The organism is Rhizobium aouanii (assembly GCF_037002925.1).
Taxonomy (GTDB): Bacteria; Pseudomonadota; Alphaproteobacteria; order Rhizobiales; family Rhizobiaceae; genus Rhizobium; species Rhizobium aouanii.
On the sequence record NZ_JBAMYD010000010.1, the window covers coordinates 1 to 225262 of the forward strand.

At 61.5% G+C, this 225262-nt stretch carries 214 protein-coding genes, 2 tRNA genes, 6 pseudogenes and 1 riboswitch (1 of these 223 cut by a window edge); of the genes and pseudogenes, 94 read left to right on the plus strand and 128 right to left on the minus strand.

The window, feature by feature from the left end:
* Positions 1–210: hypothetical protein (locus tag V8P77_RS18105; protein WP_335913669.1), on the plus strand; the 210-nt coding region annotated here is incomplete at its 5' end.
* A gap of 142 nt (positions 211–352) precedes the next feature.
* On the plus strand, positions 353–2293 hold the full coding sequence (locus V8P77_RS18110) for a M23 family metallopeptidase (protein ID WP_335913670.1): 1941 nt from the start codon (positions 353–355) through the stop codon (positions 2291–2293).
* A gap of 98 nt (positions 2294–2391) precedes the next feature.
* On the opposite strand, the gene clpB is transcribed toward V8P77_RS18110, so the two are convergent.
* The 6 genes from clpB to V8P77_RS18140 form a co-directional block, all read right to left on the minus strand.
* A complete protein-coding gene (gene clpB / locus V8P77_RS18115; RefSeq protein ID WP_335913671.1) occupies positions 2392–4992 on the minus strand; it encodes an ATP-dependent chaperone ClpB in 2601 nt (866 codons plus the stop codon).
* Positions 4993–5243: 251 nt separating this feature from the next.
* Positions 5244–6011, minus strand: coding sequence for a DUF4167 domain-containing protein (locus tag V8P77_RS18120; protein WP_335913672.1), 768 nt, complete (start codon positions 6009–6011; stop codon positions 5244–5246).
* A gap of 342 nt (positions 6012–6353) precedes the next feature.
* Complete coding sequence (prmC, locus tag V8P77_RS18125; protein ID WP_335913673.1) at positions 6354–7214, minus strand: peptide chain release factor N(5)-glutamine methyltransferase; 861 nt, start codon at positions 7212–7214, stop codon at positions 6354–6356.
* On the minus strand, positions 7211–8290 hold the full coding sequence (gene prfA / locus V8P77_RS18130) for a peptide chain release factor 1 (protein ID WP_168321122.1): 1080 nt from the start codon (positions 8288–8290) through the stop codon (positions 7211–7213). Before prfA ends, prmC begins: the two co-directional genes overlap by 4 nt.
* 29 nt (positions 8291–8319) lie before the next feature.
* A complete protein-coding gene (gene ptsP, locus V8P77_RS18135; RefSeq protein ID WP_162116761.1) occupies positions 8320–10587 on the minus strand; it encodes a phosphoenolpyruvate--protein phosphotransferase in 2268 nt (755 codons plus the stop codon).
* Between the two features lie 89 nt (positions 10588–10676).
* Positions 10677–11951: an aspartate kinase gene (locus tag V8P77_RS18140; RefSeq protein ID WP_335913674.1), complete on the minus strand. Its 1275-nt coding sequence runs from the start codon at positions 11949–11951 to the stop codon at positions 10677–10679.
* Positions 11952–12249: 298 nt separating this feature from the next.
* Here V8P77_RS18140 and ubiG point away from each other — a divergent pair, with 298 nt between their 5' ends.
* Positions 12250–12996, plus strand: coding sequence for a bifunctional 2-polyprenyl-6-hydroxyphenol methylase/3-demethylubiquinol 3-O-methyltransferase UbiG (gene ubiG, locus V8P77_RS18145; RefSeq protein ID WP_335913675.1), 747 nt, complete (start codon positions 12250–12252; stop codon positions 12994–12996).
* 105 nt (positions 12997–13101) lie between these two features.
* Here ubiG and V8P77_RS18150 read toward each other — a convergent pair whose 3' ends face one another.
* Genes V8P77_RS18150 through V8P77_RS18165 form a run of 4 tightly spaced genes read right to left on the minus strand, consistent with a single transcriptional unit; the run spans position 13102 to position 15460 of the window.
* Positions 13102–13530, minus strand: a complete 429-nt coding sequence (locus V8P77_RS18150; protein WP_335913676.1) for a DUF1178 family protein — start codon at positions 13528–13530, stop codon at positions 13102–13104.
* Positions 13527–14384, minus strand: coding sequence for a carbon-nitrogen hydrolase family protein (locus V8P77_RS18155; protein WP_335913677.1), 858 nt, complete (start codon positions 14382–14384; stop codon positions 13527–13529). The genes V8P77_RS18150 and V8P77_RS18155 overlap by 4 nt, the downstream gene beginning before the upstream one ends.
* Before the next feature lie 10 nt (positions 14385–14394).
* Positions 14395–14652: a glutaredoxin 3 gene (gene grxC, locus V8P77_RS18160; protein ID WP_025396171.1), complete on the minus strand. Its 258-nt coding sequence runs from the start codon at positions 14650–14652 to the stop codon at positions 14395–14397.
* A gap of 31 nt (positions 14653–14683) precedes the next feature.
* A complete protein-coding gene (locus V8P77_RS18165; protein WP_335913843.1) occupies positions 14684–15460 on the minus strand; it encodes a ComF family protein in 777 nt (258 codons plus the stop codon).
* Positions 15461–15537: 77 nt separating this feature from the next.
* On the opposite strand from V8P77_RS18165, the gene V8P77_RS18170 reads away from it, so the two are divergent.
* A complete protein-coding gene (locus V8P77_RS18170; RefSeq protein ID WP_335913678.1) occupies positions 15538–16422 on the plus strand; it encodes a methyltransferase domain-containing protein in 885 nt (294 codons plus the stop codon).
* A gap of 15 nt (positions 16423–16437) precedes the next feature.
* On the opposite strand, the gene V8P77_RS18175 is transcribed toward V8P77_RS18170, so the two are convergent.
* The 6 genes from V8P77_RS18175 to V8P77_RS18200 form a co-directional block, all read right to left on the minus strand.
* Positions 16438–16605 (minus strand): Flp family type IVb pilin, encoded by a 168-nt coding sequence (locus V8P77_RS18175; protein WP_335913679.1) that lies wholly within the window; start codon positions 16603–16605, stop codon positions 16438–16440.
* A gap of 74 nt (positions 16606–16679) precedes the next feature.
* Entirely contained in the window at positions 16680–16997 is a 318-nt protein-coding gene (locus V8P77_RS18180) for a hypothetical protein (protein WP_077977742.1), read from the minus strand.
* 126 nt (positions 16998–17123) lie between these two features.
* The gene (gene mutT, locus V8P77_RS18185; protein WP_012759141.1) at positions 17124–17537 is read right to left on the minus strand and encodes an 8-oxo-dGTP diphosphatase MutT; all 414 of its coding nucleotides are present in this window, start codon (positions 17535–17537) and stop codon (positions 17124–17126) included.
* Positions 17534–18340, minus strand: coding sequence for a GNAT family N-acetyltransferase (locus V8P77_RS18190; RefSeq protein ID WP_335913680.1), 807 nt, complete (start codon positions 18338–18340; stop codon positions 17534–17536). The genes mutT and V8P77_RS18190 overlap by 4 nt, the downstream gene beginning before the upstream one ends.
* Positions 18321–19562, minus strand: coding sequence for a bifunctional glutamate N-acetyltransferase/amino-acid acetyltransferase ArgJ (gene argJ, locus V8P77_RS18195; protein ID WP_335913844.1), 1242 nt, complete (start codon positions 19560–19562; stop codon positions 18321–18323). Before argJ ends, V8P77_RS18190 begins: the two co-directional genes overlap by 20 nt.
* A gap of 114 nt (positions 19563–19676) precedes the next feature.
* The gene (locus V8P77_RS18200; protein WP_335913681.1) at positions 19677–20558 is read right to left on the minus strand and encodes a peptidylprolyl isomerase; all 882 of its coding nucleotides are present in this window, start codon (positions 20556–20558) and stop codon (positions 19677–19679) included.
* A gap of 246 nt (positions 20559–20804) precedes the next feature.
* Between V8P77_RS18200 and secA the strand changes: the two genes are divergently transcribed.
* From secA to V8P77_RS18215, 3 genes are all read left to right on the plus strand, one after another.
* Positions 20805–23522: a preprotein translocase subunit SecA gene (secA, locus tag V8P77_RS18205; protein ID WP_131624248.1), complete on the plus strand. Its 2718-nt coding sequence runs from the start codon at positions 20805–20807 to the stop codon at positions 23520–23522.
* A 181-nt stretch (positions 23523–23703) separates the two neighbouring features.
* The gene (locus V8P77_RS18210; RefSeq protein ID WP_335913682.1) at positions 23704–25119 is read left to right on the plus strand and encodes a lipopolysaccharide biosynthesis protein; all 1416 of its coding nucleotides are present in this window, start codon (positions 23704–23706) and stop codon (positions 25117–25119) included.
* Entirely contained in the window at positions 25120–26397 is a 1278-nt protein-coding gene (locus V8P77_RS18215; RefSeq protein WP_335913683.1) for a GNAT family N-acetyltransferase, read from the plus strand.
* Between the two features lie 60 nt (positions 26398–26457).
* Here the strand turns inward: V8P77_RS18215 and V8P77_RS18220 are convergent, their stop codons facing one another.
* Entirely contained in the window at positions 26458–28089 is a 1632-nt protein-coding gene (locus tag V8P77_RS18220) for an AMP-binding protein (protein WP_335913684.1), read from the minus strand.
* Positions 28090–28313: 224 nt separating this feature from the next.
* On the opposite strand from V8P77_RS18220, the gene V8P77_RS18225 reads away from it, so the two are divergent.
* Positions 28314–29294 (plus strand): aldo/keto reductase, encoded by a 981-nt coding sequence (locus tag V8P77_RS18225; RefSeq protein WP_335913685.1) that lies wholly within the window; start codon positions 28314–28316, stop codon positions 29292–29294.
* A 90-nt stretch (positions 29295–29384) separates the two neighbouring features.
* On the opposite strand, the gene V8P77_RS18230 is transcribed toward V8P77_RS18225, so the two are convergent.
* On the minus strand, positions 29385–29963 hold the full coding sequence (locus V8P77_RS18230) for a TetR/AcrR family transcriptional regulator (protein WP_011653696.1): 579 nt from the start codon (positions 29961–29963) through the stop codon (positions 29385–29387).
* Between the two features lie 129 nt (positions 29964–30092).
* On the opposite strand from V8P77_RS18230, the gene V8P77_RS18235 reads away from it, so the two are divergent.
* Together V8P77_RS18235 and V8P77_RS18240 are read left to right on the plus strand one after the other, a co-directional pair.
* Positions 30093–31388: an MFS transporter gene (locus V8P77_RS18235; protein WP_335913687.1), complete on the plus strand. Its 1296-nt coding sequence runs from the start codon at positions 30093–30095 to the stop codon at positions 31386–31388.
* A 124-nt stretch (positions 31389–31512) separates the two neighbouring features.
* Positions 31513–31597, plus strand: a tRNA-Leu gene (locus tag V8P77_RS18240).
* Between the two features lie 194 nt (positions 31598–31791).
* Here V8P77_RS18240 and V8P77_RS18245 read toward each other — a convergent pair.
* Both V8P77_RS18245 and V8P77_RS18250 read right to left on the minus strand, forming a co-directional pair.
* The gene (locus V8P77_RS18245; protein WP_003543268.1) at positions 31792–32079 is read right to left on the minus strand and encodes a hypothetical protein; all 288 of its coding nucleotides are present in this window, start codon (positions 32077–32079) and stop codon (positions 31792–31794) included.
* 169 nt (positions 32080–32248) lie between these two features.
* Positions 32249–32533, minus strand: a complete 285-nt coding sequence (locus V8P77_RS18250) for a hypothetical protein (protein WP_003543270.1) — start codon at positions 32531–32533, stop codon at positions 32249–32251.
* Between the two features lie 211 nt (positions 32534–32744).
* On the opposite strand from V8P77_RS18250, the gene V8P77_RS18255 reads away from it, so the two are divergent.
* Positions 32745–34493, plus strand: coding sequence for a cation:proton antiporter domain-containing protein (locus tag V8P77_RS18255; RefSeq protein ID WP_335913688.1), 1749 nt, complete (start codon positions 32745–32747; stop codon positions 34491–34493).
* Between the two features lie 51 nt (positions 34494–34544).
* On the opposite strand, the gene V8P77_RS18260 is transcribed toward V8P77_RS18255, so the two are convergent.
* Both V8P77_RS18260 and V8P77_RS18265 read right to left on the minus strand, forming a co-directional pair.
* Positions 34545–34874 (minus strand): hypothetical protein, encoded by a 330-nt coding sequence (locus V8P77_RS18260; protein WP_335913689.1) that lies wholly within the window; start codon positions 34872–34874, stop codon positions 34545–34547.
* A gap of 115 nt (positions 34875–34989) precedes the next feature.
* The gene (locus V8P77_RS18265) at positions 34990–35274 is read right to left on the minus strand and encodes a hypothetical protein (protein ID WP_335913690.1); all 285 of its coding nucleotides are present in this window, start codon (positions 35272–35274) and stop codon (positions 34990–34992) included.
* 203 nt (positions 35275–35477) lie between these two features.
* Between V8P77_RS18265 and V8P77_RS18270 the strand changes: the two genes are divergently transcribed.
* Together V8P77_RS18270 and V8P77_RS18275 are read left to right on the plus strand one after the other, a co-directional pair.
* The gene (locus tag V8P77_RS18270) at positions 35478–36068 is read left to right on the plus strand and encodes a YqaA family protein (protein WP_168293517.1); all 591 of its coding nucleotides are present in this window, start codon (positions 35478–35480) and stop codon (positions 36066–36068) included.
* Between the two features lie 124 nt (positions 36069–36192).
* A complete protein-coding gene (locus V8P77_RS18275; RefSeq protein ID WP_335913691.1) occupies positions 36193–36711 on the plus strand; it encodes a disulfide bond formation protein B in 519 nt (172 codons plus the stop codon).
* Positions 36712–36785: 74 nt separating this feature from the next.
* On the opposite strand, the gene V8P77_RS18280 is transcribed toward V8P77_RS18275, so the two are convergent.
* Together V8P77_RS18280 and V8P77_RS18285 are read right to left on the minus strand one after the other, a co-directional pair.
* Positions 36786–37343 carry an HNH endonuclease gene (locus V8P77_RS18280; protein WP_020051813.1) on the minus strand — a complete coding sequence of 186 codons (558 nt, stop codon included), beginning with the start codon at positions 37341–37343 and terminating at the stop codon, positions 36786–36788.
* A 111-nt stretch (positions 37344–37454) separates the two neighbouring features.
* Complete coding sequence (locus V8P77_RS18285; protein ID WP_335913845.1) at positions 37455–38147, minus strand: DNA-3-methyladenine glycosylase family protein; 693 nt, start codon at positions 38145–38147, stop codon at positions 37455–37457.
* On the opposite strand from V8P77_RS18285, the gene gluQRS reads away from it, so the two are divergent.
* Entirely contained in the window at positions 38146–39027 is an 882-nt protein-coding gene (gene gluQRS, locus V8P77_RS18290; RefSeq protein ID WP_335913692.1) for a tRNA glutamyl-Q(34) synthetase GluQRS, read from the plus strand. The genes V8P77_RS18285 and gluQRS overlap by 2 nt on opposite strands.
* Here gluQRS and V8P77_RS18295 read toward each other — a convergent pair.
* On the minus strand, positions 38992–39915 hold the full coding sequence (locus V8P77_RS18295; protein ID WP_335913693.1) for a YihY/virulence factor BrkB family protein: 924 nt from the start codon (positions 39913–39915) through the stop codon (positions 38992–38994). The genes gluQRS and V8P77_RS18295 overlap by 36 nt on opposite strands.
* A 76-nt stretch (positions 39916–39991) precedes the next feature.
* Here V8P77_RS18295 and V8P77_RS18300 point away from each other — a divergent pair, with 76 nt between their 5' ends.
* From V8P77_RS18300 to V8P77_RS18330, 7 genes are all read left to right on the plus strand, one after another.
* Positions 39992–40825, plus strand: coding sequence for an SDR family oxidoreductase (locus V8P77_RS18300; protein ID WP_335913694.1), 834 nt, complete (start codon positions 39992–39994; stop codon positions 40823–40825).
* 18 nt (positions 40826–40843) lie between these two features.
* Entirely contained in the window at positions 40844–41047 is a 204-nt protein-coding gene (locus V8P77_RS18305; RefSeq protein WP_012759165.1) for a twin transmembrane helix small protein, read from the plus strand.
* Between the two features lie 388 nt (positions 41048–41435).
* Positions 41436–42014, plus strand: coding sequence for a cob(I)yrinic acid a,c-diamide adenosyltransferase (locus tag V8P77_RS18310; RefSeq protein ID WP_335913695.1), 579 nt, complete (start codon positions 41436–41438; stop codon positions 42012–42014).
* Positions 42015–42047: 33 nt separating this feature from the next.
* Positions 42048–42833, plus strand: coding sequence for a rhomboid family intramembrane serine protease (locus V8P77_RS18315; RefSeq protein ID WP_335913696.1), 786 nt, complete (start codon positions 42048–42050; stop codon positions 42831–42833).
* Between the two features lie 187 nt (positions 42834–43020).
* Positions 43021–43770 carry an electron transfer flavoprotein subunit beta/FixA family protein gene (locus V8P77_RS18320; RefSeq protein WP_335913697.1) on the plus strand — a complete coding sequence of 250 codons (750 nt, stop codon included), beginning with the start codon at positions 43021–43023 and terminating at the stop codon, positions 43768–43770.
* A 25-nt stretch (positions 43771–43795) separates the two neighbouring features.
* Entirely contained in the window at positions 43796–44725 is a 930-nt protein-coding gene (locus V8P77_RS18325; RefSeq protein WP_335913698.1) for an electron transfer flavoprotein subunit alpha/FixB family protein, read from the plus strand.
* A 148-nt stretch (positions 44726–44873) separates the two neighbouring features.
* Positions 44874–45755: a 3-hydroxybutyryl-CoA dehydrogenase gene (locus V8P77_RS18330; RefSeq protein WP_017966357.1), complete on the plus strand. Its 882-nt coding sequence runs from the start codon at positions 44874–44876 to the stop codon at positions 45753–45755.
* Positions 45756–45794: 39 nt separating this feature from the next.
* Here the strand turns inward: V8P77_RS18330 and tlpA are convergent, their stop codons facing one another.
* Positions 45795–46457: a thiol:disulfide interchange protein TlpA gene (tlpA, locus tag V8P77_RS18335; protein WP_335913699.1), complete on the minus strand. Its 663-nt coding sequence runs from the start codon at positions 46455–46457 to the stop codon at positions 45795–45797.
* A gap of 39 nt (positions 46458–46496) precedes the next feature.
* On the opposite strand from tlpA, the gene argH reads away from it, so the two are divergent.
* The 4 genes from argH (at position 46497) to V8P77_RS18355 (ending at position 52343) form a co-directional block, all read left to right on the plus strand.
* Complete coding sequence (gene argH, locus V8P77_RS18340) at positions 46497–47900, plus strand: argininosuccinate lyase (protein WP_335913700.1); 1404 nt, start codon at positions 46497–46499, stop codon at positions 47898–47900.
* A 133-nt stretch (positions 47901–48033) separates the two neighbouring features.
* Positions 48034–48246 (plus strand): LPS translocon maturation chaperone LptM, encoded by a 213-nt coding sequence (lptM, locus tag V8P77_RS18345; protein WP_027666792.1) that lies wholly within the window; start codon positions 48034–48036, stop codon positions 48244–48246.
* Positions 48247–48257: 11 nt separating this feature from the next.
* Entirely contained in the window at positions 48258–49526 is a 1269-nt protein-coding gene (gene lysA / locus V8P77_RS18350; protein WP_335913701.1) for a diaminopimelate decarboxylase, read from the plus strand.
* Between the two features lie 165 nt (positions 49527–49691).
* Positions 49692–52343, plus strand: coding sequence for a TIGR02302 family protein (locus tag V8P77_RS18355; RefSeq protein WP_335913702.1), 2652 nt, complete (start codon positions 49692–49694; stop codon positions 52341–52343).
* 145 nt (positions 52344–52488) lie between these two features.
* Here V8P77_RS18355 and V8P77_RS18360 read toward each other — a convergent pair whose 3' ends face one another.
* The 3 genes and pseudogenes from V8P77_RS18360 to V8P77_RS18370 all read right to left on the minus strand — a co-directional run bounded on the left by V8P77_RS18360 (position 52489) and on the right by V8P77_RS18370 (position 54419).
* Positions 52489–52848 (minus strand): response regulator, encoded by a 360-nt coding sequence (locus tag V8P77_RS18360; RefSeq protein ID WP_003543311.1) that lies wholly within the window; start codon positions 52846–52848, stop codon positions 52489–52491.
* A gap of 218 nt (positions 52849–53066) precedes the next feature.
* Positions 53067–53609, minus strand: coding sequence for a hypoxanthine phosphoribosyltransferase (gene hpt / locus V8P77_RS18365; protein WP_335913703.1), 543 nt, complete (start codon positions 53607–53609; stop codon positions 53067–53069).
* A gap of 127 nt (positions 53610–53736) precedes the next feature.
* Positions 53737–54419 (minus strand): annotated as a pseudogene (locus V8P77_RS18370) (hypothetical protein).
* 182 nt (positions 54420–54601) lie between these two features.
* Between V8P77_RS18370 and ftsE the strand changes: the two are divergent.
* The 4 genes from ftsE (at position 54602) to V8P77_RS18390 (ending at position 57936) form a co-directional block, all read left to right on the plus strand.
* Positions 54602–55261, plus strand: coding sequence for a cell division ATP-binding protein FtsE (ftsE, locus tag V8P77_RS18375; RefSeq protein WP_003543317.1), 660 nt, complete (start codon positions 54602–54604; stop codon positions 55259–55261).
* Positions 55254–56267, plus strand: coding sequence for a cell division protein FtsX (locus tag V8P77_RS18380; RefSeq protein WP_072640415.1), 1014 nt, complete (start codon positions 55254–55256; stop codon positions 56265–56267). The genes ftsE and V8P77_RS18380 overlap by 8 nt, the downstream gene beginning before the upstream one ends.
* A gap of 73 nt (positions 56268–56340) precedes the next feature.
* A complete protein-coding gene (locus tag V8P77_RS18385; RefSeq protein WP_151343494.1) occupies positions 56341–57051 on the plus strand; it encodes a YdcF family protein in 711 nt (236 codons plus the stop codon).
* Positions 57052–57138: 87 nt separating this feature from the next.
* A complete protein-coding gene (locus V8P77_RS18390) occupies positions 57139–57936 on the plus strand; it encodes a lysophospholipid acyltransferase family protein (RefSeq protein WP_335913704.1) in 798 nt (265 codons plus the stop codon).
* Positions 57937–57938: 2 nt separating this feature from the next.
* On the opposite strand, the gene V8P77_RS18395 is transcribed toward V8P77_RS18390, so the two are convergent.
* On the minus strand, positions 57939–58469 hold the full coding sequence (locus V8P77_RS18395) for a gamma-glutamylcyclotransferase (protein ID WP_026158908.1): 531 nt from the start codon (positions 58467–58469) through the stop codon (positions 57939–57941).
* Positions 58470–58519: 50 nt separating this feature from the next.
* On the opposite strand from V8P77_RS18395, the gene V8P77_RS18400 reads away from it, so the two are divergent.
* Complete coding sequence (locus tag V8P77_RS18400) at positions 58520–59536, plus strand: DUF2125 domain-containing protein (protein ID WP_335913705.1); 1017 nt, start codon at positions 58520–58522, stop codon at positions 59534–59536.
* 104 nt (positions 59537–59640) lie between these two features.
* Here the strand turns inward: V8P77_RS18400 and V8P77_RS18405 are convergent, their stop codons facing one another.
* The 4 genes from V8P77_RS18405 to V8P77_RS18420 form a co-directional block, all read right to left on the minus strand.
* Positions 59641–60060, minus strand: a complete 420-nt coding sequence (locus V8P77_RS18405) for a GNAT family N-acetyltransferase (RefSeq protein WP_335913706.1) — start codon at positions 60058–60060, stop codon at positions 59641–59643.
* A gap of 8 nt (positions 60061–60068) precedes the next feature.
* Complete coding sequence (locus V8P77_RS18410; protein WP_335913707.1) at positions 60069–60992, minus strand: prephenate/arogenate dehydrogenase family protein; 924 nt, start codon at positions 60990–60992, stop codon at positions 60069–60071.
* On the minus strand, positions 60989–62086 hold the full coding sequence (gene hisC / locus V8P77_RS18415) for a histidinol-phosphate transaminase (protein ID WP_335913708.1): 1098 nt from the start codon (positions 62084–62086) through the stop codon (positions 60989–60991). The genes V8P77_RS18410 and hisC overlap by 4 nt, the downstream gene beginning before the upstream one ends.
* Before the next feature lie 179 nt (positions 62087–62265).
* A complete protein-coding gene (locus tag V8P77_RS18420; RefSeq protein WP_018448111.1) occupies positions 62266–63057 on the minus strand; it encodes a class I SAM-dependent methyltransferase in 792 nt (263 codons plus the stop codon).
* Positions 63058–63110: 53 nt separating this feature from the next.
* Here V8P77_RS18420 and gloB point away from each other — a divergent pair, with 53 nt between their 5' ends.
* Both gloB and V8P77_RS18430 read left to right on the plus strand, forming a co-directional pair.
* Positions 63111–63881, plus strand: a complete 771-nt coding sequence (gene gloB, locus V8P77_RS18425; RefSeq protein ID WP_335913710.1) for a hydroxyacylglutathione hydrolase — start codon at positions 63111–63113, stop codon at positions 63879–63881.
* Positions 63881–64303: a cupin domain-containing protein gene (locus V8P77_RS18430; RefSeq protein ID WP_335913711.1), complete on the plus strand. Its 423-nt coding sequence runs from the start codon at positions 63881–63883 to the stop codon at positions 64301–64303. The genes gloB and V8P77_RS18430 overlap by 1 nt, the downstream gene beginning before the upstream one ends.
* Before the next feature lie 3 nt (positions 64304–64306).
* Here V8P77_RS18430 and yddG read toward each other — a convergent pair whose 3' ends face one another.
* Both yddG and V8P77_RS18440 read right to left on the minus strand, forming a co-directional pair.
* On the minus strand, positions 64307–65197 hold the full coding sequence (yddG, locus tag V8P77_RS18435) for an aromatic amino acid exporter YddG (RefSeq protein WP_335913712.1): 891 nt from the start codon (positions 65195–65197) through the stop codon (positions 64307–64309).
* Positions 65198–65228: 31 nt separating this feature from the next.
* Positions 65229–66011 carry a DUF3108 domain-containing protein gene (locus tag V8P77_RS18440; protein WP_335913713.1) on the minus strand — a complete coding sequence of 261 codons (783 nt, stop codon included), beginning with the start codon at positions 66009–66011 and terminating at the stop codon, positions 65229–65231.
* A gap of 242 nt (positions 66012–66253) precedes the next feature.
* Here V8P77_RS18440 and rpmB point away from each other — a divergent pair, with 242 nt between their 5' ends.
* Both rpmB and V8P77_RS18450 read left to right on the plus strand, forming a co-directional pair.
* Positions 66254–66550, plus strand: a complete 297-nt coding sequence (gene rpmB, locus V8P77_RS18445) for a 50S ribosomal protein L28 (protein WP_018243798.1) — start codon at positions 66254–66256, stop codon at positions 66548–66550.
* 112 nt (positions 66551–66662) lie between these two features.
* Positions 66663–67298 (plus strand): VUT family protein, encoded by a 636-nt coding sequence (locus tag V8P77_RS18450; RefSeq protein WP_335913714.1) that lies wholly within the window; start codon positions 66663–66665, stop codon positions 67296–67298.
* 1 nt (position 67299) lies between these two features.
* Here the strand turns inward: V8P77_RS18450 and V8P77_RS18455 are convergent, their stop codons facing one another.
* The 5 genes from V8P77_RS18455 to V8P77_RS18475 all read right to left on the minus strand — a co-directional run bounded on the left by V8P77_RS18455 (position 67300) and on the right by V8P77_RS18475 (position 72826).
* A complete protein-coding gene (locus V8P77_RS18455; protein WP_335913846.1) occupies positions 67300–67848 on the minus strand; it encodes an ATP-binding protein in 549 nt (182 codons plus the stop codon).
* Positions 67849–67941: 93 nt separating this feature from the next.
* The gene (locus V8P77_RS18460; protein ID WP_335913715.1) at positions 67942–68979 is read right to left on the minus strand and encodes an esterase-like activity of phytase family protein; all 1038 of its coding nucleotides are present in this window, start codon (positions 68977–68979) and stop codon (positions 67942–67944) included.
* A 13-nt stretch (positions 68980–68992) separates the two neighbouring features.
* Positions 68993–70894, minus strand: coding sequence for a cobaltochelatase subunit CobT (cobT, locus tag V8P77_RS18465; protein WP_335913716.1), 1902 nt, complete (start codon positions 70892–70894; stop codon positions 68993–68995).
* Between the two features lie 12 nt (positions 70895–70906).
* Positions 70907–71899: a cobaltochelatase subunit CobS gene (gene cobS, locus V8P77_RS18470; RefSeq protein WP_003543345.1), complete on the minus strand. Its 993-nt coding sequence runs from the start codon at positions 71897–71899 to the stop codon at positions 70907–70909.
* A 309-nt stretch (positions 71900–72208) separates the two neighbouring features.
* Positions 72209–72826: a J domain-containing protein gene (locus V8P77_RS18475; RefSeq protein ID WP_335913717.1), complete on the minus strand. Its 618-nt coding sequence runs from the start codon at positions 72824–72826 to the stop codon at positions 72209–72211.
* Positions 72827–72928: 102 nt separating this feature from the next.
* On the opposite strand from V8P77_RS18475, the gene V8P77_RS18480 reads away from it, so the two are divergent.
* Positions 72929–73213, plus strand: a complete 285-nt coding sequence (locus tag V8P77_RS18480) for a BolA family protein (protein ID WP_017962315.1) — start codon at positions 72929–72931, stop codon at positions 73211–73213.
* A gap of 47 nt (positions 73214–73260) precedes the next feature.
* On the opposite strand, the gene V8P77_RS18485 is transcribed toward V8P77_RS18480, so the two are convergent.
* From V8P77_RS18485 to V8P77_RS18495, 3 genes are read right to left on the minus strand one after another with little or no spacing between them, the layout of a single operon-like run.
* Positions 73261–74571: an HlyC/CorC family transporter gene (locus V8P77_RS18485; RefSeq protein ID WP_335913718.1), complete on the minus strand. Its 1311-nt coding sequence runs from the start codon at positions 74569–74571 to the stop codon at positions 73261–73263.
* Positions 74571–75701, minus strand: coding sequence for a 3-dehydroquinate synthase (gene aroB / locus V8P77_RS18490; protein WP_335913719.1), 1131 nt, complete (start codon positions 75699–75701; stop codon positions 74571–74573). Before aroB ends, V8P77_RS18485 begins: the two co-directional genes overlap by 1 nt.
* Positions 75698–76288, minus strand: a complete 591-nt coding sequence (locus V8P77_RS18495; RefSeq protein WP_335913720.1) for a shikimate kinase — start codon at positions 76286–76288, stop codon at positions 75698–75700. Before V8P77_RS18495 ends, aroB begins: the two co-directional genes overlap by 4 nt.
* Positions 76289–76436: 148 nt before the next feature.
* Here V8P77_RS18495 and V8P77_RS18500 point away from each other — a divergent pair, with 148 nt between their 5' ends.
* The 9 genes from V8P77_RS18500 to V8P77_RS18540 all read left to right on the plus strand — a co-directional run bounded on the left by V8P77_RS18500 (position 76437) and on the right by V8P77_RS18540 (position 84574).
* Positions 76437–76613: a hypothetical protein gene (locus V8P77_RS18500; protein ID WP_012759201.1), complete on the plus strand. Its 177-nt coding sequence runs from the start codon at positions 76437–76439 to the stop codon at positions 76611–76613.
* The gene (xerD, locus tag V8P77_RS18505; protein ID WP_507237389.1) at positions 76610–77572 is read left to right on the plus strand and encodes a site-specific tyrosine recombinase XerD; all 963 of its coding nucleotides are present in this window, start codon (positions 76610–76612) and stop codon (positions 77570–77572) included. Before V8P77_RS18500 ends, xerD begins: the two co-directional genes overlap by 4 nt.
* A 62-nt stretch (positions 77573–77634) precedes the next feature.
* Positions 77635–78588 carry an acetyl-CoA carboxylase carboxyltransferase subunit alpha gene (locus tag V8P77_RS18510; RefSeq protein ID WP_077977783.1) on the plus strand — a complete coding sequence of 318 codons (954 nt, stop codon included), beginning with the start codon at positions 77635–77637 and terminating at the stop codon, positions 78586–78588.
* Positions 78589–78784: 196 nt separating this feature from the next.
* Positions 78785–80011 carry a L,D-transpeptidase family protein gene (locus tag V8P77_RS18515; RefSeq protein ID WP_335913722.1) on the plus strand — a complete coding sequence of 409 codons (1227 nt, stop codon included), beginning with the start codon at positions 78785–78787 and terminating at the stop codon, positions 80009–80011.
* A gap of 5 nt (positions 80012–80016) precedes the next feature.
* Positions 80017–80241 carry a sulfurtransferase TusA family protein gene (locus V8P77_RS18520; protein WP_151518076.1) on the plus strand — a complete coding sequence of 75 codons (225 nt, stop codon included), beginning with the start codon at positions 80017–80019 and terminating at the stop codon, positions 80239–80241.
* 561 nt (positions 80242–80802) lie between these two features.
* A complete protein-coding gene (locus V8P77_RS18525; RefSeq protein WP_168310326.1) occupies positions 80803–81780 on the plus strand; it encodes a TRAP transporter substrate-binding protein DctP in 978 nt (325 codons plus the stop codon).
* Positions 81781–81927: 147 nt separating this feature from the next.
* The gene (locus tag V8P77_RS18530; RefSeq protein ID WP_335913724.1) at positions 81928–82506 is read left to right on the plus strand and encodes a TRAP transporter small permease; all 579 of its coding nucleotides are present in this window, start codon (positions 81928–81930) and stop codon (positions 82504–82506) included.
* Positions 82507–82510: 4 nt separating this feature from the next.
* Positions 82511–83791 (plus strand): TRAP transporter large permease, encoded by a 1281-nt coding sequence (locus V8P77_RS18535; RefSeq protein ID WP_335913725.1) that lies wholly within the window; start codon positions 82511–82513, stop codon positions 83789–83791.
* A gap of 9 nt (positions 83792–83800) precedes the next feature.
* The gene (locus V8P77_RS18540) at positions 83801–84574 is read left to right on the plus strand and encodes a FadR/GntR family transcriptional regulator (protein ID WP_335913726.1); all 774 of its coding nucleotides are present in this window, start codon (positions 83801–83803) and stop codon (positions 84572–84574) included.
* Positions 84575–84605: 31 nt separating this feature from the next.
* Here V8P77_RS18540 and V8P77_RS18545 read toward each other — a convergent pair whose 3' ends face one another.
* Both V8P77_RS18545 and V8P77_RS18550 read right to left on the minus strand, forming a co-directional pair.
* Positions 84606–85766 (minus strand): CobW family GTP-binding protein, encoded by a 1161-nt coding sequence (locus tag V8P77_RS18545; RefSeq protein ID WP_335913727.1) that lies wholly within the window; start codon positions 85764–85766, stop codon positions 84606–84608.
* Positions 85767–85784: 18 nt separating this feature from the next.
* Positions 85785–86918 (minus strand): D-alanyl-D-alanine carboxypeptidase family protein, encoded by a 1134-nt coding sequence (locus V8P77_RS18550; protein WP_335913728.1) that lies wholly within the window; start codon positions 86916–86918, stop codon positions 85785–85787.
* Between the two features lie 158 nt (positions 86919–87076).
* Here V8P77_RS18550 and V8P77_RS18555 point away from each other — a divergent pair, with 158 nt between their 5' ends.
* The 4 genes and pseudogenes from V8P77_RS18555 (at position 87077) to V8P77_RS18570 (ending at position 89113) form a co-directional block, all read left to right on the plus strand.
* Positions 87077–88240, plus strand: coding sequence for a M20 aminoacylase family protein (locus tag V8P77_RS18555; RefSeq protein ID WP_025396231.1), 1164 nt, complete (start codon positions 87077–87079; stop codon positions 88238–88240).
* A 54-nt stretch (positions 88241–88294) separates the two neighbouring features.
* Positions 88295–88371, plus strand: a tRNA-Arg gene (locus V8P77_RS18560).
* A 180-nt stretch (positions 88372–88551) separates the two neighbouring features.
* Positions 88552–88796 (plus strand): annotated as a pseudogene (locus V8P77_RS18565) (BrnT family toxin).
* Positions 88796–89113, plus strand: a complete 318-nt coding sequence (locus tag V8P77_RS18570) for a BrnA antitoxin family protein (protein ID WP_025396232.1) — start codon at positions 88796–88798, stop codon at positions 89111–89113. The pseudogene V8P77_RS18565 and the gene V8P77_RS18570 overlap by 1 nt, the downstream one beginning before the upstream one ends.
* Positions 89114–89174: 61 nt before the next feature.
* On the opposite strand, the gene V8P77_RS18575 is transcribed toward V8P77_RS18570, so the two are convergent.
* Entirely contained in the window at positions 89175–89693 is a 519-nt protein-coding gene (locus V8P77_RS18575) for a DUF2937 family protein (RefSeq protein WP_335913729.1), read from the minus strand.
* Positions 89694–89839: 146 nt separating this feature from the next.
* Here V8P77_RS18575 and V8P77_RS18580 point away from each other — a divergent pair.
* Together V8P77_RS18580 and V8P77_RS18585 are read left to right on the plus strand one after the other, a co-directional pair.
* Positions 89840–90080 (plus strand): annotated as a pseudogene (locus tag V8P77_RS18580) (hypothetical protein).
* A gap of 97 nt (positions 90081–90177) precedes the next feature.
* On the plus strand, positions 90178–90330 hold the full coding sequence (locus V8P77_RS18585; RefSeq protein WP_335913730.1) for a hypothetical protein: 153 nt from the start codon (positions 90178–90180) through the stop codon (positions 90328–90330).
* Positions 90331–90407: 77 nt separating this feature from the next.
* Here V8P77_RS18585 and V8P77_RS18590 read toward each other — a convergent pair whose 3' ends face one another.
* Both V8P77_RS18590 and V8P77_RS18595 read right to left on the minus strand, forming a co-directional pair.
* Positions 90408–90698, minus strand: a complete 291-nt coding sequence (locus V8P77_RS18590) for a BON domain-containing protein (RefSeq protein WP_026265482.1) — start codon at positions 90696–90698, stop codon at positions 90408–90410.
* Between the two features lie 62 nt (positions 90699–90760).
* Positions 90761–91411, minus strand: coding sequence for a hypothetical protein (locus tag V8P77_RS18595; RefSeq protein ID WP_335913731.1), 651 nt, complete (start codon positions 91409–91411; stop codon positions 90761–90763).
* A gap of 399 nt (positions 91412–91810) precedes the next feature.
* Between V8P77_RS18595 and dxr the strand changes: the two genes are divergently transcribed.
* On the plus strand, positions 91811–93001 hold the full coding sequence (gene dxr / locus V8P77_RS18600) for a 1-deoxy-D-xylulose-5-phosphate reductoisomerase (protein ID WP_131708692.1): 1191 nt from the start codon (positions 91811–91813) through the stop codon (positions 92999–93001).
* Between the two features lie 52 nt (positions 93002–93053).
* Here dxr and V8P77_RS18605 read toward each other — a convergent pair whose 3' ends face one another.
* The 7 genes from V8P77_RS18605 to hemA all read right to left on the minus strand — a co-directional run bounded on the left by V8P77_RS18605 (position 93054) and on the right by hemA (position 101791).
* Entirely contained in the window at positions 93054–94127 is a 1074-nt protein-coding gene (locus V8P77_RS18605) for an ABC transporter ATP-binding protein (RefSeq protein ID WP_222359236.1), read from the minus strand.
* A gap of 24 nt (positions 94128–94151) precedes the next feature.
* On the minus strand, positions 94152–96074 hold the full coding sequence (locus V8P77_RS18610) for a glycoside hydrolase family 127 protein (RefSeq protein ID WP_335913732.1): 1923 nt from the start codon (positions 96072–96074) through the stop codon (positions 94152–94154).
* Between the two features lie 19 nt (positions 96075–96093).
* Positions 96094–96957, minus strand: coding sequence for a carbohydrate ABC transporter permease (locus V8P77_RS18615; RefSeq protein ID WP_335913733.1), 864 nt, complete (start codon positions 96955–96957; stop codon positions 96094–96096).
* Positions 96954–97871, minus strand: a complete 918-nt coding sequence (locus V8P77_RS18620) for a carbohydrate ABC transporter permease (protein WP_335913734.1) — start codon at positions 97869–97871, stop codon at positions 96954–96956. Before V8P77_RS18620 ends, V8P77_RS18615 begins: the two co-directional genes overlap by 4 nt.
* 75 nt (positions 97872–97946) lie before the next feature.
* On the minus strand, positions 97947–99185 hold the full coding sequence (locus V8P77_RS18625) for an ABC transporter substrate-binding protein (RefSeq protein ID WP_335913735.1): 1239 nt from the start codon (positions 99183–99185) through the stop codon (positions 97947–97949).
* A 68-nt stretch (positions 99186–99253) separates the two neighbouring features.
* Positions 99254–100216, minus strand: a complete 963-nt coding sequence (locus tag V8P77_RS18630) for a LacI family DNA-binding transcriptional regulator (protein WP_335913847.1) — start codon at positions 100214–100216, stop codon at positions 99254–99256.
* A gap of 360 nt (positions 100217–100576) precedes the next feature.
* Positions 100577–101791, minus strand: a complete 1215-nt coding sequence (hemA, locus tag V8P77_RS18635) for a 5-aminolevulinate synthase (RefSeq protein WP_025396242.1) — start codon at positions 101789–101791, stop codon at positions 100577–100579.
* A gap of 323 nt (positions 101792–102114) precedes the next feature.
* Here hemA and V8P77_RS18640 point away from each other — a divergent pair, with 323 nt between their 5' ends.
* The 3 genes from V8P77_RS18640 (at position 102115) to V8P77_RS18650 (ending at position 110960) form a co-directional block, all read left to right on the plus strand.
* Complete coding sequence (locus V8P77_RS18640) at positions 102115–102372, plus strand: YMGG-like glycine zipper-containing protein (RefSeq protein ID WP_025396243.1); 258 nt, start codon at positions 102115–102117, stop codon at positions 102370–102372.
* Between the two features lie 169 nt (positions 102373–102541).
* Complete coding sequence (locus V8P77_RS18645; protein WP_025396244.1) at positions 102542–104470, plus strand: autotransporter assembly complex protein TamA; 1929 nt, start codon at positions 102542–102544, stop codon at positions 104468–104470.
* A gap of 67 nt (positions 104471–104537) precedes the next feature.
* Entirely contained in the window at positions 104538–110960 is a 6423-nt protein-coding gene (locus V8P77_RS18650) for a translocation/assembly module TamB domain-containing protein (protein WP_335913737.1), read from the plus strand.
* A 6-nt stretch (positions 110961–110966) separates the two neighbouring features.
* On the opposite strand, the gene V8P77_RS18655 is transcribed toward V8P77_RS18650, so the two are convergent.
* Positions 110967–111404: an Lrp/AsnC family transcriptional regulator gene (locus tag V8P77_RS18655; RefSeq protein ID WP_025396246.1), complete on the minus strand. Its 438-nt coding sequence runs from the start codon at positions 111402–111404 to the stop codon at positions 110967–110969.
* 124 nt (positions 111405–111528) lie between these two features.
* On the opposite strand from V8P77_RS18655, the gene rocF reads away from it, so the two are divergent.
* The 4 genes from rocF to V8P77_RS18675 all read left to right on the plus strand — a co-directional run bounded on the left by rocF (position 111529) and on the right by V8P77_RS18675 (position 116523).
* Positions 111529–112464, plus strand: coding sequence for an arginase (rocF, locus tag V8P77_RS18660; RefSeq protein ID WP_025396247.1), 936 nt, complete (start codon positions 111529–111531; stop codon positions 112462–112464).
* A gap of 40 nt (positions 112465–112504) precedes the next feature.
* Positions 112505–113704 (plus strand): ornithine--oxo-acid transaminase, encoded by a 1200-nt coding sequence (rocD, locus tag V8P77_RS18665; RefSeq protein ID WP_335913738.1) that lies wholly within the window; start codon positions 112505–112507, stop codon positions 113702–113704.
* 279 nt (positions 113705–113983) lie between these two features.
* Positions 113984–114460, plus strand: coding sequence for a chemotaxis protein CheW (locus V8P77_RS18670; protein WP_003543427.1), 477 nt, complete (start codon positions 113984–113986; stop codon positions 114458–114460).
* Positions 114461–114762: 302 nt separating this feature from the next.
* On the plus strand, positions 114763–116523 hold the full coding sequence (locus V8P77_RS18675; RefSeq protein WP_335913739.1) for a methyl-accepting chemotaxis protein: 1761 nt from the start codon (positions 114763–114765) through the stop codon (positions 116521–116523).
* Between the two features lie 42 nt (positions 116524–116565).
* Here V8P77_RS18675 and V8P77_RS18680 read toward each other — a convergent pair whose 3' ends face one another.
* From V8P77_RS18680 to soxR, 9 genes are all read right to left on the minus strand, one after another.
* Entirely contained in the window at positions 116566–118224 is a 1659-nt protein-coding gene (locus V8P77_RS18680; protein WP_335913741.1) for an OFA family MFS transporter, read from the minus strand.
* Positions 118225–118327: 103 nt separating this feature from the next.
* Positions 118328–118573, minus strand: a complete 246-nt coding sequence (locus V8P77_RS18685; protein WP_012759231.1) for a formate dehydrogenase subunit delta — start codon at positions 118571–118573, stop codon at positions 118328–118330.
* The gene (gene fdhD, locus V8P77_RS18690) at positions 118563–119387 is read right to left on the minus strand and encodes a formate dehydrogenase accessory sulfurtransferase FdhD (RefSeq protein ID WP_335913742.1); all 825 of its coding nucleotides are present in this window, start codon (positions 119385–119387) and stop codon (positions 118563–118565) included. The genes V8P77_RS18685 and fdhD overlap by 11 nt, the downstream gene beginning before the upstream one ends.
* A 37-nt stretch (positions 119388–119424) precedes the next feature.
* Positions 119425–122304: a formate dehydrogenase subunit alpha gene (fdhF, locus tag V8P77_RS18695; RefSeq protein WP_335913743.1), complete on the minus strand. Its 2880-nt coding sequence runs from the start codon at positions 122302–122304 to the stop codon at positions 119425–119427.
* A 126-nt stretch (positions 122305–122430) separates the two neighbouring features.
* Positions 122431–123987 (minus strand): formate dehydrogenase beta subunit, encoded by a 1557-nt coding sequence (locus V8P77_RS18700; protein ID WP_335913744.1) that lies wholly within the window; start codon positions 123985–123987, stop codon positions 122431–122433.
* Positions 123984–124463 (minus strand): formate dehydrogenase subunit gamma, encoded by a 480-nt coding sequence (locus V8P77_RS18705; protein WP_335913745.1) that lies wholly within the window; start codon positions 124461–124463, stop codon positions 123984–123986. Before V8P77_RS18705 ends, V8P77_RS18700 begins: the two co-directional genes overlap by 4 nt.
* A gap of 135 nt (positions 124464–124598) precedes the next feature.
* Entirely contained in the window at positions 124599–125492 is an 894-nt protein-coding gene (locus V8P77_RS18710; protein WP_003543441.1) for a LysR family transcriptional regulator, read from the minus strand.
* Between the two features lie 169 nt (positions 125493–125661).
* Positions 125662–126432 carry an SDR family NAD(P)-dependent oxidoreductase gene (locus V8P77_RS18715; RefSeq protein WP_335913746.1) on the minus strand — a complete coding sequence of 257 codons (771 nt, stop codon included), beginning with the start codon at positions 126430–126432 and terminating at the stop codon, positions 125662–125664.
* Positions 126433–126561: 129 nt separating this feature from the next.
* Positions 126562–127026, minus strand: coding sequence for a redox-sensitive transcriptional activator SoxR (gene soxR, locus V8P77_RS18720; protein ID WP_335913747.1), 465 nt, complete (start codon positions 127024–127026; stop codon positions 126562–126564).
* Positions 127027–127109: 83 nt separating this feature from the next.
* Here soxR and V8P77_RS18725 point away from each other — a divergent pair.
* The 7 genes and pseudogenes from V8P77_RS18725 to V8P77_RS18755 form a co-directional block, all read left to right on the plus strand.
* A pseudogene (locus tag V8P77_RS18725) lies at positions 127110–127232 on the plus strand (FMN reductase); the annotation flags it as partial.
* Between the two features lie 254 nt (positions 127233–127486).
* Positions 127487–127600, plus strand: a riboswitch (TPP riboswitch).
* Complete coding sequence (locus V8P77_RS18730; RefSeq protein ID WP_335913748.1) at positions 127591–128223, plus strand: YkoF family thiamine/hydroxymethylpyrimidine-binding protein; 633 nt, start codon at positions 127591–127593, stop codon at positions 128221–128223. (Overlaps the previous riboswitch by 10 nt.)
* A gap of 87 nt (positions 128224–128310) precedes the next feature.
* Positions 128311–129117: an ABC transporter permease gene (locus tag V8P77_RS18735; RefSeq protein ID WP_164053082.1), complete on the plus strand. Its 807-nt coding sequence runs from the start codon at positions 128311–128313 to the stop codon at positions 129115–129117.
* Positions 129114–129926 carry an ABC transporter ATP-binding protein gene (locus V8P77_RS18740; protein WP_335913749.1) on the plus strand — a complete coding sequence of 271 codons (813 nt, stop codon included), beginning with the start codon at positions 129114–129116 and terminating at the stop codon, positions 129924–129926. Before V8P77_RS18735 ends, V8P77_RS18740 begins: the two co-directional genes overlap by 4 nt.
* Positions 129927–129994: 68 nt before the next feature.
* Positions 129995–131005 carry an ABC transporter substrate-binding protein gene (locus V8P77_RS18745; RefSeq protein WP_335913750.1) on the plus strand — a complete coding sequence of 337 codons (1011 nt, stop codon included), beginning with the start codon at positions 129995–129997 and terminating at the stop codon, positions 131003–131005.
* Positions 131006–131123: 118 nt separating this feature from the next.
* Positions 131124–132344, plus strand: coding sequence for an acyltransferase family protein (locus V8P77_RS18750; RefSeq protein ID WP_335913751.1), 1221 nt, complete (start codon positions 131124–131126; stop codon positions 132342–132344).
* A 167-nt stretch (positions 132345–132511) separates the two neighbouring features.
* Positions 132512–133249 (plus strand): sugar transferase, encoded by a 738-nt coding sequence (locus V8P77_RS18755; RefSeq protein WP_335913752.1) that lies wholly within the window; start codon positions 132512–132514, stop codon positions 133247–133249.
* Between the two features lie 210 nt (positions 133250–133459).
* On the opposite strand, the gene V8P77_RS18760 is transcribed toward V8P77_RS18755, so the two are convergent.
* From V8P77_RS18760 to V8P77_RS18820, 13 genes are all read right to left on the minus strand, one after another.
* The gene (locus tag V8P77_RS18760; protein ID WP_012759246.1) at positions 133460–133867 is read right to left on the minus strand and encodes a F0F1 ATP synthase subunit epsilon; all 408 of its coding nucleotides are present in this window, start codon (positions 133865–133867) and stop codon (positions 133460–133462) included.
* A complete protein-coding gene (locus V8P77_RS18765; RefSeq protein ID WP_003543462.1) occupies positions 133867–134106 on the minus strand; it encodes a hypothetical protein in 240 nt (79 codons plus the stop codon). The genes V8P77_RS18760 and V8P77_RS18765 overlap by 1 nt, the downstream gene beginning before the upstream one ends.
* Positions 134106–135542 carry a F0F1 ATP synthase subunit beta gene (atpD, locus tag V8P77_RS18770; RefSeq protein WP_017966276.1) on the minus strand — a complete coding sequence of 479 codons (1437 nt, stop codon included), beginning with the start codon at positions 135540–135542 and terminating at the stop codon, positions 134106–134108. Before atpD ends, V8P77_RS18765 begins: the two co-directional genes overlap by 1 nt.
* A gap of 23 nt (positions 135543–135565) precedes the next feature.
* On the minus strand, positions 135566–136450 hold the full coding sequence (locus tag V8P77_RS18775; protein WP_335913753.1) for a F0F1 ATP synthase subunit gamma: 885 nt from the start codon (positions 136448–136450) through the stop codon (positions 135566–135568).
* 28 nt (positions 136451–136478) lie between these two features.
* Positions 136479–138008, minus strand: coding sequence for a F0F1 ATP synthase subunit alpha (gene atpA, locus V8P77_RS18780; protein ID WP_003589851.1), 1530 nt, complete (start codon positions 138006–138008; stop codon positions 136479–136481).
* Positions 138008–138574 carry a F0F1 ATP synthase subunit delta gene (locus V8P77_RS18785; RefSeq protein ID WP_012759251.1) on the minus strand — a complete coding sequence of 189 codons (567 nt, stop codon included), beginning with the start codon at positions 138572–138574 and terminating at the stop codon, positions 138008–138010. Before V8P77_RS18785 ends, atpA begins: the two co-directional genes overlap by 1 nt.
* A gap of 255 nt (positions 138575–138829) precedes the next feature.
* A complete protein-coding gene (locus tag V8P77_RS18790; RefSeq protein ID WP_027666861.1) occupies positions 138830–139219 on the minus strand; it encodes an AGROH133_08824 family phage infection protein in 390 nt (129 codons plus the stop codon).
* 79 nt (positions 139220–139298) lie between these two features.
* Positions 139299–141515: a primosomal protein N' gene (locus V8P77_RS18795; RefSeq protein WP_335913754.1), complete on the minus strand. Its 2217-nt coding sequence runs from the start codon at positions 141513–141515 to the stop codon at positions 139299–139301.
* A gap of 106 nt (positions 141516–141621) precedes the next feature.
* Entirely contained in the window at positions 141622–142512 is an 891-nt protein-coding gene (locus V8P77_RS18800) for an ABC transporter ATP-binding protein (protein WP_335913755.1), read from the minus strand.
* Positions 142509–143543: an ABC transporter ATP-binding protein gene (locus tag V8P77_RS18805; RefSeq protein WP_335913756.1), complete on the minus strand. Its 1035-nt coding sequence runs from the start codon at positions 143541–143543 to the stop codon at positions 142509–142511. The genes V8P77_RS18800 and V8P77_RS18805 overlap by 4 nt, the downstream gene beginning before the upstream one ends.
* Positions 143544–143547: 4 nt before the next feature.
* Positions 143548–144405 carry an ABC transporter permease gene (locus V8P77_RS18810; RefSeq protein WP_222259274.1) on the minus strand — a complete coding sequence of 286 codons (858 nt, stop codon included), beginning with the start codon at positions 144403–144405 and terminating at the stop codon, positions 143548–143550.
* A gap of 6 nt (positions 144406–144411) precedes the next feature.
* Positions 144412–145416, minus strand: a complete 1005-nt coding sequence (locus tag V8P77_RS18815; protein ID WP_335913757.1) for an ABC transporter permease — start codon at positions 145414–145416, stop codon at positions 144412–144414.
* 67 nt (positions 145417–145483) lie between these two features.
* Positions 145484–147385: an ABC transporter substrate-binding protein gene (locus V8P77_RS18820; protein WP_335913758.1), complete on the minus strand. Its 1902-nt coding sequence runs from the start codon at positions 147383–147385 to the stop codon at positions 145484–145486.
* Positions 147386–147736: 351 nt separating this feature from the next.
* Between V8P77_RS18820 and V8P77_RS18825 the strand changes: the two genes are divergently transcribed.
* Positions 147737–149365 (plus strand): GH39 family glycosyl hydrolase, encoded by a 1629-nt coding sequence (locus tag V8P77_RS18825; RefSeq protein ID WP_335913759.1) that lies wholly within the window; start codon positions 147737–147739, stop codon positions 149363–149365.
* 55 nt (positions 149366–149420) lie between these two features.
* Here the strand turns inward: V8P77_RS18825 and V8P77_RS18830 are convergent, their stop codons facing one another.
* On the minus strand, positions 149421–150092 hold the full coding sequence (locus V8P77_RS18830) for a GntR family transcriptional regulator (protein ID WP_221956933.1): 672 nt from the start codon (positions 150090–150092) through the stop codon (positions 149421–149423).
* A gap of 132 nt (positions 150093–150224) precedes the next feature.
* Positions 150225–151250, minus strand: coding sequence for a Gfo/Idh/MocA family protein (locus tag V8P77_RS18835; RefSeq protein ID WP_335913760.1), 1026 nt, complete (start codon positions 151248–151250; stop codon positions 150225–150227).
* Between the two features lie 241 nt (positions 151251–151491).
* Here V8P77_RS18835 and V8P77_RS18840 point away from each other — a divergent pair, with 241 nt between their 5' ends.
* From V8P77_RS18840 to V8P77_RS18850, 3 genes are read left to right on the plus strand one after another with little or no spacing between them, the layout of a single operon-like run.
* Positions 151492–153204, plus strand: coding sequence for an IlvD/Edd family dehydratase (locus V8P77_RS18840; RefSeq protein ID WP_335913761.1), 1713 nt, complete (start codon positions 151492–151494; stop codon positions 153202–153204).
* Complete coding sequence (locus V8P77_RS18845) at positions 153201–154073, plus strand: amidohydrolase family protein (RefSeq protein WP_335913762.1); 873 nt, start codon at positions 153201–153203, stop codon at positions 154071–154073. The genes V8P77_RS18840 and V8P77_RS18845 overlap by 4 nt, the downstream gene beginning before the upstream one ends.
* Positions 154074–154087: 14 nt before the next feature.
* Complete coding sequence (locus V8P77_RS18850) at positions 154088–155020, plus strand: dihydrodipicolinate synthase family protein (RefSeq protein ID WP_335913763.1); 933 nt, start codon at positions 154088–154090, stop codon at positions 155018–155020.
* Here the strand turns inward: V8P77_RS18850 and V8P77_RS18855 are convergent.
* Positions 155001–155498, minus strand: coding sequence for a GNAT family N-acetyltransferase (locus V8P77_RS18855; protein WP_335913764.1), 498 nt, complete (start codon positions 155496–155498; stop codon positions 155001–155003). The genes V8P77_RS18850 and V8P77_RS18855 overlap by 20 nt on opposite strands.
* Before the next feature lie 14 nt (positions 155499–155512).
* Positions 155513–156463 (minus strand): GNAT family N-acetyltransferase, encoded by a 951-nt coding sequence (locus V8P77_RS18860; RefSeq protein ID WP_025396281.1) that lies wholly within the window; start codon positions 156461–156463, stop codon positions 155513–155515.
* Positions 156464–156602: 139 nt separating this feature from the next.
* Between V8P77_RS18860 and V8P77_RS18865 the strand changes: the two genes are divergently transcribed.
* On the plus strand, positions 156603–157538 hold the full coding sequence (locus V8P77_RS18865) for a tyrosine recombinase XerC (protein WP_335913765.1): 936 nt from the start codon (positions 156603–156605) through the stop codon (positions 157536–157538).
* Between the two features lie 139 nt (positions 157539–157677).
* Positions 157678–158754 (plus strand): TraB/GumN family protein, encoded by a 1077-nt coding sequence (locus tag V8P77_RS18870; protein WP_025396283.1) that lies wholly within the window; start codon positions 157678–157680, stop codon positions 158752–158754.
* A 126-nt stretch (positions 158755–158880) separates the two neighbouring features.
* Here the strand turns inward: V8P77_RS18870 and lpdA are convergent, their stop codons facing one another.
* The 18 genes from lpdA to sdhC form a co-directional block, all read right to left on the minus strand.
* Positions 158881–160287, minus strand: coding sequence for a dihydrolipoyl dehydrogenase (lpdA, locus tag V8P77_RS18875; protein WP_335913766.1), 1407 nt, complete (start codon positions 160285–160287; stop codon positions 158881–158883).
* Positions 160288–160388: 101 nt separating this feature from the next.
* Complete coding sequence (locus tag V8P77_RS18880; RefSeq protein WP_335913767.1) at positions 160389–161141, minus strand: SDR family oxidoreductase; 753 nt, start codon at positions 161139–161141, stop codon at positions 160389–160391.
* Positions 161138–161668, minus strand: a complete 531-nt coding sequence (locus V8P77_RS18885; RefSeq protein WP_335913768.1) for a hypothetical protein — start codon at positions 161666–161668, stop codon at positions 161138–161140. The genes V8P77_RS18880 and V8P77_RS18885 overlap by 4 nt, the downstream gene beginning before the upstream one ends.
* Entirely contained in the window at positions 161665–162414 is a 750-nt protein-coding gene (locus V8P77_RS18890; protein WP_335913769.1) for a DUF4241 domain-containing protein, read from the minus strand. The genes V8P77_RS18885 and V8P77_RS18890 overlap by 4 nt, the downstream gene beginning before the upstream one ends.
* Positions 162415–162428: 14 nt before the next feature.
* Positions 162429–163706 carry a 2-oxoglutarate dehydrogenase complex dihydrolipoyllysine-residue succinyltransferase gene (gene odhB, locus V8P77_RS18895; protein ID WP_335913770.1) on the minus strand — a complete coding sequence of 426 codons (1278 nt, stop codon included), beginning with the start codon at positions 163704–163706 and terminating at the stop codon, positions 162429–162431.
* A 39-nt stretch (positions 163707–163745) separates the two neighbouring features.
* Positions 163746–164054, minus strand: coding sequence for a YciI family protein (locus V8P77_RS18900; RefSeq protein ID WP_017962384.1), 309 nt, complete (start codon positions 164052–164054; stop codon positions 163746–163748).
* 15 nt (positions 164055–164069) lie between these two features.
* Positions 164070–167054: a 2-oxoglutarate dehydrogenase E1 component gene (locus tag V8P77_RS18905; RefSeq protein WP_335913771.1), complete on the minus strand. Its 2985-nt coding sequence runs from the start codon at positions 167052–167054 to the stop codon at positions 164070–164072.
* A gap of 172 nt (positions 167055–167226) precedes the next feature.
* Positions 167227–168129 carry a succinate--CoA ligase subunit alpha gene (gene sucD / locus V8P77_RS18910; protein WP_011653811.1) on the minus strand — a complete coding sequence of 301 codons (903 nt, stop codon included), beginning with the start codon at positions 168127–168129 and terminating at the stop codon, positions 167227–167229.
* A gap of 19 nt (positions 168130–168148) precedes the next feature.
* Complete coding sequence (sucC, locus tag V8P77_RS18915) at positions 168149–169342, minus strand: ADP-forming succinate--CoA ligase subunit beta (protein WP_335913772.1); 1194 nt, start codon at positions 169340–169342, stop codon at positions 168149–168151.
* 36 nt (positions 169343–169378) lie between these two features.
* Complete coding sequence (mdh, locus tag V8P77_RS18920; protein WP_018482680.1) at positions 169379–170341, minus strand: malate dehydrogenase; 963 nt, start codon at positions 170339–170341, stop codon at positions 169379–169381.
* A 176-nt stretch (positions 170342–170517) separates the two neighbouring features.
* The gene (zapE, locus tag V8P77_RS18925; RefSeq protein WP_335913773.1) at positions 170518–171681 is read right to left on the minus strand and encodes a cell division protein ZapE; all 1164 of its coding nucleotides are present in this window, start codon (positions 171679–171681) and stop codon (positions 170518–170520) included.
* Positions 171682–171728: 47 nt separating this feature from the next.
* Positions 171729–172244, minus strand: coding sequence for a protease inhibitor Inh/omp19 family protein (locus V8P77_RS18930; RefSeq protein WP_335913774.1), 516 nt, complete (start codon positions 172242–172244; stop codon positions 171729–171731).
* A 136-nt stretch (positions 172245–172380) separates the two neighbouring features.
* A complete protein-coding gene (locus V8P77_RS18935; RefSeq protein ID WP_335913775.1) occupies positions 172381–172632 on the minus strand; it encodes a hypothetical protein in 252 nt (83 codons plus the stop codon).
* Complete coding sequence (locus tag V8P77_RS18940; protein ID WP_335913776.1) at positions 172629–173408, minus strand: succinate dehydrogenase iron-sulfur subunit; 780 nt, start codon at positions 173406–173408, stop codon at positions 172629–172631. The genes V8P77_RS18935 and V8P77_RS18940 overlap by 4 nt, the downstream gene beginning before the upstream one ends.
* A gap of 9 nt (positions 173409–173417) precedes the next feature.
* On the minus strand, positions 173418–173759 hold the full coding sequence (locus tag V8P77_RS18945; RefSeq protein WP_335913777.1) for a succinate dehydrogenase: 342 nt from the start codon (positions 173757–173759) through the stop codon (positions 173418–173420).
* Between the two features lies 1 nt (position 173760).
* Complete coding sequence (gene sdhA / locus V8P77_RS18950; RefSeq protein WP_335913778.1) at positions 173761–175602, minus strand: succinate dehydrogenase flavoprotein subunit; 1842 nt, start codon at positions 175600–175602, stop codon at positions 173761–173763.
* Between the two features lie 6 nt (positions 175603–175608).
* Positions 175609–175989, minus strand: a complete 381-nt coding sequence (gene sdhD / locus V8P77_RS18955; RefSeq protein WP_017962390.1) for a succinate dehydrogenase, hydrophobic membrane anchor protein — start codon at positions 175987–175989, stop codon at positions 175609–175611.
* Between the two features lie 10 nt (positions 175990–175999).
* Positions 176000–176395, minus strand: a complete 396-nt coding sequence (gene sdhC, locus V8P77_RS18960) for a succinate dehydrogenase, cytochrome b556 subunit (RefSeq protein ID WP_007632530.1) — start codon at positions 176393–176395, stop codon at positions 176000–176002.
* Between the two features lie 314 nt (positions 176396–176709).
* On the opposite strand from sdhC, the gene V8P77_RS18965 reads away from it, so the two are divergent.
* Positions 176710–177201, plus strand: coding sequence for a hypothetical protein (locus V8P77_RS18965; RefSeq protein WP_335913779.1), 492 nt, complete (start codon positions 176710–176712; stop codon positions 177199–177201).
* Between the two features lie 121 nt (positions 177202–177322).
* Here the strand turns inward: V8P77_RS18965 and V8P77_RS18970 are convergent, their stop codons facing one another.
* The 3 genes and pseudogenes from V8P77_RS18970 to V8P77_RS18980 all read right to left on the minus strand — a co-directional run.
* Positions 177323–177676 carry a RidA family protein gene (locus V8P77_RS18970; protein ID WP_335913780.1) on the minus strand — a complete coding sequence of 118 codons (354 nt, stop codon included), beginning with the start codon at positions 177674–177676 and terminating at the stop codon, positions 177323–177325.
* Between the two features lie 177 nt (positions 177677–177853).
* On the minus strand, positions 177854–178723 hold the full coding sequence (locus V8P77_RS18975; protein WP_335913781.1) for a LysR substrate-binding domain-containing protein: 870 nt from the start codon (positions 178721–178723) through the stop codon (positions 177854–177856).
* A gap of 131 nt (positions 178724–178854) precedes the next feature.
* A pseudogene (locus tag V8P77_RS18980) lies at positions 178855–179112 on the minus strand (TOBE domain-containing protein); the annotation flags it as partial.
* A gap of 196 nt (positions 179113–179308) precedes the next feature.
* Here V8P77_RS18980 and speB point away from each other — a divergent pair.
* The 6 genes from speB (at position 179309) to V8P77_RS19010 (ending at position 185805) form a co-directional block, all read left to right on the plus strand.
* Positions 179309–180370 (plus strand): agmatinase, encoded by a 1062-nt coding sequence (gene speB, locus V8P77_RS18985; RefSeq protein WP_335913782.1) that lies wholly within the window; start codon positions 179309–179311, stop codon positions 180368–180370.
* Between the two features lie 84 nt (positions 180371–180454).
* Complete coding sequence (locus tag V8P77_RS18990; protein WP_168291331.1) at positions 180455–181252, plus strand: transporter substrate-binding domain-containing protein; 798 nt, start codon at positions 180455–180457, stop codon at positions 181250–181252.
* A 144-nt stretch (positions 181253–181396) separates the two neighbouring features.
* Entirely contained in the window at positions 181397–182065 is a 669-nt protein-coding gene (locus V8P77_RS18995) for an amino acid ABC transporter permease (RefSeq protein ID WP_077977845.1), read from the plus strand.
* Positions 182062–182709, plus strand: a complete 648-nt coding sequence (locus V8P77_RS19000) for an amino acid ABC transporter permease (protein WP_335913783.1) — start codon at positions 182062–182064, stop codon at positions 182707–182709. Before V8P77_RS18995 ends, V8P77_RS19000 begins: the two co-directional genes overlap by 4 nt.
* A gap of 157 nt (positions 182710–182866) precedes the next feature.
* The gene (lhpI, locus tag V8P77_RS19005; protein ID WP_335913784.1) at positions 182867–183838 is read left to right on the plus strand and encodes a bifunctional Delta(1)-pyrroline-2-carboxylate/Delta(1)-piperideine-2-carboxylate reductase; all 972 of its coding nucleotides are present in this window, start codon (positions 182867–182869) and stop codon (positions 183836–183838) included.
* A gap of 164 nt (positions 183839–184002) precedes the next feature.
* A complete protein-coding gene (locus tag V8P77_RS19010; protein WP_335913785.1) occupies positions 184003–185805 on the plus strand; it encodes an adenine deaminase in 1803 nt (600 codons plus the stop codon).
* A 66-nt stretch (positions 185806–185871) separates the two neighbouring features.
* Here the strand turns inward: V8P77_RS19010 and V8P77_RS19015 are convergent, their stop codons facing one another.
* The 6 genes from V8P77_RS19015 to tsaD form a co-directional block, all read right to left on the minus strand.
* Positions 185872–186129: a CrpP-related protein gene (locus V8P77_RS19015; RefSeq protein WP_025396307.1), complete on the minus strand. Its 258-nt coding sequence runs from the start codon at positions 186127–186129 to the stop codon at positions 185872–185874.
* A gap of 345 nt (positions 186130–186474) precedes the next feature.
* Positions 186475–187122, minus strand: coding sequence for a class I SAM-dependent methyltransferase (locus tag V8P77_RS19020; protein ID WP_335913786.1), 648 nt, complete (start codon positions 187120–187122; stop codon positions 186475–186477).
* The gene (locus V8P77_RS19025; RefSeq protein ID WP_027666901.1) at positions 187119–187550 is read right to left on the minus strand and encodes an EVE domain-containing protein; all 432 of its coding nucleotides are present in this window, start codon (positions 187548–187550) and stop codon (positions 187119–187121) included. The genes V8P77_RS19020 and V8P77_RS19025 overlap by 4 nt, the downstream gene beginning before the upstream one ends.
* Before the next feature lie 2 nt (positions 187551–187552).
* Positions 187553–187846 carry a YciI-like protein gene (locus V8P77_RS19030; RefSeq protein ID WP_003543605.1) on the minus strand — a complete coding sequence of 98 codons (294 nt, stop codon included), beginning with the start codon at positions 187844–187846 and terminating at the stop codon, positions 187553–187555.
* A 9-nt stretch (positions 187847–187855) separates the two neighbouring features.
* Positions 187856–188839: an NAD(P)H-dependent glycerol-3-phosphate dehydrogenase gene (locus V8P77_RS19035; protein WP_335913787.1), complete on the minus strand. Its 984-nt coding sequence runs from the start codon at positions 188837–188839 to the stop codon at positions 187856–187858.
* Entirely contained in the window at positions 188836–189945 is a 1110-nt protein-coding gene (tsaD, locus tag V8P77_RS19040; protein ID WP_335913788.1) for a tRNA (adenosine(37)-N6)-threonylcarbamoyltransferase complex transferase subunit TsaD, read from the minus strand. The genes V8P77_RS19035 and tsaD overlap by 4 nt, the downstream gene beginning before the upstream one ends.
* A gap of 72 nt (positions 189946–190017) precedes the next feature.
* Here tsaD and hemC point away from each other — a divergent pair, with 72 nt between their 5' ends.
* From hemC to V8P77_RS19070, 6 genes are all read left to right on the plus strand, one after another.
* A complete protein-coding gene (hemC, locus tag V8P77_RS19045) occupies positions 190018–190947 on the plus strand; it encodes a hydroxymethylbilane synthase (RefSeq protein WP_335913789.1) in 930 nt (309 codons plus the stop codon).
* 7 nt (positions 190948–190954) lie between these two features.
* Positions 190955–191662: a uroporphyrinogen-III synthase gene (locus V8P77_RS19050; protein WP_335913790.1), complete on the plus strand. Its 708-nt coding sequence runs from the start codon at positions 190955–190957 to the stop codon at positions 191660–191662.
* Between the two features lie 67 nt (positions 191663–191729).
* The gene (locus V8P77_RS19055; protein WP_335913791.1) at positions 191730–193001 is read left to right on the plus strand and encodes a COG4223 family protein; all 1272 of its coding nucleotides are present in this window, start codon (positions 191730–191732) and stop codon (positions 192999–193001) included.
* A 4-nt stretch (positions 193002–193005) separates the two neighbouring features.
* Positions 193006–194613 (plus strand): heme biosynthesis protein HemY, encoded by a 1608-nt coding sequence (locus V8P77_RS19060; protein WP_335913792.1) that lies wholly within the window; start codon positions 193006–193008, stop codon positions 194611–194613.
* A gap of 17 nt (positions 194614–194630) precedes the next feature.
* On the plus strand, positions 194631–195116 hold the full coding sequence (locus V8P77_RS19065; RefSeq protein WP_017962409.1) for a tellurite resistance TerB family protein: 486 nt from the start codon (positions 194631–194633) through the stop codon (positions 195114–195116).
* Positions 195085–195858, plus strand: a complete 774-nt coding sequence (locus V8P77_RS19070; RefSeq protein WP_335913793.1) for a glutamine amidotransferase — start codon at positions 195085–195087, stop codon at positions 195856–195858. The genes V8P77_RS19065 and V8P77_RS19070 overlap by 32 nt, the downstream gene beginning before the upstream one ends.
* A 25-nt stretch (positions 195859–195883) precedes the next feature.
* Here the strand turns inward: V8P77_RS19070 and V8P77_RS19075 are convergent, their stop codons facing one another.
* Positions 195884–197119 carry an MFS transporter gene (locus V8P77_RS19075; protein WP_335913794.1) on the minus strand — a complete coding sequence of 412 codons (1236 nt, stop codon included), beginning with the start codon at positions 197117–197119 and terminating at the stop codon, positions 195884–195886.
* A gap of 139 nt (positions 197120–197258) precedes the next feature.
* On the opposite strand from V8P77_RS19075, the gene V8P77_RS19080 reads away from it, so the two are divergent.
* Both V8P77_RS19080 and V8P77_RS19085 read left to right on the plus strand, forming a co-directional pair.
* Positions 197259–197549, plus strand: a complete 291-nt coding sequence (locus V8P77_RS19080; RefSeq protein WP_025396317.1) for a YggT family protein — start codon at positions 197259–197261, stop codon at positions 197547–197549.
* Complete coding sequence (locus V8P77_RS19085; RefSeq protein ID WP_335913795.1) at positions 197546–197857, plus strand: DUF167 domain-containing protein; 312 nt, start codon at positions 197546–197548, stop codon at positions 197855–197857. The genes V8P77_RS19080 and V8P77_RS19085 overlap by 4 nt, the downstream gene beginning before the upstream one ends.
* 4 nt (positions 197858–197861) lie before the next feature.
* On the opposite strand, the gene ppa is transcribed toward V8P77_RS19085, so the two are convergent.
* The 4 genes from ppa to V8P77_RS19105 form a co-directional block, all read right to left on the minus strand.
* Complete coding sequence (ppa, locus tag V8P77_RS19090; RefSeq protein WP_025396319.1) at positions 197862–198395, minus strand: inorganic diphosphatase; 534 nt, start codon at positions 198393–198395, stop codon at positions 197862–197864.
* Positions 198396–198596: 201 nt separating this feature from the next.
* Positions 198597–199103, minus strand: a complete 507-nt coding sequence (locus tag V8P77_RS19095; RefSeq protein WP_003543622.1) for a GNAT family N-acetyltransferase — start codon at positions 199101–199103, stop codon at positions 198597–198599.
* Positions 199104–199351: 248 nt separating this feature from the next.
* Positions 199352–201172 (minus strand): translational GTPase TypA, encoded by a 1821-nt coding sequence (gene typA / locus V8P77_RS19100; protein ID WP_027666911.1) that lies wholly within the window; start codon positions 201170–201172, stop codon positions 199352–199354.
* Positions 201173–201329: 157 nt separating this feature from the next.
* Positions 201330–203417: a M3 family metallopeptidase gene (locus V8P77_RS19105; RefSeq protein ID WP_335913796.1), complete on the minus strand. Its 2088-nt coding sequence runs from the start codon at positions 203415–203417 to the stop codon at positions 201330–201332.
* Positions 203418–203646: 229 nt separating this feature from the next.
* Here V8P77_RS19105 and V8P77_RS19110 point away from each other — a divergent pair, with 229 nt between their 5' ends.
* Positions 203647–204078, plus strand: a complete 432-nt coding sequence (locus V8P77_RS19110; RefSeq protein WP_335913797.1) for a hypothetical protein — start codon at positions 203647–203649, stop codon at positions 204076–204078.
* 61 nt (positions 204079–204139) lie between these two features.
* On the opposite strand, the gene V8P77_RS19115 is transcribed toward V8P77_RS19110, so the two are convergent.
* From V8P77_RS19115 to V8P77_RS19130, 4 genes are all read right to left on the minus strand, one after another.
* Positions 204140–204781, minus strand: coding sequence for a LysE family translocator (locus V8P77_RS19115; RefSeq protein WP_027666914.1), 642 nt, complete (start codon positions 204779–204781; stop codon positions 204140–204142).
* 426 nt (positions 204782–205207) lie between these two features.
* The gene (locus tag V8P77_RS19120) at positions 205208–207682 is read right to left on the minus strand and encodes a DEAD/DEAH box helicase (protein ID WP_335913798.1); all 2475 of its coding nucleotides are present in this window, start codon (positions 207680–207682) and stop codon (positions 205208–205210) included.
* A gap of 219 nt (positions 207683–207901) precedes the next feature.
* Positions 207902–209356 (minus strand): hypothetical protein, encoded by a 1455-nt coding sequence (locus tag V8P77_RS19125; RefSeq protein WP_335913799.1) that lies wholly within the window; start codon positions 209354–209356, stop codon positions 207902–207904.
* Between the two features lie 493 nt (positions 209357–209849).
* Complete coding sequence (locus tag V8P77_RS19130) at positions 209850–211073, minus strand: argininosuccinate synthase (protein WP_335913800.1); 1224 nt, start codon at positions 211071–211073, stop codon at positions 209850–209852.
* A gap of 176 nt (positions 211074–211249) precedes the next feature.
* Between V8P77_RS19130 and V8P77_RS19135 the strand changes: the two genes are divergently transcribed.
* The 3 genes from V8P77_RS19135 (at position 211250) to V8P77_RS19145 (ending at position 213514) form a co-directional block, all read left to right on the plus strand.
* On the plus strand, positions 211250–212101 hold the full coding sequence (locus V8P77_RS19135; protein ID WP_335913801.1) for an SDR family NAD(P)-dependent oxidoreductase: 852 nt from the start codon (positions 211250–211252) through the stop codon (positions 212099–212101).
* Between the two features lie 85 nt (positions 212102–212186).
* Positions 212187–212828, plus strand: coding sequence for a LysE family translocator (locus V8P77_RS19140; RefSeq protein ID WP_335913802.1), 642 nt, complete (start codon positions 212187–212189; stop codon positions 212826–212828).
* A gap of 338 nt (positions 212829–213166) precedes the next feature.
* Positions 213167–213514, plus strand: a complete 348-nt coding sequence (locus V8P77_RS19145; protein WP_335913803.1) for a hypothetical protein — start codon at positions 213167–213169, stop codon at positions 213512–213514.
* Between the two features lie 73 nt (positions 213515–213587).
* Here the strand turns inward: V8P77_RS19145 and V8P77_RS19150 are convergent, their stop codons facing one another.
* The 5 genes from V8P77_RS19150 to V8P77_RS19170 form a co-directional block, all read right to left on the minus strand.
* Positions 213588–214382, minus strand: coding sequence for an ABC transporter ATP-binding protein (locus tag V8P77_RS19150; protein ID WP_003543634.1), 795 nt, complete (start codon positions 214380–214382; stop codon positions 213588–213590).
* Complete coding sequence (locus V8P77_RS19155; RefSeq protein WP_017989717.1) at positions 214379–215257, minus strand: ABC transporter permease; 879 nt, start codon at positions 215255–215257, stop codon at positions 214379–214381. Before V8P77_RS19155 ends, V8P77_RS19150 begins: the two co-directional genes overlap by 4 nt.
* Positions 215258–215482: 225 nt before the next feature.
* Entirely contained in the window at positions 215483–216436 is a 954-nt protein-coding gene (locus tag V8P77_RS19160) for an ABC transporter substrate-binding protein (protein WP_335913804.1), read from the minus strand.
* Between the two features lie 92 nt (positions 216437–216528).
* Positions 216529–217755, minus strand: a complete 1227-nt coding sequence (gene rlmN / locus V8P77_RS19165) for a dual-specificity RNA methyltransferase RlmN (RefSeq protein ID WP_335913805.1) — start codon at positions 217753–217755, stop codon at positions 216529–216531.
* 250 nt (positions 217756–218005) lie between these two features.
* The gene (locus V8P77_RS19170) at positions 218006–218515 is read right to left on the minus strand and encodes an invasion associated locus B family protein (RefSeq protein ID WP_017962430.1); all 510 of its coding nucleotides are present in this window, start codon (positions 218513–218515) and stop codon (positions 218006–218008) included.
* 336 nt (positions 218516–218851) lie between these two features.
* Between V8P77_RS19170 and V8P77_RS19175 the strand changes: the two genes are divergently transcribed.
* A complete protein-coding gene (locus tag V8P77_RS19175; RefSeq protein ID WP_335913806.1) occupies positions 218852–219412 on the plus strand; it encodes a sigma-70 family RNA polymerase sigma factor in 561 nt (186 codons plus the stop codon).
* 87 nt (positions 219413–219499) lie between these two features.
* On the opposite strand, the gene V8P77_RS19180 is transcribed toward V8P77_RS19175, so the two are convergent.
* Together V8P77_RS19180 and V8P77_RS19185 are read right to left on the minus strand one after the other, a co-directional pair.
* Positions 219500–219892 (minus strand): YkvA family protein, encoded by a 393-nt coding sequence (locus V8P77_RS19180; protein ID WP_335913807.1) that lies wholly within the window; start codon positions 219890–219892, stop codon positions 219500–219502.
* A gap of 80 nt (positions 219893–219972) precedes the next feature.
* Positions 219973–220278, minus strand: a complete 306-nt coding sequence (locus tag V8P77_RS19185; protein ID WP_335913808.1) for a 4a-hydroxytetrahydrobiopterin dehydratase — start codon at positions 220276–220278, stop codon at positions 219973–219975.
* Positions 220279–220311: 33 nt separating this feature from the next.
* On the opposite strand from V8P77_RS19185, the pseudogene V8P77_RS19190 reads away from it, so the two are divergent.
* A pseudogene (locus V8P77_RS19190) lies at positions 220312–220911 on the plus strand (low molecular weight protein-tyrosine-phosphatase).
* Here V8P77_RS19190 and thpR read toward each other — a convergent pair.
* Both thpR and V8P77_RS19200 read right to left on the minus strand, forming a co-directional pair.
* Positions 220818–221411, minus strand: coding sequence for an RNA 2',3'-cyclic phosphodiesterase (gene thpR, locus V8P77_RS19195; RefSeq protein ID WP_003543644.1), 594 nt, complete (start codon positions 221409–221411; stop codon positions 220818–220820). The pseudogene V8P77_RS19190 and the gene thpR overlap by 94 nt on opposite strands.
* A gap of 68 nt (positions 221412–221479) precedes the next feature.
* Complete coding sequence (locus tag V8P77_RS19200; RefSeq protein WP_335913809.1) at positions 221480–222124, minus strand: arylesterase; 645 nt, start codon at positions 222122–222124, stop codon at positions 221480–221482.
* A gap of 72 nt (positions 222125–222196) precedes the next feature.
* Here V8P77_RS19200 and V8P77_RS19205 point away from each other — a divergent pair, with 72 nt between their 5' ends.
* Together V8P77_RS19205 and V8P77_RS19210 are read left to right on the plus strand one after the other, a co-directional pair.
* A complete protein-coding gene (locus tag V8P77_RS19205) occupies positions 222197–222904 on the plus strand; it encodes an ABC transporter ATP-binding protein (protein ID WP_335913810.1) in 708 nt (235 codons plus the stop codon).
* Positions 222901–225262, plus strand: partial view of an ABC transporter permease gene (locus V8P77_RS19210; protein ID WP_335913811.1) — the 5' portion only. The gene runs 182 nt beyond the window's last position; the window shows 2362 of its 2544 coding nt (coding positions 1–2362); the start codon lies at positions 222901–222903; the stop codon falls past the right edge of the window. The genes V8P77_RS19205 and V8P77_RS19210 overlap by 4 nt, the downstream gene beginning before the upstream one ends.

Below are 225262 nucleotides of genomic sequence, written 5' to 3' on the forward strand. Positions count from 1 at the left end.
GCGCTTTTTGAAAAATTTGATTTTTCTTTCAAGATATTGTTTTTACAGGAAAAGTTTCGGACGACGCGCAAATGCGATCATTTCCCGGATTCCGACCGGCCTTACATGGCCACGAAAGATGAACGTCTTTCGACTTTTCGTGGAAAGAACGCTCTTTTGTCCCCTGCGCCCCGACATCATCACAATCTGCTGGTCTTAAGAGACACATGATTCACACAGGCAAATGCAGGCAGTCTGCCTTTTTCTGAGTGATTTGACTTCCATGCCCAAAATATGCACATCTTTCGCCCCACCAGGATGGCCGATACATGCTCCCACAGACGCCTGATGTAAGGACGCGGACCCGACTGCCATGATGACGGAGAAAATGATGATCCGCTCGTTAGGCAACGAGCCTCCGCTTCTGGCCGACGGCAGACGCGCACCCGACCGGCGCGAGGTTTCCTTGCGCTGGCTCTCGGGCACGTTCCTCACCGGCATTACATCATCCGTCCTAATGGGGGTTGCTCTTTTTGCCGCCCTTGACGGCCGCCAGCAATTGGCGATCCCCGCCGAAGCCTATGCAAGCGTTGCGGCAGACGCGCATGAGGATACGACAGTGGTCCGCGGTGGCCGGCTGATCGCGCCCGCCATCGCCGCAAAACCGTCCGACCGTGCCATCATGGAAGTCTCAACCGTCGTCCACGACGGCGAAAAGGAAGTCGTGCGCCGCCAGCCCTTCGCGCATGTGAAGATGACGCTGGCTGCCAACCATGTGGCGACAGAGGACTATCCGGACTTCGATCCTCTGGCGATCTTTTCCGCAGACGAGCCGCAGCCCGCGCCGCAAAGCCGCACAGGCGCGCTTTACGGCTCCGACGTCGAATCCGAAGTCAGCCTGAAGACCATTCCCTTCCCGACCGGCAAGACCAGCATGCAGATGGCATCCGGCCTGTCGCTTGAGGAGGTCGAAGAGAACGTGCGCTCCAACGGCTCGGTGTTGACGGACGGCAACACGCAGCTCGCAGCCCTTTATTACGTCGATCCGCGTCGTTTCTCCAACGAGGACGCCGATGTCGATCTGACTGCCGGTCTGTCCGCACGCGTGCTCGAACAGAACATGACGGTCTCCGCATCGGAATCGATCACGCCGCAGACCGAAGAATTCGCCGACGATATCCTGCCGGTGCGCGTCGACACGCCGATCGCCAAGGCGTTGACGGATTCTGGCTATCCGCAGCAATATGCCGATGGCATTGCCGGCTATATCGCGCAGCAATTGGGTTCTGGTGATCTCGACAAGGGCGATGTGCTGCGCATCGGCATCATTCAGAAGGGCGAACAGGCAAAGATCATCCGAGCCAGCGTCTATCGCGACACGCGCCATCTCGTCACCGTAGCCGTCGACGACAAGGGCAGATATGTGCCCGGCAGCGAGCCGCCGATGTTGGATGCCATCGCCACCGCCTTCGATGACAATTCCTTCGCACCGCCCCCCGGCCAGAACCTGCCGCGCGTCTATGACGGCATCTATCGTGCTGCCCTTTCCTACGGCATGACCAGGGATATGACGGCGCTGATCATCAAGCTGCTCGCCAGCAATGTCGATTTCCAGGCGCAGCTGAGGCCGACCGACAGTCTCGAGGCCTTCTTCTCCGTCGCCGACAGCGCCGGTCAGGCGACCGAGGATTCCGAACTGCTCTATGTCAACGCCCGTTTCGGCGATACGCAGACGCGCTTCTACCGTTTCCAGGACCCCGACGACGGCACGGTCGATTATTTTGACGAGAACGGCAAGAGCATCCGCCAGTTCCTGCTGCGCAACCCGGTGCCGAACGGCATTTTCAAATCGGGCTTCGGAATGCGCCGCCACCCGATCCTCGGTTTCGCCCGCATGCACACCGGCGTCGATTGGGCGGCGCCGCGCGGCACGGCGATCATCGCCGCAGGCAACGGCACGGTCGAAAAAGCCGGCTGGGATTCCGGCGGTTATGGCAACCAGACGATCGTGCGCCATGCCAACGGCTATGAATCCTCCTACAATCACCAGAGCGCCATTGCCAAGGGCGTCGTTCCCGGTGCCAAGATCCGCCAGGGCCAGGTGATCGGCTGGGTCGGCACGACGGGCGAATCCACCGGCCCGCACCTGCATTACGAGCTGATCGTCAACGGCACCAAGGTCGATCCGCTGCGTATCCGCCTGCCGGGCGGCAAATCGCTACAGGGCGAGGCGCTGGCGAAATTCGAAGACGAGCGCAAGCGCATCGATACGCTGCTGAACAACCAGACGCCAGACCAGGTGGCGAGCAAGTAGCGTTCATCTAATCTGCTTCGCCTCCAACAGACGCCCCGGCCACCCAACGAAAAATGGCGGCCGAAGCCGCCATTTCTCATTCATCCGGCAAACTGGATTTACGCCGCTTCGCTCACCGTCTGCCTCGTCCTGAACTGCAGCCGGTCCGAACCGCTCGTCACCGTCACCGTCGATCCGTCCGGCACCTGGCCGGACAGGATCTGTTCGGCCAGCGGATCCTGCACGAACTTCTGGATCACCCGCTTCAGCGGCCTTGCACCGTAGACCGGATCGTAACCCTTGTTTGCCAGCCAGTGACGGGCTTCCTCGTCGAGATCGATGACGATCTTGCGCTCGGACAGCAGAGCCACCAGCCGCTTCAGCTGGATATCGACGATCGCGCCCATCTCCTCGCGCTTCAGGCGATGGAAGAGGATGATCTCGTCGATGCGATTCAGGAATTCCGGCCGGAAATGTCCGCGCACGACCTCCATCACCTGCTCGCGAACCGTGTCGCTGTCGTCGCCGTCCCTCAGCTGCGTCAGATATTCGGCGCCGAGGTTCGAGGTCATGATGATCATCGTGTTGCAAAAATCGACCGTCCGGCCCTGGCCGTCCGTCAGACGTCCGTCGTCCAGCACCTGCAGCAGGATGTTGAAGACGTCGGGATGCGCCTTTTCGATCTCGTCGAACAGCACGACCTGATAGGGCCTGCGGCGCACGGCTTCCGTCAACGCTCCGCCTTCGTCATAGCCGACATAGCCGGGAGGTGCTCCGATCAGCCGGGCAACGGAGTGCTTCTCCATATATTCCGACATGTCCATGCGCACCATCGCCGTTTCGTCGTCGAAGAGGAAGCGGGCGAGCGCCTTGGTGAGCTCCGTCTTGCCGACGCCGGTCGGGCCGAGGAAGATGAACGAGCCGATCGGCCGGTTCGGATCCTGCAGGCCGGCACGCGCGCGGCGAACGGCGCGCGACACGGCCTGAACCGCATCACCCTGCCCGATCACCGATTTCGCCAGCTCGTCTTCCATCCGAAGCAGCTTGTCGCGTTCGCCCTCCAGCATCCTGTCGACCGGAATGCCGGTCCAGCGGGACACGACATGGGCGATGTTGTCGGGGATGACCACCTCCTGCACCATCGCGCCGCGGTCGCCATCCTGCTTCTCGGCATCGACGAGCTGCTTTTCAAGGTCCGGAATGACACCGTAGGTCAGCTCGCCGGCACGCTGGAATTCGCCTTTGCGCTGGGCGATCGCCAGTTCATTGCGGGCATCATCGAGCTGCTTCTTGAGATCGGCGGCAAGGCCGAGCTTCTGCTTTTCCGCCTGCCAGCGGGCCGTCAGCGCATCGGCCTGCTCCTCGAGATCGGTCACTTCGGTTTCCAGCCGCTTCAGACGGTCGGCGGACGCGACGTCCGTTTCCTTTTTCAGCGCTTCGCGTTCGATCTTCAGCTGCATGATGCGACGGTCGAGTTCGTCGAGTTCTTCCGGCTTGGAATCCACCTGCATACGCAACCGCGCCGCCGCCTCGTCCATCAGGTCGATCGCCTTGTCGGGCAGGAAACGGTCGGTGATATAGCGGTTGGAAAGCGTTGCAGCCGCCACCAGCGCCGCATCGGCGATGCGCACCTTGTGATGCTGCTCGTATTTTTCCTTCAGGCCGCGCAGGATCGAGATCGTGTCTTCGACCGTCGGCTCGTCGACGACGACGGGTTGGAAGCGGCGGGCAAGTGCCGGATCCTTCTCGACATGTTTGCGATATTCATCGAGCGTGGTCGCGCCGACGCAATGCAGCTCGCCACGGGCAAGGGCGGGCTTCAGCAGGTTGGAGGCATCCATCGCCCCATCCGCCTTGCCAGCGCCGACCAGCGTATGCATCTCGTCGATGAACAGGATGATCTCGCCGTTTTCCGCCTGGACTTCATTGAGCACGGCCTTCAGCCGCTCTTCGAATTCGCCGCGGTATTTCGCGCCGGCAATCAGCGCGCCCATATCGAGCGCCATCAGCTTCTTGTCCTTGAGCGATTCCGGTACGTCCCCGTTGACGATGCGTAGCGCCAAGCCCTCGACGATCGCCGTCTTGCCGACGCCGGGTTCGCCGATCAGCACAGGATTGTTCTTGGTGCGGCGCGAAAGCACCTGGATGGTGCGGCGGATTTCGTCGTCGCGGCCGATCACCGGGTCGAGCTTGCCCTCGCGGGCTTCGGCGGTGAGATCGCGTGCGAACTTTTTCAGCGAGTCGAAACCCTGCTCGGCATTGGAGGAATCCGCCGTCCGACCCTTGCGGATGTCGTTGATGACCTGGTTGAGGCCCTGGGCCGTCACGCCTGCGTTTTTCAGCGTCGAAAACGTCGAGGCCGAGGATTCGATCGCCAGCGCCTGCAGCAGGCGCTCGACCGTGACAAAGCTGTCGCCGGCCTTCTTCGCCGCTTCTTCGGCGGTCGAAAGCACCTTGGCGAGCGGTTGTGCCAGATAGATGTTTCCGTTGCCGCCGGAGATCTTCGGCAATTTGGCGAGAGCCGCGTCATTGGCCAGGCGGGCGGCCTTGGCATCGCCGCCGGCGCGCTCGATCAGCGACGCCGCCATGCCCTGATCGTCGTCGAGCAGGACTTTCAGCACATGTTCCGGCGTAAATTGCTGGTGACCCTGCGCCAGCGCGTAGGTCTGGGCGGACTGGATGAAACCGCGCACCCGCTCCGAATATTTCTCGATATTCATATTCTACCTCCATGGATCGCCCTGCCCTGACGAGGCGCAGACCGATGATTGAGATCGACCCCCTGAAAAGGCAGGCCGCGCTTTGCCCGGCTGGGATTCGGGCGAAGCAGTTCGAAGAGAATATGGTAGCCTGTTCTGCGAGTTTAAAGAGCCCATAAAATGAAAATCCCCGGCACAAGGCCGGGGATTTTCAAGCTAATTCGAGTAGATGGCATGACCGTCACGCTCTCCCCTGAAGGGAAGCGAAATCCTCATTCCGAGGCGACGTCAGCCAGCACCGGCGCCTCGGCAGAGGCGCCCTCGCCTTCAGCGGCGGCTTCTTCGCCCTCAGCACCGCGACGCGGGCGACGGGGACGGCTGCCGGTGCTGCGGCGGCGGGGCTGGCGTTCGCGCGGCTGGCCGCCGGCACCTTCCTCGTCCATCGCGACTTCGGCAGGAATGCCTTCGATCTCCGGCTGCGGGCCGGTTCCATCGATGACCTCGGACTGGGGTGCCGGTGCAGGCGCCTGAGCGGCTACCGGCTTCGGCTGTGCCTGCGGCTGGTGCTGTCTGCTCTGCTGCGGCTGGTGCGGCCTGCTCTGCGGCGGCTGGACGATAACGACATCGTCGCCGTCATTGTCATTCTCATTCTCATTGTTGTCCATATCGTCGCCGTCGCGGTCCGCACCGTCGCGGTCATTGTACTCGCCGCGGTCGTCGCGCTGGAAGCGTTCCTGCATCTGCGCCTGCGCGCTGGCAATGATACGATTATAATGTTCGGCGTGCTGGAGATAGTTCTCGGCCATCACGCGGTCGCCGGAGCTTTGGGCGTCGCGGGCGAGCTGCGCGTACTTTTCGGCGACATGCTGCGCAGTACCGCGAATCTTCACATCGGGGCCGGAGCTGTCATAGGACCGGGTTAGCGGATTGCCGCCCTTGCGGTTGAAATTGTTGTTATTGCTATTTCCACCGCCGCCACCGCCGCCGTTATTATTGTTACCACGCCCTCGACCGCGCTTGTTCTGCTGTCCTGGCCTCATAGATCGTTCACCTGAATTCTCTGTTTGTGATGGATACATGGCACCAACCGCCATGACCGGAAAACCGGATCAAGACCTTTGTGCCGCGAGCATACTGCGCCTTTGCGCCGACCTGCCGCTTGGTTCTCAAGTCAGTTTGACTGATTCACGCATTGGGTCGTGTTCAACCGTTGAAACTCTCGTTTAAAAGAGCGGACCCCCGAGGCAAACCAAGTACCGAACGAATCTCGTTCATTCCTATCTGCCCAACACGTGACCGCAACCTATATTGCTTCACCGGGAAATCCAAGCCTTTTCTTCGCAATAACAATAATGTCTCGTCCAATGCCGCATTATCGTCTTTCACGCGAGCGCGAACATGAGCACCCTGTCGTTCTGACCATAATCTTTCACGGATTTGAGGCACCTGAAGCCTTTCGCTTCAAAGATCGCCGTCACGTCGTTTCGCTGATCGTAGCCGATCTCCAGTCCGACGACCCCATCGGGCCTGATGAACCTTGCCGCATCCTTGGCTATGGCTTTGTAGGCGTCAAGCCCATCCGGGCCGCCATCCAGAGCCGCAGCCGGATCAAATTTGGTCACTTCGGGAGCGAGATCGTGAATGACATTGGAAGCAATATAGGGCGGATTTGAGACAATCGCGTGAAAGGATCCCTGGATGTCCTCGAACCAATTCGACTGTACGGCCTCAAAACGATCCTGCAATCCGTTTCTTTCTGCATTCGATCTTGCCGTCAAAAGTGCATCCGCCGATATGTCGCTGCCGACACCCGATGCTTCAGGACATTCGCTCAAAAGCGCAAGGCATATCGCCCCGGTCCCGGTTCCCATGTCAAGGATATGGAGACGGCTTTGCGCCTTTGCAAGGTCTTTGAGATAGATCAGAACCGTATCGACCAGAATTTCCGTATCCGGCCGCGGCTCCAGCGTTTCCGCCGAGAGCCGAAGCGGCAAGCCATAAAACTCCCGCTCGCCAAGTATGCGATGCACCGGCTCATGGCAGAGGCGCCGTTCCAACGCATTGAAAATCATCTCTGCCTCTTCCGGTGAAAGCCTCTCGGCCGATCGCGTCAACAGCTCGGTCGGCGATAGTGTCAGAAGGCCCGCGACAAGCAGCCGCGCATCGGTCGCCGGGTCGACGATACCTGCTTCTGTGAAGCGACGGCGCGCTTCAGCAAGCATATCGGCGACCGTCGAACTCATTGTTGCTCGCCGAGCTGCGCCAACTGGCTGGCCTGGTAATCGGCCATCAGCGCGTCGACGACCTCCTCGATCTCGCCTTCCATCATCCGGTCGAGCTTATAGAGCGTCAGATTGATGCGATGGTCCGTCACCCGTCCCTGCGGGAAATTATAGGTGCGGATACGCTCCGAGCGGTCACCGGAGCCGACCTGGCTCTTGCGATCGGCAGAGCGCTCGCTGTCAGCTCTCTGCCGCTCGGCGTCATAGAGCCTGGAACGCAGCACCTGCATCGCCTTGGCGCGATTCTGGTGTTGCGATTTTTCCGAACTGGTGACGACGATACCGCTCGGCAGGTGGGTGATGCGCACCGCCGAGTCCGTCGTATTGACGTGCTGGCCGCCCGCACCCGAAGAGCGCATCGTGTCGATGCGGATATCTTCAGCCCGGATCTCGATGTCGATCTCCTCGGCCTCCGGCAGCACCGCAACCGTTGCGGCCGAAGTATGGATACGCCCGCCCGCCTCGGTTTCCGGCACGCGTTGCACGCGATGCACGCCGGATTCGAATTTCAGCTTGGCAAAGACACCCCTGCCGGTGATCGTCGCGATGATTTCCTTATAGCCGCCGGCTTCGCCCTCGCTCGCCGAGAGCACCTCCACCTTCCAGCCTTTCTCCGCCGCAAAACGCTCGTACATGCGAAACAGATCACCAGCGAAAAGGGCCGCTTCCGAGCCGCCCGTGCCGGCGCGGATTTCGAGGATCGCGCTCTTTTCGTCGGCTGCGTCCTTCGGCAGAAGCAGGATCTGCATCTCCTGCTCAAGCGCCTCAATCTGTTCCTTCACCTCGGGCAGCTCGAGCTCGGCAAGGTCGCGCATCTCGCGGTCGACCGACCTGTCCTCGATCAGCGTTTCAAGATCGGCAAGCTCGGCGACCGCCTTCTCATAGACGCGGATCTTCGTCACGACAGGCTGCAGCTCGGAATATTCGGATGCGAGCTTCACATAGACATCGGCCGCCGGGCCAGCCGACATGCGCGCCTCGATCTCGCCGAAACGGCGTTCCAGTTCGCGCATCTTTTCAACGGGAAGCTTCGCCACCCTTCACTCCGATTCTTCTTAATCTCTGTCTAAAGGGGAATATTGTGGCTCTCGGCGAAGCGGGCAAGCACCTCGCGCATCGGCATCAAGGCGTGGTGATCGTCCAACACCTCGTCCATCGCCTTCGTCAGTGCCCCGACATCGAGCCCGAGCAGCATCGCCTTCACCGGTCCGATCGAGGCCGGCGACATCGAGATCGAGCGGAAGCCGATGCCGAGCAGCGCCATCGCCGAGATCGGTTTGCTGGCGAGCTCGCCGCAGAGCGTCACCGGTGTCTTGTTCCGGTCCGCGCCGCGCACGATATCGCGCAGTATGCGCAAGAACGGCTTGCCGAGCGGATCGAAGCGGTCCGAAACCCGCGCATTGCCGCGATCGACCGCCATCGAGAACTGGAAGAGATCGTTCGAACCGACCGAGACGAAATCGACCGCCTCCATCAGTTCGTCGAGCTGCCAAAGCAGTGCCGGCACCTCCAGCATCGCCCCGAATTGCAGCTTGCGCGGCAGTCCGTGGCCGAAACGCGAGAGGTGCTGCACTTCCTTCTGCAAGAGCTCGCGCACCATCCTCAGCTCGGAAACCTCGGTCACCATCGGCACCATCAGCTTCAGCTCGGTGTCGGCCGATGCCTTCAGCAGGGCGCGCAACTGGGTGCGCAACAACCCCGGCCGGTCGAGCGACAACCGGATGGCGCGCCAGCCGAGGGCGGGATTTTCTTCCTCATGGCCACGGAAATACGGCACGACCTTGTCGCCGCCGATATCGAGCGTGCGGAAGGTGACGGTGCGGCCCGCCGCCTGCTTTATCACATTGCGGTAGAACTGCTCCTGCTCCTCCGCCTTCGGCATGGTGGAGGCGATCATGAACTGCAGCTCGGTGCGGAACAGGCCGATCCCCTCGGCGCCCGATTCCGAAAGCTGCGGCAGGTCGACCAGCAGGCCGGCATTCATCATCAGCGCGATCCGCTGCCCATCCTTGGTCACCGGCTCGACGGCGCGCAACGCCCGGAACTGCTCCTGCCGTCTGGCGCGGAAGCGAACCTTTTCCTCGTAGGAGCGCCGGTGATCGGCCATCGGCCGCAGATGCACATGTCCCTCGTCGGCGTCGATGATGACAGCATCGCCGTTCTCAGCGAGCGCCACCACGCCCGCCGCCTGGCCGATGACGGGAATGCCCATGGCGCGGGCGACGATTACCACGTGGCTCGTCACCGCCCCTTCTTCCAGCACCAGCCCACGGACATTAGAACGCGGATAATCGAGCAGTTCGGCCGCCCCCATCGCGCGCGCCAGGATAATTGCGTCGCTGGGGAAACCTTCGGCGGTCGTCCGGCCGGTATAACCGGTCAACTGTCTGAGCAGCCGGTTCGCCAGATCCTCGAAGTCATGCATGCGTTCGCGCAGATAAGGGTCGGTCAACCGCATCATCCGCGCTTTGGTGTCGCTCTGCACCTTCTCGACCGCCGCTTCCGCCGTCAGGCCGTTGCGGATCGCTTCCTCAAGCTTGCGCACCCAGCCCTGGTCATGCGCGAACATGCGATAGGTTTCGAGCACCTCGCGGTGTTCGCCCTCCATCGACACGTCGCGACGCGACAGCATGTCGTCGATCGAAATCCTGAGCGAGCCCATGGCTTCGGCCAGCCGCCGGATTTCCTTCTCGGCATCTTCGTTCAACAGGTTGGTGACGACGATGCGCGGCTCGTGCAGCACGACATAACCGAGGCCGATGCCGTCATTATAAGTGTCGCCATCAACAGTCACCGAACGCGTCAGGTCGAGTTCGAGGCCCGGCTTGGTGATTTTCTTGAGCTCGCCGGTGGCGATCATCTCTGCAAGCACCATCGCCGTCGTCTCGAGCGCTTCCACCTCTTCCTCGCGATAGTTGCGGCTCGCCTTGTTCTGCACGACGAGAACACCGAGCGAGCGCCCGGTTCTCAGGATCGGCACGCCGAGGAAGGAATGGTAGATTTCTTCGCCCGTTTCCGGCAGGTAGCGGAAGGCAGGGTGCGACTGCGCGTCGGAAAGGTTCAACGGCTGGGCCGAGGCCGCGATGGTGCCGACTAGGCCTTGCCCCATCTTCAATTGCGCCAGGTGCACCGCCTCGCGGTTGAGGCCTTCGGTCGCGTAGAGTTCGAGTACGCCGTCGGCGCGCAGCACATAGACGGAGCAAACCTCCGCCACCATGTTGCCGGCGATCTGGCGAACGATCCGGTCAAGGCGCTCCTGCGGCTCCAGCGGCTCCGCCATCAACTCGCGCAGCCGCCTGAGCAGCACGCGCGGACCGCCGGAAAGGTCTCTCATGGCGTCTCAAGCTCCCGAAACAACGCACTTAGTCCCCGGCGGGCCGGCCTCATCTCCTCAACCTGAAGGGGCAGGCCGCCCGCTGGGAATCAATTCTTATCCAGACCGTAGCAGGAATGCAAAGTCCTGACAGCGAGTTCTGCATAGGGACCGTCGATCAGGATGGAAATCTTGATCTCGGAGGTGGTGATCGCCTTGATGTTGATGCCTTTTTCGGCAAGTGCACGAAATGCGGTAGCGGCAACGCCCGCATGGCTGCGCATGCCGATACCGATGACCGATACTTTCACCAGCCCCGATTCGTTCTGCACGACATCGTAGCCGATCTTCTCCTTATGGTCGCCGAGCACCTTGATCGCCTTCTCGACGTCGCCTGACGGTACGGTGAAGGTCATGTCGGTCTTCGACCCGTCCTCGGAAATATTCTGGACGATCATGTCGACATTGATATGGGATTCGGCGAGCGGCCCGAAGATCGCCGCGGAGACGCCCGGCCGGTCGGCAAGACGGCGAAGCGAGATCTGAGCCTCATCCTTGGCATAGGCGATGCCGGTGACTACTTCCTGTTCCACGATTTCATCCTCGTCACAAATCAGCGTTCCGGGCGGGTTCAGCAGATCGCCCATGCCCGGAGCATCGGGATCTTCGAATGATGAGCGCACGAAGGTGCGCACCTTATGTACCATGGCAAGCTCGACCGAGCGCACCTGTAGTACCTTGGCGCCGAGCGAGGCCATTTCCAGCATTTCCTCAAAGGCGATCTTCTTCAGCCTGCGCGCCTTCGGCACGATGCGCGGGTCGGTCGTGTAGACGCCGTCGACATCGGTATAGATATCACAGCGATCCGCCTTGACAGCTGCCGCGATTGCAACGGCCGAAGTGTCCGATCCGCCGCGCCCCAGCGTCGCGATCCGGTTGTCGGGTCCCAATCCCTGGAAACCGGAGATCACGGCGACCTGCCCCTCGCCCATCCGTTTGACGATGTCGGAGCCGTCGATCTCCATGATCCGTGCCGCGCCATGCGCATTGTCGGTGCGGATCGGGATCTGCCATCCCTGCCAGGAACGCGCGTTGATATCCATCGCCTGCAATGCGATCGCCAGCAGCCCGGATGTCACTTGCTCGCCGGATGCGACCACCGCATCATATTCCCGCGCATCGTAAAATGGAGAATTGGCGCCGACCACCTTCGGCGTGCCCTGGACCCAGCCGACCAGTTCATTGGTCTTGCCGGACATGGCCGAGACGACCACCGCCACCTCGTGCCCGGCATCGACTTCGCGTTTTACGTGGCGGGCGACGTTCTTGATGCGGTCCAGGTCAGCGACGGACGTGCCGCCGAATTTCATTACGATGCGTGCCATATGCCTCTACCACGACTGGCGCCGGGAAAGCGGAAACCCGGACCCGGCATCACGAAAGCTCTGGGGCAGACCGCTTGGGCCAGAGAGCCGGATTCCCAACTTCCGGAACAGCTCTAAAAGCCCAGGCCCCAAAGGCCCCAAGTTGCGGCGTCTCTTAGCGAGTTTGGCGGGGGGAGGCAAGCGCATGCGATAAAAGCTGTTGGCGAGCAGTTCCGGGCTCGCCAGTCCACTGATCTGCGCCCCTTGACTTATGTCCCCGATCGTCCGACTTCACATGTCACGAATGAAGGAGAGGACGATGACGGAAACCGCCAAAAGCACGATCGACCAGGGCGAAGTGGACCGCTTCTCGGCGATGGCGGCGGAATGGTGGAGCCCGACCGGCAAGTTCAAACCACTGCACAAGTTCAATCCCGTCCGGCTCGCCTATATCCGCGACAAGGCCTGCGAGAATTTCAGCCGTGATCCGAAAAGCCCCCGCCCGCTCGAGGGTCTGCGCGTGCTCGATATCGGCTGCGGCGGCGGCCTGTTGTCTGAACCTGTCGCCCGCATGGGCGCTTCCGTCGTCGGCGCCGATCCATCCGAGAAGAATATCGGCATCGCCTCCACCCATGCGAAGGCCTCCGGCGTTTCGGTCGACTATCGCGCCGTCACGGCCGAGGAACTCACTGAGGCTGGCGAGACCTTCGATATCGTCTTGAACATGGAAGTTGTCGAGCACGTCGCGGATGTCGAATTCTTCATGACCACCTGCGCGAAAATGGTCCGCCCCGGCGGCCTGATCTTCGTTGCCACCATCAACCGCACGATGAAGGCGGCAGCGCTTGCCATCTTCGCCGCCGAGAACATTCTACGCTGGCTGCCGCGCGGCACGCATCATTATGAAAAGCTGGTACGCCCGGAAGAACTGGAAAAACCGCTGGTGGCGAACGGCCTTGAGATCACCGACCGCACCGGCGTCTTCTTCAATCCGCTGTCGAACCAGTGGAACCTGTCTAAGGATATGGACGTAAATTATATGCTGCTGGCAAAGCGGCCGGCATAGTTCCCGCCGCCAGTAAGCCGGCTACACTTTCAGCAGTGCGACATGCAGGCAGCAGTGCGACATGCCGGCCGAAATTGCAGACAGCCAGACGCTCGGACTGCATGATCAGTTTACGTCCTCCGGCAAAACGGGAATGGCCGCGATCTCGATGCCTTCTTCCAAGAGCGCCTGCGCCTCATCGACCGTCGCCTGGCCGATGATGCCGCGGGCATCCGCCTCACCGTAATGGATCTTGCGGGCTTCCTCGGGAAACTGCGTGCCGACGTCCTCGGAATTGGCCTTGACCGCCGCAACGGCCTCCTTGAGTTTTTGCAGTGCCTCGCGGCGCATGGCATCCATCGCCAGCGTCTGCATCTTGCCTTTCCCACGCGCGGTCGACACCGACGGCGCCATCAACAGCTTGGAAATGGCGGCGGAATGACAGACCGGGCAGGTCAGGAAACCGGTTTCGACCTGACGGTCGAAATCGGCGCTTTCCGAAAACCAGCCTTCGAATTCATGGGCATTGTCACAGGTGAGGGAATAGCGGATCAAGCGGCGACGCCTCCGGCGACTGCCCCCGCAATCTTCTCGACCGAGAATTCCCGGCCATTCCGCAGGTTCGGGATCTTGTCATGTGCGGCCTTGACTGCGGCGGGATCGATCTCGGCGACGATGACCGCCTCGCCGGCGGCGCCGGCCGACGCCAGCACCGTGCCCCAGGGATCGACGATCATCGAATGGCCGAAGGTCTCGCGCCCGTCCTCGTGCCGGCCGGCCTGCGCGGCGGCGATGACGAAGACCCCGTTTTCGATCGCGCGTGCCCTGAGCAGGATCTCCCAATGCGCCTCGCCAGTCTGCTTGGTGAAGGCGGCAGGAACTGTCATCACCTCGGCGCCGGCAACGGCCTGGGCGCGGAAGAGTGCGGGAAACCGCACGTCGTAGCAGATCGTAAAGCCCATTTCGGCAAAGGGCAGCGACAGGACGCGGGCCTCCGAGCCGGCTGTATAGGCGGCACTTTCACGCCAGCTCTCGCCATTGTCGAGGTCGACGTCGAACATATGGATCTTGTCGTAGCGATTGAGAATCCTGCCGTCGGGACCGAACAGGAAACCGCGATTGGCAATCTTGCCGTCGGCAAGGGCGATCGCCGTAGAACCGACATGCATGTGGAGGCCGAGTTCCCTAGCGAGCTCTGAGCCGGTCTTGACGATGATGTCATGCCCCTCGTCGGCAAGCACGGAGCGTGCCGCTGTACGGTCGCGCTGCAGCATGCCGGTCATCTCGGGCGTCTGCACATAGGTCGCGCCCTGGCCAGCGGCCTCGCGCACCAGCCGTGCCATGGCGGCGGCATTCTTCACCGGATCGACCCCGGAGCACATCTGAACGGCGGCGGCCTTGAAGCTCATCGGTTCTTCCTCAGGCTGCCAGCATCGGATCGAGCTTGCCGGCCCGATCGAGCGCAAAGAGATCGTCGCAACCGCCGACATGATCGGCGCCGATGAAGATCTGCGGAAAAGTGGTACGCCCGTTCGACTTGCCGATCATCTCCTGGCGAAGATCCGGCGAAAAGGTCGCGTCGTGCTCGACATATTCGACGCCCTTTTCTTCGAGAAGGGACTTGGCGCGGCTGCAATAGCCGCAAAACTGCCGTGTATAGATGGTGACGGGTACCATGATCTCTCCAGACCGATGCCGGGTATTTCTGTCATATAGGCTCGGGGAGAGCCCTTGCAAAGGTCAAAACCGTTATCTCAGCCGCACCCGCCTTGCGCAGTGCCCGGCTTGCCGCAGCGACGGTCGCCCCTGTTGTATAGACGTCGTCGATAAGGACGATACGCTTGCCGAAAATGTCGTTTTCGCAACCCTTGGCGATCGCGAAAGCGCCCCTGACATTGTCTTCGCGCGCCTTCGCGCCGAGGCCGACTTGCTGGCTGGTGCGCTTGACGCGAACGAGTGTGGCGGCCAGCAGCGGTTTGCCCGAAAGCCTTGCCATATGGCGGGCAAGTTCGGCGGCCTGATTGAACTTGCGTGACAGCATGCGGGTGCGGTGCAGCGGCACCGGGATCAGCGCATCGCAGCTTTCGACCGTCCCGTCGGAAGCGCGCAGCATCCAGGCTGCCATCATCGGCGCCAGATCGGTGCGGTCGCGATATTTCAGCCCATGGACGAGATCACGGACCGCATGGTCGTGCGTTGCCGCCGACCGCAGCCGGTCGAAGGGCGGCGGGTTGGCGATCGCCTCGGCGCTGAGGATGCCGGCGCCGAGATCGTGCGAGAAGGGAATGCCGAGCACCTCGCAATAGGGTCGTTCGATGAAGCGGATACCGGACCAGCATTTCGCGCAGAGCCCGCGATGGCCGCCGGTCGAAATGCCGCAGACGGAACAGGCGGGCGGATAAAAGAAATCGGCAAGCGCCGAAAACGGCCGCAACAGATGCGCCCGCAAGAACTCTACCGGTCTTTCGAAATCGATTGGCACCATGCGGCAGAGACTAGCGCGTTCCACTCGAAAGGAAAATCGCCTTGCCGCATAAGCGGTGCGGGACTAAGGACATCGCCATGGACACGATCTTCGACAGAGCCTTGATCGCCGCGCACCGCCACCGCGCGCTTGTGAATAACGATCCGAAAGCCGCCTTCCTGCTCGACATCGCTGCTGAGGAAATGGGCGAAAGGCTTTCCGTGGTCGAGCGGACTTTCGGGACCGCCGTCGAACTGCATGGCGCGACCGGTGCTGCCGCCCGGGCCGCGTTGGCAACGGGCAAGATCGGCACGATGATCCGCGTCGAAAGCGAGAAGGCCTATGCCAGGCCGGGCGAAACCTTGATCGAGGCGCCGCTCGAGGACGTGCCGCTCGAACCGCAATCGGCCAATCTCATCCTTGCGCCGCTCAGCCTGCATCTGACCAACGATACACCGGGTGTGTTCATCCAGATCCGCCGCGCCCTGAAGCCGGACGGCTTGTTCCTGGCCGCGATCCCCGGTGCCGGCACACTGCAGGAACTGCGCGACGTGCTGCTGGCCGCCGAGGTCGAGATGACAGGCGGCGCAAGCCCGCGTGTCATTCCCTTCGCCGATGTACGCGATGTCGGCAGCCTCATGCAGCGCGCCGGCTTCACGCTGCCGGTGATCGATGCGGAAAACTATACCGTGCGTTATGATTCACTCTTTCCCCTGATGCGGGATCTAAGGGCGATGGGCATGAGCAATCCGCTTGCAGCCCGCGGCCGCATGCCGCTGACACGCGCCTTCTTCCTGCGCGCAGCGGAGATCTACGCCGAACGTTATTCCGATACCGATGGACGTATCCGCGCCACTTTCTCGATCATCTATGTTTCGGGATGGGCTGCCCACGAGAGCCAGCAAAAGCCGCTCAGGCCGGGTTCGGCCAAGGCGCGCCTTGCCGATGCACTGAAGGTGGACGAACACAAGCTCAAGCAGTAACGCCCGGCTGCTTCTTCAATTCACCGTCATATTGTTGTTGATCACGTTGAACACGTCCTGCAAGGCGCCGGTGAAGAACCCCAGACCGGAGATGAGTGCGCCACAAATGAGGGCGGCGATCAAGCCATATTCAATTGCCGTCGCACCTCTGTTATCTGCGAGAAATGCTTTCAAAATACGCATTATTACGAGACCCTCTGAGCGAGACCGACGGCAAAAGACCAATTCCACGACCATCGGGCGACGGCCGGTATTTTTCAGCAACCGGCGCCGACGCCATAGCCCTGGACGACGCAGACCGAACCGGGCGTATCCTGGAGGACGCTGCGGCGGATCGTATACCGCTTGCCACTCTCAGTCTTTGGGATCGATCCCGTCGTGATCGTATCAAAATCCGCCGGAGCACTGGCAAAGACGCTTTTCTTCGAGGAATCCGCAAGCATTGGCGTCAGGATAAGCGTCAGCGCGACTACCGCCGTGCCGAACAGGAGGGCGATATTCAGCGCACCCGTCCTGCGCGAGGCAGACGAGGCCCGTTCCTTTTCCCGGACAGCTTTCCAGAAATCATCGTCCATGAGGTCAAGCCTTTTAATACACGCACGCCAGATGCTTGATTGAGGCCGATCTTTGGCAGAAGGTGTTAAACGATCCATTAATATCCACAGCCGAAAATGGTGTGGCACAATAATAATCAGATAATGCTAAAGTAAATCCTGCAACATCGGGATGAGCGGCTCGTCGGCCGGCGGCATCGGATAATCGCGCAGCGCCTGCGGACGCACCCATTTTAGCGCCTGCCCCTCCCGGCCCTGGGGAATGCCCTCATAGCGCCGGCAGATATAAAGCGGCATCAAAAGGTGGAAGGTCTCGTAGGAGTGGCTGGCAAAGGTAAGCGGCGCAAGGCAGGCAATCTTGGTGTTGATGCCGAGCTCTTCCTCAAGCTCGCGCACAAGCGTTTCCTCCGGCGTCTCACCGGGCTCGACCTTGCCGCCGGGAAACTCCCACAACCCGGCGAGCGACTTTCCCTCAGGGCGCTGTGCCAACAGGATACGCCCATCGGCATCGATCAGCGCACAGGCAGCGACCAGCAATATCTTCCGGCCCGCCTCGCTCATCGCGGCTCCTGCTGCCAATAGCAATAATGATAGGCGTCGCGAAAACCGAGGCGCTCATAAAGTGCGATGGCCGGGCGGTTGGACAGCTTCACCTGCAGCCAGGCCGAACGGGCGCTGCGCATGCGCGCCCAGCGCAGTGCCGAAGTGAGGATTTCGATGCCGAGCCCCTCGCGCCGCCGTGCCTCGGAGACCGAAAGCGACATGATGCCGGCGAGGTCGTTGTCCTGGACACAGAGCACGGTCGCAAGCGGGCCGTCCACCGCGTTCTCGATCATGAACAGGCCGGATGGCGGCTTGATCGCCGAAATGATTTCGGCAAGCGCCGGCTTCAGCCTCAGTGGCGCCTGGTCGACGGCGAGGTTGGCATCGACGAAACGGCCGACATCATGGGTCGGCAGGTGATCGAGCGTATCCGGCAGCTCCGCCTCGGCGAGGTCGCAGGTCATCACCACCGTATCGTCGAAGCGCGTCCAGTTCTGCGCGCGCAGAAGTTCGATCAGCACCGGCGAGGCAAGCGGCGTTTGACGGACCACGGCGGCGCGGCCATAGGCTTCGAACTTCCGGCTCGCCTTTTCCAGGCGGATTTCGACGTCGCGATGATCCGAGGGATCGAGCGGCACGATCGAGTTCAGCCGGTTGGACGGGTGACCGGCCGTCAGCCGCACCTGCCAGCTGCCGTCATATTGCACGGAAGCCGCCGGCCAGGCGCGGAAGCCGACGGCCTCCAGCCTGCGCACCAGCGGCAGATTGTGTGAGGAAATGGATGCCTGCTCCAATGAACGATCAGCTCCGATAGTCGCCATTGATCGCAACATATTCCTTGGTGAGGTCGCAGGTCCAGACGGTTGCCGAACCAGTGCCGAGCCCGATATCGACTTTGACGGGGATATCCTGCGCCTTCATCACGTCCGAGGCAGCCGCCTCGGAATAATCGGGATCACGCTCGCCATTGACGGCGACCCTGATATCGCCGAACCAGATGGCGAGCCGGTCGCGATCGGCCATCTCGCCGGATTTGCCGACTGCCATGACGATACGGCCCCAATTGGCGTCTTCGCCGGCGGCCGCGGTCTTGACCAGCGGCGAATTGGCGATCGACAGTGCGATGCGCTTGGCGGCGGCATCGCTCTCGGCACCCGTCACGGTGATTTCCAGCATCTTGGTGGCACCCTCGCCGTCCCGCACCACCTGCAGCGACAGATCCTTCAGCACTTCGTTAAGTGCGGCCCGGAAGGCGGCAAGGCGTGGATCGTCGGCGCGCTCGATGCGGGCCTGGCCGTCTTCGGCCGCGGCGCCCGTTGCAAACAGCATCAGTGTGTCGGAGGTGGAGGTGTCGCTGTCGACGGTCATGGAATTGAAGGTCGGGCCGACACCGTCGGACAGAAGCGCCTGCAGCGCGGCAGGCGCAATGTGGGCATCGGTGACGACGAACGAGAGCATCGTCGCCATATCGGGCGCGATCATGCCGGCGCCCTTGGCGATGCCGTTGATCGTCACGGCCACGCCGCCGATCTCGGCGCTGCGGGTCGAAACCTTCGGATAGGTGTCCGTCGTCATGATCGCCTTGGCGGCCTCGAACCAGAAATCGCCGGTCGCTTCGACCTGCATCCGATCCAGAACGCCTGCGAATTTGGTGGCATCGAGCGGCTCGCCGATAACGCCGGTCGAGGCCAGGTAGACCTCGTTTTCGGCGCAGCCGACGGCAGCGGCAGCCGATTTCGCCGTCAGCGCGGTCGCCTGGCGGCCCTTCAGGCCGGTGAAAGCATTGGCATTGCCGGAATTGACGACGACGGCACGCGCACTGCCATGGGGGAGATTGGCCCGGCAGAAATCGACCGGCGCCGACGGGCATTTCGAGCGGGTAAAGACGCCCGCGACGGCCGCCGGCTTATCGAAGACCATCATCAGCACGTCGGTGCGGTTCTTGTACTTGATGCCGGCGGATGCCGTCGCCAGGCGCACGCCGCGCAGCGGCGGCATCGAGACGAAGGATTTCGGAGCGAGCGGAGAGACGGAACCGGACATCATGAGACCTGCCAATGAGCACTTCCAGGCGAAATGGAAACCCGGTTCGCCGTCCGGAAATGCGACAACAACGACGATAGTGAAGGGCCCGGAAAAACCGGGCCCTTGCGAATATTACTGCTTCGGCGCCGGGGCAACCGGCTCGCTGCCGGGCTCCGGCTGCTTGTTGGCCTGGTCGTAACCCTTGCGCAGCGTCTCGTCCGTGATCTCGATCTTGGCGGAGGCCTTCGCCTTGTTCAGAAGCTCAAGATACTTGTCGCGCATGACGAGCTGACGAACCTGATCCTGCACCTGCTCGAAGGGCGGCGGCGGAGCATCGCGCTTATCTTCGACCTTGATGACGTGGAAGCCGAAATCGGTCTTAACCGGCGTCTTGGAATAGCTGCCCTTCTCAAGCGCGAAGGCTGCGTCTTCGAATTCCTTGACCATCCGGCCGCGCGAGAAATAACCGAGGTCGCCGCCTTCCGACTTGTTCGGATCGGTGGACTTTTCCTTGGCGAGTTCGGCGAAATCCTTGCCGGCGTCGAGCTGCTTAATTATGTCCTTGGCTTCGTCCTCGGTCTTGACGAGGATGTGGCGGGCGTGGACTTCCTCCTGCTTCGGCAGGGCGGCGACTTCCTTGTCGTAACGGGCCTTGACTTCGTCAGGCGTCACGATGTCGACGACATGCTTCTTGAAATAGGCATTGTGCAACTCGCGGTCGGAGAGATACTGCATGCGCTTCTTGAATTCGTCGGTCTGATCGAGCTTCTCGGTGGCGGCATCGGCGGCGAGAAGCTTCACGTCGATGGCTGCGGAAAGGGCTGCGACCTTCTTCTGGTCATCGGGAAGCTGCGCCAGCTGGGGGTCGAGATTGGCGACGGCGAGGTCGAGTTCCGACTGGTGGATCTCCAGGGTGCCGACCTTGGCGATGACGGCGTCATCGGCATAGGCCGGGGCCCGGAGCGCAACAAAGGTTGCAAACGCCAGAACGGCAAGCTTGTTGGTGCTCAACATGAAATACCCTTCACAGTTACATTGCCGGTTTCAGCATCCCCTGAATCCAGCCCAAAATAGCCATCAACACCGGATTGTGGCCTTTCTGTATCCGCCAAATCCGTTGACATCATTCGACCCCCCTCTTATCTGTCACGCAACCTCGCGTCCAGAACAGTTTCCGGGCGTTTTAAGGCGCGCGCCTGATTTTCGGCTGGGCCGCGAACAAGAAACGCCGGGGATGAATATTGAGAAAGGGCCAGTCATATGGTCAGCTTTGGCGGTATAGCCCGCAAGTTATTTGGGTCTTCCAACGACCGCCGCGTGCGGTCCTACCAGCCGAACGTCACTGCCATCAACTCTATCGAAGAGAAGACGAAGGCCCTGACGGATGAGCAGCTCGCGGCAAAGACCGCGGAGTTTCGCGCCCTGCTCGCCGAGGGCAAGACGCTCGACGACATTCTGATCCCGGCCTTTGCCGTCGTCCGCGAAGCCTCGCGCCGCGTTCTCGGCCTGCGACCTTTTGACGTACAGCTGGTCGGCGGCATGATCCTGCATTCGAATGCGATCGCCGAGATGAAGACCGGCGAAGGCAAGACCCTCGTCGCCACCCTGCCGGTCTATCTGAACGCGCTTTCCGGCAAGGGCGTGCACGTCGTCACCGTCAACGATTACCTCGCCCAGCGCGATGCCGCCACCATGGGCCGCGTCTACGGCTTCCTCGGCATGACCACCGGCGTCATCGTCCACGGCCTTTCCGACGAGGAACGCCACGCGGCCTATGCCTGCGACATCACCTACGCCACCAACAACGAACTCGGCTTCGATTATCTGCGCGATAACATGAAGTACGAGAAGAACCAGATGGTCCAGCGCGGCCACAACTTCGCGATCGTCGACGAAGTGGACTCGATCCTCGTCGACGAGGCGCGCACGCCGCTGATCATCTCCGGTCCGCTCGACGACCGCTCCGAACTCTATAATACGATCGACGCCTACATTCCGCTGTTGGAGCCCAGCGATTACGAGATTGACGAGAAGCAGCGCTCCGCCAACTTCTCCGAAGAGGGCACCGAGAAGCTGGAAAACCTGCTCCGCCAGGCCGGCCTCCTGAAGGGCAACGCGCTCTACGACATCGAGAACGTTGCGATCGTCCACCACGTCAACAATGCGCTGAAGGCCCACAAGCTCTTCCAGCGCGACAAGGACTATATCGTCCGCAACGACGAAGTCGTCATCATCGACGAGTTCACCGGCCGCATGATGCCGGGCCGCCGCTATTCGGAAGGCCAGCACCAGGCGCTCGAAGCCAAGGAAAAGGTGCAGATCCAGCCGGAAAACCAGACGCTGGCCTCGATCACCTTCCAGAACTACTTCCGCATGTACGACAAGCTCGCCGGCATGACCGGCACGGCGCAGACGGAAGCGGAAGAATTCGCCAACATCTACAATCTCGATGTCATCGAGGTCCCGACCAACCTGCCGATCAAGCGCCTCGACGAGGACGACGAGGTCTACCGGACCTTCGACGAGAAGTTCAAGGCGATCATCGAGGAGATCCTCGACGCCCACAAGCGCGGCCAGCCGGTGCTGGTCGGCACCACCTCGATCGAGAAATCTGAACTGCTCGCCGAGCGCCTGCGCAAACAGGGCTTCGACGACTTCAAGGTGCTCAACGCCCGCTACCACGAGCAGGAAGCCTATATCGTCGCCCAGGCCGGTGTGCCGGGCGCCATCACCATCGCCACCAACATGGCCGGCCGCGGCACAGACATCCAGCTCGGCGGCAACCTCGACATGCGCATCGAACGCGAACTCGGCGAAGTCGAAGCCGGACCGGAGCGTGATGCCCGGATCCAGGCGATCATCGAGGAGATCAAGCAGCTTAAGCAGAAGGCGCTCGAAGCCGGCGGTCTCTACGTCATCGCCACCGAACGCCATGAAAGCCGCCGCATCGACAACCAGCTGCGCGGCCGCTCCGGCCGTCAGGGCGACCCTGGGCGTTCGAAGTTCTACCTTTCGCTTCAGGACGACTTGATGCGCATCTTCGGCTCCGACCGCATGGACAGCATGCTGACCAAGCTCGGCCTCAAGGAGGGCGAGGCGATCGTCCATCCCTGGATCAATAAGGCCCTGGAGCGCGCCCAGAAGAAGGTCGAAGCCCGCAACTTCGACATCCGCAAGAACCTCCTGAAGTATGACGACGTTCTCAACGATCAGCGCAAGGTGGTCTTCGAGCAGCGCCTCGAACTGATGGAATCGACCAATATTTCCGAGACCGTTTCCGACATGCGCCGTGAGGTGATCGAGGACATGGTCGAAAAGCATATCCCAGAGCGCGCCTATGCTGAACAATGGGATGCCGCCGGCCTGAAGACCGCTGCTTTGAACATCCTCAATCTCGACCTGCCGGTCGAGGACTGGGTGAAGGAAGAAGGCATCGGCGAGGACGACATCCGCGAGCGCCTGACGGAAGCCGCCAATGCGGCCTTCACGGAAAAGGCCGAGCGTTTCGGCGACGACATCATGCATTATGTCGAACGCTCGATCGTCATGCAGACGCTCGATCATCTCTGGCGCGAGCACATCGTCAACCTCGACCATCTGCGCTCCGTCATCGGCTTCCGCGGCTATGCCCAGCGCGATCCGCTGCAGGAATACAAGTCGGAGGCCTTCGAGCTCTTCACGGCGCTGCTCAACAATCTGCGCGAGGCCGTCACCGCCCAGCTGATGCGCGTCGAACTGGTGCAGCAGGCCCCTGCCGAACCTGAACCGCCGCTGATGCAGGCCCATCACTTGGATCCGACGACCGGCGAGGACGATTTCGCCCCGGCGATCTACCAAGCATCGGAAGTCATCGTTTCTCCTGAAAACCGCAACCCGGCTGACCCGGCCACCTGGGGCAAGGTCGGCCGCAACGAAACCTGCCCCTGCGGCTCCGGCAAGAAATACAAGCACTGCCACGGCGCCTTCGAACAGGTCTGAGGCAAGCCCGCAAAGATCCGCGGAAATGCCGCCTCAGGGCGGCATTTTCTTTTCTGCGGCAATGCCGGAAAGCCGGAATTTCAGCGTTGGACGGCAGACCCGATCCGGAACCGTTTCTTAACCCTGTTCTGTCAAGACTTCAGGGGCGATTTGCCTGACCTCAGAGTTTTGCGTGTTCATCATGGCGGTCATAGAAACAGCGGAGAAGATGCTGCCCGCGGGCCTGCGCCCGATCGGCGGCCGCACGCTGCGTTTGCTTGCTGCCGTGCTCACCGAACGCGGTGAGAGGGCGGCCGCCCAGCGCATGGCGCTGACGGCCTTTTCGATTCGTGTCCTCAGCGCAGCCCTCGCCTTCGTCTCCCAAATCGTGCTCGCCCGGCTGATGGGCGAATATGAATACGGCATCTTCGTTTTTGTCTGGGTGCTGGTCGTCGTCTTCGGCGATCTCTCATGCCTCGGTTTCCACACCGCGATCGTCCGCTTCCTGCCGCAATACAGGGCTGCCGGCGCCTTCGAGGAAATCCGCGGCCTGACCGGCACGGCGCGCATCTTTGCGCTGCTGTCCGGCACGGCGATGCTCGCCGCCGGCATGCTCGGGCTGCGCTTCTTCGGCGATATGATACAGGTCTACTATCTCGTCCCGATCTTCATCGGCCTGCTCGCCATGCCGATGATCGCGCTCGGCGACATTCTGGAAGGCACGTCGCGGGCGAACCATTGGCCGGTAATGGCGCTAAGCCCTGTCTATGTCGTCCGGCCGATCCTCATCATCCTCTTCATGCTGATCGCGATTGCCATCGGCGCCGAGCACACAGCCGTCACCGCGATGCAGGCAGCGCTCGCCGCCACCTATGTCACCGCCCTCGGCCAGTACGCCGCAACGCTCTACCGCCTTCGCCGGCATTATGACGACGGGCCGCGCAAGGTGGACTTCCTCGCCTGGCTCAGTGTCGCCTTTCCGATTTTCCTGATCGAGGGCGTGAGCTTCCTGCTCACCAATTCCGACGTCGTCGTCGTCGGCATCTTCCTCGAGCCGCATGACGTCGCCATCTACTTCGCCGCCGCCAAAACGATGGCGCTGGTGCATTTCATCAATTTCTCGGTCAAGGCGGCCTCCGGCCCGCGCTTTTCCTCGATCATTGCCGAAGGCGACCACACCCAGCTGGCAGCCGCTGCCATCGACGCCGCCCGCTGGACCTTCTGGCCGGCGCTCGGGGTCGGCCTTGTCGTGCTTGCGGCGGGTCATCTGCTGCTGTCGCTCTTCGGCGGCGCCTTCACATCAGGTTATCTGGTCATGGCGATCCTGCTCGCCGGCATCCTCGCCAAATCGCTGGTCGGACCGGCCGAAACTCTGCTGATGATGGCTGGCAAGCAGAACCTCTGCGTCGCGCTCTATGCCGGCGCACTGACGGCCAATGTCGGCCTCAACCTCGCTTTGATCCCGCATTACGGCATCGAAGGCACGGCGATCGCCACGGCTTCGGCCATGGCCGTCGAGGCAATCCTGCTGCATGTCGCTGTGCGCCGCACGCTCGGCATCGTTCTTTTCGCCTTCGCCAGCCCCTCCGCCGCAACGCCAGAAATGAGAGTTCGATAGATGGTGCGTGTTCCCCCCGTTACCGAAAGCACCGACAGCGCCGCAAACCGCATGGTGCATGATCTCGCAGCCCTGCATTTCGAAGCGCCGCAGGCCGAGGCTCGCGCCGAGATCGGCCGGCCGGGACGCGAGCTCTGCCTCTATCCGGGCAAGCTCGGCTATGAGCTTCAGGATGAGCTCGATTTCCTCTCCAACCGGGCGATGGAACCGAACGTCTTTTTCTCCGGCCGTTTCCTCGCCCCCGCTATGCCGCGGCTCGAAGACCGGCAGGTGAACTTCGCCCTGATCCGCGACCACAATGCCGGCCGCAGCCGCATGCGCTTCCTCTTGCCGTTTTCGGTCGACAAGCCGGGCTTTGCCGTCGGCCCCTCGATCATCCGCGGCTGGTCGAACAGTTTCGGTCCGCTCGGCACGCCGCTCGTCGATGGCGAGGATGCCGCCGAAACCCTCGACAACCTCTTCGAGGGGCTGACCGCTCGTGATCTCAATCTGCCCGGCATAATGGTCCTGCCGGATCTCAGGCTGAACGGTATCTTCGTGCGCATGGTCAAGGCCGTGGCGCTCAGCCGCAATCTTCCCGTCACCGTCACCAATCCCTACCTGCGCCCGATGCTGCAGAGCGAGGAAGAGGCGCCGGCCTATCTCGGCAAAACCATCTCCTCCTCGCATATGCGTGAGATGCGCCGCCAGTGGCGCCTGCTGGAGGAACAGGGAACCGCGGTCTATGCCGTCGCCCGCCAGCCGCGCGAAATCCATATCCGCTTCGAGGAATTCCTGGCGATGGAAGCCGGTGGCTGGAAGGGCAAGCGGCGAAGCGCTCTCGTCACCGATCGTTATCACACGGCCTTCGCCCGCGAGGCGGTGTCGAACCTTGCCGCCGTCGATGCCGTGCGTATTCACACGATCGATCTCAACGGCAAGGCGATCGCCGCCATCGTCGTGCTGATGATGGGCGGCGAGGCCTATACCTGGAAGACCGCCTACGACGAAAACTATGCCCGCTATTCGCCGGGCAAGCTGCTGATGAGCGAACTCACAGAATGGCATCTCGACGACGCCAATATCGTCCGCTCCGATTCCTGCGCCGTCTCGGATCATCCGATCATGAGCCGCTTCTGGCAGGAGCGCGAGGAGATGGGAACGCTGGTGATCGGCCTGACGCAGAACAGCGACCGCGACATGCGCCAGGTCACCGCCCAGCTCCACATGTACCGCAGCACCCGCAATATGGCGAAGATGCTGCGCGAAAAGATCATGTCGCTTGCCGGCCGGGGCTAGGCAACTCCAGCAAGAGTGCGTAGTGAAATTGCGCAAAAGATGGAGCATGCCGGAAATGCTCTATCCCTCGTTGGCGGCCCTTTCGCGCAGCAGCCGGCGGATCACCTTGCCGGTGGTGGTCAGCGGCAATGCGTCGATGAATTCCACTTCGCGCGGATATTCGTGCATCGAAAGCCGCGTCTTCACCCATTCCCTGATGTCGGCGGCCAGCGCCTCGCTTGGATGATGGCCTGGTGAAAGCACGATATAGGCCTTGACGATTTCGGTGCGCACGGCATCGGGTTTGCCGACGGCGGCGGCAAGCTGAACGGCGGCATGGCCGATCAGGCAGTCCTCGATCTCGGCGGGGCCGATGCGATATCCCGACGAGGTGATCACGTCGTCATCGCGGCCTTCGAAGGTGACATAGCCCTCGGCGTCCTGCCGGCCGATATCGCCGGTGAGCAGCCAGCCTTTGACGAATTTTCGTTCCGTCGCTGCCATGTCGTCCCAGTAGCCGAGGAACATGACAGGATCGGGACTGGCGATGGCGATCTGGCCCGGTTCACCGACGGGCAACTCGTCGCCCGTCTCGCTGACGATCGCAACGCTGTGCCCGGGCACCGCCCGTCCTATGGCGCCCGCTTTGGTGACGCCATAGGCAGCGCTCGACGCAAGCACGAAATTGCACTCCGTCTGGCCGTAGAATTCGTTCACGGTGATGCCGAGCGTATGACGCGCCCATTCATAGGTCTCGCGGCCGAGCGCCTCCCCGGCCGAGCCGATGGTGCGTAGCACCAGATCATATTTCGAGCGCGGATCGGCAACGGATCTCATCAGCCTTAGCGCCGTCGGCGGAATGAAGGCATTGCGCACCTTCATTTCGGCCATGATGCCATAGGCCATGCCGGCATCGAATTTCTGCGCCGGCGACGAAACGACGGGAACACCGAGCAGAAGGCTCGGCAGCAGCGCGTTGAGCAGCCCGCCGGCCCAGGCCCAGTCGGACGGTGTCCAGACCTTGTCGCCCGGCCGCGGAAAACCCTCATGGGCAAACTGCATGCCGGGAATATGGCCGGGCAGGACGCGGTGGCCATGCAACGCGCCTTTGGGCGGCCCCGTCGTTCCCGAAGTGAAGATCATCAGCGCCGGGTCATCCGGACCGGTCTTGGCAATGTCGAAGACAAAGGGATGGCCATCCACCAGTTCGGCGAAAGCAGTCGCGTCGGCACTCGCCCCGTCGATGCTGACGATATGCTTCAACGCCGGCAGGCGTCCGCGGATCTGCCGGATGCGTTCGAGACCGAAGCCATTGGTGACGACAGCCGCGGCACCTGCCGCCTTCAGCCGGTATTCCAGCGCCTCGACGCCGAAGAGCAGCGCCAGTGGCAGCGCGATCGCACCGGTCTTGTAGATCGCCACATGTGCGATCACCGTTTCGAAGGATTGCGGCAAGAGCAGCGCAACGCGATCGCCGCGTTTGATATCAAGTGAAACGAGCGCATTTGCAAAAGCCGAGGAACGGTCGGCGAGCGCGCGATAGGTCATTGCGCGGTGATCGCCGTCGGGGCTGAAATGCTCAAGGCAGACGCGCTCGGGATCCCTCACGGCCCAGTCGTCGCTGACGGCGCGGCCGATATTGAAATCCTCCGGAATCCGCCAGGAGAAATCGCGATAGAGATCGTCATAGCGATCGTGGGACGGCAGCTGCATGGTCGGATTCCGATAAAATGCTGCATCAGCTAACATCTTGCGGCGCGGATGTGCAAGCTGCAGCCGGAATCGATAGCGATGAGCGCGGCTCTAGAAATCTCGATCACAGATCATTGTGCACATGCAGAATAGATTCTTCATTTGCCACCCTGCGACTTTGGCCATCTCACGCTAAATCATGGAAAGCCGCCTGGGGGTTATCCAATTCATCACGGAGTCGTTTCATGGAATACGCAAAATTTGGAAAGACCGGTCTCGAAGTGTCTAAAATCTGCTTGGGCTGCATGACCTTTGGCGATCCCGGCCGCGGCAATCATGCCTGGAGCCTCAGCGAAGAAGAGAGCCGGACGATGATCAAGCAGGCGATCGACCACGGCATTAATTTCCTCGACACCGCCAACACCTATTCCAATGGTTCATCAGAGGAGATCGTCGGCCGTGCCATAAAAGACTTCGCCAAGCGCGAGGACATCGTGCTGGCCACCAAGGTGTTCAACCGCATGCGGCCGGGCCCGAACGGCGCCGGCCTGTCGCGCAAGGCGATCTTCGACGAGATCGACAACAGCCTGCGTCGCCTCGGCACCGACTACGTGGATCTCTACCAGATCCACCGCTTCGACTACACGACGCCGATCGAGGAAACGCTGGAAGCTCTGCACGACGTCGTCAAATCGGGCAAGGCCCGTTATATCGGCGCCTCCTCCATGTATGCCTGGCAATTCGCCAAGGCGCTTTACGTCTCCAGGCTGAACGGCTGGACCGAATTCGTCAGCATGCAGGATCATCTGAACCTGCTCTACCGTGAGGAAGAGCGCGAAATGCTGCCGCTCTGCGAGGATCAGAAGATCGCCGTCATCCCCTGGAGCCCGCTTGCCCGCGGCCGCCTGACCCGCGACTGGGACGAGATGACGGCCCGCAGCGAAACCGACGAATTCGGCAAAACGCTCTACACGCAGTCCATCGAGGCCGACCGCAAGATCGTCGGGGCCGTGGCCGAAATCGCCGAGGCCCGCAACATCTCCCGCGCTCAGGTCGCAACCGCCTGGATCCTGCAGAAGAGTGCGGTGACCGCCCCGATTATCGGCGCGTCCAAACCGAACCACCTCACGGACGCCGTTGCCTCGCTCTCGGTCAAGCTCACCGCCGAGGAAATCGCGGCACTGGAGGCACCCTACATCCCGCACGCCATCGCCGGCTTCAAGTAGCCGCTGGCTTCTCGGTCCTCAGGCACATGCAAGATAGATCCCTCACCACGTGGAGAGGGAGATCGAAACCATCGCCATTCGCGACTGAGATTATGTCTGGCTTTCAGGATCGAGCTGCCGGCGCATCGTCACCAGAAACTGCTCGGCAAGCGCTCGGTCTTCGACAGCACGAGCAAGAATGACGGCACCCATCATCGACGAGAGTGTCGTCGTCGCATTGGCGCGGCGCTCCTCTTCCGTTTCGCCGGGAACGATATCGGCAAGCGTGTCGACCAGCACCGATAAGCCATCGCTGAAGACTGCGCGGACTGCGCCGCGGCTGCGGCTGACTTCCTGGATCAGCGTTGCGAAGACGCAGCTGCCGCCCGGATCGTCAACCGTGCGCCAGTGGATATAGTGATCGAGAAGCGCTGCCAGCGGCCGATCCGGCGATTCGGCGATATGTTCCTTCCAACGCGTCTCGACCTTGTCGATCAGCTTGCGGCTGACCTCAAGCGCCAGATCGTCCTTCGACCCGAAATGACCATAAAAGCCGCCATGCGTCAGCCCCGCCGCCTTCATGATGTCGGCGACGCCGACCCCGTCGAAACCGTTTTCGCGGAAAAGTACGCCGGCAACGCTCAGGATCTTTTCACGGTTTTCGGCAAATTTTTCGCGGCTGACCCGCATCGTCATCTCCAGAATTAGTCGCTTGACAAAATATATGACGTCCATCATCAATACGCAAGAAATATGATGGACATCATGTAAGTCGGCCCGGTTATCTTCCAGAACCTGAATTCAAACGGAATCTTACCCATGGTTTCCACCGTCCTCGCCTCCACCCTTGCCCGGCGCAACATCCATTACGGCTGGGTCGTCGTTGCCGCGACCTTCCTCACCATGCTGGTCACTGCCGGCGCCATGGGCGCACCTGGCGTGCTCATCAAGCCGCTGCAGGACGAATTCGGCTGGGAGACCTCGCAGATTTCCTCGGCCCTTGCGGTCCGCCTGATCCTTTTTGGTTTCATGGGTCCGTTCGCCGCCGCCTTCATGAATTACTTCGGGGTGCGCAAGGTCATCGTCTTCGCACTGGCGCTGATCGGCGCCGGCTTCGTCGGTTCGCTGTTCATGACGACGCTGTGGCAGCTGCTGCTGCTCTGGGGCATCGTCGTCGGCTTCGGCACGGGCCTGACGGCGATGGTGCTCGCCGCGACGATCTCCTCCCGCTGGTTCACCAAGCATCGCGGTCTTGTCGTCGGCATGCTCTCGGCAAGTTCGGCCACCGGCCAGCTCGTCTTTCTGCCGCTGATGGCGGAGCTGACGGAACGCTACGGCTGGCGCTCGACGGTGTTTTTCGTCTGCGCCATGATCATGGTCGCAGCCCTTGCCGTGCTGGCTTTCATGCGTGACCGCCCGGCCGACCTCAACCTGCCCTCCTTCGGCGAAACGCAGGTAACGCCGCCGCCGGCAAGCACCTCGCTTGGCGTCGCGCTGATGACGCCGATCACCGTCCTCAGGGAAATCTCGAAGACCTCGACCTTCTGGATCCTCTTTGCCACTTTCTTCATTTGCGGCCTCAGCACCAACGGCCTGATCCAGACTCATTTCGTCACCCTTTGCGGCGATTTCGGCATCGTGCCGGTGGCCGCCGCCAGCGTGCTGGCTGTCATGGGCATCTTCGATTTCTTCGGCACTATCGGCTCCGGCTGGCTCTCCGATCGCTTCGATAATCGCTGGCTGCTGTTCTGGTATTACGGCCTGCGCGGCCTGTCGCTGCTCTATCTGCCCTTCAGCGATTTCAGCTTTTACGGCCTCTCCATCTTTGCCATCTTCTACGGCCTCGACTGGATTGCCACCGTGCCGCCAACCGTCAAGATCGCCGCCGACCGCTTCGGCCCTGAAAAGGTCGGCCTCGTCTTCGGCTGGGTCTTTGCCGGCCATCAGCTAGGCGCCGCCACCGCCGCCTATGGCGCCGGCCTGTCGCGCACGGAACTGTCGAGTTATCTACCCGCCTTCTTCGTCGCCGGCGCCTTCTGCCTGCTGGCCTCGATCCTGGCGATCACGCTGAAGAAGTCCGGCCTGAGCAGTCCGGCCCCCGCCGCCGCCCATTGATATCGGACGAGATCCGGCCTCGAGCGAGGCCGGATCTCTCTACCGGATCAGTCCGATAACTTCGCTTGCCCGTCTTGCGCGTCCGGGCGCTCGCATGTTAGACAGCCGCCCGTTCGCATCCGTTGCCCCATTGGCGGAATTGGTAGACGCGCTCGACTCAAAATCGAGTTTCGAAAGAAGTGCTGGTTCGACTCCGGCATGGGGCACCAGCCTATGCTCTGTGAGCTTCGGCTGGGCAAGCTGAAGAGAGCAGCTAAGCGGAGGCTGTCGCGCCGCAGTTCCGTCAGGAACGAAGGCGGACCGGTTCTATAATGCTCCGGTTAGCTGCACCATCATCTCAAATGCCTAGCCTGGCCCAAAGAGCCGATGGCCCGACGGAACGAATTTCGCATCTAAGCGACGCCTACTTATTCTTCAGCAGCCACATCTTGCCGGCCATCGTGATGCCGTAGACGTCTTTTGATGCGTCGTCATCCAGGTGCCGCCTTTCGAGAAAACCCGGCTCCTTCAACTCGCCCAATGTCTTGGCAGTGACCGACTTTATTTTCTGAGGCCGCTCTTTCCACCGGTCAGTTTTTGCATAAGTCACTGTCGCGTTCTCGTGCGTCCATTTATTGGCCGGCTGAGGATAAAGGTCTCCATCCCTGGCGAGTTTAAGTGCGGCGATCTGGGACGGCGTAAGCTCAATCATACTAAAAGATCCTGTGCGGGCGGTGTTTGCGCTGGGAACGCGCTGTTACCAAAGGCGTGCTCATAACACCGACAGACGACTTTCACCACCGCATTGAGATATTCGTGCCACAAAAGACGAAAACCCGGCTCGTCGGAACCGGGCTTCGTTCTTATCGCATATTTTTTCGTTAATTGCAGCGTCGGACCGTCCTGGTGACCTCGCCTTCGTCGGTCTGTCGGGTGACGCTCCTGGTTTCGCAGCCATTATCGCGATAGCGGCGGTGCTCACGTTCGCGCACGGCACCGAAAGTGACGCCACGCTCGCTGATGGTGATGCCGGGCCGAACCCGCTCGTGGCGATAGCCATCGTCATAGGAACGCTCTCTGACATAGACGCTGTCGGCAAGAACAGGCGCTGCAAACGAGCAGGCGGCAAGCGCCGCCACAGTACAGTTCAAGATGATCTTCCGCATGTCGTTTCTCCTTTCTTGATGAAAGGGCAACGAGACAAGACGCAGGTGGTTCCAACATCGGTGACGGCCGGACGGTGCCGTGGACGACGTCTGCGCCTCACTAGCCAGGACTGAGAACAAGGCCTCAAACGGTAGCCCATCCCAAATCAACTGTTTAATTTTGTTTGCGCTTCGTCCAAAGTGGCCGCCGCGATCACAAGAGAGGGCGGACGTGCATCAGGAAGTAGGACTTATCGCGACGGTCGCCGTCAGTTTCGTTTTCGCGGCGATCCTCGGCTATGGCGCCGACCGGCTTCGGCTGCCGCCGCTCGTCGGCTACCTGATGGCGGGCATCCTGATGGGGCCGTTCACGCCGGGCTTCGTCGCCGATACCGCCCTTGCCGGCCAGCTCGCCGAGATGGGCGTCATTCTTTTGATGTTCGGCGTCGGCTTGCATTTTTCCGCCTCCGACCTGCTCGCCGTGCGCGGCATCGCCGTGCCTGGCGCGATCGGACGGATTATCCTCGCTACCCTCCTGGGCATCGGCCTTTGCAAACTCTGGGGCTGGAGCCTCGGCGCCGGCATCGTCCTCGGCCTCAGCCTGTCGGTGGCGAGCACCGTCGTGCTCCTGAAGGCGTTGGAGGAACGCAATCTCGTCAACGCGGCGAGCGGACGCGTCGCCGTCGGCTGGCTGATCGTCGAGGATCTGGTGATGGTGCTGGCGCTGGTGCTGCTGCCGGCGTTCGCAGAGCTTCTGGGTGGCAACGCCAGCAATACGATCAACCACGGCCTCGGCGACCTGCCGCTGGCGCTGACGATCGGCCTGACGCTGCTGAAGGTCGTGGCCTTCGCCGCCATGGCGATCTTCCTCGGCCCTCGCATCGTGCCCTGGCTGCTGACGATGATCGCCCGCACCGGCTCGCGCGAACTCTTTACGCTGACGGTGTTGGCGATCGCACTCGGCATCGCCTTCGGCTCGGCGGCTATCTTCGGCGTCTCCTTTGCACTCGGCGCATTTTTCGCCGGCGTCGTCATGAGCGAATCCCAGCTCAGCCACAGGGCCGCCGCCGACTCGCTGCCGCTGCAGAATGCCTTCTCCGTGCTGTTCTTCGTCTCCGTCGGCATGCTCTTCGATCCCTCGATCCTGGTGAGCCAGCCGTTGGCCGTGATCGGCGCGCTGGCGCTCGTCATACTCGGCAAGGGCATCATCACCTTCCTGATCGTCATCCTGCTCAGATATCCGATCAGCATGGGACTGACATTGGCCGGCGGCCTCGCCCAGATCGGCGAGTTTTCCTTTATCCTCGCCGGCCTCGGCGTCTCACTCGGGCTCCTGCCGCATGAGGGCCAGGATCTGATCCTCGCTGCCGCGATCCTGTCGATCACACTCAACCCGATCGTGATCTTGGCAACCGACGGCCTGAAGAAATATATCCATTCAACATGGCCCTCCCTCTGGGAAAGCTACGGCAGGAGCAGGCAGAAGGCGCTCGGCAAAGAACTGGAAAAGATCAGCGCACTCGGCGAAGAGCGCGAGCGCCAGCATCAACTGAAGATGCAGCAGCTGATCGAGACTTTCCCACTGTTCTCCGAGGTCGACGAGGACGCGCAGGAGGAGCTGCTGCTGCTCTTCAAAGCGAAATCCGCGCCGCCCGGCGAACGCGTCATCCGCCGCGGCGAGCGGGGCGACAGCATGTATTTCATCTCCTCAGGCGCGGTGGAAGTGCGGCTCGCCAGCGGCGCGATCCGCCTGGAGCCGGGCGCCTTCTTCGGCGAAATGGCGCTGCTGACCGGCGGACGGCGCACCGCCGACGTCATCGCCGTCGACTTCTGCCAGTTCGAGGTGCTCGAGCGGCGCGACTTCAACATGTTCATGTCGCACCATCCACATCTGCGTGCCGCCGTTAGCGAAATGGCCCAGAAGCGGACGGAAATGAACGTCCTGCGGCAGCAATGGGAAAAGTCGATGGACCTGTCCTGAAACGGAAGCCGCAGCTCCCGACGGAGCTGCGGCGTTTCGGCAAATAATGGACTACTTGTCAGGGCAGGCTTCGCTGGTCGTGGTACCGCTGTTGCCGCCTTGCGTCTGAAGCGACTCACCGCTCGGCTGGTCCGGGCAATGCGCCTTGTTCATCGGCATATTCATCGAACTGGCGGAGCCATTGTTCGTCGTGCTGTTCGTTGCATTCGGATCCAGTGGTACCGTCGTGCCGCTGCCGCTATTGCCGGTGCTGTTATATTCCGAGCTGCTCGGCGTATTGGCGCCGCTGTTGGTCGGAGCCTGCGGCGGGTTGCTCTGTGCGAAAGCCGACGTCGCCATGCCAAGGGCGAGCAGCGAGGCGGCAGCAAGTTTCATCCGCATGGGAATATCCTCCTCGGGATTTGTTGATCATGAGAAGGAAACCATACAGTCAAGCCATTGTTCCGACAGGCGTCGGGATTAAATACCCAGACGCGCGGCCGTAAACGTGATTGCCTCAGCCCGCCGGCCAATAGCGATCGGTGCGGAAATCGTCCGGGATCGGTTCGAGCCGCGACAACGCCTCGGCTGCGAAGTCGATCTGCAGCGACAGGTATTTAAGAGACGCCACCATCGGCACGCCGGTCGCGAATTCCCGGATGCGGGACAGATGATAGCCGCTCTCGTCGATCCGCCGCGCGGCTTCCCGGCGCACGTCGTCTCTGCTCGGTCCCCGCTCCTTTTCGGACCGGTCATCCATTTGCACGGCCTGCCCACGGCCGCCTTCGATCACTTTGAACATCTCATGCCACCCTGCACGTCGACCCTAAATCAGCTTGCCGCAGAATGGCCGATTCGCAATCTCGCGAAATCTTGGGAGAGGCGCAGCCACCCCGCATCACGAAAATTTTTTTGACGGCGGTGGCAGGAAGGACACGGACGAGCATTTACAGCGCCGCGCACGGCCCCTAAAGCTGTTTTGCACTGCAACAGGAAGGAAACGGAATGCTCCGCAGACTTTACGACTGGACCATGTCTCTGGCCGCGCGCAAATCGGCCGAAATCTGGCTCGCCGTCATCGCCTTCGTCGAAAGCTCCGTCTTTCTCGTCCCCGCCGATGTGCTGTTCCTGCCGATGGCGCTTGCCAGGCCGGAACGCTCCTATCGCTACGCGCTGGTCGCGACCGTCGCTTCCGTACTCGGCGGCATCGCCGGCTGGGCGCTCGGCTTTTACGCCTATGAGACGGTGGCGCGGCCGGTTCTCGAATTCTACGGCAAGCTCGATGCCTTCGAGCAGATGAAGGCCTATGTGACCTACGAGTGGATCCTGTTGCTGCTTGTCACATCGGGTCTTGCGCATCTGCCGCCGATCAAGATCGTGACGATCCTGTCCGGCGTCATTCACGTCAATCTGGGCCTTTTCATTGTTTCGGCGATTATTGCACGCGGCGCGCGTTTCCTCTTCCTCGCATGGCTGCTGCGCCGCTACGGCGAGCCGATCCGTGACTTCATCGAGAAGCGCCTCGGCCAGGTCGTTGGCATCGGTGCCGCTACGGTGATCGTGCTATATGTCGGCTACCGCTCTTTCGCCCACTAGAGCGTCTTCGTTTTTCTTCGAATAACGAAGACGCTCTCTCACTATATATTACGCAATTCCGGACGCAAAACCGCTTCACACTTTTGCTGGAATTGCTCTAAGCCAAACTTCGCGGAGTTCCGCCATGCCTGCCACTTCCTCGCCGCTCGCCCGCCCCGGCTTTATCTATTCCATGCTGCTTGCCATCGGCATGGCGGCGGCGGTCGGCACTGCACTCGGCTTCCAGTATATCGGCGGCTATATTCCCTGTGCGCTCTGCCTGTTGCAGCGGCAGCCCTATTATTACGCCATTCCGATCGCGATCCTGGCCGCACTCTCCGAGCTCGTCGGACTGCCGAACTGGATCACCCGGGCGCTCATTCTCGCGGCCGGCATCCTGATGCTGGTGACGGCTGGCATGGGTGTTTATCACGCCGGTGTCGAATGGCATTTCTGGCCCGGCCCGGCCACCTGCTCGACGACGGCAAGCAGCATGACGACCAATGCCGGCGATCTGCTCGGTGAGCTCAACACCGTCACGGGCCCGTCCTGCACCGATGCGGCGCTGCGCGTGCTCGGCCTGTCTTTTGCCGGTTGGAACGTGATTGCCGGAATCCTGCTCGCAGCCTTCGCCTTTGTCGGCGTTCGCAAGGCCGCCTCGTAAAATTATCCAGCATTCGAAGTGCTGCAGCGTCCTTTGCGCCTCTGAAAGGACGCGCGGCGCTGCAGGCCGTTCGATCAGGGCTGCAGTTCGGTATCCCAATAGAGATAGTCGAGCCAGCTTTCATGCAGATAGTTCGGCGGGAACAGCCGGCCGTTATTGTGCAGATCCTGCACCGTAGGCTGGTAGGGCTTCTGCGCCGGGAACATGGCTGCCTGCTTGGGAAGCTTGCTGCCCTTGCGCAGATTGCAGGGCGAGCAGGCTGCCACGACATTCTCCCAGGTCGTCTCGCCGCCATGGGCGCGCGGGATGACGTGGTCGAAGGTCAGGTCGTCATGGGCGCCGCAATACTGGCATTCGAACCGGTCGCGCAGGAAAACGTTGAACCGGGTGAAAGCGGGATTGCGGGACGGCTGAACGTAAGTCTTCAGGCACACGACACTCGGAAGCCGCATCGAAAAGCTCGGCGAAGAAACCGAATGTTCATATTCCGCAATGATGTTCACACGGTCGAGAAATACCGCCTTGATCGCGTCCTGCCAGGACCACAACGACAAGGGGTAATAACTCAGTGGCCGGTAGTCAGCGTTCAGGACGAGCGCCGGCAGGGCCTGTGGGGAGACTGCAATCGTCAAGGGACTCTCCTGATCGATTCGGCATCTGCACCTGTATATTAGGCCGGTTGTTACAGGATTGTGAAGTCCAATAAATTCAGAGGATAAAGGCATTTTGAAGAGTGTTGCCGATCAGCCGATCGGCACCATGTCACGGCGCATCTTCGTGGCGTAATAGGCCCAGAAAAGCCGTGCCGCCACCGAGCGCCACGGCGACCAGACCGCCGAAAGCTCGGCAAGCGTCTTCGCCTGCGGCCGTGCGGCAAGACCGAATGCCGCCCCGACGGCATTCTGCAGCGCGACATCGCCGGCCGGGAAAACATCGGCATGGCCGCCGCAAAACATCAGATAGACCTCTGCCGTCCACGGCCCGACACCCTTCAGCGCAGTCAGTTCGCCAAGTGCTTCGCCCGGCGGCCTCAGGCAGAGCCCGGAGAGATCGAGACGACCGGAGGTGACCGCTTCAGCAATCCGCGACAGCGTCTCGGCTTTGGCGCGCGACAGACCAAATTCGCGCCACGCCTCGGCGTGAAGCAGTGCGTAACCTTCGGCCGTCAGCGAACCGTCCGCCGGCAGCATGCGCCGCCAGATCGCGTCGGCGCTGGCGCGCGACACCATCTGCGAGACGATGATATGGGCAAGACCGGCAAAGCCGGGCTCGCGCAACCGCAGCGGAATGGGTCCGGCGTCGGCGACGATCGGCGCAAGACGCGGATCGAGGCGAAGCAGCGCTTCGAGCCCCTGTCTGACGTCATCGTCGTTGCGGATGATCTGCACATTGCCTCGCAGTGGTTCAAAAGCCGAATCCATGGCAGAAGAAAGCATGACCACGAGTGAGCGTCAAAAACCTGTCTTTCGTTTTGCGCCGAGCCCCAACGGACCGTTGCATCTCGGCCATGCCCTCTCGGCCCTCTTGAACCGTGACATGGCGGAGGCCGAACAAGGCCGCCTGCTGCTGCGGATCGAGGATATCGACCAAACGCGCTGCACGCCCGAGTTCGAGGCCGGCATCCTTAGGGATCTCGAATGGCTTAATATCGGCTGGGAAAGCCCGGTGCGGCGCCAATCGGAACATTTTTCCGAATATCAGGCGGCGTTGCATGCGCTGATCGAGCGCGGGCTGGTCTACCCGGCCTTTCTGACGCGCGGCGAGGTGAAGGTGCGCGTCGTCGCATACGAGGCAGCTGGTGAGCCCTGGCCGCGCGATCCCGACGGCACCCCGCATTATCCCGCAAATGATCGCGAGCGTCCGGCAGACAAATGGCGGGACATGCTGACCTCGGGGAAGAAACATGGCTGGCGGCTCGATATGCGCAAAGCGCTCGACCTGATCGGCGAATTGCTGTTCTGGACGGAAACCGGCGACGGCAGGACAGGCGAGATCGCCGCCGAGCCCGACGTCTGGGGCGACGTCATTCTGTCGCGCTCGGATGCGCCGTCGAGCTATCATCTTTCCGTGGTCGTCGACGATGCGCTGCAGGGCGTCACCCATGTCGTGCGTGGGCTCGACCTCTTCCACGCCACATCGGTGCACCGGCTGTTGCAGGTGCTGCTCGGCCTGCCGCAGCCAGTCTATCACCATCATCGTCTCATTCTCGGCGCGGATGGCCGCAAGCTTTCGAAAAGCCAAGGCGACACCGGGCTTGGCGAATTGCGCGCCCAGGGCATGTCAGGAGCGGATATTCGCCGCCTTGTCGGGCTCTGACTGCCTTTCGACACGCTCTCTGCCGACGATCGAAAGGGTGTGCGAAAACATCCGGAAGACGCGGAACTTGATCAGCGCTGCATTGATCTCCGCCCCGATGATGAAGATGACGCCGACCATGTAGAGGAAGATCAGCACGATCATGACAGAGGCGAGACCGGCATAGGTTGCCGTATAATTGGCGAAGGTCGCGAGATAATAGGCAAAGATCAGCGCGCCGGCGAGCCAGAGAAGCAGCGTCAACAGCACGCCGGGAATGACGTCGAAGACTCGCCGCTTGCCGGCCGGCAGCCAGAGATGCATGACCAGCAGTCCGACAGTCAGAACCACCAGCGTACCGTAGATGCGCCAGCTGAAGACGATGTCGAGCGTATCGGCAAACAGCGGAAACCAGCCGCGCGCATAATCGAGCGCCAGCGGCAAGGCGACCAGCAGGATGCTGATCGCCGCAAAGATGATGACCGCAATCAGCACGTAGCCGAGGCTGGCGAGACGCGTGAAATACCAGGGCCGCGTTTCCTGCACCCGGTAGGCGCGGTTGAGCGAGATGCGCAGCGCCTCGACGCCGTTCGAGGCGAAATAAGCGGCGGCCAGCACCGAGATCGTCAGCAGCCCGCCGCGCGGAATGGTCAGCACCTGCAGCACCTGGTCGGCGAGCGGCTTGGCGATCGCCTCAGGCCAGGTGTCGAAGATCAGGTGGATGGCCGTCGAGGAGAACTGATCGGCGCCGAGGAAGCTTGCAAGCGCGGTGCCGAAGATCAGGAAGGGGAAAACTGCAAGCAGGCTCGACAGCGCCACATGGCTTGCCATGGCAAAGCCGTCGTCCTCGACCATGTGACAGATCGCGTCATAGACCACGTCGTAGATCGTGCGCAGCACCTTGGGCATTCCGTCTCCGGCTTTCCAGATTGTATCCTCTGGCCGAATATGGGAAACGAGTCCCATTTTGTACAGGAATCATTCCATGGCGGGAGAGCGCACTATCGTCGTGACCGGATGTTCGTCCGGTATCGGCGCTCATTGCGCGCGGGCGCTGAAAGCCGATGGCTGGCGTGTCTTCGCGACGGTGCGGAAGCCGGACGATCTTTCGGGGCTTGAAGCGGAAGGCATCGAAGCCTTCCTGATGGACTATGCCAGGACCGAGACGATTTCCGACCTGGTCGGCACGGTTCTGGAACGCAGCGGCGGTCGCATCGACGCGCTCTTCAATAACGGCGCCTATGGCCAGCCGGGCGCCGTCGAGGATCTATCGACAGCAATGCTGCGCGCGCAGTTCGAGGCGAATTTCTTCGGCTGGCATGAATTGACACGGCAGGTCATTCCGCCGATGCGCAAACGTGGCCAAGGGCGGATCGTGCAATGCTCGTCGATCCTCGGCGTCGTCCCCTATCGCTATCGCGGCGCCTACACCGCGTCCAAATTCGCACTCGAAGGCCTCAGCATCACCCTGCGAATGGAGCTGCAGGGCAGCGGCATTCATGTGAGCCTGATCGAGCCGGGTCCGATCGCCACACGTTTTACTGCCAATGCGCTGGCAAAGATCAAGGAACATATCGACCTCGAAAATTCGCCGCACGCGGCCGATTATATCAGGCAACTGGCGAGACTCGACGGATCGGGGCCGGTCAACCGCCATAAACTCGGCCCGGAAGCGGTCTATTCCGTGTTGAAACACGCATTGAACTCGAAAAATCCGAGGCCACATTATCCCGTAACGACTCCGGCTAAGCAGGGCATGTTCCTGAAGCGGCTGCTTCCGGCAGACCTCTTCTACCGCCTGATGCGCTGGACGGACTGACTGAGAAAGCTGAACGCCATGTCTACGGTCACCTATATCCTCGCGATCATCGTCATGGGCGTCGTCGCCCTCGTCCTGATCCGCGGTCTCTTCAACATGATGAAGGGCGGCGATCCCAACCGTTCCAACAAGCTGATGCAGCTTCGTGTGCTGTTGCAGGCAATCGCCGTCATCCTGATCATGGTGACGTTGTGGCTGACCGGCGGCGGCCGCCCGACCTGAGGTGACCAATGGAGCGGGCATTTTTGATGACGGGCACGGACAGGAATGACGGGGGAGAGGTGGGTGCTGGCTTGAGGAAGCACCCCGGCGCCGTGTGTGCCAGTGTGCCGGGACGAGTTTGGCGAGAAGGCCAACCCCGCCCTCTGTCATCCTCGGGCTTGACCCGAGGATCCATGCCCGTAGCGGCTGATGGACGTAGTGTGGATGCTCGGGTCAAGCCCGAGCATGACGGAGGGCGGGGCAGGCGGAAGGTGCCATTCACGGCACAGACGCCGGTGTCAGACACATCATCCGCCAACGAAACCAACAATATCGGCCTCAGGCTGAACAGATTTAGTGCGGGAGGGTGGAGTGACGTGGTCGCCCTTCCATCGACTGGCGGTGCCGTATGGTAAAACTCAACAAGATCTACACGAAAACAGGCGATGACGGCACGACCGGGCTGGTGTCCGGCCCGCGCCGGCTCAAAGACGATCTGCGCGTCGAGGCCTACGGTACGATCGACGAGGCCAATTCCGCGATCGGCCTGGCGCGGCTGCACACGGCCGGCTTGCCTGAACTCGACGCCATGCTGATGTCTATCCAGAACGACCTCTTCGATCTCGGCGCCGATCTCGCCACCCCTGACACTGGTGAGCCGCCGGCCTACGAGCCGCTGCGGATCGCCGAGACGCAGGTCGGTCGCGTCGAGCGTGATATCGACCAGTTGAACGCCGGTCTGGAGCCGCTGAAGTCCTTCATCCTGCCAGGCGGCAGTCCGGCCGCCGCCCATCTGCATCTTGCCCGCACGATTGCGCGGCGCGCCGAGCGTTTGATGGTGGCGCTTGCTCGCATCGACGGCGAAATCGTCAGCGAGCCGGCGATGAAATATGTCAATCGGCTCTCCGATTTCCTGTTCGTCGCCGCACGTCATGCAAACGACCGGGGCCATGCGGATGTGCTTTGGGTTCCGGGAAAAAACAGATAGGCTTGTCGCGATCACGATCGCCGAGGGGCCTTTATGTTCATACCACTTCACGATGCCAATACGCTGAAACATATCAAGGTTCAGTGGGTGACGCTCGCACTGATGGCGCTGAATATCGCGGTCTGGCTTTTGATCAGCCTGGAGAGCGAACAGGCAGCCCAAGCGACGACCGTCGGGCTCGGCTACATCCCGGCAATCGCCTTCGGCCACGCGGTACTGGCGCAAGGGCTGGAAATCGTGCCGGAGCCGCTGACTTATCTCACCTATGCCTTCGTCCATACCGGCTTCTGGCATCTCGCCGGCAACATGATCTTCCTCTGGGTCTTCGGCGATAATGTCGAGGATGCGATGGGGCATCTGCGCTTCCTGATTTTCTATCTCGTTTGCGCGGCCGCCGGCGCGCTCTGCCACGGCCTGCTGACCATGACCTCGGAAGCGCCGCTGGTCGGCGCATCGGGGGCGGTCTCCGGCGTCGTTGCCGCCTATGTCATGCTGCATCCGCGCGTCCGGGTCTGGGTGCTGGTGTTTTTCCGTGTGCCGTTGCCCCTGCCGGCCTTCGTGCCGTTGCTTTTGTGGATCGGGCAGCAGTTCTTCATGCTGGCAATCGCGCCTGACGGCGACGTTTCCTGGGGCGCGCATGTCGGCGGCATCCTTGCTGGGGCTTTGCTGATCCTGGTGCTGCGCCGGCGTGGTGTGCCGCTCTTCGACCGCGAGATCGTCACGCCCCGCGCCGTGAGAAACGACCCGGGCGCCGGCCAGGCCATCGCAGCCGGCACGGACGGACGGACGACGCAGCGATTTCCCTGGGGTCGCCGCTGACGACAATATTGACGTGAACGTAAACGTCCATATATTGCCGGAAGCAAATCGCCTGCCGGCGTCATGGAAGCGTTGAATTTGGAGGAAAAACGCGTATCCATGTCGCCATTCGACAATCGGAGCAGCGTCCGAACGCGCATTTTCTAAAAAAGTCTCCGAAGCCAGTTTCTCCTGAAGGAAGGACCACATGAAGATACTCGTCCCAGTCAAACGGGTTGTCGACTACAACGTGAAGATCCGGGTGAAGCCGGACGGCACGGGTGTCGAGCTTGCCAATGTGAAGATGTCGATGAACCCGTTCGACGAGATCTCGGTGGAAGAGGCGCTGCGGCTGAAGGAAGCCGGCAAGTGCGAGGAAGTGGTCGTCGTTTCGATCGGTCCTGCCAAGGCCGAGGAGACGCTGAGGACCGCCCTTGCCATGGGCGCCGACCGGGCGATCCTGGTCGAGACCGACGATCAAATCGAGCCGCTCACCGTCGCCAAGATCCTCAAGGCTGTGGCCGATGCCGAACAGCCGGGGCTGATCATATCAGGCAAGCAGGCGATCGATGACGACAGCAACCAGACCGGCCAGATGCTGGCGGCGCTGATGGGCATGCCGCAAGCGACCTTCGCCTCGAAGATCGAGGTCGGCGATGGAAAAGCAACCGTCACCCGTGAAGTCGATGGCGGCCTGCAGACGATCGAGATCAAGCTGCCGGCGGTCGTGACCACCGATCTGCGCTTGAACGAACCGCGTTATGCCTCGCTGCCTAATATCATGAAGGCGAAGAAGAAGCCGCTCGACAAGAAGACGCCGAGCGACCTCGGTGTCGACACCACACCGCGCCTCAAAGTGTTGAAGACCGAGGAGCCGTCGGGCCGCAAGGCCGGCGTCAAGGTCAAGTCGGTCGCCGAACTGATCGACAAGCTCAAAAACGAAGCCGGCGTGCTGTAATCAGCTTGGAACAGGAGCCATCATCATGACCATTCTTCTTCTGGCTGACCACGACAATGCAAGCCTGTCCGATCAGACCGCCAAGGCGCTGACGGCGGCAGCCAAGATCGGCGGCGATATTCACATCCTCGTCGCCGGTAAAGGCGCAAAGCCGGCTGCCGAACAAGCGGCAAAACTTGCCGGCGTCTCCAAGGTGCTGCTGGCCGAAAGCGATGAGCTCGCCAACAATCTGGCAGAACCGCTGGCCGACCTGATCGTCTCGCTCTCCGGCAGCTACGACACGATCATCTCGGCTGCCACCTCGGTCGGCAAGAATGTGCTGCCGCGGGTGGCCGCCCTCCTCGATGTCGCCCAGGTCTCGGAGATCATCGAGGTGATCTCGTCCGACACCTTCAAGCGGCCGATCTATGCCGGCAATGCCATTCAGACGGTGCAGGCGAGCGATGCCAAGAAGGTGATCACCGTGCGCACCGCCTCCTTCGCCTCCGCACCGGAAGGCGGTTCGGCCACGATCGAGGCGATCCCGGCGGTTTCCGATCCGGGGCTTTCGACCTTCGTCGGCGATGCGCTGTCGGCCTCCGATCGGCCGGAGCTGACGTCGGCGAAGATCATCATCTCCGGCGGCCGGGCGCTCGGCTCTGCGGAAAAATTCAGAGAAGTCATCCTGCCGCTTGCCGACAAGCTCGGGGCTGCCGTCGGTGCATCCAGAGCCGCCGTCGATGCCGGCTATGCGCCGAACGACTGGCAGGTCGGCCAGACCGGCAAGGTGGTGGCGCCGCAGCTCTACATTGCCTGCGGCATTTCAGGCGCCATCCAGCATCTGGCCGGCATGAAGGATTCGAAGGTGATCGTTGCCATCAACAAGGACGAAGAGGCGCCGATCTTCCAGGTCGCCGACTATGGCCTCGTCGCCGATCTCTTCGACGCCCTGCCGGAATTTCAAAAGGCGCTCTGACCGCGTCAAATGCTTCTCTTTCGCACGTGCGAATGACTGGAAAATTATCTTTTATCGGGCTACTACTGCTGCCGGGCGATCCTTCGTCCGGCAGTATTGCTAGAAAAATGCGGCGGCGCGGGGGCGAATGCCGTGCGGGGGTTTGGAGATGAATGCGGTGTTGAAGAATATTGGTATTATCGGTGCCGGCCAGATGGGTTGCGGCATCGCGCATGTTTCGGCCGCCGCAGGTTATAGGGTTCACATCTACGATCTCTCGCAGGACCGCATCGAATCCGGCCTTGCCACCATCAACGGCAACCTGGCCCGCCTGGTGACGAACGGCAAGATGACCGAAGAGGAACGCAAGTCGACCTTGTCGCTCATATCAGGCTCGTCCGATGTCAATGACCTCGCCCCCTCCGATCTCGTCATCGAGGCCGCCACCGAGGATGAAACGGTCAAGCGCAAGATCTATACCCAGGTCTGTCCGGTCCTGAAGCCGGAAGCGCTGCTTGCCACCAACACCTCTTCCCTTTCCATCACCCGGCTTGCTGCCGCCACCGACCGCCCCGAACGCTTCATGGGCATACATTTCATGAACCCGGTGCCTGTCATGAAGCTGGTCGAACTGGTGCGCGGCATCGCGACCGACGAGAAGACCTTTTCCGCCGCCAAGGAATTCGTCGGCACGCTGGAAAAGACCATCACCGTCGCCGAGGATTTCCCGGCCTTCATCGTCAACCGCATCCTGCTGCCGATGATCAACGAAGCGATCTACACGCTCTATGAAGGCGTCGGCACGGTCGACGCCATCGATACGGCTATGAAGCTCGGCGCCAACCATCCGATGGGACCGCTGCAGCTTGCCGATTTCATCGGCCTCGACACCTGCCTCTCGATCATGCAGGTGCTGCATGACGGCCTGGCGGACTCGAAATATCGTCCTTGCCCGCTGCTGGTGAAATATGTCGAGGCCGGCTGGCTCGGACGCAAATCCGGCCGCGGCTTCTATGACTACCGCGGCGAAGTGCCGGTCCCGACGCGTTAAGCGCTACAGCTCGAGGCATCCTCTTCAGCGCCCGCGGCGCTACGACCCGATCGCGCCCTTGATCAGCGCCTTGGCATCCTCGCTGTCCCAGGCAGCCGGCCCGTTCATCGCCGAAATCAGGCACCCCTTGTCATCGATAAGCAGCGTCACCGGCAGCCCGAAAGCGAGGCCTTCCTTCTTCAGGCTGTTGAATACCGAAATCGTATTGTCGCGATAGAGCTGCAGCGCATCGACGCCGGTGTCGGCGAGGAAGGTCCTCGGCTTCTCATCGTCGCCGGTATCGATATTGACCGGCACGACCTGGAACCGGTCGCTGCCCATCTCCTTCTCGAGCGCATTCAGCGCCGGCATTTCCTCGCGGCAGGGAACGCACCATGTCGCCCAGAGATTGAGAAGCACGGTCTTGCCGGCGAAATGATCGAGCGTCAGCGGCTTGCCGTCCGGCCCGTTGAAAGAAACGGCGGTCAGCTTGCGCGGTTCATTGGCGGCGACCATGGCTGCCACCTGGCCCTTCATCAGCGGCGTAATGCCGGCGATGCGGTCTTTGGCGAGCTTGCATTCGACTGATACCGTTTCGTCGCCGCCATTGCCAATCCCCGTCTCCTTCACGTATACCGCTGCCGCACCGGCAACGACACCCGCAACGGCGGCCATCGCGATCCATTTCAGGGATGGCAGCCCGAGGGGTTTTCTTGTCGTCATTTCATTCTCCAGGACATGCATTTCAAGGCGGGCACCTTCATGGCCGACGACACCACGGACACCAAATCTTCCAACCAGATGTGGGGCGGCCGCTTCGCCTCCGGCCCGGACGCGATCATGGAGGAGATAAATGCCTCGATCGGTTTCGACAAGAAGCTATTCGCGCAGGATATCCGCGGTTCCATCGCCCATGCGACGATGCTCGCCCATCAGGGGATCATTTCCGCTGACGATAAGGACAAGATCGTTCACGGGCTAAACACGATCCTGTCAGAAATCGAAAGCGGCAATTTCGAATTCTCTCGTCAACTCGAAGACATCCATATGAATGTCGAAGCACGCCTGGCGACGCTGATCGGCCCAGCGGCCGGCCGCCTGCACACCGCCCGCTCGCGCAACGATCAGGTGGCGCTCGACTTCCGTCTCTGGGTGAAGGAAGAGCTGCAGAAGACCGAGCAGATGCTGACCGGCCTGATCGCGGCTTTCCTCGACCGCGCCGAAGAACATGCCGAAAGCGTCATGCCGGGCTTCACTCACCTGCAGACCGCCCAGCCCGTTACCTTCGGTCATCACTGCATGGCCTATGTCGAAATGTTCGGCCGCGATCGCTCCCGCGTCCGTCACGCCATCGAGCATCTGGATGAAAGCCCGATCGGTGCCGCCGCACTTGCCGGCACCGGCTATCCGATCGACCGCCACATGACGGCCAGGGCACTCGGTTTCCGCGAGCCGACCCGCAACTCCATCGATACGGTCTCCGACCGCGATTTCGCCATCGAGTTCCTGTCGATCGCGGCGATTGCGGGCATGCACCTGTCGCGTCTGGCAGAAGAGATCGTCATCTGGTCGACTCCGCAATTCGGTTTCGTGCGCCTCTCCGACGCTTTCTCGACCGGCTCGTCGATCATGCCGCAGAAGAAGAACCCGGATGCCGCCGAACTGGTGCGCGCCAAGACCGGCCGCATCAACGGCTCGCTGGTGGCGCTGCTGACGATCATGAAGGGCCTGCCGCTCGCCTATTCCAAGGACATGCAGGAAGACAAGGAACAGGTCTTCGACGCTGCCGAGAGCCTGGAACTGGCAATCGCCGCCATGACCGGCATGGTGCGCGACATGACGGTCAACACCGCGCGCATGAAGGCGGCGGCCGGCTCCGGCTATTCGACGGCGACCGATCTTGCCGACTGGCTGGTACGCGAAGCGGGCCTCCCTTTCCGCGACGCCCATCACGTCACCGGCCGCGCCGTAGCACTCGCCGAAAGCAAGGGCTGCGACCTTGCCGAGCTACCGCTCTCCGATCTGCAGGCGATCCATGCCGACATCACCGACAAGGTCTATGATGTGCTGACGGTTGAGGCCTCGGTCGCCAGCCGCAAGAGCTTCGGCGGCACGGCGCCGTCCGAAGTGCGCAGGCAGATCGCCTTCTGGCGCGCCCGCAATTAGAGATACCAGGCGTGGCGAAAAGCCGCCGCGCCCTTCCTGCAGGCGCGCAAAGACCGCCCAACAATCAGGGTGCACAAGGCGAATAAACTTCGCTATGAAGATATCAATCATTCGATATGAACGGTGCCATCACATGCCGCAGAAGAGGATATCCATGAAGAGCTTGCCGCACCTCGTCCGCCTGACGGCGGTTCTCGCCGTCATCGGCCTTGCCGTTGCCGGATGCGGGCGCAAGGGCGACCTCGATCCGCCGAGCGCTGCGGCAACCAAGGGAGGCGACGTTTCCAAGCCGACGAAACAGCCGGGAACCGTCGACAAGCCCTTCCTTCTCGATCCCCTTCTTTAAGGCACAAGCCCGTGAACCATTTCGAGCACCGTGACGGCGTCCTTCATGCCGAGAACGTTCCCGTTCCCGAGATCGCCAGGGCGGTCGGCACGCCGTTCTACGTCTATTCCACTGCAACGCTGGAGCGCCACTACCGCGTCTTTTCGGAAGCCTTCGCCGACATGGACTCAATGGTCTGCTATGCGATGAAGGCGAATTCGAACCAGGCGGTGCTGAAGACGCTGGGCCGCCTCGGCGCCGGCATCGACGTCGTCTCCGAAGGCGAGCTGCGCCGCGCGCTTGCCGCCGGCATTCCGCCAGACCGCATCATGTTCTCAGGTGTCGGCAAGACGCCATCCGAGATGGATTTCGCCCTTGAAGCCGGCATCTACTGCTTCAACGTCGAATCCGAGCCCGAGCTCGAGATCCTCAACCAGCGCGCCGTCAGCGCGGGCAAGAAAGCGCCGGTCTCCTTCCGTATCAACCCGGATGTCGATGCGAAGACGCATGCCAAGATCTCGACGGGCAAGAAGGAAAACAAGTTCGGCATCTCCTGGGAGCGCGCCCGCGCCATCTATGCCCATGCCGCCAAGCTGCCCGGCATCGAGGTCACCGGCATCGACATGCATATCGGCAGCCAGATCACCGAGCTGCAGCCCTTCGACGACGCGTTCAAACTGCTGCACGACCTTGTCGCGACGCTCCGCGCCGACGGCCACACCATCCATCACGTCGATATCGGCGGCGGCCTCGGCATCCCCTACAAGGACGACAACAATCCGCCGCCGCTGCCGGATGCCTATGCGGCAATCGTCAAGAACCAGCTGCGCGGCCTGGACTGCAAGATCATCACCGAGCCCGGCCGCCTGATCGTCGGCAATGCCGGCATCCTGGTGACCGAAGTCCTCTATGTGAAGGATGGCGGCGAAAAGACCTTCGTCATCGTCGACGCCGCCATGAACGATCTCATCCGCCCGACGCTCTATGAGGCCTATCACGAGATCCGTCCGGTGACGATTTCGGCGGCCAACGCCCCCCGCATCCGCGCCGATGTCGTCGGCCCGGTCTGCGAGACCGGCGACTATCTGGCGCTCGACCGCGAGATGGCGATGCCGAAGCCCGGCGACCTGATGGCCGTCAGCACTGCCGGCGCCTACGGCGCAGTCCAGGCCGGCACTTATAACGGCCGCCTGCTGGTGCCGGAAGTTCTGGTCAGGGGCAGCGATTTTCATACGATTCGCCCGCGCAGAACCTATGCCGAACTGATCAGCCTCGACTCCGTTCCGGTCTGGCTCGACTGAACAAGCCATCACTTTTTGGCGAACAAACGTGAAAAGCCGGTATTATCGGCCGCTCGCCCTCGCCTTCGCCACAAAGAGTGTTATCCTTTCGTTCATGAGCGTATTGCCCTGCAATCGCCGGAAGCGCCCTCTGTTCCAGAACGCCAGATCGCGGAGACCGGACCGATGACAAGCCCCTCTCGGCAGAAGAAAGGTGCATTTGCGTTCCGTCCCTCGCTTGCGCGGCTGGTGACGACGAAACGCCTGCTGGCGCGCATCGTGCTCTTTTTTGAGCAGTTGCTGCCGCCTTTGATGCCGGTACTATCCGTCATCGCCTTTTATCTCTGCGCTTCCTGGTTCGGCCTCTTCCGCAGTGTGCCGGACTGGCTGCGCATTGTGCTGCTCATCGCCTTTGCTGCCGCTTTTCTCGTCTCGCTCCTCCCCTTCCGCACCCTGCGCTGGCCGAGGATCGCTGAAGCCGACCGCATGCTGGAAGAGCGCAACGGCCTGCCGCACCAGCCGGTCACCGTCCAGGAAGACGAGCCGGCCTTCGATACGCCCTTCGGTCGGGCGCTCTGGCGCGAGCACCAGACGCGCATGGCCGAAAAGATCGCAGCGCTCGATGCCGGACTGCCGCGGCCTGATATAGCCGCGCATGACCGTTTCGCGCTGCGCGCCGTCCCGGCGCTGCTGCTTGTCACTGCCTTCGGTTATTCGCTGTCGATCAACGGCGGCTCGATCCGCGACGCATTGCAGGCTGCACCCGAGCAGGTGGTCAGCGATCCGGCGGTGCGCATCGACGCCTGGGTGACGCCGCCTTCCTATACCGGCCGCGCCCCGGTTTACCTGACGGCTGACGGCAGCGAGCAGGCGCCGATTGGCATTCCGCAGTTTTCAGGCCTCACTGTCCGCGTCAGCGGCGGAAAGACGGCCGAAAAGGTAGTGTTCCGCAAGGCGAACGGCGAGGCGCAGGATATCGCCGTGCAGGCCGATACCAAGCCGCAGCAGACGGCGGCATCCGGCAGCGGGCAGCCGACGGCGGCACCGGTCAGCCAGGCTCTCGTCGCGCAGACGCATATGATGAAGCTCCAGGAGAACGGTGCACTCGAGGTCAATGGCCGCCGCTGGAGCTTCGAAGTGCTCCCCGACAAGGCGCCGGAGATTGCTTTCGACGGCCTACCGAAGCCCAGTGTCAACGGAGCACTCGAAATCGGTTTCACCGTCAAGGACGATTACGGCGTCCAAGAGGCGCATGCGGAGATCGTTCCCGTCGAAACAGACCCGACGGCAACGCCGCTCTATCCGCTGCCGGAGTACCGGCTGGATATCCCCCGCCGCAACGCCCGTGACGCCAAGGGCGTGACCAGCCGGAACCTGACCGAACATCCGCTTGCCGGCAAGCGCGTGCGCATCACCCTCGTCGCCAAGGATGCCGCAGGCCAGACCGGCCGCAGCCCGCCGCATGAGATGGTGCTGCCGTCGCGGCCTTTCAACGAGCCGCTTGCCGCGGCCGTCGCCGAGGAACGGCAGGTCTTCGCGCTCGATACGCGCAAGATGCCGCAGGCAATCGCGCTGAACGAGGCACTGACCATCCGTCCCGAGGAGACGATCCCCAAGCTCACCAACTACCTGCTGCTCGAATCCGCCTTGGCACGCATGAAGCTCGCAAAGGGTGAGGATGCGCTGAAGGATACCGCCCAATATCTCTGGGAGATTGCCCTCGGCATGGAGGACGGCGATCTCTCGCTGGCCGAGCGCAAGCTGCGCGAAGCTCAGCAGAAGCTTGCCGACGCGTTGGACCGCAACGCTCCCGACGCGGAGATCAAGAAGCTGATGGATGAGCTGCGCAAGGCGATGCAGGACTATATGACCGAGCTTGCAGAGCGCATGCAGAACGCGCCGATGCAGCCGAACCAGAATGCGCAGAACATCCTGCGCCAGCAGGATCTGGAACGGATGATGGACCAGATCGAGAATCTCGCCCGCTCCGGCAATCGTGACGCGGCCCAGCAGATGCTCTCGGAATTGCAGCGGATGATGAACAACCTGCAGGCGGGCCGCCCGCAGCGCGGTCAGCAAGGCCAGGAAAACAGCGAAGCCCGCAAACAGATCGACAAGCTCGGCGAAATCCTGCGCGACCAGCAGAAGCTGATGGAACAGACCTTCCGGCTCGACCAGCAGCTCAGGGACCGCATGCAGCGCGGTGAAACTGACATGGGCGAAAACGATCCGCTGCTCGACGAGATGAACCCTGGAGAGAACGGCGAGCCGCAGGACCAACAGCAGGGCCAGCAAGGCAAGGAAGGCCAGCAGCCCTCCGACCAGATGACGGCTGAGCAGCTGCGCGAGGCGCTGAAACAGCTGCGCGCCCAGCAGGATGCGCTCGGCAAGCAGCTCGGCGAATTGCAGAAGAGCCTCGGCGAGATGGGCATGAAGCCCGGCCCGGGCTTCGGCCAGGCGCAGCGCGAGATGGAAGGCGCCGGCCGTGAACTCGGCCAGGGCCGCGGCCAGCCGGCCGTCGAGGGCCAGGGCCGCGCGCTCGAAGCACTTCGCCAGGGCGCCCGCGACATGATGAACCAGATGATGCAGGCGCAGCAGGGCCAGCAAGGTCAAGGTCCGAACGGCCAGGTTGGCCAGGGCGACCAGAACGGCCGCGACCCGCTCGGCCGGCCACGCCGGACCCAGGGACCTGAGTTCGGCGACAACGTGAAGGTGCCTGACGAAATCGACGTTCAGCGGGCGCGAGAAATCCTTGACGCGATCCGCGAAAAACTCGGCAACAATCCGCCGCAGGAAATGGAACGGCGCTATCTCGAGCGGCTGTTGGACATCCAGTAGGTCCTACGCCACCGCACAATGGATCGCAGTCGCTCTAACAGAATGATTTTAGGCCGGATCGGCCTAAAATCTAAATCCGGATATCAATCGAGGAAGGTGAGCACTATCTCGTCCGACGACCGCTCACACGTTTCGGCATCATGCTCTAAGCGACGAGCGCCCGGGCGACCGCCTTGCGGATATCGGGAAGCGCAAATGGCTTGGCGACGACATCGATGATCTTTTCGGCAAGATCGTCGGCCCGTTCGCGCTGTTCGGCATAACCGGTCATCAGCAGGATCTTCAGACCCGGAAAAGCGTCTTTTGCCTGATGGGCGAGCTCAATGCCGTCCATCACGGGCATGCGGATATCTGAAAGCAGCAGATCGTAGACCCCGTCCTTGAGCTTCTCTAGGCCCTCGGCCCCGTCGGCCGCCTCATCGGTCTCGTGGCCGTCAAGCCGCAGGGCCCGGGCCACGAAGGACCGCAGGGAGTCCTCGTCTTCCGTAATCAGAATTCTTGCCATATGTGCATCGCTCCGTCGTCAGCCCCGCGACGGAAATCACCAGACTTTCCTTTTCGATCGGTAAAGATGGTGAAGCGATGGACGAGATGGTTAACAACTCGTCTTGAAGGCATTACAGCGCCGCGCGTCTTTAAGACGCGCAAAGGACGCTGTAACACTTTTATTGCTGCATAATTTTCTCCTTAAATCGATTCCGATTTAAGGAATTATGCAGTAGCTCAGGCGTCCCCGGTCACCACGCCGACGAAGGGCAGTTCGCGAAAGGCATAGGCGACATCCATGCCGTAGCCGACGACAAAATAGTCGGGGCATTCGAAGCCGACATAGTCGGCCTCCAGCTTTTCCTTGCGCTTGATGCGCTTGTCGAGCAGCACGGCGATCGTGACGTTGCGCGCGCCACGTTCGAAGAGCAGCTCCTTGGCAAAGAGCAGCGTCCGGCCGGATTCGAGGATATCGTCGATCAGCAGGACGTCACGGCCATGCACGTCGCTGTCGATATCCTTGACGATGCGCACGCCCTGAGAAACCGTGCCGATGCCGTAACTCGACAGAGTGATGAACTCGACCTCCGGGGCAAGCCCGCTATCATGCAGGGCGCGGATCAGGTCGGCGGCAAAGATGAAGGAGCCCTTGAGCACGGCGATGACCAGCAGGTCCTTGGTCGGGCCATTGGCGATCTCCCGCGCCATCGAATGATTGCGCTCGGCGATCTGCTCGGCGGTGAAGAGCGGCTCGATGTTTTTTCCGCGCACGACAGGCATAAGGGCTTGCTCCATGAAAAGAAGGGTAAGCCGTTAGCACATATGCGAGCCCGAAACAGCCTCGCCGGCTATGAAATTAACGCGATTGGCGCGACCTGCGACGCGAAAATCGGCAATCCATGTCCTGTTACGTCTGCGGCAGGAAGGAAAGCCGGACCTCCGGCGTTTTTCCGCCGGCATGCTGGACGCGCGCCGAGAAGCCCCGGCTCTGGCCGCCATAGATCACATCGGCTGGCGGGTTGATGACGATGCTTGCGGTCAACCGTTCGTCGGTCACGAGATCGGCACGGATCGGGTGCACCGTCTGCGTCGTGCCGCTCTCGTTTTCGATGATGCCGTTGATGACGAGCACGCGCATGCCGTTCGCATCACGCGGCGTCACCGTGACATGGGTGAAGTGCAGCGATGCGCCGGAAGTGGCTCGCTCGCCGGAGAGGCCGGAAAAACCACCCGCAAGCCCGAAGACGAGCACGACGAGCGCCAGCACCAGCGCTGCGAAGCTCCGCATCGACGCACGCTGCAGCCAGGATTCCACGGTCTGCAGAACAGAAGCAGCCATTGCCAGGATGAGCGGCGGCTGTGCGGCGTTTGCGGCAGCCATGCGCTTGCGGTTGTCGTTATAGGTCCTTGCATTGAATTCCCTGGGCCGAACTTTGCCGAGGGTGACGAATTCGGCGTCGGAGATATCGGCAGGACGCGCCGAGCAGTACCGACGGTTGGCGGGTTCCGGCGGCAGGAAATCATAGCCCTGGCCCGGCGTCCGGCGACTGAAGGAGGATGCTTCCATGGTGGCGCCTCGCAGATGTCCACATGGTTTCGCTGCCAGGGGAAATCTTGGCATTGAAACGAATCCTGCTCAGTCGTAAATTTTAATGGTTAATGCTTCGCAAAGATCGCCATCAAACGGGCGTCTTTCCAGCAAAATTTACCGGCTGTTAACGGTGTTGGTTAACAAGTCGTGCGGTGAAACCCACAACAGACTGAGCTGCCCGTTGATCCACTTCGAGAATGTCGGTTTGCGCTATGGCATGGGCCCGGAAATCCTCCGGGACCTGACCTTCGACATTCCGAAGAAATCCTTTCAGTTCCTGACGGGTCCATCGGGGGCCGGCAAGACGTCGCTGCTGCGGATGCTTTTCATGTCGCTGCAGCCGACGCGCGGGTTGATCCGCATGTTCGGGCGCGACATTTCCGAAATCCCCCGCCCCGAACTGCCGCTGCTGCGCCGCCGCGTCGGCATCGTCTTCCAGGATTTCCGCCTCCTCGACCATCTCACGACCTATGAGAATGTCGCTTTGCCCTTACGGGTGCGTGGCAAGGATGAGAGCTCCTACAAGACCGACGTCCTGGAGCTTTTGAAATGGGTCGGCCTCGGCGAACGCATCAACGTGCTGCCGCCCGTACTCTCCGGCGGCGAGAAGCAACGCGCCGCAATCGCCCGGGCGCTGATGGATCGGCCGGAAGTGCTGCTGGCAGACGAGCCGACCGGCAATGTCGACCCGCCGATGGCCAAGCGCCTGCTCAACCTTTTTCTCGAGCTGAACCGCCTCGGCACGGCGGTCGTGATCGCCACGCATGACCTGGCGCTGATGGAGCAGGTGGAAGCCCGCCGCATGATCCTCTCAGAGGGGCATCTCGATATTTATGACTGAGCCCCCGTCCAGAAACCCCGAGAAGGCGTCTGCCAAGACCCAGCAGAAGCGGCCGGAATTGCGCGTGCGCCCGACCGCGCCCATCCTGCCGCCGTCCAACATCCAGGGCAGCGCCTTGATGGTGGTGATATCGATCATGGCCTTTCTCGCCTGCCTGACGCTCGGCGGCGTCAGCATGGTGCGCTCGACGGCGGCCAGCTGGGAGAGCCAGATCTCCCGCGAGATCACCATTCAGATCAAGCCGGACGATAATCTCGACATGGAAAAGGCGCTGACCCAGGCGCGCGACCTGGCGCTGACCTTCGTCGGCACCAAGAGCGGCCAGATCGTCGACGAGGCGGCGACCGCTCGCCTGCTCGAACCCTGGCTCGGCCCCGGTCTCGATCTCAAGGATCTGCCCGTTCCCCGTCTCGTCATCATCACCATCGACGAGAGCAATCCGCCGGATTTCGGTTCGATGCGGGCGCTGCTGAAGGACAGTATCCCGCAGGCCACCCTTGACGATCACCGCACCTGGGTCGACCGGCTGGTGTCCATGGCGCACACGACTGTCATGATCGGCACCGGCATCCTGCTCCTGGTTTTCACGGCGATGGTGCTCACCGTCGTCTTCGCCACGCGCGGCGCGCTGTCGGGCAATCGTCACGTCGTCGAAGTGCTGCATTTCGTCGGCGCCGAAAGCTCCTTCGTCGCCACCGAATTCCAGAAACATTTCCTGAAGATCAGCCTCAAAGGCTCGGCGATCGGCAGCGCGCTTGCCGCTCTCTTCTTCGCAACCGCCGGTTTCTGGCAAAGCCGTACCCTCGCCACCCCCGAAACGGACCAGGCGACCGCGCTCTTCGGCACCTTCTCCGTCGGCGTGCTCGGTTATGCCGGCATCTTCGCAACGATGATCGTCATCGCGCTTCTGACCACCTTCACCGCGCGGCTGACCGTCATGCGGACGATCTACGAAATCGATACTCTACGCTCGGACCCGACACGCACCGACGGCATCGGAAGTTGATCGTGACCGTGCCGTTTTGCCATGAAAGCGTCTGTTCCGCGCCGCAATCAGCGTATAATCACGATTCATGACGATGGGACACACGACACCCAACCCGATTCATCAGGACCCGGAGCTTGATCGCCCGACAGCTTTGCTGCCGCGGCGCGGCCCGATCCGCCGCCTACTACGCTGGGGCGGCTTTGCCTGCTTGCTGGCCATCGCCCTGGTGTTCGGGGGGTTTCTGCGTTTCGCCGATTCCGTGACGACGCTGAAGCCCCCGGCCGAACCGAAGGCGGATGCCATCGTGGTGCTGACGGGTGGTTACCAGCGCATCGACCAGGCCGTGGAGCTGCTGCAGAAGGGTGCCGGCAAGCGCTTGCTCATTTCCGGCGCGCACCCGACGACGACACCGGCACAGATCCGCAAGATGACGCAGGGTTCTGCCGATCTCTTCTCCTGCTGTGTCGATATCGGCTACGATGCGATCGATACGATCGGCAATGCCGAGGAAGCTTCGAACTGGATCCACGCCAAGGGATACCGCAGCGTACTGATCGTCACCAACAACTACCACATGCCGCGAAGCCTCGCCGAGCTCTCCTATGTCGATCCCGACATCGAGTTCATCGCTTATCCCGTGGTCAACTCGGATTTGAAGAGCCGCAACTGGTTCACCGACCCGAATGCGATGCGCGTCATGCTGGCCGAATATGTGAAAGTGCTTCTGACCGGCGCCCGCAACATCACCGGCTTCGGCCGCCACACCGGGCTGCGCTCGGCAGGCGTATCCGCCACAGACTGAGCTTTTACATCAGGGCAGCATCAAACGCTTTTTATGGCGGGCAATATCGTGTAGGCCGGTCGCGTGAGCATGCCTCGGGAAAGTTTCATGATCGCCCTGCGTTCCGTTCTCTTCAACACGATCTTCTACGCCAACCTCATCATCCGGATGATCGTGCTCTCGCCCTACTATTTTCTGGCGCCGCGCAAGATCGCCTATGCGATCCCGAAGAACTGGGCGCGCTCCAACCACTGGCTGATGCGGGTAATCGTCGGCACCACCTTCGAGATCGAGGGCCTGGAGAACCTGCCTGACGGCAGTTACATCCTGGCGCCGAAGCACCAGTCCTTCTGGGATACCTACGCACTGCTGCCCTGGCTGAAGGATCCGGTTTACATCCTGAAGCGCGAACTGATGTGGATTCCGCTCTTCGGCTGGTATGCGAAGAAACAGCGCATGATCCCGGTCGATCGCGGCGCCCGCGGCAAGGTGATGGTGGAAGTGCTGAAACGCACGAGGGAAGAGCTTTCGACCGGCCGCCAGCTCATCATCTATCCCGAGGGCACCCGCCGCCCGCCAGGCGCAGAGCCGCTCTATAAATACGGCATCGCCCGCATGTACCGCGATCTTAACCTCCCCGTCGTGCCGGTCGCCATGCATCCCGGCCTCTTCTGGCCGCGGCGCAGCATTCGTCGTTATCCCGGCCATTTCAAGGTGAGGATCCTGCCGCCGATCACGCCCGGAATGGATCCGGACGCCTTTTTCGCCCATCTGATCGAGGTATCGGAGCGGGCAAGCGACGAGCTTCTGCTCGAAACCGTCGCGCAAAATCCGCATCTGCCGCTCCCGCCGACGGCGGTCGAAAGGCTGGCCGAGCTGCGCAAGCTGAACGCGGCAACTGGCTGAGATCAGGCGGCTCGTAACCGCTCCACTTCGTTGACGACCTGCTCCAGCCAATGGTCGCGAATACCCATCTGCTTCAGATGCGTCAGCGTGTTGAAGACATAGGCATCATTCGGACCAGACTGGCCCTTTGCTTCGTTCACCACCCGTGCCGCCGCAAGCGCATCCAGGGCACCGGCATATTGCTCGTGCTCGCGGTCGATGATGTAGGCGACCGCTTCCACCCGGCGCCGGCCGGCAAGCTGCAGCCGTACCCGGCGCTCCAGGTAGACATTGGTGACCAACTCGCGGGCGCGGAGATAATCGATCACCTCATCCCATTTTTCCGGCGAAATGCGGAAAGCCATGCCGCGGCAGGCGCCACCCCTGTCAAGGCCGAGAACCAGGCCTGGATTGTCGCGGGTGCCGCGATGGACAAAGGAGCGGACGCAGAGCGAGCGCCTGTAGCCGTAGACCAGAGCCTCTGCCCGCTCCATGAACTCGAAGCCCGGATTCCACATCAGCGAACCGTAGCCAAATACCCAAAATTCGTCCATATCGCACGCCAGACCGGAATCACATTTGCGATTCACCATTGGAGAACATCATGGCAGCGTCAAGCCGATCCGGCAGCGGCCAATCCGGCAGCGGCAAGAAATTCTGGTTGCTGGGTGGAGGCGTCCTCCTGGTGATCGCACTTTATACCGGCGGCTGGTTCTATGCGGCGTCGGCGCTGAAAACCACGGTGCTGAAAGCGATCGCGCCGCGCGATCAGGCAGGCGTCAGCGGCGAATGCGCCGATATCGAATTCCGCGGCTATCCCTTCCGTATCGGCCTGTTCTGCTCCAAGATCGACGTCGACGACAACGTCAACGGCGTCTCCGCCACCTTCGGCGCGCTACGCTCGGCAGCACAGGTCTATGCGCCCGGCGATATCGTCTGGGAACTGGATTCGCCGGCCGAAATCCGCACCAGCAACGGCCTTTCGATCTCGGCCCAATGGACGAACCTGCAGGCAAGCCTTGCGACCAGGCTCCAGGGCGTCGACCATAGCTCGACCGTCATCGAAGGTCTGAAGGCAATGGCCGTCTCCTCCTACACCGGCCAGACCATGAGCTTCGATGCCGCTCGCACCGAAATCCATCTGCGCCAGAACGGCGCCGATCTCGACGGTGCGATCTCCGTCCAGGACGCCAACACGGCGATCAAGGACTGGCCGCAGATCTTCCCGAAATTGTCGGCCAGCATCAATCTGACCGTCGCCGGCAAGGCCGGTCTGATCGACGGCAGCGACCGGAACGGTCTGAATGGTGCCACCGGCGAACTGCGCCGCATCGTCGCCGACATCGGCGACGGCAAGGTGATGACGCTCACCGGCCCCTTCTCTTTCGACGAGCAGGGCTTCCTCTCTGGAAAATTCAAGCTGGAGATCGAACAGCTCGGCCCCTGGGGCGACAGCCTGAAACAGGCCTTTCCGGATATCGCCTCGACCGTCAATACAGCGACGAAGCTCTTGAAGGCGCTTGCCGGCGGCGGCGACAAGGTCTCTGTCGATCTCGTCGTCGATCGCGGCAATGCCACTGTCAGCGGCTTCATCCCGCTCGGCCGGATTCCGCCGATATGATGCATCTCCCCCAAAACTGTCCAGTGGTCTTGGGATAACGGGATGCATAGGAAATACGAACGGGCCTGAGCGCGTCGCATGATTACGGCTCGACGCGAGGCGCTTCAGGCAATTCGCTTGATGAAGAAGACTTCCGGGACCGATTGCAGGCCGGGCAATTCGATCGCACCGGTTTCCAAAAATCCGTTGCGGCGATGCCAGTCTTGAGGCCGGCTTTCGTCGCATTCGCTCGACGTCATCAGCAGGCGGGCGCCGTCGCCGCGCATGGCGTCTTCCCAAGCGAGAAACAGCGCCGTTCCGACGCCCGACCGGCGGTGGCCGGGCAGGACGCGGATCATTTCCATATAGGGAACCCTGCCCCAGAAGCGGGAGAAGCGCAGGAAGCCGACGATTTCGCCGGCCTCCCTGGCAACCAGATATTCTCTAAGTGCAACGCAGCGCGATACCCATGCCGCACCGACGCCGGCATCCTCGCGCACCAGCCAGTCGATATCGGCCTGGCCAGCGCTTGCCACCTCAACCATCGCGGCAGCTACTTCTTATCAAGCGCGTGGCGGCCGAAATCCGGCGCGTCGACATCCTGGCCGGCCTGGACGATCGAACGGCGGATGGCGCGGGTGCGGGTGAAGAGTTCAAAAATCTTGTCACCCTCGCCCCAGCGGATGGCGCGCTGCAAATAGGCGAGATCCTCCGAGAACCGCGCCAGCATTTCGAGGATCGCATCGCGATTGTGCAGGCAGACGTCGCGCCACATCGTCGGGTCGGACGCAGCAAGACGGGTGAAGTCGCGAAAGCCCGAGGCGGAATATTTGATGACTTCCGATTCCGTCACCGTCTCCAGATCGTCGGCGGTGCCGACGATATTGTAGGCGATGATATGCGGCAGGTGCGAGACGATGGCGAGCACCTTGTCGTGATGCTCGGCATCCATCTCGTCGACCTTCGAGCCCAGCGCTTCCCAGAAGCTGCGCAGCCGCTTCAGCGCCGCCTCGTCGGTACCGGCGACCGGCGTGAAGATGCACCAGCGGCCTTCGAAGAGGCCGGGGAAGCCGGCATCCGGACCGGATTTTTCGGTGCCGGCCAGCGGATGGCCGGGGATGAAATGCACGTCGGCCGGCATATGCGGCTGCATCTGTGCAATGACCGAGGCCTTTGTCGAACCGACGTCGGTAACGATCGCCCCGGGCTTCAGGCTTGCCGAGATCTCCTTCGCCACACTTTCCGAAGCGCCGACCGGCACCGAGACAATCACCAGATCGGCATCCTTGACGGCATCCTGCGACGACGCCGTATAGCGATCGCCGAGACCGAGCTCTTCGGCGCGCTTCAGCGTATCGGGGCTGCGTGTGGCGACGACGATCTCCCTTGCAAGACCAAGCCGCCTGATGTCATAGGCGAGCGAAGAGCCGATCAGGCCGATGCCGATCAGCGCGATCCGATCGAACTGCACGCTCATGCCTGATGTCCTATGAATTCGCCGAGCGCGGCAATGACGCCGCGGTTGGCCTCTTCGGGACCGATGCTCATGCGCAGCGCGTTGGCGAAGCCATAGCCGCGCACGGCGCGCAGGATGTAGCCGCGGCTCGTCAGGAATTCATCGGCATCCGCCGCGCGCTTGCCGTCGATTTCGGGGAAATGGATGAGGACGAAATTGGCAACCGACGGCGTCACTTTCAGGCCGATCGCTTCGAACGCCTGCGTGAGTCTCTCGACCCACATCTGGTTGAAGGAGACGGCCTGCTGGACAAAGGCCTGGTCGCGGATGGCAGCAGCGGCGGCGACAATTGCCGGTGCGTTCAAATTGAACGGCCCGCGCACGCGGTTCAGCGCGTCGACGATCTCGGCCGGCGCATACATCCAGCCGACTCGCAGCGCCGCAAGACCATAGGCCTTCGAGAAGGTGCGGGTCATCACCACGTTGGCATTGGAGGATACGACCTCGATGCCGGCTTCATAATCGTTGCGGCGCACATATTCGGCATAGGCGGCATCGAGCACGAGGACAACATGTCTCGGCAGCCCGGCCTGCAGGCGGCGGATCTCGCTGACGGAAACATAGGTGCCGGTGGGATTGCCGGGATTGGCGATAAAGACGATCTTCGTCTTCTCCGTCACCGCGGCAAGGATCGCGTCGACATCGACGGTATAGTCCCTCTCCTTGACGACGACGGGCGTAGCGCCCGCGCCCAGGATCTGGATCTTGTAGACGAGGAAGCCGTGCTCGGTGATGATGCCCTCGTCGCCGGCGCCGAGATAGACATGGCAGAGCAGGCCGAGCAACTCGTCGGAACCGTTGCCGCAGAGGATGTTTGCCGGATTGAGGCCGTGCACGGCGGCGATCGCCTCGCGCAGTGCGATCGCCTGCCCGTCAGGATAACGCTCCAGATTGTCGGCAACCGCCTTGAAGGCCTCGATTGCCTTCGGGCTGGCGCCGAGCGGCGTTTCGTTGGACGAAAGCTTGTAGACGCGGGCGACGCCCGGCGCATGTTCCTTGCCCGGCACATAGGCTGCAATATCGAGAATACCGGGACGCGGAACGGGCTTGCTCATCTCAACGCTCATGGGTTCGACCTTGGAATTGCCGGTAAAACCGGGCTGAAAAACACCAAGTGGCATTAAAGCGGAATGCGATTGTTGTCGAGAGCTATGGGCGTGACACAAGCTTTTGGAGAACGCTGGGAGCGACGTTACCTCCTGCATTCAAAGTGCTGCAGCGTCCTTTGCGCGTCTTAAAAGACGCGCGGCGCTGTCGTGCGTGTGGTCGGTACACCATGGGGTGCGAGAACCGGCACGAAGACGCGGCGGGAGGCCCGCGCCGCAACCGGCAGCCCCTGATAGAGCCGCTTCTGCGCTTCGACGATGATGACGCCCGAGAATGCCGGCCACAGCGTTCGGCCGATCCGCTCGAAGGCGCGGCGAAGGCGCAATATGGTCCTGAGCTTAGAGGGCGGGAAGAACAGCGCTTCAGCTGTCGCACCCGGCGTGAAATTCGTCTCGCGCAGCAGATTAGTCAGCTGACCGCGGGAATAGGGGCGGCCCGAACCGAAGGGCGTATGTTCCATGCGTGCCCAGACGCCGCGCCGGTTCGGCACGACGATGACCAGCCGTCCGCCCGGCGCCAGCACCCGCCAGAGCTCCTTCAGCGTCTCGCGCGGGCTTTCGGCGAACTCCAGCGAATGCACCATCAGCACCCGGTCGATCGAGGAGTCCGGCAGCGGCAGTTCCTCGTCGAAAATCAGCGCCGTCGTCGAAAGCGAGCCCATCGGCCAGTTCACCGCGCCCTGCCCGGCTGGCATGAAGGCGAAGGTGCGCTCGGTATCGGCCTGGAAACGGTCGAGGAAGGGCACGGCATAACCGAGGCCGACCAGACGCTCCTGCGGCAGCCGCACCCAGAGCGAGGACAGCGCCATGGCGATCGACTGCTCGGCAAGACGTCCGAGCTCGGAGTGATAGAACTGGCGTAAGTCGACGATATCGGCGTGCATTGCGACAAATGTTATCAGCGGGCGGTTGGACTTCAAGGCCGGAACCTCTACATTTCCGCGAGACTCCTGGGATAAGGGATTATTGAACGATGAAACCTTTGGAATTAGACGTTTTTCTCTGCCGCACCGACAATTTCGGCGTTCTCGTGCACGATCCGGAGACAGGCTTTACCGCGGCGATCGATGCACCGGAGGAGGCGCCGATCCTGGAAGCGGCGACACGTCGCGGCTGGAAAATCACCCATATCTTCACCACTCATCATCACACCGACCATGTCACCGCCAACTTGGCGCTGAAGGAGCAGTTCGGCTGCGAGGTCATCGGCCCGATCAACGAGGCCGTCGCCATTCCCGGGCTCGACCGGGCGATGGCCGATGGCGACAGCTTCCTTTTCGGCGATCACACGGTCAACGTCATCGAAACGCCCGGCCACACCGCCGGCCACATCTGCTATCACTTTGTCGACGATAAGCTGCTGTTTGCCGCCGACACGCTGTTTGCGCTCGGCTGCGGCCGGCTGTTCGAACGCCCGGCCGCCGATATGTGGCATTCCCTCCAGAAACTCGCCGTGCTGCCCGATGAGACGGCCATCTATTTCGGCCATGAATACACATTGTCCAATGCCCGCTTCGCGCTGACCGTTGATCCCGACAATGAGCGCCTTAAGAGCCGTGCCGCCGAGATCGAGACCTTGCGCGCCGACGGCAAATTCACCATCCCGACGACATTGGGGCTGGAAAAGGAAACCAACCCGTTCCTGCGCGCCGCCGATCCGGCGATCCGCCGTAATCTGGTGATGGAAGGCAAGACGAACGAGGAAGTCTTTGCAGAGATCCGCAAGCGCAAGGACCATTTCTGATGTCGCCTGAGGACATCATCCGCGAACTCGGCGTGCAGCCGCATCCCGAAGGTGGCTGGTACGTACAGACATTCCGCGACAAGGCGGGCGGAGAACGCGGCCATTCGACGGCGATCTATTATCTGCTGACCAGGGGACAGCGTTCGCACTGGCATCGCGTCCATGACGCCGCCGAGGTCTGGCATTATTACGCCGGCGCGCCGCTCTCGCTGCACCGCTCGGAAGACGGAACGGCAAGCGAGACCCTGACGCTCGGAACGAATCTCCCTGCCGGCGAGCGGCCGCAGGCAATCATTCCCGCCAATTGGTGGCAATCGGCCGAAACCCTCGGCGATTTCACCCTGGTCGGCTGCACCGTCTCGCCCGGCTTCGAATTTTCGAGCTTCGAGATGGCGCCGCCCGGTTGGAAGCCCGGCGGTTGAGGTCTACTCCGCCGCTGCAGGCTGTGCCTGGCGCTTGCGGCGGAACATGTCCTGGGCGGCGAGCACGGCCCCGCCGGTGACGAGCAGGCAGGCGAGAGCAATGCGCCAGCTCGGCTCGGCAAATCCGAACAGCACCAGAATAAGCGTCGAAAGAAGTGGTGCTGCATAACTTGCCGCGCCGAGGATTTGGATATCGCCGTTCTTGACGCCGTAATCCCAGGCGTAGAAGGCGGCACCGACCGGAAAGAGCCCGAGCCCGGCGACGGCGACCCATTCGAAAACGGTTTCCGGCCAGACGGTCGTCTCCAGGCCGAGATGGCAGAAGAGCGACAGGATGGAGGTCGCAAGGCAGAAGCCGGTAACGACATCCGTGGAGACGGCGTCGAAACGCCGCGTCAGCAGCGAATAGCCGGACCATGTGAAGGCGCAGAGAAAGGCAGCACCGTAACCGATCGCATAGGCGCCGTCGAAATCAATGCCGTTGCGGCCGACGATCAGGAAGGTGCCGCAAAGTCCGGCAAGCGCGCCCGCCACATGATACCAGCGCAGCCGTTCGCCCGGCAGCAGTGCCGAACCGACGACGATCAACAGCGGCCAGAGATAGGCGACCAGCCCCGCCTCCACTGCCGGCGCGTTCCGGAGCGCGGTAAAATAGAGGAAATGATAGCCGAACAGCCCCGCAATGCCTGTTATCCAGACCTTGGCCGGCTGCTTCAGCAGCGCCAGCCGCGAGGGGTTGAGGGTAAGAACCACAAGGCCGGGAATGCTGCCGATTGCAAAGCAGACTGCCGAAAGCTGGAAGGGTGGCATCTTGCCGGAGGCGGCCGTGAACAACGCCAGGAACGACCACATCAGAATGGCCGTGAAACCGATCAACGTCGCGCGAAGCTTCACCTGTCCCCCTTCACGGGGGACGAAGCCCCCGTCAGCTGTTGCTGCCGTATTTGACGGCAGTGATCGTCACCATTCCATATTCGGTTGGAATGCGCACATAGACAGGAGCGTATACATTTGCCGCGTCCGACTTGGCAAACCAGATTTCCATGCGGTTGCTCTTGCTGAGATAGTCAATGTCCTTGCGGCCTTTCTTGTAGCCCGAGCGCGGTACGAAGCGCACACTGCAGACGGTCGCCTTGCCCTTGAAGCCATTGGTGGAAAAATCCTCGTCGCCCTTCGGCGACAGCACCAGATCCATGCGCGTCTCGCCGTCGAAGATCGGCAGCGTCTGCGAGCAGACCTTGGTATCGCCGGTGAAGACCAGGCCGGAGATCGGATCGAGCACCGAGCGCATGTCACGCGGCGTGACGTCGATCCAGTTCTTCGGACGCTTCGGCATCGGTGTCGTCGTCGCCGAGATAATGTTGCCGTTGCGGTAGCTGACCTCGTAGACGCGGGCCTTCCTCTTGCCGCTCTTGTAGTAGAGCGAATATTTCAACGCCTGCAGCCTGTTCTTGCGCACGACGCCGGTGACGCTGGTCTTGGCCGAAATCGTCGTGATGAGATCGGCAAGACCCGCGGAATTGATGTCGCCGGCGATCTTGTAGCTGTGATCGTCCTCGATCTGCGTCAGGAACGCGGCGCGCGCGATCGGCAGGCCGGCGAGCGCCACCCGGTATTCCGTCCGATGCTGAATTTCGGCCGCCGATGCCGGTATGGCAAGAAGTGCGGCGATGGCCGAAATGAAAATCCGTCTGCCCGAATGAGCCATGGAAAAAGCCTTGTCTTGCTGCGCGCCGGCAGGCCCTTGCTGAGCGCTCTATACTCCTGCCGCGAAGGGAAGAAAACAGCAGCTTTTTGACAGAATTGCGGGAAAGGCCAAGGTTTGGCTTGACGCGAGCAGCCTGTCTGACTATAGAACCGCAACTTTCCAATCATGCCCGTTGGATTGCGCCCCTGGCTTTGCCGGGAATGGCAATTCGATGGCCCGAGAAAAACAAGAATAGGTGTTCCATGTCCCGCGTGTGCGAATTGACCGGCAAGGCCGTCCTGACTGGTAACAATGTCAGCCATGCCAACAACAAGACCAAGCGCCGGTTCCTGCCGAACCTGTGCCAGGTAACGCTGATTTCCGACGCTCTCAACCAGCGTTATCGTCTTCGCGTTTCGGCTGCCGCTCTTCGCTCCGTCGAGCATCGTGGCGGCCTCGATGCCTTCCTGCTGAAGGCCAGCGAAAACGAACTGTCGATGCGCGCGCGCCTGCTGCGCCGTCAGATCGCCAAGAAGACTGCTGAAGCCGCTGCTGCGTAAGCTTCTGCCCTTCTTTCATACGGCTTCAAAAGGCTTGAACGGATAATACCGGACAAGCCTTTTGCATTGCCGGTTTGCTCCTCCAACTGGTGGCATCACCCAGGATAAAAAAATGCTGAAGACCCGCTATACCATCGCCTATGTCGCGCTGATGACGCTCGTCGTCGTCGCCTCCAACTTCCTCGTCCAGTTTCCGCTGAACGCAGAAGTCGCCGGCATCAACCTCGCGGACATCCTGACCTGGGGCGCCTTCTCCTATCCGATCGCCTTCCTGATCACCGATCTGACCAACCGCCAGTTCGGCCCGCAGGCAGCCCGCAAGGTCGTCTTTGCCGGCTTCGTCGTCGGCGTGACGCTCTCCTTCTTCACCTCGGCGCCGCGCATCGCCATTGCCTCCGGTTCGGCCTATCTCGCCGGCCAACTGCTCGATATCGCCGTCTTCAACCGCCTTCGCCGCCAGGCGTGGTGGCGCGCGCCGCTGGTCGGCTCGCTGATCGGCTCGGCGCTCGATACGGTGATGTTCTTCTCACTGTCCTTCGCCGCCTTCTTCGTCTTCCTCGGCCCGAACGATCCCTTTGCGCTGGAAGCAGCCCCCGTCCTCGGCGTCTTCGCCACCGAGGCTCCGCGCTGGATTTCCTGGGCGATCGGCGATTTCGCCGTGAAGATGATCGTCGGCCTCGTCATGCTGCTGCCCTATGGCGCGCTGATGAACGTTCTGCGGCCGATGCAGGCCGCCCGCGCAAATTAAATCACGGACGCCGCCGGACCGCACCGGCGGCGATGGCAGGATGCAGCAGAACCTCTGCGGCCAGATTGTCGATCTCTAGCGATGAATCAAGCCGCAGCACCGGCGCTGTCTGTGTTTCCAGCCATTGCTCATGTGCCGCAAGGCTGCGGCGTTCGGGACCGGCCGTATCGTAGCTGGCCGCCCATTCCAGGAATTCCCCGCTTTTGACGACCATGTCGCCACCCGGCCTGATTCTTTTGCCGTATCGGGCAATCTCGCGCGCAAGGATGCGCGCCATTCTAAGCTCAGGATCGATCCTGAGAAACACGATCAGATCGTAAAGCGGCTCGAGCGGCCTTCCCCATTTCAGCGCCGATCCGGAGAGGACCCAGCCTTCATGCCGCGCCACCTCATCGAGGAGCAGCCCGATGCGCTCGTCAGCATCCCTCGGCGTCGTGAACGGCGGATCAGTCGGCAACCAGAAGAAATCGTCGGTGTCGAGATGGGCGATATCGAGCTTTTCGGCAAGCGCACGGCCGAGTGATGTCGTGCCGGAACCGGACGCGCCCATGACATGAATATGCACCTGGAACTCCCCTCCGAGGCTGCTTTCCCGGTATCGCGGGGATAGCCGAGGCATATGACATCGGTCTGACGTTTTGGATCAATTCCGCTTCTGAGAACTCGGCGCTGCCCACGCGGCCTCTTCCGAAAGCCGAAATTCCAGCATCAGATTGCGCTGCAGGATCGAATGATTGTCGTCCGACACCAGGATGATATGGGTCGTACCGTCGGCGGCCTGGAAAGCATCGAGCCCTTCCATATTGTCGATCTGCGAGTTGAAATTGCCTTCCAGCAGCAAGTCGCCGTCGACGACGGCGTCGGGCCTGATGTCGGCGCCCTTGATGCGCCGAAGACGCATGCCGATGCCTTCGGCCATGTTGAAGCGGCGCTCCAGCAGCAGCAGGTCGCCGTTCGGCAGGAAAGCACCGTCGGTGATGTCGAAGCTGCCGTCCCGCTTGACCGAGAAACGGCCTTTCAGCGGCCCGCTGAGAATGGCCGCCAGCCGGTTGCCGTCGTTGTCGAGACCCCGTTCGGAAACGACGACCACGCCGCCCTTGAGCGGGCTGGATGCCGGCGCCGCAGTGATGGTTTCGATGCCGCGGTTGTCGCTCAGCATTCTCCGCGGGATGAGGATCGGCAAAGTGGCGATCGCTCCCGAGCCGGCAAAGCCGGGATCGGGATAGACATCGACGCGATGAGCCTGCTCGAAGGAGACCAGGATCCGGTCGCCGTCGAGCGCCAGGCCTTCGGCATCCATATGTCCCTTGCCTTCGAAGCTGCGCCCGGCGCTGTTCTTCATCGGCGTGATCTCGACATCCGAAAGGCCGGAAAGCCTGCCCTTGACGTCGCGCTCGATGCCGCCGGTCAGCCACTGGCCGGTATCGAGCACGACGACGAAATGTTTTTGGTCCGGCCGGAAACGGATGGAGGAGAGCGAGCCGAATAGCGCTCGGCTGGAGACCATCTCCAGCCCGCCGAGAAATTCCAGCGATCCGAATTGCGTCTCCGAAGAGCCTATCCTGAAATCGGAGATTTGCCGGCTAATGACCGGCACGTCGTCGCCGGCCCATGACGAGGAAGCGCCGGCCGCAATACAGAGGGCGATCGACGCCGCATGGCAGAGACGCTTGACCGTCATTCTTCCCGCGACGTCAGCCGGCACGGCGTATCCGGCCGCCGCGCGGCTGGACGGATTGGTCCTCAAACAGTGAGGCAAGCTGCTCGGTCATCGCACCGGCAAGCTCGTCAGCATCGACGATCGTTACGGCGCGGCGATAGTAGCGCGTCACGTCGTGGCCGATGCCGATCGCCAGCAGTTCGACAGGCGAGCGCGTCTCGATCCGTTCGATGACGGCGCGCAGGTGCCGCTCGAGATAATTGCCCGGATTGACCGACAGCGTCGAATCGTCCACCGGCGCGCCGTCCGAGATCATCATCAGGATGCGGCGCTGCTCGCGGCGCGCGAGCAGGCGATTATGCGCCCAGATCAGCGCCTCGCCGTCGATATTTTCCTTGAGCAGGCCCTCGCGCATCATCAGCCCGAGATTGGCGCGCGCGCGCCGCCACGGCGCGTCAGCCGACTTGTAGATGATATGACGCAGGTCGTTGAGACGGCCTGGCGTCTGCGGCTTGCCGCCGGCGAGCCAGTTTTCACGCGCCTGCCCGCCCTTCCAGGCTTTGGTCGTAAAGCCCAGGATCTCGACCTTGACGCCGCAGCGCTCAAGCGTGCGGGCAAGAATGTCGGCGCAGGTGGCGGCAACCGTGATCGGCCGGCCGCGCATCGAGCCGGAATTGTCGATGAGCAGGGTAACGACCGTATCGCGGAACTGTGTGTCGCGCTCCATCTTGAAGGAGAGCGCCTGCATCGGATCTATGATGATACGCTGCAGCCGCGCCGGATCGAGATAACCCTCTTCCAGATCGAAATCCCAGGAGCGGTTCTGCTGCGCCATCAGGCGGCGCTGCAGCCGGTTGGCGAGACGGCCGACAGCACCTTGCAGATGCGCCAGCTGCTTGTCGAGGAAGGCGCGCAGGCGCTCCAGCTCGGCGGCGTCGCAAAGTTCCTCGGCGGTGATGATCTCGTCGAACTCTTCGGTAAAGACGTGATAATCGACCTTCTCGTTGAAATCGGCGAAAGGCGTATTCGGTCGGCGGGTCTCGCCCGGCGTTTCGGAATCGTCCTCACCTTCTTCCATCAAGTCGTCGTCGGAGATTTCGGCGCCCTCGGTCTCGCCGTCCTCCATCTGCTCGTCGGCAACTTCACTGTCCTCGACGGGGGCGGCATCGGTGCCGGCATCCTCGTCGACCTCGTCCTGGTCCTGTTCGTCGCCGCTCGACTGGTCTTCCTGCTCCGATTGGTCGTCATTGTCGGCGTCGCTGTCATCGTCGCCGTATTCCTCGGCCATTTCCATGGCCGACAGCATGTTGCGGATGACCTTGGCGAAGGCCTGCTGGTCGTTGATCGCGCTCGACAGATTGTCGAGTTCGGACCCTGCCTTGTCCTCGATAAAGGCGCGCCAAAGGTCGAGCACCTTGCCGGCGGAGGCCGGCGGGCGCTGGCCGGTCAGCTTCTCGCGCACCATCATCGCAACCGCTTCGCCGACCGGTGCGTCTTCCTGGCGCTCGATGCCGGTAAAATTCGCCTTCGAATATTTCTCATCCGTCATGGAGCGCAGGTTCGACGCCATGCCCTCCATGCGCAGCGCGCCGATCGATTCGACACGCGCCTGCTCGACCACATCGAAGATCGCCCGGGCATCCGAGCCCTGCGGCGCCATCGTCGCATGCACCTTCTCGTCATGGCAGGCGAGCCGCAGCGCCATCGAATCGCCGAGACCACGAGTGACCGCCAGCTCATGCGCCGTCGGCCGCTTGGAAAGTTCCGGCAGCCGAATGCGCTCGCCGGTCATCCCCGGCCGTTCATTGGCGAAGGTCACCTCGACGTCGCCATCGCCGGCGATCGAGCGCACGCAGCCGGTTATCGCCCGGCGCAATGGCTCGACGTCGACAGGCGCGCCGGGCTTTGCTTTCGAATTGTCACCGCGAGCTGCCATGATCGGTCGGTCTCAAGCTCCGAGAACGATATTGGCGGCACTTTCCTTCAGCTCGACGCCGAAGGCCCGCTGATAGTGCTCGGCGACCAGCGGACGCTCCAACTCGTCGCACTTGTTGAGGAATGTGACGCGGAAGGCGAAGGCGAGATCGCCGAAGATCTCGGCGTTTTCGGCCCAGGTGATGACCGTGCGCGGGCTCATGACGGTGGAGAGATCACCGTTCATGAAGGCAGCGCGCGTCAGGTCGGCGACGCGCACCATCTTCGACACGGTCTCGCGGCCGCCCTTGTCCTTGCCGAAGCTCTTCACCTTGGCGGAGACGATATTCACTTCATGATCATGCGGCAGATAGTTCAGCGTGGTGACGATCGACCAGCGGTCCATCTGCGCCTGGTTGATCTGCTGCGTGCCATGATAGAGGCCGGTCGTGTCGCCGAGGCCGATCGTATTTGCGGTCGCAAACAGGCGGAAGGCCGGATGCGGCCGGATGACGCGGCTCTGGTCGAGCAGCGTCAGGCGGCCGGAGGATTCGAGCACGCGCTGGATGACGAACATCACATCGGGACGGCCGGCGTCATATTCATCGAAGACGAGCGCGACATTGTGCTGATAGGCCCAGGGCAGGATGCCGTCCTTGAATTCGGTGACCTGCAGCCCGTCCTTGACGACGATCGCATCCTTGCCGACGAGATCGATACGGCTGACATGGCTGTCGAGGTTGATGCGCACGCAGGGCCAGTTGAGGCGCGCCGCCACCTGCTCGATATGCGAGGACTTGCCCGTGCCGTGATAGCCGGAAATCATCACGCGGCGGTTATGGGCGAAGCCTGCGAGAATGGCGAGCGTCGTGTCGCGGTCGAACAGGTAGTCGGTGTCGAGATCCGGCACATAGGCGTCGCCCTTGCTGTAGGCGGGAACGCGGATGTCGGAATCGATGCCGAAGGCCTCGCGAACCGAAACGGTGGTATCGGGCAGTTCTGATATATCCAGGTCGATCTTGCTCATCATGTCTCCAAGGCGGGTGACGCCACCCGGCCATACTGTCTCAGGCCATGTCGCAACCAGACGCCGCGTTTTTTATTCCGCGCCCGTCCAGGTCGGAACGTCGGCGATACTTCTCCGGGACTGAAACGAAACCTCGGCGGGATAATGACCGCGTGCGAGCATTCTTGAAAGAGTCCCGGACAAGAAACGCCGCGTCCGGAAGGTCGGCGGAGGCGATGTCGGGAAAACGCACAAATATGAGCCGCGTTTGCCTGCGGCCTCAGCCGATTTGGACCATACCCGATTGAAGCCCAAGAGCAAGGACGGGAACTAACAAAAACCGTTCTGCTTCAACAATTGATAGGCTTGGATGACGGCGCGGAAACGCTCCTCCGAGCCGCGGTCGCCGCCATTGGCATCCGGATGGTGTTTCTTCACCAGTTCCTTATAGCGGCTCTTGATCTCCGCCGATGTCGCATTGGCATCGAGGCCCATCGTTTCGAAGGCCTTGGTCTCAAGCGATTTCAGCTTGCGCGCCTGGGGGAAACGCGGTCCGCTGCCTTTGCCGCCTTCCTTGACGAAGCCGAAGGGATCGCGAACGCGGGTATAGGCGCCGGAACGGATCTCCGAATGCAGCGGACTGTCCTTCGCCGCCTTGTTGACGCCGACCGTCCATGTCGGCCGATGGCCGGTGGTCGCCTCTTTCTGGTAACGCGCGATCTCGCCGTCCGAAAGACCGGAGAAATAGTTGTAGCCCTTGTTGTATTCCTTGACGTGCTCGAAGCAGAACAAGAAGAACTGGCCTTCTGCATTGCGGCCGACGGGAGCGCGATGCGCCCCCTTCTTGTCGCACCCGTCCCATTGACAGGTAGGCGGCGCCTGCTCTGTCTCCGGCTCGCGTTTGCGGCGTGTTCGGATGCGATCGAAATATTTGGAATCAAGTCTCATGACGGCGCTAATTATGGGGCTGTCGCGAAGCGACAACAAGAATTGACAAACGGGAATGTTGCAGGCTTGTTAGGAACCCTTTTCGCGAACCAGCAAGACCGGATGATGACCCTGCGAACCCGCATCGAAGAAAAACTTGTCAAAGCCTTCGCGCCCGAACGCCTGAGCGTCATCGACGAAAGCCATCTGCATGCCGGCCACCAGCCTGATATCACGGGCACCGGCGAAACCCATATGCGGGTGAGGATCGTTTCCGGAAAATTCGCCGGCATGTCGCGGCTGGCGCGTCACCGGGCCATCACCGACCTGTTGAAACCGGAGCTCGATGCCGGCCTGCATGCGCTGGCCGTCGAACCGGCTGCACCTGATGAACCGACCCGCTGGTAGCCGCACGCAACCCATATGGGCACTGGCCGTTCGAGATCCAAGCAGAATCAGGTTGGCTTGGCGCCGTCTTCCCCGGCCGGGCGGATGCGCAGCTTGGTGATGCGGTTCTTCTCCCGCTTCATGACGACGAAACGCTTGCCGTAGAAGGTGAAGGCCTGACGCTCTTCCGGGATGGTCATCGATTCGTGGATGACGAGGCCGGCGATCGTCGTCGCCTCCTCATCGGGCAGGTTCCAGTCGAGGGCGCGGTTCAGGTCGCGGATCGGCACGCCGCCGTCGACGACGACGGAACCGTCGGCCTCCTGACGCACGCCCTGTATCTCGATATCGTGCTCGTCGGAAATGTCGCCGACGATTTCCTCGAGAATATCCTCCAGCGTGACGATGCCCTGCACCTCGCCATATTCGTCGACGACGACGGCGAAATGCTGCTTGCGGCGCAGGAAGGCATTGAGCTGGTCCTCGAGATTGGTGCTGTCGGGCACGAACCACGGCTTCTGCGCGATCTTTCCGATATCGAGGTTCTGCGGCTCCATGTTCGGCTCGGCAAGCGCCCGCAGCAGGTCCTTGGCGTGGACGACGCCGATGATGTTGTCGATCGTGCCGCGCCACAAAGGCATGCGCGTATAGGGACTTTCGAGGATGACGCGCACCACCGCTTCCGGCGCATCGTCGGCGTTGATGGCCCGCATCGCGGTGCGGTGGACCATGATGTCGGACAGTTCGAGCTCGCTGAGATCGAGTACGCCGCCGAGGCGATCACGGTCGGCCTTCACCACCGATCCCTCGCGGTGCAGCAGATCGACGGCGCCGCGCAACTCCTCATGCGCCGTCAGCATCGATATCTCTCGTGAGAGATTGATACCGAACAGCGAAAGAATCTGCCGCACGATTGCATTGACGAAGGAGGAAACCGGGCCGACGACGGCGACGAAGAGCTTGGCCGGCAGCGCGACGGCGAGTGCGAAGCGTTCGGGCGCCGAAATCGCCCAACTCTTCGGCAGCACTTCGGCGAAAATGACCAGGATGACGGTCATCGCAAGCGTCGCCAGCGCCACGCCGGAACTGCCGAACAGCCCGAGGAAGAGGCTGGTGGCGATCGATGAGGACAGGATATTGGCGAGATTGTTTCCGATGAGCAGCGCGCCGATCAGCCGGTCGCGCCGCTCGATCAGCTGTCGGACGAGGCCGGCGCGTTCGTCGCCGTTGACTTCGAGCGTATGGACACGGCTGCGCGAAACGGCGGTCAACGCGGTCTCGGAGCCGGAAAAGAAGGCGGACATGAGCACCAGCGCCGTGATCGAAAGGATCTCCGGCCAGTATGTCGAAAGAAATGCCAGAGCGCCTTCGACCGACATCAGGCGCGTTTTTCTCGGAGAAAGCTGATCACTTCGGACGCCGGAACGTCGTCGGCGACGAAGGACTGGCCGATGCCGCGCGTCAGGATGAAAGTGAGCCTGCCGCTCTTGACCTTCTTGTCCTGGGCGATCGCGTCCATCAGCGTTTCGGCCGGCGGCAGGTCGCCTGGAATGCCGGACATGCGGGTCGGCAGGCCGACCTCCTTCAGATGCCGCTCGACGCGCCGCGCGTCGTCGGGGCTTGCAAGGTTCATCCGCGCGGAGAATTCGTGCGCCAGCACCATGCCGATCGAGACGCCCTCGCCATGCACCAGGCGAGAGCTGTCATAGGCGGTCGCCGCTTCCAGCGCGTGGCCGAAGGTATGGCCGAGATTGAGCAGCGCCCGCTGGCCGTTCTCGCGCTCGTCGGCAACGACGACATCGGCCTTCGCCTGGCAGCTTGCGGCAATCGCCTCGATGCGCGCCGAGCCGCCTGCAAAAACCGCCTTCCAGTTCGCTTCCAGCCAGGCGAAGAAATCCGGCTTGTCGATCAGCCCGTATTTGGCGACCTCGGCGTAACCTGCGCGGAATTCGCGCTCGCTCAGCGAATTCAGCACATCCGTGTCGGCCAGAACCAGATCAGGCTGATGGAAGACGCCGATCAGGTTCTTGCCGTGTCGGGAATTGATGCCGGTCTTGCCGCCGACGGAGGAGTCGACCTGAGACAGCAGCGAGGTCGGTACCTGCAGGAAGCGCACGCCGCGACGGACGATGCCGGCCGCAAATCCGGAAAGATCGCCGATGACGCCGCCACCGAGCGCGATGACGTAATCGTTGCGCTCGACGCGCGCCTCCAGCACCTTGTCGCAGACCGTCATCAGATGCTCGAAGCTCTTGGTCTTCTCGCCGGCCGGCAGGACGACCGCAGCCGAGGCGATACCTGCTTCATCCAGACTTGCGACGAGAGCTTTGAGATAGAGCGGCGCGACATTTTCATCGGTGACGACAGCCGCCTTGCGGCCCTTGAGGCGCAAGGCAATTTCGGCGCCGGCCCGCGCAATCAGCCCCGGCCCGATCAGGATGTCGTAGGCGCGCTCGCCGAGCGGCACATGCACCGTTCGGATGGCGGCGGCGGAGGTTATCGCATTCATGTCGCTGCACTTTCCTTCTGAGCTTCGATCAAGGCCTTTAAGACTTCGTCGGCCATGATTTCCTTGCGCACGTCCCGCGAAAGCACCGTGAGATCGGCCTGCGCATAGATCGGATATCGCGCATTCATCAGGCCCTCGAGCGTCTGCTTCGGATTTTCGGTCTTGAGCAGCGGCCGCGTGTCGCGCTTGGCGACCCGGTCCCAGAGCACGTCGAGATCGGCCTTCAGCCAGACGGAAAGGCCGCCCTTCTTGATATGCTTGCGCGTCCGGTCGTCGATGAAGGCGCCGCCTCCGGTGGAGACGACGCGCGGCCCGCTCTTCAGCAGCCGCTTGATCACCCGCGCTTCCAGCGCCCGGAACTCCTGCTCGCCATAGGCGGCGAAAAGCTCGGCGATCGTCATGCGCGACACCCGCTCGATCTCGAGATCACTGTCGATGAAGGGAATGGCGAGCTGGCTGGCGACGATGCGCCCGACGGAGGATTTGCCAGCGCCCATCAGGCCGACAAGGATGAGATTGCGTGAACCGAGCGCGGCGCGAGCTCTGTCTTTCAGGCTGTCAGCAACGGTCAGCAGTTGTTCACTCATCGGTCCATTCACACTTTGTTTGCAAACGGTATCGACAAATGCAGATGGAGCGTCAAGTCGCAGGCAAGGGAATCATGGCTTGAACACCGCTTCTTGCACTTGCAGATAGGCTTCTTATAACAGAAGCAGAGCATGAAGGAGTTGCTGGATGCCGACCCTGTTCCGTTTCCTGTTCGTCTGCGCGATCCTCGCCGGGACGGTCTACGGAGCGATGCTGGCGCTTGTGACCTTCGTGGAGCCGCAGCAGCGCGACGTGACGATCCGCATTCCGTCCGAGAGGGTCAATCCGCCCGCCACGGGCGCAATCGACACGACCAGGAAGTGACCGGAATGGTGGATCTCGGCCGCGTCCATGTGGAATCCTTCCTGGAGATGATGAGCGCCGAGCGGGGTGCTGCCGCCAATACGCTGCAATCCTATGAACGCGATCTCGACGACGTCCGCTCCTTTCTGACGGAGCGCAGCATACGGCTTACCGAAGCCGCCTCCGCCGATCTCGCCGCCTATCTCTCTTCGCTCGCCCGAAAGGGCTTCAAACCCTCGTCCCAGGCGCGCCGGCTTGCCGCCATGCGGCAGTTCTACAAGTTCCTCTACGCCGAGGGACTGAGGACCGACGACCCCACAGGCATACTCGACGCACCGAAGAAGGGCCGTCCGCTGCCGAAGACGATGGGCGTCGAAGAGGTCGGCAGGCTGCTTTCACAGGCCGAGGTCGAAGCCGAGGATCCGACTCCGGGCCAGTTGCAGCGCCTGCGCATGCTGGCGCTGCTGGAACTGCTCTATGCCACCGGAATGCGGGTCAGCGAACTCGTCTCGCTTCCGGCCCGCGTGCTCGATCAGGAAGGCCGTTTCCTGATGATCCGCGGCAAGGGCAACAAGGAGCGGCTGGTGCCGTTGTCGCAATCGGCGATATCAGCCCTGAAATCCTATGGGCGCCTGCTGGCGGCCGAAAATGCAGCGGCGAAAGAGCCGCAGGAAAGCCCCTGGCTGTTTCCCTCCGTCTCGAAGGAAGGATACCTGCCGCGCCAGGTTTTTGCCCGCGACCTCAAGAACCTGGCGATCCGCGCCGGCCTACCGCCGTCGCTGATCTCGCCGCATGTCATGCGCCACGCCTTTGCCAGCCACCTGCTGGCCAACGGCGCCGATCTGCGCGTCGTACAGGAACTCCTCGGCCATTCGGACATTTCGACCACGCAGATCTACACACATGTCCTCGAAGAGAGGCTGCAGCAGCTTGTCCAGACGCATCACCCCCTTGCCAAACAGGCGAAAAAGCACGAATAGGACCGGCGACAAGGGGCGGAGCCAGGAAAACGCCCCCGGCACAAGGAACGGAAACGCACCTCATGCACAATTATCTCGACTTCGAAAAGCCGATCTCCGACCTCGAAGGCAAGATCATCGAGCTGAAGAAGCTCGCAACGGAAGACGAGAGCATCGACACCACCGATGAGATCGGCAGGCTGGAGGTTCGCGTCCGCGACGCGATCGTCGAAATCTATTCCAAGCTCAATCCCTGGCAGAAGACGCAGGTCGCCCGCCATCCGCAGCGCCCGCATTTTGTCGATTACGCCAAGACACTGTTCCAGGAATTCACGCCGCTTGCCGGCGACCGCAAATTTTCCGAGGATGCCGCGATCCAGGCGGGCCTTGCCCGTTTCCGCGGCCAGCCCGTCGCCGTCATCGGCCAGGAAAAGGGCAATGATACCAAGAGCCGCCTGAAGCACAATTTCGGCAGCCCCCGCCCGGAAGGCTACCGCAAGGCGATCCGCATTCTTGAAATGGCCGATCGTTTCGGCCTGCCGGTGATTTCGCTGGTGGATACGGCAGGCGCCTATCCCGGCGTCGGCGCCGAAGAGCGCGGCCAGGCCGAGGCGATCGCCCGCTCGACGGAAATGTGCCTCGGCGTCAAGGTTCCCCTGGTTTCCGTCGTCATCGGCGAAGGCGGCTCGGGCGGCGCCATCGCCATCGCCACCGGCAACAAGGTCTACATGCTCGAGCATTCGATCTACAGCGTCATCTCGCCGGAAGGGGCCGCCTCCATCCTCTGGCGCGATTCCACCCGCGCCCGGGAAGCGGCGACCAACATGAAGATCACCGCCGAGGACCTGAAATCGCTCGGCGTCATCGACGGCATCATTTCCGAGCCGCTCGGCGGCGCGCATCGCGATCCCGACAGCGTGATAGCAGCAACCGGTGACGTGATCGCCAGTGCTCTGGCCGAAATGGCACCCCGCTCGGGCGAGCAGCTGCGCAACGACCGCCGCCAGAAATTCCTCGCCATGGGCCGCAATCTCTAACGGACATTCGGCTCTTCGCCGATTGGGGCCAAATCTTGGCCACATTGATGTTATCTGTAGCATTCGCGCTTGCGGGGATGTTCCAGGCACGTCATAGGCTGGTAAGGACTTGTAAAGTATAAACCGTCTATGATTCCGGTTGATGCCCGGACTCCATGGGCGGACCGGGTCGCATTATCTTTATGGGCTAGTTGGGATGCGCATACGTCATTTTGCCTATATTTCCCTCATGGCGCTGGCTCTGTCCGGCTGCAATGATGCGTTGGAAACCGCGCAGGTCGATCTTTCCAAGATCAAGAACAAGGTCGAGCAGCCGCTTCCCAGCCATATCCTCGCGCAGATGTCCGCCAAGGGCATGGACCGCAATTCGCCGATCATGATCCGCATCTTCAAGGAAGAAGGTGCCATGGAGATCTGGAAGGCGAAGACCGACAACCGTTTCGACAAGATCGCCGATTACAAGATCTGCGCCTGGTCCGGCCGTCTCGGCCCGAAGGTAAAGACCGGCGACCGGCAGGCGCCGGAAGGTTTCTACGACCTGACGCGCGCCAACCTGAACCCCAATTCCAAATATTATCTGGCGATCAACACCGGCTTCCCGAACCGCTACGACGCCGCGAACGGCCGTACCGGCTCCGATCTGATGATCCACGGCGCCTGCTCGTCTTCCGGCTGCTATTCGATGACCGACCAGCAGGTGCTGGAGATCTACGCCTTCGCCCGCGACGCCTTCAAGGGCGGCCAGTCGACCGTGCAGCTGCAGGCCTTCCCCTTCCGCATGACGGCGGAAAACATGGTCAAGCATCGCCTCGACAGCAATTACGACTTCTGGAAGATGCTGAAGGTCGGCTACGACAATTTCGAAGTGACGAAGCGCCCGCCTGAGGTGAATGTCTGCGAGAAGAAATACGTCTTCAATCAGCAGGCAACCGACGGCGGCGCCTTCAATGCCGCCGGCAAATGCCCTGTTATGTCGACGCCGCCGGCACTGACGGCCGCCCTCGCCTCCTACGGCAAGACCTATGATGCCGATTATGCCAAGGCGATGAGCAAATTTGACGGCATGGCCTGGTACGATCCCACGGAAGCCGAGCGCAAGGCCGTGGTCGCCAAGCTGCGCAAGGGCCGCGAACTTGCTTACGCCCCGACCGGCACGTCGCTGGAAGCCGGCCGCATGGTCAAGGTCGCCGAACTCGAAGACCTGATGGCCAAGCGCACCGCGCAGGGCCTAGCCGCCAAGACCGCGCCGGGCGCCACGCCTGCAGCACCTGCCCAGCCGCAGGCAACGGCCGTCGCTGCCGCGACGCCCGCAGTCGTGCCGGTGCCGATGCAGAATCCGCTGGCCTTTACCGCGCCCGAACCGCAGGAAACGGCAGACGCCACGGCAAAGAAGCCGTTTTGGAAATTCTGGGCGAGGAACTGAACGGCTTGAACCCCGTTCTCTACGATCTTCGCGGCCTGAAATGCCCACTCCCCGTGATCAAGACACGCAAGAAGCTCGCCGCCTTGGCGAGCGGCACGCTCATTCGCGTCGACACCACCGATCCGCTCGCAGTGATCGATGTGCCGCATTTTTGTAATGAGGAAGGCCACGAACTGGTCGAGACGGTAAAGACCGAAAGCGGCCACCGCTTCCTGATCCGCAAGCGCTGACGCGCGTCGCCCAAACCAGTAAGCAGATCTAAAAGCCGCACGCGGTTAGGTATCTGACCCTTGCTCTTTGCGGGCGCATATCTCGCCGAGCATGGGACTAGCAAACCGTCAGGCTTCACCATTACTGCTGCCCGCGTCTCCGACCTTGCTTGCTCGCGCTTCTACAGCTGTCGATGGTAAGCAGCCAAAATTCATCATACAACTACACAGCTTTTGTATGTTGACATTATACTTTACAGGATCTAGCCATAATTGGCCGGTCGGAGGAACGGCAAGAATAGGGAGGCTATCGATCCAAGTCTTCGATTCCCATGAGAAGAGCGCAAGTGTTCGCGTGTAGAGGTAAGCAGCTGCTCCATCGGACACGATGGGCACTGTGAACCCTGTTGGTATGTCTCGATGAGCATCCTCCAACGCGCGCATCTTTCGTGCCGGACCATCAGTACCCGGTTGCGGAAATATTGCTTGAAGGAGGCGAAGCGTGCTGAGGACCTTCTTCTAAGTCGCAACGCCGGGATACCGACTCTGAGAATTAATCGTCATGCAAAACGGGAGGAGAGCATGAAAAACTTTGTTAAACTGGCGGCCGGTCTTATGGTTGCCGCTTCATTCATGAGCGGCGCGGCCAGCGCTCAAACGGTGCTGAAATCGTCCGATACACATCCGGACGGCTATCCGACGGTCGAGGGCGTCAAATATTTCGGTGAGCTGTTGAAGGAGCGCACGCAGGGCCGCTATTCCCTCGAGGTGTATCATTCCGCCCAGCTCGGCGAGGAGAAAGACACGATCGAGCAGGTTCGCTCCGGCGTCATCGAGCTGAATCGTGTGTCAATGGCGCCCTTCAACGGCACTGTGAAGGAATCGATCGTTCCGGCTCTGCCCTATATCTTCCGTTCGGAAGATCACATGCACAAGGTCATGGACGGCGCCATCGGCGACCAGATCAAGAAGGCGTTCGAACCGGCCGGTCTCGTGGTGCTTGCTTTCTACGATGCCGGCGCGCGCTCGTTTTACAACAAGACGAAGCCGATCAATTCGGTTGCCGACATGAAAGGTCTGAAGTTCCGCGTTATCCAGTCCGACATCTTCGTCGACATGGTGGCGGCACTCGGCGCCAATGCCACGCCGATGCCCTATGGAGAGGTCTATTCAGCGATCGAAACGGGCGTCATCGACGGCGCGGAAAACAACTTTCCGAGCTACGACACCGCCAAGCACGCCGAAGTGGCGAAGAACTACTCGCTGGACGAGCATACGATCCTGCCGGAAGTGTTCGTCATGAACAAGGCGGCGTTCGACAAACTGACGCCGGAGGATCAGGCGGTCTTCAAACAGGCAGCCAAGGACAGCGTCGCCAAGCAGCGCGAGCTGTGGTCAGCCAAGGTCGCTGAATCGCGCGCCAATGTCGAAAAGCTCGGCGCTCAGATCACCATGCCGGACAAGCAGGGGTTCATCGACGCCATGGCCCCGGTTTATGAAAAGCACGTGAAAGACGACGTGCTGAAGAAGATGGTCGAGGATGTAAAGGCTGTGCAGTAGCCCTAGCCTGCCTTCTTTGTCTCGGAAAGCGGCGTCGATTATCGGGGTGGAAAGTTATCTCCACCCCGGTTCACCGGCCGTTTCGTGAACATCTTGTCGTTTCCTCCTGACAAGGGAGAGTGAGCGCCCAAATTCGACGAGGTCCCTATGTCGAACAACCTGACACCCGTCGTCAATTCTCTGACACGCCTGAGCAACGCCGCCCTTTGGCTCGCGGGCACCGGCTTGGTGCTGATGACGGTCTTTGTCGCCTGGCAGGTATTTTGCCGCTATGTGCTGAATGACTCGCCGAGTTGGACGGAGCCAGGCTCGGTCATGCTGATGAGCTGGTTCATCTTCCTCGGCGCCGCCGTCGGCATCCGGGAGAACAATCATCTTGGTTTCGACGTGCTGCTTTATGTGCTGCCGAAATCCGGCAAGCGCGTCCTGCGTATGATCTCGGACGTCGTCATTCTCGCCTTCGGCGCCGGCATGGCCTGGTACGGCGGCGCTCTCATGAGCCTGACCTGGAACACAACCTTGCCTTCGCTGGGTATCTCAGGCGCGTTCGACTATCTGCCGCTCGTAGGCGGTGGCGTGCTCGCCGTCATCTTCTCGCTGGAGCGCATCGTGCTCCGCCTCGCCGGCGAACCGATTGACGATGCGCTGGATGAGATTCTGCCGGCGGAAATCGCCGTAGAGATCGAAAACATCAATGCCGATCCGAACGTCAAATTGAAAGTGTAGCGCGATGGAACTCTGGATCCTGTTCGGTGTTTTCACCACCCTGATGCTGATAGGCACGCCGATCGCCTTCTGCCTCGGCGTATCGAGCTTCGCCACGGTGCTCTACATGGGCCTGCCACCGCTGGTCATCTTCCAGCGGCTCAATTCCGGCATGAGCGTATTTTCGCTTCTGGCCATCCCCTTTTTCATTTACGCCGGCGACTTGATGGTGCGCGGCGGCATCGCCAGCCGCATCGTCGCTTTCGCCGCATCACTGGTCGGCCACGTGCGCGGCGGCCTCGGCCAGGTCAACATCGTCACCGCCACGCTGTTCGGCGGCATCTCCGGTTCGGCGGTGGCAGAAGCCGCAGCCGTCGGCGGCCTGATGATCCCGCAGATGAAGCAGCGCGGCTATGGCGCCGATTATGCGGTGAACGTCACCTCAATGGCAGCGCTGATCGCGCTGCTGCTGCCGCCCTCCCACAACATGATCATCTATTCGATCTCTGCCGGCGGCAAGATCTCCATCGCCGACCTGTTCACCGCCGGCGTGTTACCCGGACTATTGCTCGCGGTCGCGCTCATGGTGACGGCCTACATCGTTGCGCGCTCGCGCGGCTATCCGACGGAGCCCTTTCCCGGCTTTGTCATGGTGGCTCACTTGCTCGCCGTCGCACTCCCAGGGCTGCTGCTGATCGCCATCATCTTCGGCGGGGTGAGGTCCGGCGTCTTCACTGCGACGGAAAGCTCTTGCATCGCGGTGCTCTACGCGCTGCTGATAACCCTCCTGGTCTACCGGCAGATGAGTTGGAGAGACTTCGTTCACGCCACGCAGGGCGCCGTGCGCACGACGGCAATGGTGCTTTTGATTATCGGCACAGCCGCCGCCTTCTCCTGGTTGATGGCCTTCCTCAAGGTGCCTGCCTCGCTGGTGATCTGGATGAAGAGCGTCGCCGACGATCCGCTGACGGTGCTGCTCCTGCTCAATGTCCTCATGCTTGTGCTCGGCACTTTTATGGACATGGGGCCGACCATCATTATCTGCACGCCGATCTTCCTGCCGGTTGCGCAGGCCTACGGTGTCGATCCGGTGCATTTCGGCGTCATCATGATCCTGAATTTCGGCATTGGGCTGAACACGCCTCCAGTCGGCGCGGTACAATTCGTGGCTTGTGCAGTCGGCAAGATCTCGGTCTGGGAGGCCATGCGCTCGATCTGGCCGTTCTACGGTGCGGGCATCGTGGTGCTCGGTCTGGTCACTTACATCCCGGCGATTTCGCTGTGGCTGCCGAGCGTGTTCAAATAGGAGTGCGACATGGCGACCGACACAGCCGTAGATTTCAGGGTCGAGCGAAGGCCGAAACTCTCCGAAGGCGTCGTTTCGGCCATCCGCGCTCAGGTCGTGTCCGGAGTGTACGCGCCCGGCCAAAAGCTGCCGACGGAGAGCCGGATGGGCGAACTCTTCGGCGTCAGCCGCACCGTTGTCCGTGAGGCGATCGCAACCCTTGCCGCCGACGGCCTCGTCGAGGCGCGGCAAGGCGCCGGCGTCTTCGTCAAGAACCATCCGACGATTACCTTCGGTTCGATCAGCGCCGATGTCGGCAACAAGGTCTCCCATGCACTCAACATCATCGAGGTGCGCATGGGGCTGGAAATCGAGAGCGCAGGGCTTGCTGCGCTACGCCGCAATGCGGCGCAGGAAGCGCAGATTCAGGAAGCATTCTTCGAATTCGACCGGCTGCTCGAGCGCGGCGAAGCAACCGGCAAGAGCGACTTCGCTTTCCACCGAGAAATTGCGGCTGCCACCAATAATTCATATTATGTCGAAGTTCTCGATGCGCTTGGCATGCGGGCCATCCCCTGCGACGTCGCCTCGCCTTGGGGGACTGATAGCACACTGTCGCGTGACTATCAGGAAGGCCTGCAGCGCGAGCATCTGGCGATTTTGAAGGCGATCTCCGCCGGGGACGCGGAAGCTGCCCGCGCCACCATGCGCGCCCATCTGGCGGCAAGCCAGGAGCGCTATCGCACCCTTCTCAGCGGTCAGCAGGCCAAGTGGATGTCAAGCATTCCTAAACGCAAGACCTGAAGAAGATCGCATAACAACGAAAATCAATGATTTAAATCCGCATGCCGGGAATGGCGAGCGGATTGTCCGACAGCGCCGCACGATCGGGCATATCGATGCGCGGCTTGCCGAGGAAGGCGTCGAACAGATCCTTCACGAAAGCTTCCGGCAGATCCCGGGTGATCAGCACCATGCGCGTGCGCCGGTCTGTCGGATCCGGCCAGGCCGGAAGCCGCGCCGGCGGATGGAAGATGCTCTGGACCCCGTGCAGCACCAGCGGCCGATCCGGCCGGTCGGAAAGGGAAACGATCGCCTTCATCCTCAGCAGCTTCTCGCCATGGGCCGAGCGCAGCAGATCGATGAACATCTCGAGCGCCATCGGATCGATCGGCTTCTCCTCGATGATCGAGAAAGAGCGGATCGAGGCATCGTGACGGTTGACGTCGTGCGGGTCCTGATGCGCGTGACCATCATGATCATGACTGTGGTGATGGTGGCCGTGGTGATCGCCATCATCATGGTGATGGTGATGCGCTTCGTGCGAATCCTCGTCCTGCAGCCAACGGCCGACATCGGCGATCTTCGTCGCCGGATCATAAAGCCCGTTGAGCAGAACCGCGGCGCTGCCAGCCTCGGCGCTGTCGGCATCCATCATCACGGCGCGCGGATTGAGCGCCCCCAGCCGCTTTTCCAGCCCGTCCGTTGCCCCGGTCATCGACTTTTTCGAGACGATCAGCCGGTCGGCGACCGCCGCCTGCTTACGCGCTTCCTCGTGATTGTCGAGCGTCTGCAGCCCGTTCACCGCGTCGACGACGGTAACGACGCCGTCGAGCTCGAAATTGGTGGCAATGACGGGATTTCCCATGATCGCCTGCATGACCGGAGCGGGATCGGCAAGACCCGTCGTTTCGATGACGACGCGCTTCACCGGTTTGACGCGGCCTGTCTGCACGGCGTCCATCAGGTTCGCCAGCGTATCGACAAGCTCGCCGCGCACGGTGCAGCAGAGGCAGCCGTCGGACAGCTCGATGATCGAATCGCTGGAACTTTCGACCAGCAGGTGGTCGATGCCGACATCGCCGAATTCATTGATGATGACGGCCGCATCCTTCATGACAGGATCTTTGAGGATGCGGTTGAGCAGCGTCGATTTGCCGGCGCCGAGAAAGCCGGTCAGGATGGTGACCGGAATCCTGTCGTTGAGCGCGCTCATGTTATTTTACCTTAAAGCTTAAAAGGATGTCGGGCGCGGCATCGGCACCGGCACGTTGGCGATCGCGCCTGCCGTATCGCCGCGCGCCATTTTTTCCGACTGCGCGACCGGCTGCGCATCCTGGCCCGGAATGAGGCCGGCAAAGACGAATTGCGGATCGTGGTCCATCGGCTGGATATAGGGTGACTGCACCTTCATGCGGCCGACTTCGTCGCGCGTTTCGCTGCGCACCTTGGCGCCCTTGGCGCTGCAGATATCGGCGCTGATGTCGGTCACCTGGTCCTGCCCCGATCCATAGGGTCTCAACGAACCCAGCGTGTCGTTGCTGGCAGGCTGGGTGGTGAAGCCCTTCTGCAAAAGGTTCGCCGTCGCATCGGCGCGCGCTGCAAGGCTGTCGGTGCCGAGCACGACGGAGATCAGCGTGCGGCCGCTGCGGGTCGCCGACCCGATCTGGTTGAAGCCCGAAGCGCAGATGAAGCCGGTCTTCATGCCGTCCGCACCGGCGAAACGGCCGATCAGCATGTTGAGGCTCGGCACGTTCTGCTGGCCGGTGGTAAAACCCTCCAGTGCGAAATAACCGGCATATTGCGGAAAATCGCGGCGCAGCGCCACCGTCAGCACCGCAAGGTCGCGCGCCGTCGTATACTGCCCCTTGCCGGGCAAGCCGTTCGGATTGACGAAGTGCGAATCCGTCATGCCGAGCTTCAGCGCCTCGCCGTTCATCCGCGTCACGAAGCCTTCCTGCGTGCCGCCGATGGCTTCGGCGACCGCGACCGCCACGTCATTGGCCGATTTGACCAGCAGGATCTTCAATGCGCTATCGAGCGTCAGTTTCTGCCCCGGCTTGAAATACATCTTGGCGGCCGGCTGCGCGGCGGCGCGCTTGCTGATGACGATGGGCGTATCGAGGCTGATCTGACCGGCGCGGATCGCGTCGAACACGGTATAGACGGTCATCAGCTTGGTCAGCGAGGCCGGATACCATTTGCGGAAGGCTTCTTCATGCTCGAGCACGCGGCCGGTCTGCACATCGACGAGAATATGCGGATTGGCATGGGCCAGCGGAACGGAAGCCAGGAAAACGGCAGTCGCCGCTGACACGAAAGAAAGCGGCCGCAAGGCAGCAAACAAACGGAAGTGGCTCGTCGACACGGTTCGTCCTTCGGATATCAGGAAAATCTCGAAATCTTCCCCTATTTAGCCTATATGGCTATGACATGGCAAAGGTCATTGACTAAGTAATTTCCACAGCCTCACACCCCTTGTGATGCGATGAAAGATTGTCGAGATTTCATAACAGGAACGCCGATATGCCGATTTTGAACAGAGCCGCGGAGTTGCAGGACGAGGTCGCCGAATGGCGCCGCCACATCCACGCCCGGCCGGAACTCCTCTTTGCGGTGGAAAATACGGCAGCCTTCGTCGCCGAAAAACTCAAGCAATTCGGCGTCGACGAGATCGTCACCGGCATCGGCCGCACCGGTGTCGTCGGCCTGATCAAGGGCAAGGGCGAAGGCCGCCGCACGGTCGGCCTGCGCGCCGACATGGACGCCCTGCCGCTCACCGAGATATCAGGCAAGCCCTGGGCTTCGAAGACGCCGGGCAAGATGCATGCCTGCGGCCATGACGGCCACACCGCCATGCTGCTCGGGGCTGCGAAATACCTGGCCGAGACCCGCAACTTCAACGGCAATGTCGCGGTCATCTTCCAGCCGGCCGAAGAAGGCGGCGGCGGCGGCAATCTGATGGTCAAGGACGGCATGATGGAGCGCTTCGATATCGAAGAGGTCTACGGCATGCACAACCTGCCGGGCCTGCCGGTCGGCCAGTTCGCCACCCGCAAGGGCGCCATCATGGCGGCGACCGACGAATTCACCGTCACCATCAAGGGCCGCGGCGGCCACGCCGCCCAGCCGCATAAGACGATCGACCCGATCGCCATCGGCGCCCAGATCATCGCCAATCTGCAGATGATCGCCTCGCGCACCGCCGATCCGCTGCGCTCGGTCGTCGTCTCGGTGACCAAGTTCAATGCCGGTTTCGCCCATAACGTCATTCCGAACGATGCGACCTTCGCCGGTACGGTCCGCACCCTCGACCCCGAGGTGCGCACGCTCGCCGAGAAGCGGTTCCGGCAGATCATCGAGGGCCTGGTCGCAGCCCACGGCGCCGAGGCCGAAATCAGCTTCCACCGCAACTATCCCGTCACCGTCAACCACCCGGATGAGACCGAGCACGCGGTCGCCACCGCCAGTGCCATCGCCGGCGAAGGCAACGTCAACGCCGAGATCGATCCGATGATGGGCGGCGAGGATTTCTCCTACATGCTGAACGCACGCCCGGGCGCCTTCATCTTCATTGGCAACGGCGACAGCGCCGGCCTCCACAACCCGGCCTACGACTTCAACGACGAAGCCATCGCCCACGGCATCTCCTATTGGGTCCGCCTCGCCGAACAGCGCCTCGGTCTCTGACAACAATTAAGGCTTGGCTTCCCGCCAAGCCTTTTGTATGCATGGCGTGCAAGTGGTCCCGTAGCTCAGCAGGATAGAGCACCAGATTCCTAATCTGGGGGTCGCGCGTTCGAATCGCGCCGGGATCACCATTGATTTCAATTTACATTTTAGGCTCGGACTTCCAACTCACATCGAGGCGTCACTGCTGCGGTCCGCGAGGACGGAACAATCAACGGGTCCACGGCAGTTCCCTGTTTGCGACCTACCAGATCTTTTTCGTATCTACATTTAATCATTGTCCAAAGCAATGAATTATTGTAGATACATTTATGAAGCTCGTATGGGATGAACCGAAGCGGATTGCCAATATCGAGAAACACGGCCTCGATTTTGCCGATCTGACTTTCGAGTTCTCCTGTCTTCCGTTGTCGTTCCGGCCAAAGACGGGCGGTCCAAGGCCATAGGCCGCCTCGCTGACGGAACTATGGTCGTGATCTTCGTAAATCTGGGCTCTGAGGCGCTTTCGATCATTTCGATGCGCCCCGCGCGCAAGGACGAAAGGAGCATGATCTGATGATTATCAAAGCCCGAAAAATGACCCAGTTCCAGCCTGGCCGCGGCTACTCCAAGGAGGATTGGGATGCCGTTTCCGACAATCCCCCTCTGTCCAAGGAAGAGATGGCAAGAGCCAAGCCCTTCAAGGAAGCATTTCCGGACGTTGCCAAAAAGATGGAGACAGCCATCGCAGCCCGAGGTCGACCCAAGCTGGACAATCCGAAGCAACCCCTCAACATCCGCCTCGATGCCGATATTATCCAGTTCTACAAGGCCACCGGTAAAGGCTGGCAGTCAAGGATGAACGATGCATTGCGAAAGGCGGCCGGCTTATAGCGCCCTCGATGTTTGTGGACGTGAGAGCTTTATCCGGACAGGCAGGCCGCGCTCGCCCCGGTCAGCTCGCCTGACGAACGCCCCTTCGTCTTCGCGAAGCTCGACGGGCGCACAACCCCAGCAGTGCCGCCACGACCGAGCTACTGACAAATCCAATCGCGCCCCAGACGAGACCCGCAAAACTGACCGGCACGCCGGGCACGAAGTCGCGCCAGGTATTGGCGAAAACGACGTCGTCCGCATTGCGTAGCAGAACAAAGGGTTTGGCGACGGGTGCGGCGGTGCCGAGGTGGAGTTGCTGCGACAACAGCGTTTCGTAGCGCGTGATCGTGCTTTGCATGGAGACGCCGCGGTCGCGCAGGAAATCGTCGGACGATTGCGCATAGGTGTTCAGCGCCTGCTGGCGATCGAGATGGTGCTCGGTGGCCTGGCGGTTGAAATCCTCGACGATGACGCGCAATTCGTCGATCGCCCCGCCGATCCGCTGGCGGTATTGTTGCGCAAATTCCGGCGCCTGCGAAAAAACCGTGCCGCCGGCAAGCCCGGCGACGATGGTGATGATCCTTGCAATCGGTCCCATGCTCGATGCCTCCGGCTATCCCCTTGCGCTAACGATCCGGCGCACCAAAGGTTTCTGCCTTCGACATAATCGGTAACCCTATGTGATTGAACCGACGGCTTCCGGCGAGTTGATGCCGTGACCAACTCAGAAAAGAGAGGCTCGTCATGAAACAGATTATCCTTGCCTGCACGCTCGCTGCTGCGTCCATCTTTTCCGCAATGCAGTCCCAGGCGGCAAGTGTGACGATCACCACGGATGATGCGCGTTCCTATTATCGTCATTTGGAACGGCCCTACTACCGCCATCACATGAGGGCGCCACGTGTCCCGCGATTGCTTCACCAAGACGGAAAAGATCCGCGGCCACGGCCACACGGTCATCAAGGAAACCCAGGTCTGCCGATAAGGCAATCCATGAGGAAAAGCCCGGACTTTTCATCTGATCTCGACATGAGGAACTTCGCCATATCAGCCGCGTTTACCGCGAAACAGGAGTATTCATCATGCGTCTCAAGATGACTCTTTTGGCAATCGCCTATGTCGCCGTCAGTGTTCTGCTGCTCGCCATCGCCTACCAGCCGCAGGGGTCGGGCGCGGCGCAGAAAACGGATCGGCTGGCCGGTTCGTCCTTCCTCGTCGAACGCTTCGCCGGTTGATCTGCGGCTGATAGGCGACGACGTGGAAATAGTCCTCGTCCTGCAGGGTCTGGCCCTGGGAGCGGCCAGCCATCTCGTTAATGCGTGCCATCGAGCGAGGATCCGCCGAGCAGGATACGGTTCTGCACCGCATGCACGCCCTCTACCGCCTTGGCAACAGCAGTTGCCCGTTCGATTTCGCCGACCGTGCCGACGGTGCCGCTCAACACGATCTGGTCGTTCTCCATCGTCACCTCGACATCGGAGGCATCGATGCCGCCGGCGATCGCCAGGGCATTGGCAACGGCCGCTTCGACCGATGCGCGATTGGCGATCTCTATTTCCATCTCGGGTTCGAGCCCGTGAAATGTCTGCTCTTTGAAAACCATGATCCGTTCCTCCGTGAAAACCTCGTAGGAAACGCTGATCGGCGCAGTTTGGTTCAGCGCCGCTACCACTGCACGCGATAGCGGAGATTGACGCTGCCCGCCTCACCCCCCGAAAATGGATTGTTCACCGAGGCATCGAGATTGAGGTTCGGCAGGATGGCCTGGCTGACGCCAACCGTGCTCGAGAAGTCGCCGCTCGCATTGCTGACGCCCGTCCCTGCCGAAAGCGAGGTTCCCGTCCAGGGATGAATCAGCTTCAGCGCCTGCGATGCCGTCACCGAAGCCTGCCGGGCCTCCACCGCGTCATATTGAACGCTGATGGACCGGCTCGACTGCATGTCGAGCGAATCGGAGAGAATCCAGCTGCGCGAGCGGCTGAGGGTCAGCGCGCCGCTGCCGCGCAGCGTATCGACGCTGACGCTGGCACCCCGCTCTGACCGGCCTGCCGGGGTAACGCTCGTCCTGGTGATCCTGCCCCAAAGCATTGCCTGTTCGGAATCGGGCAGCAGCGCTCCGCCTTTGGTCGAGGCCAGCGCGATGTCGGCGCCAGCGCTCGTTTCCCATTCCGCCGGCAGGCGAAAACCCACCGTCGCCTTGTAGGACCGGTCCGAAAGCTTGGCTGGCGACCAGATCAGCAGGTCGTCCGCCTTCGCTGCGGCTGTGAGCGAGGGTAGGATGGCGAAAAAGATGCATACTAATTTGAATGTCGTCATGAAGTTCAGAACGTTTTGACCTGTCACAGGGCTGCGGCGCGGAGTGGACGCAGCAGCGCATATGAAAGCGTTCGCAACGAACGCAATGAGATCACGGCCAAGCCGCGATAGAGATCACGGCCAAGCCGTCCATCCCGGTTTCATCCTCGATAATGTGTGGCCCAAAGGCCGGCGGCACCGAGTGCCTGTTCTTCGATGGACGCCACAGCGCCCCGACTTGCCATGCGACCGTGACCGGCCGCGGCGGAAGCGATTCCGGCAGCAATGTTATAAGGATCACATCCGGCCGCCGCTCTGTAAACCCCTCAAGGGTTGAAATCTGCTGCACCGCACACTTGCCGCCCCCTCCAAAGCCTAGTAGAGCCTGAGCCTACGAGAGAAATTTTCGCGAAATTCTACATGATGACCGGCAAAAGCGCGCCGCGGCGCCTCAGCATCTTCGGTTCGACGGGTTCGATCGGCCAGAATACACTCAATGTCGTCGATCATCTGGGCGGACGGGAGAACTTCGAAATCTCCGTGCTGACCGGCAGCGGCAATGTCGAATTGTTGGCCCGGCAGGCGAAATCATCCGGCGCGCGGCTGGCGGTGACGGCAAACGACCGGCATTACGAATCACTGAAGAGCGCACTTTCCGGCACCGGCATCGCTGTCGCTTCGGGAAAATCCGGCCTGATGGAAGCCGCCGACCGCGAAGCTGACTGGGTGATGGCGGCAATCGTCGGTACTGCGGGCCTGGCGCCGACGCTTGCCGCGGCCCGCCGCGGCGCCGATATCGCCCTTGCCAACAAGGAATGCCTGGTATCGGCCGGCGATCTCTTCATCGCAGCGATCCGGGCGGGCGGCGGCAGGCTGCTTCCGGTCGACAGCGAGCACAACGCGATTTTCCAGGTGCTGGAAGAGAACCAGCGCCACGCCGTCGAGCGGGTCATCCTGACGGCGTCGGGTGGCCCCTTCCGCACCGCCTCGCTGCGTGACATGGCGGATGTGACGGTGGAAACCGCGCGCGCCCACCCGAACTGGTCGATGGGCTTGAAGATTTCGATCGACAGTGCCTCGATGTTCAACAAGGCGCTGGAGATGATCGAAGCCCGGCACCTTTTCGGCCTCAGGCCCGAACAGATCGAGGTCATTTTTCATCCGCAATCGATTATCCACTCCATGGTCGGCTATACCGATGGATCGGTGCTGGCGCAGCTCGGCGCGCCCGATATGCGCACCGCCATCGGTTATGCCCTATCCTTTCCGCGCCGGTCGAACCTGCCGGTCGAGCGGCTGGATTTCGCCAAGCTCGCCAGGCTGGATTTCGAGGCGCCGGATGAGGTGCGGTTTCCGGCGCTGCGGCTCGCGCGCCTGGCGATGACGCGCGGCGGTGTTCAGGGCGCGGTGCTGAACGGCGCCAAGGAAGTGGCGCTCGAAGCCTTCATCGAAGGGCGGCTCTCCTTCCTCGCCATGGCCGAGGTCACCGAGAGGGTCATGGACGATCTGGCCGGCCTGCCGCCGGCTTCCGGCATGGATGATGTCTTCGCCGCCGACAGGGAAGCCCGGCAAAGGGCGGCGGAGCTCATGACACTAGCGATTGCTGAGTGAAGTTCGCACGGGCCGCCGAGTGGTCGTCCGCTCGTGACCGTGACTGCCGCGATTAGCGCAACCGGTTCCCACCCTCGTCGAACAACCGGCAATCCGACGGTTCAAACAGCAGGCTCACTTGCTCGCCCGCCGCGATACTGATCGGTGACCGATGCTCGACGGTCAGTGACTGGCCATCGGCAAGCTGGCAATAGAGGTATTGCGTTCCCCCGAGATATTCCGAAAAATCGACCCTGGCCGTCAGGCTGCCCGACAGGTCGGAGGCCACCTTCAGATGCTCCGGCCGCAGACCGAGCGTCACCGCGCCACCAACCGGCCTGTCCGCCGGCGGCAGGCCGCTTTCGATCTGCCGGCCGGCGACCTCGACCAGGCCGCCCTCACGCCAGCGGGCATTGAGCAGGTTCATCCTCGGTGAGCCGATGAAGCCCGCCACGAAGGTATTTGCGGGATTTTCGTAGATTTCGCGGGGCGTTCCGGCCTGTTCGACGCGGCCGTCGCGCAGCACGACGATCTTGTCGGCGAGCGTCATCGCCTCCGTCTGGTCGTGCGTGACATAGATCATCGTGTTACCGAGTTCGCGGTGGAGGCGGGCGATCTCGATGCGCATCGAAACGCGCAGTTCCGCATCGAGATTGGACAGCGGCTCGTCGAACAGGAAAACGTCGGGCTTGCGCACGATCGCCCGGCCGATCGCCACACGCTGCCGCTGGCCGCCGGAAAGCTGTCCCGGCCGCCGGTCGAGAAGATGGTCGATCTTCAGGATCGCGGAAGCGGCCTTGACACGCGTCTCGATCTCCGCAGCATTCGTGCGCGCCATCTTCAAGCCGAAGGCCAGATTGTCGCGCACGCTCATATGCGGATAAAGCGCGTAGGACTGAAAGACCATGGCGATGCCGCGTTCGGATGGATCGAGATCGGTGACGATACGTCCCTTGATCTCGACCTCCCCGTCGGTCACGTCTTCCAAGCCGGCGATCATGCGCAGAAGCGTCGATTTTCCGCAGCCGGAAGGGCCGACGAAGACGACGAATTCGCCCTCCGCGATCGTCAGGTCGATCCCGTGGACCACCTGCAGATTGCCATAGCTTTTTCGCACGTCCTGGAGCACGACGCTCTTGTTACCCATACCGTTCGTCATCCCCAATAAGACCTATCTGTCCGACTGGACCCAGACGAGCATCTCTCCGGGTGCGCGGTTGTCCCAGAGATGATAGGGCACGAAACGCGCGGTGGCGACCTGCCTTTCGGCCGGCGCCTTGCGGTAGAGCGCTGTTCCCCAGTTCGATGTTTCCTCGCGCTCGACCTTGAGATCGAGGGCGATGGCATCGTTGAGATCCTTCAGTACGACGGTTTCGGCCGCCGGGAGTTCGCGGGGCAGGACGATGGCGTTGAGGTCTTCGCCATTGTCCGTTGTTTCCAGACAATAGACCAGCGGGCCGCGCATCAATGCGACGCGGCCGGCATCCTGGCGCACCTTCGGGTTGGCATACTGCGGTCGAAGCGCCAGCGGCAGGTAGAGGGCGACACGATCGCCGTCGGCCCAGTCGCGATCGATCCTGGCATATCCGTCCCGCATATTGGCGTTGAGATCGAGCACCTCTCCATTGACGCTGAGGGTTGCGCCTTCGGCCCAGTCCGGAATACGCAGCGACAGCGCAAACTTCGCCGGCTTCTCCAGCTTGGTCGTAAAAGCGACCGCACCGTCCCACGGATAGTTGGTGGTCTGCTGGAGTTCCACCTCGGCGCCGTTGGCCAGCTTCAGCCTTGCGGTGCTTGCGCCATAGAGGTGCACGGCGATTTCGTTATCCGAAACGGCGTACATGTAGGAGCCGATCGAGGTCACCAGCCGGGCGATGTTGGGCGGGCAGCAGGGGCAATGGTGCCACTTCCACCGGTGGTGCTTGCCGGCACTTTCGAGCGGATTGTCATAGAAGAACGTCTTGCCGTCGGTCGAAAGCCCCGGCAGCGCGCCGTTGTAAAGCGCCTGCTCCATGATGTCGGCATAGCGCCGATCCGGACCGCGGCCGAGCATGCGGCTCGCCCAGAACACCAGCCCGACCGAGGCGCAGGTCTCCGCATAGGCGGTATCGTTCGGCAGATCGAAATAATCGGTAAAACCTTCGTTGGAGGCAGCCGGCCCGATGCCGCCGGTGATGTACATCTGCTTGGTCGTCAGATCGTCCCAAAGCGTTTCCAGCGCCGCCGTCAGGCTATCGTCCTTGTACTCGGTGGCAATGTCGGCCATGCCCGAATAGAGGTACATGGCGCGTACGGCGTGGCCGACGACCTTTGTCTGCTCGCGCACCGGCTGGTGCGCCTGCGCATATTCATAGGTTTTCTGGTGGTACTCGGAGACATCGCGCCCATCGCGGCTTGCCTCGGCGGTGAAGAAATGCGGTTGGGTGCCGCGTTCGTCGATGAAATATTTCGATAGCTCGAGATATTTCTTCTCATCCGTCACGCGGGCGAGCTTGACCAGCGCGAGCTCGACTTCCTCGTGGCCGCAATAGCCTGGTATCTGGCCGTCGCCGTGACCGAAAATCTTGATCATGTAATCGGCATAGCGGCACATGATGTCGAGCAGCTTGCGTTTGCCGGTCGCCTGAAAATAGGCGACCGCAGCTTCCATCAGATGGCCGGCGCAATAGAGCTCATGATGGTCGCGCAGATTGGTCCAGCGGCGGTTCGGTTCCACGCGCTGGAACCAGGCGTTCAGATAGCCGTCCTCGTCCTGCAGCTTCTCATACATGTCGATGATCTCGTCGGCGCGCGCCTCGAGCTTCGGGTTCGGCCGGCGATAGAGCGAGTAGGCGATCGTTTCGATCGACTTGCCGAGGTCGGAATCCCAGAACATCTGCGTCGTCCCACCCCATGGCTGGATGGGAATGACGACCCCGGGGCTTGGCTGACTGACATCGATCGCCTTGAGCATGCCGGCCTCGACGCAGCGGTCGAGCAGGGTCGCGGCAGTGGAATTGCAGACGGCGTCCTGCCATTTGCCCCAGAAACCGCCGAGCTCCACATCGGGAACGGCGACGGGACGAAACTGGCGGTCGTTGCTTGGTTTGTTCATAGGTTCCACTTTCTTTGAATCATTTCACGGCGCCGGCCATCAGCCCGCGCATGTAGTAGCGTTGCAGGAGCAGGAAGACGATCAGGCAGGGGATCGTCATGACGACGACACCGGCCTGGACCGCTCCCCAATTGATGGCGCCGAGCCGTCCGGCGCGAACCGCCGTCATCAGCACCGGCAGGGTGTATTTCTCATTGCTGGAGAGCAGCACGAGTGCGGCGAGAAACTCGTTCCAGGCATTGAGGAAGGCAAAGATCGCAACCGTCGCAACGCCGGGAAGCACCAGCGGCAGGAGAACGCGGACCAGCAGCCTGAGGTCACGCGCACCGTCGATGCGCGCGGCCTCTTCGATCTCCTTCGGCACGGCGTCGAAGGCGTTGCGCATCATGAAGACCGAGAAGGGCAGTTGCAGCGTCACATAGACGAGCGTCAGCCCAAGCAGCGAATTGTTGAGGCCGAGCTTTGCCAGGATGATGAAGAGCGGCGTCAGGATCGACTGGAACGGGATCATCAGCGTCGCGATGATCAGCACGAAGAGCACATTCTTCAGCGGGAACCGGTAGCGCGAGAAGCCGTAGCCGGCGAGCAGGCTGACGGCGACGGTGAGCACCACGGTGGCGACCGAAACGAACAGCGAATTGATCATGTGCCGCCAGATACCGGCGCCGAACGTGTCGAGCAGTGCGTAGGAATCGATGCTGACGCCGGAGGTCGGCCAGGGCGGCAAGGGCGGCAGGCTGGCCTCCGTGCCATGCCGGAAGGACGACAACAGCGTGATCACGAAGGGGGCGAGAAAGAAGATCGAGATAGTGATGCCTGTCAGATGATAGGCCGACTTCGTCCGGATGGCCTTGCGGGCGCGGCGTTCCCTTGAGGTGGTCATGGACGCTCCTCCCCGACACGAAGCAACCAGAGCTGCACGATGCTGATCGCCACCAGGATGGCGAGAAGCACGATCGAGAGTGCTGCGCCATAACCGAGATTGAACGACACGAAGGACTGATTGAAGATGTAGTAGACCACCGAGATCATCTTGTTCTGCGGTCCGCCTGACGTCATGATGTAGAATTGGTCGAAGGCGAGGATCGAGCCGGTGACGGAGACGATCAGCGCCAGCGCGATCGTCTTGCGCATCAGCGGCAGCGTCAGATGCCGGAAACGCTGCCAGCGGCCGGCGCCGTCGATGCGGGCGGCCTCCGTCAGCTCCGACGGAATAGCCTGAAGCCCGGTCAGGAGAATGATCATGGTGAAGCCGGCGATCTTCCAGACGACCATCACCACGATCGTCAGAAAGGCGGTGTCGAAGGTCGCAAGAAGGTTGGGGCTCTTTTCGACGAGGCCGAGCGCCTTCAAAGTCGGGCCGACGAAGCCGCTATCGACATTGGCGAGCCAGACCCAAAGCAGGGAGGCTGTGGCAAGGCCGACCACGACGGGCAGGAAGATGATCGTCCGGTAGGCGCCGACGAACTGCCGTTCCTTTTCGACGAAGATTGCCAGCGGAAAGGCGATCGCGAAGATCGCGATGGTGACGATCACGGTGTAATAGGCCGTGAAATTCAGCGCCGTCATGAAACGGGTATCGTTGGCCATGCGGAAATAATTGTTGAAGCCGATCCAGCGGGACGCCCCCATCAGCGGCCAGTTATGCAGGCTCATCCATCCGGTGAAGAGAACCGGCATGATGAAGAAGACGATGACCAGCGCCATGGCCGGCGCAATGTAGACAAGGCCGCGCCAGTTCGATCTGCGCCGTCGCCTGCGCCGAGGCAATAGAATCTCTGAACCGGAACCGGTCATCAAAACGCTCCGCATCTGTCGAGTGGGATTGGCCGGGAAGCTGCCACCGCTCCCCGGCCGCGGCCGAGGGAGAGTTTACTGGCCGCTATCGATGATCGATTGCATTTCCGATTGCGCACTCGAAAACGCGCCGTCGACGTCGTCGCCGAAGATCGCGGCGTTGGTGAAGCTTGCCCATGGCCCGTTGGCGCTGTTGATCAGGTCGTTGAACTGCAGCGTATAGGGTGTCTTGGCGACACCGATCGCCTTCAGGCCGACCTGCATGCGCGAGTCAAGGCCCTCAAGCACCTTGTCGGCGATATCGCCGCGCGTCGGCAGGCTGCCATACTTCGCCATGATCTTCTGGCCATCCATCGAATACACATATTCGAGGAACTCCTTCACCGCGTCGATCTTCTTGGTGCCCTTGGTGATCACGAAGTTGTCGCCGCCGGCAAAAGACGAAGGCTTCCCGTCGACGCCAGGAATGAGCGTGACGCCGAAATTGATATCGGGATGCTCGGTCACCAGCGTGCCGATGGCAAAGGCGCCAAGGCTCTGCTGGCCGATCTTGCCGTTGGTGAAAGTCAGGAAGTTCGCGCCGTTGTCGCTGGCGGCTCCCGCCGGCACCAGGTCCTTCTTGATCATGTTGCGGTAAATATCGACGGCCTTGCGCATCTGCGGCGTATCGAGCGTTGCCGTCTTGCTGTCGGCCGACAGGATATCGGCGCCCGCACCCCAAACGAGCGGCGTGAACGTGAAGATCATGCAGCCGCCGCAGCCGCCACCGGAGAAATAGAAGCCGTAGGTATCGTCACCCAACGCCCGGATCTTCTCGGCATTGGCGGTAATTTCGTCCCAATTGACAGGTGCCTTTTCCGGGTCGAGGCCGGCCTTCTTGTAGAGATCCTTGTTCCAGGCAAAGACGGAGGTCTCGACCGACAGCGGCAGGCCGTAAATCCGGTCCTGGTAGGTGCCGAGGCGAACATGCGATGGCGAAAGCGAGTTGAAATAGGGCAGGGATTTTGCCCAGTCCGTCAGGTCTTCGAGCTGGCCGGCCGCGGCAAAGGCCGGATTATAGATCAGATCCATCGACAGCGCGTCCGGCGCCTGTCCGCCGGCGATAGCCGTCGCGTATTTCTGCACGAGTTCGGAGAACGGCACCTCGGTCATCACGACCTTGTTCTCGTGACCGGAATTATAAGCTTCGACGACCTTCTTGAAGGCGTCGCCGATCCCCGAGCGAACCCACATTTCGACATTTTCGGCAGCCGATGCGGCCGACACCAGACATAGGGTTGCGATGCTGGTCGCCGCCAAAAGACGCTTGATCATGACACTCCTCCCGATATGGCGCATCTCCTCGCGCCTTTGCTCATTCTCTTGTTCTCATCCCCGGGGCTTTACCCCCCGCATGACTGCCGGACGATCAGCCGGCACGGCAATTTCCTCACTCCCGGTTCGACGGGCCGTCCTTCCGCAAGCGCGAGCACCGTCAATCCGGCTTGCCGCCCGAGCTCCTTCAGTTCCATGTCCACCGTCGTCAGCGGCGGCCGCGTCTGGGCCGCGACAATCTCCCAATTGTCGAAGCCGATGAGCGAGACGTCCTGCGGCACCTTGACGCCGCGCTCGCGCAACGCATCCACCGCACCGCGGGCGATCTGGTCGTTGCCGCAGAAGAGTGCATCCGGTTTCTCTCCCGGTCTCTTCCAAAGCTGTTCGACCGCCTCATGCCCCCAGCTTTCCGACCAGACGCCGTAGAGCACCGGCTCGCGATGACCTGCCACCTCGTGATAGGCGCCGGCACGCTCCCGCACCGAGAAGAACTCCTGCGGCCCGGTGATGTGCGCGACCCGCCGCCGTCCGATCTTCATGAGCCATTCCACAGCCAATCTCGCACCCTGTTCGTCGTCCGAACGGAAGGTGACACTATTCTGCGTCCCCTCCGTGAAGGCGTAGACGACGGGCACATGCAAATTCGAAAGATCGACAGGCAGGCGCCGATCCAGGCGTTTTCCCGTCGCGATAATGCCGTCGACCTGTTTGTCCAGCATTGCGTCGACATGGATCTGGGCGAGCGCCGGATCGTCCTCGATGGCGCACAGGAAGACCGAAACGCCGTGATCGACGAGAGCATCCGAAATGCCAGCCATGACCGGCAGCGTAAAACGGCCGTAAGTGTCATTCGTCAGCAGCCCGATGGTGAAGCTGCGCTTGCTGAGAAGACCTCTCGCCAGCGCATTCGGTCGGTATCCGATTTCGGCGGCGATCCGTTTCACCCGTTCGCGCGTTTCCGACCCCATCCGGCCGGTATCATTGAGCGCTTTCGATGCCGTCGAGATGCTCACCGCAGCAGCAGCAGCCACCTCGTGGATGGTGATCCTGCCTCTTTTCCCTCCCGATATGTTCAGAACGTCCTCCTTCTGAAGTGATCTGAGAAAAGCTTTTACCAATCTCCGTGTCAAGTGGGAAAAGGTTTTCTCACGCGGCCACAAGATTCGGATCGGCAACACAGTTGCGGCAGGAGGCAAGCACAGGGGAAAGATCCATCCGCATCGGTCAGGCCGATTGCGATGTGTCATCGGTGCTAAGACCAAGCGCAGAGCGGATGATCCTGGACGAGCAAGGAAGGTTTGTTGCAGCGTCTTGCGGGAGCAAGACCGATCACTGTCAGAGCCTCCGGTGGAGGCCCCGATTACGGTTCGAACCGAGTGATCATCGAAAAATCAGGCGACGTGCCTTGCGAGCGCGCAACGCGACCAGAGCGAATGCAAGGCCTCGACGAGATGGGCGATATCGGCATCGGAATGCAGCGGCGTCGGCGTGATGCGCAGGCGCTCGGTCTTCTTCGGCACTGTGGGATAGTTGATCGGCTGGACATAGACGCCGCAGTTGTCGAGCAGCAGGTCGGAGATCCACTTGCACTTGGCCGCATCGCCGACCAGCACCGGCACGATATGGCTCGGATTGGGCATATGGGGAATGCCGCGTTGGTCGAGCAGTGCTCTCAGCTTGCGGACACGGTCCTGATGGCGGGCGCGCTCGAACTGGCTGACCTTCAGGTGCTGGATCGAGGCGACGGCGCCGGCGGCCAGTGCCGGCGGCAGCGCCGTCGTGAAGATGAAGCCGGAGGCAAACGAGCGGATGAAATCGCAAAGCGCCGTCGAAGCGGCGATATAGCCGCCCATCACCCCGAAAGCCTTGCCGAGCGTGCCTTCGATCACCGTCAGCCGGTCCATCAGCCCTTCGCGCTCGGCAATGCCGCCGCCGCGCGGGCCATACATGCCGACACCATGCACTTCGTCGAGATAGGTCATCGCGCCGTATTTCTCGGCGAGGTCGCAGATCTGCTTGATCGGGGCGATATCGCCATCCATCGAATAGACGCTCTCGAAAGCGATCAGCTTCGGCGCCTTCGGATCGGCGGCCTTGAGCTTGGCTTCGAGATCGGCCACGTCATTGTGCTTCCAGATCACCTTGTCGCACTTGGCGTAGCGGATGCCCTCGATCATCGAGGCATGGTTCAGCGCGTCGGAAAAGATGATGAGGCCGGGGATCTTGGCGCCGAGCGTGCCGAGGGCTGCCCAGTTGGAAACATAGCCCGACGTGAAGATCAGCGCTGCTTCCTTGCCGTGCAGGTCGGCAAGCTCACGCTCGAGCATGACGTGATGGTGGTTGGTGCCAGAAATATTCCGGGTGCCTCCCGCACCCGCGCCACAGTGGTCGATGGCGTTCTTCATCGCCTCGATCACCTTGGGATGCTGGCCCATGCCGAGATAGTCGTTGGAGCACCAGACCGTGACTTCCTTTTGGCCATCCGCGGTGTAACGCGTCGCGCGGGGAAAATTGCCGCGGTGACGCTCGAGATCGGCAAAAACGCGGTAACGGCCTTCGGTATGAAGCCCGTCCAGCTCGTTTTTGAAAAACGCTTCGAAATCCATCATATGCTCCAGTATCGCGCGAATGTTCTTGATGACTGAACGTCCGCACGTCAATGCTTACCCTTTGCTTTAACATCAACTGCGGCAAAAGGCCCAGATTTTTGAATGATTCCAGATAAAAAATATGCGAGCCGCGATCAACGAAATTAATGCCGCAGAAGGCAGCAAAGTTTGCGGACGGCGCGAAAGACGACGACAGCCCATCGCAAAAAAATCAGCACAGCAGTGGACAACCCTTTCTTCCGACATAGTTTTCGGTCTAGCCTGACAAAAAATAAAAGGGACGGCCTTTGCCCGCTGGGCAACAACCTCGGAGAGAAAAAATGAAGAAAGCTGTCATACTCGCATTGGTCGGCCTGTCGATCGCAAGCTGCACGCCGACGCAGCAGGGCGCCGGCATCGGTGCTGCATCCGGCGCCGTCATCGGCGGCGCAGTCACCGGCAATGTTCGTGGCGCGGCAGTCGGCGCCGCTATCGGCGGTGTGTCCGGGGCCCTCATCGGCAGCGTCGCCGAACAGCCTGGCCAGTGCTACTATCGCGACCGCTACGGCCGCCGATACATCGATACCTGCCCGCGCTGAGAACGTTCAGAAACAAGTAGATTCAGGAAATCCCGGACACAGTTCCGGGATTTTTTGTGCTAAATTAGTGCGTTGGCAATTTAAAATGGTACACCCCGCGCGATTTTGTCGCTAAGCTGTTCACGGCTGGGCAACGAAGCTTCATCGTAGGCGTAACCAAAAGCGGCGGATGCGGATTAGAGGGACAAGTCCGAAAACAGGTACTGCGTATCGGCGAACAGGCACCATGATGGTGGTCGCAGCGGCAGCTGCGTTCTCACCGGTCCTGATCGGCGACGCTTACGCCTTCAAGCTTTTCGGCATCACCATTTTCGGCAAAGAGGAAGATGAAGGCGAACAGGTGCCCGATCCGGTGCGCTATCAGGTCGACCTCAAGTCCGATACCGCCGATCCCGACCTCAAAGAAGCGCTGGAAAACAGTTCCCGTCTCCTCAGCGACCAAAAGCTCCCGGTTTCCGGCGATCTCGGCATCGTCGTCAAGGCGCGCGACGATCGAGAGCGGCTGATCGCCACTCTTTATGAAAAGGCCCGTTATGGCGGCCTGGTGACGATCACCATCGACGGCAAGAATATCGACGACCTCCCGCCCAATCCGACATTCGACCGGTCAGGGCCGATCCCCGTCACCGTCGACATTGCGCCAGGCCCCGTTTTCAAGGTCAGGGAGGTCCAGTTCGGCGGCGATGCCGCAAACCATAATCCCGCCGATTACGATCTGGCGCCCGGCGCACAGGCCGGCTCGCTCGCCATCATCAAGGCCGGCGACAGAATAGTCGAACAATTGAAAAGCGAAGGCCGGCCTTTCGCCAAGTTGACCGAACGCAAGGTTGTCGCCGATCACAGCAGCGATACCGTCGATATCGTCCTTGCTGCCGAGGGCGGCCCCGTCGCTCCGATCGGCGATGTCGGCGTCACCGGCGAAAGGACCGTCAAGCCGGCTTTCATCCAGCGTTATTCCCGGCTGAACAAGGGCGAAGCCTACTCCCCGGAAACGCTGAAGAAAGCCGGCGAGCGCCTTCGCACCCTCGGCGTTTTTTCGAGCGTCACCATTCACGAAGGCGATGCATTGGCGCCTGACGGCACGTTGCCGATGACGATCGAAGTTTCCGAGGGCAAGAGGCGCTACTTCGGCGTCGGCGCGCAATATTCCACCACCGACGGCTTCGGCGTTCAGGGCTATTGGGGCCACCGCAACCTATTTGGCGAAGCTGAAACGCTGAGAATCGAGGGATCGGTCTCCAGGCTTGGCGAAACGACGGATGTCGGCAGCCTCGACTATTCCGCCGGCATCCTCTTCACCAAGCCCGGCGCCTTCTTTCCCGCCGCCACACTGAAGGCCGGCATCGTCGCCAAGACCGAAAATCCGGATGCCTATAACGCGACACTCGTCACCGCCTCGCTTGGCCTTTCCTACGAATTGACCGACCGGGACACGGTCTCGGCGAGCGGCGAGGTCAGCTGGGAGCGCGACGAAGACGCCTTCGGCGAGAACGACTACCTGACCTTCACTCTGCCGATCCAATATGATCGCGACGCACGCGACGACAAGTTCAATCCGACGGAGGGCTACCGCGCGACGCTCTCGGCGACGCCTGGCTACGAAATCTTCAACGCTACGCCCTACGCGGCATTCGAGGGCTCGATCTCCGGCTATCTGCCGTTCGGCCAGGAAGACGGCTTGGTGCTTGCCGGCAAGGTTGCAGCCGGCGTCCTGATCGGCGGCGACAGCATAGGGGATATTCCCGCCACGCAGCGCTTCTTTGCCGGCGGCGGCGGCTCCGTGCGCGGATACAGCTATCAGGAAATCTCGCCCTATAACGACAATGGCGATCCCACCGGCGGCCGCTCCTATGTGACCGGTTCGCTGGAGGCCCGCATCAAGATCACCGATACCATCGGCATCGTGCCCTTCATCGATGTCGGCACCGTATCGGACAGCACCTTTCCGGGCTTTTCCGATATCCGCGCCGGTGCCGGTGCCGGAATACGATATGCAACGCCTTTCGGCCCGCTGCGGCTTGATTTTGCCGTGCCGCTAAACAAGTACGAAGATGGCACAGATTACGGAATCTACGCCGGCATCGGCCAATCCTTCTAGGATTGCCGATTCCGCTCGTGTTTTCCGATTTGTGAGCCGTCATGAAAACGGGGTAGTGTCCGCGCCGATGCAAACGCTGACAAAAATCGTCAACTGGATCGTAAGGCTCACCGGCTATGCCGTCGGCGCTATCTTGATTCTCGCCGTCGTAGCATTGGCAATCTTCGGCTTCACCAGTTTTGGCGCCCGCATCGTCACCGAAAGGATAGCCTCCACGCTGTCCAACCGCGACATGACGATCGAAGTTCGCGAACCGCAAGGCCTTTTGACCGGCGGGCTTCGCGCCGCCGAGATCTCCCTCTCCGACACCAGGGGCGTCTTTGCGGAAATTCATGGCGTCGCGATCGACTGGAACCCGCTGGCGCTGCTGACCGGAACCTTCCACGCCAAACACTTCGAGATCCAAGCAATCAACGTGCTGCGCAAGCCGGTGCGCACCCTGCCCTCGCGGCCCGCAGCTGAGAATGCCGGCGGCTTCAGCCTTCCGATTAAGGTCGACATAGACCGCATCGCGCTGCCCGATATCAAGCTGGCCGCACCCTTTGCCGGCCGCGCCTTTGCGCTCGCCGCCGAAGGCAGCCTTTCGGCGAACGGCGAAGGCGGCGAGGCTATCGTCAATGTCAGCCGTCACGCGGTTCCGGATGCGCGGCTTGCCGCCGATATCGCCTTTGCGCCGGCCGAAAACCGGCTGCGGCTGAAGGCGCAGCTTTCCGAGCCGAAGGGCGGGCTGCTGGCGGGCTTTCTCGGCCTCCCGGACAGCCCGGCCGTCAACATCGATCTCGACGGCCAGGGGCCTATATCCGATTGGAAAGGCAAAGTGCAGGCCGCCCTCGACGGGCAGCAGCGCGCCGCAATCGAGACCCGGCATCAGATCACGGCAGACGGGCTGCATCACCTCGACCTCAAGGGCGGCGGTGACCTGAGTTCGCTGCTTCCATCGGCATTCCGGCCGCTTTTTGCCGGCCAGACCAATATCGATCTTGCCACCACCTTCGACGATCGCGGCAAGATCGATATCCAGACCGGCAATATCGCCACCGGCAGCGTCGTCATCGCCGCCTCGGGCACCCTCGATCCGGCCGGCAACAATAGCCTGAACGCCAATCTGCTCGGAACCTCGGGACCAGTCGATTTCCGCTGGCCGCTCGCCGATGGCGAAGCGCGCTTCCTCATATCGGGCCTCAACCTGGCGCTCACCGGCGATGCGCAGGCCGCCAGACTGAATGTCAGCGGCTCGCTCGACACCGCAACCCTTCCGCAGGCCAATATCGGCAACATCAAGCTGACGGCAAAGAGCGATGCCTTCAACCTTGCCGCCCGTTCCGGCAGCGTTCAGTTGCGCCTCGTTGCCGGCGACGCGACCTTTGCCGACCCGAACCTCAATCGCGCCGTCCAAGGCCCAGTCACGATCGCCTCGCCCTTGCAGATCTCGCCCGATAGCATCGGCTTCAACGGCACCACCGTCGAAAGCGCCAATATCAACGGCGGCCTCAACGGCTCCTATCGGCAGACAGACAAAGCACTGACCGGCAACCTCAAGCTCACCATCAACCCGGCAGCCCTGCCGGTGGCGGCAACAGGCAGGTTCGACGGACCGATCTCGCTCGAAAGCCAGGTAGTCGGCACCATCCCGTCAAAATTCGCGCTGTCCAACCTCGTCCTGAAATCGGGCACGCTCGAAGCCGCCGGCAATGTCGCGCTCGACGATGGGATGTTGAACGCCGATCTCTCCGGCCGGCTGCCTGACATCGGCAAGCTCATCCCCGGCGCCAGCGGTGGGGCAGGTTATGCGTTGAGAGTGGGGGGTGAGCTCCCGGCAATTTCCGTGACGGCCAATCTCAAGGCGCCCAGTCTTGAAATGGCCGACCGCGTGCTCGGCAACCTCAATATCGACCTGTCGGGTCTTGCCGATCCCAAGGCGCCCCAGGGCAGGATCGCCGCCACCGGCACGATCGACGGCCAGCCGATCAGCATCAACGGTGACATAAGTTCGCAGAGCGGCAAGACGAGCATTCCGGCGCTGACCGCCGATATCGGCGGCAACCGGCTGACCGGCAATGTGGAATTATCGCCCTCCCTTGAGCCGACAGGCGCGCTGACCTTCGATTTCCCCAATATCGGCCTGCTCGCCGCCCTCGGCGGACAGAAGGCCGAAGGCGATCTCAAAGGGTCGCTCGGCGTCAGCAGCGATGGCGGCAGGATTGCGCTCAAGCTGCTTGCGACCGGCGGCTCGATCCGCCGTGATACGCTTGCGATCGTCAAGCCTGATATCGATGTCACGGTCAGCGATCTTAAAGCCCTTGCGGCAAACGGCACGGTCAAGGCCGAGGAGGTGAGTGCCGGAACGAACCGGCTCGCCGGCCTTTCGCTCGATTTTACCAAGCAGCAGAACCATACCGATTTCGATCTCGATGCTGCCTATGACGGCAATCCCGTGCTGGCGGCCGGCAATATCGAGGCGGCGGGCGGCACGATGCACCTGAACCTCGAACGCTTCTCGGCAAGCCCCCGCAATATCCCGATCGAGCTTGCCGCACCGACGCAGGTCGCCATCGGCGGCGGTGCCGCCAATCTGAACGGGGTGACGCTGAAGACCGGCACCGGCTCGGTGACGGTCACCGGTTCCGCCGGCGAAACGCTGAAGCTTGATGCCGAGATCCGCGAGCTGCCGGCAACGCTCGCCAACGGTTTCGTGCCGAACCTGTCAGCCGGCGGCGCGATCTCCGGAACCATTGCCGTGACGGGAACGCCGGCAGCACCCGTCGCCGACTTCAAGCTCGACTGGAAGGATGCGACGACCGGGCAGACCAAGGGCGCCGGCCTGGCGCCGCTCGGCATTACCGCCGGTGGCAAATTCGCCGACCAGAAACTTGATTTCGACGCGACGGTCGGCAGCAATGACGGCTTGTCGCTGAAGGCCGCCGGCAATGTCGTGCTCGCCGACTCGAAGGCACCGGTGCTTGATATCAACGCCGATATTCTCGACCTGCCTGCCCGCATCGCCAACGGCTTCGTTCCCGATCTTGCCGCCGAAGGCACGATTACCGGAAAGGTCTCGGCCTCCGGCTCCCTTGACGCCCCAACCGCCAATTTCGATCTCAATTGGAAAAATGCTGCGACGAGCCAGACGAAGCGTGCGGGCCTTGCGGATCTCGCGGTCAAGGCATCCGGCAAATTCGCCGATAGCAGGCTCGATTTCGACACTGCGATCGGCGGCGCCAACAGCCTCTCGCTGAAGGCAAACGGCAATGTCGCCGTGACAGGCACGACGATCGGTCACGTCACGGTCGACGCCGCACTGGCCAATGTTCCGGCGAATATCGCAAACAGCTTCGTTCCCGATCTAGCCGCCGAAGGCGCGATCTCAGGAAGGATCGCGGCCACCGGCACTCTTTCCGCCCCGAACGCCAATTTCGATCTCAATTGGAAGGATGCCGCGACGAGCCACACGAAACGCGCCGGCCTTGCAGCCCTCGGCGTGAGCGCGTCGGGAAAATTCGCCGAAAACAAGCTCGATTTCGACACAGCGATCAATGGCGCCGATAACCTGTCGCTGAACGCAAACGGCAATGTCGCCGTGAAAGGCACGACCATCGACACCGTCAAGGTCGATGCGGCGCTGGCCAATGTTCCGGCAACCATCGCAAACGGCTTCGTCGCCGATCTCGCCGCCGAAGGCACGATCTCGGGAAAGATTGCGGCCAGCGGATCCCTCTCTGCCCCGACTGCAGATTTCGATCTCAATTGGAAAGACGCTGCGGTAAGCCACACGAAACGTGCCGGCCTTGCAGCACTCGGCGTGACCGCATCGGGAAAATTTGCCGAAAACAAGCTTGATTTCAACGCGGCAGTCAGCGGCGACAAAGAGCTCTCGCTGAAAGCCACCGGCAATGTCGCATTGGCCGGAAAGACGATCGACAGCATCAAGGTCGATGCCGAGATCGCCAAGCTTCCCGCCAGTCTGGCAAATGCCTTCGTTCCCGATCTGGCGGCCGGCGGCACGATTTCCGGTACCATGTCCGCCGCCGGGACGGCCGCCGCACCCAAAGCCGACTTCAAGCTCGACTGGACCGATGCTGCGACCAGCCAGACCCGAAGCGCTCATCTCTCAGGCCTGGCACTTGCCGCATCGGGACGCTTTGCCGACAACCGACTCGATTTCGATACCAATCTCGCCGGCCAGGGCGGCCTCTCGCTGAGGGCCGCCGGCAACGTCGCGATTTCAGGCACGTCGGTTCGCAACCTTGACGTCAAGGCCGATCTTGCCAACCTGCCGGCAGCCCTCGCCAACGGCTTCGTCCCCGGTCTTGCCGCCGAAGGCACCGTCTCGGGAACGGCATCGGCTTCCGGCGCGCTTCCAAAGCCGGCGGTCGATTTCAAGCTCGACTGGAAGAACGCCGCGACCGCCCAGACCAAGAGCAGCGGCCTTTCGGGCCTGAGTGCTGCGGCTTCCGGCAAGTTCGTCAATGACAGGGTCGATTTCGATGCCAATCTCGTCGGCAAGGACGGCGTGTTGGCCAAGGCGAAGGGCGGTGTCAGGATCGCGGGAACGGCCATCCGGGACCTTTCGATCAATGCCGATATCCCGGCGCTGCCGGCAAATATCGCAAACGCCTTCGTTCCCGGCCTCGGCGCCGAAGGCACGCTTTCGGCAAACGCTGTGACGTCGGGAACGCCGGCAAATCCGATCGTCGATTTCAAGCTGGACTGGAAGGACGCCGCGACCAGCCACACCAAGGCTGCCGGCCTAGCCCGCCTCGCGCTGGCGGCAACGGGAAAATATGCCGGTGACAGGCTGGATTTCGATGCGAACCTGACTGGCAGTGGCGGTATTGCGCTGAAAGCAGCCGGCAATCTTGCCATCGCGGGCACCTCGATCCGCTCGGTCGACGTCACGGCGAACGCCACCAATGTTCCGGCCGGCATCGCCAACGGCTTCGTTCCCGGCCTTGCCGCCGAAGGCGCAGTCTCGGCAACCGCAAAGGCCACCGGCGGGCTGTCGGCGCCCTCCGTCGACTTTAAGGTCGACTGGAAGAACGCAGCGACGAGCCAGACAAAAGGTGCCGGCCTTTCGCCGTTCACCATCGGCGCATCAGGCAAACTTGCCGAAAATAGGCTGACGGTCGCTACCAGCTTTGCCGGTGACGCCGGCATGTCGCTGAAGGGCGGTGGCAGCGTCGTCATCACCGGCGCTCGCGCCATCGACATGCGCTTCACAGGCAATCTTCCCTTCGCCGTGCTCGGCGCCCCGCTTGCGCAACAGGGCTTTGTCGCGGACGGCGTCGCCACCGTCAACCTTCAGATCGGCGGAACGGCCGCAGCACCCGTCATCAACGGCACCGTTTCGACCAATGGCGCGAAGCTGGTCGACGTCCGGCGCAATCTGGCCGTCAATAATCTGACGGCGACCGTCACCTTCAATGGCAACCAGGCGGTCATATCGCGCCTCAGCGGCAATCTTGGCGGCGGCGGCACGATTTCGGCAAGCGGCACCATCGGCATCCAGCCGGCCGGTGGTTTTCCCGCCGACATTTCGATCAAGCTCGATAAAGCGGTCTATGTCGACGGAACGCTTGTTGTCTCGACTGTCAATGGGACAGTGGCCCTGCGCGGGCCGATCATGAACGCGACGCTGAGCGGCAGACTCCGGCTGGACAAGACCTCGATCAGCGTCCCGGAAAAATTGCCGACCTCGCTCAGCCAAATCGACATCCGGCATAAGAATGCACCCCGCGCGGTGCTTGCGCAGCTGCGGGATGACGGCGAGCGAAAGCCGGGCGAGAAGTCCTCGGTTATCACGCTCGACCTCGAAATCGATGCACCCTCGCAAATCTTCGTGCGCGGCCGCGGAATCGATGCCGAGCTCGGCGGCCGCGTGACGATCCGCGGAACGGCGGCAGCACCCATCGTCACTGGCGGCTTTACGATGCGCCGCGGCCGGCTGACCATTCTGAACCGCCGACTGAATTTCTCCGACAAGAGCAGGATCACCTTTGCCGGCGATCTGACGCCGGCGCTCGATATGGAGGCGACTTCCACCTCCGGCACGACGACCCTGACGGTCGATGTAGCAGGTCTTGCCACCGACCCCTCGATCACATTTTCCTCCTCGCCCCAGCTGCCGCAAGACGAAGTGCTGGCGCAACTGATCTTCGGCCAGTCGATGTCGAAGCTCTCGCCGGTGCAGATCGCCCAGCTCGCCGACGCCGTCAGCCAACTGGCCGGCAACCGCTCCACATCGCTGTTCGAAGGCCTGCGCAACCAGCTCGGCGTCGACGATTTCGACGTCAGCACCGACGAGAAGGGCCAGACGAGCGTCAACGTCGGCCGCTACCTCAATGACCGTACCTATTTCGAACTGCAACAGGGTGGCTCGGCCGGCGCCAAGGCAATCATCAATCTCGATGTCGGCCGCGGCGTCAAGCTGCGGGGGGCCGCCGGCGGTAACGGCGCCGGTGAGGCGGGCATCGTCTATGAACGCGAATACTAGGCCGGCTCAAAAGCCTGTCTTGCTCGTCTTGAGAAGAATATTGGTTTCGGTCGAATTGATGCCGTTGATCAGCCGGATGCGACGTAGCGTCTCGTCGAAGGAGGCGAGGTCGCGGTCCTCGAGTTCGGCGACGAAATCCCATTTGCCGTTGGTGCTGTGAAGCGCGCGCACCTGCGGCAGGCCCCTCAACTGATCGGCCACCCTGTCGGCGAGCTTGCCGAGCACCTCGATCATCACGATGGCGCGCACGCCGGCGGAGCGCGTCTCATGGCCGGTGCGGATGGTGAAGCCGACGATGGTGCCGCTGGCGACGAGCCGGTCGATACGGGTGGCAACCGTTGCCCGCGATGCGCCGGTCATCGCCGCAAGTGAGGAGACGGAAATCCGGGCGTTATGGCGAAGTGCGCTCAGAAGTTCGGTGTCGAGATCGTCCACGCTGATCACTTTGTCAAAAGTGGTTTATCAATCTGCGCAATCATAGTCCATTTCTGACACTTTTCCATCTTTTTGCCGCCAGCCCTTTATCCCACTATCGGCCGAAACAGGCCTCAACACGGAGCCCTCTAAAATGAATGCGCAATCGCGATCTGTCACCCTCATCGGCGCGCCGCTGGAAGAAGGCTCCGGCCGCAGAGGGGCTGCCATGGGCCCTGCGGCCCTGCGCATTGCCGGCGTCGACCAGACGCTGATCGAGCTTGGCCATGACGTCGCCGATATCGGCGATCTCAGGATCGTGCCGGCGATGGATCTGCCGAACCACCCGAAGGCCCACAATCTGAGGATCGTCGGCGCCTTCACGCGCGCCCTCGAAAGCAGCGTCCACGACGTCGCCGCATCCGGCCGTTTCCCGCTCATTCTCGGCGGCGATCACAGCCTTTCCATGGGCAGCGTCTCCGGCATGGCGCGGTATGCCGCGAGCAAAGACCGCCCGCTCTTCGTGCTCTGGCTTGATGCCCATGCCGATTTCAACTCTCCGGCGACGTCGCCCTCCGGCAACATCCACGGCATGCCGGTCGCCTTCTTCTGCGGTGAGGCGGAGTTCGCCGAGATCCTGCCGAAGGACCGTCCGTTCGTCGATCCGAAGAATGTCTTCCAGGTCGGCATCCGTTCGGTCGATGCGCGCGAGCGCGAGGAAATCCACGAACACGGCGTCAACGTCTTCGATATGCGCGCGATCGACGAGCAGGGCATCGGCGCCATCATGCGTGAGATCCTCGATGTCGTCACCAAGGCGAACGGCCTGCTGCATGTCAGCCTCGACCTCGATTTCCTCGATCCCGAGATTGCCCCCGGCGTCGGCACGACGGTGCCTGGCGGTGCGACTTTCCGCGAGGCGCATCTGGTGATGGAAATGCTTTCGGACAGCGGCCTCGTCTCGTCACTCGATCTCGTCGAACTCAATCCGTTTCTCGACGATCGCGGCAAGAGCGCCCGCATCCTGGTGGAGCTGACGGCAAGCCTCTTCGGCCGCCGCATCTTCGATCGTCCAACACGCGCCGCATAGAGGGCACGCGCCACATAAAACGCATAGAGGGAGAACGGCCATGAACACTTCGGAAAAACTGATCGCCACGGAACAGCGGCTCGGCGCCCATAACTACAAGCCGCTCGACGTGGTGCTGACGCGCGGCGAAGGTGTTCATGTCTGGGATACCGACGGCAACCGTTATCTCGATTGCCTCTCGGCCTATTCCGCCGTCAACCAGGGCCATTGTCACCCGAAGATCCTCGCCGCCATGGTCGAGCAGGCGGGCAGGCTGACGCTCACCTCCCGCGCCTTCCGCAACGACCAGCTCGCCTATCTCTACGAAGAGCTCGCGGCTCTCACCGGATCGCACAAGATCCTGCCGATGAATTCCGGCGCCGAAGCGGTGGAGACTGCTATTAAGGCAGTCCGCAAATGGGGATACGAGGTCAAGGGCGTGCCGGAGGGAAAGGCGGAGATCATCGTCTGCGCCGATAATTTTCATGGCCGGACGCTGAGCATCATCAGTTTCTCCACAGATCCCGACGCCCGCACCGGCTTCGGCCCCTACACCTCGGGCTTCCGTATCATTCCCTTCGGCGATGCCGAAGCTTTCGAGACCGCGATCAATGCCAATACGGTGGCCGCCCTCATCGAGCCGATCCAGGGCGAAGCCGGCGTCATCATTCCGCCGGCCGGTTATTTCACCCGTATCCGCGAGCTCTGCACTACAAACAACGTCACCCTGATCCTCGACGAGATCCAGACCGGGCTTGGCCGCACCGGCAAGCTGCTGGCCGAGGAACATGAAGGCATCGAGGCCGATGTGACGCTGATCGGCAAGGCGCTCTCCGGCGGCTTCTACCCCGTGTCGGCCGTGCTCTCGAATTCCGAAGTTCTGGGCGTGCTGAAGCCCGGCCAGCACGGCTCGACCTTCGGCGGCAATCCGCTCGCCTGCGCGGTGGCGCGCGCAGCACTCAAGGTGCTGACGGAAGAGGGCATGATAGAGAACGCCGCTGTTATGGGCGACTATTTCCTCGAAGGCTTGAGATCGATCCGCTCGAACATCGTCAGGGACGTGCGCGGTCGCGGCCTGATGATAGCCGTCGAGCTGGAACCCGAAGCCGGCGGCGCACGGCAATATTGCCATGCGCTGAAAGAGCGCGGCCTTCTCGCCAAGGACACCCACGACCACACGATCCGCCTCGCTCCGCCACTGGTCATATCAAGAGAGCAGGTGGATTGGGCGGTCTCGCAGATTGAAAAGACGATAAGCTGAGTAGGCCGGCGAAATTCTTCTTCAGTATCCCGAATGCGAAAACATCGGCTCAAGGATATCGCTATCGAAAAACTGCCGCGCTTGATCAAGCACTAAAAACCTTCGCAATCTCGCTGGCTAATTTAGATTTGGGCAACACTCTTTCGCTAGAGTCATCGATAACCGTAACGATGCTTCGCCGAGCGCGAAGCCATCGCGTGGTATGAAGGCAAAGCTTGTCCGCGCCAATGGTGGCGCATCCGCTTCTGCCCTGGCTTACGATAGTTGGGAAGAATTCTAATGGCCACGATCAATTCGACTAACTTCAGCGGCGATACGCTCGAAATCATTGCCTTCCGCCTGCATGACCAGGAATTCTGCGTCAAGACCACGACCATCCGCGAAATCCGCGGTTGGGCGCCGTCGACGCCGATCCCGCATGCCCCGGCTGACGTCATCGGCGTCATGAACCTGCGCGGCTCGGTGATCCCGATTATCGATCTGGCTTTCAAGCTCGGCATGAAGAGCACGGTCGCCAACGAGCGCAGCGCCATCGTCGTCGCCGAGGTCCACAGCATGGTCATCGGTATGCTGGTCGACCGCGTCTCGGATATTCTCACCATCTCCTCCAGCCAGGTCCAGCCGGTGCCTGAGGTGACCGCCTCCTTCGACCGCGCCTATTGCGAAGGCATCATTGCTTCGGAAAATGGCATGATCTGCTTCCTGAACCTTGCCAAGATGTTCAAGGAAAACGAGACGGATGAATTGGCCGCCTGATTCGGACAATACAATCGAGTATTAGAAAGCCGCCCGCTGTAGGCGGTTTTTTATTGCGGCATCACAAGCAACCTTCAGCAGCGACTATCTTTTTTCTGCTCTCCAAAGGTTAGTAATGCCGTCTATACCGGATATTAACCATGCCGCATCATCATGGGTTGCGAAGCATAAGGATGACACGTTTTCCGATGGGCAGGAAAGATAACCGTTAGCGGTTGTTTTCCGGCACCGGTATTCCTCGCCCGACCGGCTTCGCTTTACCAGCCGTAGCAGCGGAAGCTGCTCATCTCATGGGCACAGGAATGTTTGGTCTATCATCTGATTCGACGTACGTTCTCGACGCCATTTCCAAATCGCAGGCCATCATCGAATTCGACCTCGAGGGAAATATTCTCAAGGCGAACGAGAATTTCTGCAGCGCGCTTGGTTATCGCCTAGACGAGATCGTCGGCAAACATCACAGCATGTTCTGCGAGCCGACCTACACGGCAACCATTGAATATCGCGCATTCTGGGCGCGGCTCGGGCGCGGCGAATATGATGCCGGCGCATACAAGCGCCTTGCCAAGGGCAACAGCGAGATATGGATCCAGGCTTCTTACAATCCTTTTTTCAAGGGCGGAAAGCCATTCAAGGTGGTGAAATTCGCCGCCGATATCACTGCCGCCAAGAAGCAGGCGATCGAGGATTCCGGCAAGCTGGAGGCGATCTCGCGCTCGCAGGCAGTGATCGAATTCACCCCGAAGGGCGAGATCCTGACCGCGAACGAGAATTTCTGCAAAGCTTTGGGATATTCCTTGGCCGAGATCACCGGCAAGCACCACCGCATGTTCTGCGAGCCGGCCTATACGCGCACCGAGGATTACGACAATTTCTGGCGGCGTCTCGCCAGCGGCGAATTCATTGCCAACGAATTCGTCCGCTTCGGCAAGGACGGCCGCGAAATCTGGATCCAGGCGGCTTATAACCCGATCGTCGATGCCGACGGCAAGGTCTACAAGGTCGTGAAGTTCGCAACCGACGTCACCCAGCGCATGAGCGCGATTTCTCTGCTCGGCAACGCGCTGCGTCAGCTGTCCGAAGGTGATCTGACAAGGACGGTGGACACGCCCTTCGTCCCCTCGATGGAGCAATTGCGCCACGATTTCAACACCGCGATCAAGGGTCTTGCCGAGACGATGAAGACGATTGGCGAGAATGCCAGCGCGATCGCCGCCGGCTCACGCGAGATAGGCACATCGGCGGATTCCTTCTCCAAGCGGACGGAACAGCAAGCCGCATCCATCGAAGAAACCGCAGCCGCGCTGGAAGAGATCACCACGACCGTAAACGATTCCAGCCGTCGCGCCGATGAAGCCGGCCGCCTCGTCGCAATGACCAAGCAGGGCGCCGAGCAATCCGGTGTCGTTGTCAGCAATGCCGTCGCCGCCATGGGCCAGATCGAACAGTCCTCGCGCGAGATCACCAACATCATCAGCGTCATCGATGATATTGCCTTCCAGACCAACCTCCTGGCATTAAATGCCGGCGTCGAGGCGGCCCGCGCCGGTGAAACCGGTAAGGGCTTCGCCGTGGTGGCCCAGGAGGTGCGGGAACTCGCCCAGCGCTCCGCCAAGGCCGCCAAGGAGATCAAGGCGCTGATCAACGCATCGGGCGAGCATGTCAGGAACGGCGTCGGCCTTGTCGGCCAGACTGGTAAGGCGCTCGAAGAGATCGTCGCGCAGGTCGGCGATATCGACAGCAATGTCGTCGCCATCGTCGAAGCCTCCAGGGAACAGGCAACCGGCCTTAAGGAAATCAACCAGGCGGTCAATACGCTGGATCAGGCAACCCAGCAGAATGCCGCGATGGTCGAGGAGAGCACCGCGGCCAGCCACAGTCTTGCGAGGGAAGCCGAAACGCTGCGTGTCCTGCTGACGAAGTTCCGTCTGCCGGGTCAGACCCAGACGTCCGGCAAGCATGAGGCAAGACAAACGGTTTCCCCGGCGTCGCATCTCGTTTTACGTGTCGCAAAGGCGCACGGCGCCGGCGCAGCAACAGCCCAGAGCTGGGAAGAGTTCTGAAAGCGCGTCGCCGACTGATGTCGGGCGACGCGCTTCGATTGCTTACCCGAACAGCGCGAAGGTCGCCCTCAGCGTCACCCACACGCCCCAGAGCAGCGGAATGCCGACAACGGCCCAGGCAAGCATCGCCTTGGCATCCAGTCCGCCTGTGCCGATGCCGAAGGAACCCGTCGGCCCGGCATTGACGGCCGCCGACTTCGCCTGCAGCGCAGCGACCTCATCATCCGACATGAACCATTTGTCCGAAAGCGGCCTGATCAGCGCATTGGCGACGAGCCCTAGCGCGAGCATGCCGGCGAGGATGTACATGGTGCCGGTATAGAGGGTTGGCCCGGGCGCAACGCCGGCGGCGATCTGTGCTTCGCGGATATAGTTGACGACGACAGGCCCGACGATGCCGGCCGTTGCCCAGGCCGTCAGCAGCCGGCCGTGGATGGCGCCGACGAACTGCGTACCGAAAATATCGGCAAGATAGGCCGGGATCGTCGCAAAGCCGCCGCCATACATCGACAGGATGATGCCGAAGGAAAGAACGAACAGCGCCTTGTTGCCCATGCCCGCGAAGGTGGGCGCCAGCGTATAGAGAACGATGCCGAGGACGAAGAAGCAATAATAGGTATTCTTGCGGCCGATCTTGTCGGACAGCGACGCCCAGAAGAACCGTCCGCCGATGTTGAAGAGCGACAGCAAGCCGGCGAATCCGGCGGCGATCGTGGCAATCGATGCCTTCTGCCCGGCGTCAAGCTGGGCGAAGCCGACATCCGGCAGGCCGATCAGCGAGCCGGCGAAGATTTCCTGCAGCATCGGCGAGGCCATGCCGATAACGCCGATACCAGCTGAAACGTTGAGGCAAAGCACCGCCCAGATCAGCCAGAACTGCTTGGTCTTGTGGGCATCGCCGAGGTGCACATGTCTGGTGGTGATCATCGTGCTCTTGGCCGCAGGCGGTGTCCAACCCTCGGGGCGCCAGCCGGCCGGCGGAATGCGATAGCCGAAGGCGCCGCCCATCATGAAGACGAAATAGATCACCGCCATGACGATGAAGGTCTGCCAGACACCGACCGAACTGTCGGTCTTGAAGGCATTCATCAGCAGGTTGGCGAGCGGCGCGCCGATCATCGCACCGCCGCCGAAGCCCATGATCGCCATGCCGGTCGCCATGCCGCGCCGGTCTGGAAACCACTTGATCAGCGTCGAGACCGGCGAGATGTAACCGAGGCCAAGGCCGATGCCGCCGATGACGCCGGCGCCGAGCCACATCATCCAGAGCTGATGAGTGATGACGCCGATCGCGGCAAGAATGATGCCGCCGCACCAGCAGCAGGCGGAAACGACGCCCGCCTTGCGCGGACCGGCCCGCTCGAGCCAGCCGCCCCAGATGGCGGCGGACGAACCAAGCAGAACGAAGAACAGCGTATAGATCCAGCCGAGGTCGGCAACGCGCCAGTCGCAGGTCGTGGTGAACAGCGCCGAGGCGAGTGTCAGATCGGGGCAGGCCGTCGAGGCCGTGATGCCGAGCGACTTGGAAAGCGGTAGCCAGAACACACTGAAACCATAGGCCATGCCGATGCAGAGATGAATGGCGAGCGCTGCCGGCGGCACCAGCCACCGATTGAACCCCGGCCTTGCGACGATCCTTTCACGATCGAGCAGGCCTACCCCCGCCAACGCCCCGTCTGTACGTGTTCCCGCTGCTGTCATGAACAACTCCTCCTTGATTCAGACCTGGCTTGATTCAGACTTATTGTGACCGGCATACGCAAGCAGCGTGCTCCTGCCCCCTCCCGCATGGGCCCAATGCTGGCTATGGGACCTGGTGTGTCACCGGCTCCGGTTTTCTGATCAGAGGAACGGCCTGAAGCACGAGTGCATCCAGGCCATTCTCCTCATTCTCCAGAATTTCGAACAATTGCCGCCGCATGCGCGGGTCCCAGAATTTATTGATATGGGTGGCGACCCCCTGCGCGGCCTCGCTTTGCGGCTGGCTCTTGAAGAAGGTGGCGATCTGGTTTGCCATATAGACGAGCTTGGTCTTGGTATCATGCGACATCGGCAATGCTTCCGGGCGAGATGCGGTGCGGGTGGGTGAAGATCTCGAAATCCTCGCCACGCACCAGCGCGACGAGCGTCATGCCGGCTTCTTCGGCCGTGCGGATGGCGAGAGCCGTCGGCGCCGATATGGCGATGAGCACCGGACTGCCGAGGATCGCCGCCTTCTGCACCATCTCGACGGAAAGTCGGCTGGTGACGACGACGGCGCCGTCCCCGCCTCGTTCACTGGCACCGATGACGGCGCCGCAGAGCTTGTCCAGCGCATTGTGCCGGCCGACATCTTCGCGCACGGCAATCAGCCCCCTGCCGGGAAGATAGAAACCGGCGCCATGCACCGCCCGCGTCTCACGATGCAGCGGCTGTGCCTCGTTCAGAAGCGAAACGGCGCGGACGATATCCGCATGCGACAGCGCCAAGGGCGATGTCGAAACGTCAGGCACCGGCCGTACCGCCTGTTCGATCGATTCGATGCCGCAGAGCCCGCAGCCGACCGGTCCCGCCATGCTGCGGCGTCGTGCCCCCAGCCGATCGGCGACGTCGTCGACCAGACTCACCTGCACATCGATCCCCTGCTCACCCTCGACGACCTCGATGCCCGATATCTCCGCCGGCCTGGTGATGATCCCTTCGGTCAGGCTGAATCCGACCGCAAAATCCTCGAGATCATCAGGCGTTGCCATCATCACCGCATGAGAACTGCCGCCATAGGAAAAAGCGATCGGCACCTCTTCCGGCACGATGCGCGAACTGGTCTGGAGGATGCCGTTGCGGCGGGCGGTTTCGGGCGCACGGGCGGTGACGGTGAAGGTCATGATGCGCGTTCCTGTTTACAGAGCCGCCCCCGCATTGTCACTCCGCAGCCTCGAGCTTGCCGGCGATGCGGCGCGATTGCCGCGCCTGCTCGTCATATTCGAGTTGCCATTCGCTCGGCCCGTTGGAGGGCGAGACCTGCACCGCCGTCACCTTGTATTCCGGGCAGTTCGTCGCCCAGTCCGAGAAATCGGTGGTGATAACGTTCGCCTGCGTCGTGGGATGATGGAAGGTCGTATAGACGACACCCGGCGCGACGCGGTCGGTGATCAGCGCCCTGAGCGTGGTGTCGCCGGAGCGGCTGCCGAGCTTTACCCAGTCGCCGTCGCGAACGCCGCGCTGCTCGGCATCGTGCGGATGGATTTCCAGCCGGTCTTCCGCATGCCAGACGACATTCTCGGTCCGCCGTGTCTGCGCCCCGACATTGTACTGGCTGAGGATACGGCCGGTAGTGAGAAGCAGCGGGAAGCGCGGACCGGTACGCTCGTCGGTCGCCACATATTCGGTGCGGATGAACTTGCCCTTGCCGCGCACGAAGCCGTTGACATGCATGATCGGCGAACCGAGCGGGTTCTTCTCGTTGCAGGGCCACTGCACCGAGCCCATTTTGTCGAGATAGTCGTAGGAGACCATTGCGAAACTGGGCGTCGTCGCGGCGATCTCGTCCATGATCTCCGACGGATGGGTGTAATTCCAGTCGAGCCCCATTGCCTGGGCAAGCTTCTGCGTCACTTCCCAATCGCCATAGCCGTTGCGCGGCGACATCACCTTGCGCACGCGATTGATGCGGCGTTCGGCATTGGTGAAGGTGCCGTCCTTCTCGAGGAAGGTCGAGCCCGGCAGGAAGACATGAGCGTAATTGGCGGTCTCGTTGAGGAACAGGTCCTGCACGACGACGCATTCCATCGCCGCAAGTCCGGCCGCGACATGTTTGGTATCGGGATCGGACTGGAGGATGTCTTCGCCCTGGATGTAGATGCCTTTGAAGGAGCCGTCGACTGCTGCATCCAGCATGTTCGGAATACGCAGGCCCGGCTCGTTGTTGAGCTTCACGCCCCAGAGCTTTTCGAAGATATCGCGCGTCGCATCGTCGGAAATGTGCCGGTAGCCCGGCAGTTCGTGCGGGAAGGAACCCATGTCGCAGGAGCCCTGCACATTGTTCTGGCCGCGCAGCGGATTCACACCGACGCCGGGACGGCCGATATTGCCGGTCGCCATCGCCAGGTTGGCGATCGCGATCACCGTGGTCGAGCCCTGGCTGTGTTCGGTGACGCCGAGGCCATAATAGATCGCGCCATTGCCGCCCTTGGCATAGAGCCTTGCCGCACCGCGCAGATCCGCCGCCGGCACGCCGGTGAAGATCTCGGTCTCTTCGGGACTGTGCTGCGGCTCGGCGACGAAGGCCGCCCAGTCCTCGAACTCAGACCAGTCGCAGCGCTCGCGGATGAACGTCTCGTCAAAGAGCCCTTCGGTGACGATCACATGCGCCAACGCCGTCATGACCGCGACATTGGTGCCGGGCTTCAGCGGCAGGTGATAGGATGCCTCGATATGCGGCGAGCGGACGATATCGGTGCGGCGCGGATCGATGACGATGAGCTTGGCGCCCTGGCGCAGCCGCTTCTTCAGCCGCGAGCCGAACACCGGATGCCCGTCGGTCGGATTGGCGCCGATGACGATGACGACGTCGGAATGCTCGACGCTGTCGAAATCCTGCGTGCCCGCCGACGTGCCGAAGGTCTGGCCGAGGCCGTAACCGGTCGGCGAATGGCAGACGCGGGCGCAGGTATCGACATTGTTGTTGCCGAAGCCGGCGCGGATCAGCTTCTGCACCAGATACGTTTCCTCATTGGTGCAGCGCGACGAGGTGATGCCGCCAATCGCCTCGCGGCCGTATTGATACTGGATGCGGCGGAACTCCATCGCGACATGCGCGAAGGCTTCATCCCAGCTCACTTCCCGCCAGGGATCGCTGACCTTTTCCCGGATCATCGGATTGAGGATGCGGTCCTTGTGGGTGGAGTAGCCATAGGCGAAACGGCCCTTGACGCAGGAATGGCCGCGATTGGCCTGGCCATCCTTCCACGGCACCATGCGCACCAGTTCCTCGCCGCGCATCTCCGCCTTGAAGGAACAGCCGACGCCGCAATAGGCGCAGGTCGTCACAGCCGAATGTTCCGGTTGGCCGATCTGAATTACCGACTTCTCCGTCAGCGTGGCCGTCGGGCAGGCCTGGACGCAGGCGCCGCAGGAGACGCATTCGGAATCGATGAAATGCTCGTGCATGCCCGGCGAAACGCGCGAGCCGAAACCACGGCCCTCGATCGTCAGCGCGAAGGTTCCCTGCACTTCCTCGCAGGCGCGCACGCAGCGCGAACAGACGATGCATTTGGAGGGATCATAGGTGAAATAGGGATTGGATTCGTCCTTCGGCATCCATTTCAGATTGATGTCGCCATTGCTGCGCGCCTTGACGTGATTGTCGCCCTCATAGCCGTAGCGCACATCGCGCAGGCCGACGGCGCCCGCCATATCCTGCAACTCGCAATCGCCGTTGGCCGCACAGGTGAGACAGTCAAGCGGATGGTCGGAGATATAGAGTTCCATCACGCCGCGGCGGATATCCTTCAATCGCCCCGTCTGCGTGTGCACCACCATGTTTGCCGCCACCGGCGTCGTGCAGGAGGAGGGCGTGCCGTTGCGGCCCTCGATCTCGACGAGGCAGAGTCGGCAGGAGCCGAAAGCGTCGACCATATCTGTGGCACAGAGCTTCGGCACCTTGATACCGGCCTCCATCGATGCGCGCATGATCGAGGTGCCCTCCGGCACGCTGATCTGCTGCCCGTCGATGGTGAGCGTCACCATGGCCTCGGATTTCGAAGCCGGGGTGCCGTAGTCGATTTCATGGATGAGAGACATGGATTGCTCCTCCGATAGATTTCCTTGTCGGACGCCTCGGGGCGTGCCCCTCATCCGCCTGCCGGCACCTTCTCCCCGCAAGCGGGGAGAAGGTTAGGGTGAGGGGCAAGGTTGGAGAAAAACCCGTCATTCCGCGGCCTCCGCTATTGGTGCCGGCGAAAAATCCTCCGGGAAATGCGTCATGGCACTCATGACCGGATAGGGTGTGAAACCACCCAGCGCACAGAGCGAACCGAATTTCATCGTATTGCAGAGATCGGCAAGCAGCACCCGGTTCTTCTCCGGCTCGATACCGTGAGCGATCTTGTCGGCCGTTTCCACGCCGCGTGTCGAGCCGATGCGGCAGGGCGTGCACTTGCCGCAGCTTTCGACGGCGCAGAATTCCATCGCGAAACGCGCCTGCTTCAGCATATCGGCGGTGTCGTCGAAGACGACGATGCCGGCATGGCCGATCAGCCCGTCTTTGGCGGCGAAGGATTCATAGTCGAACGGCGTGTCGAACAGCGCCCTCGGGAAATAGGCGCCGAGCGGTCCGCCGACCTGCACGGCCTTGACTGGCCGTCCCGTCACCGTCCCTCCACCGATCCTTTCGACGATATCTCCGAGCGAAAGACCGAAGGCCGTCTCAAAGAGGCCGCCATATCTGACATTGCCGGCAATCTGCAGCGGGATGGTGCCGCGTGAGCGGCCCATGCCGAAATCGCGGTAGAAGGCTGCACCCTTTTCCATGATGACCGGCACCGAAGCCAGCGAGATCACATTGTTGATGACGGTCGGACAGTTAAACAGCCCCTTATGCGCCGGCAGCGGTGGCTTGGCACGTACGATGCCACGCTTGCCTTCGAGACTGTTCAGCAGCGCCGTCTCCTCACCGCAGACATAAGCGCCGGCCCCGGTGCGCACCTCGATATCGAAGGCGCGGCCAGAGCCGAGCACCGATAATCCGAGAATGCCGGCCTGGCGCGCGATGCCGACGGCCTCGGTCATGACAGAGATCGCATGCGGATATTCCGAACGCGTATAGACGAAACCCTTGGTCGCCCCGGTCGCAAGCCCTGATATCGCCATGCCTTCGATCAGCACGAAGGGATCGCCCTCCATGATCATCCGGTCGGCAAAGGTGCCGCTGTCGCCCTCATCGGCATTGCAGACGATATATTTGCGTTCGCCGGCGGCATCGAGAACCGTCTTCCACTTGATGCCTGTTGGAAAGCCGGCGCCGCCGCGTCCGCGCAAGCCGGAATCGGTAATTTCCTTGACGATATCGACTGGTGTCATCGAAACGGCGCGGCGAAGGCCGGCAAGACCACCATGCGCCTCGTAATCGCCAAGCGAAAGCGGATCGGTGACGCCGCAGCGGGCGAAGGTCAGGCGGGTCTGTTCCTTGAGGAACGGGAGGTCTTCAACCTCCCCGAGACAGAGCCGATGCTCGCCTCCATCAATCATCCCGGCATCGAACAGATCGGGCACATCCCTCGCCTTCACCGACCCGTAGCCGATACGCTTGCCGGCAACCTCGACCTCGACCAGCGGCTCCAGCCAGAACATTCCGCGCGAGCCGTTGCGCACGATCTCGGCATCGAAGCCGCGGGCGGCGATCTCCTGGGCAATCGCCTTTGCCACCTTTTCGGCTCCAAGCGCCAGCGCTGCGGCATCGCGCGGAACATATATCCTGACCGTCATCGGCGTGCCTCCGCGACGAGTTCCGCCGCCGTCTGATCGTCGACCCGGCCATAGACCTCGCCGTCGAGCATCGCCGCCGGCGCGCAGGCGCAGAGGCCGAGACAGTAGACCGGCTCCAGCGTCACGCCGCCATCGAGCGTCGTCTGATGAAAATCGATGCCGAGGAGCGCCTTGACGCGTTCGGCCAGCGCATCGCCGCCCATCGACTGACAGGCTTCGGCGCGACAGAGCTTCAGCACGTGCCGGCCGGCGGGATGGTCGCGATAGTCGTGATAGAAGGTCACCACACCATGCACCTCGGCGCGGGAGAGGTTCAATTCCTCCGCGATAACAGGCATGGATTCCTGCGGCACATAGCCGAATTCTTGCTGAACCTCGTGCAGAATGGGAAGCAGCGGCCCTTCGAGAAAGCGAAGATCGGCGACGATGGCTCGGGTGCGTGCTGCAATATCGCCTTCGGCGATATGAATGGTCATAGGGCAGCCCTCCCAGCGGCTTGCTCGTTGCGAAATAGCGGGCCTCCCCCGGCCGAGTGCTATTCCACAAGCAGCATCTCAGGGAAGCAGCCGGCGATCAATAAAGCTATCCCGTGGATCGATAGGTTTTTCCTATCAAAGTTCTTCATCTTGCACGAGCACTCTTGCCTCATGCAACAAGGCCGAGACAAGCGGCGTGAAGGGCTCGCGATAAGGCGCGACAAGGCCGACCAGATGATGCGCCTCCGGCTCGACGATCGGGATCATGCGGATTTCCACTGGAAATCCGAAAGATTTGGCGACGTTGCGCGGCATGATGCTCGCCCAGCGCCCGGTCCTGACATGCGAGAACAGCACGATCATCGAGTTGGATTCGAGCGTCGGATGCGCTGTGGCGCCCGCTTCCGTCAAGTGGCGGTTGATGATGCGGCGGTTCTGCATGTCGGCAGTCAATAGACAAAGCCGAAGGTCGCCGATCTCCCGCCAGGTCACGTTGTCGCGATCAGATAGCGGGCTGCCGGCAGCCGTGATCAGATTATAGCGCTCGGCATAGAGGGGAACGGTCGTGACGCGGCCGAGCGGCTCGTTTTCGAGATAGGTGATGCCGGCATCGATTTCGAGGTTTTCGAGCATGCTCAGCACCTGCAACGAATTCCGCGAGACGATCGAGAAAGTCACGCCGGGATGCCGCTCCTGAAAGGGCGTGGTGATGCGCGACAGCATGGCGAGTGCGGTCGGAATGGCGGCGAGGCGGATGTGGCCGGAAAGGCCGCGGCGCGCGGCGCGCATCTCCTCGCGCATGGTGCGGGCATCGCCGACGATGCGCCGGGCCCATTCGAGCACGCGCTGCCCCTCCGGCGTCAGTCCCTGGAACCGCGAACCGCGCTGCACCAGCATGACGCCAAGCTGATCCTCGAGCTGCCGGATGGCCGCCGAAAGCGTCGGCTGCGAGATCCCGCACTCCTCCGCGGCACGGCCAAAATGCTTTTCATTGGCAAGGGCGATAAAGAATTCCAGCTTGTCGATCATCCGGTCTCCCGATCCGGCGTGACATCATCCGGGTCAGTTCATCTTTGACGCAACAGCCCTGCTCCGCAAGGGCAACCGCCAACTGCTTTCCGCAGCCGGAAAAAGATCGAACAGCGATTCCAGGAAGGCAAGCACGCTGACATTGCCGATGCTGTAAGGTCCAAACAAATCAGCAGATAAGCTGACCGCCGTTGATCTCGACCACCTGGCCGGTGATGTAGCCCGAGAGCGAGGGAGCCGCAAGGAACAGATAGGCGGGAGCACAATCCTCCGCCGTGCCGAGCCGCTGCAGGGGGATGGATTTTCTCGTCTGCTCCAGCTTTTCGCGGGAGGAATAGCGCTCATGGAAATCCGTCTCGATCGTTCCCGGCGACACGCAATTGACGCGGATTCCGTCCGGTGCAAGCTCACGGGCAAGCGCCTTGGAATAGGTTGCAACGAAGGCTTTCGAAGCCGAATAGATCGAGGAACCGGGGCTGCCGCCGGTCAGCGCCGAAATCGAAACGGTATTGACGATGGCAGCGCCACTAGCCGCCTTCAATGCCGGCAGCAGCGCCCGCGTCAGCGCCACCACCGATGTCTGGTTGAGCCGCACGACCGCCTCATATTCTGCATCGGTGAGTGTGGCAGCGGGAAAACGACCAAGCATGGTGCCGGCATTGTTGACGAGCACATCGACCTTATCGAAGAAGGCGAGAACATCCTCGGCAAATTGCGCGGCGCCACCGATTGCAGAGAAATCGGCATTAAGCAGCAGCGCCCGTCTTTCGGATTCAGCCGTCAGCAGGAAATCCGGCAGGTCGCGTCCCGGCTTGCGCCCGGTATGGACGATCACCTTCGCGCCGCAGTCCAGGAACTGCCGGGCCACTTCAAGACCGATGCCGCGGCCGGCGCCGGTCACCACGACATTGCGATTTTCGAACAGTCTGGGATGGAACACGAAGCCGTCCTCCTCGCGGACAGTGCCGCCGGTTGCGTCAATCGCCCTTAACATATGAGCGCGCCGACCGAAAGAAAGGCGCGCATCGATCTTTCCAGGAGACTTTGGTCTCTTTACCAAAGTTCGGTTCTAGCTTTCGGTCTCCAGAAGCCGCGCGCCCGGCCCTTCCTTGCCGAGCCGGTCGCAGGGATTGCGCAACGGACAGCTTTCGATCGACAGGCAGCCGCAGCCGATGCAGCCGGTCAGACGGTCGCGCAGCAGGCTAAGCCGCCTGATTCGCGCGTCGAGATCATCCTTCCACAGCGCCGACAGCGTCTGCCAGTCGGCGACGGTCGGCGTGCGTCCTTGCGGCAGGGACTCGAACGCTGCCTGGATTTCCGAAAGCGGAATGCCGACACGCTGCGCCACCTTGATGATGCCGAGCCGGCGAAGCACATCGCGCCCATAGCGCCGCTGATTGCCGCGGGAGCGGATGCTCGAGATCAGCCCCTTGGTCTCGTAAAAATGCAACGCCGAGACGGCGAGGCCGCTGCGCTCCGCCACTTCGCCGACCATCAGGAGCTTGCCGAGCGGCGCTGCCGGAATTGTATCCATTGCCTCTTGACCTCAAGATTAGTTGAGGTTTTATAACCCTTGCTCCTGCAATCGTAAAGTCCAATCGCAATAAGGAGCGACGCATGCAAACACCCACCAGGCTGGCTGTCATCTACGGAAGCACAAGAGAGGGCCGCATCTGCGACCGGGTGGTCAAATGGCTGACTCAGGAGCTCCTCCGCTTCCCACAATTTGATATCGACATCAGACGCGGTGAAGACGCGCTATCACTTGAATCTGCGCATAATCCTTTCCGAAAATCGATTCCGATTTTCGGGGTTATGCGCTAGCCGCCTGAGCCAGATAGCTCCGGTTCCGTTCCCGGCAGGTACGGAACCATTGGGAACACCCGGGCAGATCCTCCGCCCGGGTGTTTTCCGTCACATCCTGCACATTCCGACCGCACGGACGGGTTCGCAATTTTGCGGTTGCGGGGAGAAAACCCCGGTGATAGTTTCCGCGCAAATAACAGGGGAGCTCCGTATTGCCGGGGCTGAGATGTGAGGCGCAAGCCTCTGGACCCTTCAAAGCTGATCTGGGTAATGCCAGCGGAGCGAGGTTCAGATGTTTTCAGGCGCACAAGTGTCACTCTATCCGATGTCCGACAATTTCGTCGGCATCATTCTCGATGCCGTCAAGGCGCTGGATCCCTATCACGACCGGCTGCGCATCGAGACCGATGACATCTCCACACTGCTGGTCGGCCCGCCTGACATTCTCTTCGCCGCCATGCACGACCTTTTCGTCGCTGCCGCAAAGACCGGCGAGCATTGCGTGCTGTCCGCTGCCATTTCACGCGGCTGCCCCGGCGAGTCCGACGACGCCATCTGCGGCGTCAGCCCCTCCCTCGGCCAGGCGGAGCCGCTTGCCGAGCGTATAACAGCCGCACTTGCCGCCGTTGAAATCACCGCCGAAACCGGACAGCCGACCGCTGCGCAATTCTCGCTCTACGTCATGGGAACCGATACCCATATGGGCGAGATCTATGGCTGCATCGACTTCCTGAAGCGCTCCGGCACCTTCGACCGCGCCAAGAATTTCTGCACCAGGCTCTCTGGCGATGCCGGCGCCGTCTTCGCCACCATTCGCGAGGCCTTCTTTCGCTTCGGCGACCCCGAAGGGCATGTGACCCTCGACATCACGGTGTCCGCCAATACAGCGCCGCGCGTCTTTTCAGACGCGCAAAGGACGCTGTAGCATCTTAAATTTGCTGCATAATTCCTTAAATCGATTTCGATTTAAGGAATTATGCAGCAGCCGACGAAAGCTTGAAATCGAACGCTGATGACACCGTCAAAACCATCGGAATCGCGCCTTGCCGCGCTCCGCGCCGCTCTCTACCGGGGCATACCCGCCTTGCTCGCCGGCTGCGCCTTCTTGGCGGCATGGGAACTCTATGTCGATCTCTCCGGCATCAAACCGTCCATCCTGCCGGCGCCGTCGCGCATCGTCATCCAGGGTTGGCTGAACCGCGAGGCGCTGATATCAAACACCTGGCCGACGCTCGGCGCGACACTCGGTGGTTTCGCCCTGTCGCTTGCCTTCGCCTTCGCCGCCTCGATCCTCATGGATTTCGTGCCCTTCATGCGCCGGGCATTGCTGCCGATCTTCATCGCCAGCCAGACCCTGCCGCTGGTGGCAATCGCCCCCCTCGTCGTCCTCTGGTTCGGCTTCGGCCTGTTGCCGAAGATCCTGCTGGTGGCGCTCGTCACCTTCTTCCCACTGCTCGTCGCCTTGCTGCAGGGCTATGAATCGACCGACCGCGACATCGCCGAATTGCTGAATTCGATGAAGGCGAGCCGCTGGCGCATTTTCCGTCTGGCACGGCTTCCCTCCTCGCTACCCTATTTCTTCGCCGGCCTCAGAATCTCGATCACCTATGCCGTCGTCGGCGCGATCTTTGCCGAATATGCCGGCGCCGCCCGCGGCCTCGGCATCTATATCCTCAACGCCAAGAACAATTTCCGCCCCGATCTCGTGCTCGCCGCCGTCGTCGTCAGCGCCGTGCTGACACTCTGCCTCTTCGGAGCGACGCTATTGATCCAGCGCCTCGTCATGCCCTGGCAACAATCCGGGGAGCTGCGCCGATGAGCGATGCAATGGTTGAACTGCGCAACATCTCGAAGTCCTTCGACGGCATGAAGGTGCTGGGCGACATCTCGCTCACGGTCGCAGACGGCGAGTTCGTTTCGATCGTCGGCCCATCCGGCTCCGGAAAATCGACGGTACTGAGATTGCTGACACAGGCGCTTCGGCCCGATTCCGGCACCATGATTTTTAAGGGCGCGCCGCTGGAACAGGCGCCGCATTCCTTCGCCTTCATGCCGCAGCGCGATGCGCTGATGCCCTGGCGCCGGATCATCGACAATGCCGCACTCGGCCTTGAGGTGCGCGGCATGAGCCGCCGCGCGGCCCGTGCCGCCGTCGCGCCTCTGTTCGAGCGCTTCGGCCTCGCAGGCTTCGAGCATCACTATCCCTCCGAACTGTCAGGCGGTATGCGCCAGCGTGCCGCGCTGCTGCGCACCGTCGTCCAGACCCAGGACATGTTGCTGCTCGACGAGCCTTTCGGCGCGCTGGACGCGCTGACGCGCACGCAGATCCAGGAATGGCTGCAGGGCATGTGGACGGAACACCGTTGGACGGCGCTGCTGATCACTCATGATGTTCGCGAGGCAGTCTTCCTCTCCGACCGGATCTACGTGCTTTCGGCTCGTCCGGCGCGTATCATCCGCGAATTCCGCGTTCCCCTGCCCCGTCCGAGAAGCATTGCCGATCTAGGCTCGCCGGCGGCCCAAGCGATCGAAACCGAAATCCTGCAAACCCTGCTTCATCCGCTGGAACAGGATGATTTTAGGCCGGTCGGCCTAAAATCTGAATCCTGTTCTAATTTAAAGAGTTAGAGCATGATGTCGTCCGAAAACCGCTCACACTTTTCGGCATCATGCTCTAGAGACCTGAGGAGGTCACCATGCTGCGTCTCACCCGTCGCCAGACGATCTTCGCCGCCATCGCGGCAAGCCTCGCCGGCCGCCCGGCCTTCGCCCAATCGGCGCCCGCAAAGGTTCGCATCGCGCTCGACTGGACGCCCAACACCAACCATATCGGTATCTATGTCGCCAAGGCGAAGGGCTTTTATGCCGATGCCGGGCTCGATGTCGAGATTCTTCCCTTCACCGATACCAGCGCCGGAACGCTGGTGTCGAACGGCGTTGCCGATTTCGGCATCAGCAGCGAGATCGAGACCCTGACGCAGCGCGCTGGCGGCGGTGACGTGAAGATGGTCTACGGCGTCGTCCAGACGGAAACCGCACGCCTGATCTTCAAGGGCGGACGCGACGACATCAAGAGCCCGAAAGACCTCGACGGCAAGACCTATGGCGGCTTTGGCGGCACCTGGGAGAGCGCGCTGATCTCCGCGATGATCCGCAATGATGGCGGTAAAGGCGACGTCAAGACCGTCACCCTCGGCACCTCCGCTTACGAGGCGCTGGACAATGGCTCGATCGATTTCACGCTGGAGATCTACACCTGGGAAGGCATCGCCGCCGAACTGGAAAACCGGAAGATCGGCCGCTTCCACTATTCCGATTATGGCATCCCCGACGAGCAGACGACGGTCATCGTCTCCAGCGACGCCTATCTCTCCGCAAGTCGGGAACACGCCCGCGCCTTCATCCAGGCGACACGAAATGGTTATGCCTACTCCATCGACCATCCCGACGAAGCCTGCGACCTGCTGATCTCCGGAAGCAACGGCGCACTGATGAATACGGAACTGGTAAAGGCTTCCCAGAAGGCATTGATCGAGGGGCACTTCCTGAAATCCGAGGCTGGTGTGATCGGTAAGCTCGACCCGGCAAAGGCCGAGGCCCTCGGCAGCTTCCTGATGGAGAATGGCATTCTGGTCGATGCCAATGGCGCCGCACTCAAGGAGAAGCCGGACTTTTCCACCTATTATACCAACGAACTTCTCGACTGAGCCCAACGCCTGCCTTGCCCATGGCGGCTTTCCGCTGCAAAGTCCCAGACTCGGAGCATGATGCCGAAAACCGCTCACACTTTTCGGCATCGTGCCCTGGGCAAGGTGGGGAGACAGGATGCGACAACAGGAGAGACTGGCCGGAGCGGACTTTCTGCGCGCGACGGCCTGTCTGCTGGTGCTCGCCCACCACTTTGCACTGCGGCTGGATATGCGCAGAATCCCAGAGGAACTCGGACCGACCGCAAACATCCTCCGCTTCGGCAATTTCGGCGTCGCCGTCTTCTTCGTGCTCAGCGGCTTTCTGCTAGCCCATCCCTTCTGGCGCGCGCTCGACGCGGGCAGCGACATGCCAAGCCTACGGCATTACACGATCCGCAGGGCGGCGCGCATCGCTCCGGGCTTCTGGTTCGCCGCCACCGTCGGCTTCGCGCTCAGCCTGACGCTGCTTGCCTTGCCGCTGACGCCTGAGCTTGTGCTCCGCTACGTCTCCGGGCTGCTGTTCATGAGCCAGTGGCATTGGCGCACCTTGTTTCCTGTCGAAGCCGACGGGCCGCTCTGGTCCATTCCCTTCGAGGTCACCAGCTATGTGCTCCTGCCGATCTGCTTCCTCCTGCTGTTTCGTTTGCCTCTCCTGAGGCGGCGCCCGTTGCTCGCCCGTTTCGCTTGGCTTTGCGTCATCACGGGCGTACTCCTCACCCATGTGCTGATCCTGACCCTCTTTCCGCTCGACGACATCGAACGCGGCTGGCAGTACGGCCTGCAGGGCGGGGCGAAGGAATGGATGCCGAGATATAACCCGATCGGCTTCTTTGCCGTCTTCGCGCTCGGCGCGTTTGCCGCCGGCGTCGAGGTCATGCTGCCAAGAAGACTCTCCTCCTGGTTCGATGCCGCAGCGCTGCTGGCCTTCGCCATTGCCGCCTACCGCCTCGTCATATCGCCCGGCGGCTCTCCCGAAGCTTACGGCTGGCTCGAAATCCCCTACGGTTTTCCGGTCTTTCCGCTGGCGGTCGCAACGGCGCTCGTTTCGCTCAGTCATTCGCAACACCTGGGCAGGCTGCTCGACAATGCTCCGGTCCGCTATATCGCGAAGATCTCCTTTGGCATCTATATCTGGCAGGAGATCATCCTGTTATTGATCCAGAGGCTCGATCGGGGCTCGTTCGGCTTTTCCTCTGAAAATGTCGTCACCGGCTGGCTGCAATCTTGCGGACTGGCGGCAGCCCTCATCCTTCTCATCGCAAGCCTCAGCTACTACCTGTTGGAAAGACCGGCGATCCATTTCGGCAACGGGCTGACATCGCGTCAATCCAATCGGGCTACTCCTTTCAAAGTATAAATTTCCCGTAAGCGCAACTACAGGCGTTAAGGTTAACGCCGAATACTCCCATTTTTGGTGTCTTTAGGGTTATCAAATTCTTATTTATACCGATGACAAACGATACGTGACCATGTATTTGTCTCCATGTTGTTCAGTATCGCATCTAAACTTGTGGACCTTGCGTAATGAATGCTTTTACTTCGAAGACGAATCCACGCTTCGATCCGTCTCAGCGTCAGGACAAAACCAAGACCCTGGTTATAGCGAACTCCAACGTTCGCCAGCCGGATAGCTTTTCCCTTATCGAAAGAAAGATGGCTGTGCGGCTCACCGTGAAGCGGTTGATCGACATCGTCGCCTCAGTCAGCGCCCTCATCGTGCTGGCGCCGCTTTTTCTGGCAATTGCTCTTTTCATCAAACTCGACGATGGCGGTCCGGTGTTTTTCCGCCAGATCCGCTGGGGCCTGAACGGCCGGAAGATCACGGTCTTCAAGTTCCGGTCGATGCGCGCGGAAGCTTGCGATCCGAGCGGCATTCAACAGACCGTCAAGGGTGACAGCCGGGTGACAGGCATCGGCTCGCTGCTCCGCAAGACCAATATCGACGAGCTGCCGCAGCTTTTCAACGTTCTCAGGGGTGAGATGTCGTTGGTCGGCCCACGCTGCCACGCCATCAATATGCGGGCAGCCGGCCGGCTCTACGAGGAACTGGTGCCGGACTACCATTACCGCCACATCATGCGCCCCGGCATCACCGGCCTGGCGCAAACGCGCGGCTGGCGCGGCCCGACGGCGCGGCCGCTGGCAGCTCGCGCTCGCATCGCCTGCGATATTTATTATGTCAGGAATTTCAGCCTGCTGCTCGACCTGAAGATCCTGTTCAAGACGGTCGTTATCGAGCTCCGCGGCGGCACCGGCTTCTGAGACGATCCGGCAACGCTGCCAGAGGTAGGCGGTCCTACAGCGCTCGCATCTTTTCAGACCCGCAAAGAACGCTGCAGCACTTTGAAGTGCTGCGGCCGCTTCTTCATTTCAGCTCGGCTGACAGCGCGGATTTTCCGCACACCGACAGATGAAGGAAGAAACAAAAAAGCGGCCATCGCGGCCGCTTTTCACTGATTTTACCGATTGTAATCAATCCTGCTGAACGACGCCTCGCAGGTGCGTCAGTTCCATGATGAAATGCTCGAGCTTCGACTTGTGTTCGTGCAGCTCGGCATGTTCGAGTTCCTTTCGGGCGGCCTCGATGCGACGGGTCAGCTCGTCCTTGTGCAGTTCCTCGACCGGAACCGCGGATTCGGCAAGCAATGTGCAGCCGGTCGGCAGGATATCGGCAAAACCGCCGAACACCACATAGTCCTGCTTCTTGCCGGAGGCCGAACGCACGCTCACGACACCCGGCTTGATCGTCGTCATCGTCGGCGCATGGTTTGCCATGACCGTCATCTCGCCTTCAGTCGCGGGGATGACGACCTCGGTCACCATCTCCGACAGCAGCAGACGCTCCGGCGAAACGAGCTCAAAGTTGAAATTGTCAGCCATCAGTGACTTACCTTCTCGGCTATGGCTTTCGCATCTTGCAATTTAGTCCCGCAGAACGGGCAGTGCATTATCGCTTGGTCGAGATAACCGAGGCCTTCCTCGCTCTGGACCAGACCCACCACCATCATCAGCACGCCATTATCGGCGCGATAGACGGTCGGCGCTGCTGGTTCCGGAAGATCCGCCACGACCCCTTTCAAGGAGTCGCAGCAGAATATCTCGTCTAGCGCATCGCTCATTAAGCAGCTGCGAGCTTCTTGGCCTTTTCGACCGCTTCTTCCATCGAGCCGACCATGTAGAAGGCAGCTTCCGGCAGATGATCGTATTCGCCGTTGACGAGGCCCTTGAAGCCCTTGATCGTGTCTTCGAGAGCAACCAGCTTGCCCGGCGAGCCGGTGAAGACTTCGGCGACGAAGAACGGCTGCGACAGGAAACGCTCGATCTTGCGGGCGCGGGCGACGGCAATCTTGTCCTCTTCGGACAGTTCGTCCATGCCAAGGATCGCGATGATGTCCTGCAGGGCCTTGTAGCGCTGCAGCGTCGACTGCACCTTGCGGGCGACGTCGTAATGTTCTTCACCGACGACCATCGGATCGAGCATGCGCGACGTCGAGTCGAGCGGATCGACCGCCGGGTAGATGCCCTTTTCAGCGATTGAGCGCGACAGAACCGTCGTTGCGTCAAGGTGAGCAAACGAGGTCGCCGGGGCCGGGTCGGTCAAGTCGTCGGCCGGAACGTAGATGGCCTGAACCGAGGTGATCGAGCCGGTCGTCGTGGTGGTGATGCGCTCCTGCATCTGGCCCATGTCGGTTGCGAGCGTCGGCTGATAACCGACGGCCGACGGGATGCGGCCGAGCAGAGCCGACACTTCGGAACCTGCCTGCGTGAAGCGGAAGATGTTGTCGACGAAGAACAGAACGTCCTGGCCCTGGTCGCGGAAGTGTTCGGCAACCGTCAGACCGGTCAGGGCGACGCGGGCGCGGGCGCCCGGCGGTTCGTTCATCTGACCGTAAACAAGTGCCGCCTTCGAGCCTTCGCCGCCGCCATGCTTGTTGACGTTCGATTCGATCATTTCGTGGTAGAGGTCGTTGCCTTCGCGGGTACGTTCACCGACGCCTGCGAAAACCGAGTAACCACCATGCGCCTTGGCGACGTTATTGATCAGTTCCATGATCAGAACGGTCTTGCCGACGCCGGCACCGCCGAAGAGGCCGATCTTGCCGCCGCGTGCATAAGGAGCCAGAAGATCGACGACCTTGATGCCGGTGACGAGGATCTGCGATTCCGTCGACTGCTCGACATAGGACGGCGCATCCTGGTGGATGGCGCGCTTGTGAGCGGTGACCAGCGGACCGGCTTCGTCGACCGGCTCGCCGATGACGTTCATGATGCGGCCGAGCGTCTCGTTACCGACCGGAACCATGATCGGAGCGCCGGTATCGGCGACTTCCTGGCCGCGAACGAGACCTTCGCTCGAGTCCATCGCGATGGTACGGACGACGTTTTCGCCAAGGTGCTGCGCAACTTCGAGAACCAGGCGGTTGCCGTTGTTGGTGGTTTCCAGCGCGTTCAGGATCTTCGGCAGTTCGCCTTCGAAAGCAACGTCGACGACGGCGCCGATAACCTGGGTGACTCTGCCGACAGAGCCGATCTTGGGGGTAGCTGCCTCAGCCATTTTCTGACCCTCTTTTCCTAGCCTCAGAGCGCTTCCGCGCCCGAAATGATTTCAATGAGTTCCTTGGTGATCTGCGCCTGACGCTGGCGGTTGTAGCTCAGCGTCAGCTTGTTGATCATCTCACCGGCATTACGCGTCGCATTGTCCATAGCGCTCATCTTGGCGCCCATCTCGCCCGCGACGTTCTCAAGGAGCGCGCGGAAGACCTGGACGGAGATGTTGCGCGGGATCAGATCTTCGAGGATCGATGCCGGATCCGGCTCGTATTCGTAGACGGCGCCTGCATGTGCGGCATCTTCGGTCTGCACAGCTCCCGTTGAAGCCGGGATGAGCTGCTGCGCCGTCGGAATCTGACTGATCACCGACTTGAACTCGGAATAGAACAGCGTGCAGACGTCGAATTCGCCGGCAGCATACATCTCGATGACGCGCTTGCCGATCTGGTCCGCATTCTCGAAGCCGACGCGCTTGACGTCGCGCAACTCCTTACGCTCGATGATGAGCGAGGCGAATTCGCGGCGAAGGATGTCGTAACCCTTCTTGCCGACGGTGAAGATCTTCACCGTTTTGCCTTCGGCAAGCAGCTTGCGGACATGTTCGCGTGCAAAGCGTGCGATCTGCGAGTTGAAACCGCCGCAAAGACCACGTTCGGCCGTGCAGACCACCAGCAGATGGACCTTGTCCTGGCCGGTGCCGGTCATCAGCGTCGGTGCGCCGTCGGCATCGGTGACGGCCTTGGCGATGTTCGCCAGAACCGCACCCATGCGCTGCGAATAAGGCCGGGCGGCCTCGGCCGCCTCCTGCGCACGCCGAAGCTTCGCCGCGGCGACCATTTTCATCGCCTTGGTGATCTTCTGCGTCGCCTTGACGGAGGCGATCCGGTTTTTCAGATCCTTAAGTGAAGGCATCCGTGATCCGTCCTAACTTAGGGCCTGATTACGAGAAAGACTTTGCGAAGCTATCGAGAGCAGCGGTGAGCTTGCCCTTGGTATCGTCGCTGATTGCCTTTTCCGTGCGGATCGCGTCGAGGATGGCGGAGCCTTCCGAACGCAGATATGAGAGGAAGCCCTGCTCGAACTTGCCGACCGAAGCGACCGGCAGCTTGTCGAGATAGCCGTTGACGCCAGCAAAGATCACGGCGACCTGCTCTTCCGTCTTCAGCGGCGAGAACTGCGGCTGCTTCAGGAGTTCGGTCAGGCGTGCGCCGCGGTTCAGCAGGCGCTGCGTCGCAGCGTCGAGGTCCGACCCGAACTGGGCGAAGGCGGCCATTTCGCGATACTGGGCGAGTTCGCCCTTGATCGAGCCGGCAACCTGCTTCATCGCCTTGATCTGTGCCGACGAGCCGACGCGGGAAACCGACAGACCGACGTTCACGGCCGGGCGGATACCCTGATAGAACAGGTCGGTTTCAAGGAAGATCTGGCCGTCGGTGATCGAGATGACGTTGGTCGGAATGAAGGCCGACACGTCGTTGCCCTGCGTTTCGATGACCGGCAGAGCGGTCAGCGAACCGGCGCCCTTGTCGTCGTTCATCTTCGCAGCGCGCTCGAGCAGGCGGGAGTGCAGGTAGAAAACGTCGCCCGGATAGGCTTCGCGGCCCGGCGGGCGGCGCAGCAGCAGCGACATCTGGCGGTAGGATACGGCCTGCTTGGACAGGTCGTCGTAACCGATCAGCGCATGCATGCCGTTGTCCCGGAAATATTCGCCCATGGCGCAGCCGGCAAATGGAGCCAGGAACTGCATCGGCGCCGGATCGGAAGCGGTGGCGGCAACGATGATCGAATACTTCAGCGCGCCGCGCTCTTCGAGCACCTTGACGAACTGGGCGACGGTCGAACGCTTCTGGCCGACGGCGACGTAGACGCAGTAAAGCTTTTCGCCTTCCGGACCGTTGTCGTGAATGGCCTTCTGGTTGAGGAAGGCATCGAGAAGGATCGCGGTCTTGCCGGTCTGGCGGTCACCGATGACCAGCTCGCGCTGGCCGCGGCCGACCGGGATCAGCGCGTCGATGGCCTTAAGGCCGGTCGACATCGGCTCATGGACCGACTTGCGCGGAATGATGCCGGGAGCCTTGACGTCGACGCGCGAACGGCGCGTCGCGTTGATCGGGCCCTTGCCGTCGATCGGATTGCCGAGCGCGTCGACGACGCGGCCGAGCAGTTCGGGACCAACCGGAACGTCAACGATGGCGCCGGTCCGCTTGACGGTGTCGCCTTCCTTGATGTCACGGTCGGAGCCGAAGATGACGACGCCGACATTGTCGGATTCGAGGTTTAGAGCCATGCCGCGGATGCCGCCCGGGAACTCGACCATTTCACCGGCCTGGACATTGTCCAGACCATAGACACGAGCGATACCGTCACCGACGGAGAGAACCTGGCCGACTTCCGAGACTTCTGCCTCTTTGCCGAAATTTTTAATCTGGTCTTTGAGAATTGCGGAAATTTCCGCGGCGCGGATATCCATCAGCCAACCTCTTTCAATGCGAGCTTAAGGGTAGAGAGTTTGGTACGAAGAGACGTATCAATCTGACGGGACCCGACCTTCACGATCAGACCACCAAGAATTGACGGATCAACCGTGACGGCAATCGTCACGTCTTTGCCGGTAACGCTCTTGAGTGCCACCTTCAATTCGGTTTCCTGCGCTTGCGAAAGCGCATGCGCCGAGGTGACCTCGGCGGAGATTTCACCGCGATGGTTCGCGGCGATGATGCGGAAGGCCTTGATCATGCCCGGCAGGGCGAACAGGCGGCGGTTGCGCGCCACGACCTTCAGGAAATTGGCGAAGAAACCGCTGATGCCGGCCTTCTCGCTGATGGCGACGATCGCCTTCAGCTGGTCTTCAGCGGAAAAAACCGGGCTTGCAACGAAGCGCTTCAGGTCGGCGCTCTCATCCAGCATCGCCTGGAAATGGTCAAGATCGGCGGTGACGCTATCGACGGCGCCCTGCTCGAGCGCCAGTTCGAAAAGCGACGAGGCATAGCGTTCTGCAACACCAGAAGTAAGCTGGGACGTGTCTGCCACTGGCACAAATTTCCCTGATTTCAACCCAAAATCCGGCTCTCGGCGGGCGCCGAACCTATGATCTTGAATTCGTTTTGATTTCCCCCAGAAATCACAAGAGAAGCCTCTTGCTTCTTCCGAAATTCGGGGTCCGTCTAACATAGGATGTTCGGACTCGCAACACGCGTAATGCCCGAATACGCCTTTCACATGAATTTCTGTCTGCAAAATCGCGCAATGGCCTGAAAGCAGGCCGAAGAAGCCATCTGCCGGCAGCAAGAGTCACGTCTGGGTGAAGCCGAAAACGTAGAGCAGCGGTAGCGCGGCCAAAGCGATCTGCACAACCAGGAGTAAATAGTTGACGAGATTACTCCCCTTATCGGACAGGATCGAGATGACACGGGCAAAGGCAGCCATCGCGAAGGAGGCGCCGAGCGCCATGTAGATCCAATCCTGGGCGAGCATGATCGCCGACAGCCCGAAGCCGAGATAGAAACCGCCCATCGAGCGCCCCTCGCCGAAGCCTTCCGGCCGCCCCTCCTGCGCCTGCAGACCGAGAAGACGGAAAGTCTGGCCCGGCGCGAACATCATGATGAAGCCGGCGAGCGCCGTGAAAGCGGCGGAGCAAAAGGCCAGCTGCTCGCCAAGCTCGGTCGGAAAGTAAAACTCCATGCGTCAGCCCCAAATCACCGGATGAATCAGTGTTTTATGGCATGGGCACAAAAAGGAGGGAATGGCGGCGTCATTTGATTTAGAGAAAACTCTGCGGATCGATATCGAGCTGCACCTGCACCGATCCGCGCTCCTTGGGCGATTGCGACAGCATCGCCCGTAAAAACCCCTGCATGTCCGAGTTCCGCCGGCCGTGGACCAAAAGACGGAAGCGATGGCGGCCGCGCACCAGCGCAAGCGGCGCTTCGGCCGGACCGAGCACCGAGATGCCCGACACCTGCGGTGCGGCGCTGCGCATGGCGCGCGCATGGTTTTCGGCGTCGTGACGGGTTTCAGCCGAAACGATGATCGAGGCGAGCCTGCCGAAGGGCGGCAACAGGGCGCGTTCGCGTTCGGTGATCTCGCGCTCGTAGAAAGCGTCGGAATCGCCGGAAACAATTGCCTGCATGACAGGATGCTGCGGCTGATAGGTCTGCAGCAACCCATGGCTCTTGAGGCCGGTGCGCCCGGCCCGGCCGGTCACCTGCGACAACAGCTGGAAGGTACGCTCGGCCGCGCGCGGGTCGCCATTGGCAAGGCCGAGATCGGCATCGACGATGCCGACCAGCGTCATCAGCGGAAAGTTGTGGCCCTTGGCGACAAGCTGGGTGCCGATGACGATATCGGCCTCGCCCTTGGCGATCGCTTCCAGCTCCAGCCGCAGCCGCTTCACCCCGCCCATGATATCCGAGGAGAGAACGATCGTCCGCGCCTCCGGAAAATGCCGTTCCACCTCCTCGGCGATGCGCTCGACGCCCGGCCCGCAGGCGACGAGATGGTCGAGTGTGCCGCATTCCGGGCACGCCTCCGGCGTGCGCTCGGCATGGCCGCATTGATGGCATTGCAGCTGTTTGCGGAAGCGATGCTCCACCAGCCAGCTCGAACATTGCGGGCATTGGAACCGGTGGCCGCAGACCCGGCAGAGCGTCAGTGGCGCATAACCGCGCCGGTTGAGAAAGAGCAGCGCCTGTTCGCGCTTTTCCACCGTCTTGCCGATCGCCCGGATCAGCACCGGCGACAGGAAGCCGCCCCGCTCCGGCGCGTGCCTGCGCATATCGACCAGATGCAGGTCCGGCATCGCCGCATCGCCGAAACGCGTCGGCAGGTGGACGGTGCTGTAGCGTCCGCTTTGCCCGTTGACCTGGCTTTCGACCGACGGTGTCGCCGACACCAGAATAACGGGAAAATTTCCGATACGGCCGCGCACGACGGCCATATCGCGAGCATTGTAGAAGACGCGATCCTCCTGCTTGTAGGCGGGATCATGTTCCTCGTCGACGATGATCAGGCCGAGATCCTCGAAGGGCAGGAAGAGCGCCGAGCGCGCGCCCGCCACCACCCGCACTTCGCCGGTCACCGCCTGGCGCCAGACCTTTTCGCGCATACGCGGCGCAAGATCGGAATGCCATTCGGCAGGCTTTGCCCCGAAGCGGTCCTGAAAGCGCTCCATGAAACTGGCCGTCAGCGCGATCTCCGGCAGCAGGATCAGCACCTGCTTGCCACGTTTCAGCGTCTCGGCAATCGCCTCGAAATAAACCTCGGTCTTGCCGGAGCCGGTTACCCCATCGATCAGCGACACCGAAAATTCACCCTTGCGGACATCGGAAACGATCTCTTCGGCCGCCTGCTTCTGCGGCCCTTCGAGACGTGCTGCGGCAAAATCCGGATCCGGCATCGCAACGACCGGCGGCGGCGGCAGGAATATCGCCTCGAAAATGCCGAGCGTGATCAGCCCGTCGACGACACTCGCCGAGACACCCGCCGCATGGGCAAGGCCGCTGCGTGTCCATGAAAAGCCGTCGGAGGCGGTATCAAGGACCCGGGCGCGCGCCGGCGTCATCCGCTCCGGTTCGCCGCCGACGAGCTTCAATCCTTCCACCATCGGTTCCGGTTCGAAGGCGTTCGGTGCCCGTAGCGCCATGCGCGCGACGAGGCCGGGCGGCGAGAGCGTATAAGTCGCCACCCAGTCGATGAAATCCCGCATCTCCCTGGCAAGCGGCGGGCAATCGAAGACATGGCTGATCGGCCGAAGCTTCTTCGGATCGACGCCGTCCTCGCCGCCGTCCCAGACGACGCCGATCACCTGCCGCGGCCCGAGCGGCACCTGCACGACCGAGCCGGGCTCGACCGCCATGCCATCCGGCACCGAATAGGAATAGGGTTTTGGCGCCGGCATCGGCACCAGCACGGGAACCGTTCGGTTCGCGGGCGGTGCCTCGAAAAGCGCGCCAAAGAGATCGGACGAATCTGTGCTCATCGCGCGAGACCATGCCCGCAAATTGACGGAATTGGAACCGCAAAGACTGAGCGACGCGTTCCGGGTCGTCTCGACGATTTAAACAGTGAAGGTCAGGAATTGCGCTTCACCTGGCAAGGCGGTCGCCACTGCCGGAAGTGGCTTCACTTGTCTCGGCGTTGCGCTGCCGCAGTCGCAGGATCGCCGATGCCTCGCGCGGATTGGGCGGCAGGACAGCGTCCTTCAACGCGATCGAATAGGCGTGTTTCGGATGTTCGAGCACGTCCCTGGCATCGCCGCTCTCCACCACCACGCCCTTGCGCATGATCACAACGCGGTCGGAAATATAATAGGCGGTCGCAAGATCATGGGTGATGTAGACGATCGAGACATTGAGCGCATCGCGCAGATCGCGGAAGAGATTGACGATCGACATACGAAGCGATGCGTCGACCATCGACACCGGCTCGTCCGCCACGATCAGCTTCGGCTCGGGTATCAGCGCACGGGCAACCGCGATGCGCTGCAATTGGCCGCCTGAAAGCTCGTGCGAGAAGCGGCCTTTTATCTCCGCCATCGACAGGCCGACGCGTTGGAGGGCAACGTCGGCAAGCACCTCTTTCTCGGCGCGGCTCTTTGCTCCCTTGAAGCGATGGGCGGTGGCCAGCAGATACTCGTCGATCCGCGTCAGCGGATTGAAAGCTTCGAACGGATTTTGGAAGACCGGCTGGACCTTGGCCATGAAAGCCTCGCGATCCCTGCGGGAACGCACCGCCTTCACATCCGTACCGTCGAAATGAATGCTGCCTCGATCGGCCTTTTCGCTGCCGAGGATCATCTTCGCCAGCGTCGATTTTCCGGAGCCGGATTCGCCGACGATCGTGAATATCTCGGGCTTATCGGCTCTGAGCGCAAAGCTGACATCGTCGACCGCCTTCATCTTTTCGCGCGAGAAGAAACCGCCGATCGGAAAGAGCTTGGTCACATGATCGAGTTCGAGAAGGAAATGGCTGCTCATTGGATCTGGTACTCCCCGGCACGGAAGCATGCGACCCGCCCTCCCGTGGCGCTCGGCAGCATGGCCGGCACTTCACGTGCGCATTTGTCGATCGCGATCGGACAGCGCGGATGGAAACGACATCCCGAAGGCGGATTCGAAAGTGCCGGCGGCTTGCCCCTGAGGCTCTTCCGCGTCGAGACGTCGCCGATGCGCGGCAGGCTGCCTATCAGGTGAACGGTATAGGGATGCTGGGGATTGTCGAAGATCGCCTGCGTCGGCCCCTCCTCCGCCAGCCGTCCCGCATACATGATGGCCAGCCGGTCGGTGATGGCGGCATGCACCGACATGTCGTGGGTCACGAAGATGACGGAGGATTGCATGCGGGCCTGCACTTCCTTGATCAGCGCCAGAACGTCCTGCTGCACGAGCACGTCGAGCGCCGTCGTCGGCTCGTCGGCGATGATGAATTCCGGCTCGCAGACAGTGGCGAGAGCAATCGTCAGACGCTGGCGCATGCCGCCCGAAAGCTGGTGCGGAAAGGCCTCGAGCACATGCGGATCGAGATGCAGCCTGGCAAGATGCGCCTCGACGCGCGCGCGGAAGGCGGCGGGATCGAGGTTCATATGGCGGGAGGCGAAATCGGTGAAGGCGTGTTTGACCCTTCTGACCGGGTTCAGCACGTTCATCGAGCCCTGCATGATATAGGAAAGGTGGCGCCAGCGTGCCGCCTTCATCTTCGCCGGTTCGCCATAGACATCGATCGGCCCGTCGGCAAAATTGAATTTCACCGTTCCGCCGACGACGCGCATCGGCGGACGGATGGCGCCGGCAAGCGTCTTGATCAGCGATGTCTTGCCGCTCGAGGATTCGCCGGCAATGCCGTAGATCTCGTTCTTGCGGATGGTCAGGCTGATATCGTCGACCGCGCGGATTTCCCGCCGCACACCGAAATAGTCGTTGACGTAATAGCATTTCAGCCCGTCGATCGTCAGTGCGTCCATGGCGTTTTCGGCAAGGGTCAAAGGCTGCGTCCTCATCAGGTTCTGCATCTCCTCAAGCTCCCATGCGGGCGAGCCGCGAGCGCGGGTCGATATATTCGTTCACCGACATGGCGAGCATGAACAGGCCGAGGAAGAGGATGACGACAAAGAGCATCGGAAAGGCGACCCACCACCATATGCCCGATACCATCGCGGAATGCGCATTGGCCCAGTAGATCATGCCGCCGATCGTCGGCCGGTTGATGTCGGAAAATCCGAGCACCGAGAGCGTTACCTCGAGGCCGATCGCCCAGATCATGTTGTTCATCGTCGTGAAGAAGACGATCGGCATGACATAGGGCAGGTGTTCGCGGATGAGGATCTGCCGTGTGCGCATGCCCGAGAAGACCGCGTGCCGGGTGAATTCCCGCTGACGGAGAGACAGGGCGACCGAACGGATCAGGCGGCTGTCATGCGTCCATCCGAGCAGCGCTGCGGTGATCGCCAGCATGAACCACGTCATCTGGTCGCGAAGCACGAAGACCAGAAGCAGCAGGATAGGAATGTTCGGCAATGCGCCGAGCGTATCGTTGACCGCCATGATGATCTGGTCGGTTCGCCCACCGATATAGCCGGAGATCAGCCCGACGGCGATGGCGATGATGCGGCTGACGAAGGCGACGATGATGCCGAAGAACAGCGTATTGCGCATCGAGGCGGCGATCTGCCAGAAAACCTCCTGGCCACGCGAGGTAGTGCCGAGCCAGAATTCGGCCGAAGGCGGCATGTCGGGCGCAACCACATAGATGGCATTCTCGTCATAGGGCGAGAAGAACGACGCCGCGATCAGCGCCAGAATGATAGAGATCAGGATGGTTCCGAGCAGGAACTCCTTGTTGTAGCGCAGCAGATCTCTGAGGACTTTGAACATCGCGGATTATCCCAGTTTCACGCGTGGATCGATCAGCGGATAGATGATGTCGATCACGAAGACTGCGGCCGCAACCGCGATGATGGCGATTGTGGTGACACCGAGCACGAGGCTGTAATCGCCGGAATAGATGCCGGAGATCAGAAGCTTGCCGATCCCGGGATAATTGAAGACGAACTCGACGATGACGGCGCCGCCGAAGACGTTGCCGAGACTGAGTGCCAGGCCGGTGACCTGCGGCAGCATGGCGTTGCGCGCCACATATTGCGAAAAGATGCTGCGCGAGCGCACGCCGCCAAGTTCGGCATAGACGACGTGGTCGTCGGTGACGATGTTCGAAACCAGCGAGCGCATCGAGATGAACCAGCCGCCGATGCCGACAAGCACGAGGGTCAGGGCCGGCAGGATGCCGTGTTCGATCACCGAGCTGATGAAGGCCCAGTTGAAGGCCGGCGCGAGATTGACCTGCGCGCCGTCGCTGATCGGCAGGATCGGCCAGATGAAACCGAAGAGGATCACCAGGCTGAGACCGATGATGTAGGTCGGGATCGGCTGCAGCGCCATGATGACGACACCGGTAACCTTCAGCAGCTTGCTGCTGCGGAAATAGCCGGCAAGCGCGCCGAGAAAATTGCCGATAATCCAGGAAATGATCGTTGCGAGCGTCAGAAGCCCGACGGTCCAGGGCAGTGCCCGGCCGATAACGGTCATCACCGGAGTCGGAAAAGACGAAAGCGACGGGCCGAAATCGCCGGTCAGGACACGGCCCCAGAAGGTGAAATACTGCTCCAGCAGCGGGCCGCCGGTGCCGTAGAGCTCGCGTAGCGATTCGCGGAGGATTTCGACGGCCTGCGGATCGGTGGAGCCGAAGCTCGTCAACAGCGACACGGTCTGCTCGATCGGATCGACCGGCGAAAAATGCGCGATCAGGAAGGCCAGCGTGATGCCGGTGAAGACCACGAAGAGAAATTGCAGAAAGCGTTTTGCCGCATAGATCAGAAAGCCGTTCATGACATCGACCCTTCAATAGCAGAACGGAAACAGCCGGCGGCCGGCTGTTTCCTTTGTTGTGCCTCGATCAAGGCTTCGGCGCATCGGGATTGGCCTTCAGCCCGACCACCATGTAGCGAATGTTCGACCAGTTCGGACCCGAGGCCGAATAGGGATTGTCGGCGCTCGGATAGTTGGTCCAATAGGTCGTATCGAGGGGTGCGAACTTGTTGTAGGCCATCAGCGGGATCATCGGCATTTCCTCGACGGCAAGCTTCAGGAAGTCCTGGCCGAGCTTGGCGACATCGGGCGAATCGAAGGCGATCGACCGATTGCGCTCGATGATCTGGTCGAGACGCGGATCCTGCCAGCGCTGCAGATTGCGCGGCGGCTGGATCTGCCCGACCGGCTTGATGAACTCCGAATGATAGCTGTCGAGGAAGAAGGAGAGGTCGGGATGACCGCCCCAGGTCTCGATGCTCCAGTAGATCGCCGCCTCGAAGTCGCCGGTGCTGAGGCGCTGGCCATTGGTCGGGCCGGCGACATCGACCTTGGTGGCGATGCCGGCTTGCGTCCATTGCTGGGCGATCACCGTGCCGGCGCGGGCAAGCGTCGGGATGGCATCGCCTTCCACCTGCAGGCGGATCGCAAAGGGCGTGCCGTCAGGCTTCACCCACTGTCGGCCGCTTTTCTTGAAGCCTGCCTTCTGCAGCAGCTCGGTTGCAGCCTCAACGTCCTTCTTCCACCAGCCGAAGCCGAATGTGCGCTGCAGCTTGGCCGGATCGGTCGGGATCTGATCGGCCCATTGGCCGCGCACCATATTGGCGATCTGCGCCGAGATGTTCGGATCGTAGGGCTTGATCTTGCGAGACCCGGTGTCGAGCTCGAAATTCGTCAGCCAGTCCTGCATCGGTGCGTAATAATCGTCTGGGGCAGAACCCGTCGGCGGCGTGGCAAGGGCGGCGATATTCGCCGCGCCGCGGTAGGAGCCGAGCGCCACTTCACGGATATCGATCAGCAGAGCGAGAGCCCAGCGCACGTCCTTGTTGTCGAAGGGCGCCTTCTTCGTATTGAAGAGAACGGAAGGCAGCGTCGGGTCCGGATGCGCAAACGGGAAGCCCTTTAGCCAGGAGGCTGTGGTCTTGCTGTCGCGCATGATCGAGAACATGCCCTCGGGCGCCATGTCGTTGATGACGTCGAGATTGTGGTTGCGCTGTTCGATGACGCGAGCTTCCGGATTGCCGGCCGCACGATAGACGACGTATTTGACCTCGGGCGCCTGTGCCGCAGCCAGACCGATCGACGTGCGCTGCCAGTCGTCGCGCAGCTTCCAGATCGTCCAGTTGCCGCCCTTGTCATAGCTCTGCAGCTGGTAGGGGCCGAGCGAAACCGGCGGGTTGTTACTGAAGGACAGCGGATCTGCGGCCTTCTCGAAGACGTGCTTCGGCATGATCCAGGCGGCATTCCAACGCACGGTGAAAAGCGTGTGGAAACGTGAGTTCGGTTTCTTCAGATGGAAGACGACCGTCTGCGGATCCGGATTTTCGATGCTCGCGACATTGACGGTGAAGGGCGCGCTCCAGGCCATGCCGGGATGATCGATCTGAGTCTGCACGGTATAGACCACGTCGTCGCTGGTGAATTCGACGCCGTCGCTCCAGAAGATGCCCTTGCGCAATTTCACCGTCATCTCGGTGAAATCGGCGTTGTAGCTCGGCGGTTCGCTGGCCAGCGCATTCTGCCAGGCATCCTTGCCGCCCTCGGGATTGATGAACCACAGCGTATCGGTGGTCAGCTGCTGCAGGCCGTTGAGGTTTGCCGCCGCCCCACCGCCCGGAGCCCAGACGTTGAACCAGTCGGCATTCTGCTGCGGCGTGCCCTGGATGATCAGCGTTTCGTTGCGCGGTATGCCGGCAATGAAATCCTGCCCAAATGCCGGAAGGGCCATGAGAGACAACAAGGCAATGGCTGCATATTTACGGAACTTCATCGGATGTTCCTCCTCCTCAACTCGCCACGGCGAGCGCTTCCCGTAAGCAATTGACGATGGCGTCCAGCGAACCCCTACCTGCGCGTGCCGCAGGGACACATGCACTCCTCGGCGGCGGGCGAACTCACGCCATAGTTATCGACAATTTTTTGAGAAACGGCAACTGATAATTTTGTCAGTCGTAAAAAATAGCGCATTTTCAGGCTTTTTTGCCGCGTGGCGATGATCGACTTTTTATATTATTGACAAAATGAGCATTTCGCTTAGCTTTTGCGGCGAGCGCGGCGCCCCTCCCAAGAGGCCGCACTTCATCACCAGACAGGTCAGCTGCTTTCGGGAGGAGGCTTTGGCATGACCGCTCAAGAGGACACTAGGATGAGCAGCCCCTATGACGTGACAATCTCCGTTCACGCCAACCGCCCGACCGGCAAATACGAACCCTTATGGAACTGGTTCGGATACGACGAGCCGAACTACACTTACTCCCCGCACGGCAGGAAGCTGCTCAAGGAACTGACAGAGCTCAGCCCCGAGCCGCCCCGCATCCGCGCGCACAATCTTCTGACCAGCGGCGATGGCCTGCCTGCCCTCAAATGGGGTTCGACCAATGCCTATACCGAGGATGCGAACGGCAATCCGGTCTACGACTGGACAATCATCGACAAGATCTTCGACACCTATGTCGAAGCCGGCAACATTCCGCTGATTCAGATCGGCTTCACGCCCGAAGCGCTCTCCGACTTCGACGGCCCTTATCGCCACCAATGGGAACCGGCTGACAAATACGCAACGATCACCACCGGCTGGACGGCCCCGCCGACGGACCTGAAGAAATGGGGCGACCTGATCGAAGCATGGGCGCGCCATCTGGCCGAAAGATATGGTGAGGACGTCGTTTCAAGCTGGCCATGGGAAGTCTGGAACGAGCCGGACGGCCACTATTGGACCGGCACCATCCCGCAATTTTGCGAAATGTATGACGTCAGCGCCAAGGCCTTGAAGCGCGTGCTTCCGAAGGCCCGCGTCGGCGGGCCGCACACCTGCGGCGCCTTTGCCAATGAAAAAGCCCAAACCTTTCTGCGCGCCTTCCTCAAGCACGTGGTCGACAACAAGTCGCCGATCGATTTCCTCGCCTTCCACGCCAAGGGCAATCCCGTGATCTACGAGGGTCACGTGCGGATGGGCCTGCACAAGCAGCTCCGCGACATCGAGACGAACCTTGCCATCATCAACGAATTTCCGGAACTCCGCCACCTGCCCGTGGTGATCGGCGAATCCGATCCGGAAGGCTGTGCGGCCTGCTCCGCACGCGTCCATCCGCAGAACGGCTATCGCAACGGCCCGCTCTACGGAGTCTATGTCGTGGAAAGCATGATCCGCACCTATGAGCTAGCAAGACGCGCCAACATCCATATCGAAGGCGCGGTCACCTGGGCCTTCCTCTTCGACGACCAGCCCTACTTCGACGGCTTCCGCGATCTTGCCACCAACGGCGTCGACAAGGCTGTCCTCAACGGCTTCCGCATGCTCGGCAAACTCGGCGGCGAATGGCTGGAATCGGCAAGCGATTATCGCCGTGATATCGAAGATATCATGAGCCATGGCGTTCGCGGCAAGCCCGATGTCAACGTCGTGGCGACCCGCGACGACAAGGGAGTATCCATTCTCGTCTGGCACTACCACGACGATGATGAAGCCGGGCCGTCCGCAGACATCACGGTCAATCTCGACGGCTGGGGCGACAAGTCCGCCTCGCTCAGGCATTTCAGGATGGACGAGGAGCATTCCAACGCCTTCGGCGTCTGGAAAGCGATGGGCAAGCCGCAGAATCCGGCCGGCGAAGACTATGCCAGACTGGAAGCCTCGGGAAAGCTCGCCGAGATCGACGGTCAGACGTGGGTCAAGGTCGATGACGGCAAGATCGCCCTCAGGGTCTCCCTACCGCGTCAGGGCGTGTCTCTCCTGCGCCTCGATTGGTGAGCCGGTAGGCGAAGGGAGCGCAATCGAATGATTGCGCTCCCTTTCAAACGACCGGTCAATTCTCGCTGACAAAGGCAAGATAACGTTTCTTGCTCGGCTGCAGATGGTCGACGCAGAGCTGGGCGAGAACCCAGTTATCCCCACCGCGCAGCATCTCGATCATCAGCCGGTGATGTTCGTGCGAGATGCGCAGCGATTCCTTGCTCGACATCGAATTGGCGCGCACCGGCAGGCTGAGCCGCATATAGAGCTCGATCGATTGCACGAGATGCGTATTGCCGCAGGCGCCGAAGAGCGTCAGATGGAATTTGTCGTTGGCCTCGTGCACACCCCTCAGATAGCCGGATTCGATATGGCGGCCATGCTCCTCGTGCAGCGCCAGCAGTTCCTCGATCAATGCCTCGGGCGCCGGCAGTTTTATCCACAATGCTGCCTGCCGTTGCAGCAATTCCCGAACGTCGTAGATTTCCTGGACCTGGCGAGCCGTCAGCGAACGGACCGTCGCCCCCTTGTTGCGCTCCCGAACCACGATGCCCATAGTCTCGAGCTGCACGATCGCCTGCCGGGCGAAATGGCGCGTGACGTGAAAGCGGGCAAGAAGCGTGTCTTCGGTCAGGCGGGTTCCAGGCGCTAGCCGCCCGAAAATGATGTCTTCCTCCAGCGCGCGGGCAATGCTTAGATCATCATGCTCGATGCCGTCTTCGCGGCTTTCGTTGAGCGTCTGCAAATGTCATCTCCTCTGAAGCATAACCCCGAAAATCGAAGTCGATTTTCGGAAAAGGATTATGCGCCAATTTAATGTGGTAGAGCGTCCTTAGCGCGTCCTGCCGGACGCGCGGCGCTCTAACGGCGGGCCATGTTACAGTGGATTGCGTTCTGGGTCGAACCGGCTCAGGCGATAGATATCCTCGACAAGAGCAAGCGTTTTGATGTTATCGCCCGGCGATGTCTCCATCGCCACCTTTCCATCGAGGCTGTCGAGGAAATGCGCAATGGTCGCGTCATAGGCGCCCTGGTAGGTCTCGTCAGGATCGAAGCTTTCCCGGCGCTGCCGCGCACCCTCGGCCGAGAGCAGATTGCCGTTCAGTTCGAGCGTGCCGCGCGTCCCGAAGATGCGTAGATGATCGCGCGGCGACGGCGGCGCGCCATGCACGGCGAGATTGGCATTGATGGTGACGAGGACGCCATCGCTCGTCCGGCGCAGGACGACGCTTGCGACATCCTCCGCGACGATATCCCGATTGCTCCTCTCAAGCCGGGCATTGACCACCTCCATCTCGCCCAGAAGATATCTTAGCGTATCGAGATGATGGATCATGACCTCCATGACCAGCAATCGCTGCTGCGTCCGGAAGAACGGCTGGCGCACCAGCGCCGGTCTCTTTCCCTCCGCATCCGCGATCATGCCGCTGGACAGGAATTCGAACTGCACCTGCCGGATCTCGCCGGCAAGCCCCTCGTCGAGCCACGCCTTCAGCCGCCGATAATAAGCGCGGAACCGCCAGTTCTCGTGGATCATCAGCCTGCCCCTGCCGGAAAGGCTTGCCAGCAGGTCGACCGCCTCGCCGTAGGAGGGCGCGAGCGGCTTCTGGCAGATGATGTCGAGGTCCTTTGCCGCCGCCAGCCGGACCAGTTCGACATGGAATTCCCGCGGCGCGCAGATATCAACGGCATCGAGCTGCTCGGCATCCAGCATCGCCTGCACGCTCGCATAATTGCGCGCGATATCGAAGGCGGCAAGCCGGGCTTCGATGGCGCTCGGCGACGGGTCGACAATCGCCACGACCTCAGCTCTTTCCGATTGCCGCATCCATGCAGGCAGATGGTAGGCACTAACCCAGCCGGCACCGACAATGCCGATACGCCGTCGTCCCGTTCCCATCATCGCGCTTCCTCTGCATTCAATCCCATTTTATCAATAATCTACCCTGCTTCCTTGCAAAAGCCAAATCATCTGATTTTCGAACGAAAGCGCGAATTGCGGATATTTTCATTATATTTTATGGTGATCGCCGAAGAAGTCCAAAAATACGATACAGTGACACCATCTTATTTATTGACAATCTGCCGTATCCCTCTACGCTGACACCACGGCCATGGATCAATTTGGCGAGGGAGGAACAAGTTTGTCGAACGGTCTTCGCCGCAAGCTGACGAGTTATGGCGATCAGGGATTCTCCCTTTTCCTGCGCAAAGCATTCATCAAGGCCATGGGTTATTCGGACGATGCGCTCGACCGTCCGATCGTCGGCATCGCCAATACCTACAGTGATTTCAATCCCTGTCACGGCAATGTGCCGCTACTCATCGAGGCAACCAAACGCGGCGTGATGCTGGCGGGTGCGATGCCCATGGTGTTTCCGACGATCTCGATCCACGAGAGCTTTGCCTCGCCGACCTCGATGTATCTGCGCAATCTGATGGCGATGGAAACGGAAGAGATGATCCGCGCCCAGCCGATGGATGCCGTCGTCCTGATCGGCGGCTGCGACAAGACCCTGCCGGCCCAGATCATGGCGGCCGCCAGCAGCGAGATACCGGCGATCTTCCTGCCGACCGGCCCGATGGCCGTCGGCCACCACAAGGGCGAACGGCTTGGCGCCTGTACGGATTGCCGCCGCTTCTGGGGACGCTTCCGCGCCGGAGAGATCGACGAGGCCGAGATCGCCGAGGTCAACAATAAGCTGGCCAGCTCGATCGGCACCTGCACGGTGATGGGCACCGCGAGCACCATGGCGAACCTCACCGAAGTCATGGGTCTCTGCCTCCCTCGCGCCGGTTCGGCGCCCGCCGTCGAATCCGAACGGGTCCGCCTTGCCGAGGAGACGGGCCGTGTCGCCGCGCGTCTCGCCATGGATGAGGCTGCCCCGACGGTGCGCGATATCCTGACGCCGCAAGCAATCCGCAACGGTCTCGTCGCGCTGCAGGCGATGGGCGGCTCGACCAATGCCGTCGTCCATCTTGCCGCAATCACCGGCCGCCTCGGCCTGCGCCTCGACATGGCCGAACTCGACCGGCTGGGCCGAAGCATTCCCCTGCTCGTCGACCTGCAGCCCTCCGGCCAGCATTATATGGAGCAGTTCCACGAGGCGGGCGGCGTCCCGGCTCTGTTGAAGGCGGTGCGCCATGAAATCGACGGCAGCGCCCCGACGGTCTACGGCAGAACGATCGGCGAAATCATCGACGATGTCGTCGACGAACCGGGCCAGACCATCATCCGCACCGTCGAGAAACCGTTGAAGCCGATCGGAACGATCGCCGTCCTGTACGGCAATCTTGCGCCGCGCGGCGCCGTCATCAAACAATCGGCTGCCTCCAAGGAACTGCTCCAGCATATCGGACGCGCGGTGGTCTTCGATTCCGTCGAGGATTTGACGCTGCGCATCGACAGCGACGATCTCGACGTCCATGCCGATGACGTTCTGGTTCTGCGCAATGCCGGGCCAAAGGGTGCGCCCGGCATGCCGGAAGCCGGCTATCTACCCATCCCCCGCAAGCTCGCGCGGCAGGGTGTGAAGGACATGGTGCGGGTTTCCGATGCCCGCATGAGCGGCACGGCCTTCGGCACGATCATCCTCCATATCGCGCCTGAGGCGGCCGATGGCGGCCCTCTGGCGATCGTCCGCACCGGCGATCGCATTCGCCTCGACGTCGAGGGCCGGCGTATCGATCTCGATATCGACCAGGCAGAATTCGATCGCCGCATGCTTGATGTCGTCAATCGCCCCTCCCCGGCCCCGGCGCGCGGCTATGCCAAGCTCTACCAGGAGCGCGTGCTCCAGGCTGACGAAGGCGCCGACTTCGACTTCCTGCAAAGCGAGGAGCTCGACGCGCGATGAGCGCCGCTGATATGGAGGCACCGCTTTGCCTGCCCCGCCGGCCGTTGACCCGGCTGCCGCGGGCCGCACTGCCGCAAGGCACGGTCGATACGCATTTCCACGTCTTTCGCGCCGGCGCTCGGCTCAACACCCCACGCAGCTACACGCCTGACATCGCGACGATTGCCGACTGGATCGAATTCTCCGGCAGCCTCGGCATCGCCAGGGGCGTATTGGTGCAGCCAAGCGTCTATGGCCTCGACAACAGGGTGCTGCTCGAGGCGCTGGCCGCCTATCCAGATCGTCTGCGCGGCATCGTCGTCATCGATCCCGAAACCGCAGAAACCGAGCTAGAGCGGCTCGACCGGCTCGGCGTGCGCGGCGTGCGGATCAATACGCGCAACAAGGGCGGCCTCCCACTCGCCGCCGCCAGAACACTGGCGGAAAGCATTGCCCCTCTCGGCTGGTCGCTGCAGTTGCAGATCAATCCCGAACAACTTCCCGATATTGCGGCAACGCTGTCCGGCATCCGCCTGCCCATCGTCATCGACCATCTCGGCTTCATTCCGCTTGCCAGAGAGACGAGATCATTGCATGTCGATGCGCTGAAAAGACTGATGGACAGAGCCGAGGCCTACGTCAAAGTCACCGCGCCCTATCGTCTGACGAAGGACGTGAATTACGACGGTTTTGCCGAGGTCACCTGCGCTCTTGCCGCCAGCCATGCGGAGAGGCTGCTCTGGGGCAGCGATTGGCCGCACACCGAATTGTGGGACGGCATGCCCGATGACGCCGAGCTGGTAGAGACCATGCAGGCCGCCATCGACGACCCCGCGATTGCTGAAAAGATTTTTGTTCGAAATGCCGAAGCGCTGTTCTTCGGCCGCTGAATTGGAGAGCACCAATGGCCAGACTGACTGAGGATGCCAAAGGCGTCTATGTGATCGCCGTAACCCCGTTCACCGATGACGGCGCGCTCGATCTCGCCAGCATCGACAGCATGGTCGATTTCTATGAGGATGCCGGCGTCACCGGCCTGACGGTGCTTGGTCAGCTCGGCGAGGCTCCGAAGCTGACGGCCGAGGAATCGCGGATAGTCGTCGAACGGGTGTTGAAACGCCTCGACGGGCGCCTTCCCGTCGTCGTCGGCGTTTCGGCGCCAGGGCTTGCGCCGATGAGCGAACTCGCCGAAGCCGTCATGGGCGGGGGCGCCGCCGGCGTCATGGTCGCGCCACCCTGGACCGTTAAGACCGACGATCAGGCTTTCGCCTTCTACCAGTCGGTCGGCGAGGCCCTCGGCGATACGCCCTTCGTGCTGCAGGATTATCCGCTCACCACCAATGTGACGATCGCGCCCAAGGTCATCGAGCGCATCGTCAACGAGGTACCGAACTGCGTCATGCTCAAACATGAGGATTGGCCGGGTCTGTCGAAGATCTCGGCACTTCGCGCCGCCAGCGACAAGGGCGCCATGCGGCGCATCTCCATCCTTTGCGGCAATGGCGGGCTTTTCCTGCCCGAAGAAATGGGCCGCGGCGCCGATGGCGCCATGACCGGTTTTTGTTATCCGGAGATGATGGTTGGTGTCGTCGAGGCCTATGCCGCCGGAAATCCCGATCGCGCCCATGCGATCTTCGATGCCTATCTGCCGCTCGCCCGCTACGAACAGCAGCAGGGTATCGGTCTTGCCTCGCGCAAATATGTGCTTGCCAAGCGCGGTGTGATCAAGTCCGCCACCCTGCGCAAGCCGGGCGCCAAGCTCTCGGCGCTGGATATTGCCGATGTCGAGCGCTTGCTGGCGCGCCAGACCATCCGCCTCAAGGAGATCGGGGCGTAACACACTGGCGCAAATCCGAAGCCGCTGGATCATCGCTATGGTGCTGCAGCGCGAGCAGATGCGTATGTCCATCTCGTCCGTGGGGCTGAAACCCGAGCGACTCCCAGAACTTCGCCGCACCATCGTTTCCCGCATGAACGGTGACGACGATGCAGCAGGAACGTGCATGGTCGAGCAGAGCCAGGGCAAGCATCCGGCCGATGCCGCGCCCGCGCATTGCCGGACGAATGTAGAAACGCCGCATCCGCAGCGCCCCTGACATGGCGGGGTCGACGGTCATCCCGCCGATGCCGACGAGCGCGTCATCGACATAGGCGCCAAGCAGCCTTTCACCGTGACGTTCGAACCTGTTATCGCCGGCCGACCATTCGTCGATAAGGCGGGCGACATGGCGATGGCCCTCCCGCCGGGCCTCGCTTTCAAGATCTGCGATCCCCTGCGGCAACCGATCGCGGATCCGGCGGATATCGATCGTCATGGCAATGCCGGTGGTTAGATTGCAGGAACCGGAATCTCGCGGCGCGTCGCCGCAACCGGCAGGCCGACCGGCACGAAACTCGCGTCACCATCGACTGCCATGTCATGCACCGTATGTTTCTCCAGCGCCTTCGTCACCTCGTTGAGGTCGCCGTCCAGCTGTTCGGCCGGAATGAGGTTGCCGATGACGAAATCGAAGCGGTCGCCACGTTTGTTCAGCAGTTCGTGGAACACGGTCATGTCGCGAAGCTCCGTCGACCATTTCGCCAGCCAGTAGAACAGGCCGGAATTGCGTGCGGTCATATGGACGGGAAGGATCGGCAGATTGTATTTGCGCGCCAGCCCGACGGCCGAAGTCTTCCACGGACGTTCATTCAGCCGGCCGTTCGCCCAATAGGCGATGCGGCCTGAGGGAAAGAGCACTGTCGCCTTGCCTTCCTTCACCGCATGGTTGGTCAGCTGCAGCGTTTCGCGCGCTTTCAGCTTGCTCTTGTGCTCCTCCCGCCATTCGACGGGAATGATCATTTCGGCAAAGCGCGGATTGACGCGGATGGCATCACGATTGGCAAAGAACATCATGTCCGGCCGTCGCGCCTTCAAAAGATCGAACACGGCAACGCCGTCGGCGATGCCGGTCGGATGGTTGCTGACGAGGATGAAGCCGCCGGTATCGGGAATGCGTTCGCCATTGGTGATGCCGATGTCGAGTTTCAGCACGTCGCTCAGATATTCGAACGACTGGAAGCCCGGCATTTTAGCGACGGCATTGGCGAATTCCAGCGCCTTGTTGTAGCGCAGCAGCGTATAGAGGAATGGCCGCATGACCGGCCAGAGCGGATTCTTCACGATCATCTGGCCGCGTTCGGCAATCAGGGTATCGACGATATGACCGGGCTTTCCCTGTGAAACGAGAGCGATCGCTTCCGCGAGCTGTCCGAAAGCCGTCATGGAATCGCGCCGTGCCATGAAAGATCCTGTCTATGGGGTATAAGCTATCGCAGTAGAATATGATCGAAGGATGACAAAGGCTTGGCCGGCATTAGCAATTCCATAACTGTTCCTGCTCCAAATTGGCGGACTTGAAGGCAAAATCAAGGCCCGCAACGTGAACGAACTGCTTGTTATCGCCGATCAGCGCCTGATGGCGGAACGGGCCGCGTGGCTCGAAAACCTCGCCCGGGAGCGCCGTCTTTCCGAGCACACGCTCGACGCCTACGAGCGCGATACCCGCCAGTTTCTGACCTTCCTGACCGGTCATCTTGCCGGCCCGGCGACGCTCCGCGATATCAGGGAGTTGCGCCCCGCCGATTTCCGCGCCTTCCTGGCGGCCCGGCGAAAGCAGGGCTCCGGCGCCCGATCGCTCGGCCGCAATCTCGCTGGTCTTCGCTCGCTGCTGCGCCATCTCGAAAAGAAGGGCCTGGTCAATGCCGCCGGCGCTGCCGCGGTGCGCTCGCCGAAACAGCCGAAATCACTGCCCAAGCCGCTGTCAGACACCCAGGCGATCACCGTCGTCAGCGACGCCGCCCAGCTCCATGACGAACCCTGGATTGCTGCGCGCGACGCGGCTGTCATGACGCTGCTCTACGGCTGCGGCCTGCGCATCTCCGAAGCGCTGGATCTTACTCCCGCCGACCTGCAGAAGGGCGCGACGACGCTGCGCATCACCGGCAAGGGCAACAAGACGCGGCTGGTGCCGCTGCTGTCTGTGGTCTTCGATGCCGTCGAGAAGTACCGGGCGCTCTGCCCATATCATCTGGAAAGTGGAGAACCGCTGTTTCGCGGCGCCCGCGGCGGCAAGCTGCAGGCAGCGATCATCCAGCGCACCATGCAGAAGATGCGCAGCGCCTTCGGTCTGCCGGAGACGGCGACACCGCATGCACTGCGCCACTCCTTCGCCACCCATCTGCTTGCCGGCGGCGGTGATCTGCGCACCATCCAGGAACTGCTCGGCCATGCCAGCCTTTCCACAACGCAGGTCTATACCGGCGTCGATGCATCGCGGCTGCTCGAGGTGTATGATCGGGCGCATCCGCGCGCATAGTGCATGTGGCCCAGTGGCGCACTGCATGAATCCGGCCAGTGCGATGCGCTTTAAGTTTCGTTAACGCATTCTCTTAAAGGAATATGCGCAAGCCGGGCGTAGAGCATGAAGCCTATAGCATGTGATCGGAACACCTATCATGACGACATCAATCGGCAGCCGGACGTCTTACCTCGCAGTGCCGGCCAATCTGTTGCTCTGGCTGATCGCAGGCTTTCACATGCTGCTTCTTGCCGCCCTGTTTGCTGCCTTCATGACGGCAAGGCCGGCAGCAGCCGAAGACGTCGCCTGCACCGGCCGCAATCTGATGGTCGAGTTGCAACAGACCGACCCAGCCCGCTACGCAGAGGCGCTGAAGGAAGCCGACGCCACGCCGAACGGCAAAGGCATCTTCTGGAAGATCGAGAAGCCGGGACTTGCACCCTCGTGGCTGCTCGGCAGCATGCATGTCACCGATCCGCGCGTGCTGGCCCTGCCGCCGCGCGCCCAGGCAGCCCATGACGCCGCCGACACGATCATCATCGAATCCGACGAGATCCTCGATGAGCGGAAGGCGACCGCCGCCCTGCTCGCAAAGCCGGAGCTGACGATGTTCACCGACGGCACGACGATCGACAAGCTGCTTTCTCCCGAGGACTACAAGCGTCTCGAAACCGGCCTCAAGCAGCGCGGTATCCCGATCAGCGCCGTTTCCCGGATGCGGCCCTGGATGATTTCCAGCGCCGTTGCCCTGCCGGCCTGCGAAATCGCCCGCAAGGCAAAAGGCGCGAAGTTCCTCGACCAGAAGATCGCCACCGATGCCATTGCTCAGGGCAAACAGGTCAAAGGGCTTGAAACCCTTGCCGAGCAGATCCAGGCCATGGCCGATCTGCCGGTCGAATTCCATCTGAAATCGCTGATCCAGACGCTGGAACTCGGCAACAAGATGAGCGACGTCGTCGAGACGATGACCGACCTCTACCTCTCCGGCGACATCGGCATGACCATGCCGATGCTGAAAACCGTGACCCCGGAGGAGGAAGGCGAAAACAGCGATTATGCCGCCTTCGAGCAGCGCGTCATCCTTGACCGCAACAAGGTGATGGCCGAGCGCGCAGCGCCCATCCTCGACAGCGGCAACGTCTTCATGGCCGTCGGTGCCCTGCATCTGCCCGGCAAAGACGGTGTCATCGAACTGCTGCGACAGCAGGGCTTCACCGTGACAGCGGTGAACTGAGGCCGTAGGCGTCAGCTGGTCGTCGTCCGACTGAGCACGCTGCTTTCCAACTCCCGATACGCACCCAATAAAACAGCCGCCTGCCTCACGGCAAGCGGCTGCATGCGTTGTTGCGAATATGTGAGATCACATATGGATCGGCTTGAAGAAGGTTGCGAGCGCAGCCTCTTTCACCGCTTCCGACATTGTCGGATGCGCGTGGCAGGTACGGCCGAGATCTTCCGACGAACCGCCGAATTCCATCAGCACGGCGATCTCGTGGATCATCTCGCCGGCACCGAAGCCGACGATATGGCCGCCGAGCACCCGGTCGGTTTCCTTGTCGGCAAGGATCTTGACGAAGCCGTCCGTCGCCAGCATCGCACGCGCCCGGCCGTTCGCCGTGAAGGGGAACTTACCGACCTTGTAGGCGACGCCTGCCGCCTTCAGCTCTTCCTCGGTCTTGCCGACGGAAGCGATTTCCGGCTGGGTGTAGACGACGCTCGGAATGACTTCGTAGTTCACATGGCCATGCTGCCCGGCGAGGATTTCGGCAAGCGCCACGCCCTCGTCTTCCGCCTTGTGCGCCAGCATCGGCCCCTTGACCACATCGCCGATGGCATAGATGCCGGCGACATTGGTCTTGTAGTGACCGTCGATCTCGACACGGCCGCGATTGTCGAGAGTAACACCGGCCTCTTCGAGGCCAAGACCCGCCGTATAGGGCTTGCGGCCGGTGGCGATCAGCACGACCTCGGCATCGAGCGTCACCTTGTCGCCGCCCTTGACCGGTTCGAAGGTGACCTTGGCACCCTTTTCGCCCTTCTCGACGCCGGTGACCTTGGCGCTGAGATTGAAATCGATGCCCTGCTTGGCCAGCATGCGCTGGAATTGCTTGGAGACTTCGCCGTCCATGCCGCCAAGGATGGTGTCGAGATATTCGACGACGGTGACTTTGGCGCCGAGGCGCGACCAGACGGAACCGAGCTCAAGCCCGATGACGCCGCCGCCGACGACGATCAGCGTTTCCGGCACCTTCTCCAGCGCGATGCCGCCGGTGGACGAGATGATGGTCTTTTCGTCGATTTCGACCTGCACGCCGGGAATGCCGGCGACGTCGGAACCGGTGGCGATGACGATGTTCTTGCCTTCGATCTCCTGCACGTTGCCGTCATCGGCGGTGACGGAGACCTTGCCGGCCGAGACGATCTTGCCGGTGCCCTTGATGGCATCGATCTTGTTCTTCTTGAAGAGGAAGGCGACGCCGTCGACATTCGACTTCACCGTCGCATCCTTGTGGGCCATCATATTGCCGAGATTGAGCGTCGGCGCCGGAACGTCGATACCGAGCGCGCTCATCCCGTGGCCAGCCTGATGGAACATTTCGGAGGCATGCAGCAACGCCTTCGACGGAATGCAGCCGACGTTCAGGCAGGTGCCGCCATAGGTCGCCCGCTTTTCAACGACGGCGACCTTAAGGCCAAGCTGGGCCGCCTTGACGGCGCAGACATAGCCGCCCGGGCCGGTTCCGATAATGATCACATCGTAGGACATTGCTTCGTTTTTCCCTTTGGATTTTTCGTTTAATCGGCCGCGCGCGGTATCAGGCCGAGGGGTTCGAGACGATATTGCATGCTGTTTTTCGCCCTGTCGTTCTAGCGGCCGCCGCTCACATTGAGGATCGCGCCGGTTATATAGGAAGCCGAAGGTGAAAGAAGATAGAGGATCGCATCCGCCACCTCCGCGGGCGTGCCCGCGCGCTGCATCGGGATCGACGGCGCCAGTTCGCGCGGCCGATCCGGCAGGCCGCCGGAGGCATGGAGGTCGGTTTCGATGACGCCGGGCCTTATCGCATTCACGCGGATACCCTCGGCTGCGACCTCACGCGCCAGCCCGACGGTGAACGTGTCGATCGCCGCCTTCGAGGCGGCATAGTCGACATACTGCGTCGCCGAACCGAGGATCGCCGCCATCGACGAGATGTTGACGATCGCCCCGCCCTTGCCGCCATGCCGGCTCGACATGCGGCGTATGGCCTCTGCCGCGCAGAGTATCGACCCGGTCACATTGACGCGCAGCATGCGCTCGATCCGCTCTACCGACATCTCGTCGACGCGCTGCGGATAATCGACGATGCCGGCATTGTTGACGAGCCCGTCGAGCCGGCCAAAATGCCGGTCGACCGCCGTAAACATCGAGACAATATCCGCGGCCTTGCCGACATCGCCCTGGATCGCCACGGCCTCACCGCCATCCTCGACAATCGCAGCCACGACGGCATCCGCGGCTTGACCGTTGGCGGCGTAGTTCACCGCAACACGCCAGCCCTGGCGCGCGGCGAGCCGTGAAGCCGCAGCGCCGATACCGCGGCTTCCGCCGGTAATGAGAACCACAGGTGTATCGCTCATGTCGCACACTCCTTAAATGTCAGCACGTCCCAGGGTGCCACCACGGCCTTGCCCTCGCCCCAGGCGCTGGATTCGCGGATGGCGGGACCAAGGCCGGGAAGCACGAGCTTTTCGGCCGCCGCAGCGCCTTCGGGCTGTAGATTGTCCACCTCGCCCTCGGCATTCATGCCGTAGACGGCGCCCTGCCAGACCGTGCAGCCATTGAGATCGGCGCCGGTCGCATCACCCTCGGGGCAGTTGAACATCAGGATGCCGATGGCGCGCACCGGATCTTCCGACGGCATGACATAACCTTCCATCACGACAGGTGTCTTCAGCGCGCTGACCTTGAACTGGTTGCTGGCGGCGGCCGATGGAGAATTCAGCGGTGCAAAGCGCAATTCATAGGCACCGTCGCGATCGACGTAGACAGCCTGCTCCTGCTTGCATGCGGCACCGAAGGTGGAGGCCGGAACGACGAAAAACGCGGCGGCTGCCATTGCAGCCACGCCTGTCCGTCGCGTCGTGATCCCGGTCCTTCCGCTCATTGCAGCTTCGGCTCCTTGCGCCCGTCGGCATTCTCGACAACGCTGAAATCCGTCAGCAGCACCAGCGCACGACCATGCCCGTCTAGCCCCCAGAAGACCGGATAGAAACCGTCGCCCCAGCCGCTCCAGAACACGGCGACATTGCCTCGTCTGCCGGCGACCGGCCGGTGCAGCGCATAAATGCCCTTGTTCGCGTTGAGGTCCGACGCCAGCACGTCGTCGTAATAGTTGACGTCGGAACCCGCTTTCTGCGCCTGCACCTGGGCCTCGCGCTCTCCGATCAGATCAAGCGTATCGGCATCCATGTAGCAGCCGAGGCCGGCATCGACGGGATAGCCGAAGATCTCGCCGTCCTTCAGCGTCGCCGGGTCCTGCCCTGGCAGGACCGCAAGCTCCCAACGATCCGGCTTGCCCCCGGCAAACCGCATGCTGGCAGCGGCGATGCGCCCGAAGGCCTGGTAGAGCGTCACCGGATACTCGCCAGGCGCAACCGTTCTTGCGAGCGCCGGACGGTCGGGCTGGGCCAGCGGATCGGCGGCAACGATGCGCCCCGAGGTCAGTTCGACATTGCCCATATGGATGACGCCGATCGACCGGCCGGAGAGTTCGGCATCGCTGAGCGCCACCAAGTCGAAATTGCTGCTTGCTTTGCCGACATCCCAGCCGGCAGCCGATGCGGAGACCGGGACATGCGTGGCGACAGCGCAAAGAAGAAGGCGCGCCGCTCGCATGATCCGGTTCCGCATCGAAAGCGCTCCCCTTAGAGATCGAGAACCAGACGTTCCGGATCTTCCAGGCTTTCCTTGACGCGCACGAGAAAGGTGACCGCTTCCTTGCCATCGACCATGCGGTGATCGTAGGACAGCGCCAGATACATCATCGGACGGATGACCACTTGACCGCCGATCGCAACCGGCCGCTCCTGGATCTTGTGCATGCCGAGAATGCCGGACTGCGGCGCGTTGAGGATCGGCGAAGACATCAGCGAACCGTAAACGCCGCCATTGGTGATGGTGAAGGTGCCGCCCTGCATGTCGGCCATGGAGAGCGAGCCATCACGGGCTGCCTTGGCAAGACGGCCGAGCTCCTTCTCGATTTCGGCGATCGACATCTGGTCGGCGTCACGGATGACGGGAACGACGAGACCTTTGTCCGTGCCGACGGCCATGCCGACATGGCAGTAGTTCTTGTAGATGACGTCAGTGCCGTCGATTTCGGCGTTGACGGCCGGCAGTTCCTTCAGCGCATGCGTCACCGCCTTGGTGAAGAAGCCCATGAAGCCGAGCTTGACGCCGTGCTTCTTCTCGAAAATGTCCTTGTACTTGTTGCGCAGGTCCATGACCGCCTTCATGTCCACCTCATTGTAGGTGGTCAGCATGGCGGCGGTGTTCTGCGCATCCTTGAGGCGCTTGGCGATCGTCTGGCGCAGGCGCGTCATCTTCACGCGCTCTTCGCGCGAGGCATCCTCGACCGTCGACGGGCCGCGCGCGGCGGCAGGCTTCGCCGCAGGTGCGGCCGCCGGAGCGGAAATGCCCTTGGCAACGGCGGCGATGACATCGCCCTTCAGCACTTGGCCGCGCTTGCCGCTACCGTCGACCTGATGGGCGGAAAGGTTACTTTCGGCAAGCATCTTCGAAGCTGCCGGTGCCGGCGGCATGGTGGAGACGGACGCGCTCGACGACGACGCAGCAGCGGCAGCAACCGCCGGCTGGGCCGGAGCAGCAGCGGCCGGTTGGGCGGGAGCCGGAGCAGCAGGCGCGGCGGCCGGTGCAGCGGCAGCCGGCGCGGCAGCAGCGGCAGCACCTTCGGCAATCTGGCCGAGCAGCGCGCCGAGGCCGACGGTCTCGCCGGCAGCGACGACGATTTCCGAAAGCGTGCCGGAGGCGGGTGCGGGAACTTCGATGGTCACCTTGTCGGTTTCAAGCTCGAGAATCGGCTCGTCGGCCTTGATGGCGTCGCCGACCTTCTTGAACCAGGTGCCGACGGTTGCCTCGCTGACGGATTCACCGAGAGTTGGAACGCGGATTTCTGTGGCCATTGTTCAGATCCTGATTTTGTGTGTTTTCGTTTATGCGTTTCAGATGGCGGGCGGCCGCGAGATGATTGAGGGCATCGGCAGGATATCGAAGCGGAAACCGAAACCGGAAGCGATGATCGGATCGCCGTCGGCAAGAACCTGCGCCGCCGCCTGATCCTCGACCTCGACGATCGCCATGCCCCAGGCGCCTTCACCCTCGAAGACGGGGCCGACGATGATCGCCGATCCCGCAAGAGCGTTCCGATGCCAGTATTCGGCATGGCGTTTCATCGCCGCCATTTCCTCCCCGGTCCCGTCATGCGGGAAAGTGGGGCGCGGCGGCTGCAGTCTCAGAAAGAAATAAGCCATTGCGCCCCTCTTGTTTTAACCGCCCAATGCATCCTCAAGGAATGCGGCGAGCTGCGACAGATGCTTGGACATCAGGCCTGTCGCCGGCGAGGCGGCGGCCGGCCGGCCGGTATAGCGGACGCGCTGGTACTTCGCGTCGATATGGGCGAGCACCCATTCGAGGAAGGGGTCGATGAACGACCATGCGCCCATGTTCTTCGGCTCTTCCTGGCACCAGACCATCTCGGCATTGCGGAAGCGCGACAGCTCGTTGATCAGCGCCTTTGCCGGGAACGGATAGAGCTGTTCGACACGTAAGAGATAGATGTCGTCGATGCCGCGCTTTTCACGCTCTTCGAGAAGATCGTAATAGACCTTGCCTGAGCACATGACGACGCGGCGGATCTTGTTGTCCTTCTGCAGCTTGATCGGGCCGTCCTTGATCACCTCGGCATCGTCCCAGAGCAGGCGATGGAAGGCGGATTCGCCGGCCATTTCGGCAAGCGTCGAGACCGCCCGCTTGTGGCGCAGCAACGACTTCGGCGTCATCAGGATCAGCGGCTTGCGGAAGTCACGCTTCAGCTGCCGGCGCAGGATGTGGAAATAGTTCGCCGGCGTCGTGACGTTGGCGACCTGCATATTGTCTTCCGCGCAAAGCTGCAGGAAACGCTCCAGGCGGGCCGAGGAGTGTTCCGGACCTTGACCTTCATAGCCGTGCGGCAGCAGGCAGACGAGGCCCGACATGCGCAGCCACTTGCGTTCGCCCGACGAGATGAACTGGTCGAAGACCACCTGCGCGCCGTTGGCGAAATCGCCGAACTGCGCTTCCCACAGCGTCAGCGCATTCGGGCGGGCAAGCGAATAGCCGTATTCGAAACCGAGCACGGCCTCTTCCGAAAGCATCGAATTGATGACTTCGTAGCGCCCCTGCGTCGGCGAAAGATTGGCAAGCGGGATGTAACGCTCTTCGGTTTCCTGATCGTAGAGAACCGAGTGGCGCTGCGAAAAGGTGCCGCGTTCGCAATCCTGGCCGGAGAGGCGGATCTTGCTGCCTTCGACGCAGAGCGCGCCGAAGGAGAGCGCTTCGGCCATCGCCCAGTCGATGCCCTCGCCCGTGGCGATCATATTAGCGCGGTTTTCCATGAAGCGTTGGATCGTCCGGTGCGCGTTGAAGCCCGCCGGGATCTCAGAGAGCTTGCGGCCGATCTCCTTCAGCGTCTTCATCGGCACGGCGGTCTTGCCGCGGCGCTGTTCGTCGGCATTGTCGGCCGTGCGCAGGCCCGACCACTCACCATCAAGCCAGTCGGCCTTGTTCGGCTTGTAGTGCTGGCCAGCCTCGAACTCCTGTTCGAGATGCGCGCGCCAATCGGCCTTCATCTTCTCGACTTCGTCTTCGGTCAGCAGGCCCTCGGCAACGAGACGGGCTGCGTAGAGCTGCAGCACGGTCTTGTGGCCGCGGATCACCTTGTACATCTTCGGCTGCGTGAAGGACGGTTCGTCGCCTTCATTGTGGCCGTAGCGGCGGTAGCAGAACAGGTCGAGCACAACAGGCTTGTGGAACTTCATGCGGAATTCGGTGGCGATCTTCGCCGCATAGACCACCGCTTCCGGATCGTCGCCGTTGACGTGGAAGATCGGCGCCTCGATCATCTTGGCGACGTCGGACGGATAAGGCGACGAGCGCGAGAAGGCCGGGTTCGTCGTGAAACCGATCTGGTTGTTGATGATGACATGCATGGTGCCGGCGACGCGGTGGCCGCGCAGGCCGGAAAGGCCGAGGATTTCGGCAACGACGCCCTGGCCGGCAAAGGCCGCATCGCCATGGATCAGCAGCGGCACGACCTTGGCGCGCTCGGTCAGCGGAATGATGTCGCCCTCCCAGACGGTGGCGGTCATATCCTGCTTGGCGCGGGCCTTGCCCATGACGACGGGATTGACAATTTCGAGATGCGACGGGTTCGCCGTCAGCGAAACGTGAATCTTGTTGCCGTCGAATTCGCGGTCGGAGGAGGCGCCGAGATGGTACTTGACGTCGCCCGAGCCCTCGACCTCGTCGGGAGCGGCCGAGCCGCCCTTGAACTCGTGGAAGATTGCGCGGTGCGGCTTGCCCATGACCTGGGAGAGCACGTTCAGGCGGCCGCGATGGGCCATGCCGAACAGGGCCTCCTTGAGGCCGAGCTGGCTGCCGCGCTTGAGGATCTGTTCCAGCGCCGGGATCAGCGATTCGCCGCCGTCGAGGCCGAAGCGCTTGGTGCCCTTGAACTTGACGTCGAGGAACTGCTCGTAGCCTTCGGCTTCGGCGAGCTTGGCGAGGATCGCCTTCTTGCCTTCCGGCGTGAAGGCCACACCCTTGTCCGGCCCTTCGATGCGCGCCTGAATCCAGGCCTTCTCTTCGGGATTGGAGATGTGCATGAATTCGACACCGAGCGTCGAGCAATAGGTGCGCTCGAGGATCTCGATCATCTCGGGGATGGTCGCGTATTCGAGGCCGAGCACGTTGTCGATGAAGATCTTGCGGTCGTAATCGGCGGCCGTGAAGCCGTAATTCTCCGGCGAGAGCTCGTGGTAGTCCTCAACGGCAGCAGCGATGCCGAGCGGGTCGAGCTTGGCATGCAGGTGGCCGCGCATGCGGTAGGCGCGGATCATCATGATGGCGCGCACGGAATCGCGCGTCGCCTGCAGCACGTCGATGCCGTCGGCAGGCTTGCCCTGAGCTTCGGCCTTGGCCTTCACCTTGGTCTCGATGACCTTCTCGACGATGCCCCAGTCGCCGTCGAGAGCCGATACCAAATCGCCGCTTGCCTGAAGCGGCCAGTTCTTCTTGCGCCAGGAAGCGCCCTTGGCTGCCCTTTTCACATCGCTGGGATCCTCCTCCAGCGCCTTGAAGAAGGACCGCCACTGATCGTCGACCGATGCCGGATCTTCTTCGTACCGCGCGTAGAGCTGCTCGATATAGGCAGCGTTGGCGCCATCCAGAAACGAGGTGATCTGAAACTGCTCGTTGGCTTCTTGCCGTGCCATGGTGATATGCGGACGCTTCCGTCCGCCTCCTGACTTTGATGAATTTGCCGGCTTGATGGCCGGCTGCCGCATTCCGATTGCCGCCTGTCCGCGGCGCATCTGCTGGACTGGTGTTGTCGAGGCCGGGCGGAAGGCGCAGATGCCGTTCCTCCGCCCGGTCTATATAGGTGGCTTAGCCCTTGAGGACTTCAACCAGCGTCTTGCCGAGGCGGGCCGGAGAGGGCGATACCTTGATGCCCGCCGATTCCATCGCCGCGATCTTCGATTCCGCATCGCCCTTGCCGCCGGAAACCACAGCGCCGGCATGGCCCATGGTGCGGCCCTTCGGCGCCGTACGGCCGGCAATGAAGCCAGCCATCGGCTTCTTGCGGCCCTTCTTGGCTTCGTCCTTGAGGAACTGCGCTGCGTCTTCTTCAGCCGCACCGCCGATTTCGCCGATCATGATGATCGACTGGGTGGCTTCGTCGGCCAGGAACATTTCCAGGACGTCGATGAACTCGGTGCCCTTGACCGGATCGCCGCCGATGCCGACGGCCGTCGTCTGGCCGAGACCTTCATTGGAGGTCTGGAACACGGCTTCATAGGTCAGCGTACCCGAGCGGGAAACGATACCGACCGAACCCTTGCGGAAGATCGAGCCCGGCATGATGCCGATCTTGCATTCTTCCGGCGTCAGGATACCCGGGCAGTTTGGGCCGAGCAACCGCGACTTGGAGCGGTCGAGGCGAGCCTTGACCCGCACCATGTCCATGACCGGTATGCCTTCGGTGATGCAGGTGATGAACGGGATCTCGGCGTCGATCGCCTCGATGATCGCATCGGCGGCTCCTGCCGGCGGAACATAGATGACGGTCGCGTTGGCGCCGGTCTTTTCCTTGCCCTCGGCAACGGTTGCGAAGATCGGCAGGCTTTCGCCCTTTGCGCCGGTCCAGGTTTCGCCACCCTTCTTCGGATGGATACCGCCGACCATCTGGGTACCGTAGTAAGCGAGCGCCTGTTCTGTGTGGAACGTGCCGGTCTTGCCGGTCAGACCCTGAACGAGGACCTTGGTGTCTTTATTGACGAGAATAGACATTCTTTCAGATCCTTCAAAATTAGCCGTTGATCGCCGCGACGATCTTCTTGGCCGCATCGTCCAAGTCGTCAGCCGCCGTGATCGCCAGACCCGACTCGTTCAGGATCTTCTTGCCGAGCTCGACATTGGTGCCTTCAAGGCGCACGACGAGCGGAACCTTCAGGCCGACTTCCTTGACTGCGGCAATCACGCCCTCGGCAATGACGTCGCACTTCATGATGCCGCCGAAGATGTTGACGAGGATGCCTTCGACCTTGGGGTCTGCGGTGATGATCTTAAAAGCCGCAGCAACTTTCTCCTTGCCGGCGCCGCCACCGACGTCGCAGAAGTTAGCCGGCTCCTTGCCGTAGAGCTTGATGATGTCCATCGTCGCCATGGCGAGGCCTGCGCCGTTGACCATGCAGCCGATGTTGCCGTCGAGAGCGACATAGGCGAGGTCCCACTTCGAGGCCTCGATTTCCTTGGCGTCTTCTTCGGTCTCGTCGCGGAGCGCCTTGACGTCGTCGTGACGGAAGAGCGCATTGCCATCGAAAGACATCTTGGCATCAAGGACGCGCAGGTGGCCGTCCTTCATGACGATCAGCGGGTTGATCTCCAGGAGAGCCATGTCCTTCTCACCAAAGGCCTTGTAGAGCATTGGGAAAAGCGTCTTGGCGTCTTCGGCGGCAGCACCCTCGAGCTCAAAAGCCTTGGAGATCGCAGCAACGTCGGCAGCCGTCACGCCGGCTTCCGGATCGATAGCGATCGTCTGGATCTTCTCAGGCGTATCGTGGGCGACGGCTTCGATGTCCATGCCGCCTTCAGTGGAGACCACGAAAGCCACGCGACCGACCGAGCGGTCGACCAGCAGCGAGCAATAGAGCTCGCGAGCAATGTCGGCGCCGTCTTCGATGTACAGGCGGTTGACCTGCTTGCCGGCTTCGCCGGTCTGCGCCGTCACCAGCGTATTGCCCAGCATTTCCTTGGCATGGGCGACGACTTCGTCGATCGACTTGGCGAGACGCACGCCGCCCTTGGCTTCCGGCGACAGTTCCTTGAACTTGCCCTTGCCGCGGCCGCCAGCATGGATCTGGCTCTTGACCACGTAGAGCGGACCGGGAAGCGACTTGGCAGCAGCCTCGGCTTCTTCAACCTTGAGAATAGCCACACCTTCGGCAACCGGCGCGCCATAGCCCTTCAGCAGAGCCTTGGCCTGATATTCATGAATGTTCATGGGTGTATCCCTGTTTCGATTACTTCAGCCCATCGACTACTTGAGGGCAGGCGCGATGTTGATGCAGGCTTCGCAGAGACCGGCGACGGCGCCGACGGACTTGTCGAAGGCTTCCTTCTCGGTCTTGTTGAGGTCGATCTCGATGATGCGCTCGACGCCGCCGGCGCCGATGACGGTGGGAACGCCGACATACATGTCCTTGACGCCGTACTGACCGGTGAGGTGAGCAGCGCAGGGCAGAACCCGCTTCTTGTCCTTGAGGTAGGATTCGGCCATTTCGATCGCCGAGGCGGCCGGGGCGTAATAGGCCGAGCCGGTCTTCAGCAGGCCGACGATTTCAGCGCCGCCGTCACGGGTGCGCTGGATGATCTCTTCGAGGCGCTCCTTGGTGACCCAGCCCATGGTGACGAGGTCGGTGAGCGGAATGCCGCCGACCGTCGAATAGCGGGCGAGCGGCACCATCGTGTCGCCGTGGCCGCCGAGAACGAAGGCCGTGACGTCCTGGACGGACACGTTGAATTCCTTGGCGAGGAAAAGACGGAAGCGGGAGGAGTCGAGAACGCCGGCCATGCCGACGACCTTGTTGGCCGGAAGACCGGAAAACTTCTGCAGCGCCCAGACCATGGCGTCGAGCGGGTTGGTGATGCAGATCACGAAGGCGTTGGGGGCATATTTCTTGATGCCGGCGCCGACCTGCTCCATGACCTTGAGGTTGATGCCGAGAAGATCGTCGCGGCTCATGCCGGGCTTGCGGGCGACGCCTGCCGTGACGATGCACACGTCGGCGCCTTCGATCGCGGAGTAGTCGCTGGCACCCGTCAGATTGACGTCGAAGCCTTCGACGGGTGACGACTGGGAAATATCGAGACCCTTGCCCTGGGGAATGCCGTCTGCGATGTCGAAGAGGACGATGTCGCCCAGTTCCTTCAGGCCGGCGAGGTGCGCCAGCGTGCCACCAATCATGCCAGAACCAATGAGTGCGATCTTGTTACGCGCCATTTCGCTGTTTCCTTTGCGATCAAATTCGTCGAACGGAAGCGCAAGGCACCGCCCAATGACGCAATCGCATAGACCCAAAGCCTAAAAATGGCAATCCATTAATTTTGATGCAGCAATTTCAATCGTTTAGATATAAAAATTTTTACGTAAACGTAAGATATTCTGTCACCGAATTGTTACTCTGCGGCGCGTTTCTCATGGTGCAGCGCAAGATATTCGGCACTGCGCATCTCGAAGAGGCGCGATGCCGTGCGGTCGAATTCGAAACCCTCGGTGCCGCGGCGGTGCAGCAGCAGTTCCTCCGGCATGGCCGCCGCGGAAATGTAAAGCCGCACGGCATGATCGTAGAGCGTATCGACCAGAATGATGAACCGTTTGATCTGGTTCCGCTTTTCCGGCCCGAGCAAGGGAATGTGATCGATGAAGACCGTATCGAAACGCTCGGCGATGGCCAGGAAGTCCCCCGCCCCGAGCGGTTTGTCGCAGAGGTCGGCGAAAGAGAACCGCGCCATGCGGTCGACGGCGAGCGGCACATGGATGTGGCGCCCCTTCAACGCAATATCCAGCGGTTGCGCCTTGCGCCCATGCAGCGCCTGCGTCCAGGACGCATCCATCGCCATGTCGTTATGCTCGTTGATCGGCACCAGATAGACCGGCTGGCTGCTCAGCCTCTCCATCCGGTAGTCGGTCGGCGAATCCAGGGTAACGATATCGACATGCTGCTTGAGCAAGGTGACGAAGGGCAGGAACAGGCCGCGATTGAGACCATCCCGGTAGAGATTGTCGGGCTCGACGTTCGAGGTGGCGACCAGAACGCATCCGCGCGTGAAAAGCTCGGTAAACAGCCGCGACAGGATCATCGCATCGGCGATGTCGGTGACCGTGAACTCGTCGAAGCAGAGCAGTTCTGCCTCGTCGTAGAGCGCTGCGGCGACCGGCGGCATCGGATCGGCCTGCTTTGTCTCGCCGTTCTTGAGCTTCAGCCGGTGCGCCGCGATACGGTTGTGCACATCGGCCATGAATTCGTGGAAATGCGCCCGGCGTTTCTTCCGGCACGGAGCCATCGCGAAGAACATGTCCATCAGCATGGTCTTGCCGCGCCCGACGCTGCCGTGGATGTAAAGCCCCTTGATGCCGTCGGCGGATTTCTTCTTGGCGGCAAACAGCCAGCCCAGCGCGCTCGACTTTGCCGCCGGCCGCCGCTGCTTCAGGCCGGCAAGCACCCGGTCGAGGCTCTTTGCCACGTCCATCTGGGCCGAATCGACCTGAAGCGCGCCCGATGCGGTCAGCGCTTTAAGCTGTTCGCAGACGCTGAGCGCATAATCCGGCATTGGTTGCATGAGGGCATATCCGCCTGTCAGTCAACGGCGCAGACCCGCCGGAACATTTACCGGCTGAGGCTGATCGACTGGCCCGTGCTCGTCTGTCCCTCAAAGCGGTTGTCGGCCGTCTTGTAGACGCTGCCGAGCTGGTTGCCCGAGCGGTCCTTGAGCAGCACCTGCTTGCCGGCGACCTCCCAGGAGCCCATCGCCGTCAGCTCGCCGACGCAGCCACGCGTTCCACCGCGCGAACCGCTGCCGAGATTGGTGAGCGTCAGGAACATGTCGCAGCTGCCGTTGACACGCCAGCTTCCAACCATCGATTCCTTGGTGATATCGAGCGCGTTCGCGGCCATTGCGCCGGGCGGGGCGCCCGGCATCGGCGACGTCGACGCCGGTGCAGCCGGAAACTGCGAGCTGCCGGTCGGCGGCGGAAGCTGCCCACCCTGCACAGAGGGCACCGGCTGCGCCGTCAACGGCGCCGGGCCGGCACTGGCGTTGGAGCTGTAATCATATGCCGTACGCTGACAACCGGCTAGCGCGAGAGCCACCACCAGACCTGTCATCGCATATCGCAACTGCATCATCATACTCCTGAATTCGGCCATCGCCGTAGAGAAACGGGCGTGAGACAAGTCCGATTATCGTAATTCGCTTTGGTTAATCAAGTCGGGCGGCATAAATTGCCCGTGACAACAACTAACCGAAAAACGATACAGTTCAACTGTCCCGCTGCAAAACTTCCTGCACATAGAATTTGTCAGCAAGGTGTTGCGCGTGTTCATCTCTGTCAGGATCCCTGTCGAGCGCGCGCAATGTCTCGGAATAGCGTTCCGGCGCACCCTGCAGAAGGATTGCGCCAGCACCGATGCGGAGGCCCTGTTCGCGCATCGAGGTAAGCCTCGACCTGATCTCGGTGACGGCTTCGGGATCGAAACCGCCTATTCCGCCATCGGTACCGAGGCCGATCAAACCCGGCGCTCGACCATCATCTTCTTGATTTCGGCGATCGCCTTGGCGGGGTTGAGACCCTTCGGGCAGGTCTGCGCACAGTTCATGATCGTGTGGCAGCGATAGAGGCGGAACGGGTCTTCGAGATTGTCGAGACGCTCACCGGTCGCCTCGTCTCTGGAATCGATCAGCCAGCGATAGGCCTGCAGCAGAACGGCCGGACCGAGATAGCGGTCGCCGTTCCACCAGTAGCTCGGACAGGAGGTCGAGCAGCAGGCGCAAAGGATGCATTCATAGAGGCCGTCGAGCTTCTGTCGGTCCTCGTGGCTCTGCTTCCATTCCTTGGCCGGCGCCGGCGACACCGTCTTCAGCCATGGCTCGATCGAACGATGCTGGGCATAGAAGTTGGTGAGGTCAGGAACCAGATCCTTGACGACGGGCAGATGCGGCAGCGGATAGATCTTTACCGCACCCTTGATGTCGTCGAGGCCCTTGGTGCAGGCGAGTGTGTTCGTGCCGTCGATATTCATCGCGCAGGACCCGCAGATGCCCTCGCGACAGGAACGGCGGAGCGTCAACGTCGGGTCGATCTTGTTCTTGATGTAGAGAAGACCGTCGAGCACCATCGGCCCGCAATCGTCGATATCGATGTAGAAGGTATCGATAGACGGGTTCTGACCGTCGTCCGGGCTCCAGCGGTAGACGCGGAACTCGCGGGTGTTCGTCGCACCCGCCGGCTTCGGCCAGACCTTGCCTTCGCGCATCTGGGAGTTTTTGGGGAGAGCGAGTTCAACCATAGTAAGATCCTAGTTTGCCGACAGGAATTCTGTCTTCACATAACCCTTGCAACCACCGAACGCAGCGTTGCTGGCACGAACGAAGGCCACCGCACCAGAACGTTCCAAAACCTCTGCTTTAGTCCCGGGTCGAACCACACAAGCGAGATCCTTGGACAAGAACTGGTTGCCGACAACCAGGGAATCGTGGGCAGCCTTAGCCGCTTTGGCCGAATTCCAAACGCCAACTTCGTTACTTACGGCTGCGCCGACGCCGCCTGGAGCTCGCAACTTGTAGCGATCGGCCGGCAAGGCAGAGGACGACACCATCAAGGTAACCGCAACAATTGAGAGAAAGACAGCTTTCCTCATCTTAGTATACACGCGCCTTCGGCTCGATCTTATGCGGATCGATGCCTTCGGCAATGAGCTCGGTGTGAACCGGCCGGTAGTCGAGCTTGACGTCGCCGGCCTCGTTGACCCAGGCGAGCGTGTGTTTGCGCCAGTTGACGTCGTCGCGGCCGGCGAATGCACCCTCGGTATAGTCTTCGCGTGCATGCGAACCGCGGCTCTCCTTGCGCGCCTCGGCGCCGTAGATCGTCGTGATGGCGTTGGCCATCAGGTTCTGCAGCTCCAGCGTCTCGACCAGATCCGAGTTCCAGATCATCGAGCGGTCGGTGACCTTGATGTCCTTCATCTCGCCCCAGATTGCCGAGATGCGCTGGCAACCGGATTCCAGCGATTCCTGCGTCCGGAACACGGCGGCGTCTTCCTGCATGGCGCGCTGCATCTTCTCGCGCAGTTCCGCCGTCGGCGTGCCGCCGCTGGCGTGCCGCAGACCGTCGAAACGGTCCATGATCTTGTCGCAGGCTGCGACGTTGAGATGCGGGATCGGCGCTGCGCGGTCGATCACCTCGCCGGCGCGGATCGCCGCGGCCCGGCCGAAGACCACAAGGTCGATCAGCGAGTTGGAGCCGAGGCGGTTGGCGCCGTGCACCGAAGCACAGCCGGCTTCACCCACGGCCATCAGACCGGGGATGATCCGTTCCGGATTGGCACCGTCGGCGTTCAGCACTTCGCCCCAATAATTCGTGGGAATACCGCCCATATTGTAGTGAACGGTCGGCAGAACCGGGATCGGCTCGCGCGTGACGTCGACGCCGGCGAAGATCTTGGCGCTCTCGGAAATCCCCGGCAGGCGTTCATGAAGAACGGCCGGATCGAGATGGTCGAGATGCAGGAAGATGTGGTCCTTCGCCTTGCCGACACCGCGGCCCTCGCGGATTTCCAGGGTCATGCAGCGCGAAACGACGTCGCGCGAGGCAAGATCCTTGGCCGAAGGGGCGTAACGCTCCATGAAGCGCTCGCCCTCGGAGTTGACGAGGTAGCCGCCTTCGCCGCGCGCGCCTTCGGTGATCAGACAGCCCGAACCGTAGATGCCGGTCGGATGGAACTGGACGAATTCCATGTCCTGCAGCGGCAGGCCGGCGCGCGCCACCATGCCGCCGCCGTCGCCGGTGCAGGTATGGGCTGATGTTGCCGAGAAATAGGCGCGGCCGTAGCCGCCGGTCGCCAGCACCACCATCTTGGCGGCGAAGCGATGGATCGTGCCGTCATCGAGGCACCAGGCGACGACGCCGGTGCAGCGGCTGCCGTCTTCCGACATGATCAGGTCGAGCGCGAAATACTCGATGAAGAATTCGGCATTGTTGCGCAGTGACTGGCCGTAGAGCGTATGCAGGATGGCGTGGCCGGTCCGGTCGGCAACGGCGCAGGTGCGCTGTACCGGCGGGCCTTCGCCGTAATTCTGCATGTGGCCACCGAACGGGCGCTGATAGATCTTGCCTTCCTCGTTGCGCGAGAACGGCACGCCGTAATGCTCGAGCTCATAGACCGCCTTCGGGGCTTCCATGGTGAGATACTGCATGGCGTCGACGTCGCCGAGCCAGTCGGAACCCTTGACGGTGTCGTAGAGGTGCCACTGCCAGCTATCCGGCGTCATGTTGCGCAGCGAGGCGGCGATGCCGCCCTGGGCCGCGACCGTATGCGAGCGGGTCGGGAATACCTTGGTGATGCAGGCCGTGCGGAAACCCTGCTCGGCCATGCCGAGTGTGGCGCGCAGCCCGGCGCCGCCGGCGCCGACGACGATCACGTCGTAGGAATGATCGACATACTTATAGGCTTTGCCGTTCTGGGCGGGTGAAGTCGGTGCCATATCAGCTTATCCTACGAATGCGATTTTCAGAATGGCGAAGAGACAGAGGCCGGCGATCAGTATCGCAAAGAACGTGTTCAGCATCAGGAGAGCGACCTTGCCGAATTCGCCATGCACGTAGTCCTCGATGATGACCTGCATGCCGAGCCTCATGTGGATGACGCCGGAGATCACCATCAGGCCCATGACGACGGCGACGAAGGGATTCGACAGCGCGCGAACCACATCCGCATAGGGCGCGCCGGCATAGGCGAGCATGAAGATGACGAAGAACAGGATGAGCGGAACATTGGCGACGGCCGTCAGCCGCTGACGCCAGAAATGGTCCGTGCCGTCCTTGGCGGAGCCGAGCCCGCGAACCTTGCCGAGGGGGGTGCGCATATCCATGATAGGACCTTCAGAAGCGAATGAGGAAGCCGATCACCCAGACCAGCACGGTCAGACAGAGCGACCCGATGATGTTGGCGATGGCGAGCTTGGTCGAGAACTCTTTCCCGAAGCCATAGCCGAGATCCCACATGAAGTGGCGGAAGCCGCCGAGCATATGGTGCAGCAGCGCCCAAGTGTAGCCGAGAAGCACGAGCTTGCCGAGAAGGCTGCCGAGCACCCAGTTGGCCCAGTCATAGGAGCCCTGGCCGCTTGCCGCCGCGATCAGCCACCAGGCGACGAGCAGCGTGCCGACGTAGAGCGCGCTACCGGTAATACGGTGGACGATGGACATGACCATGGTGGGAATAGGTTTGTAAATCTGCAGATGCGGCGATAAGGGCCGGTTATTTGTCACGTTCGCCATCAGAACCTCGCGGCGGCTTCTCTGCGCTCCCGGATTTCGGAGCATGCTCAGTCAACCACACGAATGACAAAATTCTCTGTGTGCGTTGCATCAATTGCGACGTTTAATCACCGGGAACGCCGACGACAAGCACAATCGCTGTCTGCTTTTAATTTAATCGATTCGCGTTACCGGGAAGTTTGCAGGCTAAAGAAACTGGCCTTTTCCGCTCAAATTTTGAGCCGGTTGTCCGGGCTGATGGACAAGCTCCGGCTTTTGGCGCAATCTGGCGTTAACGATTTGTTAGGGATCGGAATTCCGGAGGCCGGCCACCCATGTTTCGCAGTCTGTCCGCAGTCGCTCTTATTGCCCTGTCCGCGCTTGCTGCACTTCCCGCCGAAGCCGGCGACCGCCGTCATGATCGTCGCTTTTCCGACCACCGCCACGCTTTTCATGGCGGGCTGCTTCTCGGCGAACGTGTGAACTGGCGCAATCGCGGCATCCGTTTCGACAACGCCTATCGATATCGGAACCGCAAAGAACGGATGCCGTTCCTGAAACATTTTTCCTCGCCGGCGACCAACCGCGTCAACCGCAACAATATCATCGTCGTCGTACCCCAGGCGCAAGGCGGTGGCGGCGACACCTATGCTGGCACCTCTTACGTCTATCAGGCTGATGGCGGAACCTATGTCGGCGGCGAGCGCTACGGCTTCTATCCACCCGCACGGCCTGAGCCGCTAGCCCCGAAAGCGAAAGTCATCGATGTTGCAGTGCAGGACGATCCCTGCACCTATGAGGCCAATGTCTGCGTCATCCGGCCTTAGAGCAGTCGCGCAAAAGTGTGCAGCGGTTTTGCGACAACGACATGCGTAAAAAACAAAGACCTAAAGCGCGAGGAGCGAATCTGAAAGATCGCGACGCGCTTTAGTCTAGAACATGGGCAGCTCAAATTTGCCCGGCCCCACTCTTTCGCGACGCGGCTATGTCAATACGGATGGCGCACATCGGCGGGAGATTCTTGTCCTCAAACGTCGCCCGCCGTGGCGTTCCGCTATCCGGCATCCAGGCATCCCAGGCTCTGTTCATTTCTTCGAATGAGGCAAGGTCGCTGAGCCAGATGTTGGCGAGAATGATCTCTGATTTGTCGGTACCTTCGCGCAGCAGCATGTCATCGATGCGCTCCAGTATTTCGTTGGTTTGCGCCGTCACGCTCGCTCCCCTCGTGAGGTTTGCGACCTGGCCGGGCAGATAGGCGGCAGCCGCGAGGAGAGTTTCGTCAACTTTGGCTTGCCCCATCATCGTATTCGCAGATTTCCATGAATGCTTGAGATTGGGCCGTCGACCCTTCATGGATCACTGTGGGGCTTCGCTCGCCAGTCCGATAGAGGGAATTAAATTGACCCGATATAATGGAAGCTGAACGCTCCTAGAACAGGATGTCGTCCAAAAACCGATCACGCTTTTCGGCATCATGCTCTAGCTGGACAGTATGGCCGTATGCCGCGAAATGAAGTCCACAAGGTAGCGCGCGCCTTCGGCCGTCTCGGGCTGAGCATAGAGACCGATCTCGATGCGCACCGGACCGGGCAGATCTGCCGATCTGTCAAGCGTCCGGCAGCCCTCCGGTTTCGTGTTGAGCATCATTGGCGCGATACCGATACCGACGCGAACCGCGGTCGCCATAGCGACCAGCGTCGATGCGACGCACGCCGTCTTCCACTTGACGTTCCGCTGGGACAGCGCCGCAATCGTCGGGAGCGTCCAGGGGCACTCCTCCTCGAACATAATGATGGGAAGCGGCTTTTCCGCATCCGCCACAAAGTCGGATCTGACCGTCCACATCAAATATTCGGTCCAGATCAGGGTCGGTTTTCGCGAGAGGCAGGTGATGTCGCAAACCACGAGATCCAGCTTCCTGTCTTCAAACAGTTTGGCGAGGCGGCGATTCGGCTCGACAATGATGTCGATCTCGACCTTCGGGTTCTGGGCTCTGAAGGCACTAAGAATGTCGATCAGGTGGCCGGCTGCGAAGTCCTCAACGACGCCGAGGCGAATGCGGTCCTCGATCATCTTGCCTGTCAGCCTTTTCCCGACCTCGTCGCTGAGGGCAACCATTTCGCGGGCATAAGCCAGCATGATCTGCCCCTGGCTCGTCAGCTCGAGGCCTTTTGACGAACGCGAAAACAGCGTAACGCCGACAAGCTCCTCAAGCTTGCGGATCTGCATGCTCACGGCCGCCTGCGTTCTGTTCAGATTGACGGCTGCCCCATTGACGGTACCGATCTCCGCGACGGTCAGGAATGCACGAAGCAGATAGGAATCAAGATCAAGCATAAGAAACCGCATTCCATACTTTGTGGCGCTTGAGAGCCGAGGGCCTCGCTGCCCGTAAGTGGATATTGGACGAACCATGTCCTTCCGGCAACTGGTGACCCTTAGCCCCGGCGCAGCGCAAGCTGCGCCCGGTCGATGCCAGCTTATCGCGCAAAGAGAACGCATGCCTCGGGGGGAATGGAAACGCTGATCTCCTGGCCGCGCGCGAAGGCTATGTCTGGACGGTTCGGGCAAGCCGAGATTATGCGGTCGCCACTGACGAGGTCCAGAACGACATGCCTGAAGGCACCGAGTGTCACGACGTCGGCAACGCGTCCGGTCATGGCTCCGGCACCCGGAGCGCCGGACGATATCTCGACGCTTTCCGGCCTCAGGCAAATCTCGGCAGCGCCTGAGGTTGCCAACCGCGGTAGTGGGAAAATTCTCGCCGGCTTATAAAATTTTCTGAACATACCGAAGAACGCATTACCCGCATCGCGGAGCCTCGGCGGATCCGAGCTATCAGGAATCGTTATATCCCCTCTCGAATTTTCGCGGTTCCAAGAGAAGCGGGCGGCCCCGATGATGATGCCAGTATCAATACCGTGGGAGCCTGTCTTGACCATTGACCGGGATTTTCTGGAAGACTTGAGAAAGCGCTTCGGCAGCGCTGCAGGCGGGGAGATGGAAGATCCGCACTTCCGCGCCGTGGCGGCGAGCGTATTCAAGGACGGCGACAGCCGCAAATGGCCCTTCGCCGATCCTGCGACCTTTCTGGATGCCCGTTTCATCGAGAACGGCTTACGGCCCGAGGTGCTTGAGGCGCTTGACGTGGCTCTGATCGGCGTGCCGATGGACCTCGGCGTCACCAATCGCGCCGGCGCGCGGCTGGGGCCGCGGGCCGTCCGGGCTGTCGAGCGTATCGGTCCCTACGAACATGTTCTGCGTGTCGCGCCGATGGGAGGGCTAAAGGTCGCCGATGTCGGCGACGTGCCGATGCGCAGCCGGTTCGGCCTGGCCGAATGCCATGCCGACATCGAGGCCTGCTACCGGATGATCGCGGCGACCGGAGTTATCCCGCTGTCGGTCGGCGGCGACCATTCGATCTCCGGCGCCATTCTCAAGGGCCTGGCGGCCAGCCAGCCGGTCGGCATGATCCACATCGATGCTCATTGCGACACCGCCGGTCCCTATGAGGGCTCGAAGTTCCATCACGGTGCGCCCTTCCGCGAGGCGGTTCTGGCGGGCGTGCTCGATCCGAAGCGTACGATTCAGATCGGCATCCGCGGCGGCGGCGAATATCTCTGGGAGTTCTCCTTTGCCTCCGGCATGACCGTCATCCACGCTGAAGAGGTGGCGGAGATGGGGCTCAAGGCGGTGATCACAAAGGCTCTGGAGGTTGTCGGCGCCGGTCCGACCTATCTCAGTTTCGACGTGGACAGCCTCGATCCAGCCTTCGCTCCGGGAACCGGCACGCCGGAAGTCGGCGGGCTTCAGCCGAGGGAGGCCCTGACCCTGCTGCGCGGCTTCAAGGGCATCAACCTCGTCGGCGGCGACGTCGTGGAAATCGCGCCGCAATACGACAACACCACCAACACCGCGCAGATCGCCGCCCAGGTCCTGTTCGAACTCCTGTGCCTCGCGATGTTCAGTCCCGCGGTCAGGACAAAGCTGACCTGAGAACCAGCTCCACACGGGCAGCGTGCCTCTTGCCCGCTGCCATCCATCACCTGTCGCACAACACGTCTCAAAAAGGGGAACGACATGACTGCTCTTATGAAATTGCGCTACACTGCCACCGCTGCAATTGCCGTGTTCGGCATCCTGGCAGGGGCCGCGCAGGCCGACGAACTTGCCGATATCAAGGCCGCAGGCGAGATCAACATCGGCATCTTCTCCGATTTCCCGCCCTTCTCTTCGGCAAGCGCCGATATGAGCATCAAGGGCTATGACGTCGACGTCGCCCAGAAGATCGCCGACGGGCTCGGCGTGAAACTCAATCTCGTCAGCGTTACCGGCCAGAACAGGATCGCCTACCTGAACGACGACCGCGTCGACCTGCTGATGAGCGTCGGTTATTCGAAGGAGCGCGCCGAGGTTATCGATTTTGCCGCCCCGTACGCCCCCTACTATATCGCCGTCATCGGTCCGGCGGCGCTGAAGGTGAGCGGCAAGGAAGACCTCGCCGACAAGACCGTTGCCGTCAATCGTGGGACGCTCGAAGACACGTCGCTGACGGCCGTCGCCCCCGGCTCGGCTGCGATCCAGCGTTTCGAGAACTATAATTCGGTCATCCAGGCTTTCATATCCGGCCAGACCCAGTTGATGGTCGTCGGCAACGATGTCGGTGCGCAGGTTCTGGCACGACAGGACGAGCTGAAGCCGGAGCAGAAGTTCCAGCTCCTCAGCTCCCCCTCGCACATCGCGCTCCGCAAGGGCGAGGAAGGCCTGAAGAAGGTTGTCAATGACAGCGTCGCCGCAATGATCGCCGATGGTTCGCTCGACGCAAGCTCGAAGAGCTGGCTGAAAGCGCCGCTCAACCCTGAAAATCTCAAGGACTGACGAGGGCAGCCTCCCACTCACCAGAGCATGATGCCGAAAACTGCAAGCGATTGCGGTGGCATCATGCTCCAATTCTTTGCTTGAGAGGCGGATCGGGATTTCGGGCCGACCCGGCCCGGATCATCCGGCTCCAAAGGACAAGCGATGAGATACAGCCTCGATTTCAATTGGCTTTGGGACGGAATGGGAGCTCTGGCCTATGGAGCAGGCACGACGCTTGCCCTGACGGTCTCCACATCGGTCCTCGGGATCGTTCTCAGCATTCTCGGCGCGGCCGCGCGCCGGGGACCTTATCCATGGTTGCGCAAGGCCGTCGGCCTGTATGTGGAGATCATGCGCAACACGCCATTCCTGGTGCAGCTGTTCTTCATCTTCTTCGGCTTGCCTAGTCTCGGCATTCGCCTCGATCCGATCACTGCCGCCGTCCTTGCCATGACCCTCAACATGGCGGCCTACACGATCGAGGTGGTCGGGGCCGGGCTCGATGCCATACCGAGAGGCCAGAAGGAGGCGGCGCAGGCACTCGGCCTCAGGCCTCGGCTGGTGTTCTTCAAGATCATCCTGCCGCAGGCGATCGCCATCATCTTTCCGGCGCTGACGAGCCAGATCATCATCATGATGCTGGAATCGGCGGTGGTTTCGCAAATATCCGTCCGCGAGCTGGCGCAGGAGGCCGATCTGCTTCAATCGCGCACCTTCCGCTCCTTCGAGACCTATCTGGTGGCGACGTTGATCTACCTTTCGATGTCCGCCGCACTTCGCCGGCTCCTTTTCGCCGGGAAGCGCCGTTTTCTGGGAGCCGGTCTGGCATGATTGAGTTCACCTTCTGGGACATTCTGCGCAATCTTGTCTTCGCGACACGCTGGACCCTTATGCTTTCGCTCGCAGCCTTTGCCGGCGGCGCCATCGTTGGCCTGGCGATCCTGTCTGCACGGATATCGAAAATACGCTGGCCGCGCAGCTTCGCGTCCGGCTACATCGCCCTGTTTCAGGGAACGCCGCTCCTGATGCAGCTGTTTTTGATGTTCTTCGGCCTGCCGATGCTCGGTTTCCGGATCGAGTCATGGACTGCCGCCGTCTGCGGCCTGACGTTCTATGCTAGCGCTTATCTTGCGGAAATCTGGCGGAGCGGCGTCGAGGCGGTGCCGCGCGGGCAATGGGACGCCGCAGCCAGCCTGGGCTTGCATCGTCTCCTCGAACTTCGCCTTGTCATCCTGCCGCAGGCTTTCCGGATCACGCGCGCGCCGACCGTCGGGTTCTTGGTCCAGTTGATCAAGAGCACCGCACTGGCCTCGATCCTCGGCTTCGACGAACTGCTGAAAACCGCGAACGCCATCAACAACGCGACCTTCGAACCTTTCAAGGTCTACGGTCTCGTCGCGGTGATCTTCTTCGCCCTGTGCTATCCGCTGACGCAATACGCCAGATTTCTGGAGAAGAAAGCGGCGTTTGGCTGAGCGGCGCCGAATTGCTCCGCATTCCGATCGCAACGACATGTCCAAGGGCCGATGCCGGTTGAAAAGCTGGCGCGCCGCCCTGCGGCGACGCCGCTCTCGTTCAATCACACAGAATTCGCTTTATCCAGCAATCAGACCTTCCTGAGAGATCGTTTCAATGACCGACACACAAATCCGTATTCTCGATGCCCGGACAACGGGCGAGCTTCTCCCTTTCGGCGCGCTGGTCGCGACCCTGCGGCAAGCATTTGCCGAAGGCTGCGTTGTGCCGGTACGGCATCACCACACGATAGCCAATAGCGGCGAGCCGGATGCGACGCTGCTTTTGATGCCGGCCTGGCATGAAACGCACCGGTCGGAGCGTTACCTTGGCATCAAGATCGTCACCGTCTTTCCCGGCAACACGCTGCGCGGCATTCCCGGTTTGACCTCGACTTACATGCTCTACGATGGCCGAACCGGGATGCAGCTTGCGCTCCTTGACGGAAACACGATCACGGCGCGCCGCACGGTAGCGGCATCGGCCCTTGCCGCGGATTATCTTGCTCGAAAAGATGCACGCCGTCTGCTGGTGATCGGCGCAGGCCGCGTCGCGAGCCTCATACCCGATGCCTACCGCGCCGTCCGGCCGATCGCTTATGTCGATATCTGGGATATCGATCCCGCCAGTGCGGAACGGCTGGCGCAGAGCCTCCGGCGACAGGGGCTCCAGGCCACTGCCGTCACGGATCTGGAAGCAGCAGTGCGGCAAGCCGATATCGTCAGCGCGGCGACGCTGGCGACAGCACCGCTTATCCGCGGCGAATGGCTGCGGCCGGGCACGCATGTCGATCTGATCGGCGGCTTCACCCCGGCGATGCGCGAGGCCGATGACGAGGCGCTTCGGCGCTCGTCTGTCTATATCGACACGCACGAAGCCCTTCACGAAGCGGGCGATCTTGTTCAGCCGATCAGGGCCGGCGTCATTTCTGCGGATGCGGTGCGTGCGACACTTGACGAGCTGTGTCGCCGGGATGTTCCGGCACGGACGTCCAACGATGAGATCACTCTCTACAAGGCAGTCGGAACGGCGTTGGCCGATCTTGCCGCCGCGACGATGGTGTATGAGGCAGTTTCGATCGCCGGCTGACATCTTTGGGTCCGGCCGATCGCAAATAATCGGAACGCGCCTGTCGCCCTGCTCCGGTAGTCCTGGACCTGCGCCGGAGACAAGGCCTATTCGTGCTTCCTTCCGCCGACGGCGTTCCTTACAATCTCGCCAGTTCTCCCCCGAGCCCTGGAAATGAGGTTTACATGAGCACGCTTACCCGCTTCTCCGTTCAGCCGCTCTCGACCATGACCCGCCGCCTTGCCGATGTCGCCTCCGCTCGTCGCGAACCCGACCTGGTCATCCAGGGCGCACGCGTTTTGTCCACCTATTCGGAGCGCTTTATCGACGGACGCGAAGTCTGGATTTCGGGGGGCCGCATTGCAGCCGTGAAGTCGGCCGGCAGCTACAGAGGCGGGAGCGCCAAGCTCTACGACGCCAGGGGCGGCATCATCGCCCCGGGCTTGGTCGATCCGCATATCCATATCGAATCCTCGATGGTGACGGCCTGCGCCTATGCCGAAGCCGCGCTCCTCAACGGCACGACGACGATCTTCTGCGACAGCCACGAGATCGGCAATGTCATGGACGTCGCCGGCGTCGAGGCCATGCTCGAGGATGCACGGCAGGCGCCGCTGTCGATCTTCCTGACCGTGCCGAGCACCGTGCCGGCGACGACGCCGGATCTGGAAACAGCCGGCGGCGACCTGACGCCGGACAAGATCGCCGCCCTGTTCGACAAATGGCCGGAAGCCGTGGCTCTCGGTGAGAAAATGGATTTTGTCCCCGTTGCGATGGGCGACGAGCGCAGCCATGCGATCCTGGCTGCAGCGCTCGAGCGTGGCAGGCCGGTATCGGGCCATGTCTACGGACGAGAGTTCGTTGCCGCCTATGCCGCATCCGGCGTTACCGACACGCATGAAGCCATCGACCGCGACATTGCCGACGACCTGCTGGAAGCCGGCGTGTGGATCTTCCTGCGCGGCGGCCCGCCGACGACTCCCTGGCATTCGCTGCCGCAGGCGATCAAGACGATCACCGAGCTCGGCGCCTCCCACAAGCGCGTCGCCGTCTGCACCGACGACCGTGATGCCGAAGATCTGCTCGCCTTCGGCCTGGACTGGGTAACGCGCGAAGCCGTGAAATACGGCATGAGGCCGGAAGAGGCCTGGGCGATGGGTTCGCTGCACGGCGCGACGCGGTTCGGCATGGAGGGCGAAATCGGCGGTCTGGGCGGCGGGCGCCGCGCCGACCTGGTGCTTCTCAGCGACGACCTTACGCCGGTCAGCACCTGGTATGGCGGCGAGCTCGTCGTCGACGGCAAGAAGATCATGCCGATCCTCGACGAAGCCCTGTCGAAACCGTACCGCTATCCGGATGCCGCCTACCACACGGTCAAGCTGGCAAAAAATCTCAAGCTGACACCGGACCTGCCGACGGAGACGGTCGTCGCTCATACGATCAGGACCGAGCTGCCTGGCATCACCCTCGGCCATGTCACGGTGACGCTGGAGCCGGCCAATGACTGGCAAACCCATTTCGACAAGCACGACCTCTGCTTCGTGACGGTGGTGGAGCGTCACGGCAAGTCTGCCGGCAATGTCGCCCACGGGCTGCTCAACGGCTTCGGCCTCAGGCAAGGCGCGGTCGCATCCTCGGTCGGCCACGACAGCCACAACATCATCGTCGCCGGCACCAATGCAGCGGACATGCAGGTGGCGCTCGATGCTATCGCGGAAAGGCAGGGCGGCGTCTGTGTCGTCATGGACGGCAAGGTGACGGCCATGGTGCCACTGCCGATCGCCGGGCTTTTGTCCGACAAGCGCGTGCACCAGGTTGCGGACGAGGTAAAGGCCTTGAAGCTCGAATGGGAAAGGGCAGGCTGCACCATCGCCTATATGGGCTTCAACCTCATCCCGCTGTCGGTCATCCCGGAAATCCGGATAACCGACAAGGGCCTGGTGCTGGTGCCGGAAATGGTGATCTCACCGCTCTTCGAAAAGGCCTGAACGCTGGCAATCCGATGGTGAAAGAGGCGCCGATCCTTCGCTGTGGCGGGGCAAGAAAACCTAACGTTACGCATCGAGTGCACCTCGTTTGGCAATCGAGATCAGCTCCTTGAAGTGCGTAACAATCCTACCTTCGCGGCTGGCGTCCTCCGCTTCCCAACCGAACTTCCACGCGTCGTGACGCGCAAGCCAATCCCCGAGGGCACTGGTATCACCAGTCGGCATCCTATGGGCGGCGAGGTATGGGTTTTCGTGAGCCTTCAGGCCGAGCACCCGCGCCCTTGAGCCTGCTTCCTGTAAATCGATCAGCTCTTCAATCGTCATGCGCGATCCCCCACGATGCCGGCGACGGTAGCATCGCAGTCCGCGCATGCAAGTGAATGCTAATTAATGGGTTAATTTGGGACAGTTGCGTGACAAGCGGCGCAGCATAACGATCTGATATAGCAACATAACGTTTCCTGATCGAAGACGTTGCTTTACCGATTGTACCCCTGAGAAAGGCCGCACATACTCTTGGTCATAACAATGACAAAGAGGGTAACATGTTAGAATTCAATATCATGCGGGCTCACGCCGGTCGCCTTCCGGCCGACCCCGCAGCATGCCTTGCTTGCTTGAGAAGGGTCCGGTGATCGCGAATGATCGAGTCCCGAATGTCGATCCGATCTAGGAAGCGAACCGCCACACCGTAGTCTTCTTGATCTCGCTGTCCTCCAGCGCCCGCGTTACCGGCACCTCATAAACCGCGCAGAATTCCAGCCGCTCACTCGGCAGGTAACTGCGTCCGGGGTCTCCGACCAGCACCCACTTGCCGTCGGCCGCCAGCTTTGCGAACCAGGGAACGAGCGCATCGGCGAAAGCGCGGTCGTAGAAGACGTCGCCGGCAAGCACGATATCCGCATCGACGGCCTGCCCGATCAGATCGGCGCCGGTAAATCCGAGTAAAACGCTGTTGGCCTCGGCATTCAGCCCGACTGCGGCTTCCGCCCAGGGATCGATATCGGCGGCCGTGACTTCCCGGGCACCGGCGATCATCGCCGCAATGCCGACAAGGCCGGAACCGCTGGCGAAATCAAGCACGCGCTTGCCGCGCACCGTTTCAGGATGATCGAGAACGTAGCGCGCCAGTCCCTGGCCGCCCGCCCAGGCAAAAGCCCAGAAGGGCGGCGGCAGGCCGATTGCTTCCAGCTCCTCCTCGGTCTTCAGCCAGAGTTCATGCGCCTCGCTCGCCAGATAGAGCGAAACCTCCGGCACATGCGGCGGCGGCATCAGGCTGGTATTGGCGCGGATGAAAGCTTGCGGATCGGTCTTCAACGCGGCGGATTGTCCAGTCCGCCCATGCGGCAGACTTCGAGATATTCCTCCTCGGTCACCGGCTGCACCGAAAGCCGCATCGAGGTGACGAGCGCCATCTTGGCGAGCTTCTCGCTCGCCTTGACATCCTTCAGCGTCACCGGCTTCGGCACGTCGATGACGGCGCGGATATCGACGCAATCCCACTTCGGATCGCCCTTGGCGGAGGAATCCGGATGCGACAAGGCGCAGACTTCGACGATGCCGACGATCTCCAGCCCGTCATTGGAATGATAGAAGAACCCTTTGTCGCCGATCTGCATCGCCCGCATGTTGTTGCGCGCCAGATAGTTGCGGACGCCGGTCCATTCCGTGCCCTTTTCGCCGGCAGCCTTCTGCTGCTCCCAGGACCAGGAGGCGGGTTCGGATTTATAGAGCCAGTGCGCCATGCTCACGCCTCCGGTTTGTTGAAGACCCAGTTGTAGGCCTTGACGTCGACGCTTTCGAATAGTCCGGCCTTGGCATAGGGATCGGCATCGGCAAGCGCACGTGCCGCCTCTTTCGATTCCGCTTCGACGATGATCAGGCTGCCGCAGGGCTTGCCGTCGTCATCGAGAAACGGGCCGGCGATCTTCAGCGTGCCCTCGGCATTCAGCTTGTTCAGATGCTCGATATGTGTCGGACGCGTATCCATGCGCACGTTCAGATGTCCCGGTTTGTCCTTGCAGAGAAGGGCGAAAAGCATGTCTGTCTCCTATTCGGTGGTGATCGGACGCGTCATCAGCTGCTCTATCGCCTCTGATATATCGAGCTTGCCGTCGATGATGGCGGAAATGGCATCGGTGATCGGCATGCTGACCTTCAACTCCGCCGCAAGCCGCGAGGCGACGGAGGCGGCAAACGCGCCTTCCACCAGCGCGCCCTGCAGGGGATCGGTCTTTTCGCCGCGCCCGAGCGCGATGCCGAAGCGCAGATTTCGCGATTGATGGCTCGTTGCCGTCAGCACCAGATCGCCGAGGCCGGAAAGCCCGCGCACCGTATCCGCGTGCCCGCCCTTGGCGACGACGAAACGCGACATTTCGGCAAGCCCGCGCGCAATCAGCGCCGCACGCGCCGAATCGCCGATGCCACGGCCTTCGACGATGCCGCAGGCGATCGCCAGCACATTCTTCAACGCGCCGCCGAGTTGCACGCCGATCCGGTCGTTGGAAGCGTAGAGCCGGAAGGTCCGCCCGGAAATCGCCAGAGCGAGCCGCTCGGCGATTTCCATGTCGGCTGCAGCAATCGCCATCGCCGTCGGCAGGCCCTTGGCGATATCGGCGGCAAAACCCGGGCCGGAGAGTACGGCGACGGAATGGTCCGGCAGTTCCCGTTCCAGCATGTCGGTCAAAAGATTGCCGGTCGCCCGTTCGATACCCTTGGCACAGGTAACGACGACAGCATCCTTGGAAAGATAGGGACCGTATTGCCGCGCCGCATCGGCCTGCGCCTGCGACGGCATTGCAAAAAGCACGATGGAGGCACCAGCGATCGCATCCGCCTCGGCGGAAAATTCCAGCGTGTCGGGCAGGAGAATGCCGGGCAGCACCGCATCATGCAGCCGTTCGGCCTTCAGATCGGCAATCAGTGACGGATCACGCCCGACGAGGGTCACGGCGCTGCGGCCGGCAAGGGCGATGACGGCGGCAAGCGCCGTGCCGAAAGCCCCAGATCCGACGACGGCGATGTTTTCGCTCATGCCTTGGCCCCTCGTTTTCCGAAACCGATCAGCGTTTCCGCATTGGAATCGAGCGGCCAGCGCGAGCGCGGCTGCACGTCGAGCGCATCCGGCGCAGCGCCGGTCGCCATCCGCTCCAGTCCCGCCCAGGCGATCATCACCGCATTGTCGGTGCAGAGCCTGAGCGGCGGCGCGACGAAGCGGAAGCCATTCTTCTCGCACAACGCCTGCAGCGTGCCGCGCAGTTCGAGATTGGCGGCGACACCGCCGGCAACGACGAGCGCCGGCTTTTCGCCAGTAGCAGGGAATGTCGTCGGAAATTCCGTCTTGAACCGCTGCAGGCCGCGGCCGATACGGTCCTTCAGCGTCCGCGAAACCGCCTTCTGGAACGAGGCGCAGATATCCGCGACGTCCTGATCGCTGAGCGGCGCGATATCCTGCGCCGCCTGCCGCACCGCCGTCTTCAGGCCGGAGAAGGAAAAGTCGAGCCTTGCCTCGCCGACCAGCGGCCGCGGAAAGTCGAAGCGATCGGGATTGCCGTCCCGCGCCATCCGCTCCACCGCCGGGCCGCCGGGATAGGGCAGGCCGAGCAGCTTTGCCGTCTTGTCGAAGGCTTCGCCCAGCGCATCGTCGATCGTCGTGCCCCAGCGTTCGTACTGCCCGACACCACGCACCAGAATGAGCTGGGTATGGCCGCCGGAGACAAGCAGCATCAGATAGGGAAAGGAAAGCCCGTCCGTCAGCCGCGCCGTCAGCGCATGGCCTTCGAGATGGTTGATCGCATAAAGCGGCTTGCCGGCGGCTCTGGCGATCGCCTTGCCGGTCATCAACCCCACCAGCAGCCCGCCGATCAGCCCCGGCCCCGACGTGGCGGCGATGGCATCGACGTCGTTGAGCGACACATCGGCGCGTGCTAGCGCTTCCTCGATCAGCTCGTCCAGCGCTTCGACATGGGCGCGTGCGGCGATCTCGGGCACCACGCCGCCATAGGCGCTATGCTCGTCGAGCTGGGAAAGCACGACGTCCGACAGCACGTTGGAATGCCCCTCCGCATCGCGCTCGACGACCGCTGCGGCGGTCTCGTCGCAGCTCGTTTCGATGCCAAGGATGCGCAGAAAGGGAACCATGAAGCCTGTTCGTTGATTGCGATGGGATGGAAACCCGTTTACGAGAACTCCGGTAACAACGGAATAGAGCGGATGCAAACAAAACCTTTCCGGATCGGCACGCGAGGCAGCCCGCTGGCGCTTGCCCAGGCGCATGAGGCCCGCGACAGGCTGATGGCGGCGCATCATCTGCCCGAGGACATGTTCGAGATCGTCGTGCTGACCACCAAGGGCGACCGCATCACCGACCGGTCGCTGGCCGAGATCGGCGGCAAGGGGCTGTTCACCGAAGAGCTCGAACAGAAGCTTATCGCCGGCGAGCTCGATTTTGCCGTGCATTCCGCCAAGGACATGGCGACGAAGCTGCCCGAGGGGCTTTATCTCTCCGCCTATCTGCCGCGCGAGGATATCCGCGACGCCGTCATCGGCCGCACCGCGCGCAAACTGATCGACCTGCCTCACGGCGCCACTGTCGGTTCATCCTCGCTCCGCCGCCAGGCGCTGATCCGCCGGATGCGGCCGGATATCAACGTCGTCACCTTCCGCGGCCTGGTCGAAACGCGCCTGCGCAAGCTCGAAGCGGGCGAGGTGGATGCGACCCTGCTGGCGCTTGCCGGCCTGAAACGCCTCGGCAAGGTCGACGTGCTGACCGATATCCTCGACCCCGACACCTTCCCGCCGGCGCCGGCGCAGGGAGCGATCTGCATCGAAAGCCGCATCGGCGATGCCAGGGTCGACGATCTGCTGGCGCCGGTCAACGATATCACGACTTTCGACACCGTCTCCTGCGAACGCGCCTTCCTCGCCGCACTCGACGGCTCCTGCCGCACGCCGATCGGCGGTTATGCCGTCTGCGAAGGCGACCTGATCCGGTTCTCCGGCCTCATCATCACCCCCGACGGCCGCAGCCAGCATGCGGTGACAACCGACGGCCACCGCCGCGATGCGGCAGCGCTCGGCACCCGCGCCGGCCAGGACGTGCGCGCCAGGGCCGGCAGCGCTTTTTTCGACGACTGGCACTGAAGCGGCCATGCGCGTGCTCGTCACCCGCCCCGCGCATTCGGCGACGAGAACCGCACAACGTCTGCGCGATATGGGCCACGAGCCGCTGCTGCTACCGCTGCGTCAGCCGCTGCGCGACAGCGCCGCTGCCGCCGGCGCGCTTGCAGCCACCAGCGGCGCAATCGCAGTGACCAGCGCCGAAGCCATCAGGGTCCTCTCCGCACTCGGCGAGAAACTTCACCCGCATCTCGCCCGCCCGCTTTTTGCGGTCGGCGAAACGACGGCGGAAGAGGCGCGCAGTCTCGGCTTCCGATCGGTCGCCTCATCCCAGGGCAACGGCGGCGATCTCGCCGATCTCGTCGCGGCGGAGAAACCGGGCACGCTGCTCTACCTCGCCGGCACCCCGCGCGCCGAGACTTTTGAAAGGCGATTGCGAGAACTCGGTATCCGTTTTTCCGTCGCCGAATGCTACCGCATGCAGCCGACCGTCCCCGATCCCGCCGAGATCGACGCGATCTTCGCTAACGGTTACCCGGACGCCATTCTCTTCTATTCCCGGCAGACGGCCGAGGATTTCTTTCGGGTGCCGGAACTGCGATCGGCCGTGCCGGAACTCAGTGGAATCCGCTTTCTCTGCCTTAGCGAGGCAGTGGCGGAGGCCATCCCCACGGCTCTGAAAAAAGCCGTAACGATTTCACCGATGACGGATGAGAAAAGCCTTTTGTCGCTGCTTTGAGGCTCCACCCGCCCAAATTTGATCTAACCTCTTCCCTTAACTGGCATCACTGTCTAGTTTCGTTGCAATGCAGGATAAAGAGGACCTCATGGTATCGGGAAACCCGCCACGCCATTCGAAGAGCGCCGACGAACCGGTCACGATCGACCTCGATGCACAGGAATTCGCGGCTGCAGCCGATACCGAAAATCCGATAGAGAACCCCGCCGGTGATACCGACCGCACCGCCGCCGCGGATGACGGCCCGCCGCCCGAAACCGAGACTGCCTCGCATGCCGAATATGAAGAGAAGCCTGCGATGGATGCGCCGGCGGAGGAACCGGCAGCTCCGGAACCTTCCTTCACCCCTCCTCCTGAACAGCCAGCGTCAAAGAGCGCCGGCACCTCTGGGCTGATTGCTGCCGGCATCTTCGGTGGCCTCGTGGCGCTGCTTGGCGCCGGCGCCATCCAGTATGCGGGTTACCTCCCTGGCTCCTCCACGCCGCAGGCGACCTCGCCGGAGACGACCGATCTTGCCGGTGAGATCGACGGCCTGAAACAGGCCGTCGCCAACCTTGCCGCCAATCCGGCGAGCACAGATGACGGCGAGCTTGCGAATCGCGTCGCTGCGCTGGAAACGGCTGCCAAGGCGCCCGCGGCCGGCGCACCGGCCGATTCTGTTAACGTCGAGGCACTCAACCAGAAGATCGCGGAGCTGACCGGTCAGGTCGACCAGCTGCGCTCGACGCTTGCCCAGTCTTCCGAGCAGCAGACGACGAACCGCGCCGATATCGCCAAGCGCCTCGAAGAGGCCGAAAAGAAGCTGAACGAGCCGCGCGAGGACGTCGCCGTTGCCCGGGCGATCGCCGCTGCCGCCCTGAAGGCGGCGATTGATCGCGGCGGCCCGTTCCTGGCCGAACTCGACACCTTCGCCGGCGTCGCGCCCGACGATCCAGCCGCCGCCGACCTTAGAGCCTTTGCCCAAACCGGCGTTCCCTCACGCACCGAGCTGGTGCGCGAGGTTCCCGATGTCGCCACCGCGATCGTCGAAGCCGTCAACCAGCCGGATCCGAATCAGAGCTGGTCTGACCGGCTGATGTCGAGCGCCAAGTCGCTGGTGACGGTGCGTCCCGTCGGCAATATCGAAGGTGAAAGCGTCGAAGCGATCGCCGCCCGCATGGAGGAGAAGGTGAAGAACGGCGACCTGCCCGGCGCTTCCGCCGAATGGAACAACCTGCCCGCCCTCGGCAAACAGGCGTCCGCCGCATTCAAGCAATCGCTCGAAGCGCGCATTCGCGTCGAGGAACTGGTGGGCGGAGCGCTGTCGAAAGCGGTTTCCGGCACCGGCAAGGAGGGATGAGACCATGTTGATCCGTCTGGTCGTCTTCGCCCTCTTCGTGCTGCTTCTTGCCTATGGCTTCTCCTGGCTCGCCGATCGTCCCGGTGACCTCTCGTTGATCTGGGAGGGCCAGATCTATCAGACAAAGCTGATCGTCGCCGCCAGCGCGATCATCGCTCTGGTCGCCGCCGTGATGATCGCCTGGTGGTTCATCCGCCTGGTCTGGACCTCGCCGCATTCGGTGACGCGTTATTTCCGCGCCCGCAAGCGAGACCGCGGTTATCAGGCGCTGTCGACCGGCCTGATCGCCGCCGGCGCCGGCAATGCGCTACTCGCCCGCAAGATGGCCGCCCGCTCGCGCGGCCTGATCCGCGCCGATCAGGAACCGCTGATCAACCTGCTCGAGGCCCAGGCCGCCCTGATCGAGGGCCGCCATGACGAGGCGCGGGCCAAATTCGAGGCCATGGCCAACGATCCCGAGACGCGGGAACTCGGTCTGCGCGGCCTCTACCTGGAAGCCCGCCGTCTCGGGGCCAACGAGGCCGCCCGCCAATATGCCGAAAAGGCTGCCGACAACGCGCCATATCTTCCCTGGGCCGCACAGGCAACGCTCGAATATCGCAGCCAAGCCGGCCGCTGGGATGATGCGATTCGCCTGCTCGAACAGCAGAAGGCTGCCCGCGTCGTCGAAAAGGCCGAAGCCAACCGTTTGCACGCCGTCCTTCTGACGGCGCGCGCCGACGAGAAGCTGGAAAGCAACCCGACGGGTGCCCGCGACGACGCCCTGCAGGCGCTGAAGCTTGCCGCCGATTTCATTCCGGCAGCCCTCATCGCCGCAAAGGCGCTGTTTCGCGAAGGCGGCGTGCGCAAGGCCGCCTCGATCCTCGAACAGGCATGGAAATCGTCACCTCATCCCGAGATCGGCCAAGCCTATGTCAGGGCCCGCAGCGGCGATTCCACGCTCGACCGCCTGAAGCGCGCCGAGCGGCTGGAAGGGCAGCGCCCGAACAACGTCGAATCGCTTCTCGTCGTCGCCCAGGCAGCCCTCGATGCGCAGGAATTCGCCAAGGCTCGCGCCAAAGCGGAGGCAGCGGCGCGCATGCAGCCGCGTGAAGCAGCCTTTCTTTTGTTGGCCGACATCGAAGAAGCCGAGACCGGAGACCAGGGCCGCGTGCGCCACTGGCTGGCCCAGGCGCTCAAGGCTCCGCGCGATCCGGCCTGGGTGGCAGATGGCTTCGTGTCCGACAAGTGGCTGCCGGTATCACCGGTGACCGGCCGTCTCGACGCCTTCGAATGGAAGGCGCCCTTCGGCCAGATCGAGGGTGCGCTCGAAGACGGTTCGGCGCCTGCCTCGATCGAAACGGCTTTGAAGACATTGCCGCCGCTGCGTGACGTCAGGCCGGAAAGCCCGGTCAATGACCATCGCATCATTGAACTGGAACGTGCCGCGACGATTGCCGAGGCCGTGCGCCCCGCGCCGGCACCGGCAAAACCGCAACCCGCCGAACCCGTGAGCGACAAAGCGCCGGCGCCGAGCGAGGCAAAACCTTTCTTTGGCGGACTGCCGGATGATCCCGGCGTTCGCGATCCCAGGGTGGAACCGGAACCCAAGACACGGCTCCGCCTTTTCTGAAATGGAACGAAACCCGTATGTTCGAACGCTTTCAGGCATTTTTCCAGAAGCTCACCGCCGACAATCCGAAGAAAGGTTTCGCCCCTGATGATCCGCGCATCACAGTGGCAGCGCTCTGCATGCAGGTCATGGAGGCCGACGGTCAGATCAAAGCCAGCGAGAAGAAGCGGCTACGCAAGCTCCTGAAGGAGCAGTATGCGCTCGACGGCAAGCAGCTCGATGCTCTGATGGCCGCCGGCCTCGAGGCCGAAAGCTCCGCCGTCGACTATTATCGCTTCACCGCCGACCTGAAACGCCATCTGAATACCGAGCAACGGCTGGAGCTGATCGGCATCCTCTGGGACATCGTCTATGCCGATGGCGAGCGCAGCGAGATGGAAGACCATGTGATCTGGCGTATCGCCGATCTGCTCGGCGTCTCCTCACGCGAGCGCATCCAGAAGCGGCAGGAGGCCGCCGCCAGGGTGACAGATGTCCAGGTTGCGCAAGATGATGCCGACTGAGCAAATCAAGAATCGCGACAGGCGCCCGATCCTCATCGTCCTGCATCAGGAGCGGTCGAGCCCCGGCCGTGTCGGCCAGTTGCTGGTCGAAAAGGGCTACCGCCTCGATATCCGTCGGCCGGTTCTCGGCCAGCCCCTTCCGACAACACTTGAAGACCATGCCGGCGCCGTCGTCTTCGGCGGGCCGATGAGCGCCAATGATCCCGATGACTTCGTCAAGAAGGAGATCGACTGGATCGACATTCCGCTCCGGGAAAAGCGACCCTACCTCGGCATCTGCCTCGGCGCGCAGATGCTGGTCCGTCATCTCGGCGGCAAGGTGCAGTCGAATGCCGACGGCTCGACGGAGATCGGCTGGTATCCGCTGCACCCGACCGAGAAGGGCCGCCTGCTGATGCACTGGCCGAAGATGGTCTATCATTTCCACCGCGAAGGCTTCGAGCTGCCGCGCGGCGCCGATCTGCTCGCCGAAGGAGATGCTTATCCGAACCAGGCCTTCCGCTACGACGGCAACGCCTGGGGCCTGCAGTTCCATGCCGAACTGACCCGGGTGATGATGCATCGCTGGGTCGTGCATGGCGCCCATCGCTTCATCCTGCCGAACGCCCAGCAGGGCCGCGAACATCTCGAAGGCCGCATGCTGTTCGACGCACCGCTGAAAGCCTGGCTGACCGAATTTCTCGACATCGTCTTCGAGGGAAAGACGGCGAAGGCGACGTCCTCTATCGCTCTTCGCGCATAACCCAAAACCGATTCCGATTTCGCCGTTAGGCGCGGGGCGCGTCGAGCGTATCGATCCTGCGCAGTTTGGGGAAACTCGACGCCCAGACCGCCGCCACGACAAGCGTCCCGACCCCGCCGATGACAACCGCCGGCACCGCGCCGAAGAGCGCCGCCATCGTGCCCGCCCTGAATTCTCCGAGTTCGTTCGAAGCGCCGACGAAGACCATGTTGACCGCATTGACGCGGCCGCGCAGATGATCCGGCGTCCAGAGCGCAATCAGGCTCTCGCGCACATAGACCGACACCATGTCGGCCGCCCCCATCAGCGCCAGCGCCGCGATCGAGACCTCGGTGTTGGTCGAGACTCCGAAGATGATCGTTCCGACGCCGAACAGGGCAACGCCGATGAACATGTAGATGCCGGCGCGATGTTTGAGCGGGTAAGCGGCAAGGAAGATCGCCATGACGATGGCGCCAAGGCCGGGTGCGGCGCGCAGCAGTCCGAGGCCCCAGGGACCGAGGGTGAGAATATCACGTGCGAAGATCGGCATCAGCGCCGTCGCCCCGCCGAGCAGCACGGCGAAGAGGTCGAGCGAGATCGCCCCGAGCACCACCTTTTCGGCGCGGATGAAACTGAAGCCGCCGAGGATCATCGCCCAGCTCTTGGTCTCGCCGGTCGTCTTCTGCACCGGTTTCGGGATCATGTAGAGTAGGGCCGCACCGAGCACGGAAAAGATCACCGCCACCGTATAGGCAGTCGGCGCACTGACACCGTAGAGCAGGCCACCGAGCACCGGCCCGGTGATTGCCGCGAGCTGCCAGGACGACGAATTCCAGGCGATCGCATTGGAAAGATCCTGCTCCGGCACGAGATTGGGCGCCAGCGACTGCACTGCCGGCGACATGAAGGCGCGCTCGATGCCGAAGATCAAAAGCACCGCGAAGACAGGCAGCGGCGTAAAGCTTCCCATCAAAGTCATGACAAGCAGTGCCAGCGTGCAGAGCGCGCTCACCAGCGAGCAGAGGGCGGCGATCGCCCGGCGATTGTACCGGTCGGCCACCGAACCGGTGACGAGGATGAGCAGCAGCGACGGCAGGAACTGGACGAGACCGATCAAGCCGAGATAGATCGCGCTGCCCGTCTGGTCGTACATCTGCCAGCCGACCGCGACGCTGACGATCTGCTGCGAGAAGGAAAGCAGGAAGCGCGCGAAGAAGAACCGCGTGTAGGACGAATGCCGGAACGCGGCAAAACGGTCTCCGGTGGGCGAAAACGACATGGATGTTTTCCGAGGAGACGGGCGCCGAAAGAGCTGCGAAGCCGCCCGTTAAACATGATTCACCGTGCGTTTCCACACGGCACTTGCCCGTTTAGTCGCCAATGTCTACATGTCTGTCAACAACGAATTGGAGACGATGATGTTTGCGCTGTTTCAAACCATTGATTTGGCTTTGAATATTTACACCTGGATCCTGATTGCCAGTGCCATTTTTTCCTGGCTCTATGCTTTCAATGTTATCAATTCCAGCAATCAGTTCGTCAATTCGGTCGGCACATTCCTCTATAATGTCACCGAACCGGTGCTGAAGCCGATCCGCCGCCGGCTGCCGAACCTTGGCGGCATCGATATTTCGCCGATCATCCTGCTGCTGATCATCTTCTTCCTGCGCACCCTGCTTTGGACCACGCTGTACCCGCTGGTCGCTTGAGCCGTCCCTGGAGCCTTTTCGATGACCATCTTCGCCTCGCCGTCCGGCTGACGCCGACTGGCGGGCGTGACGTGCTCGACGGCATTGAGGCCGACGGCGAGGGTCAAGCTTTCCTGAAGGCACGCGTCACCGCCGTGCCCGAGAAAGGCAAGGCCAACAAGGCACTCATCCTTTTGATCTCAAAATCCCTGCGCATTCCCAAATCCAGCGTCAGCCTCGTCTCGGGCGAGACCGCGCGCAAAAAAATCCTCCGGATCGACGGCGATCCGGAGGATTTGGTAAAAAAGCTCGAGATATTTTTAGGCTGAACGATCAGCCTTTCTTCTTGGCGCGCTCGACGGCTTCGAGGATGAGTTCGCCGGCTTCCTTGGAGTCGCCCCAGCCGAAGATCTTCACCCACTTGCCGGGCTCCAGATCCTTGTAGTGCTCGAAAAAATGCTCGATCTGCTTCAGCGTGATCTCGGGAAGATCGGTGTGGTTCTTCACCTTCTCATAGCGCAGCGTCAGCTTCGGCGACGGCACGGCGATGATCTTCTCGTCCTTGCCGGAATTGTCTTCCATCTTCAGGACGCCGATCGGGCGCACATTGATGACGCAGCCGGGAACCAGCGGGCGGGTGCTGGCGATCAGCACGTCGATCGGGTCGCCATCTTCCGACAGCGTGTGCGGCACGAAACCATAATTGCCCGGATAGGTCATCGGCGTATAGAGGAAACGATCGACCACCAGCGTGCCGGCTTCCTTATCCATCTCATACTTGATGGGATGACCGCCGACCGGAACCTCAACAATAACGTTGACGTCCTCAGGTGGATTATGACCGATTGAAATGGCGTCGATGCGCATAGAAAACTCCCGCGAGGTTGAATGTGCTGGCAGCCAGATAATCAGTTTCATGCGGCAACGCAACATGGCACAGCACCAATGCTTGACTGCACCGGCGCACATTCACATCAAAAGTTTCTAATAGGAGATAGGCGACCGCCGACTCCAGCGCCGCGCGTCTTTTTAGACGCCGAACGACACTGTGGCACTTTGAATGGCCGTTCAGCTCCAGATGAAGCCGATCTTCTTCAACTGCCTGTGGTCGAAACTTTCCATGCCTTCGCAGAAATCGACGCCGCCATGATTGCGGTAGAAGTGGCTGGCGGTCTCGTTATCCTCGAGGCACCAGACGACCAGCCCGTTGCAGCCGAGCGACTTCAAGAGACGGCGCGCCTCGCCGAACAGCATCCTGCCAAGGCCGATGCCCTGATACTCAGGCCGCAGATAAAGCTCGTAGATCTCGCCTTCCTGCGGCAGAGCACGGGCCCGGTTGAGGCCGAGCGTCGCGTAGCCGGCGACTGTGCCGGCAACATCGAGAACCAGCAGCGTCGCCGGTCCGCGCGTTGCCTTGCGCCACCAGCTTTCGCCGCGCCGCTCGATCATCTGCGTCAGCGCGCGATGCGGAATGATGCCTGCATAGGTGTGTTGCCAGGCAAGCCTGTGTGTTTCCGATATGGCTCGGGCATCTTGCGGCTCGGCCCGCCGGACATCGATCGACAACGTCTTCATAACGTTTACTCTGGTCCCGCTAGAGGCAATTAACCATATGCGATGTCGCATCCCGGTTGATTGCCCACAGACTTAACATGTGGACGACGATCAAAAGTTAACGCTTTTTTAACGATTGTCACAAGACGGAATCGACGCGGCGCACAATAAAAAACCCCGGCGCGAAGGCCGGGGTTTTGAAGGATTTCTCTCCAGCGCCGCGCCTCTTTTCGAGAGACCCGAGACGCTGCAAGCACTTTGAATGGCGCTCAGAGCGCCGCCTTCGTCTTTTCGAAACGCTTGCGATCGTTTGCGTCGAGATACATCTTGCGCAGACGAATATTCTTCGGTGTCACTTCCATCAGCTCATCATCCTGGATCCAGGAGAGCGCGCGATCAAGCGTCATGCGGATCGGCGGCGTCAGCTTCACCGCTTCGTCCTTGCCGGCGGCGCGGATGTTGGTGAGCTGCTTGCCTTTCAGGACGTTGACTTCAAGGTCGTTGTCGCGCGAATGGATGCCGATGATCATGCCGGCATAGACCTTTTCGCCCGGCTCGATGATCATCGGGCCACGATCTTCCAGGTTGAACATCGCATAGGCGACGGCTTCGCCGGGAGCGTTGGCGAGCAGCACGCCGTTGACGCGGCCACCGATCACACCCTTGTAGGGCTGATAGTCATGGAACAGGCGGTTCATGATCGCCGTGCCGCGCGTATCCGTCAGCAGCTCCGACTGGTAGCCGATCAGGCCACGCGTCGGTGCGTAGAAACGCAGGCGAAGACGATTGCCGCCCGACGGACGCAGCTCGACCATTTCGGCCTTACGCTCGGACATCTTCTGCACGACGACACCGGAATGTTCTTCGTCGACGTCGACGACGACTTCCTCGATCGGCTCCAGAAGCTGGCCGTTTTCATCCTTGTGCATCACGACGCGCGGACGCGACACGGCAAGCTCGAAGCCTTCGCGACGCATGGTTTCGATGAGAACGGCGAGCTGAAGTTCGCCACGGCCGGATACGTAGAACGAATCCTTGCCTTCGGCTTCTTCGATCTTCAGGGCGACGTTGCCTTCCGCTTCCTTGAAGAGACGGTCGCGGATGACGCGTGAGGTCACCTTGTCGCCTTCGGTGCCGGCCAGCGGGCTATCGTTGACGATGAAGGACATGGTGACGGTCGGCGGATCGATCGGCTGCGCCGGCAGCGGTATTGTGATCGAAGGATCGCAGAAGGTGTCGGCGACCGTGCCCTTGGAAAGGCCGGCAATCGCGATAATATCGCCCTGATGCGCTTCGTCGATTGCCGTGCGCTCGATGCCGCGGAAAGCGAGAATTTTCGAAATACGGCCGGTTTCGATCGTCTTGCCGTCGGCGTGGAGAACCTTCACCGCCTGGTTCGGCTTGATGGAACCGGAATTGATACGACCGGTGATGATGCGGCCGAGGAAGGGGTTGGCTTCGAGGATCGTGCCGATCATCGTGAACGGACCTTCGTGGACGGTCGGCTCCGGAACATGCTTGAGCACCAGGTCGAGAAGCGGCGTAAGACCCTGATCCTTCGGACCTTCCGGATTGACGTTCATCCAGCCGTCGCGGCCGGAACCGTAGAGGATCGGGAAGTCGAGCTGCTCGTCGGTCGCGTCGAGATTGGCGAAAAGATCGAAGACTTCGTTGATGACTTCTTCGTGGCGGCCATCCGGACGGTCGATCTTGTTGATCGCGACGATCGGACGAAGACCGACCTTCAACGCCTTGGAGACAACGAACTTCGTCTGCGGCATCGGGCCTTCAGAGGAGTCGACGAGAACGATCGCGCCATCCACCATCGAGAGAATGCGCTCGACTTCACCGCCAAAGTCGGCGTGGCCGGGGGTGTCGACGATGTTGATGCGGACACCCTTCCATTCCACCGAGGTCGCCTTGGCGAGAATGGTGATGCCGCGTTCTTTTTCGAGATCGTTCGAGTCCATCACGCGTTCAGCGACACGCTGATTTTCGCGGAACGAGCCGGACTGCTTGAGAAGCTCATCCACCAGGGTCGTTTTGCCATGGTCAACGTGCGCGATGATCGCGATATTGCGAAGTGACATATGTGAAATCTCTGAGGCTGGGGCGCACGCTCTAGAGGGCGCGCCTATTAGTTTGGGGCGTCCATACAGTTTTTTTTGCGTTTGCGAAAGGGGGGAACGCGCAAAAGCTGCGGCAAGGCTGTCGCCCCGCCGCATCATAGCGTGTCATCAAATTGTCTTAGGCGTCGCTGCCTGTCAATTCCTCGAAGGTCGAAAGTCCCTTTTTGACGAGCATCGCATCCGGGCTCGGCAGCTTGCCGCGGAAGGCCTTGTAAGCGTCTTCCGGATCGACCGAACCGCCGACGGAATAGATATTCTCCTTGAGCTTGCGGGCCATTTCGCCGTTGAAGGCGTCTCCCGTCTCCTCGAAGGCGGCAAAGGCGTCGGCGTCCAGCACCTCCGACCACATGTAGGAGTAATAGCCGGCCGAATAGCCGCCGGAGAAGATGTGCTGGAAGTGCGGCGTCGCATGGCGCATGACGATCGACTTCGGCATGCCGATCTCGGCCAGCACCTCGCCCTGCACCGCCATCGGGTCCTCGACGGCCGTTCTCGTGTGAAACGCCATGTCGACCAGCGCCGATGAGGTGAACTCGACGGTATTGAAGCCGGCGTTGAAGGTGCGGGCGGCAAGCACCTTGTCGAGCAGGGCCTGCGGCATCGGCTCGCCGGTTTCAACATGCACGGCATAACGCTTCAGAATATCGGGCACCGTCAGCCAGTGCTCATAAAGCTGCGACGGCAGCTCGACGAAATCGCGCGAAACGCCGGTGCCCGCAACCGAGGGATAGGTGACGTTCGAAAGCATGCCGTGCAGCGCATGGCCGAATTCGTGGAATAGCGTGCGGGCATCGTCGAGCGACAGCAGCGCCGGCTTGCCTTCCGCCGGCTTGGCGAAGTTGCAGACATTATAGATGATCGGCAATTCACCGTGGCGGCCGTTCTTCAGCTCCAGCCTGTGCTGCGATTGCAGCGAGCTCATCCAGGCGCCTGAGCGTTTCGAACTGCGGGCGAAATAATCGCCGAGGAAGAGCGCGACGAGCTTGTCCTCGCGGTCCCTGATTTCGAACACTCTGACGTCAGGATGATAGGCGGCCACGCCCTTCTTCTCGACGGCCCGGATGCCGAACAGCCGGCCGGCCACGTCGAAGCAGGCTTCGATGATCTTCTCGAGCTGCAGATAAGGCTTGAGCTCGGTCTCGGAGAAATCGAACTTCCGTGCGCGGATCTTTTCGGCATAGTGGCGCCAGTCCCAGGGCATCACCTCGTGGTTCCGGCCTTCCTCGGCAATCAGTGCCGCGATATCGATCTCCTCCTCGCCGGCGCGTTTCACCGCCCGTGCCCAGACAGCCCTCAGCAGGCCGTTCACCGCATCCGCCGTCTTCGCCATCGTGTTGTCGAGTTTCAGCTCGGCGAAATTGCCATAGCCGAGCAGCGTCGCCACCTGATGGCGCAGCGCCAGCGTTTCCTTGATGACGGCGCGATTGTCCGTCTCTCCGGCATTTTCGCCGCGCGCCACCCACGCCTTGAAAGCCTGCTCGCGCAGATCGCGGCGCTCCGAAAAGGTGAGGAAGGGCTCGATGATCGAGCGTGACAGCGTCACCGCATATTTGCCCTCTTCGCCGCGTTCGCGCGCTGCTGCCGCCATCGCGTCGCGAAGGAATTCCGGCAGGCCCTCGAGCTCGGCGCTGTCCGAAAGGACCAGTGCCCAGGCCTTTTCGTCGGCCAGCACGTTCTGGCCGAATTGCGTCCCGAGGCCGGCAAGCTTTTCATTGATCGCGGCCAGTTTTTCCTGCTCGGCCTTTTCAAGCTTGGCGCCCGATTTGACGAAGCCTTTCCAGTGGCGTTCCAGCACGCGTGTCTGTTCGAGCGTCAGCCCAAGGCTCTCGCGGCCCTCCCAGAGCGTGTCGATGCGGGCAAAAAGCGCGGCATTCATCCCGATCTTCGAATAGTGGCGCGACATCTTCGGCGAGATCTCCCGCTCCAGCGCCTGGATCACATCATTGGTATGGGCGCCTGCCTTGTTCCAGAACAGCGACGAAACGCGCGACAGTGCGTCGCCGGCAATCTCCAGCGCCACGACCGTATTGTCGAATGTCGGCGCATCGCCGTTTCCGGCGATCTCGTCGATCTCCCTTTCATGCGCGGCAAGTGCGGCTTCGAAGGCAGCAGCGAAATCGCCGTCGTTCAAGGCATCGAAACGCGGCAGACCGTGAAGACCGTCCCAGGTCACCAGCGCCGGATTGAAATCATGGGAAGAAGACATCGGAGAATTCCTTTTTGGCATGCAAGTGAATCGGCAATATAGGAGAGCCGTCATAGAATTGGTATGTTGCCGGGAAGGACCTTTTGCCTCGCCTGGCAAATCTGGCGGGGGCCTGCCAAATCCGGTGGACAACAATTGATACGTGAAAATTAACCAATCGTTAACGATTGACGCGAATCACGCGCAGGCGCTAGTTTTCCGATGTTCTTCTTGTAAGGGGACATGCGCCATGGAAATTTTTTCTGTGCGGTCTTCTCAGAGTTTGCTTTTTAAAAACAATCCTAATAACGCAAAAAGTTCGAAGACCTCTGATATTCAAATCGAGACCAGAGCTCCCGCCCCGGCCTCGTTCCAGATCGAAGACGATGTTGGCGAAGGCCCGGATTTCACCGCGGTCAGCCCTGGAGAACTGCGCAATTACGCACGCCAGGGTTTCGACAGTGGCCTGATCGATCAAAACACCTACGCCGCGATCTCCGAACCACTGCCGATGCATGCGATCGATCCGCTCGGCAACATCATCGATCTCTCCAGCGTCACCGACGGCACCAGCTTCAATTTCCTCGATTATTACAAGAATCAGCTACAGATCGCCATGTCGATCGGCGATCCCAATGAGGTCCAGACGCTGAAATCGATCGTCAGCTTCCTGAATGCCTGACCTCACGCATGCATAAATCAAAGACAAGCGCGTCGCATGTCTCGGGCGCGACGCGTTTTAATCAGGCCTTGCGCCAGCCGAGCAGGCCGGGCGTTGCGTGCCAGAGCGCCTGAGCGGCAAATCCCATGAAAAGCACGCCGGAGCAGCGCACGATCAGCCGCTCATGGGCACGATAGAAGCGCCGCACCGTGCCGGCGCCGATGATGCCGATCAGGATGATGTCGGCAGTCACGAAACCGACGAATGAAACGACGAGCAGCACCGGCAACGCCTCGAAATCGAGCGCGCCGGCCGAGCCTGCAACCAGTGCGGTGAAGGTGGCGAGCGCCACCGGATAACCCTTCGGATTGGTGACGCCGAAGATCAGACCGCGACGAAACGGCCGCTCGACCACAACAAGCGCCTGCCCCTCCCCTTTCGGCTTTGCATTGACGGCGCTCCAGCCGATCCAGGCGAGGTAGAAACCGCAGGCAAGGCCGAGCAGGTCGAAGACAAAGGTTCCGATCGTCTTTGCCCCGACGATCGCGATCAGCGCCAGCGACGACCAGATGAGATCCCCGACCAGATGCCCCATCATGAAGAAGGCGCCGGCCTTGCGACCCTGCCCGGCGCCGATGCCGAGCAGCTGCAGGAAGGCGGGTCCTGGAATGAGCACGTAGAAGAGCGCCGCCAGAAAGGCGCCGAAGAGCAAAGACTGCGTCATGGGAATGCTCCGGAGGATGATCCTGCAGACTAGGCGATCAGAGACATCCGTCAAGAGCGGTTGCACGGCCATGAAAAGTGGGATCGGGTAACAAACGCTACCGAAGGCGGCTTTCGACCCGAAGCAGACATCTGGTCGTTGAAGGATGCGGCTGCTTAGCGCCCTCGTTTCGGCCATAGGGGCGACCTCCCAGGCTTCCCGAAAGCGGACATCGCAATCGATAAACGAGGCGGCATATTTGCGCCAAGACTTGCCTTCCAGATGCGAGCAAGCTCAAGACGCACCCATAGAAAGCCTTTCAGCAGTCAGTCTCGCGAGCCAACCATTGCAGGCCGGATCAGGAGCCTTGACCAAGCCTTTGACTAAGATGTCGCATCTGATAGCGACACCATCGGTGTTGCCGCGACCCCAATAGAATTGCTCGTGCTACTTGGCACCTTGCGATACTGTACATAGTCCCACAATGTCGGTAGCCGCGAGTTTGTGATGTGAAAGCTGTTTGGCCGCCTCCGCTGGATCTTTGAATCCTCCGGACGTGGCAAGCGATATCGAATAGGCGCGCACCGCATCCCTCAGCTTTTTCAGCCCCGCTGAGTTCACTATCCGAATGTCGCTATGGGGCGATGCCGCATGTTCGAAGACCGTTTTCGGATGCACCATGATTGGCGTTGCCGTGCATGACTTGTCGTATTTTTCTCCGAACCATACGATCGAGCCGTTGAGCTGGTTGGTATCACCCTTCGATATCTTGTCTGCTTGGACCGCGCCACTCTTGCACTCGATAACAAGATATTTGAGGCCGCCCAGCGCCCAGAGATTGTCGGGGCCGCGTCCTACCTCGTCTTCCGGACGCTGTGATCCGAACCCGAGGAATTTTCCAAGATCCTTCATTGCAGCCTCGAAGCGCTTCGAACCTTCTTCTCCCCAGTCCAAATCGTCCAGAAGGCCGTTCACCCAGATGATTAGGTCGTTCCCCTCAAGGAACTTCCCCATGTAGGCTACTGCGGCAGAGCTTTGGCCCGACGGTGGCGCACTGAGTTTCGTGTAAGTCGCGCCTGCAATTGGCTTCAGAAGCCGTGAATTCTGACTCAACGCAGACAATTGAAGTTCCTGGGCTTTAGCAGCATCGATGAAGTTCGTGATTTCAGCCAATTGCTGTTTGAGATAGCCCCTTTCTTGCGGGTCAGTGGCGGAGTTAACGGCTTCTTGGGCCTTGTCGATCGCCAAATCGTATCTGCTGATCCGGACCGCATCGAATGCTTCGCGCATCTTAACTTGATGACCATCGAGATGGCCGCCTTCGATGGGAAGGGCGTTCACCACAGCGTTGCGTCCGGCCTGCACCCAGTCATCGTTCTGCTCGAGGCAGAGATCCAATATTGGCTCAAGGTCTGCGAGCGACTTCCCGCGTACCTGCTCGGCAACTGCTTTTCCGAGCGCAATCTGAGCACGTGTAGCTGCAGAGAACATGTCTTCGGCCTCTGGCTGATGAAGTCGTTGTGTAAGCTTCCCACCTAATAGAAGCACGACGCAGTGATCATCACTCGACCGCACGCCGCGGCCCATGCCCTGCTCGATCCTCTGGATTTGGCGGACAAGTTGCTTCCGGGTCCCGTCGAGTAGCAGCATCTCCGATCGTTCCGAAAGACCGTAGACTTCCGGAAGTCCATCAATGACCAGGAGTTCGCAAGCCTCGCCTGGCAAGTCGATGCCGTCATATTTGTTGATGAGTACAGACAGACCCACGTGGCCGTTCTTAAGCTTCTCGACGCCTTGTTGAATGTTATCCTTGTCCAGGATTTGGTCTGCCACATCCTTCCAGAAGGATGCCCGGCTTTTTGAAGGAACGATGACGACCACGTTGAGGTCGTCCGCGATGCTAGACACCATCGCTTTGATTTCTTCGACAGTGAATTCAGGATTTATCTCTTGCGGAGCCAGAATCATCCGATCGCCGATATCGCCGCCGCCCTTCGGCCGGATAGGCTTCGCAATCTCTTTGGGATCGGCCTGGAAATGACTGACAAGGATTGTGTCGTCAGCCAAAGTGGCGGTCATGTAGATTCGGCGCTGGGCAGAGGCGAAAGAGGGAATGCGATCGATCGGGAGAAACCGCGGAGCAATCTCAAGCCGACCTCCTCCGAAAATGCATGTGCATAGCGGAATCGCTTCGCTCAACAATGGCCAATTCCATTCGAGTTCCTTGCCGTTCCTATTGGCGTGCAGGATTCCCAGAACATCGTCCTGATGTGCCTGCCACGCCCAGTAGGGAACCGTAAGGACGGCATTCGGATCTTCCGCCTTGACGTCAAGAAGGGTTGTCGGCGATTGCGCCTTGAGGTCCTCTTCGAATAGCGCGAGGAGACCGTCATACACGGGGCTTCCGGCTTTGGACTTCAAGCAGAACTGGTCGTTTACGCTGCTGAGACTTGCATGGGCATCGTCTATCACGACTACTCCGATTGGAATCTTTCTTTCTCCGACGCCAAAGACCGTCCGCCCATTGATCAGCTTGTGGACGTTAGCAACTAGGATCGATCTGCCCGCGAGAAAGTCCGGATCTTTTTCGTCGTCCGTTGCCGCAATTCCAAGATCGGTCGCCTCTGTGATAACCTGCGAGACCAGGAAGTTATCTGGAGTGATATATACCGCCGGCTTCACATTTTCATTGAGCGAGCTCTGTAGAGACAGCAGACCGACAACGGTCTTTCCCCCACCGGTGTTCATCTTTATCGTCAGATCCTTCGCCGCTCGTCTTTCAAACCAGGCGTCAAGAACGTCGGCTTGCTCGTCCAGTGGGCGCTTGAACCGAGCGTGCCGTTTCAGAGTTGTGAAGATTTTCCTAGGGTCGATCTGCCTCGCTGTCGTACCAGCGTTTAATTTGCCGAAATCTAATGACATTCGCCAGTCCTGCTCCCATGCGCCTATACTCAGGCTTATTTCCTAGATGAACGAGTCTTTTAGTGTGACGAGAGCTGCCGAGCAACTGCAGCTTGAGGCGGGGACCTAATGATTGGTCTGTTGTGAGGATGTCCCGTTTCGCGCCCTCATCTCGGTTGTTGATTTCAACTCTACCATTTCCCGAAAGCAGACATCCTCCACTAGGATAAGTACAGAAACTCACCCGTTTTCCGTCCTCTCAAGATGATCAAGAAGGGCTTTCAAGAATTCTTCTTCGTCCATTTTCGCTTCCGCCGCCCAGCGGTTTGCGACTTCGTTAGGATCGCCAAGAGCGGCTAGGTTAGGCTGGCCATCCACATGCGGTAACTCGCTGAGCTTTTTTGCCAGCAGCGCTGTGGACTCCTCCAGACTTTTCCTCACGAACGCGTTCATGTCCTGCGCCGCACGCGGCTGTCCACGCCGCCGCAGCGACGCGGCAATGCGCTTTTCAAGCTGTTCTCGCCATGTTCGCACCGTGCCAGATCGCTGGTCAAGGAAATCGCTCGTGTCGTTCTTAGTTAGCGTTACCTGAGGGCTGAGTTGCAACAGGAACGAGGGAACGCCCTCAATAGACGGATTCACGATTTCAAGTCGCCTGTCAGGCGTGAATTCCAGCCATTCCCGAATGATAGCGTTGATGTGCAGGTCACCGAACCCGTAGCCGATGCAGATCAGGTTCGTCACGAAGTTCAGGTTCGTTTGAAAATGCTTTAGCATGCTCTTAGGCAGAACCTGCTGGCTGCGCACGCTGAATTTATACGCACCGGATAGAAGGCTTCTGCGGAGAAACTGCATCTCTCCTGCCTCGTCAGCATAGGCGATTTCGTTCGTCGCCTTCGCTTTCCCGTTGGGAGCGCCCGGAAGCGGGTGGACTAGGTCTTCATTGGCGGCCCGCAAAGCCTCGATATAGCCGTAGGTATCCGACCCTTCCGGGAGCAGTTTGAGTAGGTCTTTGCCATCGTTGAAGGTGAAGATGTCAAGTGCCCCATGAATTTTCATGAGATAGATGCCCGACTGCAATGGATTGGGATAAAACATTGCCTTGTTGTCGAGTTGATCCTGCGTCAACGTTTCCGCGTGTATTTCCCCGATCTTTTGACCCATAGAGTTGCGGCGCGGCAGCCGGATGATTTTCGTGCTGAAGCCCGTATGGAGCGGGATCGAGAGCCGAGCAGCGATCGTCTCGACCACTACATCGTGATTAAGGGAGAAGACCCATAACGGCGTGGAAACATCGGTCAACGCACGAATGCCGTCGAAGCGCGGGAGGTGTTTGTCGAGAAATGCACGATTGTTGATCTGACGATAATACAAAATGTAGTAGACCATCTCGATCAGCCACGAATAGAATCCATGGTACTCTTGGCGCAGCGTGTTGTTGAAACGCATAAACTGGGTTTCGAGATATCCAAGAAGGGCCTCATAGTGCATTTCCGGCCGGGCTAGGATCGAGACGAAGTCTTCGATCACGGCCTTGGACGGCCCCGTTCCTTGCGCACGCCAGCCTGCACTGAAATCCCGTAGTTTTTCAGGCGTCAGCCAGTTCTTGATCTCGCTGGTGAGTTCCCAAACGAGCGGCATACCGGCTTCGTACGAAGCTCCGGCACCTAGAAATAATCCTGTTATCGGTTTCATTCGCACTTGATAGCATAATTGCCATTAGGGCATACGAGCCTATGCACTCCTTGAGCGCATCGCGAGGGCCAAGGTCTATTGATATCGGACGAGGAGCCGACCCCGGCCCAATCGCGATCCCGTCGCGGGGCAGCGAGCGGCCCGAGATTCTGCAAGGGTCATTTCAAGACCTCCGCCCTCGGCGGATTGATAGTCAGCTATTGCTTCTGCCGACAGCAGCAGTTGCCTGTCCGCTCGCGACCCAAATCGGTTACTTATTCAAGCCAGGCCAATGTCGGCTTCTGACCCCTTAGCGACGTTCCCACTGAGCGATGGCAAGGCCTCCAAATATCCGCCAAAGACTTAGCTCCTGCATGACTGAATGTCTGCTTCTTGGTGTAATCCAGCCATCCAGAACGCTCTAAGAGTTTGGTGGCGTTTGCCACCTCACTCCACAAAAAAGCCCGCGCGGCGATGCCGGCGGGCTCATATCCGGTTCGAAGCGGAACCGTGATTACTTCACGAGGTTTCGCTTGGCGAGCGTGCGCAGGCGCAGCGCATTGAGCTTGATGAAGCCGGCTGCATCCTTCTGGTCGTAGGCGCCCTGATCGTCCTCGAAGGTGACGAGCTTGTCGGAATAGAGCGACTTGTCGCTTTCGCGGCCGATGACCATGACATTGCCCTTGTAGAGCTTCAGCGTCACTTCGCCTTCGACATGCTCCTGGCTCTTGTCGATCAGCGCCTGCAGCATCTCGCGCTCCGGTGAGAACCAGAAGCCGTAATAGATCAGCTCGGCGTAGCGCGGCATGATCTCGTCCTTGAGATGGGCGGCACCGCGGTCGAGCGTGATCGATTCGATGGCGCGGTGCGCCGTGAGCAGGATCGTGCCGCCTGGAGTTTCGTAGACACCGCGCGACTTCATGCCGACGAAGCGGTTCTCGACCAGGTCGAGACGGCCGATGCCGTTGTCGCGGCCGTAATTGTTGAGTGTCGCGAGCAGCGTCGCCGGGCTCATGCGCACGCCATTGATCGAAACCGCATCACCCTTTTCGAAGCCGACCTTGATGGTCGTTGCCGTGTCAGGGGCTGCCTCAGGCGAAATGGTGCGCATATGCACATATTCAGGCGCCTCCTGGGAGGGGTCTTCGAGAACCTTGCCTTCGGAAGAGGAATGCAGAAGATTGGCGTCGACGGAGAACGGCGCCTCGCCCTTCTTGTCCTTAGCAACAGGGATCTGATGCTGTTCGGCAAAAGCCAGCAGATCGGTGCGGCTCTTGAACGCCCAGTCGCGCCACGGCGCGATGATCTTGATGTCCGGGTTCAGGGCATAGGCGGAGAGTTCGAAACGGACTTGGTCGTTGCCCTTGCCGGTCGCGCCGTGGGCGATCGCATCGGCGCCGGTCTTCTTGGCGATATCGATCAGATGCTTGGAAATCAACGGACGGGCGATCGAGGTGCCGAGCAGGTAGACGCCCTCATAGACGGCATTGGCACGGAACATCGGGAAGACGAAATCGCGCACGAATTCTTCGCGCACATCCTCGATATAGATCTCCTTGATGCCGAGCATCTCGGCCTTCTTGCGCGCCGGCTCCAGCTCTTCGCCCTGGCCGAGATCGGCGGTGAAGGTGACGACTTCGGCGCCGAGTTCCGTCTGCAGCCACTTCAGGATGATCGAGGTGTCGAGGCCGCCGGAATAGGCGAGAACGACTTTCTTCACGTCTTTGTATGATGCCATGATGATGAGGTCCGTTGCATAAAAGGCCGGCAAAACCCGGTGTCGCGGCACTTTTAGCGAGATTGGCGCGTGACGCAAGGCCAAGTGCGACGCTGATGGTGCCGATAGCGTTTGACAGGGCGAAAGCTGAGCCCATATTCGCCAACGTCCGCAAATGCTCGAGGAGAGGCTGCCCCGTGACGAATATTCAAGACATTTTCAAGACATCCAATGTTGCCGTCATCACCGGCGGCGCCTCCGGCATCGGTCTTGCCGCGGCGAAATATTTCGCCGGACGCGGCATGAGCGTCGCCATTGCCGATCTCGGCGGCGATCGGCTGGCCGACGCCGCCAACGAACTCAAGGCCATTGCCGGCGAGGAAAATGTGATGGCGGTCGAGACCGACGTCGCCAGCAGAGACTCGCTGGAAGCGCTCGAGCGCGCGGTGCTCCAGCGTTTCGGCCGCGTGCACGTGCTGATGAACAATGCCGGCATCGGCCCGGAAACATCGATCTTCAGCCCGCAGGCGAACTGGGACAATATCTTGGCCGTCAACCTGATGGGCGTGATCAACGGCACGCGCACCTTCGGCCCGAAGATGCTGTCGCATGGCGAGCCGGGCCTGATCATCAACACCGGCTCCAAGCAGGGTATCACCACGCCACCCGGCAACCCCGCCTACAATATCTCCAAGGCTGGTGTGAAAGTCTTCACCGAAGCGCTGGAGCACGAGCTTCGCAACATCGAAGACGGAAAGATCTCCGCCCATCTTCTGATCCCCGGCTTCGTCTTCACCGGCCTCACCAAGGGCGACCGCGCCGAAAAACCGGCCGCGGCCTGGACGCCGGAACAGACCGTCGATTTCATGGTCGAGAGCCTCGAACGCGGCGACTTCTATATCCTCTGCCCCGACAATGACGTGGCGCGTCCGGTCGACGAGCGACGCATGCTTTGGGCAGCCGGCGATATTGTCGAGAACCGCCCGCCGCTGTCGCGCTGGCACAAGGACTACGCCGACAGCTTCAAGGCCTTCCTCGACCAGAAGTAATCGGCGCCATCAGAAGGTTTGATTGGTAATTTTCTGAAAGCCGGGTAAGAGATCCGCAGATCCTTTCCAGCCTTCAGAGTGTGTCATGGATTTCCTGCCCAGCCTGCCGACCCTTCTGGCCTTTGCCGCCGCGACGCTGCTGCTCGCGGCGACCCCGGGCCCCGATATGACGCTGTCGATCAGCCGCGCGCTGGCCCAGGGCAAGAAGGCCGCTCTCTTCGTTGTCGTCGGCACCAGCCTCGGCATCGTCGTCCACACTATGCTGGTCGCTTTTGGCATTTCGGCGCTGATCACCGCCTCGCCGACCGCCTTCCTGATCCTGAAGACCGGCGGTGCCGCCTATCTGCTCTGGCTGGCGGTGCAGGCGATCCGCTTCGGCTCGAAGCTCACCGTCGCCAAGGTCGAGGAGCAGAAGGGCACCGCCCTTTCGAACATCTCGTCGGGCTTCTGGGTCAATCTTCTGAACCCCAAGGTCATCATCTTCTTCATGACCTTCCTGCCGCAATTCGTCAGCGCCGGCGATCCCGCCGTCACCCAAAAGCTGCTTTTCCTCGGCTTCTGCTTCATCCTGATCGGCATGCCGGTCAACGCCAGCGTCATCTTTGCCGCCGACTGGCTGGCCTCATGGCTGCAGAACAACAAGAAAGTGCTGCGCGGCATGGATTACACCTTCGCCGGCGTCTTCTCGGTCTTCGCCGCGAAGATCCTGCTCACCCAGGCGAGGTAAGCCCGAGGTTGCGCAGCAATCCCGCGGTTGCGCAGCAATCCCGCGGTTGCGCAGCAATCCGCCGCGGTCAGCTTATCGATCCGCCCGCGGTCGGTTGATCGATCCGCCCGTGGTCGTGAAACGATCCGCCGCCAACGACACCAATATTCGCGAGACGCCACGCCGGAGCAGGCAGTGACCGCGAATTTCGTCGTCTTCCAAAATTATTCCATGCCTTTCGCGCGATTACTTGTGATCAACATATGATCGTAAGTCGGCAATTGTGGCTAGGCCACGCCACCTTCGCTGCCCACATATCCTTTACGGCTCACGAAGAGCGACCTTGAAAGGATAAGTCCATGTTTACGTTCCGCAATATCATAACAGCAGGAGTTGTTGCGCTGACGTTTGCCGCCACCTCCCTTACAGCGACAACACCTGCCTTAGCGCATGGCGGCGGAGACCATGGCGGTGGCGGCTTCTCGCGTGACGGCGGCCACTTCGACGGTGGTGCGCATATGGGCGGCGGCAATTTCGCCGATCGCGGCTTCGGAGAGCATCATTTCGGCGGACACCGCGACGGCCGTTTCGCTTTCCATGATAGAAATCGTCTGTTCTTCGGCGATGACGACTATGACCCGGAACAGTGCCAGCCGGAATGGCTCAACCAGTACGGCCATCGCGTGCTGGTGGAAGTCTGCTCTTGATGACGGTCCCACCGGCCTCTGAGGAGTCGTGAAACGATCAGCTGCCCGCTAGCCGATCAGCCCGCTGTCGGCGCTAACCGATCAGCAACGCATCATCATCCAGCGTCTGGCCGCGCATCTTGCGGAACATCGCGATCAGATCCTCGACCTGCAACGTCTTGCGGCTGTCGCCGGCGACATCGAGCACGATCTCGCCGCCATGCAGCATCACCGTCCGGTGGCCATAATCGAGCGCCTGGCGCATCGAATGCGTCACCATCAGCGTCGTCAGCTTGCGCTCGGAAACGATCTTCTGGGTCAGGCCCATGATGAATTCCGCCATGCCGGGGTCAAGCGCCGCTGTATGTTCGTCGAGCAGCAGCACCTCCGAGCCCGCCAGCGTCGCCATGACAAGCGAGACCGCCTGCCGCTGGCCGCCGGAGAGCAGGTCCATGCGGTCCTTCATGCGGTTCTCCAGCCCGAGATTGAGCTCGGCGATCCTCTCGCGAAAATGGTCGCGCCGTTTTGCCCCAAGCGCCGAAACAAGCCCGCGCCGTTCGCCGCGGCGTGCCGCAAGCGCCAGGTTCTCCTCGATCGACAAGGCACCGCAGCTTCCGGTCAGCGGGTCCTGGAAGACACGGGCGACGAGCCCGGCGCGCGCCGCCGTCGTCTTGCGGGTGACGTCGGCATTGCCGATCAGCACCTGTCCTTCGCTGGCCAGCACATCGCCGGCGAGCACGCCGAGCAGCGTCGATTTGCCGGCGCCGTTCGAGCCGATGACGGTCACGAAGGAGCCTTCCTCGATCGTCAGGCTGACACCCGAGAGCGCCTGCTTCTGCAGCGGCGTGCCGCGCCCGAAAACGACCTTGATGTTCTTGAGGTTGATCACGACGCGGCACCTCCGCGCAAACGGGGAAGGATGAGCGCCACGGTCACCAGCACGGCCGTCACGAAATTGAGGTCGGACGCCTGCAGGCCGATGACGTCGCTGGAAAGCGCCAGCTGGATCGCGATGCGATAGAGGATCGAGCCGAGCACGCATCCAACAAGCGCGATCAGCAGACCACGCCGCCCGAGCAGCGTCTCGCCGATGATAACGGCAGCGAGCCCGACGACGATCGTACCGACGCCCGAGGTGACGTCGGCAAAGCCGTTCGTCTGGGCAAACAGCGCACCGCCGAGCGCCACCAGCGCATTGGAGATCGCCATGCCGAGATAGATCTGCCGGCTGGTATCGACGCCCTGGGCCCGCGCCATCCTTGCATTGGCGCCGGTCGCCCGCATTGCCAGCCCGGCATCGCTTTCCAGGAAACGCCAGACCAGGATGAGCGCGATGACGACCAGAACACCGACAAAGAGCGGCCGCACGTAGAAATCGCGAAGGCCATGGCCGAAGAACGGGCTGATCATCGTGTCGGCATTGATAAGCGCGACATTGGGTTTGCCCATCACGCGCAGATTGACGGAAAACAGCGCGATCATCGTCAGGATCGAGGCGAGCAAATTGAGGATCTTGAAGCGCACGTTGAGCAGCGCCGTCACCATGCCCGCGGCGGCACCGGCCGCCATGGCGATCAGCGCTGCAAGCCAGGCATTGACGCCGGCAATGATCAGCACGGCCGTCACCGCCGCGCCAAGCGGAAAGGAGCCATCGACCGTCAGGTCGGGGAAATCCAGAACACGGAAGGCGAGATAGACCCCAAGGGCGACGAAGGAATAGACCAGTCCGAGTTCGACGGCCCCCCAAAATGCGATTTGGCTCAAGGCTTTCAGCCCCTTTTTATGTCCGTTCCGCCCGTCGCGAAACGAAGCCTTTTAATACAAACAACCGCTCCCGTGCAAACGAGAGCGGCTGAATACGACGAAGGCGTTACAGCATGTCGCGCAAAAGTGTGCAGCGGTTTTGCGCCAAAGACATGCGGAAACAAAGATCTAAAGCGCGGCAAGCGAATCTGAAAGATCGCGACGCGCTTTAGAAGTACCGGCCGACTATTCGATGACTTTGGTAGCGCGGGAAAGCACGCTCTGCGGCAGCGTGACCCCCATTTTCTCGGCCGCCGCCTTGTTGACGACGAGGTCGCTGCCGACGGCAGTCTTGACCGCGATGTCGCCCGGGTTCTCGCCCTTCAATACACGCACGACGATCTCGCCGGTCTGCTTGCCGACATCATAATAGTTGAAGCCGAGGGCGGCGATCGAGCCGCGCGAAACCGAATCCGTATCGGCGGTAAAGAGCGGCAGTTTGCTCTCCTCGGCAACCGCGACGGCGCCTTCGAGCGCGGAGATGATCGTGTTGTCGGTCGGAATGTAGATCGCATCGGCGCGGCCGACGAGCGCACGCGCCGCACCCTGAACCTCGGCGGACTTGGTGGCGGCCGATTCGACGACCTTCAGGCCGGCCTTTTCGGCTTCAACCTTCAACACGGCGAGCAGCGAAACGGAATTTGCCTCGCCGGAATTGTAGAGATAGCCGAGGGTTTTCACATCGGGCAGGATTTCCTTGATCAGCGCAAGATGCTCGGCGACCGGCGACATATCGGAGAGGCCGGTGACATTGCCGCCGGGCTTGTCCATGTTCTTGACGAGCTGGGCGCCGAGCGGATCGGACACGGCCGTGAAGACGACAGGAATGTCGCGCGTCGAGGAAACGACGGCCTGGGCCGAGGGTGTCGAGATCGGCACGATGACATTGGGCTCGTCGCCGGCGAACTGGCGGGCAATCTGGGCTGCCGTCGCCGGATTGCCCTGCGCCGATTCGAACACGAATTTCAGGTTCTCGCCTTCCTTGTAACCCGCAGCCGTCAGCGCGTCGAGAACGCCCTTACGCGCCGCATCCAGCGCCGGATGTTCGACGATCGCGGTCACGGCGACGGTGACGTCATCGGCCTTTGCGGGCAGGGAAAGGGCCAAACTGGCGGCAAGAGCGAGTAAAATCGGGCGCATGGGGATCCTCCTGAATGATTTTGGGGCACTTTTAGGAAAAGCGCCCCCTGAAATCAATCGCGGAGAATTGTAGCGAGGATCAAACTTGCTGATCAGTCGTCGGCGCCATGATTGGCGATCATCATCGCTTCGAAGGCCAGACGTTCGGTCTTGCGCATGCGTTCCGATTCCGATTTTAGCTGGCCGCAGGCGGCAAGAATATCGCGGCCGCGCGGCGTGCGGATCGGCGAGGCATAACCTGCCGAATTGATGAAGTCGGCAAATTTCTCGATCTGCTCCCAGTCGGAACACTGATAATTGGTGCCGGGCCAGGGATTGAACGGAATGAGGTTGATCTTCGCCGGCACGCCCTTCAGGAGCTTGATCAGCCCCTTGGCGTCTTCCAGGCTGTCGTTGACATCCTTCAGCATCACATATTCGAAGGTGATGCGCCGCGCGTTCGAAAGGCCTGGATAGGACCGGCAGGCCTCGATCAGCTCCTTCAGGGGATACTTCTTGTTGATCGGCACCAGAAGGTCGCGCAGATCGTCGCGCACCGCATGCAGCGAAATCGCCAGCATGACGCCGATTTCCTCGCCGGTGCGGAAGATCTCCGGCACGACGCCGGAGGTGGAAAGCGTCACGCGGCGCCTGGACAGCGACAGGCCGTCACCATCCGTGGCGATCAGCAATGCCTGCTTGACGGCATCGAAGTTATAGAGCGGCTCACCCATGCCCATCATGACGATGTTGCTGACCTTGCGGCCCTCGGCAGGCATGATCGTACCCTGCGGCGCTTCACGGTCCGGGAAATCCCCAAGCCGGTCGCGGGCAAGCAGCAGCTGCGAAAGAATTTCCTCCGCCGTCAGGTTGCGCACCAGACGCTGTGTCCCGGTATGACAGAAGGAACAGGTGAGCGTGCAGCCGACCTGGCTGGAAAGACAGAGCGTGCCGCGGCCCTCTTCCGGAATGTAGACGGCCTCGATCTCGACGGGACGCCCGGCGCCCCGCGGCGGAAAGCGCAGCAGCCATTTGCGCGTGCCGTCGTTGGAGACCTGCTCCTCGACGATCTCGGGACGTTCGATGGTGAAATGCTGCTTCAGCATCTCCCGCATGTCCTTGGCAACATTCGTCATATGGTCGAAGTCGGAGACCCCGCGCACATAGATCCAGTTCCAGAGCTGCGAGACGCGCATCTTGATCTGCTTCTCAGCCACACCCTTTTCCCGGAGTGCCGCCCCCATCTCCTCGCGCGACATGCCGATCAACGACGGCTTCTCGAGGCTGGCGGATGTACGCGCCTGCGGCTTGGTGACAACGATCGCATCCATGACGGACATAGGCATTCATCCCGAATTCAAACATGTGGCTGTTCCTCGCAACCCCGCGGACTTCAGCGGTAAGCCGGAAGACCTGCGGGCGCATGACAGCACATCGGCAGAAGTTGAATGGCGGAACGGCGACTGAAATCGCGATCTGTCCGCTGTTGGCGCCGGCTTTAGCATCATTTTGCCCGCGCGTCACCATAGATGGAAACGGCATGGGCCGGCGCAAGGCCGGCCCATGAAATTCTTCGGCCTAAAGGACCGCTTACTTGCAGGTTTCGATCTGCTTCAGCGCAGCCGAGATACCCGAGAGCGAATAGCTGTAGGAGGTGCCGGTGCCTTTGCGCGAAACGGCATTCACCGTCATCGAATGGCCAGTCTTCATGGCGGCGACGAGGGCCGGCTCCTGGGCAGCATTCTCGACCCAGCCGGCCTTGTCCTTGGTGAACATCACGAAGGTCTTGTTGTCGATGACGACGTTGATCTTCGAATTTTCCTTGACCGTGTAGCCCATCATCGCCTGCGGCTCGTAGGAGATGTTCTGGCCCGGACGCTGAGAGACGATGAAGAAATTGTCGCCATGGTCGACGCTTGCCGGCTGCTTTGCCGTGGGAACGGACAGCACGTAGCAGACGGTGCTGTTGCCCGACTTGTAGGAGTAGGCGCCCCATGCCTGGAACTGCTGGATGCGGTTCGGCGCGGCCTGCTGCGCTGTCGCAACTCCGGCCATAACAAGGGTGAGTGCGAGAGCGGATACGATACTTTTTACAAACATGGATTCCTGCCGGTTCTTGCGATTCAAGGCCCGAAGCGATCATAGCGGGCGCCGCATAATCACGATCTGCTTTATTTTGACTTAATTCAGGTTACCAAATGGTCAACAATAGCTGCGATTTGTATCTGCCTGTGTCATTTCAGCTCGGGTGTCAATTTTCGTCCCTTTAACGGTATCGGCCGCGACACCGTGCCCCAATGGCACCGGCCGTCCGTTCGGCTGAATTTAAGACACAAAGATTCAGGCAAGAGTTTGACCTTTCCCAAATCCGTTGTACCTCAGTAAGACTTGGAAATCCGGGACGAAATTATTGCCGCAGGGGGCTGGTGAGGGGATATGGATGCCGAGGAAAGACAGCGTTTCGCTGCCCTCGCGAAGGCCGTCGCGAACGATCGCGACCAGCAGGCCTTTTCCATCCTGTTCGACTATTTCGCACCCCGCCTGAAGGCCTGGCTGATGCGCCAGAGGATGACATCAGGTGAGGCCGAGGAACTGGTCCAGGAGATCATGATCGTGCTCTGGCACAAGGCAGAGCTCTACGATGCCACGCGATCTTCCCTCTCGACCTGGCTTTTCCGCATTGCCCGCAACCGCCGCATCGACATGCAGCGCCGCGCCAACACCCGCATCTTCGATGAGACCGATCCGGCTCTGCAGCCGCCGGCCGATATCGGCGCGGAAGAAATCATCGCCAATGACGATCGCGACGCCAAGATACGCGCCGCCGTCGGCCAATTGCCGGAGGAACAGCGCGACATGCTGCGCGCCGCCTTCTTCCTCGGTCAATCGCATTCGGAGATCGCCGAAGCGACCGGTCTCCCGCTCGGCACGATAAAATCGCGTATCCGGCTTGCCTTCGGCAAGCTTCGCAAGGTGCTGGAACGCGAAATCGCCTGATGCAATCTTGCCCAAAAGGACGCAGCGCTTTGGGGATGACGACACGCATGAAACAAGCTGTCGCATCCTGGTTGGACGCGACACGCGTTAAATCGTCTTCATTGCTTCTTCCGGCCGATCGGCGAGAACGCGGTCGGCCGCTTCGTAGTGGGCCGGCCGGATGTGACCGCGCACCATCGCGAAGGCCGCCGAAAGTACGGCGATGTCGTCGGAAAAGCCGATGACGGCAAAAATATCCGGGATCATGTCGACCGGCATGACGAAATAGGCGAGTGCTGCAAGCAGCACGCCGCGCACCTTCGTCGGCGTGTGCGGATCGAGCGCGCAATAGAAACCGGCGACGACATCGCGCGAGAACGGGATCTGCCGCACCGCCCGCCGGAAAGTCGGCCAGAATTTCTGCCTTACGGTTTTCTCGCGCCGGCTCTGGGTATCCTCGTCGCCCGGCAACAGGATTTCCCCGAATTTGACCTCGTCCATCCCTGCATCCCTTTCGTCCAAGCGAACATATGGTGATGGCGCCCAGTCTTTCAATCGGCCCCTTTCAATCGGCCCAGCTTTCAAACAACACGGCGCGCCGCAGCCTTCTCCATGGCTTTGGCGAGCTTGAAATCCAGCTCCGTCAGCCCGCCGGCATCATGCGTGTTCAGCGTCACATCCACCCTGGAATAGACATTGAACCATTCGGGATGGTGGTTGAGCTTCTCGGCCGCAAGCGCTGCCTCCGTCATGAAGCCGAAAGCCTCGATGAAATTTGCGAATTTGAACGTCTTCGATATCGAAGAACCCGCATCATTGAGCGCCCAGTCTGCAAGCTCGGCCAGTTCCGCCTCAACCGCCGTCCGTTCCAGTCTTTCCATTTTCATGCCATGCTCCTCTTCTCTGTCGACAGGTTACCGATGAAACGCATCAGCATCCTCTTCGTTTGCATGGGCAATATATGCCGTTCTCCGCTCGCGCAGGGAATTTTTGGCCATCTCGTTGCCGAGGCAGGCTTGACCGGCGATTTTACGATCGCTTCCGCCGGCACCGGCGGCTGGCATGAAGGCGAGCCGCCCGACCGGCGTTCGATCGCCACTGCGAAAAGCCACGGCATCGACATATCGGGGCAGCGCGCCCGCCGCGTCCAGCCACTGCATAATTCCTTAAATCGGAATCGGTTTAAGGAATTATGCAGCAATTGAAAGTGTTACAGCGTCCTTTGCGCGTCTAAAAAGACGCGCGGCGCTGTAAGAGATTTCAGGGATTTCGATCTGATCCTCGCCATGGACCGTGACAACCTGACGGCGCTTAGCAAGAGCGCGCCGCCTGGGGCGAACATCCGTCTCTTTGGTGATATCGCGCTGGGAACGGGAGAGGATATTCCCGATCCCTATTATGGCGGCCCAGGCGGCTTCGAGCTGGTTTATACCAGGCTCTTGACCGGCTGCTGCAGGCTGCTCGAAACGCTGGGCGTCGAGCGCGCCTCGTGCAGCGGGAATACTTCTTCGGTGAGGTAAGGCCCGCCGCCGACCGATTCGCGCGACGAAAGCAGCACGAAGCGCGGTGCGGTGAAGGTTGCGGTGTGGAAGTTGCCGCGCCCCGCCAGATATTGCACGACATCATCAAGCCGCGAGGATTTGAGCCGCGCCAGCGTCACATGCGGCATGAATTTGCGGGGATCCGGCGGCAGGCCGATGCGCTGGCAGATGCGCTCGATCTCGCCCTGCAGGGCATACATCTCAGGCGATTGCGAGACGCCCGCCCAGACCGAATGCGGTTTCTTCGAGCCAAACGAACCGATGCCTTCGAGCCGGAACTGGAATTCCGGCCGGTCGATCCGGTCGAGACGTTCAACGATTTCATCGGCCGTCCGGCCATCGACATCACCGATGAAGCGCAGAGTGATGTGGTAATTCTCCACATCGATCCATCGTGCTCCGGGGAGGCCACCGCGCAGCAATGAAAGACTCATCGCCGCATTGCGCGGAATTTCGAGGGCGGTAAACAGTCTCGGCATCACGAGCACTCCCCGAATCTTTTGCAGGTGCTCACACGGAATCATGCAATCAACAACCGCGCAAGCCCCTAATTCTTCACAGAAGAAATCGCTTCGACGAAATTTGTGACAGCAGGCTCCATCTTTTCGACCATGACGTCGATCCCTCTTGCATTTGGATGCATGCCGTCGTCGAGCTTCAGCCCCGCCTCCAGCGCAACGCCGTCGAGGAAGAAGGCGTAGAGTGGAAGCCCATGTTTTTCCGAGAGTTTCTGGTAGATCGGGTTGAATCGTGCGGCATAATCCGCCCCCATGTTCGGCGGCGCCATCATGCCGGCGAGCAGTACGGCAATGCCGCGCTCCTTTAGCCGGGTAATCATCTGGTCGAGATTCTTCTCGCTCTCTTCCGGCGGGATACCCCGCAGCGCATCATTGGCGCCAAGCTCGAGAATGACGCCATCAGTGCCGTCGGGTACCGACCAGTCGATGCGCGCAAGACCCCCTGCCGTCGTGTCGCCGGAGACCCCGGCATTGGCGATAGTGACGTCGAGGCCCTTCGCCTTCAGGGCCGCCTGCAGCTTTTCCGGAAAGCCGTCGCCGGGCGGCAGCTGATAACCCGCCATCAAACTGTCCCCAAAACCGACGAGATTGATCGTCCGGGCATTGGCTGCAGTGGCAAAGATCAGCGAGACGGCGATGACGGTGAATTGAAGGGCGGCAACTTTAAATCTCATCCTGGTTTCCCTAGATTGGCGAGGTGCCGTTATGCGGCCTTTCGATTACCGACTTATATAGGGCGATTTCTGTTGGCAAAAACCATTATCGAGTTAAAGGGCGCCGATCTGACCCTTGGCAGCGCAGCCGCCTCCGTCCATGTGCTGAAGGGCATCGATCTCGATATCGATGCCGGCGAATCCGTCGGCATCGTCGGCCCTTCCGGTTCCGGCAAATCCACCCTGCTGATGGTGCTTGCCGGGCTGGAGAAGCTCGATAGCGGTGAGATCAACATCAATGACACGCCGCTCCATAGTCTCAGCGAGGACCAGGTCGCCGATTTCCGCGGCCGCAACATCGGCATCGTCTTCCAGTCCTTCCACCTGATCGCCAACATGACGGCGCTGGAAAACGTCGCCGTGCCGCTCGAGCTCGCCAATGTCGGCAACGCTTTCGAGATCGCCCATCGCGAGCTGAAATCGGTCGGCCTCGGTGAACGGCTGAACCACTATCCCGGCCAGCTTTCCGGCGGCGAACAGCAGCGCGTGGCGATCGCCAGGGCGCTCGCCCCCTCGCCCACCCTGCTGATCGCCGACGAGCCGACGGGGAATCTCGACACCGAGACCGGCCGCCAGATCGCCGATCTTCTGTTCTCCAAGCAGGCGGAGCGTGGCACGACCCTGCTTCTCGTCACCCATGACGTCTCGCTTGCAAACCGCTGCTCGCGCCAGATTCGCGTCCGCTCCGGCCGGATCGAAGGCGACAGCGCCGCCCGCCGCAGCGAAGCGGCGATCGCATGAGGATCATCACGCCACGCGTTTCGCTCGCTTTTCGCCTGGCGCTGCGCGAGTTGCGCGGCGGCATCCGCGGCTTCTACATCTTCCTTGCCTGCATTGCGCTCGGCACCGGCGCGATTGCCGCCGTCAATTCCGTTTCGCAGTCGATCACCGACACGATCGCCTCGCAGGGGCAGGAACTGCTGGCCGGCGACGTCCGCTTCGAACTCAACAACCGGGAAGCCACGCCTCAGGAAATCGGTTTCCTCGAAGGCCTCGGGACCGTTTCGGTGTCGACAGGCCTGCGCTCGATGGCCCGCAAACCTGACGGTTCCGATCAAGCGCTGGTCGAGGTCAAGGCCGTTGACGACGCCTACCCGCTCTACGGCAAGTTCGTGGCCGAGCCGGACTATCCGCTTTCGGGACTGCTTTCGGGCCAAGGCGGCACCTATGGTGCGGTCGCAGCGCCCCTCGTTCTCGATCGGCTCGGGCTTGCGGTCGGCGACGAATTGCTGCTCGGCAACGTCAAGCTCAGCATCACCGGCACGGTGAAAACCGAGCCGGATGCACTGTCGGAAGGTTTTGGCTTTGCGCCGCGTCTGCTCGTCAGCCGCCAGGCGCTCCAAGCCTCCGGACTGATCCAGACCGGGAGCCTGGTCGAACATGCCTACAAGATTCGGCTGGACGACAAGGGCACGATGTCGGGCATCCAGGCGCGCGCCTCCAAGGAGTTCCCCTCCGCCGGCTGGGCGATCCGCACAAGCGACCGCGCCGCGCCCTCGCTCACCGAAAACATCACCCGCTTCTCGCAGTTCCTGACGCTTGTGGGCTTGACCGCGCTGATCGTCGGTGGCGTCGGTGTCGCCAATGCCGTGCGCGCCTTCCTCGATTCCAAACGCACCACCATCGCCACCTTCAAATGTCTCGGCGCGCCGGCGCAGGTCGTCGTTCTGATCTATCTCTTCCAGATCGCCATCATCGCCCTCGGCGGCATCCTGATCGGCCTCGTCATCGGCGCCCTGTCGCCGATGCTTGCCGCGCAGTTCCTGGCGCAATTCCTGCCGGTCTCGACGGCGCCAGCCCTCTATCCCGGCGCGCTGCTGCTCGCCGCGCTCTTCGGCATTCTGACGACGCTCGCCTTCGCCATCCTGCCCCTCGGCCATGCCCGCGAAGTGCCGGCGACCGCACTCTTCCGGGAGCAGGGCTTCGAGGCCCGCCACCTGCCCTCCTGGCCCTACATCCTGCTTGCCGGCCTGTTCATGGCCGCCCTTGCCGGGCTTGCCATTCTCACCGCCTATGACCGCTTTATCGCCGTCGTCTTCGTCGGCGCGATCGTCTTTGCCTTCGTCGTCCTGCGCCTCGTCGCCGCGCTGATCGCCTGGCTCGCGCGTCGCAGCCCGCGCGTCAATTCGCCGGCATTGCGGCTTGCGATCGGCAACATCCACCGCCCCGGCGCACTGACGCCCTCGGTCGTGCTCTCGCTCGGCCTTGGGCTGGCATTGCTGGTGACGCTGACCCTGATCGACGGCAACCTCCGCCAGCAGCTGACCGGCCGCATGAACGAGGGTGCACCTAACTTCTTCTTCGTCGATATCCAGAGCGCCGAGGTCGGCGCCTTCCGCGATCTCGTCCAGGGCCAGGCGCCGCAGGGCAAACTCGTCGAAGTGCCGATGTTGCGCGGCCGGATCATCGCCTTCAACGGCGAGGACGTCAGCAAGATGAACGTGCCGGCGGCCGGCCGCTGGGTGCTGAACGGCGATCGTGGCATCACCTATGCCGAAACCCTGCCGGAGAACGCTGCCCTCACCGAAGGCAAATGGTGGGACAAGGATTACAGCGGCGAGCCGCTCGTCTCCTTCTCCTCGGAAGAGGCGCATGAGCTCGGCCTCAAGCTCGGCGATACGGTGACCGTCAACGTGCTCGGCCGCAACATCACGGCGAAGATCGCCAATCTGCGCCGCGTCGAGTGGGAATCGCTGTCGATCAATTTCGTCATGGTCTTCTCGCCGAATACCTTCCGCGGCGCCCCGCATGCGTGGCTGGCGACGCTGACCGATCCCTCTTCGACACCGGCCGAAGATGCGGCGATCCTGAAATCCGTCACCAATACCTATCCGACGATCACCAGTGTGCGCGTCAAGGACGCGATCGATATCGTCAACCAGCTGGTCGCACAGCTTGCGACCGCGATCCGCGCCGCAGCCTCCGTCGCCCTCATCGCCTCGATCCTCGTTCTTGCCGGGGCGCTTGCCGCCGGAAACAGGGCGCGCACCCACGACGCAGTGGTCTTGAAAACGCTCGGCGCCACGCGCGCCATGTTGATCCGCGCCTTCAGCTACGAATATCTGATCCTCGGGCTCGCGACCGCAATCTTCGCGCTGA

What these genes read in the sequence shown, in the direction of transcription:
- V8P77_RS18110 (WP_335913670.1), top strand. Translation starts at nt 353, where the DNA reads ATGATGACGGAGAAAATGATGATCCGCTCGTTAGGCAACGAGCCTCCG.
- clpB (WP_335913671.1), bottom strand. Translation starts at nt 4,992, where the DNA reads ATGAATATCGAGAAATATTCGGAGCGGGTGCGCGGTTTCATCCAGTCC.
- V8P77_RS18120 (WP_335913672.1), bottom strand. Translation starts at nt 6,011, where the DNA reads ATGAGGCCAGGACAGCAGAACAAGCGCGGTCGAGGGCGTGGTAACAAT.
- prmC (WP_335913673.1), bottom strand. Translation starts at nt 7,214, where the DNA reads ATGAGTTCGACGGTCGCCGATATGCTTGCTGAAGCGCGCCGTCGCTTC.
- ptsP (WP_162116761.1), bottom strand. Translation starts at nt 10,587, where the DNA reads ATGAGAGACCTTTCCGGCGGTCCGCGCGTGCTGCTCAGGCGGCTGCGC.
- V8P77_RS18140 (WP_335913674.1), bottom strand. Translation starts at nt 11,951, where the DNA reads ATGGCACGCATCGTAATGAAATTCGGCGGCACGTCCGTCGCTGACCTG.
- ubiG (WP_335913675.1), top strand. Translation starts at nt 12,250, where the DNA reads ATGACGGAAACCGCCAAAAGCACGATCGACCAGGGCGAAGTGGACCGC.
- V8P77_RS18155 (WP_335913677.1), bottom strand. Translation starts at nt 14,384, where the DNA reads ATGAGCTTCAAGGCCGCCGCCGTTCAGATGTGCTCCGGGGTCGATCCG.
- grxC (WP_025396171.1), bottom strand. Translation starts at nt 14,652, where the DNA reads ATGGTACCCGTCACCATCTATACACGGCAGTTTTGCGGCTATTGCAGC.
- V8P77_RS18165 (WP_335913843.1), bottom strand. Translation starts at nt 15,460, where the DNA reads ATGGTGCCAATCGATTTCGAAAGACCGGTAGAGTTCTTGCGGGCGCAT.
- V8P77_RS18170 (WP_335913678.1), top strand. Translation starts at nt 15,538, where the DNA reads ATGGACACGATCTTCGACAGAGCCTTGATCGCCGCGCACCGCCACCGC.
- V8P77_RS18175 (WP_335913679.1), bottom strand. Translation starts at nt 16,605, where the DNA reads ATGCGTATTTTGAAAGCATTTCTCGCAGATAACAGAGGTGCGACGGCA.
- V8P77_RS18180 (WP_077977742.1), bottom strand. Translation starts at nt 16,997, where the DNA reads ATGGACGATGATTTCTGGAAAGCTGTCCGGGAAAAGGAACGGGCCTCG.
- mutT (WP_012759141.1), bottom strand. Translation starts at nt 17,537, where the DNA reads ATGAGCGAGGCGGGCCGGAAGATATTGCTGGTCGCTGCCTGTGCGCTG.
- V8P77_RS18190 (WP_335913680.1), bottom strand. Translation starts at nt 18,340, where the DNA reads ATGGCGACTATCGGAGCTGATCGTTCATTGGAGCAGGCATCCATTTCC.
- argJ (WP_335913844.1), bottom strand. Translation starts at nt 19,562, where the DNA reads ATGTCCGGTTCCGTCTCTCCGCTCGCTCCGAAATCCTTCGTCTCGATG.
- V8P77_RS18200 (WP_335913681.1), bottom strand. Translation starts at nt 20,558, where the DNA reads ATGTTGAGCACCAACAAGCTTGCCGTTCTGGCGTTTGCAACCTTTGTT.
- secA (WP_131624248.1), top strand. Translation starts at nt 20,805, where the DNA reads ATGGTCAGCTTTGGCGGTATAGCCCGCAAGTTATTTGGGTCTTCCAAC.
- V8P77_RS18210 (WP_335913682.1), top strand. Translation starts at nt 23,704, where the DNA reads ATGGCGGTCATAGAAACAGCGGAGAAGATGCTGCCCGCGGGCCTGCGC.
- V8P77_RS18215 (WP_335913683.1), top strand. Translation starts at nt 25,120, where the DNA reads ATGGTGCGTGTTCCCCCCGTTACCGAAAGCACCGACAGCGCCGCAAAC.
- V8P77_RS18220 (WP_335913684.1), bottom strand. Translation starts at nt 28,089, where the DNA reads ATGCAGCTGCCGTCCCACGATCGCTATGACGATCTCTATCGCGATTTC.
- V8P77_RS18225 (WP_335913685.1), top strand. Translation starts at nt 28,314, where the DNA reads ATGGAATACGCAAAATTTGGAAAGACCGGTCTCGAAGTGTCTAAAATC.
- V8P77_RS18230 (WP_011653696.1), bottom strand. Translation starts at nt 29,963, where the DNA reads ATGCGGGTCAGCCGCGAAAAATTTGCCGAAAACCGTGAAAAGATCCTG.
- V8P77_RS18235 (WP_335913687.1), top strand. Translation starts at nt 30,093, where the DNA reads ATGGTTTCCACCGTCCTCGCCTCCACCCTTGCCCGGCGCAACATCCAT.
- V8P77_RS18245 (WP_003543268.1), bottom strand. Translation starts at nt 32,079, where the DNA reads ATGATTGAGCTTACGCCGTCCCAGATCGCCGCACTTAAACTCGCCAGG.
- V8P77_RS18250 (WP_003543270.1), bottom strand. Translation starts at nt 32,533, where the DNA reads ATGCGGAAGATCATCTTGAACTGTACTGTGGCGGCGCTTGCCGCCTGC.
- V8P77_RS18260 (WP_335913689.1), bottom strand. Translation starts at nt 34,874, where the DNA reads ATGCGGATGAAACTTGCTGCCGCCTCGCTGCTCGCCCTTGGCATGGCG.
- V8P77_RS18265 (WP_335913690.1), bottom strand. Translation starts at nt 35,274, where the DNA reads ATGTTCAAAGTGATCGAAGGCGGCCGTGGGCAGGCCGTGCAAATGGAT.
- V8P77_RS18270 (WP_168293517.1), top strand. Translation starts at nt 35,478, where the DNA reads ATGCTCCGCAGACTTTACGACTGGACCATGTCTCTGGCCGCGCGCAAA.
- V8P77_RS18275 (WP_335913691.1), top strand. Translation starts at nt 36,193, where the DNA reads ATGCCTGCCACTTCCTCGCCGCTCGCCCGCCCCGGCTTTATCTATTCC.
- gluQRS (WP_335913692.1), top strand. Translation starts at nt 38,146, where the DNA reads ATGACCACGAGTGAGCGTCAAAAACCTGTCTTTCGTTTTGCGCCGAGC.
- V8P77_RS18285 (WP_335913845.1), bottom strand. Translation starts at nt 38,147, where the DNA reads ATGCTTTCTTCTGCCATGGATTCGGCTTTTGAACCACTGCGAGGCAAT.
- V8P77_RS18295 (WP_335913693.1), bottom strand. Translation starts at nt 39,915, where the DNA reads ATGCCCAAGGTGCTGCGCACGATCTACGACGTGGTCTATGACGCGATC.
- V8P77_RS18300 (WP_335913694.1), top strand. Translation starts at nt 39,992, where the DNA reads ATGGCGGGAGAGCGCACTATCGTCGTGACCGGATGTTCGTCCGGTATC.
- V8P77_RS18305 (WP_012759165.1), top strand. Translation starts at nt 40,844, where the DNA reads ATGTCTACGGTCACCTATATCCTCGCGATCATCGTCATGGGCGTCGTC.
- V8P77_RS18310 (WP_335913695.1), top strand. Translation starts at nt 41,436, where the DNA reads ATGGTAAAACTCAACAAGATCTACACGAAAACAGGCGATGACGGCACG.
- V8P77_RS18315 (WP_335913696.1), top strand. Translation starts at nt 42,048, where the DNA reads ATGTTCATACCACTTCACGATGCCAATACGCTGAAACATATCAAGGTT.
- V8P77_RS18320 (WP_335913697.1), top strand. Translation starts at nt 43,021, where the DNA reads ATGAAGATACTCGTCCCAGTCAAACGGGTTGTCGACTACAACGTGAAG.
- V8P77_RS18325 (WP_335913698.1), top strand. Translation starts at nt 43,796, where the DNA reads ATGACCATTCTTCTTCTGGCTGACCACGACAATGCAAGCCTGTCCGAT.
- V8P77_RS18330 (WP_017966357.1), top strand. Translation starts at nt 44,874, where the DNA reads ATGAATGCGGTGTTGAAGAATATTGGTATTATCGGTGCCGGCCAGATG.
- tlpA (WP_335913699.1), bottom strand. Translation starts at nt 46,457, where the DNA reads ATGACGACAAGAAAACCCCTCGGGCTGCCATCCCTGAAATGGATCGCG.
- argH (WP_335913700.1), top strand. Translation starts at nt 46,497, where the DNA reads ATGGCCGACGACACCACGGACACCAAATCTTCCAACCAGATGTGGGGC.
- lptM (WP_027666792.1), top strand. Translation starts at nt 48,034, where the DNA reads ATGCCGCAGAAGAGGATATCCATGAAGAGCTTGCCGCACCTCGTCCGC.
- V8P77_RS18355 (WP_335913702.1), top strand. Translation starts at nt 49,692, where the DNA reads ATGACAAGCCCCTCTCGGCAGAAGAAAGGTGCATTTGCGTTCCGTCCC.
- V8P77_RS18360 (WP_003543311.1), bottom strand. Translation starts at nt 52,848, where the DNA reads ATGGCAAGAATTCTGATTACGGAAGACGAGGACTCCCTGCGGTCCTTC.
- hpt (WP_335913703.1), bottom strand. Translation starts at nt 53,609, where the DNA reads ATGCCTGTCGTGCGCGGAAAAAACATCGAGCCGCTCTTCACCGCCGAG.
- V8P77_RS18380 (WP_072640415.1), top strand. Translation starts at nt 55,254, where the DNA reads ATGACTGAGCCCCCGTCCAGAAACCCCGAGAAGGCGTCTGCCAAGACC.
- V8P77_RS18385 (WP_151343494.1), top strand. Translation starts at nt 56,341, where the DNA reads ATGGGACACACGACACCCAACCCGATTCATCAGGACCCGGAGCTTGAT.
- V8P77_RS18390 (WP_335913704.1), top strand. Translation starts at nt 57,139, where the DNA reads ATGATCGCCCTGCGTTCCGTTCTCTTCAACACGATCTTCTACGCCAAC.
- V8P77_RS18395 (WP_026158908.1), bottom strand. Translation starts at nt 58,469, where the DNA reads ATGGACGAATTTTGGGTATTTGGCTACGGTTCGCTGATGTGGAATCCG.
- V8P77_RS18400 (WP_335913705.1), top strand. Translation starts at nt 58,520, where the DNA reads ATGGCAGCGTCAAGCCGATCCGGCAGCGGCCAATCCGGCAGCGGCAAG.
- V8P77_RS18405 (WP_335913706.1), bottom strand. Translation starts at nt 60,060, where the DNA reads ATGGTTGAGGTGGCAAGCGCTGGCCAGGCCGATATCGACTGGCTGGTG.
- V8P77_RS18410 (WP_335913707.1), bottom strand. Translation starts at nt 60,992, where the DNA reads ATGAGCGTGCAGTTCGATCGGATCGCGCTGATCGGCATCGGCCTGATC.
- hisC (WP_335913708.1), bottom strand. Translation starts at nt 62,086, where the DNA reads ATGAGCAAGCCCGTTCCGCGTCCCGGTATTCTCGATATTGCAGCCTAT.
- gloB (WP_335913710.1), top strand. Translation starts at nt 63,111, where the DNA reads ATGAAACCTTTGGAATTAGACGTTTTTCTCTGCCGCACCGACAATTTC.
- V8P77_RS18430 (WP_335913711.1), top strand. Translation starts at nt 63,881, where the DNA reads ATGTCGCCTGAGGACATCATCCGCGAACTCGGCGTGCAGCCGCATCCC.
- V8P77_RS18440 (WP_335913713.1), bottom strand. Translation starts at nt 66,011, where the DNA reads ATGGCTCATTCGGGCAGACGGATTTTCATTTCGGCCATCGCCGCACTT.
- rpmB (WP_018243798.1), top strand. Translation starts at nt 66,254, where the DNA reads ATGTCCCGCGTGTGCGAATTGACCGGCAAGGCCGTCCTGACTGGTAAC.
- V8P77_RS18450 (WP_335913714.1), top strand. Translation starts at nt 66,663, where the DNA reads ATGCTGAAGACCCGCTATACCATCGCCTATGTCGCGCTGATGACGCTC.
- V8P77_RS18455 (WP_335913846.1), bottom strand. Translation starts at nt 67,848, where the DNA reads ATGGGCGCGTCCGGTTCCGGCACGACATCACTCGGCCGTGCGCTTGCC.
- V8P77_RS18460 (WP_335913715.1), bottom strand. Translation starts at nt 68,979, where the DNA reads ATGACGGTCAAGCGTCTCTGCCATGCGGCGTCGATCGCCCTCTGTATT.
- cobT (WP_335913716.1), bottom strand. Translation starts at nt 70,894, where the DNA reads ATGGCAGCTCGCGGTGACAATTCGAAAGCAAAGCCCGGCGCGCCTGTC.
- cobS (WP_003543345.1), bottom strand. Translation starts at nt 71,899, where the DNA reads ATGAGCAAGATCGACCTGGATATATCAGAACTGCCCGATACCACCGTT.
- V8P77_RS18475 (WP_335913717.1), bottom strand. Translation starts at nt 72,826, where the DNA reads ATGAGACTTGATTCCAAATATTTCGATCGCATCCGAACACGCCGCAAA.
- V8P77_RS18480 (WP_017962315.1), top strand. Translation starts at nt 72,929, where the DNA reads ATGATGACCCTGCGAACCCGCATCGAAGAAAAACTTGTCAAAGCCTTC.
- V8P77_RS18485 (WP_335913718.1), bottom strand. Translation starts at nt 74,571, where the DNA reads ATGTCGGTCGAAGGCGCTCTGGCATTTCTTTCGACATACTGGCCGGAG.
- aroB (WP_335913719.1), bottom strand. Translation starts at nt 75,701, where the DNA reads ATGAATGCGATAACCTCCGCCGCCGCCATCCGAACGGTGCATGTGCCG.
- V8P77_RS18495 (WP_335913720.1), bottom strand. Translation starts at nt 76,288, where the DNA reads ATGAGTGAACAACTGCTGACCGTTGCTGACAGCCTGAAAGACAGAGCT.
- V8P77_RS18500 (WP_012759201.1), top strand. Translation starts at nt 76,437, where the DNA reads ATGCCGACCCTGTTCCGTTTCCTGTTCGTCTGCGCGATCCTCGCCGGG.
- V8P77_RS18510 (WP_077977783.1), top strand. Translation starts at nt 77,635, where the DNA reads ATGCACAATTATCTCGACTTCGAAAAGCCGATCTCCGACCTCGAAGGC.
- V8P77_RS18515 (WP_335913722.1), top strand. Translation starts at nt 78,785, where the DNA reads ATGCGCATACGTCATTTTGCCTATATTTCCCTCATGGCGCTGGCTCTG.
- V8P77_RS18525 (WP_168310326.1), top strand. Translation starts at nt 80,803, where the DNA reads ATGAAAAACTTTGTTAAACTGGCGGCCGGTCTTATGGTTGCCGCTTCA.
- V8P77_RS18530 (WP_335913724.1), top strand. Translation starts at nt 81,928, where the DNA reads ATGTCGAACAACCTGACACCCGTCGTCAATTCTCTGACACGCCTGAGC.
- V8P77_RS18535 (WP_335913725.1), top strand. Translation starts at nt 82,511, where the DNA reads ATGGAACTCTGGATCCTGTTCGGTGTTTTCACCACCCTGATGCTGATA.
- V8P77_RS18540 (WP_335913726.1), top strand. Translation starts at nt 83,801, where the DNA reads ATGGCGACCGACACAGCCGTAGATTTCAGGGTCGAGCGAAGGCCGAAA.
- V8P77_RS18545 (WP_335913727.1), bottom strand. Translation starts at nt 85,766, where the DNA reads ATGAGCGCGCTCAACGACAGGATTCCGGTCACCATCCTGACCGGCTTT.
- V8P77_RS18555 (WP_025396231.1), top strand. Translation starts at nt 87,077, where the DNA reads ATGCCGATTTTGAACAGAGCCGCGGAGTTGCAGGACGAGGTCGCCGAA.
- V8P77_RS18570 (WP_025396232.1), top strand. Translation starts at nt 88,796, where the DNA reads ATGATTATCAAAGCCCGAAAAATGACCCAGTTCCAGCCTGGCCGCGGC.
- V8P77_RS18575 (WP_335913729.1), bottom strand. Translation starts at nt 89,693, where the DNA reads ATGGGACCGATTGCAAGGATCATCACCATCGTCGCCGGGCTTGCCGGC.
- V8P77_RS18585 (WP_335913730.1), top strand. Translation starts at nt 90,178, where the DNA reads ATGCGTCTCAAGATGACTCTTTTGGCAATCGCCTATGTCGCCGTCAGT.
- V8P77_RS18590 (WP_026265482.1), bottom strand. Translation starts at nt 90,698, where the DNA reads ATGGTTTTCAAAGAGCAGACATTTCACGGGCTCGAACCCGAGATGGAA.
- V8P77_RS18595 (WP_335913731.1), bottom strand. Translation starts at nt 91,411, where the DNA reads ATGACGACATTCAAATTAGTATGCATCTTTTTCGCCATCCTACCCTCG.
- dxr (WP_131708692.1), top strand. Translation starts at nt 91,811, where the DNA reads ATGATGACCGGCAAAAGCGCGCCGCGGCGCCTCAGCATCTTCGGTTCG.
- V8P77_RS18605 (WP_222359236.1), bottom strand. Translation starts at nt 94,127, where the DNA reads ATGGGTAACAAGAGCGTCGTGCTCCAGGACGTGCGAAAAAGCTATGGC.
- V8P77_RS18610 (WP_335913732.1), bottom strand. Translation starts at nt 96,074, where the DNA reads ATGAACAAACCAAGCAACGACCGCCAGTTTCGTCCCGTCGCCGTTCCC.
- V8P77_RS18615 (WP_335913733.1), bottom strand. Translation starts at nt 96,957, where the DNA reads ATGACCACCTCAAGGGAACGCCGCGCCCGCAAGGCCATCCGGACGAAG.
- V8P77_RS18620 (WP_335913734.1), bottom strand. Translation starts at nt 97,871, where the DNA reads ATGACCGGTTCCGGTTCAGAGATTCTATTGCCTCGGCGCAGGCGACGG.
- V8P77_RS18625 (WP_335913735.1), bottom strand. Translation starts at nt 99,185, where the DNA reads ATGATCAAGCGTCTTTTGGCGGCGACCAGCATCGCAACCCTATGTCTG.
- hemA (WP_025396242.1), bottom strand. Translation starts at nt 101,791, where the DNA reads ATGGATTTCGAAGCGTTTTTCAAAAACGAGCTGGACGGGCTTCATACC.
- V8P77_RS18640 (WP_025396243.1), top strand. Translation starts at nt 102,115, where the DNA reads ATGAAGAAAGCTGTCATACTCGCATTGGTCGGCCTGTCGATCGCAAGC.
- V8P77_RS18645 (WP_025396244.1), top strand. Translation starts at nt 102,542, where the DNA reads ATGCGGATTAGAGGGACAAGTCCGAAAACAGGTACTGCGTATCGGCGA.
- V8P77_RS18650 (WP_335913737.1), top strand. Translation starts at nt 104,538, where the DNA reads ATGCAAACGCTGACAAAAATCGTCAACTGGATCGTAAGGCTCACCGGC.
- rocF (WP_025396247.1), top strand. Translation starts at nt 111,529, where the DNA reads ATGAATGCGCAATCGCGATCTGTCACCCTCATCGGCGCGCCGCTGGAA.
- rocD (WP_335913738.1), top strand. Translation starts at nt 112,505, where the DNA reads ATGAACACTTCGGAAAAACTGATCGCCACGGAACAGCGGCTCGGCGCC.
- V8P77_RS18670 (WP_003543427.1), top strand. Translation starts at nt 113,984, where the DNA reads ATGGCCACGATCAATTCGACTAACTTCAGCGGCGATACGCTCGAAATC.
- V8P77_RS18675 (WP_335913739.1), top strand. Translation starts at nt 114,763, where the DNA reads ATGTTTGGTCTATCATCTGATTCGACGTACGTTCTCGACGCCATTTCC.
- V8P77_RS18680 (WP_335913741.1), bottom strand. Translation starts at nt 118,224, where the DNA reads ATGACAGCAGCGGGAACACGTACAGACGGGGCGTTGGCGGGGGTAGGC.
- V8P77_RS18685 (WP_012759231.1), bottom strand. Translation starts at nt 118,573, where the DNA reads ATGTCGCATGATACCAAGACCAAGCTCGTCTATATGGCAAACCAGATC.
- fdhD (WP_335913742.1), bottom strand. Translation starts at nt 119,387, where the DNA reads ATGACCTTCACCGTCACCGCCCGTGCGCCCGAAACCGCCCGCCGCAAC.
- fdhF (WP_335913743.1), bottom strand. Translation starts at nt 122,304, where the DNA reads ATGTCTCTCATCCATGAAATCGACTACGGCACCCCGGCTTCGAAATCC.
- V8P77_RS18700 (WP_335913744.1), bottom strand. Translation starts at nt 123,987, where the DNA reads ATGACGGTCAGGATATATGTTCCGCGCGATGCCGCAGCGCTGGCGCTT.
- V8P77_RS18705 (WP_335913745.1), bottom strand. Translation starts at nt 124,463, where the DNA reads ATGACCATTCATATCGCCGAAGGCGATATTGCAGCACGCACCCGAGCC.
- V8P77_RS18710 (WP_003543441.1), bottom strand. Translation starts at nt 125,492, where the DNA reads ATGATCGACAAGCTGGAATTCTTTATCGCCCTTGCCAATGAAAAGCAT.
- soxR (WP_335913747.1), bottom strand. Translation starts at nt 127,026, where the DNA reads ATGGATACAATTCCGGCAGCGCCGCTCGGCAAGCTCCTGATGGTCGGC.
- V8P77_RS18730 (WP_335913748.1), top strand. Translation starts at nt 127,591, where the DNA reads ATGTTTTCAGGCGCACAAGTGTCACTCTATCCGATGTCCGACAATTTC.
- V8P77_RS18735 (WP_164053082.1), top strand. Translation starts at nt 128,311, where the DNA reads ATGACACCGTCAAAACCATCGGAATCGCGCCTTGCCGCGCTCCGCGCC.
- V8P77_RS18740 (WP_335913749.1), top strand. Translation starts at nt 129,114, where the DNA reads ATGAGCGATGCAATGGTTGAACTGCGCAACATCTCGAAGTCCTTCGAC.
- V8P77_RS18745 (WP_335913750.1), top strand. Translation starts at nt 129,995, where the DNA reads ATGCTGCGTCTCACCCGTCGCCAGACGATCTTCGCCGCCATCGCGGCA.
- V8P77_RS18750 (WP_335913751.1), top strand. Translation starts at nt 131,124, where the DNA reads ATGCGACAACAGGAGAGACTGGCCGGAGCGGACTTTCTGCGCGCGACG.
- V8P77_RS18755 (WP_335913752.1), top strand. Translation starts at nt 132,512, where the DNA reads ATGAATGCTTTTACTTCGAAGACGAATCCACGCTTCGATCCGTCTCAG.
- V8P77_RS18760 (WP_012759246.1), bottom strand. Translation starts at nt 133,867, where the DNA reads ATGGCTGACAATTTCAACTTTGAGCTCGTTTCGCCGGAGCGTCTGCTG.
- V8P77_RS18765 (WP_003543462.1), bottom strand. Translation starts at nt 134,106, where the DNA reads ATGAGCGATGCGCTAGACGAGATATTCTGCTGCGACTCCTTGAAAGGG.
- atpD (WP_017966276.1), bottom strand. Translation starts at nt 135,542, where the DNA reads ATGGCTGAGGCAGCTACCCCCAAGATCGGCTCTGTCGGCAGAGTCACC.
- V8P77_RS18775 (WP_335913753.1), bottom strand. Translation starts at nt 136,450, where the DNA reads ATGCCTTCACTTAAGGATCTGAAAAACCGGATCGCCTCCGTCAAGGCG.
- atpA (WP_003589851.1), bottom strand. Translation starts at nt 138,008, where the DNA reads ATGGATATCCGCGCCGCGGAAATTTCCGCAATTCTCAAAGACCAGATT.
- V8P77_RS18790 (WP_027666861.1), bottom strand. Translation starts at nt 139,219, where the DNA reads ATGGAGTTTTACTTTCCGACCGAGCTTGGCGAGCAGCTGGCCTTTTGC.
- V8P77_RS18795 (WP_335913754.1), bottom strand. Translation starts at nt 141,515, where the DNA reads ATGAGCACAGATTCGTCCGATCTCTTTGGCGCGCTTTTCGAGGCACCG.
- V8P77_RS18800 (WP_335913755.1), bottom strand. Translation starts at nt 142,512, where the DNA reads ATGAGCAGCCATTTCCTTCTCGAACTCGATCATGTGACCAAGCTCTTT.
- V8P77_RS18805 (WP_335913756.1), bottom strand. Translation starts at nt 143,543, where the DNA reads ATGCAGAACCTGATGAGGACGCAGCCTTTGACCCTTGCCGAAAACGCC.
- V8P77_RS18810 (WP_222259274.1), bottom strand. Translation starts at nt 144,405, where the DNA reads ATGTTCAAAGTCCTCAGAGATCTGCTGCGCTACAACAAGGAGTTCCTG.
- V8P77_RS18815 (WP_335913757.1), bottom strand. Translation starts at nt 145,416, where the DNA reads ATGAACGGCTTTCTGATCTATGCGGCAAAACGCTTTCTGCAATTTCTC.
- V8P77_RS18820 (WP_335913758.1), bottom strand. Translation starts at nt 147,385, where the DNA reads ATGAAGTTCCGTAAATATGCAGCCATTGCCTTGTTGTCTCTCATGGCC.
- V8P77_RS18825 (WP_335913759.1), top strand. Translation starts at nt 147,737, where the DNA reads ATGACCGCTCAAGAGGACACTAGGATGAGCAGCCCCTATGACGTGACA.
- V8P77_RS18835 (WP_335913760.1), bottom strand. Translation starts at nt 151,250, where the DNA reads ATGATGGGAACGGGACGACGGCGTATCGGCATTGTCGGTGCCGGCTGG.
- V8P77_RS18845 (WP_335913762.1), top strand. Translation starts at nt 153,201, where the DNA reads ATGAGCGCCGCTGATATGGAGGCACCGCTTTGCCTGCCCCGCCGGCCG.
- V8P77_RS18850 (WP_335913763.1), top strand. Translation starts at nt 154,088, where the DNA reads ATGGCCAGACTGACTGAGGATGCCAAAGGCGTCTATGTGATCGCCGTA.
- V8P77_RS18855 (WP_335913764.1), bottom strand. Translation starts at nt 155,498, where the DNA reads ATGACGATCGATATCCGCCGGATCCGCGATCGGTTGCCGCAGGGGATC.
- V8P77_RS18860 (WP_025396281.1), bottom strand. Translation starts at nt 156,463, where the DNA reads ATGGCACGGCGCGATTCCATGACGGCTTTCGGACAGCTCGCGGAAGCG.
- V8P77_RS18870 (WP_025396283.1), top strand. Translation starts at nt 157,678, where the DNA reads ATGACGACATCAATCGGCAGCCGGACGTCTTACCTCGCAGTGCCGGCC.
- lpdA (WP_335913766.1), bottom strand. Translation starts at nt 160,287, where the DNA reads ATGTCCTACGATGTGATCATTATCGGAACCGGCCCGGGCGGCTATGTC.
- V8P77_RS18880 (WP_335913767.1), bottom strand. Translation starts at nt 161,141, where the DNA reads ATGAGCGATACACCTGTGGTTCTCATTACCGGCGGAAGCCGCGGTATC.
- V8P77_RS18885 (WP_335913768.1), bottom strand. Translation starts at nt 161,668, where the DNA reads ATGAGCGGAAGGACCGGGATCACGACGCGACGGACAGGCGTGGCTGCA.
- V8P77_RS18890 (WP_335913769.1), bottom strand. Translation starts at nt 162,414, where the DNA reads ATGCGGAACCGGATCATGCGAGCGGCGCGCCTTCTTCTTTGCGCTGTC.
- odhB (WP_335913770.1), bottom strand. Translation starts at nt 163,706, where the DNA reads ATGGCCACAGAAATCCGCGTTCCAACTCTCGGTGAATCCGTCAGCGAG.
- V8P77_RS18900 (WP_017962384.1), bottom strand. Translation starts at nt 164,054, where the DNA reads ATGGCTTATTTCTTTCTGAGACTGCAGCCGCCGCGCCCCACTTTCCCG.
- V8P77_RS18905 (WP_335913771.1), bottom strand. Translation starts at nt 167,054, where the DNA reads ATGGCACGGCAAGAAGCCAACGAGCAGTTTCAGATCACCTCGTTTCTG.
- sucD (WP_011653811.1), bottom strand. Translation starts at nt 168,129, where the DNA reads ATGTCTATTCTCGTCAATAAAGACACCAAGGTCCTCGTTCAGGGTCTG.
- sucC (WP_335913772.1), bottom strand. Translation starts at nt 169,342, where the DNA reads ATGAACATTCATGAATATCAGGCCAAGGCTCTGCTGAAGGGCTATGGC.
- mdh (WP_018482680.1), bottom strand. Translation starts at nt 170,341, where the DNA reads ATGGCGCGTAACAAGATCGCACTCATTGGTTCTGGCATGATTGGTGGC.
- zapE (WP_335913773.1), bottom strand. Translation starts at nt 171,681, where the DNA reads ATGCAACCAATGCCGGATTATGCGCTCAGCGTCTGCGAACAGCTTAAA.
- V8P77_RS18930 (WP_335913774.1), bottom strand. Translation starts at nt 172,244, where the DNA reads ATGCAGTTGCGATATGCGATGACAGGTCTGGTGGTGGCTCTCGCGCTA.
- V8P77_RS18940 (WP_335913776.1), bottom strand. Translation starts at nt 173,408, where the DNA reads ATGGTTGAACTCGCTCTCCCCAAAAACTCCCAGATGCGCGAAGGCAAG.
- V8P77_RS18945 (WP_335913777.1), bottom strand. Translation starts at nt 173,759, where the DNA reads ATGAGGAAAGCTGTCTTTCTCTCAATTGTTGCGGTTACCTTGATGGTG.
- sdhA (WP_335913778.1), bottom strand. Translation starts at nt 175,602, where the DNA reads ATGGCACCGACTTCACCCGCCCAGAACGGCAAAGCCTATAAGTATGTC.
- sdhD (WP_017962390.1), bottom strand. Translation starts at nt 175,989, where the DNA reads ATGGATATGCGCACCCCCCTCGGCAAGGTTCGCGGGCTCGGCTCCGCC.
- sdhC (WP_007632530.1), bottom strand. Translation starts at nt 176,395, where the DNA reads ATGGCGAACGTGACAAATAACCGGCCCTTATCGCCGCATCTGCAGATT.
- V8P77_RS18965 (WP_335913779.1), top strand. Translation starts at nt 176,710, where the DNA reads ATGTTTCGCAGTCTGTCCGCAGTCGCTCTTATTGCCCTGTCCGCGCTT.
- V8P77_RS18970 (WP_335913780.1), bottom strand. Translation starts at nt 177,676, where the DNA reads ATGATGGGGCAAGCCAAAGTTGACGAAACTCTCCTCGCGGCTGCCGCC.
- V8P77_RS18975 (WP_335913781.1), bottom strand. Translation starts at nt 178,723, where the DNA reads ATGCGGTTTCTTATGCTTGATCTTGATTCCTATCTGCTTCGTGCATTC.
- V8P77_RS18990 (WP_168291331.1), top strand. Translation starts at nt 180,455, where the DNA reads ATGACTGCTCTTATGAAATTGCGCTACACTGCCACCGCTGCAATTGCC.
- V8P77_RS18995 (WP_077977845.1), top strand. Translation starts at nt 181,397, where the DNA reads ATGAGATACAGCCTCGATTTCAATTGGCTTTGGGACGGAATGGGAGCT.
- V8P77_RS19000 (WP_335913783.1), top strand. Translation starts at nt 182,062, where the DNA reads ATGATTGAGTTCACCTTCTGGGACATTCTGCGCAATCTTGTCTTCGCG.
- lhpI (WP_335913784.1), top strand. Translation starts at nt 182,867, where the DNA reads ATGACCGACACACAAATCCGTATTCTCGATGCCCGGACAACGGGCGAG.
- V8P77_RS19010 (WP_335913785.1), top strand. Translation starts at nt 184,003, where the DNA reads ATGAGCACGCTTACCCGCTTCTCCGTTCAGCCGCTCTCGACCATGACC.
- V8P77_RS19015 (WP_025396307.1), bottom strand. Translation starts at nt 186,129, where the DNA reads ATGACGATTGAAGAGCTGATCGATTTACAGGAAGCAGGCTCAAGGGCG.
- V8P77_RS19025 (WP_027666901.1), bottom strand. Translation starts at nt 187,550, where the DNA reads ATGGCGCACTGGCTCTATAAATCCGAACCCGCCTCCTGGTCCTGGGAG.
- V8P77_RS19030 (WP_003543605.1), bottom strand. Translation starts at nt 187,846, where the DNA reads ATGCTTTTCGCCCTTCTCTGCAAGGACAAACCGGGACATCTGAACGTG.
- V8P77_RS19035 (WP_335913787.1), bottom strand. Translation starts at nt 188,839, where the DNA reads ATGAGCGAAAACATCGCCGTCGTCGGATCTGGGGCTTTCGGCACGGCG.
- tsaD (WP_335913788.1), bottom strand. Translation starts at nt 189,945, where the DNA reads ATGGTTCCCTTTCTGCGCATCCTTGGCATCGAAACGAGCTGCGACGAG.
- hemC (WP_335913789.1), top strand. Translation starts at nt 190,018, where the DNA reads ATGCAAACAAAACCTTTCCGGATCGGCACGCGAGGCAGCCCGCTGGCG.
- V8P77_RS19050 (WP_335913790.1), top strand. Translation starts at nt 190,955, where the DNA reads ATGCGCGTGCTCGTCACCCGCCCCGCGCATTCGGCGACGAGAACCGCA.
- V8P77_RS19055 (WP_335913791.1), top strand. Translation starts at nt 191,730, where the DNA reads ATGCAGGATAAAGAGGACCTCATGGTATCGGGAAACCCGCCACGCCAT.
- V8P77_RS19060 (WP_335913792.1), top strand. Translation starts at nt 193,006, where the DNA reads ATGTTGATCCGTCTGGTCGTCTTCGCCCTCTTCGTGCTGCTTCTTGCC.
- V8P77_RS19065 (WP_017962409.1), top strand. Translation starts at nt 194,631, where the DNA reads ATGTTCGAACGCTTTCAGGCATTTTTCCAGAAGCTCACCGCCGACAAT.
- V8P77_RS19070 (WP_335913793.1), top strand. Translation starts at nt 195,085, where the DNA reads ATGTCCAGGTTGCGCAAGATGATGCCGACTGAGCAAATCAAGAATCGC.
- V8P77_RS19075 (WP_335913794.1), bottom strand. Translation starts at nt 197,119, where the DNA reads ATGTCGTTTTCGCCCACCGGAGACCGTTTTGCCGCGTTCCGGCATTCG.
- V8P77_RS19080 (WP_025396317.1), top strand. Translation starts at nt 197,259, where the DNA reads ATGTTTGCGCTGTTTCAAACCATTGATTTGGCTTTGAATATTTACACC.
- ppa (WP_025396319.1), bottom strand. Translation starts at nt 198,395, where the DNA reads ATGCGCATCGACGCCATTTCAATCGGTCATAATCCACCTGAGGACGTC.
- V8P77_RS19095 (WP_003543622.1), bottom strand. Translation starts at nt 199,103, where the DNA reads ATGAAGACGTTGTCGATCGATGTCCGGCGGGCCGAGCCGCAAGATGCC.
- typA (WP_027666911.1), bottom strand. Translation starts at nt 201,172, where the DNA reads ATGTCACTTCGCAATATCGCGATCATCGCGCACGTTGACCATGGCAAA.
- V8P77_RS19105 (WP_335913796.1), bottom strand. Translation starts at nt 203,417, where the DNA reads ATGTCTTCTTCCCATGATTTCAATCCGGCGCTGGTGACCTGGGACGGT.
- V8P77_RS19110 (WP_335913797.1), top strand. Translation starts at nt 203,647, where the DNA reads ATGGAAATTTTTTCTGTGCGGTCTTCTCAGAGTTTGCTTTTTAAAAAC.
- V8P77_RS19115 (WP_027666914.1), bottom strand. Translation starts at nt 204,781, where the DNA reads ATGACGCAGTCTTTGCTCTTCGGCGCCTTTCTGGCGGCGCTCTTCTAC.
- V8P77_RS19120 (WP_335913798.1), bottom strand. Translation starts at nt 207,682, where the DNA reads ATGTCATTAGATTTCGGCAAATTAAACGCTGGTACGACAGCGAGGCAG.
- V8P77_RS19125 (WP_335913799.1), bottom strand. Translation starts at nt 209,356, where the DNA reads ATGAAACCGATAACAGGATTATTTCTAGGTGCCGGAGCTTCGTACGAA.
- V8P77_RS19130 (WP_335913800.1), bottom strand. Translation starts at nt 211,073, where the DNA reads ATGGCATCATACAAAGACGTGAAGAAAGTCGTTCTCGCCTATTCCGGC.
- V8P77_RS19140 (WP_335913802.1), top strand. Translation starts at nt 212,187, where the DNA reads ATGGATTTCCTGCCCAGCCTGCCGACCCTTCTGGCCTTTGCCGCCGCG.
- V8P77_RS19145 (WP_335913803.1), top strand. Translation starts at nt 213,167, where the DNA reads ATGTTTACGTTCCGCAATATCATAACAGCAGGAGTTGTTGCGCTGACG.
- V8P77_RS19160 (WP_335913804.1), bottom strand. Translation starts at nt 216,436, where the DNA reads ATGCGCCCGATTTTACTCGCTCTTGCCGCCAGTTTGGCCCTTTCCCTG.
- rlmN (WP_335913805.1), bottom strand. Translation starts at nt 217,755, where the DNA reads ATGTCCGTCATGGATGCGATCGTTGTCACCAAGCCGCAGGCGCGTACA.
- V8P77_RS19170 (WP_017962430.1), bottom strand. Translation starts at nt 218,515, where the DNA reads ATGTTTGTAAAAAGTATCGTATCCGCTCTCGCACTCACCCTTGTTATG.
- V8P77_RS19175 (WP_335913806.1), top strand. Translation starts at nt 218,852, where the DNA reads ATGGATGCCGAGGAAAGACAGCGTTTCGCTGCCCTCGCGAAGGCCGTC.
- V8P77_RS19180 (WP_335913807.1), bottom strand. Translation starts at nt 219,892, where the DNA reads ATGGACGAGGTCAAATTCGGGGAAATCCTGTTGCCGGGCGACGAGGAT.
- V8P77_RS19185 (WP_335913808.1), bottom strand. Translation starts at nt 220,278, where the DNA reads ATGAAAATGGAAAGACTGGAACGGACGGCGGTTGAGGCGGAACTGGCC.
- thpR (WP_003543644.1), bottom strand. Translation starts at nt 221,411, where the DNA reads ATGCCGAGACTGTTTACCGCCCTCGAAATTCCGCGCAATGCGGCGATG.
- V8P77_RS19200 (WP_335913809.1), bottom strand. Translation starts at nt 222,124, where the DNA reads ATGAGATTTAAAGTTGCCGCCCTTCAATTCACCGTCATCGCCGTCTCG.